The sequence below is a fragment of the Acidobacteriota bacterium genome (assembly GCA_035529075.1).
GTDB lineage: Bacteria > Zixibacteria > MSB-5A5 > GN15 > FEB-12 > DATKXK01.
The window spans coordinates 1-230,686 of the sequence record DATKXK010000005.1; the positions used below are offsets into that span (position 1 = coordinate 1).

The following is a 230,686-nucleotide window of genomic DNA, read 5'->3' on the forward strand; positions in this document are numbered from 1 at the left end:
TGCTTCCATCCCATCAGGCGTAAATACAGGACAGCCGTGAAGGTTCGGATCGAGAAGCCCTTGAGCAAAAACCTGCGGTTTCAAGCCCGGAGGTTTCTGCCCAAGGTAAGGACCTGTCAAGACCGGGAAATCATCCTGCTGTGCGTTAATACACGGAGCCAATGTGGCGGATATCAGAAGCACAACACAAATTGCCTTAGATTTCATTGTTTAATAACCTCTCTTCCGTTTCTTATCTACTAATACTAATACTAACCAGCGACTTCCACTAACAGTAGAATAAGCCATTTTAACACTAAAATCGAATTCCAAAAGAGTTTGGGGAGAGTGAGGTCCACCCCGCCATGAATATTGACCCCGCCGCTCGGTGAGGTTATCTTAGATCCATTAATCCACGCAGATACAGAGGAAAACGAGGGTCAATGGACCCCACGGCAAGCTGTGGGCCACCCGGCGGTCTCGGATATGGTCGGCCACACCATACCGGAGAGGATAGACTAATACCTGGATGACACCCAATGTAACACCACAGCGAGGACGCACCGACTACGCTACATCCGGGGGCTGATGATGGAACACCTCATTGACGTCAAGGGTATGGGCTTTGAGCAGGTAATGGCCGACAGTGTGACCAGAGACGCCGTCTGTCAGGAGATGATGGTTTGGCGAACGTTACTGAAAGGCCGCAACCAGCCTCCAGTTGACTAAAGGTCGCCATCGCCTTTGCTTCAACTGGAGAATAGAGAGATGGCTGGTCAGCAAATAACATGGGGCCAGAAGTACTATCGCGATATCCTCCAACGACTTCCATCAATCCTAGCACAGTGTGTCCTCACGGGAAACAGAAAAAACCATAGGAACTCGGGGAGAGTGGGGGCGGGTTTAGCCTTATAAAGGCGGAACATTGGTTCTTGAAAATCTGTATAACGGATGTATTTGAAGTTTCTGAGCTCAAACAACAGCCGTGCGGACAACTGGGACATAATAGTGTAGTGAATAGTCAACCCCGCTTTTCTCTCGCCTGTTCCTTTGTTTTGCCGTACCCGGCCATTAGTCTATCCTGTCGTTGGTCGTGGTTCCATCCGACCGTGTCGGTTAAAAGCTCTTCACGGAAAGGCTACGCTACTTCTTTGCCCGTTTCCACAGCTTTTGAAATTACTTTGGCACTTGCTTCATGGGGGCCATTGATTGTATCTTGTCCATTCTCCTACCGCGTAGGCCGAAGGTGCGGCTGGCCCAAACCGTCGCTGGATGACAAAAGGGAAGCAGCAGAGAGAGTTCCTAAATGAATGTACGAACGGCTACATACTTACTCGGCCTCGTAATTGCAGGATTATCCCTGTCCCACTGTGGCGGCAGCTCCGGTGGCGCCCGGGGTAACGGGGGCAACAACCTGGTACCAGCAGTTGAGGCGGTTCAGGCCGATGTCGGCTCGCTCCCGCTGATCGAACGGTTGAGCGGAGTGGTCCGAGCGAAAAACCAGGTTGAAATCTACACTGAAATCAGCGCGACCATCATGCAGGTCCACGTGAATGACGGCGACGCCGTCACCGAGGGACAACCCCTGATTCAACTCCGTGACACCGAATTTCGCGAGCGGCTGAAACAGGCTCGGGCCGGCTACCAGATCGCCATCGCGCAAGCAAGCCAGGCAGAGATCCGACTGGGCAAGCTCCGGTCCGACCTCGAACGCGCCGAAACCCTGGCCGAGAAACGGTTGGCCAGCGCGACTGAACTTGAGGCTGTTCAGACCGAGGCAGCCTCAGCCGAGGCCGATGTTGCCCTGGCCAAAGCCCGTGTCGAGCAGGCCCAGGCCACAATCGACGAGTACGAAGAGGCACTCGCCCGAACCGTGATCCGCGCCCCGGTCGCCGGAACGGTCGGTGATCGGAACGCCGAAATCGGCATGTCTGTCAACGGCAACATCCGCCTGTTCACCCTTGGCCAACTCGACACGCTGCGGATCGGCATTATCCTGACCGATCACATGCTCAATTATATCGAAGCCGGCCAGCGGGCCGAAATCCAGACTGCCAACCTGCCGTTCGGGTCGGCCGCCGCAAAACTCTCCCGCATCTCCCCATTCCTGCACCCGGTGACTCACAGCACCGACGCCGAAATCGATCTGCCCAACCCCGACCATCAGCTCAACCCCGGCATGTTCGTCACTGTCGACGTGTACTATGGCGAAAGCGAACAAGCCACACTCGTGCCGCTGAGCGCGCTGTACGATAACCCTGCCACCGGGGCCACCGGCATCTATGTAACGGCCGACTCCCTTGCCGGGGAAGCGGTCGAGGCTCACGAAGGGGACAAGTCGATCGCTCTCACTGCCCCTGTAGCGTTTGAATTCGTCCCTGTCGATGTGATCGCCAGGGGGCGGACCACCGCCGGAATCACCGGCGTGGAGCCGGGCAAGTGGATTATCACTCTCGGGCAGGACCTCCTCGGCGGCAAGCCGGGTGAAGCCCGGGTCCGAAAGGTGGATTGGAAATGGGTCGAACGCCTTCAGCACCTCCAGCGTGAGAATCTGCTCGAAGAGTTCATGGAACGCCAGCAGGAAGCCGCAACCGGCGAACCGACAACCTGAGCCGCTAATCACTTAACCGGTCTGACATAGTGGTCACAGCACGATGAATATCACGCGCCTCGCCGTCCATCGCCCGGTCGCCACCGCCATGGTGTTCCTGATCATTATCATTCTGGGCGTCATGGCCCTCCGCTATCTCCCGGTCGATCTCCTTCCGCAGATCGAATACCCCAGACTGAGCATCTCGACCTCCTATCCCAATGTAGGCCCGGAGGAAATCGAGACTATCATTACCGACCGCATCGAAAATGCCGTCGCCAGCGTCTCTAATATCGAAGAGGTACGGTCCAGATCCTCGGAGGGCCGCAGCCGGGTGACACTTGAGTTCGCGCAGGGAACCGATATTGATGCCGCCGCTAACGATGTCCGCGCGGCCCTCGACCGTATTCGCGATGACTTTCCGCCTGAAGTTGATCTGCCCCGCATCTGGAAATTCGACCCCGACAACTTCCCGGTCGTCATTCTCGGCGCCCATTCCAGTCGCAGCCTCGATGAACTGACCCGCATCCTCGAGCGTGAGATCGCCCAGCGATTCGAGCAGATCCCGGGGGTCGGCTCGGTCGATGTATGGGGAGGCGTCTACCGTGAGGTTCAGGTTCGTCTCAAGCGCGACCGCCTCGCCTCGAGCCGTCTCTCCGCCGCCGATGTCCGACAGGCGCTGCAGCGGGAGAACGTGACGCTCCCTGGCGGCGACATGCGCGAGGGAATCAGCGACATGTATCTGCGCACCCGCGGCGAATTCCGGTCGCTCGATGAGATCGCCGGCACCATCATCACCGTGGTCGACGGCAAGCCGATCCGCGTTCGCGATGTCGCCGAGGTTGTGGACGGCTACGAAGATATCAACCGGGTCGTTCAGATTGATGGCAAGCCGATGATCCGGCTGGGAGTTCAGAAACAGTCGGGGGCGAACACCGTCGCCGTCGCCGCGGAAGCCCGCAAAGTGATGGAGCAGATCAGCCGCGAGCGTGACGACCTGGAACTGCTGATCGTTATCGACCAGAGTCAGTTTATTCAGAATTCCATCAACAACGTGCAGAAGTCGGCGCTCTTTGGCGGTCTCCTTGCTATCTTCATTCTCTACCTCTTTCTGCGCAATGGTTCAACCACCTTCATTATTGCCCTGTCGATTCCCATCTCGATCATTGCCGCCTTCGGCCTGCTCTTTTTCAATGGTCTGACGCTCAACCAGATGAGCTTCGGAGGGCTCGCACTCGGTATCGGGCTGATCGTAGACAACTCCATTGTCGTGCTCGAGAACATCATCCGCTTGCGGGAGAATCGTCACACGCTTGAGGAAAGCGCGCTGACCGGAGCTAAGCAGGTGAGCGGCGCCATTGTCGCATCCACCCTGACCACGATGGTGATCTTCCTTCCCGTGGTCTTCATGCAGACTATCTCCGGCATGCTCTTTCGGGAACTCGCGCTCGTGGTCGTTTTTGCTTTGCTCTGCTCGCTGCTCGTGGCGTTAACCCTGGTGCCGATGTTGGCCAGCCGCTTCCTCCACCTGCGGGCCGGCGAGAAGACGACCGAGAACGAGAACTCACGGCTCGGTCGCTGGTTCATTTCCCTCCAGGAGGCCTACTCACGCCTTCTGGCGGCGGCGATCCGCCACAAGAAAATTGTCTTTGCCACGACCGGAGTCCTGCTGGTAATCACATTCCTCCTCTGGCCCCTCCTGCCGATCGAACTCGCACCTCAGACCGATGCCGACGAGATCGGGGTGGACTTGCAGATGGCGCAGGGAACGAATATCGCGGTCGTGAACGAATACCTCCAGGAACTGGACCGGATGGTTCGGACAGTCACCCCCATGGATCAGGTCCGCCATCTGACCGCCGAAATCCGTGGCGGCGACGCCGAGGTGGAAATCGCTCTTAAGGGGGCTGACGAACGCACCATGAACAGTTTCGTCCTCGCCGATCAAATCCGCCAGGCTGTTGTAGGTAAGATACCGGGCGCAGACATTCGCGTGTCGGCCCAGTCCGGTCTCTGGATGTTGCAGCGGCTGTTCGGATCGGGCGGGGGCGATGCGGTCGAGGTCGAACTGCGCGGTTATGATCTGGCGATCGCCGATCGCATTGCCAATGACCTCAAGCAAATCATGGATCAGGCGCCGGAAGTGGCCGATGTCCGGGTGAGCCGCCGCGAGGGGCGCCCCGAGCAGAACCTGATCGTTGACCGCGAGAAAATCGCCGATCTAGGTCTCTCGGTCCGACAAGTCGCCGAGGTGATCCAGACCAACATCGGCGGCAGCCGCGCCGGCGTCTACCGTGAAGGGGGAGAGGAGTTTCCTATCACGGTGCGACTCCAACCCGAAGACCGGCTCAGCACGCTCGATCTCAGCAACGTCTCAGTGAGAACCGGTGCCGGCCAGACCCTGCCGGTCTCGGCCGTGGTGCGGACTGAACGCCGCCGCGGCCCGACGGATATCGAGCGAATCAACGGCCGGCGCGTCACCTACATCTCCGCCAACCTCGAAAGCGGCGCCGCGCTCGGGGACGTGGTCGAGGATCTGCAAGCCAGGTTGCGGGATTACGCGCTCCCCGCCGGTTTCTCCCTGGTGTTCAGCGGCGAGTACGAGGAACAGCAGAAAGCGCAGCGCGATTTCCTGCTGTCGATCCTCATGGCCGTGACCCTCATTTACATGGTCATGGCGGCCCAGTTCGAACGGTTCCTCGACCCGCTCATTGTCATGGTCACTGTGCCTTTGGCGTTTGTCGGCGTGGTGCCGACCCTGCTCCTGACCGGTACGACCCTCAACGTGCAAAGCCTGATGGGTATCGTCATGCTTATCGGGATCGTGGTCAACAACGCCATCGTGCTTGTCGACTACATCAACATGATGCGCCGTGAACAAGACCTTTCCATACAGGACGCGGTTCTGCAATCCGGACGGCTGCGGCTGCGGCCGATCCTGATGACCACCTCGACGACCGTGTTGGCGATGCTGCCCCTGGCGTTCGGCGCCGGCGCCGGCGGCGAGATTCAGGCAGCCCTGGCCCGCTCGGTGATCGGCGGCCTGAGCATCTCGGCCCTCATCACCCTGATCCTGATCCCGGTCGTGTACATAACGGTCCATAACGCAATGGCCCGCGTCCGCAAACCGGCCGTCCGGGCCGTTCAACCCGCTGCGGAGTGATGGATCGGCGGCGGCTCCGGGAATAAGCGGGTGGATATAGCTCAGCCGTCTCAGGCGGCGAGGGTAATTCGGCAACAAGCAATCATGCTTACGCAGCGGCTGGAAGCGGGGCTGATTGGAGCGGAAGCACCGAATAAGCTGCGTAGCTGTTCAACGATGGCGACTATCCGTGCAGGGATTTTTTGCAGCGACTTCACTGTACGTAAATGATTTGCCTCCAATGACTGCCGCGTCCTGTTGAATAACATATCTTCACTTGAAACCCGAATTTCACCATAGTTTGGCGAGAGTGAGGTCGGGGCCGCTTTGACCATGCTGCGTTCTCGAATATCCAGTTGCGGAAATCGACTCGCAGAGCCCGCTTGTTCTTTATTAGGCTGCAGGCTTCATTATGATCCAGTTGATAAACTCGTCCCGCAAAGCCCGCCATAATCCTTAACCCCAACGGTTGGGGCCACCCTGTGCTCGTCATCGGATTCACAACCGACCGAGTACGAGCCGAGAAGAAAGACACCATCGCAGAGGGCGGGATACGCGGGTTCTCTAATCCGGAAGATCGTCAAGGACCTGTTTCATGCTCCGTTTATACTCCTTGAACGCGGTGCGCCCGGGATTGCTGAGACGAATGGTCGTGTGCGGCTTCCTGCCCTTATACCCTTTCTTTATCACAACGTAACCAGCATCCTCCAACTTGGCCAGATGAGTAGATAGATTACCCCACGTCAATCCGGTAATTCGCATAAGAAAGACGTAATCCACCGAATCAACCACATACAGATATGTGAGTATCATCAGTCGGGCCGGCGCGTGGATCACCTGATCAATGTGTTCCAGCGGGCTCAGGTCCGGATGCGATGATGGTTCGTTCATCTCATGCTTCCCCTGTGGTAACTTCTTCTCTGGGTGCGGGGTTGTTGCTTAGAAGACGAACGAAGACAAACAAACCGGTTAGAATCATTAGGGTCGCTGTTACCCCGAAGGTGATCGGGAAACCATGGTGGGACGCACTCCCGCGCACCCATAACCATTCACCGATCAGTGGCGATAGGCCGACCAGCAGGCCGTAAACGTATAGCCGGCGAAAATCCAAGAAGTACGCCGCGACACTGCATAACACTAGGCAGATTAGTCCAAAGAGCGCACTCGTTTCGCCACCCGATAGAGCCTCAGAGTTGAAAGATCTCCAAATTCCCAGGATTAACGCGATGATGTTCACGGTGAGCATCACCACAGTGAATTTGCGTAATCTCGTCTTGCGGGCTGAACCAAACCTTACTACCCCGACCCGGGGTTTGACAACGTGCTTGCGGATCAGCCAGATGCCCAGCATTACCATCCCCCAGAAGGGGACAAATACCACCGTACCCCAGAAATCTCCCAAACTCGGGGTTAGGAATGGGGCGATAGCCCATATCAGGAAAACACAGCCTATAAAAATGTCTAATAGACCGTCCTGAGTAGCGACCAGAAAGACCTGGCGCTCAGCCTTCTTCAGGCTAATTACATCACTCATAAATCACCTCTGCTTCAGAGTCGTGTTATCTCCAAAGAGTACTTTTAAATGCAAAGTACTTGTATCTATATTGACGTAACAGGCTGCGAAGTGTTGCAAGTTTTTTGAAGGAAATTACTTGGCAGGGCGCCCCCCCTATGACTCACAAGCTATGTTCCTCCAACGACTTCCGTTAATTTTGGTGAAACACGGCTGTACTATGAAGTCGAAGTCCGCAGAAGTATTGGGAGAGTGATATCGGGCCCGCCATTACTCTCACTGCGGATCAAAGATCAATTCAACAGTTCTGGGTATTGAATAGACAACCCCGCCATATTCTCGATCATTTCCTGCGGCCACATAAACAGGATTCGCCCCGGACTGCATCCTCAGTGCTACGGTGTTAGATAACTCGTCGCAGCGCCAGGGCTACTTCCCTGGTAATACCGGTGGGCGACGACAGCGAGAGTCTGACCACGGCACCCTTTTCTCTAAGGATTCTGCGGAGTTCATCTCTGCCGATCTCACCTAATGGTCGTCCGTTGATGCTATGAATAACATCCCCCGGACTCAATTGAGCTTCCTCCGCAGGTGAACCGGGGAGAATGCGTTCTACTTTCAAGGTTCCCTCATCAGTCTTACTGAATTCGATCCCCGACATATTGTATTCAAACGGTTCGGCGAAGTGACTGTTGGGGACGAGAATCATACGCTTATTCCTGTAATCAAAAGTGACATTGAACCTCCTTAATACGCCATTGCCGAGGTTGCCGTGCTTCTCCATTGCCGAAGGCCCGTGGCGCGGACCGGTCTGGAACGATGACATTACGCCGTGCAGTTCCAGGTCGCCGAGGCGGAGTGTGTTGATTCTTCCGACCTCACCATAGATTGGGCCGCTGACGGTTTTCCCGAGCAGTGTTTCAATAGAATTATCTGGTGGCACGATCGCCTCATGAGTTCCGACGTTCAACGAAACGGCGTGAGACGCACCCAGATCTACGACCAATTCCATGGGGGCCACCGCCCCGCCGACCATTTCAGCTGAGCACTTCAGAAACGGGAGCCCGTTTCGCATCAACAGAGGCAGCACCTCGGCATTGGGCGGCATCTGGAACTTATCAGGTTCCACCAGAATGATCTCGTATTTGTCGAAGTCAATTGTTATGGTAAACTGACTGAATAATTCAAACCCGATGATGCCATCGTCATCTCCGAGCATCGCCCCGAGATTGCCAGCCTCCGGCTCAACTATTGCCGACAAGTCAGTCAACTCCAGTCCGGGAAGGCTGAGGCTAACGCCCTGAGCGACGCTGGCCATTAGTGGCTCCTGGTTCCCGGGGTCGCCAGGCACGGGCATTTCGGCTACGAAGTTCATGCCCAATTGGTCCTTGTTTCCCTTCCCGATCATGATCAGGCCAGGCATCGGCATCCCAGTGTCAAGGATGAGCCGAACATTCGCCTTTCCATTTACCTTAGCGGCAAAAACGACATAGCCCAGATCCGGTGCGAAGGGGATTCTGGCTGTACCATCCTCAGACAAGAAGATGTGCTTCCCGGGTCCAGGTCCAGGACCCGGACCCTGTGCCTGCAGTGACATACTGCACACCAGAAGCAACATGAACAATGTTGTCACACCGTGACTCTTCATGGAACTGTCCTCCAGATTCTTGTACTACATGTTTATACAATGTTCTTATGAGCAGTGTTGAAATATGTTCCGGGCCTGGGAATGACTTAACAATAAACCACTACCGACAGTACGACAATCATGCGCTCGCCATAGTGCACAGAGCGTCAGGGGCAGGCATGGACTGACACGCCTAACCTCTTGCTGCAGTGCAGCTTATCGTGCAGCGGGGTGGTGCCGCCGGTCTCGCGGGTCCGCACCAAAGCAGCAATAGAGTGAGAGTTCACAAGAGAGGCAGATGCCCAACGGGTTCTGTAGTCAGCTTCATGTCCTGCGCTCTCCGGGTGTGAGGCCCACTGTGTAGACGGACGCTGGAGCCGTGATCAGATGATGCGCCTGAGTATCAATGATACTTCCTTCTCCTCGCTGTCGCGCTCTATGCGCACATTCACTACCGCACCCTCCTGTTTGAACATTGAGCGCAGATCGAGACTGCCATAGTCAGTGATCAACTTGTCGTTAATCCTGAGTATTTTGTCGCCTACCTGCAAACCTGCCTCCTCGGCAGGAGAACGTTCGTGAACCTGTTGAATTATGGCGTAACCCTGCAACGCAACTGCCATTACAAAGCCTGACATATCGTATTCGAAAGGAGTATCGAATGAACTGTTGGGCTCGACAAACAGCCGTCGCCGATGATAATCAAAGACAAGATTGAAACGTGACAGCAGCTCCAGTCCGATCATCGCCTCATAAATCGCCTGATCACGATGTTCCTCGGATACGTAACTTGCAATCAGATCGTTTATCCGATAACCCCCGATATCAATTTGCGGGAGTCGGGCGACAAATCCGCGAGTTTCCACGCGCTGTATATTGAAGCCGAGGCTGGCGGGTAGTTTCATTTCAGGCAGAGTGATATTATGTTCACCGCCAACTACAAGCTGTAGCCGATCGTTATAGCCAAGATCCATCAACAGCTTCATTGATATACTGCGTCCGTCCTGCATCTGCAGTGTCGCCGGAATTGACCAGGGACCAAATCCCAGGGGCTGCCATGGGATTGCGACGCCCTTGCCTCCATATTCGTAATTTCCAGGCTCCCTCAGAGTTATGATCATCTTGTCGAAATTTATGTCCACCACGAAATGCCTGAAAAAGGTGGCGCTGATCTGGCCTACGCTGCCCGACCACATGCTGCTATTGCCCGAACTGTAAGGCGTAACGACCGCAGTTTGTTCTATGAATGTCACACCGGGCAGTCCGACGGTAATTCCGGATGCAGTTTTGGAAACGAGCTTCTCCGAATCTTCATTGCCGACCCCGATTTCACCGTCATACACTAAACCCAGAGAATCAACTTCGGGACTGCCCCAGAAAAGGAGCTGGTCCCACATGTATCCGTCATCGAGGAGCATGTGAACCTGCCGACCGTTCACCTCACACAGAAAACGAATGTCGCCCCTGTATATATCAAAAGGGAATTGTATCGTGCCGTCATCTGCCAATATTCTATAAGCGCCGGGCGGCGGGCTTGTCTCAGCGCTGTCGCCAGCGCCGGTGTTACCAGACGCCAGAATAACGCCCGGTAGAATGAGCAGAATAGTCATACTATATATTCGAACCCATAGGGCAAGGGAGGGTGAGTGTGTGGTGTCATTTGATTTCACTGTGACCGACTCCTTCATTCTTAATGCCGCGTGCGAAAATATCCAGATACGTTCTGACGTACTCCTCCGGCTCGAAGTATGCAAACGAATAGGTTGATGAGTGCGCTCTGTTGACAATGCTCCGAAAAGAATACAGAAAGTGACTTATTGCCAGATCAACATTGAGATCGGGACGCAGAGAGCCATCGCTTAGACCGAGATGGAAAATCCTGCGAAGCCCTTCGGCCAATTCGTTGTTTATGGTCTGGAAAGACGCAAATATGTCATCGGTAATCAGTTTTCGATCGATTCCTTTGAAATCCCAGTAGAGCTGTAAACGAATTGAGCTGCGGTGCCGGCAGGTAAACGAATAGAGAGACTCACCCCATTTGATTATCTTTTGAAGTCCAGTGTCCGCCGTGGCCAGTTCCCTTTTCTGTTCGGTCCAGCGGGCTGAAAGATCTTCAATAAGGATCGACAGACTTATCTCGTCTCGGCTCTTGAAGTAGGCATAGAGAGTCCGCCGCGTGTATTCAGCGGCCGAGGCAATATCGTCCATACTGGTATTCTCGATACCTTTTTCATCAAAGAGTTGGCGGGCAGCTTCTAATATGAATTTCTTTCGGATCTCACGTTCGATGGCTTTTCGAGACATTGCGGCGCCTCATTCTCCAGGAAATTACACATAGCGTGCGATATGTTACATCATACGAGTATTGTTGGTTATTGTTTCAAAAAGACCTGGTGATATCTGATACTTTGGCGGGAGTTGATTGCGTCTATTTGGTATCCAGGAAGCGGCATCTCCTGAAGAACTTTGCAGCCTCACCATATGGCATGGCACTACATCGTTGACGCGCCTGTCTGTTCGTTCCAGATTCTACTGTCTTTCGATGTGGTCCGCTTGTTGTCCAGTGGTGTAACGTGATGGCAAACCCGAATTCCACCGAAGTTAGGGGGGAGTGAGGTCGGGGCCGCCAAAGATATTGATCCCGTCTCCCGCACAGGCAGATGGTTAGCGCCAATGTAACTCTCAGTTTCCTTTGTGGCTGATCAGCTCCTCGGGAGTCAGGTCCTTCAGACCCTCCCTTTGTAGTCGCCTCACGAACGATGGAGTCACATTGTGATTATGCAGCTCGATGAGAATCGATGGAGCCAGGTTGTCATAACCCAACTCAGACATTTGGCGAACGTAACTTGGAGTAACCTCATTTGCCAGCTTTTTTTGCCAGCATTTCAATTATGCCGTCAATGTCCTTATATCCCCGTTCTTTCATCTCCTCTACATCTTTCTGGGTGATATCGAAACCACACACCCACACCATATTATCTTCGGACACATCCATAAAGCGATGCCGGTAACAATCCTCGAAATCGCCGACATCTAGATTGAATGCGCGCAAGGTGACAAAGCTCTTGTATGACAGATCGCGGAAGCCGGCGTCGCGGAATTCTTCCACAAATTTGGGGGTTATGCCGTGTATTCTTGCCGAGATTAGCTGGTCAGCCGTGAGATGTCCAACTCCCAATCTTTCGAATTCTCGCGCGTCATCCGGAGTGACGCCCTGGACCCGCATTGAAAGCAACCTATCGTAGGGCAAGTCGGTGTACCCGGTCTTGCGGAACTCTTCTATATACTCCGGAGTTATACCTTGTGATCTTGCCGAGATTAGCTTATCCACGTCGAGACTAAGATGACTATAACCCTCCAATCCGGATATGAACTCCCGGGAAACATCAAATATGGCAGTGGCAAGCACTTTCTCCTTATCATCGCCACGAAGTCCGTACGGGTTCATAAAGTGCACGAATTCGGAGTCAGGCTGAAAGTACCATTCGCCCTCTCCCCAACAATTCCGGCCGTTTCGTCCCAACCTTCCGTCCAGGAAGAAAGTGCCTGCATCGCGGATGAGCTGAAAGGTTTGTTGGCCGTCACCGATCTTGTCGAAGAACTCATTTCGATCGAAACTGAACGCTATCCGTGAGTCGCGGCCTCGATTGAAACGAATATAGAGTTTATCGTGGTCTGACTCGATTTCCCACTCGCCACGCAGATCGCCGGGTCCCGGATCGAATGTTTGCGTCGCTTCGATTTTCTCGCTGGCCTGCACCGCCGAATCGTTCGAGCCGCCGAACGATCCGAGAAACACAGCAATGATAGGAATGACCACGAGCATACCGGAAATGCTCAGCACCGATGAATAGAAGCGTGGTTTTGTCGCGCCGACTATCCGCCGAATGCGACGCCTGAGCGGCGTGCCGGTAAGGGCGGTACCAAAACTTGTCTGAAACATTCTTAACTCCTCCAAATTAGCCAATGCGCGGGCATACCTGAGTCGGTTGCCTGTTCTGAGAATGGCCGTGTCATCGCAACAATCCTCCCGCTCGGTCCTGATCTGGCGGGAAAGCCACCAGATAGCCGGATTGAAGAAGAACAGCGTTTCCACAGCCGTCTGTACTATATTGACGAGGACGTCGTAACGTCGAACGTGAGCTAGTTCGTGTACAAGGATCATCTCAATCTCGGAAGGATCGAGCGAAGCAAACATACTTACAGGAACCAGTATCACCGGTTTCATCCAGCCTACCACACAGGGCACTTTGACCAGAGAACTGCTCAGAAAGGAAACGAGTCGTCTGACCCTGAATTCATCGCACAACTTCTCGAACCGCGCCTGCCACTCGGGCGGTACCGAGGAGGTGCCTCGCCTGACAAAGCCACGGGCACGGCGCCAGCCAAGAAGATGGTAGACGGAAAACAGCATCACGCCCGCGATCCAGATCATAAAGATGTACCGACTGATCGAAGGATGTTTCCACCAGCGGTTTGATGAAGATACACCGTTCGTGGGAGCGGGGGTGTTAATTGTCGCGCCAACGTCCGAACTGCCCTCTCCACTGGCCAATTCACCTGTCACTGCGGAAACGTGTCTTGCCGGACCGTACCCGTCAGGCCGAACTGAGACGGCCGTCACGGCTGCAGCCACGATAACGGCTGCCATGGCGCTGCAAGAAACGGCGTAACGAATCTTTGCGTTACTGCTTCTCAACAGGGATAGCGCGACGGCTGCAAGAATCCCGATGAGAATCCCCTGCCAGAGTGAATGCATCAGAATAGTCGCAACAGTGCGGATACACGGCTCCAGATCAATTAATTGACTCTCGATCATTTTGACCCCGCCTCCATTTCATCCAGCATACGTCTGATTTCGGCAAGTTCCTCAGGCGAGACCGGACGCGCGGCCAAGGCCTGGGCGACAAGTTTGCCGGTAGAATTGTCGAATACCCTGGCAAGAAGGTGCCTCACGTATTTACGATGAACCTGTGCGTTGGATGCGACTGCCCGGTAAACGTGGGCTCTGTGTCTTTCATCCCGCTTGACAAGCCCCTTCTCGGCCATGATCTGCATCAGTTTGAGGATGGTAGTATATCCCCGCGGCGGGTTGTCCTTAAGAAGGGCATGTACTTGGCCGACCGTGCACGGGCCATATTCCCACAACACTTTCAACAATTCCAGCTCGGCGTCTGTCGGATTCTGCTTATGGACCATCACAACTCTCCACATGGTTCAAAGCTGTCAGTAGATGAGTACGAAGAGCTTCGTAATAAGTTTCGAACTTTTTGCCCCGACTTAGTCTCGCGTCCGGGAAGCCGGTGCGGGTAGAAGAGGACCGTGATCGCTCGGCTAACTATATACAGAGTAACCAGTTCATTGACAATTGGGCAGCGGCAGCTATGAGTCTTTCGAGCGTATTTGTAGTAACCAATAGTCTACGCTTACGGCGCTTTAGGACAGTTCTGGGCCGAGTCTAACCAGACAACATTTACTCCTATTGCATTACCCTCCAACGACTTCCGCTGATCATTACATAGTGTAACTGGATGACGAATTCGAAGCTCACAAAAGTTTTCTGAGAGTGATATTGGGGCCGCCATGTATATTGACCCTGCCGTCCGGCGGAGTTATTTTTGTGTATGTCGCCGTAATTCGTTCGCATTGCTTTAGGATCGTATGAGAAAGCATCCCCACCACAAGGCTTTTGAAGTAGTGAGATCCGGATACGATCGGCTAGGTAATCTCTATACCGCGGAAAGAGAAAAGGCTGACAATTGGAAGGAAGTGAAGGCGTTTACCTTGCGGCTGCCCGCCAACGGAAGAGTCCTCGACGCCGGATCTGGAACAGGTATACCGATAGCTCGGCACCTGGTTCAAGCCGGATTCGATGTCGTAGGCATCGATTTTTCGGAGACAATGGTAGCGGTTGCACGCGAAAACGTGCCGGACGCCACTTTTCAGCAGATGAATATGACCGCCATCGATCTTCCGCCGGAATCGTTCGACGGCGTGATTTCCACCTATGCTATTATTCATGTACCAAGGGAGGCGCATGCGAGCATCTTTCGATCGTTTCACTCGATCCTGAAACCACGGGGCGTGATGCTTGTCTCGGTAGCCAGTTGGGCCTGGGAGGAGTTCGCCGAATACATGGGCGTGGAAATGTTCTGGAGTCATTTTGGCCCGGACAAGACCCAATCACTCATCACTGAAGCCGGCTTTGATATCGAGTTCGGTCGCGATGTGGAGACCGGTGGCGAGAAACACCATTGGGTTCTGGCCCATAAACGTTAGACCTAATCGATTACTTTCCAACGACTTCCGCTCGCGGTGGAATATCGCACTACGATCTTAAAGTTGAATACTACAAAAGTTTGGGGAGAGTGATACTGGGGCCGCTTTTAAGCCCTTATTCCCGGCCATAAATTGTATGTTTGGAATAGTCCGCGTTCTGTCTATCATGTTCAAGCTCTCGTTTGCCTGGGCCAACAAGCAAGCATGGGCGAATCCACCGACTTTTGAGCAAACATCCAGTTGCGAAAGTCGTCTCGCAGGGGACGGCATTGATATCCACCCCGTCGGAAGATGGGGTCATTTTGTGGATGGCTGCGAGATTCTGTGAAATCAGCGGGGTGTTCATCAACAGCTGAGGAAGAAGCACACCCATCTAAGATGCTGCTTACTGCCAGTCCTCGGATTCGTGGCATGCCCCTGGTCCTGAACAGGTGCCGTTTTGATAGCTGATCTGTCTGGTGCCGAAAGCAATCGTTATCTGGCCATCGACATGCACTGTTTTGCCGATTATCGCCAGCCCGGCATCGACGGTCGCCGAGTGACATTCATAGCAGGCCACATTTTCCTCGCGCACATGTTTTTGGTGTCGACCGGACAGGTCACCCGGATTGGCGCCGTCATCATGGCACGAACCGCAGGCCGCCTGGGCCGGGGCGGTCCATATCGGTCCGTTGGCTGGATAGCCACCCGCGAAATTCCCGTGGCAGTAGGTGTTGCTGCATACACCGGTGGCCCGATTCCACTGCGAGGAGCCGTCGGCGAGTTCACCCCAGGTGACTTCGGCGGTCGAATCAATTTCCCAGTGTCCGGGACTGGTCAGGCGGGCCGGGACCAGGTGGCATTCGGTGCACGAGAAAGCGTCGGCGACATAACCGCCCTCCACGTGTGTCATATGGGCTCCCACCGCCAGAGTAGCCGCCGAGGTCTCTCCGCGTAGACCTTGCGGCGGTGCCCCCGTCAGGTTGTGCACGCCGCCATGGCAGTGGGTGCAGGCGTCCGAGCCTGTGCCATGGCACTCATCGCAGCGCGGTTGGTCCGGTGTCGAGACGTTGGTGACACCGTTGACGTGCAGAGACGGCATCACGATAGTCAACGACGAGTCCACTACCTCAGCGTGACAGTCGGCGCAAACCAGGCCGCTGGGGGTGAGGTGGATCTGGTGGACGAGCCCTAGGTCGGCCGGATTGGCCCCGCCATCGTGACACGACCCGCACTCCGCCTGTCCCGGAGCAGTCCATTCGGGCGAGTTACTGTGGTAGCCGCCGTTGAAATTTCCGTGGCAGTAAGTGCCGGAACAGGATCGTGCGGTCCGGTCCCAGACAGCACCTCCGCTGTCGGCAAATCCTTGCCACGTGATTTCAGCGATCGAATCGAGAGTACCGCTGCCGAGATCCAGATGATACGGCTCAAGCATATTGCCTGGTACCAGGTGACATGACCGGCATTCCACGATCGCCGAACGCGGTGTCCCCGACAGGTGCGTCGTGTGGGCTCCCACGGCGACAGTGGTATCGTCCGTCTCATCGCGGAGGCCGAATGGCGGAGCGCCGGTATTGTTATCCTGGCCACCGTGGCAGGTGATGCAGGTACCGCTGGCCAGGTGGCAATCAACGCACGAAACACCGACTTTTCCACCTCGGAAATAATTGCCGTGGCACGTGGCACAACTTACCGTGCCGTTGATCCGCGCCACCCTACTGTGAAAGTCTGGCGAGAGGGAGTTCATCCAGGAGGCGGGATGCGCGCCGGGCAACTGGCTGACTGCCCGCTGGTCGCTGCATCCACAGGTCAGCAGAATGAAACTCAGGAACGGCATCATGGTCTGGCAGACTCTGTAAACAATGTATCCCATTTTGGTCACTGGTTTCTTCAGTCTCCATTACCGTGGCAATAGCCACAGAAGCCCGTTCCGGAACGCTCGGTACTAGTATGGCAGGCAAAGCAAAAATAACCGTCGTCGTCGTGCCATGGTCCGTGGCCGTCGAAACGGGCCGGATCGGCCGAGTGGATCCGTGGATCGGTCCCGCGCACACCATCGATGTCACTATGGCATCCGGGGCGGGCACAGGTGGGATCATCGACGTCGTGGCAGGAAGCGCAGTTTTCGATATCGGTTCGCGCCGCGCGACCGTGGTCGATTCGCCAGTTCATGGTCGAGTGAGCCAGCGGCATCCGGTTCTCGCTCTCGTGACAATCGTTGCAGAATGATCTTCGATCATGGCAGCGTGCGCAATCGGCCTCTTTACCCTGGGCGTCCAGACCGTGAGTGAATCGGTAGTTCAGATCATGGATATTGCCGGTCTGGTTGTCGCCACGATGGCAGTCCAGACAGTAAACCTCCTGCTGGTGACAGGCCCGGCACCAGTCTGGTTTCAGCGTGGCCTGTTCGGCGTGCTGGTGCCGCCAGCCGATCGGGTGAATGTCCGCAAGGACTACCTTGTCGGCGTGACAGAGACGACACCCCCCGGTGGCATGGAGGCCGTCATGGCAACTCATGCACAGCGGCTTGCCCGGCCGGCCTGGCTGGTGCGGAATTTCTTCGTCTACTGCAGACAGAACGTGACAGGTCTGGCAGTCGGCCGTGAGATCCAAATGCAACTTATGATTGAACAGCACCGGCGACTCAGTCCTGGCAGCTGGCGATGGGTTATCGGGATCGCGGTGGCACTGGCCGCAACTCTCGTCATTCTCAACGTCGTGACAGTCGGCGCACACGTCCATTGATGGCAAGCCGTGATCGTCTGAGGAGGCGCTGGACGGAATCTGGGCGTGGCAAGTGATACAATCGATCCCTTGATCCGTCACGTGCAAAGGGTGCGAAAAAATCAGTTCAGTTGCCGGCGCCTGCCGGAGCGTGTCCGCCATCATGACAGACGTTCCGGCGAGAATCACCAGGGTCAGACAGGCAGGCAGACCAAGACGTCCAATTTTCATTTTGACGCCTCCGACCTGGCCGGACCAACCCTAAAACCTTTCGCCAGTTGTACGAATATGCGTTGATCGCTTTTGTCCACTGGGTTTCTCAGGTATTGGCCCTCGACCCTGACCGTAACCGCCCGGCCCGGCCGCCACAGGAAACCGGCACTCGACGAATAGGCATCAATTCTGTCAGGGGTTTCTGGTTGGATAAGATAGCGCGAGACAAAGGCCGACGTGTATAACTCGAGATTACGCAAGATATTCACATGAACCTGTCCCTGAAAGCCGTCACTTTCACCTCCATACCCATCACGGTGGTGCCAGGCCATCATGAAATGCGCGGTCCTCAGGCCGAATACCGACCGCCAGGCGTCGTCGCCGTCAAGCAGTTCACGGTGAACCTGAGCCAGCACGCGGACGTCACGCCACACCGCGCGTGTGACTTCCGCCCGTATCCCCTTATAAGCATCGGCATCGATCAAACTGAATACGGTGTTGCCATCGACCGATGGCTTCCGCCAGTGAACCTCGGCTGACAGGTACCACTTATCCGGGCGCGCCGTTGCGCGGGCCAGAACGCCGGCCATGTCCCGATCAAGAAGGTCATACGAAACCCGGGTGTAGAATTCGGTTCGTCGAATCTCCCCCCAGGCATCGATACCTGCCCGGTGTCGACTGACCGAGCCATCCGACGTTCGCGCCAGCCAGTTCAAGCCCAGTCTAAACGACCGAGATCGCGCGTATTCAACGCGGCTTCCGAACGCGCCGTGACCGCTGAGAGACTGGATTTTGTCCGGTGTCTCATGCGAAACCCCGGCGCCGCCGAAGAGATCAATACTGACCGATTTGAGGATTCGTAGCCTGGCCCGGAGGCCATCCACCACGGAACTGCCGAGGGTATTATAAACAAACTGGCGCCCGGCGTAGATTGTGCTGCCGGCCGGATAGCCCCGCAGGCTGAGATAGAAGTTATATATGTAAGTCTGGGATGCGCCTGGTTCTCCGGCCGCCAGATCGTCGGACCGTCGCAGGTTGATGTGAAGACCAAGCGCCCGCGTCTGGTCTCCATGCCACAGAGTGGCAGTAGAATTGAATCCGACATAGGTGCGCCAATGCGTGTCGTCGGAACGCTCTGAGCCGTACAGGCTGGAGTTCACTCGCCCGGTCAGTTCAACCGCCTCACTGGAAACTGATAGGAAACACAGGGAAACAAGACACGAAAGAAAAACGCCGCACTGTAGAATTCGGTGTCTCACAGAGGACCTGCTTTCACGCGCCTGCGATGACAAGAGATAACTCAGGTTTGAGAAATCGATTGCTCCGACCAAGTCCTTTCAAGACCTGTATTAACCCAAGCTGGTCATAGAAGGCCCTTTTTGTCAAGTTTTTACTTTGGAGTTGCCTGCTATGACCTTTGCCCCCACGAGCATTGATCTTTCCGGAGGGTCACAGCGGTCGAATCGGGCTCGCAGCGACTCAAGGCTACGCAGACAGCGTACCTGCACCAGCGGAAGGCATCCTCCCACCTGTCCCGTCATTGGCGCAACCAGCAGGACCCACAGGGTGATCTCTGTCGGTCGTGATTTCAAAATATTATTCGATTGTCTTCCAACGGCTTCCACTGACCTTTGCATAAGCTGTTCTGACCGCAAAGTCGAAACTCACAGAAGTATGGGGAGAGTGATATTGGGCGGGTGGCCCGTGGGCTTGCCCCGGGTTTCCAGGAGCAACCCTTTTCAGCGAGTGTCTGGAAATCGGCAACAATTCTGGGGATTGCGAAAGGCTACTAGAAACCCAGCGCGAGCGCTGGGCCACCCGACGTTTCAGCTGCACAGTGCGGCCAAGGTGAATACCGGTGGCAGCCACTTCTCCGACTACCCCGGTTCAAAGCGCGATCTTCAACAGGGAGTCAGAGACGGTTGCATTATAAGAACGAAACACGTCGTGCGGAGTGATCAGCAATTGCACGGCCGAGTCGTGGCCGCCCGTAGCGTCTACGATGTGACTTATCATCCACCAGCCCAGTGTATAGATGCCACTCGGGCGATCGACAATGTGTTCCTGCAACAACATCTGTTGATCACCTTCGGGATATGTGCGTTCCAGATAGTCAGCAAGGAGTTGCCGCGCAGATTCCTGATAGCTCCGATCGAGCCAGGCGCGCACAGAATCCGCGGTGGTTTCGTTTCGGCGAATATGTGCAATGACGCGCTCCAATTCGCGTAGCCAGAAGCCGATAACGACTGAATCCTCATACATCGACCTTTTGAAACCGGATGGAGGGTTACACTGTAAGGCCACGCCTTCGGAGACTATTCGCCTTATGATGACATCCTCCCAGAGATCCTGCCAATTGTCAAACTTGCGCGTCGGCGGGTAGAGATGTGGCTGCGCAAAGACATGCTGGAATTCGTGGGCCAGCACCGCCTCTATTTCCGTCGTGGGAATACCGGCGAGATGATCATAGCGGCCCGATGCCGGCCGCTTACTCAATAGGACGCCGTAAAGGTCGAAGCAGATTGTGCCATCCTTAGCGAACGCATCACCATTCCCATCCAGAATGTAGTATGTCGTAGGTACTGGTAAGTCTCCCGGAGGTGCCCACTTGGCAGCAAGCGAGACAGGCTGAGCAATACTAACCATTGAGATCTTCTCGACCAAAGCAGCGAGACTGTCGCGGTGGCGAAACAGTCCGAGCTGGACTTGCCCGATGTCGGCCGGACTCGGAACTGCCCGATATGGCAGGGCGGTAAAAACACGATAATGGACGTCGCGTGTCACATTGGTGAACTGGCGAAAATACAGTCTGTAGGCGGATGATGCCAGCAGACTATCGATGAGCGCGGTGATTCGCGGTTCGTGTGCATTGCGCTCGGTAAGCGCCGCCAGGCGCTCTTTCTGTCGCTGAGGATCAAGTGCGGCTATCTCCTCCAACGTGTCCTCGTAGTTTGGGTTGCTCTCGGCGATCGCGTCGAACAGGCGCAGCAGGAGGTAGATCGCCGTGGCGTCGGACCTCTGATCGGCGTGGATCAGGTCAGCTCCTGTCACGGCGTGGAGAACCGACACAAGACAGAAGATCAATACAAACCTGGTCATACTGTATCTCCATCATCGAGTAGAAAGTGTCCGTGCTCGGACACTCTTATTACGGCCAGACCTCAAGTTAAGCTTCACCCTGCCGGATAGCAATGGCCTTTTGGTCTTCAGCCTTATTCGTAACCGGTGACTATCCATTTCATCCCGTCAATCCCGGCATAATGTAACCGGATCTGGAGCTGGAATCTCACAAGAGTGTGGGGAGAGTGGGCGGGTGGCCCGTGGGCTTGCCCCGGGTTTCCAGGAGCAACGGTTTTCGGCGGGTCTCTGGAAATCGGAAACAATTCATGGGAATGTGAGAGGCTACCAGAAACCCAGCGCGAGCGCTGGGCCACCCGGCCGATAGCATATTCCAAGATAGTAACGCGGCCTCAGCAGCAGAGCATGAGGTAAAACATAAACCCACCCGTTGGCCGGGGTACCTTTGCAGGTCTTGCCCCCCCCGGGTGACACCCTATTCCTTCAGGAAGTCCCGGATCACCGGCAGTATCCGATCCGCTGCCTCTACCCAGAGCCAGTGTCCGGCGTTTTCGAACCTGACTAACTTCGAACCGACAATACCCTCATGAATCGGTTGAACGTACTCAAAAGGAGTGGGGTCATAATCGCCGTATAGAATTAGAGTAGGACAGGTAATGAGCTTCAGGCTGTCCCGAATATCGTAGCTTCCAAAGAACTCCCGCAACCGGTTGTATCTACCTTCGACGATCTCATAAGTAGTATCCCGATACCAGAGATTGATGCTATCGGCGTAACCCGGGTCGTAGCAGTAGGCTCTGAAGTAAAGCCGCCAGAACTTCTCCACGGCTTCGGGCCGCCGCCTGGTAATGTCTTCCGATCCGGTTATTTCATTGATGGCCAGGGAGTCTTCCGCCGTCCGGTTAGCAGCGATGTTGGCCCGGTAAACAGGCAAGTAGTCAGCACTGACGCCCATGGTGGAGGTCAGGACCAGCGCGCTGACGTTCTCGGGATATTTGAAAGCGTAATGCATAGCCACCATACAACCCCATGACCCTCCGATGATGTTGATCTTCTCCGGGGCCAACTTGAGTCGCAGGGACTCCAGGTCCTCAACGAAATTGTCCATGGTATGTGTAGCCGTATCGGCATCGCCAGTCGATCTTCCGGCCGCTCGCTGATCGTAGAGAATCAACCTGTATTCGTCCGACAGCGCCTCAAACGGGAGCATGGTTTCAAGAGCATCACCCGGTCCGCCCGACAGGACGAATGTCGCTTTGCCGGAACCCATCATTCGGTAGTGGATCTCAATACCCCTGATCTCGGTTTGACCTTCTTGCACAGCTGACGGTCGTGGTGCGCACCCTGACACCAAGATGCCGAGACCTGCCAGAAGCGTGATTACGAGCTTGATATTGCCTTGAAATGAGTCGTGCTGATTCGGCATGCCATCCTCCCTCTTACGGAACCGGTTTGTCCCTCGCCAATGCGGTATTGCGCATCCCGTGAGACAATTCTTCGACCACTATAACATACTTCGAAGTGCTTCGTAAAGGTTTTTCCGTCGAACGCTCTATGAAGACGATCACAATCGTAGAATCTTTTTCATTCCTCTAACTTCATATGATATACTCCCTGCTTTTCCCAGTTCATATCCACTGTAGTCCTCCATCACCTCCCTAAAGTCAGGGCTGCGAGTTGACGGGCGATTGGCCACTGAGCCATTGACTGCCCATCGAGTGCCACTGATTGCCGCTTAGTATGGCCGGAGAGGAGACTGGAACCCTGCAAAGTCCCGGGCAGAGTGAAATCGGAGCCGCCATTGGCTAAAAAAAACCCCGGTGTAAGCCGCGGGCTTCTTGCTGACAACCATGTGCCCTGGGCGTACTTTTCTACCGAGAATAGAAACGGGTCGGATGGTGAAACCGGGTTGCCGTGCATCATACCCAAGTAACCGTGAATATCATACGGAGGATGTCTATGTTTCATGAGATAAAACCAGACATACGGGCACGAATGCAGTGGCTCGAAACACAGGACTCAAAGGATCGGATTGATGGCAGTCAGCGTAGTCAACGACTTCGGCAGATCCCCCGCGACACCGGTCGTTTTCTTGCCGTACTGGCAGCCGGCGCACCCGACGGCGATATCGTCGAGATTGGCACGAGCGGCGGCTACTCAACCCTGTGGCTGGTGGTGGCCTGCATCGAATCCGACCGGCAGGTGACGACATTTGAGATTGCCAGTGATAAGGTTGACATTGCACGTGAGACATTTCGGCTGGCTGGCGTTACAGATCGTGTGAATCTCGTCCACGGCGATGCGAAGGAGTTTTTGAAACAGAGAGACGGCATTGCATTCTGTTTCCTCGATGCAGAAAAGCAGGAGTATCAGGACTTTTACGACATCGTCGTTCCTCGTCTTATTACTGGAGGACTTCTGGTTGCGGACAACGTTATCAGCCACGCGGAACATCTCCAGTCATTTGTTAGTGGTGTTGAGGCAGACGTGCGCGTAGACAGCCTAGTAGTGCCAATTGGGAAGGGAGAACTCCTGTGTCGGAGGGTTCCATAGAGTGACACGTCAGATGTCAGAGGTATTCTCCCGGGATTGTGTCTTCGGTGCACAATCGACAATGCACCGACGTATTCCACTGGCGCCGAGATGGCTCCGGCGGATCAGAAACTCGAGAACCGGTATGGTTTGCGGAGAGTGAGGCCGGGGCCGCCGCGGATGCCTGTGCAGTGGTAAAAAATGTATTTACCCTCCTTGATCTCGGCTGTGATCTGGCGGCCGCACTTAACAAAGGCCATCAGGTTGTCGAAAGCGGAGCCCTTCCGACCCGACCAGGGCCTGTTATCATTCCCGAGAGCCGTCGCCGGAGCTGTTTACTACCGAACACAGGCGCGATATTGTTCGTCCTCTAATGTGAATATCCTGAGAATGATCAGGCCGTGTGGTTACCGCTTTTGAAAACAGTGAGAATATAAAAGCCGACTATGCGGCGAAGAGAGGAGGTTACGTCTATGGCGGTCAAGAAGGCGGCATTGGCCATATTTGCTTTAATGCTGGTGGAAGGTACGTTTGTAATGTCGGAAAGTACCAGGTTTTCAGAAGAAAAGGCCAAAGTTGAAAAGGCCATCAATGACTGTATAATGTGGCCCTACCCTGAGAAGAACATTGACAGGCTCTATAACGCCGTGGCCAAAGATTCCAGTTTTGTCATTTTTCATCCTGATTCTGCATCTACAATAATAGGTTATGATGCGTTCCAACGAATGATTGATGATGTCTTTCTCAAGGATGAGCTGAAAGCAACCGGGACTGACATTAGAGATTTGAGGATCAACTTGTCGCAATCAGGCGACGCGGCCTGGTATTCCTGTATCCTCGATGATACGGGGGAGTGGGCCGGAAGGCCGTATCGGTGGTTAAACACCCGCTGGACCGGCGTTCTTGAAAAACGAGATGGCACATGGCTTATAGTACAGATGCATTTCTCCTTTGCCTCCGACGCCCAGGACGAGTCGGACGAACAGGTATCTGATAAAGACAAGAAGGATGAATAGTCCATCTGGGCTCTGGGAATGTGGATCGGCTAGTATACCGGACGCTGAACCGGGTTGTAGACGGCCGGTAAAGCTGGGAATATGTAGCATTCCGGGCCAGAAAGTGATCACGCTGATCGGCCGGTCAACAGAGGCGGGTGAGTAGTCGGCGGAATGGAACGGGGCTAACGCCACAACCGGTATCAACTCTTGTCGCCTCCATGCAGGCGACCTTGCTGAGACCAAGAAGATGCCTCTGCTGAAGTAATGGCCGAATAATCAGGAGAAGAGAAATGGAAGGCTAGCCAGCCTGCCGTTTCTTTTCTCGCGGAGCCCGGCTGACTTTTGCCGCCACTACAGGCTTAATTGACTACCTTCCTGCGCTTTCCGTCTACTTTCGCATGGGCTGGATTGAGCGCAAGGTCGAGCTTCACCAAAGTCCGGGGCGAGTGAGCCCGAGGCCGCCATAGATATTGGCCCCGGTGATCGCTGGGGTTTTTTCTTGCCCACCCAAACACCGCTGTTATATTCTATCATCGGAGTGCGGCTTCGGTCAGATATCAAGACAAAAAGAGACCCGCCATGACCTGCGTAGATCAATTTTAAACACGGAGAGACAGCCATGGGTGACAAAGGAAGTAAAGATAAAGGTAAAAGGGAAAAACAGAAAAAGGCAAAGCGTAGTCCAAAGGAAAAACGAAAAGTGAAGGACGAGAAGAAGAAGAAATAAGTGTCCGGTGCTGTCCGGTGTCCTGATATCAGTCAAGTGTATGCCCTCAAATAAACTGGACTCGGCGTATTACTCGTCTTGTCCACGAAATGCCCTTGTGAGTTTTTACGATTTCGCCTGCTCCGGCATTTTATCGCCCCTAATACTCTATGAGGGCGTGCGATTTACTTTTACATCGCGTTGTGCCGACCGTGGCATGCCTGGCCGGACTGATAACTCAGAGTTCACGAGAGTCTGCTGATAAAACTGCCAACGTTTACGCACGCCTGGCAATCTCAGTGAAGAGGCTGGGGCCGCTCCCGGTGACATTGTCGGGGCCACAACGATCGTGACCTAAGAGAAGAAACCTTGGGTGGCGAATCACGTATTGTCTCCACCTGCCTTGGTAGTTGAGTTTCCTGAGCAACTGCCTCAGTGTTTCGTGGAAGCTCCACCCGGTTACGAATGGCATAGTCAATGTGTTGCCGGACAGATCGATCCCCCTCGGATTGGCATAAGCGACGGCGCTGTAGCGGACGATACCGCCGAAATACCATCCGTTACGCCGGTCGAGAAAGATTCATTGACGGAGGCCGAAGCCGGCGGCTGATTCACGCACGCAGCCACAAAAAGGCAACAATCCAGGTTAATCAACGTCAGATTATGGTAAACTGTATCGGACCCGTTGTTTAACATGTTTCAGGAGTTACGCATGGTTAGTTTCAAGAACTACATCTGGCTTGTTTGTCTTCTTGTGCTGTCAATAGAGGTTCAGGCCTCAGATGTCGACATATTCACAGCCGCCGAACAGGGGGATTTCGAAGTCGTGAAGAAACTGGTACAGGAGAATCCACAGTTGGTGACCGCGACCGATGATCAAGGATACAGTCCTCTTCATAAGGCCGCCTACAACAACCACCTGAACGTCGTAGAGTATCTCATATCTCAAGGCGCGGATGTCAACTCTGCTTCGGGAAGTGGCAGTACACCCCTTCACGGTGCTGCTTACTACGGCCATCCGGAGATTGTTCGCGTACTGCTTGATGGGGGGGCGGAATGTGACGTGGTCAATGCCGGCGGATATACTCCTCTTCTGAGCGCCGCTGCAGGCAACCATGGCGAGATCGTCAGGCTGCTGGTCAACATGGGGGCTAATGTCAACGCCAGCCCGAGCGGTGGTCGCTCCCCTCTTTACCAGGCGGTATGGAACGCCGATGCCGAGTTGACGAGATTCCTTCTGGACAAAGGGGCAGAGGCCAACATCCAGACGGAGATGGGCGTCTCTTTGCCGTATTTCGCGTCGGCTTTCAGGGATCGGGAGTTCGGTCTCATGTTTATCCACAAAGTAACTGATTTTGAAGAAAAAGACGCGCTGGGACTGAGCATGCTTCATTACTCGGCCGCCCGTGGATTAGCGGAGCATGTACAAATGCTTCTGGAGCGGGGCGTTGAAGTTGACGCCAAAGATTCCCTCGGAAGGTCACCGCTGTTTTATGCCACGCTCTGGGGGCATGACGAGGTGGTGGATATCCTGAAAGGACGAGGGGCATCAACTGATAATTTGGAACAAGAATGGTTCAAGGGTGATTATCTGGGAAGACCTGCACCAGGAAAAACGCCTGTCGAGTTTGTGGGAGATGAGTTGAGAACCCCATTCGCTCCCCACGGACAAATAGCCTTTTCTCCGGACGGCAGCGAAATGCTCTGGTGCCACCAGGCGATGCCGATTCAAGCCATGTGGTACTCCCGACAGGTAAACGGTATGTGGCACAAGCCAATGATCGCGCCCTTCACCGACCCGGCGCTTGACTATGCCGATGGTAGCCCGTGCTTTTCCGCCGATGGAAACCGCATCTATTACCACACTCATCGACCGCTCGTAGAAACGGATGGGCGCAATGAAGACACCGATATCTGGTTTGTGGAGAGGACCGACGAAGGCTGGGGAAGCCCAATCCCCCTGGGGCCACCGGTCAATACTGACAAGAACGAGCTCAGTCCTATGATTGCGCCTTCCGGCAATCTCTATTTCATAGGCAGTGAGTACGAAGATACCTACGGTGCGGGCGACATCTATCTATCAGAGTTCGTCAATGGCGTCTATACTACGCCCCGGAATCTCGGTCCCGCAATCAACAGCGAGTACTACGAGTTGACTCCAGTGGTACCATCGGATGAGAGTTACATCGTCTTTGCTTCGGACCGTCCCAACAGATACCAGCGTCACTTGCCGTTGTTTGTCACTTTCAAGAAAGATGACGGAAGTTGGACAAATGCTGTATCTCTCGGCGGAACCATCAGCCCGGGACGCGCCTGGCAACCGTTTATTACAGCCGATGACAAGTTCATTTTCTACCAGCAGGGCACGAGCTACTACTGGCTCAGTACGGCGTTGATTGAAGATATCAGGGAGGCCATGATAGGTCCGGACCACCTTGAGGTGGCGGCCCCCGTCCCCGTGTTGCGCAAGAGTGAGCAGATATTTGAACATGCTGCCACCAACGACATCGCGCTGGGTGATCTTGATGGTGACGGCGATCTGGATGCGGTCTTTTCGAACATGGGTTTCAACGACTCGCGTGTTTATCTCAACGACGGTCACGGATATTTCACGGCCACGGATCAACTGCTGACCCGGCAGGGGCATGGAGTCGATCTGGGTGACCTTGATGATGACGGAGATCTGGACATCTTTATTACCTGTGCCGGATACGGAGTGAACAATATCGAATATGATCGTCCCAGCAGGATATATCTCAACGACGGTAGGGCCAACTTCACTGTCTCCCCACAGGACCTTGGAGACTCACTGCTGAGCGGCAATAACGTTCAGCTTTTCGATATTGACATTGATGGCGACCTTGATGCCATGATTGTATACTATCAGGAAGACAATGGTATTTATCTGAACAATGGGCAGGGAAGGTTCACCCGGTCGGAGATGACCTTTCCAACCGGCGCTAACTGGGCTGATCTCGACGGTGACGGTGACGTTGATATTCTCGATCGGGAGGCAGGCGTCGGCTTCAAGACGCTCCTGAACGACGGCACCGGCCATTTGATCGAACACTGGTCCAAAAGCGACAGCGGCCTGAATCGCGGTGGGGTCGGTTTTGGCGATATGGATGAAGACGGTGACCTTGACGCCGTAGTGGCATTTATGGATCAGTCGGAACACCGCTGTTCGAGTTTGTGGTACAATGACGGGACCGGACGATTCAAGGAGTCCGATGTCAGACTTCCGCTAACCCGCAATGCCAGACTGGCGACGGGGGATCTTAACGGTGATGGTCACCCGGATGTGTTTCTTAACAACCTCGGTCTTCCCAGCGCGGTATGGCTTAACGACGGGAAAGGCGGTTTATTCGATTCAGGTATCAGACTGCCCGGCGAATGGAAGAATACATACTGTTGCCTGGGTGATCTAGACGGTGACGGCGATCTCGATGTGTTTATCGCTGCTTTCCTGGGCGGACCTAACGAGATATGGTTCAACGAGCAGTGAACGGCCGGACGGCGCGATCAAGGGGTGGGCCGGTTTCTCACACTTATAGAGGACCGGTCCTGGTTCCAGTTGTCCAATTGTCTTCCCGCACGTGTCATCTTTCATGGAGTAGCGCATCTTGGCCCGACATTCGAACTCTGCAAGAGTGGGGGGGAGTGAGGTCGAGGCCGCTTTCTGCGTACCTGCTCGTTGACCCCGCGCGATGGCGGGATCATTTTGTGTCAAATAGTCCAGTTATGATATTTGGGGACAGATACTGATCAAGGGGACCCCAGGGCGCGCTGTGGGCCACCCGGCCGAAACTCGTCTCGCAGAGCCCGCCATAGACTTTGAAAGCCCCGGTTTCTATCGGGGTTTATTGGTGGGTGAAAGACAGACACATTGATTACATCAGGACCGTGTCCGTTAACTCATCTTTATTGCCCGAAGATGAATCACCCCGCAACTACATCCGCTTGAAGATCAGCGGCCTGAAATTCGTGTCTTCATCCGAAATGCCAAAGGTGACAACCAGACCCTGCTCATTCCTTGAAAAGCGGACTATCCCGATGTCGCCTACAAATTCATCCTTGTCTGTCAGCTGCAATGGTCGGTCGCTGTATCGATGATGCCGAATCACAAGTTTGTCGTCATCAACAATTACGTTGTAGGCTATACCGAGGGCGTCGGAATAATACGTGCCGGCATAGTCGGCTGCCAGCTGCTCCGAGGTCACCATCGGTGCATCGATGCGGGACGCCCACATGATATTCCCTGATTTTTTGAGATCGAGCATTAGACGCGCAGCTTTCCTGCCACCATCACGATGTATACTAATACTCACGTTGCGGAGATTATTCACGAACTGTGAGTCGGAAATAGGGCGAAAGAAATCTGAGGCATAGCCATCGAAGATACCATAAAAGCCGCGCCCCAGACGACTCAACAAGAGCTTTCCCATATTCCCATCAATAAGGTAAGCGCCTTCGAGACCTTCCATATTGGCCGAATCAAGACTAATAAACGGTTCTGGTTCGGCGGCCTGCACCGCCTCTTGTTGCTTTTCTTCCTTGCCATAGAAAAGGTCCAGAATCCGATAAGCCAGTCGTTCCGCTCTAATGCCGCGGTTGTTGGCCAGTATGGCCATGCCGAGTTCGTCCTCCGGCACGTATATTACCATAGTGTTGAAACTGCCGGTTTGGCCGGAGTGAGATATGATCTGTCTGTCGTTGCGTTCGAGAATACCCAGGCCATAGCCATAGGAACTCTCACTGCCATCAGTCAGCGTACTTTTCCGGCACATTCTTTCGATCAGGCTGTCTCCTCCCACGGTACGTTGCCGAAAATTGTCAAGCCATAAGGTCATGTCGTCAATCGTGGAATAGAGATAGCTGGGGCCGACAACATCGCTGTTTCTAGGATCTTCGTAGTAAATGCCGTCGGTTTTGTAGTAGCAGTCGGCTCCGTTGGGAATAACCCGAAAACAGTCGTCCTGAAACAAAGTGTGTTCCATTCCAAGAGGTTTGAAAATGTGATCTGCCGTCCACGACGCCAGGGATTCCCCGGTCACCCGCGCTACCAATTCTCCCAGAAGGGCGTAGTTGGTGTTGCAGTATACCCACTGACTGCCGGGAGCAAACAGCAACTGATCCTGGCCTTTCAGCAGAGCAAGGACTTCTTCAATGGAGGTGTAATCAGCGGGTTTATGGCCTCCATAATACCGGAACATCTTGCTGTATTCCCAGAGACCGCTGGTGTGATTCAAGAGATTACGGAGAGTTACAGTAGCATCATATTCAGGGAGCTCAGGGAAGTATTTGTGAATATCGTCGTCAAGGTGCAGCTTCCCCTCCTGCTCCAGGAGCAACACTGCCAGGGACGTGAACTGTTTAGTAACAGAGGCCAGATTGAAGACGGTCTCGTTGGTTATAGACACCTTGTGTTCGAGATTGGCCAATCCGAAACATCGACAGTAAATCACATTACCGTGTTCGATAACAGCAGCCGCGGCACCCGGCGCATCGGCTGCTGTCTCAGCAGTAAAGATGCTATCAACACGTGCCGAGAATTCCTCATAACTGTTGTTCAGCCCAAAGGATGGGGTTGCTGTTATCAAGATAAGTACAACGAGAGCCAGAATACGCTTGCATGTGTGGGGAACGCGCATAATTACACCTCCTCAAGCCTCATTACAAAACGTCGCATATCCACTTCATACGGTGAGCTTATGTAATATGTTGCGCCGTTCCCATTAAGATGCCGCGTGTGTTTTTCCTTGTCCGCATCTAATTATATTCTAGCGACTTGCGTTGATTGGAGTGGCGGGCAGCCTGTGGGCTTGCCCCGGGTTTCCAGGAGCAACCCTTTTCGGCGAGTCTCTGGAAATCGGAAGCAATTGCGGGGATTGTGGGAAGCTACTGGCAACCCAGCGCGAGCGCTTGGCCACCCGGCCTTGGCCTGAGGGTAAGATCGACCTTTGCGGGCTTCCGTGGTGATTGTGTATTTGCACGAAGATCTTCCTGACAAGTAGCTGGGTGGTAATTTCTTCAGACTTTAGTCCAGACCTTCGGACGAATTCCACGGGGGTTTGGGGGGAGTGAGTTCCACGCCGCTTTGTTTTTTAGAACCCCGGTTTACACCGGGACTTCTTGCTTGCCTGCTTTTGACGCAGCTAGTATGTTCCATCGATGGAGCGCGGCCCCAGCCGCGGGATATTAAAGCAAATAGAAACCCTCCATTCTGGTGGGGTACTGGTGCTGTGCAGTGTGCCAAAGTAACCGTGTTTATCTGTCGGAGGATGTAGATGTTTCATAATATAAAACCTGTCATGCGTGATCGCATGCGGTGGCTCGAAATGGAAAACTCACGGGATCGGCAGGATGGCACTCCGCGTGGTCAGCGACTTAGACAGATCCCCGACGAAACCGGTCGATTTCTTGCCATCCTGGCGGCCGGCGCTACCGATGGGGATATCATCGAAATAGGAACCAGCGCCGGCTACTCTACCCTGTGGTTAGTGTTGGCTTGTAAGGAATCAGGAAGAAAGGTGACGACATTTGAGATCCAGAATGATAAAGTTCAGCTTGCCCGTGAGACTTTTCGATTGGCTGAGGTTACAGATAAAATCAACCTTTACCACGGCGATGCGCTCCAACTTTTAAAAGATCACGATAATATCGCCTTCTGCTTCCTAGATTCGGAGAAAGAAGACTACCAGCGTCTGTATGATATCGTCGTTCCTCGTCTTGTTCCGGGAGGATTACTGGTTGCGGATAATGTGATCAGCCACGCCGAAACATTGGGAGCGGTCGTAAGCAAGGCGAATGCGGATGAGCGAGTTGATAGTGTGGTAGTGCCAATTGGAAAGGGAGAACTTCTGTGTCGGAGGGTCCCATAGAGTGAGACATCGGATGTCAGAGCCATTCACCCGGGATTGTGTCTTGGGTGCACAAGCGACGATTCACCGACGTATTCCACTGGTGCCGAAATGGCTTCTGTGGATCAGAAACTCGAGAACCAATATGGTTTGGGAAGAGTGATATTGGGGCCGCTTTGAGTCCAAGAAAGCCGCTACGGAAGTTGCGGTTTCTTCCTTGCGTTCAGTCCCGCCGGATAACATAGTTATCATAGTTCAAGCGATGGTATAACCGAGGGCGATAGGCGGGGCAACGCTGGTGAATCTGACGGCACCAGAAGCGAATGGGGCACCCAACTGTCGGCGACCAGTCCAATCCCTGAGACGACCTCGGGACGTCTGTCGCGCACGGGATCCGGGGGTAGCGGCGATTCAGTCAATGGCTTCTGCTCTGAGTTCATCTATGAAGTCCGCCTTCACCCAGTAGATATCGTGTTCCCTTGTGAAGAACATATATAAACCGTCAGGCGTCACAGTGGCATTGCCCTCGCTGCCTGATGAATTGATCTTATCATTGAGACTCCTGCCCGGAGTCCAGGTATCATCAGGATTCCGGAACGTGATGCGCAGTTCGTGTCCGTAACTCTCCGCTTTTCTGGCTCCGTATATAATGTAGCTTTCATCGGGTGCGACAAAGGGATGGGTGCCCCTGATGTTCGGAGAGAGTTTTTCCGCTGCCTGATACTTTCCGGCGACAAGTTTGAGTCGAATCAATCCACTGGCATACAGATTGCCGCTGGCTGCCACTGATGGCGTGTGAATAGTCTGATCATTGACCGGCCCTTCAAAATGAGTTGCCTTTCCCCATTTGCCGTTAACTTCTTCTGAAACCCAAAGATTCATAGCGACTTTAGCTCCGGGAAAGGGTCGCCGTGAACAAAAATAGAGTTTTGCTCCATCTGCAGAGAAGCAGGCTTCACCGTCGATGTCCTTCGAGAAGGGAGCGATGACCGGCTTATGCCAACTGGAGCCGTCGGCTTTTCTCTCAATGTGATAGAGATGCGGTCCTTCACAATAGAATATGTCCTGCCCCGTGGGGGAGACGACCAGCCGATACTGATCGGTTTTCGTAGAGACGATTCCGGGCGCAAAGATGACTGGTTCGTCATCTGGAGGAGGCTGGCCGAGGTAGTCACAAACAAAATGTCTTTTATTCCCGGTCTGAGCGTGACAAAGGCCTGATGGAAGCAGGAGCCCTCCAAATACGACTGAATAGATGAGAGCAAGTCTCCGAGCGCTTATCATATCCCTATACCTCCGACGTAATTTGTGTTTCCCTGAACAGCCTGGCCACATGGATAATTCACCGCAACAGCAAAAAAGAGACCCACCATGTGGTGAGATCTATGGGCACCGCTCCTGATGAATAGCATTGATGTCATTACAACATTCCCCAAGTCTCGCCAGTTGCTGTTATTCTTCAGAGGAATTCAAGACAATGAATTGCATCTCTTGCGGCGGATTGCGAAGGTCGAGGGTGAAGGAGTCAGCGGCAATCCTCCTTACGTTGCGCTTGTCTTTCAGATAGTCCGCCGCCGTATAATCCAGGAAGGGAGCAGCATCCGTCTTGAAATGCATTGGCAGAACGATCATCTTAGGTCTAAGCTGGGCGATAACACTGTCGGCTTCGGGCGGCGATATTGTGTAGTGTCCTCCTACGGGAATCATGAGAATATCAATAGCACCGATCTGTGCCTTCTGCTCTTCACTCAGGTTTAAGCCGAGGTCGCCGAGATGAGCGACTCTAAGGCCATCGAATTCAAACACAAAAACGGAATTCAGGATCGAACTCTTCCCGGGGTCGAAATGGTTGCAGACGATATCATAAATCCGCACATCCTTGATCTGAGTGTCAACGGGGATGAATTTGTGTTCCAGTCCCTTGTCCATAGGGCCGTTGATGCCATAGAGTACGACTGGTTCCCCCGATACGGCAGCAACATTGTCATGGTCTATATGCCGGTGCGAGACGGTAATAAGATCGGGTGTGACACTGTCAGGGATGTGGTATCCCTCCAGTTTCATCGGGTCGGTCAGAATGCGAGTGTGAGTCGACGTAGTTATCAGGAAACACGCGTGACCATAATGAGTGAAAGTCACTTCATTCGGTTTCTGAGCCTGTGAAAACGGGCAGATTCCTAATAAAAGTAAAGCACAAAGCAGCCATAGGTACTTCATCATTCCACTTCCTTTGCTCATGAACGGCGACTGTAAGCCGACGGACAATCCGGACATAAAGCTACTTCATAGTAAGACGACGTTCGCCTCATCGCAACTACTTTCCGAGGCTCCATATAGACCGTACTTATGTGTTGGACAGCCGGATTGGCTGCAGCAGTCGGTATACCTTCGTAAATCATGCTAACGCTGCATCGACTAGCCGCGAGGCCATCAACCATAGTGCACCTGCTGCCGACGTGCAATAAAGGCGATAGCCAGCGAACCGAGAGCAACCAAGCCCAGGACGGCCAGTTTCGCGGCAGTAATGGACTCGTCGATAGTGCCCAGCAAATCCAGGGTTGTCAGATGGTCAATTGATCCAACGTACCAGATCATCAGATAAGTAACTTCGAAGAGCTTCTTGCTGCCACTCAGGGTTCCCATAGCCAACGACACCGTCGGGACAAGGAAGGCTGCAATCATCAATGTCGCAGCGTAGGGCCACTGTCCTGCGATAGTCGCTCGAAGAGCCATGGCACAGACCGATGCTACAGCGATTAACAGACCGGACAGCCAGATGGCGGGAAATTGACGCATGAGCGGACTCGGCGAAGAGAAAAGCAACTGAACCGTACCGAAACGAGATTCACGCGTTCCCATCGTCGACCATATTACCAGCGGCCAGACCATGGACGCGGGGACCAAAAACAGCCTTGCAGTATCGAACGGCGCCGCGCACTGTGCAGCCACCAGACCGACTGCAACTGCGTACCAAAACCAGTGACGGCCCTTGAGTGCCAGCCTCAGTTCGGCGGCGACCATCCGGTAGAGCCTGAATCTGGGTTCAGGCGGGCAAAGTGAATCATACTCAGGTCCGGTACCGGCATGGGATGTTTCTTGCACTTTTTCTGAAGCCGCCGCCTTTGCTTTCAGACGTATCCCCTTGTGTGCGACCCTGGCCGGATCAAAGCGATCAAACAGCAGGACAGCCATGCCGGCTACCGCAAACGCTATGGCTATCCAGTGCAGCCGCAGCAGAAGTATGCCGATCGTCCAATCGATACCCGTCCACGAAAACGTCTTGAACGTCTCGAATTGCATTTCCGTGTCGAAGTCGACAAAGCCCGCCACCAATCCGATTGTCTCGCCGGGAAAAGCCATTGCAGCGGCGGCCCGTGCACTATCGGTAAAGACAGCCACCGATGCGAGATCAAGGAACGGCACGGTTAGCATGCCCAATACGACGCAACTTTCGGCCAGGAACAAATAGATGACATTGCCCGCGCTTCCTCTGAGCCATCGGGCGGTATCGAAAAAGACTGCTACCGAGGCCACGAAAATGGACGCCGGTATACAAACGATAAGAAACGGTGATACAAAAGCCCACAAGTCGATCTCACCTGTTTCGTTTCTTATCAGCAGCGTGACGAAAGCCAGGACGGCCAGGGACGCGACCATCAACCACAATGCAGCAATGTTGCTCACGAGTTTTGAAGTTATATAGACACGCCCGCTCATCCGTGTGGTGGCGATAATCTGCCCCACCTCTGTCAGGCGATCGCGCTTAATCGAACCTCTGATCAGGTAGAACCCGATAATCGCTAGCATGATAGTGCTGCAAACAGCCATCAGGCTACCCGCCCAGGCCGAGTTGTATACGCTCTTGTATTCCCCAAACTGAATTGTGTACTTGCCGGTGATTACCAGGTATCCGAAGAACATCACACCAATCATTGTGACCAGGAAGCTGTATCGCCGCGTCCGCTCTCGGAAATCGGCCAGGCTCAACTGAAAGAGAATCCGTAGTCTATCCATCCTGTCGCTCGCGCTGATGGCCATTCAGCAGCCGAAGATACGCGTCCTCGAGAGTCGGCGTCACCTGTCGGGCCGAGGCGGTCGGTGCCCTCTCCACCACTACCCGCGCTCGCACACCTTCGGTAGTTCTGGTCGTGCTACCTACAATGTGCCTCCGTCTCAGGTCGGTCAACTCGGAGCTGGCAATGACAACCTCCCAGACCTTTCCCTCCACTGACCGGAGAAGCTCCTCCGGAGCAGCATGCACGAGAAGATGCCCTTTGTTCATGATGGCGATTGAAGTTGCGGCTGCTTCGATGTCGGAGACGATGTGCGAAGACAATATCACTGTGCGGTTGCCGGACAGTTCCGAGAGGAGGTTCCGAAATCGTATCCGTTCCTGGGGATCCAGACCAGCGGTCGGTTCATCGACTATCAACAATTCGGGATCGTTAAGCAGTGCTTGAGCAATTCCCACCCGCTGCTTCATCCCTCCTGAGAGAGAACCAAGACGCTGCTTCCGGGCATCACCAAGGTTGACCAACTCCAGCAATTGGTCAATCCTTCGCCGAGCCGGCCTGCCACTGATACCTCGCGCTGCCGCCAGGTACGACAGGAACTCGGTAGCGTTCAGATTGGGATAAATGCCGAAAGCTTGCGGGAGATAGCCGAGTATTTGGCGAACATTTTCGGGCGAATTGGCGATATTGTAACCGTTCCAGCTGGCACTGCCTTCGGTAGGTTTGGTAACGGTGGCCAGAATTCGCATCAGGGTCGACTTCCCCGCACCATTCGGGCCCAGCAACCCGAGGATGCCGGAGTCTATGTCCAGACAGAACTCCTTGAGCCCCCAAACGTTTCCTTTGTAGCGTTTTCCCAAATGGTCAGTTCGAAGGTTCAATGCGGCACTCCTTTTGCGGCGATTCGTCACAATCACTGAGACCGGTGGTTCTTCCGGATTAGACGGCGGAGCTGGTCTGTTTGTTGCGGGGATCAGTCAAATACATGACAGGCTTCATGACCTTCCATCGACTTCCATTGATACAAGCATAGTGTAATCGAACCGGGAATGCAAACGCCACAAAAGTCCGGGGCGAGTCAGGTCAACCCCGCCGTTTCACGGGGCGCTTTATCCGGATTGGCTTCCTTACTGAGCGAAAAAGACAGTCGTTGCGGAAACTACTCCCGGAATCGTGCAATCTCTTGCGCATTCCTCGGAGGCCCGTTTGGCCGGTCGCGCAGGGAAAATGGCCGGCAGGCCAAAGCTCCCCGGCCTGAAATATCGTTGACTTTTTCGTCCATTGTGAGTATATTGGTGCATCAACTGTTGCCCGTCATCAACTTGCTATCGCCCCCGTGACCTGACACCCGAATTGATGAGCTCCCGCCGACGGGCCAAAAGATCCTTGCAGCGTGGGCAAGTGTTTTTCGAAAAACGAAGCTAAATATCTGAGCCGAATTGCAGAAAACAAAACACCAGGGGAGGCAAAGATGAAAAGCGTACCCAGATCAGGCTGTATCCTGGCGCTGTGGCTGATGGTGGGAATGACACTGGTCGTGCCGGATGCCCTGGCCGATGAACCATTGTTCGCCGCAAGGATCGATTATGGCGCAGGAGATAATCCAGGCTCTGTCTTCTCGATCGATCTTGACGGGGATGGTGACAATGACCTGGCGGTAGCTAACCAGGACTCTAACAATGTTTCCATTCTGAAGAATAACGGTGACGGGACGTTTCAGACGGCGGTCGACTATGGCACGGGAAATGGTCCGTACTCTGTCTTCGCAATTGATCTTGACGGAGATGGTGACAATGACCTGGCGGTAGCCAACAATGAGTCTTACAATGTTTCCATTCTCATGAACAACGGTGACGGGACCTTTCTAACGGCGGTCGACTATGGCGCAGGAGATGGTTCGTACTCTGTCTTCTCGATTGATCTTGACGGTGATGGTGACAATGACCTGGCGGTAGCGAACGAGGGCTCTGACGATGTTTCCATTCTGATGAACAACGGTGACGGGACGTTTCAAACGGCGGTCGACTATGGCGCAGGAGATTATCCGGTCTCTGTCTTCTCGATTGATCTTGACGGGGATGGTGACAATGACCTGGCGATGGCAAACTATTACTCTGACAATGTCTCCATTCTCATGAACAACGGTGACGGGACGTTTGCGACCGCGGTCGACTATGGGGCAGGAGATGGTCCCATCTCTGTCTTCTCGATTGATCTTGACGGGGATGGTGACAATGACCTGGCGGTAGCCAATGAGGATTCTGACGATGTTTCTGTCCTGATAAATAACGGTGACGGGACGTTAAAAACCGCGGTCGCCTATGGTGTAAGATATGGTCCTTACTCTGTCTTCTCGAGTGATCTTGACGGGGATGGTGACAATGACCTGGCGGTAACGAACGCGTTCTCTGACAATGTCTCCATTCTCAAGAATAACGGTGACGGGACGTTTGAAACCGCGGTCGACTATGGCGCGGGAGATTATCCGGTCTCTGTCTTCTCGATTGATCTTGACGGGGATGGTGACAATGACCTGGCGGTAGCAAACTATAACTCTGACAATGTTTCCATTCTCTTTAATCTCAGTGATGTTTACGTGGACGTTGAAGACTACGAGCCGTTGGAGTTGCCGCACGGCTTTGAATTGGGTCGGAACTACCCGAACCCGTTTAATCCATCAACGGTAATCAAGTACGTTCTTCCGCAGCGGAGCCATGTGACAATCGAGATATTCAACGTGCTCGGTCAGCGGGTGCGGACGCTGGTCGACCGGGAGCAGTCGGCCGGGTCACATGTGGTAACCTGGGACGGCCGGTCGGAGGCGGGCCGGGAGGTCTCGACCGGTGTATACCTGTACCGCGTCCAGGCCGGAGATCACGTGCAGACAGAAAAGATGCTGCTGCTGAAGTAGCCGCAGGCTCTCTCGGACGATCAAAAGGGCAGGCCGGCTCGGCCTGCCCTTTACATATTTAGTGCGCTACTTTCCGACGTCTTCCGTTCGTGTCAGCTCAGCCCAGCGTGACTCGGAAGCCGAATTCCACAATAGTCCGGGCAGAGTGAGGTCGGAGCCGCTTAGGATTTAGGTCCCCGCGTTGCCTTTCCGCGGGACCGTTGTCCTTGCATTGTGGGAGTCAGTCAGTATACTTGTGGCAAGAGAAGTAAGCGTACGGGAAGCGAGCGAGCCCCTCCCTCCGACCTGTGCATAAGCTAACTGCATAGGGATGGAAGCATCATGTTCAAGAATGCCGTCTTAGAAACAGATCGATTGATCATTAGACCCCTGAGGCTGGAGGATGACACAACACTTCATGATGTTGTCAGCCGGGAGGAGGTGATGCACTTCCTGCCGGAAGGAGTGATGTCGCTTGACGAGGTTCGCGACATCATCACATGGCTGTTGAAGTGTTATGATGAGAACACGCCTCAGAATATCAAGAAGTGGACGCTGGCAGTTGTCCGGAAAGATAGTTCCGAAGTCATTGGGTGGTGCGGGCTGGGACGGTTGGATTTCAGCTGCGATGAGATTGAGCTGTTCTGCGGGTTGTCGGATTCATATTGGGGCAGGGGAATCGCGGCTGAGGCCTGCAGAGCTGTATTGGATTACGCATTCAGTAGCATCGGTCTCAGTCGCATAGTTGCAGTGGTCGATCCTGAAAACTCACGGTCGCGAAGACTGATCGAGAAGATAGGGATGCAGCTGGAAAAGCAAATAGGCGATTTGCCAAAGGAGTTTGGACACTATGAGGGATTTCTTTACTACTCAATATCTCGGAAGTAGAGTCCAGGACATAATCAGCCTGTAAACGGGTGAGTCACGCTTTACGGCAGTGGATGCTTCCTCTATTCGATTAATGATAAATGAGAGCCAGCAGGGACGAACAGAAATGCACAAATCCACTTTCCATATTCCATCGTACTTTTTCCATCTCTCGTCGAGTGGCATATTATAACACTGAAGTCAAACGTTAGAGGGGTCTGGGGAGAGTGAGGTCGGAGCCGCCATAGATATTGACCCCGCTGCACAGCGGGGTTATTTTATGGGCGGTTGGTAGATTCTGTGATAACGACTAAGTGGACAGGAGATACAGGTAACCCCAGCCTGGTGTGCGGATCACCTGACCGCAAGAGCCTCATGACGGTAGAGCATTATGCTTGAATTGGCGTTTCTGAAAGACCTGGTCGTAATACTTAGTGTTGCGGTGGTTGTCGTAATCGCCTTCCACAGACTCAAACTGCCGTCCATAGCCGGTTTTATCCTCTCAGGGATCCTGGTCGGCCCCCGGGGACTCGGTTTGATCGACGACGCTCACCAGGTCGAAGTGTTAGCCGAGATCGGGGTGGCGTTGCTTCTATTCGGCATTGGTGTGGAGCTTGCCTTGAAGAAGCTGCAACGCCTGTGGCGGCTGGCCGTGGTGGGCGGTGTTCTGCAGGTGGGCATCAGCGCGGGGGCTGCATTCGCCATTGGTAGAATGGCCGGCTTGCCGACCAACTCTGCCGTTCTCATAGGCTTTGTTGTGGCCCTGTCCAGTACGGCTATTGTGTTGCGAGGGCTGCAGGAGCGAGGGGAGGTTGACGCTCCCCACGGTCGCCTGATACTGGGCATCCTTGTGTTCCAGGATTTCAGCGTCGTGCCGATGATGCTGATCCTCCCGTTGCTCATCGGCGCGGATCTGAGCGCCGGAGCGTTTGTCGTCACACTGGCCAAGTCTATCGGTATAGTATTAGCCGTCCTGCTTTCAGCGATACTCGTAGTGCCTCGAATCCTGAAGCTCGTCGCCCAGACACGGCAAAGACAGTTGTTCATTCTTTCCGTATTTGTCGTCTGCCTGGGAACCGCCTGGCTGGTTACCCGGTCCGGGGCGTCGCTCGCGATAGGAGCGTTCCTGGCGGGGCTGGTGGTTGCGGGAAGCGAATACAGACACCAGGCCCTGGCCGACATGATCTCGTTCAGAGAGGTCTTTGCCAGTCTCTTTTTTGTATCGGTGGGGATGATGCTGTCACCTTCCGCGATTCTGGGCAACCTTGCTGCAATCATTGCTATTCTGGCTGGAATCCTGCTTGGTAAGTCTGCAATCGTCTTTATAGTCGCTTTCCTGATGCGAATGCCGCTGAGGGTGTGTCTGGTTGCGGCTTTCGCGCTGGCTCAGGTAGGAGAATTCGCGTTCGTTCTGCTTTACGCCATACAAGGAACAGGTTTGATTGCCAAGTCCGTCGAAAACAGTTTGGTGTCGGCCGCGATTCTCTCCATGTTCATCACGCCTTTCGTCATGTCGTACGGACCCAAACTGGCGGCCGGTCTTGGCAAATTCACACGGCTCAGGCGCCTGATTGAAGTGGATTCGGCCGAGGATGCCTCCGACGCCGTCTGTAAGATGTGTGATCACGTAATTGTCGCCGGTTACGGCTTCGCCGGCAGAGAACTGGCGCAGGTTCTTAATCAGCATGAGATCCCATATATTGTAGTGGATCTGAACATTGAAAACGTGAGAAAGGCGACCCGGGAGGCGGGAAACGCCGTGTTCGGCGATATTACGAGCGAGGGTGTACTTGCCCAACTGGGGATTGAAAACGCACGCGAACTGGTATTGCTGATAAACGATCCCAGTGCCTCGGAGCATGCTGTTCGCGTCGCTCGGAGGCTGGCCCCTCGCATGTTCATAACCGCACGGACTACCTATTTGCTCGATATCGAACGCCTGCTGGCGGCGGGTGCCGATGAGGTCGTGCCGGCTGAGCGGGAAGCTGCGGTTCGGGTCGCAACTCAGGTGCTCAAGAGGCATCGAGTGGATCTGAAGACAATTACCACACAGGCGTCGCAGATGCGGGATCATTCTGAAGATGAGGACTTCTGACTTCCGTTGGCGGCTGTGCCTGTTCGCGCCATCCCGGCATGCATCGGCCTCGCCATAGATATTGACCCCGGTTACTAACGGGGGTTATTTTGTGCCTGCAAGAGAGTCCGCGACAATCCAGGCGTTGGCCTGGAAAAAGGAAGCCGCCATAAATGGTGGGCCGGCCGTCCTGCGCAGATATATATTCTCTTCGTGTCAGAAAGGGACGCACATTTATGAAGCGCCGTGAGTTCATAAAAAAGGCAGGCCAGGCCGCCGCGCTGATGGCCGTGGCCGGCGACGCCGGATTGTTGACCGGCGGCTGTCAATCAGGAACATATGACAAAACGACGGCAACGAAGCCTGATTTCGAGGTCGCGGCTGACCCGCAACTGCCCAAAGTTACCCTGGCCAGGAACGAAGATCACGCCAAGGCACTTTGCTCCGCACTCGCTGTCATCGGGGGAATCGAACGATTCGTAAAAAGGGGTGAGCGTGTACTGCTGAAGCCGAATGCTGCCTGGGACAGGGTCCCGGAGCAGGCCGTCAATACGAATCCCGTTCTTGTCGGCGAGATGGTTCGCCAATGCAGGGCTGCGGGCGCTACGGAAGTATTAGTAACCGATTTCGGCTCTCATAATCCGCGTCGTACGTTTTTGCGCTCGGGCATTCGAACTGCTGTCGAACAAAACGGGGGGAGAATTCTCCTGCTGAGCGATGACGATTTTGTCGAGACTGATCTTAAAGGCCGCTTCATTACGAACTGGCCGGTGCTCAAGTATGTATTTGAGATAGACCGACTCATCAATATGCCCATTGCCAAACATCATGGCTTGGTGGCGGGTACGGCCTCCATGAAGAATTTCTTTGGCATTATCGGCGGTAACCGCTCGCGTCTGCACGACCGACTTGACCAATCCATTGTCGATCTGGCGGCGTTTTTCAAACCGACTTTGACGGTAGTTGACGCCACTCGGGTGCTGATGCGTAATGGCCCGGCGGGTGGCTCGCTTGATGATGTCGTGATTCGTAACTCAGTGATCTGTGCCACCGATCAGGTGGCGGCTGATTCACGGGCAAGTGAATTTCTGGGTATTACGGGAAACGATGTCAGACATATCGTTCTGGCGGCTGAACAAGGGTTAGGTGAGATTGATTATCGCAAAGCGGGATATAAAGAAATTATATGATCGCCTTTTCAGTCAGTAGTCCTGGTCAATTACTCACATCTGATCGTCTTCCATCGAGTTACGACTACCTGCACATAGTGGTGCCGGGCTGCGAACTGCAAAATCATTGACTTGTCAGCACGATCAATGTACCTTGCTTCTGGGAGCGATTTCACCTCGCCTTTATCAATCATCAGACATGTCGCTTAGCCGGTGTCGTAACTGCAGGGGGTCAACCTGCCGTCGACATGATCTCCTTGGGATAGGATAACGAGGAGTACGTATGAACCAGGATGGATTTCTCCATCGCCCGGCCTATATGGCAATCTTGTCGCTTGCGACCGTACTGCTGGTCGGCTGTTCGGATGATAATCCGGCTGGACCGGGTCCGGAACCCGCGGAGCGGAGGGGATGGGTATGGCAAAACCCGCTGCCACAGGGCAACACGCTCTATGGCGTTTCCTTCACCGATGCCGATACGGGCACAGCAGTGGGAATGGATGGTACGATCCTTCGCACTCATGACGGCGGAGCCACTTGGTTCATTCAGACGAGCGGCACGACAAAGCATCTTAATGGCGTATCATTCACCAATGTGACTACGGGCACGGCGGTAGGAGAATATGGCACGATCCTGCGGACAGTGAACGGCGGGGACACCTGGATTATCCAGACGAGCAGAGCGAGAAACCATCTTAATAGTATACTGTTCACCGATGTAAATACGGGCACCCTGGTAGGAGATGCTGGTGCGATCTTTCAATCTACTGACGGCGGGGCCACCTGGGTCAGCCAGACGAGCGGCACGCCTAAACATCTCTATAGTGTTTCCTTCACGGATAGGAATACGGGCACTATAGTGGGTTATGGTGGCACAATCCTTCGGACAACGGACGGCGGGGTTACCTGGGTCAGCCAAATAAGTGGCACGTTCAGACATCTCTATGGCGTTTCCTTTACTGACGCGAATACTGGCACAGTCGTGGGAGATAGTGGTACTATCCTTCGGACGACCGACGCCGGAGTCACCTGGGTCAGCCAGGCAAGCCCCACGAGTAACAGTCTGTATGGTATTTCATTCGGTGATATGAATGTAGGGGTGATCGTGGGAGAAGACAGGACGATCCTCCGAACCCTAGACGGTGGGACAACCTGGGTTGCCTGCATAACCGGCGCCTACAGTGATCTCTATGATGTGTCGTTCACTGACGCAACCACAGGCACGGTCGTGGGGTCGTATGGGACGATCCTTGGGACGACGGATAGCGGTGCGCTTTGGGTCGACCGGATTACCGGCACGGATGAATATCTCACGGATGTCTCGTTTATCGGCGCGATGACGGGAACGGTGGTGGGCGGTCATGGTACGGTTCTGCGGACCACTGACGGCGGTGCCACCTGGGTCAGGCAGGCGAGTGGCGCGCATGTAATGCTTTATAGCGTTTCATTTGCCGATGCGATTACGGGTACGGTGGTAGGAAACTTTGGCACCATCCTTCGCACGAATGACGGCGGTGCCACGTGGGTAATGCAGACAATCGGCGCATACCATGATCTCTTTGATGTGTCCTTTACTGACCGGAATACAGGTACGGTGGTTGGGGGGGATGGCACAATTTTCCGGACGACGGATGGCGGCACCAGTTGGGTCAGGCAGACAAGTGGCGCATACAGTGCACTACTGGGAGTTTCCTTCACTGACGCGAAGATAGGGACGGTGGTGGGATTGTATGGCACGATTCTGCGAACAACGGATGGTGGCGTGACTTGGGTACGTCAGAACAGCGGTGTAAACTACCATCTTATGGATGTGTCGTTCACTGGGGCGAACATAGGAGTGGTGGTGGGCGATTATGGTACGATGCTTCGGACGACGGACGGCGGCGCCAGCTGGATAAGGCAGACAAAGCGCACGAATAGCCATCTTATGGGCGTGTCATTCATTGATGCGAATACGGGAACTGTTGTAGGATCCCATGGCACGATCCTTCGGACGGTGAACGGCGGAGCCAGGTGGATCGTGCAGGCAAGCGGCACAAGTAATGATCTCCGTGGTGTGTTCTGCTCTGATGCGATCAAGAGCACCGTCGTGGGACAAGCTGGCACGATCCTTCAGACGACAACCGGCAGAAACTGAATCTGTGCCTGCCGAGCGGGAAGCTGCGGTTCGGGTCGCAACTCAGGTGCTCAAGAGGCATCGAGTGGATCTGAAGACAATTACCACACAGGCGTCACAGATGCGGGATCACTCTGAAGATGAGGGTGCCTGACTTCCGTTGGCGGCTGTGCCTGTTCGCGCCATGCCGGATGCTTCGGCCTCGACACGAGCAACCCACCAAGAATGGTGGGCTAGGCGACGGTGTGATTGGTAAGCGTGTAACTGTCTGCAGGCCGGTCAGCAGTGATTGAACGGAGCCAATATGGATCATAAACGAGCACTTCTAAAACACTTCCTGGCAGCGCTGGCTTACCGGACGCAGAAAGCACTTCGAGATGCGCCGCCGGACTTTGCGTCCTTTAGAGCGGCACCCAAGATTCGTACACCCGGCGAGCTGATACGCCACATGGACAGCGTCCTGGGGTATGCCCGCACGTTCTTCACCGGTGGAAGGTATCGCGCGCCGTTGCTGCCGGATTTCCATGACGCTGTTGAGCACTTTCACGAAACGCTGGCGGACGTGGCGGAACACCTTGAGCGAGGGACAGAACTTCGGGGCATCACTGCCGAAATCCTATTGCAAGGTCCACTGTCGGACGCAATGACGCACGTCGGACAACTGGCCGTGCTTCGGCGGCTGGCCGGCAGTCCGGTTCCGCCGGAGAACTTCGTCTTTGCCGATATCAGCGCGACCAACCTCGGTTCTGATCAGCCGCCTCCCGTCAGTCCGGACAAAGACTGGCCTGAAGCTCCTGACGGCGATTAATGTCGTTCGGGATGACGTACTACGTGCCGGGATATTTCGACCGTGTTGTATTTCCGGCCGGGGAATTCCGGCAACCTCCTGCACGTTTCAGCGTATCTGAACTGTCATGTAGTTAAAGTCCACTGAGAAGTAGTGTCAAAGCCCGATGCGCGGCCGAGAAGGGTATCGATTTGGAAAGAGTAACTCCTGATCTTCTGCTGAACAAAGGTGAAGTGCGGTTTCGTTGGCAGCGAATCCTGCAGTTCCCGCTGCTGGAGCTGGTGGTGGCCGGACTGTTTATGGCCCCGGTAGCACTGGCTCATAATGCTTTCGCTATCGCCGTCCTCGAAAAGTTGCAGCCGCCGCTGGGAAACCTTGTAACCTATCTGGAACATGTGGTCAACGTCGTGCTGTTCCTGCTGGCATATGCGCTTTACTGTAGGTGGGTGGAAAGGCGCAAACCGTTCGAGATTTCGGGAGGAAAAAGTGTCCCCGAGTTGTCTCTCGGCTTCGCCGGCGGGATCGGCCTGGTCGGCATCATGGTCGGTCTTCTGTCTCTGCTTGGATACTATAGAGTGTCGGGATTCAGCGAGAATCAGACGGTACTGATTGATGCGTTTTTCCGATTCGGAATCGGAGCGTTTCTCCAGGAGTTCTTCATTCGATTGCTTTTGTTCCGGCTGACAGAAGAGCTGGTCGGTACCTGGAGCGCCGTGGTGATAGTGGCCGTTTCTTTCGGCCTTATACACATCGGAAACGAAAACGCGACCCCCCTCACTTCGGTTATGATTGCGGTCTCAGATGTTCTCTACCTGGCGGCTTTTGTGTTCACACGGCGACTCTGGCTTGTCTGGGGGCTCCACTTCGGGTGGAATTTCATGCAGGACGGTGTGTTCGGGATGCCGAACTCCGGGGAGACCGCTCTACCAAGCTGGATTCGGCCGGACGTCACCGGCCCTGACTGGCTTACCGGTGGCAGTTTCGGCATTGAGGCGTCTATCGTGGCTATAGCCCTGCAGGTTGCGCTCGGTCTCTGGCTGTTACTATACGCTCGCAAGCTGAACCAGTTCATGGCACCTTACTGGCAACGGATTCGCAGATAGTCACAGGTGACCAACAGCCCGGTGAACTACGGCTTGCGATCTGGTTTTCCCAAGTAAATGGTTACCGTCGTAAGGCCCTCGTTGGCAATGGTGCCGTGCGGTCTTACGCTCAGCTTGAATGTGACAGGCGTCCTCCAAGAGCCGGGCCGGGGCCGTCATGATCAAGAGAAGCCCCGGCGGGGACCGGGGCTTTCTTCACGGTGTTTTAAGAAAATTGTCAGTATCCGGAACCTGGTGAAGCGAATCACGCCCCTTGCAGCGACGATGTGCAATGGGGACACTTCGCTGCCTTGATGTGTATCGTCGAAAAGCAGTGGGGACATTCCTTGGTCGTAGGTTCCGCCACCGGGACCGGTTCTTCTCTTTTCAGTTTGTTCATATTCTTGATGACAATGAATATGGCAAACGCCACGATCAGGAAGCTGATTATCGTGTTGATGAACTGACCATAGTTCAGCGTTACCGCTCCGGCTGCCTGGGCATCGGCCAGAGTTGCATAGGCGCCCATGGCTTGTGACCCGTCTTTCAGAATCATGAATAGATTCGAGAAGTCGACATTGCCGAGCAGCAGGCCTATCGGCGGCATAATCACGTCGGCAACGAGGGACTTGACGATTGTCCCGAACGCGGCACCAATAATGATACCGACGGCCATGTCCATGACGTTGCCCTTGACCGCGAATTCTTTGAATTCTTTGACCATACCCATACGGTTCATCTCCTATTAGTGTTGGGTGCGGTTAGCTTGGTTTATGTCCAGGATACTTTGTGAAACAGAGACCTGAAGGTAACTGTTCCGAAGGCCGGTGACAAGCCTCTTTTGCGGCGCGTAACCTGCCGTAAGTTAACGACTTGCACTGGCCGGGATGCGGCCCGGCCGAGCCGCAAGGCCGAAAACAACCGGGCCGCCGGGAGAGCCAGGTTGGGGCCGCGATTGCAGGCCCAGTCTTCCTCCGCCGGCCTGCCCTTTTGATATTCAATACAATGCCTGCCAACGGCTGGTGTTTTCGGTGAAACGGTATGTCTGGCCCTGCAAGCGACTTTCACAGAAGTCTGGGAGGGAGTGAGGTCAAGGCCGCCATAGATATTGACTCCGCTGCACGGCGGGAGTAAATTTGTGTCTACAAGAGAGTCCACGACAATCCACGGGTTGCCTTGGAAGGAGGAACCCACCATAAATGGTGGGCCACCCGACCCGCCTTATGTAGGTGTCAGTCGTAGCGGTTCAGCAGAAGTCGGACACCGACGGGCGGAGTCTATTGCCGCGCAGTAAGTTATGGGGTTATGGATTTGACTGGAAAGCGACCGCGATTGGGACTGAAGTCCGTAAATTACCCTTGATCCGGTCTGCGGCAGTGTTACCGCACGGGGCGCGGCCGAGGCCGCATTTTTTCTCTTGACATCACCAGGGATCCGGCTATAGAATTTAGCGGCTAACTTGTACTCATATACAAAGACAACGATCGTCCCAATGCCCCTTGCTATGTGATCCAGGCGGCTGGTGAAGCCGGCTGCGTGTCGGGGACGCAGAAACAGACAACCATAGTCTATCCATCGAAAACGGGCTCTTGAGACTTTGAACAGTCTCTGGGTGCCGTCGCGGCAGCATACGCTGATAGGTACATGTAAGGGATAATATGTCCCACCACTAAACCATAGGAGGAAGCAATGAAAAACACCTTAGCTAGACCAGTATTCGTCCTGGCGCTAGGGATCATGCTGGGATTTATTGTGCCATCACTTTTGGCGCAATTTCCCGGTACCGGCCAATTGCCGCTTGATCCCAGGTCCATTCCCAAATTCGTGGACCCGTTGCCCCACTTCGCTTATCCGGGTGCACGAGTTGACGCAACCGCGTGGGGTACCCCGCTGACAATTGAAACAATGACTAACAATCAGCAGGTCCTCTCGACCGGCACTGTCCTGCCGAACGGAACCGTCGTGTCCCCGACCACCGGCCTGACCCACGTGTGGGGATATGCGGTTTCGGATGGCGTTGTAACCAAAGGCCCCCTATGGCCGGCCCACACGGTTGTTGCCAAACGAGGGATCCCGGTGAACGCCCTCTATCTCAACAACCTTCCCGAGAGCTACGATGCTGTTAACCTGACCGTCGATCAAACCTTGCACTGGGCGATGATGACCTCAGCCATGACCCCCTACACGGGGGCTGTTCCCACGGTCGGGCATCTCCATGGGGGTGAAGTCCCGCCATGGTCTGACGGAGGTCCGGACGCATGGTATACGCCCGGCGGGGTCGACGGCGGTCACGGAGCGCTGACCAACGTATACTATTATCCTAATACGCAGGAGGCCGCGACACTGTGGTTTCATGATCACGCTCTGGGCCTTACGCGTCTCAATGTATACGCGGGGTTGGCGGGATTTTACTTCCTGAAGGATGATGCGGAAGATCTGCTTCAGCTTCCCGGCTGGACCGGGGACAATATGGTTCAGGAAGTGGATCCTGTCACGGGCGCGAATCACGGCAGCTCGTATTTGCCGGAAATCGAAATTGTCATCCAGGACCGGATGTTTGATCAAAACGGGCAGCTCTATTTTCCGGCGGGCGCGCCTCTGGCTCCGAATCCGATGGTCCATCCGTATTGGATTCCCGAGTTCGTTGGCGATGTCATCACTGTCAACGGTAAGACCTGGCCCTACTTGAGTGTCGCTCCACGCAAGTACCGCCTCCGTTTTCTCAACGGTTCCAACGCCCGGTTCTATGAACTGTGGCTTCAGGATCTTGCCACGAAGATGAGGGGGCCGGTTATCTGGCAGGTGGGCACGGACGGCGGACTCCTCGATGCACCCGTTGCCATTGACCCTAATCTAGGTCAGAATCTGGTTCTCGGCCCGGGTGAACGAGCGGATATCGTGATTGATTTCGGGTCAGTCGCCAACCCCAATCCGGCAATGCCATACGCCACGTGGACCCTCAAGAACTCAGGCAATACGCCCTATCCGAAGGGAGCGCCGCCGAAAGGTTCGACGCTGGGTCAAATCATGCAATTTGTTGTCAACGGGCAGCTTACCGTTCCGGATAACAGCATCATTGCCGGCAGGCCGACACCCCTTGAGAAACTGGCCAACTTTGCCACCGGTACGCCGGCCGTCCCGGTTCATAAGTCCCGTCAACTCACCCTCAACGAAGTCATGGGTATGGGAGGACCGCTGGAAGTGCTCGTCAACAACACCAAGTGGTCCGGTGACTCTCCGCGGCCTTACAACGACTTTACGCTTGACCCGACCGGGATGTCCATGACCCACTATTCAGAGCTCATGACGGAAGGCGAGACCGAAGTGTGGCAGATCATCAATCTAACAGCGGATGCTCATCCAATTCACCTGCACCTGGTCCAGTTCCAATTGCTGAGCCGCCGGAATTTCAATTTCAACAAATACAGCAAGCTCTACATGAGCGCCTTTGCCGCCGCCGGAGTCCCCATGGGTTCCGAGGGGGGGTGGGGCCCGCCATTAAACTATAACACCGGGGCGGATCCGACCGGAAAGGTATGGACCACTTTCCTCGGCGGCAATCCGGATGTGACGCCTCACATACAGGGGCCGGTCATTCCGGCCAGCTTTAACGAGCGCGGATGGAAAGACACGTTCATTATGTATCCTGGCCAGGTCACAACCGTCATTGCCCGATGGGCTCCCACTGATGCGACGGCGACGGCCACCAATTACTTTGCTTTCAGCCCGGATGGCGGCCACGGCTACGTCTGGCACTGTCACATCCTCGATCACGAGGACAACGAAATGATGCGACCGTATCTGGTGGACGCGACGGGGCCGGCCGGAAGGCTCTCTGCGCCGATTTATGCGGGATACTGGACAGCGCACCCGCTGGCTACGTTTGCGGCTCAATCCGCCGGCGAAAGTCAGCAGAAGGCTTCGGCTGCAGCTGATCTTCCGATGTCTTTCGAACTGGGCGGTAACTACCCCAACCCGTTTAACCCGACGACAGAGATTCAGTTCAGCCTAACGGAGTATAGCCAGGTCAAACTGGAAGTCTTCAATATCCTCGGGCAGCGAGTCGCCACACTGGTGGACCAACCGATGGACGCCGGCTACTATACCGTTGAATGGGATGCGAACGAATACGCCAGCGGTGTATACCTGTATCGCCTTACCGCCGAGGACTTCGTTGAAACGAAGAAGATGCTGCTGCTGAAATAGGCTCCTTCAAGGGGCACAGCTCAAAGGGCAGGCCGGCGCGGTCTGCCCTTTCTTATTCTGTCATGCCGCGCCGTGAGCAAACAGGCCGCGCGGCTCCGGCTGACTGATCAGTCCTGACCGTCGTCAGGAGCACGGGGCGTTTGACCGGTCGCGCATGGACAGTACATGTTAAGCCGGAGCTCCCCGGCCTAGAATATGGTTGACTTTATGATCCACGGTGGTTACATTCATATATCAAGCATAGCCCGTCATCGATCTGCTTTTATACCTGTGTCCTGACACCAGAATTGATGAGTTCACGCCCAGGGACCGCAAGGTCCTTCGCGCAGGGGAGGCGTGTCTGACGAACGGAAACATTTTTACTCAGCTGTTTCAGAGACTGTAAAAGCAAGGGGAGGTAAAGATGAAAAGCGTCCTCAGATCAGGCTATATCCTGGTGTTGTGGCTGATCGTGGGAATGATGCTGGTTATACCTGATGCCCTGGGCGATGGACCATGGTTCGCTGCAACGATCAATTATCGCGCGGGACGCGGTCCGAGCTCTGTTTTCGCGATTGATCTTGACGGTGACGGTGACAACGACCTGGCAGTAGCTAATATGGCGTCCGACAATGTGTCGATTCTATTCAATCTGAGTGATACCTACACGGCCATTGAAGATTACAAGCCCTTGGAACCGCCAGACGGTTTTGAACTAAGTCAGAACTATCCGAATCCGTTCAATCCGTCAACCGCGATCAAGTACGTTCTTCCACAGCGGAGCCATGTGACAATCGAGATATTTAACGTGCTGGGTCAGCGGGTCCGGACTCTGGTCGATCGGGAGCAGTCGGCCGGGGCACACGCGATAACCTGGGACGGAGGTCGTCGACCGGGGGACCGGTCTCCACCGGTGTGTACCTTTACCGTTTGCAGGCCGGAGAGCACGTGCAGACGGAGAAGATGCTGTTGTTGAAGTAGGGCGATTTACCCGAGATTATCGAAAGGGCAGGCCCGGTGGGTCTGCCCTTTCTCATTCTGTCCTGCCGGGCCGTGAGCAAACAGGCCGCGCGGCTCCGGCTGACTGATCAGTCCTGACCGTCGTCAGGAGTACGGGACTTTTGCCGAACGGCTACCGCCTTTTTGCCTCGCCTTCGTGAAAGAGCATGTCGGCGCTGAGCGGCCGTCTTTCAAGACCCGGTCCCTGCCACGAAACCTCCAGCAGTTGCCCTCCTTTGCGCTGAAACATGCGTACGGCAATCGGGTGCAGGCCCGCTTTCAACGCCACCTCGCCCGAGATCTCCCACTCGCCGTGGATGCCGTCGTTGTCGGCGATCAACGAGCCGTCGACAAACAGGGCGCTGCCGTCATCGGAATTGACGAAAAAGTCGTACAGGCCGTCGCGGGGTACCCGCACGTATCCGGTGAAGACCAACCCGTAATCCTCTTCTTGCGCAAACTCCGGGATGGCGACGGAATCCATCGTATCTTCCCGTTCCACCGTCAGTGCATCGAAATCCGGCAGTTCCGTCCATTCTCCTTCATAGTAGCTGCAATGCAACCCGGGCATGGGACTGCCCAGATCGGCTGCGGGTCGGGGAACCAGCCGCGTAAAGGTGGTACGCGTGACGTAGCTGTCATCCGCCCCCGGGAGGAATGCCCGCGCGTTCAGTTGCGTTGTTTCCTTAACCACGACCGGAACCGCATACTGTTGTGAACTGAGTGACGGTTCACTCCCGTCCACGGTATAGTATACTGTTGCTGCCGGTACGGGGGAGTGCAGGCGGACAACCATGCTGTCGGTGAAGGAATGGCGCTCGGCGGACACCCTGGCAAGGGTTGCATGCGCAACGTCATAGAGGGGCCGGGCGGGCCGCACGGGATCGCCGCCGGTGTTGGCCATCGTCGCCGCGAGCAACCTGATGCGCGGATTGCGTGGCAATGTCAGTGTGCGTGCGTTCTCCGGGACGTCAAGCTGGAACAGGTAAAGGTAAACGAACTGGTACACCTCGTTGTATCCGTCGGGGCCGTGTCGGTGTGTGCCCGCCCAGATAACCGGTTGCCTGAGGATATAGGCGGGGGCGATTCGGCCGGCTTCCTCCACGAACTCGCCCGCGATAAGTCGGCTGTTCCACTGGCCGAGCGGCTGCGCATAGTCCTGAATCCACAGCGTCGTATCATAATCGTCGAGCGTAAAGGTACCCCCGGCCGGGCCGTCAACGGCCGCCGCCACCAGGCAGAGCCGGTTGTACTTGCCGGCCGGCAGGTTGAGCGTCTGGCCGTCGCATGAAAGCACATTGCGCGACTGAGGCGTCCTCGTCCCCAGCACCAAAGGTACGCCGTTATGAACCAGCGTGTCCGGCAGAAGCTCTGCGGGAAGGGTGTGGCCGCTGCCGTCGAAATCGCCGTCCCCTCGGTCCTCGTCCGAACTGACACCATCCAGGTTGTACGGCAGGCTCACCGGCTCGCACACGGGCGCCTGCGCTACCGGGCGCTGATCGGCGAATCTCACCGCGAACGCCCTGGGGCGGTAAGGGGTCAGGGACGTGATCAGAGTCTCGTTATCGAATTCAGCCTGACCAATCGGCTTCTCCGTTCCGTCGATTTCGCGGGCCGCCGTCAGGGGAAAAGCAAAACGGACCCGCACCGTGTCGACGGGCGCACCGGTCAGTTCCCGCAGGCGGATCACGACCTCGTCGCTGTCTTCGGCGATCTTGACGGCGTTCACCATCACCGGCGGGTGGTTCTGCCCGCCAGTCTCCACCTGCACGAGCGAGAAGCTCTTTCCCAGAGAACCGTCGTGTCGGCCGGTCTGGAATGCCAGCAGGGGTTGATTGAGCCGGGCCGCCTGCCAGGCAACGCCGCCGTCACGCCAGTCGCCGCGATGCCCCTGAAGGGCATACAACATCCTGTGGCGTCCCAGGTCCTGCGACCGCTGGTCCTCAACCCACGACCAGTTCTCGTCTATGCCGGGCGTGTGGATCAACGTAAGCCGAAGTGTACCCTCGTCGGGATGATCCCATCCGTACTTGCAGTCGTTGAGGACGGCGACACCGTATGCACCTTCCGGCGGCGTCATATCGGCCCATTGATGTCCCGGCACTTCGTACAGTTCCGGCCGGTTGACGCCCCGCTGTACCGTTCCGAGACCGAGGTCGTAGGTGACAAGCTCGGATGGTGTCGCCGGTGTCACGGCCACCTTGAGCAGCGTTTCGCGCTCGTACCATTCGATATCGTTGTCGAACTCGACGCGGTCACCGGCAGTGGAGGCGGCCAGGCGGATTGTCGTGCGGAAGACGGACTGGCCCCGACGCCGCGTCACTTGTACAGCCGCACGCACCGGGCCCTCTTCCAGAACTCGTATCTGCGTATTTTCATCGGCGAGGACCTGCGGCTGGGCCATGATATCTTCATGCTGGATTTCCCAGGCCGGCCACTGTCGTGGCTTGTTGTACAGAAGCTCCAGTGTGACCGGGCGGCTGAGAAGTCCCCGTCTTTCGACCTTATCATAGATCGAGGCGACGTCGCCGTTGCCGTTGATTTCAACCGCGTAGCGTTCGTTTTCCAGCCCGGTCAGGCCGGCTTTTACTTCTGTCATCACCTGGCACGGCGACTGCGAGGGGCGCACGTCGTAGACGGCGTACCCGACCGGCGGAACATCGGCAAGAAACAGCAGGTGCAGACTGTCTTCGTACGTCGCGCTCACCTGGGAAGGCACCTCGGCGCCGTCCGGGCCGTAGACGCGCACCATATCGGGCGCCCCGTCGACGTAGACAACCGTTGCTTCGACAACGTCCCGACGGGCGACGGCCAGCGGGTTGTAGACCACGAGTGGAACGCCCCGGCCTCGCGTGTCAAGAGCGGCCGTGGCTGATTCAACGGCACCCGTCAGGATACCGGCGAACTTGTTCAGGCAGAGGATCTCGTCGTTCCAGGAATACTGGTAGGCTTCGGGGATGCTGGTTCCGGTGAGGTCGTCGTGGAACTGGTGCCAGAGGAACTGCACCCACGTTTGTCTCAGGGCCTCGCGGGGATAGCGCGGACCGCCCAGCGAGTGGGCGATGACGGAGGCACGCTCCGCCGCGTCCGCCAGCAGTTCGTTCTTGCGGTTGAAACGCTTCATGGCGGCCTGCGACGTATAGCAGCCGACGCCGTGTCGGGTCATGAGCAGTTCGCCCTTGTACCGGGGCAGGTGCACGTCCTGGACCGACGCGACAACGTCAACGATGTCATCGGACCCCACGGACGCCACCCGAATCGGTCCGTCACCGGCTGTCGATTTTTCAAGCCAGTAAACCGATGTTGAATCAGGCGCCCCGCCCGTGTCACCGGTTCCGAAATACATGTAGGCCGCGTACAGCCCCGAGGTCTTTCCCTGCCGCTCAACCGTCTCCATCCAGGTGCTGTCCCTGCTCAGGTCGCTCTCGATTTCAGTGCCGTAACTGCCGGGCTTCAGCGCGGCGATGACGGAGGACCCGTCCACGCCTTCCCACAGACCGATATCAAACGGCACGCCGACCGATGACCCCCAGGAGAGTTTTTGCGTGGAAAAGCTTTTCAGCCCGCAGTGGGCGGCGATTGAAGGGAGCGTGTAGCCGAAACCAAAACAATCCGGCAGCAGGATGTCCCGGCTGGTCCTGCCGAACTCACGTTCAAAGAACCCGTTTCCGTACAGAGTGTGCCGGACGAGGGATTCAAAAGATGGAACATTGACGTCCGAGGCATCAACCCAGCTTCCGGCCACTCGCCACCGGCCGGCCGCGATGTACGGTTTCAGTCGTTCAAAGTCTTCAGGATAGTACTCTTTGAGCAGCATATACCGGTAGGCGCCCTCAAAACTGAAGGTGTAGTCGGGGAACCTTTCCATGAGGGCGAAATTGTCCCGAAAGGTTGCGGGAATGTATTTCGTGATCGTCTCTTTGACCGTCCACCGCCACTGGGTATCAAGATGTGACGTGGCTACCACGCACAGCGCGGGCCGTGTCTCCCCGGACACGCCGGATGGCGACTCGGTTATACTTGTGGCGGGGCAGCCCAGGACCAGGGCGGCAATCGCTGTCAGTACTCTGCACATGGTTCTCTCCTTCAGACTCGTGTCAGGCTTGTTTTTTTCGAGGCCCGGGAGGGCCTAACGATCTGAACCACTTCAGTCGGAAACCCTGTTGTTTCAGTCGATCCAGGAGGACCGCACCGAGGATGATGCATCCCAGCACCACCTTCTGCGTGTATGTCTCGACGTTGGTCAGGTTCATGCCGTTTTGCACCACGCCTATGACGAAGGCACCGATCAGGGTGCCGAATATGCGTCCCTCACCTCCCATGAGACTGGTTCCGCCGACAACAACGGCCGCGATTACATACAGCTCGTACGTCAGGCCGTAGGTCGGCGCCCCGCTTTTTAGCTGGGAGGCCATGATGACTCCACCCAGGCCGGCCAGCATGCCGCACACGGCGTACACGGAGAAGATGACCAGCCGGACCCGGATGCCGGCCAGTCGTGCCGCTTCGGGGTTTCCCCCGACCGCATAGATGTGCCGGCCGACGGCTGTCCGGGACATAATGACGTGGGCTATGATGTACAGGACAAACATGAGGATGACCGCGTACGGAACCTTGAGCAGCGGATCTGAACCCCGTCCCAGCCAGATGAAACCGTCGGGAAGGCGGTAGATGGGCTTACCCTGCGAAATGATGTACGCGACTCCGGCGGCCACTTGCATCATGGCAAGCGTGGCGATAAACGGGGGAATGCGAAAGCGGGTGATCATGAGGCCGCTGAATGCCCCCGTGGCTCCGCACACCACAATACCACCGAGAGAGGCCAGGAGCATGGCCGTGGCGGTTGCATCCGCCCCGCCGGTCTTGCCGACCAGCCAGGCCGTCAAGACGGCGGAAAGGGCGATCAGGCTGCCGACCGAAAGATCAATCCCGGCCGTGATAATGACCATCGTCATGCCGATGGCGATGATGGCGATAACGGTGATCTGGTTGGCCACGTTGCGCAGGTTGTCCGGCAGCAGGAAGGTCGGCCAGCGCCGTGCCGGTGGTGTGACCACGTCAACCTCCGAGAACTGAACAAGCTGCGCTTTGATCGCCTGCACCACCGGCGCATTCGTGTGGGTTGTAAATATCAGGTCGATCACAATCGCCGAATCGGCCATGGCCGCGAGTTTTGCCCGGACGGAAGCCGGGTCACCGGTGATGATCGAGGGGGGTGCGTATCCGTCACGCAGCAGCAGTTGCTGCAGCGAGAAGGCAAAGGCGCGGTCCTCGTCGGTCTCGCGGGCCACTATCAGCAGCCTGGCCGATGAAGGAACAACTCCTGTCACGTTCTCGAAAAGGGCCTCGGCGGCTCCGCTGCCACCCGGATGCTGCTCGCGAACGGTGAGTATGGAAAAGAGCAGGCACAGAAGCAGCAGAACACCCAGCATGCCGTACTCGGACATGACACGCGAGACCGCCGCTCGTGTCGGTTTCTTCATCGTTGTATGCACCTTCGAGTCATTCCGCCGGACGGTTTTCGGTGCGCCCAGCAACACCGTCGCCTGCCGGTAACCGCTCCATGCTGTTCCGGCGCGACAAATGTGACCTCATAACCGGAGAATGACACGTTACACCGCCAGGGCCATAATATCTTCCTGTGTTGCCTTCGCGACATCCTCTATTTCACCCGCGATTTCGCCGTCACGCATGACCAGGATTCTGTCGCTGATGCCCAGCACTTCGGGCAACTCGGACGAGATCACGATAATGGCCTTGCCTTGGGCCGCAAGCCGGCCGATCAGCAGGTACATTTCATATTTCGCCCCGACGTCAATGCCCCGCGTGGGTTCGTCGAACAGGATAACCTGCGAATTCGTTTCCAGCCATCGTGCGACCAGGAGCTTCTGCTGGTTGCCGCCGGACAGGAACGCCGCCAGCTGGCCGGGGCCTGCCAGGCGGATATTCAGATCCTGCACGCGTGCCCGAAACCGCGACAACTCTGTCGTGTGGTCAATGAACCCGAGACGCGACCATGAGGCCAGGTTCGGCAGCGCGAAATTATCTTTGGCCGAGGCCTTGAGAATAAGCCCCTGTGCCTTTCGATCTTCGGTCAGCAGACAGATGCCGTGCCTGATGGCATCCCGTGGGGAATTGATCTCGACGCGGTGACCATCGAGCAGGATATCGCCCCCTTCCTTTCGGTCAGCCCCGAAGATCAATCTTGCCACCTCGGTGCGTCCCGCACCCATCAGTCCGGCCAGTGCGAGAACTTCACCCTGCCTCACATAGAACGAAACCTCGTGTATTCGCCCGCCCGAGAGCCGCCGTACTTCCAGCCGGCGTTTCGCCGCCACGGCGCGAACCTTGGGGAATTCATCCTCTATGGGACGTCCGACCATGTGCTCGATGAGCTGATGTCGGCTGAGTTCGCCGGTGTTTCGAGTGATGATGGTCTCGCCGTCGCGCATCACCGTCACGCGGTCGGCAATGGCAAAAACTTCGTCCAGGCGGTGGGTGACGAAAATGATCCCGATACCCCGCGCGGCAAGGTCTCTCAGGATGGCAAAGAGGCGTTCAACCTCGCGCGGTGCCAGGGCCGCCGTGGGTTCGTCCATGACCAGTATCCTGGCCTCGGCCAGCAAGGCCCGCCCGATTTCCACCAACTGCTGTTGTGCGACGGTCAAATCCGTGACGAGCCGGTCCGGATCGATGTCTGCGCCCAGTCGACCGAAGACGGATTCCGTTTTGCCGCGCTCAAAGCCGGCATCGATAAGGCCTCGCCGGGTGCGCTCCCGGCCAAGGAACAGGTTGGCTCTTACGGGCAGGGACCCGACCAGGGTGAACTCCTGGTATATTGTGGCGATGCCCGCACGGAGGGCATCGACGGGCGAGTGAAAAGCCACCTGTCGGCCGAAGAGCCTGATCTGTCCCCGGTCGGCGCCGTGCACTCCCGTAAGGACTTTGATCAGAGTGCTCTTTCCGGCGCCGTTCTCGCCGACCAGCGCGTGGATTTCAGAGCCGAGCAGGTTAAATGAGGCGGACCTCAGCGCCTGAACCCCGGGAAAGGCTTTACGGATTCCGGTCATCTGAAGCACCGGCTGGACCCCGGGCTCCGGCCGTCGCTCGGTTGTCAGCGTCTCGCTCCCGTCGTCAGGACTCATGAGTATCTGTCTGGGTAAAGAGACCGCAGGGAATAAGGATGCTTGGTGCGACCTCACCACCGGAGATGTAGGTCCTGATCGCCTCTATGGTCTTCCGGCCGATCTGTTTGGGCATCTGGATAACGTCAGCATGGATTTTGCCGGCCTTGATGGCCTCACGTGCCTCCGGTACGGCATCGAATCCAACGATCATCACGCGGCCGGCTCTGCCGGCCTTTTCAACGGCCGCGAGAGCGCCGAGGGCGGAATCATCGTTGATACCGAAGATTCCTCCCAGGTCCGGGTGCGTTTGCAGCACGTCTTCCGCCGTCCGGAACGCCTGGTCCTTGACACCGTGTCCGGAGAGCTTGGCTACGATCCGGATATTCTCGTGGCGCGCGATTTCCTCTTCAAAGCCCCTGACTCGCTGGATTACCGATTCCACCTCGGGGTGATCGATGATGGCCACCTTGCCGGTTTCGCCCAGCGCTTCTGCCAGTGCCCGGGCAGCCAGACGTCCGCCGGCCACGTTGTCCGAAGCCACGTGCGAGACGATTTTCACACCCTCGGCAAGGCAAGCGATGTCGGCCGTGAACACCGGGATACCGGCGTCGTTGGCCGCCCTGACGGCCGTTCCGATCGACTTGGAGTCGCACGGGCAGACGATGATGGCGTTGACGTCGCGCACTATGAAGTCATGGACCTGGTCTTTCTGCTTGGCGACGTCAAACTCACCGGCCGTCACCAGCAGCTCGAACCCCGCGGCTTCGGCCGCTTCCCGCAATCCCGCCTCGAGATCCTGGTAAAACGGGTGCGTTCTTGTCAACAGGCTGACGCCTATGGTGACAGCGGCTTCCTGCCCCTCCGGTTGTGCCGAACCTTCCTTTTGTGATGCATCGTTCCCACAACCGGCGCCAAGCGCGGCAACGAGCAACGCAGCGATTCCCCAACGTATTTCCTTGCGAACGGTAACCTTACGCATATGTCTATTCCCTTACCAGCAAACCAGTTGCAACTACCGTAGCCTGACCTTCACGTTGGAAGCTAACCAAATTGAGCGGCCCTGGCAACTGCTTTCAGACTATAGGGGATCCCCTCAGCCGGAGATGCCTCCGGGTTGATTCTTGACCCTCGCCGCCATCCGGGTTATTCTTGTGCGACAACTTCGGGGACGGCCCTCTTTGACGCAACACCCGTTAACAAAGCCCCTGCCGCAGGGTACGGGGCATGCGAGTGCCATACTCCAGGACGCTTATGAACGATATCACTGAAGCTGCACGCCTGATCAAGGAGATGAACGAGTATTACGAGAAGCACGCACCGTGGCATGATGAGTGCATGGGGTACAAGTCGAATGCCGACATGGAGAAACTTCTGCACCCGGTGATCAAAACCCTGGAAAGTCACATTCGCGGCAAGGACGTCCTGGAAGTCGCGTGCGGGACCGGTAATTGGACACAGGTTCTGGCCCGGCGTGCGCGCTCCGTGCTGGCCGTTGACGTAAGCCCCGCAGCATTGTCAATTGCGCGAACCAAACTGTCTGCATACGAGAACGTCTCCCTGGCCGTAGCCGACGCGTATACTCTTGACGAAGTGGCCGGCACCTTCGATCTGGTCTTTGCAGCCGATTGGTGGTCGCATATTCCCAAAAGCATGATTCCTTCCCTTGTGGAGACGGTTACCGGGAAGCTGGGCCGTGGCTCGCGGGCGGTGTTTCTGGATATGTGCATGAGGGAACATTTCGAACACGAGCCGTGCTACTTTGACGCTGACGGCAACCGCGTGAGTCTCCGCAGGCTGGCTGACGGCTCAGAGTACCGGGTGGTGAAGAACTTCCCCTCAAGGGATGAGCTTTTGGAGGTCCTGAGACCATACGCAAGAAACGTGAGGTATGAGGAGTTTGTGTCGCTGAAAAGGTGGGCGGTTACGTTTGAGTCGCCCTGAGGTGAGTCAGTTCCGGGGAAGGCGATGGAGGTTTGTCTGGGAAACCTGAGAAAACACGGGGAGGCACCGTTTACGGTGGTCGTTATCCACGGTGGCCCGGGTGCGGCGGGGGAGATGGCTCCGGTGGCGCGCGAGCTTGCAGCCGAGCGGGGAGTTCTGGAACCGATGCAGACCGCAACCTCTCTTGAAGGGCAGGTTGAAGAGTTACGTGTAGTTCTGGAGCAAAACGGAGACCTTCCCGTCACTCTGATTGGTTTCTCCTGGGGCGCCTGGCTCAGTTTCATATTTGCCGCTAAGCATCCCGATTTCGTCAAGAAACTGATACTCGTTGGAAGCGGCCCCTATGAAGAAAAATATGCTTCAGGAATTCAAGACACCAGATTAGACCGTCTAACCGACAAGGAGAAGGCCGAGTTGGAGTCGGTTCTCAGGATTCTGGATAACCCGGCATCGGAAGACAGGACTGCGGCCTTCGCGCGGTTTGGAGCTCTGTTCTCAAAAGCAGATGCATACGCTCCGTTGGAGGATGAATCCGAGGCCATTGATTACCAGGTCGATGTTTTTCAGAGTGTGTGGCGGGATGCCGCGGAGTTGAGACGAAGCGGCAAGCTTTTGGCTCTCGGTAGACTTGTCAGGTGCCCGGTGGTGGCGATTCACGGTGCCTATGATCCGCATCCAGCCGAGGGAGTCGAGAAACCACTGTCGGCTATTCTCCCGAGCTTTGGATTTTTCCTGCTCAAGAACTGTGGGCACAGGCCCTGGATAGAACGTCAGGCGAGAAAACGGTTCTTCGATATTCTGAGGACGGAGATATGACCATCTGCCGGTCCGGTGGGCATTCAGGTCCGGACCTCCCGACCGGCCGTTTGTCGGGAGCAGACAGTTGGCGGGTCTTCAGGTTGAATAAACAATAGGCAGGAGCTTGGGACTCCTGCCCCGTAAAGACTGCGTTGACTGATCTCTTGGTTCTGTAATCCCAGTATCTTCCTTAGAAATTATAGGCAAAACTGACCAGTGGAATTCCCGGGAAGAAGAGGTCCTCGCCGCCCGGTGTAAAAAACCCTATATCGGCCGAGATGCTCTCACCGAAAAAGCGCACACCGTAGGAAATCAGCGGTTGATCGATCTCCGGGAAAACCCAGTTTTCACTGACGAGTGACAATCTCCGGGCAACCCTCAACTCACCTCCGATCAGGAAAGCCGGCTTCTCGGCGAAATCGTCGTCGACATATCCATCACCGAGACCGATAGTCACGCTCTTGTCGTCCGTGCCGATCGTGCATGTCCCGAACACAATACCGGCGACTTTGGGCTCCTCGACTAAATCCTGGTCGAATTGTGGGATCCTGAGAATGAGGGCGCTGCCTGCAATCGACACCAATTCGGTGACCGAGATACCGACCTTGGGAAGCAGATACCAGAGTTGTTTGTCAAAGTCGACCCCGGGGAACAGCGAACACCCCCCGCCGATGGTGATGTTGTCTGTCAGCCCATAAGCCGCGCTGGGAAAGAACAGAAGCAGATCAGAGATGTATCCTTGCCCGGCTTCCAGCGTACGTCCGGTCGGCGCAATGTATAACCTGGTCCGATTAGGATTCGGGAACCAGTACTTGCCGCCCTTTATGGACGAACTGGCCACTTCCCGTATGTCCTCGATCTGGTTAATAGCGATGGTCACCTCGCCCACCTGCGAGGAGAAGCTGATGCTGTCGGCTCTAATCTCCGTTATCCTGCCGGTGAGCATTGAGCCGTCGCGCAGGGTTATCATCTGGACTTTGTCGGCATCCGGTACACGTAACTTGTCCGGTGAGACTGTAGCGAAGAGCGACTGGCCAAGGACCGCCGTCATGCAGATGACGAGGAGAGAGACTGCCAGCAACCGAGTGGATTTCCGCGAAGTGCGCGTCATTGTACGTCCTCCTTCAACAAAGATTGAATGCGCCCAAGTTGTGTTACAGGACTTGATTAGTGCGCTTGCCTTTCAATTCCCTCATGTCAGAACGTGAACTCCCGCGTAGCTGAGTCCACGGGTTAACACGGTCGATTATATCCTTTTTGGGGTCGATTGGCAAGGATAATGCGCAGGACCCGGAAGTGCCCGCATCCGTGCTCGAGGGGTGCGGGGGAGACCGCGCCTGCGGCCGGAGTTGCCGTCGCGCGTGCCTTTCGGGGCCGGACGAAGACTATGATTACCCATGTTCTAAGGTTCTCGATGGCATCTTGCAGGTCGCCGCCACGTTCGACCGGACCTTCATTCGCATGAACAATTCAAATTGACTCTTTACGCCGCTGACGGTTATGATGCGTCATCGGCCATGAATGATGAAGATGACAGAGGACAGCCCTTCGGATACAGACGACTCCTGGGTCTGGTCGGCGGGCTGGTCGCAGCGCTGATCTTTCTCTTTGTCGATCTTGATCCCGCCAACCCCCTGGTCAGCCGCACGGCGGCCGTGGCGGCCCTGATGGCGATATGGTGGATCACGGAAGCGATCCCGATCCCGGCCACGGCGCTCCTGCCGGTGGCGCTTTTCCCCCTGCTGGGCGTCATGCCGGGCCGCGAGGTGGCGGGCACGTATTTCAACAATATCATTTTCCTGTTCATTGGCGGATTCATAATGGCGCTGGCGATGCAGCGCTGGGAACTGCATCGCCGCATTGCCTTGCGCGTTATCCTGCTGATCGGCGGGGGCCCGAAGAAGATCATTCTCGGGTTCATGCTCGCCACGGCATTTCTCTCGATGTGGATTTCGAACACCGCCACCACCATGATGATGGTCCCGATCGCGCTGGCCGTAACGCTCAAATTCGATGAATCATCCGACAGGTCGACGGGCAAGTTCGCGACCGGTCTGCTGATCGCCGTCGCCTACGCGGCCTCTGTCGGCGGCCTGGCGACCCTCATCGGTACCCCTCCCAACGCCGCTTTCGTTCAGATTTTCGCAATCAGCTTTCCGGGCGCTCCTGAAATAGGTTTTGCCCGCTGGTTTGTTTTCGGCCTGCCGTGCAGCCTGGTTATGTTGTCTTTCACCTGGCTGGTCGTGACAACCATGTTCGTGCCGCGCGGCCTGTCGAAAATCGGCGAGCGCGCCGCGTTCCGCCAGGAGTACCGACGTCTCGGTCGAATGAGTTATGAAGAGAAACTGGTGCTGATTCTCTTTACGCTCATGGCGCTGGCCTGGCTGAGCCGAAACGACCTCACTATCGGCGCCTTCACTCTGCCCGGCTGGTCATCGCTGATGCCGGTACCGTCGTTTATCGATGACGGCACTATCGCCATCGCCGTATCGCTGCTGCTGTTCGTCATTCCGTCGCGTTCCCGACCGGGCGAGCGGCTGATCGACTGGGCGACGGCATCGCGCCTGCACTGGGGCATAGTGCTGCTGTTCGGGGGGGGCTTTGCCCTGGCCGGAGGCTTCAAGGAGTCGGGACTTTCGCAGTGGCTCGCGGGGCAACTGACCGGGCTGGAGTCGGTCCCGCCGGTGGTAATGGTCGGATCGATCTGCGGCATGCTGACCTTCTTGACCGAACTGACGTCTAATACAGCCACAACTCAGATGATCCTGCCACTGCTGGCGTCGCTGGCTCTCGCGATCCATGTCAATCCGCTTCTGCTGATGATCCCGGCTACGTTGTCGGCCTCGTGCGCCTTCATGCTGCCGGTGGCGACACCGCCGAACGCCATTGTGTTCGGCAGCGGCCGCGTTCGGATGGTCGACATGGTACGGGTCGGCCTCATCATGAATCTGATCGGCATTGTTCTGCTGACAACACTTATCTACGTGCTCGGCCTGTTCGTATTCAGCATCGATCTGTCGACCATGCCTGTCTGGGCCGGGGGATAGAACGATGACGGTTGCGCGCCGGGGCTGCACGCGAGAGGACGTCCGCCAACCAACCCGGCATAGTCCTTGACAATCGCAGGCGCCGGCGTTATTCTTGTGTTGTAATACGGGGGTTTGACTTCTTCGACATGACACCCGAGAACTGAGAAGCCCCTCGCATGCGACGGGCTACAGGGCCCTATCTCATGTCGGGGCATGTGTCCATGACTAAACTGTCGCTGTCTATCGCAGCGTTTGCGATTCTGCTGGCCGTTCAGGATCTGCCGGCGGAGGACAATAGTATTGAGCTGAAGCATTACCGGGTGCTTCTGACCGACGGTTCCAGGACTGAAGGTCGCCGTGGCCTATTGACTTCTGATGGATTCGAGGGGGTGTCACTAAGAGGCTCACACATATCGATTCCCGGAGATGAGATCTGGAAGCTCCAGCGTCCGGGCGGCACCGAAGCGCGTAAAGGGGCTATGCTCGGGGGGGCGCTCGGTGTATTTACCGCCTTCGTTGTGTATCTAAAAACCAGTGCGGACGATACGGAAGGTCTGTTCGGGGAAAGCAACCGCCATATGATTGTACCGCTCTTTGGCGGTTGCACAGCGGTCGGAGCTTTGATTGGAGTTGCGTTTGGCTCAGCCGTGACGGCCTGGGAGAACGTACCTCTGGAACCGGTCTTTGGTTCTCGCCCGGGGTTCGGGGGCAACATCCCGCCCGGCACAGGCTCTGTGGACGTGGAAAAGCAGCCGAGGCATCGAGGGGCTGCGTTCTTGTCCTTTACCGGGGGCAGTTTCCGCCTTTCGTATCCGCGAATTGAATTACTTGGTGTCGGCTACGATTATAAGGATGTTTACGGAAGCAGGGATGGGTTGTCCTATGGAGGAGAAGCCGGCATTGGCGTGGCAGATATCGGGCTCTTTCTGTGCGTTAAGTATAGAACGTGGAAGAAAAGCGGTACGCCGGTAGAAATCGGCCTTATCGATTTTGACGGGACGGCAGTCTGGAAACAGAGTTTTCTTCATATAGGCTTGCGGCATTTCCTGGTAGATTCGACGAAGCGGAGCAGGGTTTTGGTTCCCTTCGTCGGAGGGGGGATAATCCACACTGATGCAGAGGAGACAATACGCGGGCAGGTCGATTATCAGGGCGAACAGGAATACATGGACTTGACCGTACAAGCAGACGGGACTGGTTGGTACATAGAAGGCGGGGCAGACTTGTTCGTTCTACGAATCGTATCAATCAGAGCAGTAGTGGAGTATTCCAAACTGGCTATGGGTTTTGCAGCAGAGGGTTCCCGGTATCACATCGACGGTGGTGGCGGTGTTTACGCCGGTGTATCAGTCAGCTGGTTCTTCGGTAGGTCGATGAAATCGCCTTAGATCGGCAGCTTCACGCTGCGTCTTAGCCCGCGCTGCGCTCAGGTTCGATCATCGATGCTTCTAGTGTATAGGGAATGTACGTGCATACGGGTGTCGTTTGTCGATACACAACACAAAACCTCCCCCCACGGTCGGACCATGAGGGGAGGTTTGTCATATGCGTTAGTTACTACTTGAAGCGGACTTCGTTCGATTTCTGCACTACAGGCAGATTGTTCGAGGTTATAACCTCAATCGAAGCCGCGCCGCCGCCGGTCGGCGTGCGACCCTGAAGGGCACGAACGCGGTACCGCAACTCGATCGTCTGCGACGGATCGACCCGCTCCAGGGTTACGTTCAACGTTTGAGCGCTGACGTCGGCCGTGATGGCCCTGCCGTCGATGGTGGCGCTGTTGCCGATGTACTCAACGCCGTCGGGCAGAACGTCGGTCAGGACGGCGTTCTCGGCGGCGATGGTTCCGACGTTCTCGACCGTCAGGACGATCTCCCATGAGTCATCCAGACCGATCTCCATCGGAGTGGGCGGCGGCTCAAAGAGGGTGTCGAACTTCACCGGATCGAGAGCCAGCGAGGTTGAGCTTTCCCACTTGTCCGCCCCAAGGACGGCCGGATCGATGAAGCCGGCGACCCTGGCCTTGATGATTACCTCGGTGCGGCGGTTGCGTTGCCAGGCCTTCTCGGTGTGGCCGGTGTCAATCGGACGAGTGGCCGCGAAACTCTCGTAGGCCAGCCGGTCACGGTCGACGCCACGGTTTTCCACGAGCCAGTCAACGACCGCCCTGGCACGAGCCTCGCCAAGCTCCCAGTTGGAGGGGAACCGCTTGGTGTGAATCCGGCGATAGTCGCAGTGACCCTCGACCTTGATGTCGGCATCGGCGTATTTCTGAATCGAATCCGCCACCGCCTCCAGTTGCGAGATAGCCGGCGGCTGGAGAAACGCTTTGGCGGTTATGAACAGCGCCGGGGTCAGGGTGACCTGGATGTCCTGCGGAGGAGCGAGCTGCAACGGCCCCACCGCTACCTCGATGGGCTCGGAAAACACCGGCCTGGCCGGCTCTCCGGCCCGCGCCAGGTCGCCTTCGAGATACACCTTGTTGGTCAGGAACCGCCGGACGCCGGGTGACAGGTCCCTGAGCGAATAGTACGCCGACTTCTGCAGCCGTTCCTGCGCCGCGCTCACCTCGTAGACGAGCTGACTGCCGTCTCGTATGGGTACGAGCGACAATTTCTCGTCAAGCATGAGACGCGCGTCTGAAGGGAAGGAATCGACCACCCGAACCTGCGTCGGGTCGGCCAAACCGTTGGACTTGATGTCTATCTGGTAGTCGACCATCGCGCCCAGACTGTCGGTAATCTTCTCCGGGTTCAGCCTGGCCGTCTTGGTAACCTTGACCGTAGGAACGATCGAGGCCTTTTTCGTGATATCAAGGTGCGGGTACTCGGGGCAGATGCGGAAGATGACGTAGGATTCGCCCGTCTCGTGAACGTGAACGAAGACCGACGCCTGAGCACCCTCGGGAATGTAGTAGCCGTCAAGGTCTCTCTCGTCCAGAGCCACGACGCGTTCACCGGCCCTGACGGTGCTGAAGTAGAACATGCCCTCCTTGTTGACACGCGACTGCGAGCCGTCGTCGAGGTAAACGTCCGTGCCGACGGGAGCGTAATCCATATCGGCGATGCCGTCACCGTCGCAATCGACCATAACCTTGCCGCGTATGGCTCCGGTCAGGGTGTAGCTGAGGACGTAAATCTGAGCCACCGCCCGGTTGGAACGAACCAGGTTCGCGCCCTGGTAACCGTACGCCCTGGCGACGTTCTCGTTCACCCCGGGGTGGGCCGAGGCGCCGATGAGGGCCGTATACTCGACCGTGATAGTACCGCTTGGGGGCAGCTCGTCCAGCGGCCAGTCGTAGGGGTTGTCACCGGCCGGGTCGGATACGCTTGCGCTGTTGCGAAGTGACGTGCCGGCGGTGTAGAAGATGCCGCCCGGCATCGTGTCGATCACATGCACGTCCGTGAACAATTGGTTCGTGTAGTTCTCGACCGTGATCGTGAAGCGGACGAGGTCGCCGAACATCCCGCTCGGTTTGCTGACGGTCTTGGTAATCACGATGGGCACCAGGCTGACGGCCGTCACGACCCGGTTGCTCTGTTCGCCGCCCAGAGAGCTGTTGACCAGCGCGGTGTTGGGAATCTCCTGTCCGCCCGCGACGTCGGGATCGATCGTTACCTGGAAGCTCAGCGTTCTGGACTCGAACGGGCTGAAGTCGCCCAGGTCCCAGAACAGGCTGTCGGTGGCGGGATCCCAGACACCTCCGCCGGTAATGGAGCCGGGGACGTATGTCGTGGAATCGGGGATGGCGTCAAGAACAACCACGTCCTGTGCTATCGCGGGATTGTCATTGATAACGGTAATCGTATAAGTAAGCGGGTCACCCGGGGAAGCCAGCGTGGCGCTGACGTCTTTGCTGATTCCCATGGTACCGGTGGGTTCATCGACTACGGTCTCAACCCTGTTGCTGACCCACAACAGGGGGTAGGCGGCGGCCGCGCTCGGTTCATCGAAGCTTGCGACAGCCAGGTTCGAGACTACCGTCGGGAACTTTGTAAACGGCCCGTCAAGAATGACCTTGAAGGACAACTGCACTTCCTTACCTGAATCCGGAGCCGGGATGTTCCATCTGACCAGGTCCTCTCCGGGATCGTAGCTGCCTACCCCGATGATACTGCCGGGAACGTAGCCGGTCGAATCCGGTACGGTGTCAACGACCATGATTGGTCCCTCAATATCCCGGCTGTTGTTTCTTATCGTGAGCGTGTAGAGCAGCGTGTCGCCGCTGAAGGCGGTCGTCTTATCGACTTCCTTTGTTATCGATAATGAGGGCGAGACCTTTATAATCCCGGAGGTCATGTCCTGCCCGCAGGCATCGACAACCGTCAACTCCACCGTGTAGGTGCCGGTGTCCGTATAGACGTGCGTCGGATGCTGCGCGTCCGAGGTTCCGCCGTCGCCGAAGTCCCACGACCAGGAGTCGATGCCAAGCTCGCTCGTGGAAAGGTCGGTGAAGTCGACCGAGAGCGGGGCAGTGCCGCTGTTGCGTGAGGCGCTGAAAGCGGCGGACGGCCCGCCGTACACGGTGACATATTTCTCCTTGGTGACGCGGAGGGTGTCGTCGCCGTTGACGGCCGCAAGGGCAACGGTGTACTTCCCGGCCGCCTTGTATATATGCTGAACGTCTTGGCCGGAGCCGGCGTTGTCACCGCCGCTGTCGGGATCGCCGAAATCCCAGATCCACTCGCTGATCTCACACGGACCGCTGTAAGTCCCGGCAAAGTCGACGGTCAACTCGGCGCATCCCTGCAAGGGCTTGCCGGAAAAGTCCACCGAGCAGATATCATAGACGTAGATATACTCGACCTTCTCCTCGGTGTCCTCTCCGCACTCATCACTGACCGTCAGCGTGACTGTGTACCGACCAGCAGCCGTGTAGGTGTGCGAAGGGTCCTGCACGTCGGACGTGCCGCCGTCGCCGAAATCCCACGACCAGGTGTTGATCTTCAACTCGCTGGTGGAATGATCCTTGAAATCGACGGTCAGGGGAACAAGCCCGGACCTCGGATCACCGCTGAAGTCAGCCGTCGGGCCGCCAAAGACCGTTATATACTTGGTCTTCGTTTCGGTATCATCACCGCAGGCGTTGCTGACTTTGAGCGTCACGTCGTAGACACCCGCATCGTTATACGTGTGGGTGGGATGCCGGTCAGTCGAGGTCGTGCCGTCACCGAACTGCCATGACCAGGACTCGGCGTGTTGCGACAGGTCGGTGAACTTTACCGCCAGGGGAGCACAGCCCTCGGTAGGATCAGCCTTGAAATCAGCGGTAGGTTCGGGGAGCACGGTGATGTACTCAGTCTTTTTTTCGGTGTCATCACCGCAGATGTTGGTCACAGTCAGGGTAACGTCGTACGTGCCGGGAGCGGTGTAGGTATGGCTCGGATTCTGTTCGGTCGAGGAACCGCCGTCGCCGAAAGTCCATGCCCACGTATCGGGATAGGTCGACTGGTCTTCAAAGCTGACCTTGAAGGGGCTGCAGCCGGTTCGTGACTTGGTCGTAAAGTCGGCCGTGGGGGAGGTCTTGATCTCTACGTAGTGGCTCTTGGTCTCGGAGTCCTGGCCGCCGGGTCCGGTGACCGTAAGGGTGATGGTATACAGGCCCGGTGACATGTACCAGTGGGTTGGATTCTCCTCGACCGAGTAGTTGGCGGCGCCGCTGGCGGGATCACCGAAGTCCCATTGCCACTGGTAGATGTAGCCCTGCGAATAGTCGGTGAAGTGCACCTTGAGCGAATCGCAGCCTTTTCTTGGGCAGGCGCAGAAATCGGCCACCGGCGGCGGACATGCGGCTATGTCAGTGTCGGGGCTGAAAGTATGAAGCTCTCTGGCAAGGGGGCTGTCACATTCGCCGGAACAGCCGCTTTCGGCTCGTGCCGGCAAAGCCCAGAAAACCAGTACGCACGTTATCAGCAGGAGCGTTATGGCGACGCGCCCGCAATTGCTGTTATGATATGTTGTCATCACGGCACGCTCCTACATCTTTCCCGTAAAGCGAACGAAGACACCCTGACCGGTATAGTCCCGATCCGGGTGCAGATCGATATCGCTCTGGATTCGTTCATAGCCTACGGAAGCTCGATACCAGTGGTGGCTGTCATAGCCGACCTCCAGTTTCGCAAATGTCTTTTCGTCGTTAAGGGGATCGTTCAGCAGGATGCCCTTGATTGATGCCCTGGCAAAGAACCCGTTTACTATGGAGGCCGCGCCGCTGACAAGCACTATGTACGACGACGCCGTTACTTGCGCACCCGGCGGGTAGCTGTGCAACTGCCAGCGTCGTATCAGTCCCGCCGTAAACTCGTTGAAACGGTCCTTGTTCCAGTTGACCCGCAATCCGAGATCCCAGGTCTTGTCACGTGAATACTCGGGATAATGCCTGGCCGTCCTGCGGTATTCGCTCTCGCCGTTGAACGACAGGTGATGCGTGTGGAAATAGGTCACCTGCCCGAGAAGGAAGTCGTTGGTGACACGATAATCACCGGCACGCTGCAACTCGTACCGTCCGACCTTCCCGAGAGCCTTTACCTTCTTTAGCGGCAGGTATTCCAGGGCGAAGGTTTCGGCCCATTCCAACTGCTTCAGGCCGTCATCCTGCCAGAATGTGACATTGTTGCGGGGAACCGTGTAGCGTTTATACTCGTACGTGGTCAGCGTATTGACGTTGTCGTGAGGCCTGAACTGCACCGTGAGAAACGACACGTCCTGCCGCTCATCGTAGAGGTCCAGCGCTCGATCCTTGCGCAGAGAGAATCGCTGCGTGACGGCTATATTGGCCCGTTCACTCGGTTTGCTGGTGAGGGTCAGGGCCAGTTGGTTGGTGTTGGCGTCGTGGTCTCCGATCTGCAGTTCGTTTCGGAACAGGATCAGCTCATACGCGGCCTTGTAACCGAACTGCCCGAGCACGGAGACGTCCTCTAGACGCCCGCCCAGGTCAACAATGGCGCGATTCTGATAGTTGTCCTCGTGAACAGCGTTGGCCACGTCCTCGTTGTCTCGCCGCTCGAGCCGTAACCCGAATCCGAGTTCGGTCCGCAGGTCGTTGCGATATCCCAGCGTGTAGACCTTTTCATCGCGGAGGCCGTCGTACGGGTTGAACTGACCGTTGGCCTTGAGACCGCGCGTGTCGGCAAACCCGGCCGTGGCCCGCTGCCGTTCCGTCAGTTGGTAATCACCGCCGATCTGCAGCCACCGCTGGTTCTTGTTGGGGTCAAGGTCGGCATTGGTGAACGATCTGAACTGATCTTCGATCTTCCGAAAATCGGCGCGGAGTGTCAGATCGTCGATGACTTCCGTCCTGGCTCCGACGCGGAGCGCCATGAACTGATCGTCGACGCCGGGGTTCTCAGTGCCGGCGACCTCGAAGTAGCCGGTGGTATGATCTTCCACCTTGAAGGAACCGTCAGCGGCCAGCAGGTCCTCGGGTTCCTCGATTCCCGGCCCGATGGCCCCGTCATCGAGATTGCGATGCAGGTAGCTGCCGCTCACCTGGACGTCGTCATTCGGCGCGACCCTGGCGCGGCCGCCCATGATGTCGTCGTTGTCACTGCGCAGGTAATCGAACGTGATGACGACGTAGACGGGATCGGCCGAAGCGGTCTCGCTGGCGACCGGTTGATGAAGCAGGACCCGCCCGCGCAGGTAATCGACGTTATAGTCGATGTCGCGGACGAGAGTTCTCGAGGAGAGCACGGTCGTTTCGTCGAACCGATCGCGGACCTGGATCTTGACTTCTTCACTGCCTCGCGTGATCGGTGCACGGCTCAGATCGAAGGGTCCGCTGGTTCCGTTGGCGCGAATACCGATGGCTCCGCCTTCCCGGTACGACTTGCCTTCCAGCTTGCCGCCGACGGCTTCCAGGCCGACGCGGCCGGTGTGCAGGTCGGTGTAGACGCCGAATACGGATCGCTGATGCAGGGTGAATTGAGCACCCTTGAAGCTTGGACGAAGCGATCCGCCTTCGACGACGCCGTACTCGTCGTTTTCGAGGCGCATCAACAGCTCAAGGCGTGACGGTTCCTGAGGCTGAGTCAGGAGGCGCGTATCGAGATTTTCCAGTTCCCACTGGCGGTTGGGATCGTACACGCCGCGCCCGGTGAAGCGCCAGCCGTCCCAGAGCGGTTCCCTTGATTCAACCGACATCTTGAGGCGAAATATCGACGGATCGACGGTCTGATACTCATCTCCTATCCGGGAATCGACAATTACGGCGCCGTTGACCAGGAAATCTCGGGTCGCGTTGCCGTTGGCCAGCAGCGACAATCGGTAGTTCGTCGAGAAGTCGGTACTGAGGTTCGGATTGGAACTCTCAAACGCTTCCTTGTTGCCGCTGACGTCAAGAACCTGCATGGTTAACTCACCGAAACCAAGCAGGAATAGATCCTGACCGTTTTGAGGTGAATACCGCGAGCTTATTATCTTGCCGTCCGACGGCTGAGCCGCCAGAAAGATCAGAAGCACGGCGGTCATCCCCAGTTGAAAACACTTACTTGAGGAGGTCATAGACGTATGTCCTGCGCTTTAGAAGTGTGATTTGGACTGTGCTGTTTCCGTTCTGCCAGGCATAGCCTGACAAAAGAACGCTGCATGTATGAAAATACTGATCGTCAAAGGCCGAGATGCCGTTGCGAAAATATACTATATCTATCCTGAAATGTCAATGCTCTAATCCGTTATGAAGGCCCATCTGACCCGCTCCGGCCGCCCTTTGTATAAAAATCGTACAGCGCAGGGAAGGATCGAAGGTGATGCGCGCCAAGACGGGCATACCGCCGTGGATTCCACCCGAAAGAAGGACCGGGAACAACCAATTTGCGGGAAACGGATCGTAATAGGCGTATATACGTTGCGCGTCGCCGAACCAGGTCGGCTTTGGTTGATCTGCATACCCGGACGTCCCCGATTTACGTAGGTTGCCTTGACGTACACGGTCTGCAACCGGCCGCAACGGGTTCACGGGTTTCCACATAATACAAGGTCAGCGAACCGCCCCGTACGTTCGCGGTGATCTATGCTCATCAGCGACTTTGTCTTTGCCGTTCGGCGTCGAAAGCAGTATACTTGACACCCGGAAGCGACCTTACCGCGTGTAAGGCAAAACCGGGAAAGATATTTGCAGTAAGGATACAACCTAGGTGCGTGAAGGTTCAGCGGCTGGACGGTCCCTCGTTACCCGTCAGCCTGAATTCGCGCACGTTCGAGGAGGCAGGACATGACGCCACAGAACATCTATACCGATCTGAAGCATCGTATGAAGGAGATCGCCACTCTTGGGTCCACGGGCGGCGTTCTATACTGGGACCGGGAGGCTTACCTGCCCCGCGCGGCTGACGAACACCGGGCCGAACAACTTGCCCAGATCAGCCGAATGATGCACGAGTGGATGACGGACCCGAAGGTAGGGGAGTGGCTTGCCGCCGTCGAGGGTTCCACGCTGGTCAAGGATGCTCAGTCGGAGGCCGCGGTCAACGTCCGTGAATGGCGACGTATGTATGACCGAGAGACCAGGCTTCCGGGCGAATTCGTTCAGGATTTCGCGCGCACGACCTCCAGGGCCACCACGGTGTGGGCGGAGGCGCGCAGAAAGTCAGATTTCGAACTGTTCCGACTGCACCTCGAGAAAATAATCGACCTGTGTCGCAGGAAAGCCGACTTCATCGGCTACAGCACCGAGAGATACGATGCGCTCCTGGACGGATTCGAGCCGGGAGCGAAGGCGGCCGATGTCGAAACGGCTTTCAAGGGACTTCGCACCGACCTCGTCGAGTTGGTAGGTAAGATCTCGGACGCTGACAGGAAGCCGGACATCGGCATTCTGAAACGGCCGTATGACGTCGCCAGGCAGAAGGTTTTCGCCGAGTCCATGGCCGCGGCGTTGGGATATGACTTCGCGGCCGGTCGCGTCGATGAAGCGGTGCATCCGTCGTGCAATCCCCTCGGGCCACGCGATACGCGGATTCTCACCCGGTATTATCCGGAGGACGTCGCCGAGGGCATCACCGGTATCGTCCATGAAGCCGGTCATGCGCTGTACGACATGAGCCGGACTGACAAGGAGCATTGGGGGACGCCGTTAGATGAGACGGCGTCGCTCGGCATCCACGAGTCTCAGTCCCGGATGTGGGAGAACATCGTCGGCCGTTCGCGGGAGTTCTGGGAATACTTCTTCCCGCAGTTGCAGCGTTTGTTCCGCGACGAGACGGCGGGCGTTACGCTGGATGAGTTCTACGGTGCAATGAACTGGGTGTCCCCGTCGTATATTCGCGTAGAGGCCGACGAGGCGACCTACAATCTTCACATTATGCTCCGTTTCGAGCTGGAGCGGGCCATCATCGCCGGTGACGTCGAAGTATCAGACGTTCCCGGTGAGTGGAACAGCCGCTTCAAGAACTATCTCGGCATCGAGGTCGACAGGGATGCCAACGGGTGTCTTCAGGATATTCACTGGTCCCACGGGGCCTTCGGTTACTTCGCGACGTATGCGTTGGGGAACCTGTATGCGGCCCAGTTCTGGAGCCAGGCGCAGAAGGATCTGCCCGGGTTACCGGAGGATTTCTCGCAGGGTAAATACGCCCGGTTGCTCGGCTGGCTGCGCGAGAATGTCCACAGCCAGGGGTCCAGGTACCCCGCGGCTGACCTGTGCCGGCGCATTACCGGGGAACCGTTGTCTCACCGACCCCTGCTTGACTACCTGTACGCCAAGTACGCGGACATTTACGGTATCAGCAGGGGCTGAGGCTGAACCGGCCCGCGGAGCAATCCGGGAACCTCCCCGAGCATCCGCGTATTCAGCCACGGGGCAAGCGGCAACCCGAACGCGCACGGCTGCTCTATTCGGGCTGCGGTGCGCTGATATCCACGCCGAGCCTGTCAAAGAGAAACGCATACACGTCCACCCAGAGCGCAATATCTTCGCTCAGCGAACTGCCGATCCCGTGCCCGCGGCCGGAGGTCGCTCTCAGGAGAGCCAGACTGGTCGGGCTGGCCGCCTGCATTCTTGCCACCATCTTGCGCGAGTGGTAGGGGTAGACCCGGCCGTCGTTCTCATCGGCAGTGAAAAGAACGTCGGGGTAGCGCGTGTTGTCGACCACGTTGTGATACGGTGAATACGCGTACAGCGCCTTGAACTGCTCCAAAACCTTCACGGTCCCGTATTCAGTCACGTTAAACGCGCCGTTGGGGTCCAACTCCACTCGCAGCATATCAAGAACGCCCCTCTGGCAGACGACCGCCCGAAAGAGTTCCGGATGCTGCGTCATGGTGGCGGCGACCAGGAGTCCGCCGTTGCTTCCTCCCCTGATGGCCAGCCTGGACGGACTGGTGTAGCCGGCGTCGATCAGGTAGCGGGCGCAGGCGGCAAAATCATCGAAAACGTTCTGCTTGTTGACCAGGTTGCCGGCAAGGTGCCAGTCCTCCCCGAACTCACCTCCACCGCGCAGGTTGGCCACGACGTATACGCCTCCATGGTTCAGCCACAGACTGAGCTGGCGATCGTACCACGGTGACTGGCTGGAACCGTAGCCCCCATAGCCATACAGGATCGTCGGGTTCACCCCGTTGAGCGTCACGTCCTTGCGTAGCATGATGTTGATGGGGACACGCGTACCGTCTTTGGAGGTGACAAACTCACGCACGACTTCAATATCGCCAAAGTCGGCCGGCGAAGTAACAAAGAGCGCCGTCCGCACCAGTCTGTTCTCCGAAAGATCGTACGTATAGCAGGCGTCCGGTTCCACGTAACTCTGGTTTCTGAAAAGGACCTGGTTGCCGCCCAGGGAGACCATGTCTCTTACCGATGAAACCGGAAGAATCGGAATCACCTTCTGAAAAACGCCCGATCGGTCCAGCACGCGGATCTGCGACGGACCGCCCACTATGTCTCTGATGAATATGGCTTCGCCAGTGAGCAGGAAATCGCTGATGACGACGTCACTTTCCGCCACCACGGTTGTGGCCGCGGAAAGGTTCGTGTACCCGGCGGGCAAGCGAAGGATTTTCCCCCAGGGGGCATTCTTGTGTGACAACAAGTACAGGGAGTTGTCATGACCGAACTTTGCGTCCGGAATCATATCCGAATGTTCGGTGACCTGTTTCCATCGCCCGGCCGGGCCGCGCAGGTAGTGAGCGTACTCGCCGCCGTCGCCGTTGGCGACCCGGGCCAGCACGTAGGTGTTGTCCGGTGACGTCTCGAATTGTATCTCGGCGATGGCCGGGAATTCCCTGCCGATCTCGTACGTATCATCCTCGGTCGAAGTGCCGAGTTTGTGAAAATATACTTGCTGGTAGAAGCGGAGCTCTTCCGGGGGGCGCTCGCCCGGGCGTGGGTAACGGCTGTAATAGAAACCCGAACCATCGGCCAGCCACGCGACGTCACCTCCGGCGGTGGGGCCGTTGACGCGGGGGACGACGTCCGGCAGCGGCTTTCCCGTGGCGACTTCAAACACGTGGACGTCGCCGTCTTCCGTGCCTCCCCTGGAGAGAGATACGGCTACGAGTTTCGCATCGGGAGAGACGACATAGAAGTCGATGGAGGTCAGGCCGCTGGTATCCAGCGCGTTGGGATCCAGGACAAGCCGCTCTGAGGCAAGGTCATGCGGTGATTCCATCGTCACAAGCATCGGCTGGTCTTTGGCGGGGTCTTCCTTGAGTACAAACAGGTGACCTGCCCGATACTGAAACCAATAGTACTCCGGCGAGGCCTCGCGGTACAGTTGCTGCAACCGGCCGGCGATAGCTTCGCGGACCGGGATGTCGCCCAGGAAGCTGCGTGCATAACCGTCCTGTGCCTCGGTCCATTGCTTCACCTCCGGATCAGTACCGTCTTCCAGCCACCTGTAATTGTCGACGACCTGCACGCCGTGATAGGTGTCCGTAACGGGTCTGACGGCCGTGGTGGGAACGTCGGCGGGTCCGGCACCGCAGCCGGCCAGGGTCAGGCAGATTATCGGGATTGCCAGAAGGGAAAGCGACGTCGAAGTCGGTTTTTGGAGGCTACTCATGGTACTGGTTCCTTCATTTGAATGTCCGTGTCATCCCGTAGCGATGGGAGGCACCGTGCCGCGTAGTTTTCGATTCCAACATGCTCGTCACCAAAAGTACGCTTCCAGCCTCGGTTGCGCAATCGAAACCCGGGCCAATTGCACGTAAATGCCGAGGGCAGTGGTTGCGTTGCAGAATCGGCAGGGCAGGAACTTCTCGCGCTTCTGCCGCTTAGCGGAGCCATTTCGAGAAGGTGTCGGACTTGATACCTGTCTGAATCGCAAGTTTTTCGTCCAGGTTTGCCAGGAGTCCGGCCCAACCGTCGACCCCGATCCTCCGGGCCGAAAGCAGGATATACTCAGTCCCGTTCCCGTCGCGAAGCAGCTCGAAATCTCTGAGTGTCATTTCGGACGCCTCCGTGCCCTCCCGGACATCGAACAACCACGTAATAAAGACACGCCAGCCTGACCGATCATCGTAACCGCTGGTTCCCACTCCCCGGTAATCGGGAACGACCACGCTGAGCGGTATGAGCGCGCACCTGTCGGCATCCAGCCGGAGCGTGTCCGGAACCGCCCCCCGGTGATAGGCATACAGGAGGATCAACGACGATTCGACGACCCGTTCCCTGCCAAAGCAATAGCGAAGATGCTGCATCTGTTTGTATTCGCACACGACCGTGCAATCATCGTCCGCGATGGCAGCCAACTGCGAGGCCGCCGCATACGAGGGTCCCCGAGATCGAGTCTGGGGGAGCACTGAGTAAGCGATGTTGATCACGAAGGCGATAAGCAATGCCCCGGCCGTGGCCGCAAGCAGCACCCTGCGCAGCCATGACCGACCGACGTGGCCGGACAGGTCCTTCAGAGTCATGGAGGTCAGCATCAGCAGAGGCGGCAGCGTCATGACGAAAAACTCGCTCCTGCCGGGCAGCCACCACAGGAAGAAGAAGTAGTAGGACAGAAGCCAGGCTATCAGCGAAATCCGAAACCCCCGGTACGTGCGTACGCGCCAGACCCGGCCGACCGCATGTACCACCACTCCTGCAAGCAAAAGCCCGAAGACGGCAATCGCGGCGAGAACCGGCCATGAGGATCCGGGGGGAACATACACGACACTTCGCAACTGGCTTTTCAACAACAGAGCGACTCCGGCGGGGCTGAAATGGGCCGTTGTTCCCCACGCGGGATTGGGATGATCGGTATAGGCGAGGCAGAAACGGAAGAAGCCTTCGACCGTCGCCTGAGACGCGGCGCTTGTGTACGCCAGAACGTACACGATCAGGACGAGAACCCCTGACAGGCACAACACCGCTGTCGTTTTCCCGATCTTCCGCGTGGCGTCGCCGTTCAGCAGGGCCGCGGCAAGGGGGAGGGCGAAGATCACGTTTGATTGGTGGTAGAGCACGGCCAACGCATAGAGCACGGACAGTGACAGGAGCCTGGTGGCGGACCACCGTCGCCCGTATCCGCTCACGAGCAGAAGAGCGGCAAGAGACAGACAGGCCGTGGCGGGCACGTAGACCTCCGCCTGTGTCGAGCCGCTCCACACGCCGATGCTGGCAAAGAACACAATGGCAGCGGTTAGAGCACGAGCCCGGGAAGAAAGGATGACTCTGAGAGTATGATACAGTGCCACGATGGCCACGGCGGCCCAGAGAATGTTGTGCAACTGGCCGACAAAGACGGCGTCAAATGACAAGTTGAACTGCAGCGCCGTAAGGTAGAGGCCGCGTACCACCGGCGAGAAGAGAACGTGATGCGGGTGAAAAAGCGCTTTGCCGGTCCTGATCGCATAGGCATAGGACAGATAATCCCCCGACTGCTGGGCAGAACGAAAAACCAGGTACAGGGCGCAGGTCAGCAGGACAAGCAGGCTGCTGATGCACCAATCGCTTCTGGCGGAACTAAACCGTGGAATGAATCTCGTGAAACCCATGGTATGGCGGCCCGGCGTGGACGCCGGCATCCCCAAATGCTGCGGTCCGCAGTTTCGAACCCGGACCGTCGCCTATGTTTCTGGTTCTGCTGAACGTAATACCGGCTGTCAGGCGCCGCAACCGGTTTTGAGCGATATCCCGGGCCGGGCCGCGCTGATCGGCGGGGGACAAATCACAGGCCGCCTCTGCAATCGCTTCCGGCACAGGATCACGTTTCCGAGGTCTTTTGCGTTGCGCCCTGTCGATGAACCGCCACGGCGAAATGGGTGTCCGTATTCGTACGGTAGGTTTTCATGAGAGAATAGTTACACGAAATGGAGGCGGCGGTTTCAACATTGTCAGGGATTTCTGCGTCAGAGTATGGAAGAACTGATCCGGCGTGGACGGTATGGGCAACTTTTCGCCGACGTGTCCGTAAGGTAGAACGCGGCTTTGAACGGCGACCTGAGGTAGGACGTCGCCGTCAAGACCAGAACACTACATGAGGAAGCGGAAGTTATGACATCAAGATTAACGCACCGTCACTGGCTGCCGGCGTGTCTGTTGATGCTGGCGGTCTGCCATTTTCTGTCACGGCCGGCCATGGCCGGCGATACGTTTACGCCGGTGTACCACCCGACCCTGGACGTGTCAAAGGCAGCCGGTGAGATCAAGATCGACGGCAAGCTCGGCGATCCCGGCTGGCGCAACGCCGCCCGGGCGGCCAATTTCGCGGAACACCGCCCCGGCGACCAGACCGAACCCCCGGTTCAGACGGTGGCGTACATGACGTACGACGACGAGAACCTGTACGTCTCGTTCGTCTGCTATGATGATCCGAGGGCGGTCCGTGCGTCGTTGTCTGAAAGAGAACGAGTGGGCAACGACGATAATATCTGTCTGTGCCTGGACACGTACGGTGACGCGGCCTGGGCATATACGCTGAACGTCAATCCTTACGGCGTGCAGGCCGATGCGCTCTGGTCACCCGACAACGGGGAGGACGGTCGCTTCGACCTGGTCTGGGAATCGGCGGGCCTGATCACCGATTCCGGTTACCAGGTTGAGATGGCCGTGCCGTTTGCGTCTCTACGTTTTCCCAGCGTGGAGCAGCAGGTGTGGAGAGTTGATTTCTGGCGCAACCACCCCCGGGAAGCCAGCAGGGCATACTCGTGGGCGGCATATGATCGCAATGAGGCCTGCTGGCCGTGCAAGTGGGGGACGGTTACGGGGATCGAGGGGGTACAGGCCGGCAGAGGAGTAGAGATAATGCCGTCGGCGATCGGCTACCAGTACGGCGCCCTTAACGGCGACGGTATCCCGGCGAAACCGTATGAGTTTGCTGACGACGACGCCAAGGGAGAAATGTCGCTCGGAGGCAAGTACGCCGTTTCGTCCGACGTAACCGTTGAGGCGACCTATAACCCGGATTTCAGCCAGGTCGAAGCCGATGCCGGTCAGATAAGCGTCAACACCACTTTTGCCCTGTTCTACCCCGAGAGAAGGCCGTTTTTCCAGGAGGGCAGTGACCTGTTTAGAACCGTCTTCAACTCGTTCTATACGCGCACGGTCAATGATCCGCAGTTTGCGGCCAAGGTGACTGCGCGCACCGGTCGCAGCGGGCTGGGCTATCTGATCGCACGGGATGAGAACAGCCCGATTACACTGCCTTTCGAGGAACGGAGTGTCTACCTCCTGACCGGTCGGAGCACGACGAGCGTGTTTCGACTCCGTCAGACAATCGGCAGCGGTTCTCAACTGGGATTGATAGCCACGGACAGGCGATTTGACGGCGGCGGTTCCGGTTCGGTCATCAGCCACGACGGTCTGCTGCGTTTTACACCGAGTCTCAGTCTCTCGTATCAGGCGGTACTCGCCCACACGAAGGAGGCCAATGACTCTACCATTGTTCCCTCCTGGCTCAGAAGTACTGTGTTCTGGGACGATCACACGGCGGATTTCGACGGCGAGTCGTACTGGGGTCATGGCGGCGTCGGCGTGCTGAGGTGGCAAACGCGGACCTGGAATGCCGCCGTCAACTACTGGGAGGTAAGTCCCACTTACCGCGCCGATAACGGATACGACCCCAAGAATAACCGGCGCGACCTCACGGTTACTACCGGGTACAGGTATCGTCCGGAAAGTGACCTGTTCGACATGGTGAACCCCTGGGTTGACGCAGGCACCGTCTGGAACTGGAACGGGAGGAAGAAGGACGAGTTCGTCGCGCTGAACCTGTTTACTCAACTGAGAGTGGCTCAGGCCTCTTCTTTCACTCAATACATAAGGCGCGCCGAGAACCTGGGCGGCATTCAGTTTGACAACATCTGGAATGTTCATCAGGAGGGCAATGTCAGGCTCGGCGATCAGCTGGCCATTGGTTTGGATGGGGGCTACGGGCATACCATAGCGCGGAGATTCCGGAGGATGGGCAAGACAATCAACCTGGGCGTCCAGGCGGACATCAAGCCGTATGACCGGATCCTGGTTGAGCAGTGGGCGCAGTATGCTACCGCCGACGAGATGGATTCGGGCGTGGAACTTTATAGGCAGTTTATCTACCGCAACCGCTTCGGTTATCAATTACTGCGCCAGCTCTCGCTCCGGCTGGTTGTCGAGTACGAGAACTACAGGGAACTGGGGTCTGATAAAAGTGATCGCTGGAGCGTGGATCCGCTGCTGACCTACCGCATAAACCCGTTCTCAATCTTCTACATCGGGTCGACTTACAATTACGAGACGAGATCGGAAATGGATAGTTACGGAATCAGCACCGCGTCCAACAGGCTGACTTCAAGACAGTTCTTCATGAAGCTTCAGTACCTGTTCCAGATATAGCCGGGACCTGCTGCCGGGCGGCCGGTCGGAGACGCCGTCGACTCGGGCGGCGATCCGCGGTGCCACGGCAGAGATCAATATGCACAAAGGAGACTGAGATGCCTCAGTCTCCTTCGCAATCAAGCGGCTGCCGTAATCGACAGCAGTGGATGCGGATACTCTTTACCAGTTCCGACGGCGATTGCTGCCGTAACCACCGCCGCGACCGCCGCGGCTGCCTCCCTCGGTTCGTGGGCGCGCCTCATTGATGTTCAGCGTGCGTCCATTCAGTTCCTGGCCGTTCAGGCCGTTCATCGCAGCGGTAGCCGCGCTCTGGTCGGACATCTCAACGAAGGCGAACCCTCTTGACTCCCCGGTGTACTTGTCCTTGATAATGTTGACGCTCGAGATCTCTCCAAAGGCCTCAAACGCCTGGCGTAACTGCTCTTCTGTCGTGTCGAACGACAGGTTACCTACGTAGATGTTCATTCTACACTCCGGTTTTGTTTATCCCTACCTGGAACATCATCCCGCAGGGATCGCGTTCGTCGAGATAAACCTGTTAATGCGCACTATTGCGCGGCGGTCCCGAGATTCAGCTTTTTGGGGAGATTTGACAGGAATAACAAAGCCTCTACAAAAGCAAATACGGAAACCAATTGTGAACACTTAATATATCGGCCTAAACGGCAAAAGTCCACACTTCCTGTGAACCAATTTCCCCCCGGCCAAGTTCCGGCCTGCCTGCTTTTTCCGGCCCACCCGGCCGCTGCGCGCTGGTCCGGGATGGACCGGGCGGCCTGCCGATGGCGGGTTATAACGTTGCCCAGCAGTGAGTTATGGCGACCGCACCGTCTAGAAAAGGTTCGCCAGTTTAAGCTTCAAGTTCTTCTCCTGATCCTGCCGATCAACCACGAACGTATACCTGGTGCCCGGCTTCTCCATGAGCATCCGGCGGACAGCGATAAGGCCGTCAATGTACTCTGTATCGATCCCATTCACCGATTGCACGATATCCCCCTGGCGAAACCCGGCTTTGGCTGCCGGCGTCCCGTCCGCGACGAACAGGACCTCCACGGCGCCGCCCTCGCCGCCGGTGAGCTGCATGCCGGAGCGGTCTTCGGGGAATTCCTGATTGAACTTGTCCCCTTTTTCCAGAATCACCCGCTCGTTGGCGTAATCGCAGTAGATGACGAAGTTTCTGAAGAGCGTGTTACCGAGGATGCCTATCTGGTCTTGCGTGGAGACCGTGTCGGTGCCGCCATAGGAGAAGTTGACTATCGGGTTGTCCACCGTGAAGCCGGCCAGCTCGATGCTCTTGCACCTCACGTTCTTGGTTCCGAAGGCGTTCGCGGCGCCACGTCCGATAACCTCGACGCCCTTCATCTCCGTGAAACCGTTCCGAAGGGCGTAGGCTCCGTCAATAGATGTGATGGACGCCCCGAGATCAAACAGCCAGATGCCCGAGTGCATACCGTCCAAAGTGGCCTTGACCCTGAACAAGCCGTCTCTGACGTGCACGTCCAGCTCTTTACCGTCGCCGGCATAAACGAACGTTTCCGGGTCATAGAACGAAACCAGTTGGGAGGCGTAGTCTATCCCGGTCACGAATCGTGAAAGGAAATCGAAACCCAGAATACCGGCGACATCCATGCCGAGTGCGCGGGTAAGCTCGGTCAGGTCCACCACCGCGACGGTCTGCTCGTCGAACTCGACCCCCGGCAGGGAGAAGGGTGGCAGGGTGGTGAGTTTCAGGTCGACCGTCCCGCCGACCCCGCGGCCCTTGAGATCACCCTCCAACTGCAGCCCGAGTTCATCGGCAAAACGCTTGGTGACAACGGACACGGACGCACCGCTGTCAAGAATCCATAACCTCACTTTGCAGCCGACCGTGACCGGAACGTACAAGTGGTTTCCCACGAACTGAAAGGGAATATTCTCAGCGCTGTTACCGGTGGCAAACCGGTAGTCCTTGCCACCTTCCGCCGGCGGCTCAAAAAGTGACGGATCGATCCGGGGGTTCGAGACGTACTTCGTGATGGTGACTTCCTGAGCCTGCCCGGTCTGGTGCGCGATTTCCCTGGTCCAGAACGCCACCATCAGGCCGTCAATCTCGCGATAGTCTTTGTAGAACACGTCACGGCTGTTCGTGCCCTCAATCGCCACGCTCTTCTTTAGAAGCAGGTTCTCCGTGTCTATGTGGCTGGTGTAAACGTCTTTGCTGATGCTGTTAGTCACCTTGATAACGTAGCAGTCTTTGTCCTCAACCTTCTCGACGCCCTCGAACGTCACCGTAAACACGTCGGAACGCGGATCGGCGTGCTCGTACGCGGCCATCCGCCGCTGCACCTCCCTGCGCTTGACGGTGGCCTCATCGGGATTGGTAATTTTCTGGAGTTTGCCGTTTGAATCCAGCACCCATTGGTACTCTCCGGCGTCGCCCTGGATCTGGGTGAATATCCCCAGATCAACCTCGACCCGGGAGCGGTCCGGCAGCTGGGTCCACACTTTGAGTGTTCCCTCAAGGCCCGCCACGGATAAGGTACCTTCCATGTATTCAGTTTGTTCCGCCTTCAGGCGGTCGAGCCCTCCGTTGGCCTCGAAGTGACGGCCCAGAATCTCATACGGATCGGTAAGGTCGCCCTGTGCGAAGGCGGCCGTGCTGATCAGTGCCGCCAGCAGGCAGCCTGCAAGTACATGTCGCCGGTTTATCATCATGTTTCTCCTCTCGCTTCTCTGTATAGTTAACGAAGATCGTAGGCGCAGGTTGCGGTGTTCCTGTCCACCGGGAGCGTTGCTCCTGTCGTGCGGCCATGGCAGCGCAATTGCCGTGGAGACTTTCGCCGCCGTCGGTTACGGCCTTTCCCTGTGTGCTCAGCCCTGGCCGAGGCGCTCTCTGAGCCAGGCAACTTTTTCCGGCGGCCCGGCCAGCCTGCTGTGCCAGTCAGCGCCCAGGTGCTTCGAGGAGACGACACATCGGGCAGTGACAACGTCCTGGATGCTGTCGAACGCCTCATCAGCGCCGTACTGCCGTTCAAAGAAGATCGGGTAATTATAGCGGTCGGGCAGTTCGAGCGTTTCCTCGCGACTGACGCTGTGCAAAACGGCGCCTACAAGCGCGGTCTGGTGCAGGAAGATCCTCTTGTCGCGGGATTCCCGGCACATTTTGACCAGGGCCGGGTCCGTGTACAGCCGCTCGAAATCTGCGGGCCACCGGCGGAGAATCCCTCGCTCCGGCCTTACGACCAGTATCCCGGCCTGGAAGTAGGCCCGGATTTTCTGCTTGTCGGCGGGTGTCACCATGGCAAAGAGCATGTCGTCGCCAAGCGACAATACTTCGTAGATGCGACCCCAGAAATCGTCCGGGGGAGCCTCGAAAAGCGATCCCGACCGGTTGTGCATCACCGGCCGGTAGGCGAAGCTCACCGATTGAGCCAGGTCGAATTCCTTCGGTTCGGACAGTACGATCGTATCCTCATCCATCCAGACGAGGACCGCTGCTTGACCTGCCGCGTCAGTCTCTGCCCGGGCCGCCGCGTACACCTTGCCGGCATAGTAAAACCATCGGGCCTGCTCGGGCGTGTGGCTTGTGTGCACCTCGACGTCGAGGGATCGCAACTGATCGAACAATCCCGTATCCTCGAGGATCACATGGTCCGGGACGTACGACCAAACCGGCGAGCCACGAAAGCGGCCCCCGAACTGCCGAAGGCTCTCGGCAAGACGGTACACCTGACGTAATTCATCAATCGATTCGGCGTAGGTCCCAAAGACTATATTACCGGCCGCCATTTCAGATCACCCTTCATGTGAATCGGCCGCCCTTACGCAGCCCGGTCGGGGTTTCGGCGAGCGCGACACGCCGTATAGCCCGAATATAGGTTCTTCCGGGGACAAAACCATCTTGTTTTGCAGGATTGTCTTCTGTGTGTCATGCTGGCTGAGCCGAACCGGGACCGGCAATGGAAAAGCCCGCCATGAACGACGGGCCTTCCAGCAAACTGACCAATATGACAGATCCTGTGCCGATCGTATCTCCGGCCTTGAGTATCACGGGCCGTAATGAAGGACTGTCTGATTTGCACCCACCACGAACACGTCGCGATCGGAACTGCTCCAGACGGCGAAAAACCGCGGCTCATTCGTCAAGTCCTGGCTCCAACTCAGGCTTATAGCCCAGGCCGTGCCGTTGTAGTGAAGGATGGTGCCGTAATAACCTACCGCAAACAGGTCACTTGCCGAACTGCCCCAGACACCGTAAAGCGGGACCGGGACGAGAATCCCGCTGGTCATGGTAGACCAGGTCGTGCCGTTGTAGTGAATAATAGTGCCGAGATCACCCACCGCATACACATCGCTGGAGGAACTGCCCCAGATGGCGTAAAGCACGTTCCCGCCACTGTAACTGGTAGCCCAGGTCGTGCCGTTGTAATGTACAATTACGCCTTCTGCGCTTACCGCAAACACATCACTTCCGGAACTGCCCCAGATGCCCCTATAGTGTGCAGTCCCGGTGTTCATGATAACCCACTCCGTGCCGTCATAATGATGGATAATGCCCCCGTCGCCCACTGCAAACACGTCGCTTGAGGAACTGCCCCAGACGGCGTAAAGCGGCACCGTATTCGGGCTGATCATTTTAGACCAGGTCGTGCCGTTGTAGTGAATAATAGTGCCGTCTAAACCCACCGCAAACACATCACTTCCGGAACTGCCCCAGATGCCCCGAAGGGGTACGGTAGTCCCGCTGGTCATGTCAGTCCAGGCCGTACCGTTATAATGAGGTATACGGCCCTGGTCGCCCACTGCAAATACGTCGTTTGAGGCACTGCCCCAGATGGCGTGAAGCTGTGGGAGCGGCTCGCCGGTCAGGCTGATCATGTCGGCCCAGGCCTTACCATCGTAGTGAAAGATTGCGACACCGATACCCACGACAAACACGTCGCTGGAGGAGCTGCCCCAGATGGCGTGAAGTGGTGCATCGTTCGGGCTGGTCATGGTACCCCAGGTCGTGCCGTCGTAGCGAATAACGGTGCCGTTATCACCCACCGCAAACACATCGTTTGAGGAACCGCCCCAGATGCCCTTAAGGTTGTAGTCATTCGCGCTGGTCATGGTAGACCAGGTCGCGCCGTCATAATGAAGGATAGTGGGCCCGTCGCCCACTGCAAACACGTCGTTTGAGGAACTGCCCCAGATGCCCTTAAGGCTAAAGCTAGTCCCGCTGTTCATGGCAGCCCACTCCGTACCGTCGTAATGGAGAATCTCGCCCCCGTCGCCCACTGCAAATACGTCGTTTGAGGCACTGCCCCAGATGCCCTTAAGGTTATGGTCAGACTCGTTGATCGAGGTAGCCCAGGTCGCGCCGTTGTAATGTAGGATTGCGCCTTGATCACCCACCGCAAACACATCACTTCCGGAACTGCCCCAGATGCCCTTAAGGTCGTGGTTATTCGTGCTGGTCATGAAACCCCAGGTGGCACCGTCGTAATAAAGAATTGTGCCTCCGCCATCGCCCACCACAAACACGTCGTTTGAGGAACTGCCCCAGACACCGTGAAGCTGCGTCTGATTCCCGTCGTCCATCGGGCTCCACACCTTGCCGTCATAGTGAAGGATATTGCCACCCGCGGTGACGGCAAACACATCGCTTGAGGAACTGCCCCAGACGCCCTCAAACTGGTCACTGTAGCTCATCACGGACCATTTGGAGCTACCCACGGGCTTTGGTCCTGGTGGTTGGGTCGGCGACGACTCGTCATCGCCGCAGCCGAGGCCGCCCAGCACGAGCGCGGCCAGCACGAATCCGGCCAGAAGCCGGTGAACAACATTTCCTGACATTTTCAAATCCTCCTGTCTGCCAGAGTATTATTCTGCCTTAAGTATTTCTGTACGGAACGATGGTGTCGTGGACGGCCAACTTTCCTGTGATGCACGCTAATATATTGAGCCGTGGCCTCTTGTTCTGGCAAATATGCTCAGGACGATCGCTGCCGTCAAGTGAATTCCGTCAGGCTCGGGCTATCCGGCCGGGAAGCGGAATCCTGACATACACCGCCACCGACTGGGTGCAAACGGGGCAGAGTGTAAGGAATGTACTCCTGTGCCTGCTTTTTTATGGCTCGCTCTGCCGGCCGTTCCTGTCGCGCAGGTATCTGATCATCGGTTCCGCGACCAGCGGGACCACGTCGCGGATCATGTGCGGCATCAGGGTGTCCATCACGCGGGGCATGAGTTCCGGCATCTGCTCTGCCATGTAATCCGGCATAGGGATGCGGTCCGCTACGCGCTGCAGCATGACCGGCATGACTTTGGGCATCATCATAGGCAGCAGTCGTGGAAACAGCACCGGGAACATTGGTTTCATGAGCCGGAGAAGGCCCGGCACCCGGCCGGCCAGTTTCATGAAAGGCCCCATCCTAAACGGCATGGCATCAATCAGTTCCGGCCACATAGTGCCCATGAGATCAGCGAACCCGCGTGGCGTCATGAGCGCGATCATAGCTTCGAATACCGCCCATTGCCGCCGCACTTCCGGGTGCGGATCGGGAAGCTCGAACCCGAGCGCGTCGCACGCAAAGTGCGCCAGGTCCCTGACCTCGATGGGCATGCGGTTCTTCTCGGCCGACACCCTGAGCTGGAATTCGCAGCACGGGCAGAGAGCCAGGACGGTCGAGGCGCCGGCCTCCTGGGCCTCCTCGAGACGGATTCTGCCGACTTCGGCCGCGACCGGCGGCTCTTTGATAAGCGTCAGGACACTGCCGCAGCAGTGCGCCCGTTCACGGTTATGGCTCATCTCCACGAGTTTGACGTTCGGCACGGCCCTGACGATATCACGCGGCGGCTCGTACACGCCCGAGGCACGACCGATGTGGCACGAATCATGCCAGGCGACAGTTATCGGTTGATGATCGTTGTCCGGGAACGAAAACTCGCCGGTCTTCAGCCTGTCCGCCACCAGTTCGGTGTAGTGGGTAATCTTCAGATCGTAGGCAAGACCCAGCTTCCTTGCCCAGACGGGGTAGACGTGGCGCCACATCATGTCGCAGGCCGGACAGGACGCGACTACCGTGTCGGCTCCCGCCTGCCTGACGGCCTCGATGTTGTGGCGCATGGTGGCTTCAAAGACGTCCCACTTGCCGGCCACGAGCATCGGCGTGCCGCAACAGTTCTCCGTCTCGCCCAGGTAAGTGAAGTCGACTCCCGCCGCATCGAGCAACCGCACGGTGCCGATGCCGATATCTTTCTCCACGTAGCTGGCCGTGCAACCGGCGAAGTAGACAATCCCAGCCTGATGGTCCGGGCCGTGCCGCTTCCGGAGATCATCGGGAAACCAGTCGGTGCGGTTTTTCCGGTAAGCGGCCCAGATGTCGCCTTCCTTGCGAAGCGCGGCGGCCATCATCTCGAAGGGTGGAAAAGTCATTTTGTTTTCTTCGGCGATCAACTGGCCGCGCATTTTCATCCAGGAAGGCTCGATAGGCAGGGCGGCCGAGCAACGGAGGTCGCAGAGTTCGCAGGTAGTGCACGCGATGAAGGTGTCGGTCATGAACTGATCCCATTGTTCGCGGCCTTCCATGTACTCGCGTAACCAGAACCATTTTCCGCGAGGTGACTGGCTTTCCCAGCCTCGACCGTAGTACTGATCGCACTCGGCCACACAATAGCCGCATTGCGAACAACCGTACGCGTACCAGGCAATGTCCGCGGGGATGTTCCGTATCGGGCTTGTCGGTTGTTCTCCGACCTGGGTAATCACGTAGTTGCCAAGGGGCCTCATCAGAGGCTCGAAGAATTCAGCGACCTGCAGGGCCGCACCGACCAGGTGCCCGCCCAGCACTTTGCCGGGGTTCAGGATTTTCCTTGCGTCCGTCCGCGACTTGAACGCCCGCAGACGTTTGAGCCTCTCACGGCCCAGCACCTCGGGGGCCTTGCCGCCGAAGTACAGGCCGGTCGAGTAGGGACGCCCGCCGTGACGCTCGGCGATTTTCATGATCGTCATGACCAGGGTGAAAACGAAATTGTACTTAAACGAGCGTTGATCGCTGGGAATGAACCCGAGTATGACCACCTCCGGCTGCCCGTCGCGGCCCTCCCGAATGACGACACCCTCCTTGATGATCGGCTGGTCGACCTTTCGTTCAATCTCGGTCATGACGTCGCCGAGCGATGACAGGGGAATCACGAACTCCGACGGCACCAGGCTCGGTCCGAGTCGCTTGACGACCATGAGCTTGGACCGGTGGTTCCATTCGTGGTTGGCGATTCTGTCACTGAGTATCTCCGCCTCGCCCGGTGCCGGCATGGATCGAAGCTTCTCCCGCACCGACCGGCCCTCTCCGGCCCGGCAGGCCAGTGTCAGGATGTACGCCGCCGGCAAAAGGACGCGCTCTTCGACCGGATGACCGTTATGCTGCAGCAGCGGAGCCCGGTTCTTTAGTTCCGCCATGCGAGGGTTGATGAAGACCAGTGACCAGATCGGGAGTTTTTCAGCCGCTATGGACTGGATCAATCGTTGCAGACCGTGCGCGTCGGGGCAGCCGACGGCCATAACATCCAGTGCCTCCAGCGGCTGCACACGGAAGGTCAGTTGGCTTATGAGGCCGGTGACGCCCTCGGCGTCGGCAATGAGGTCAAGATCATCACCGGCGAATTGAGCAATCGTGCCGTCACCAAGGACGACGCGCGCACTGAGAACGTTCTGCCGAAACCACCCGGCTTCATATGAACCGATACCGGCGCCACCCTGGGCGAGCCAGCCGCCGACGGTCGACCCCGGATAGCTGGTGGGATACAGGCGAAGGGTCAGGTTCTTCTTTGCCAGGGCGCGATCGATTTTTTCCCAGACGACCCCGGCCTCGACGGTGGCCGTCAGGTTTTCCGGATCAATGGCAATCACCCGGTCCAGGCGGTGAAAGTCGACCACGACTCCGTTACGGACCGGCAGGACGCCGCCGTATCCGGAGGAGGCTTTGCCACGCGGGGTTATCGCCACACCACGGCCGGCCGCCCACTGAACCAGCTCGAGAAGCTCCTGCTCCGACTCCGGCTGGACCACGCAGTCCGGCACGGTGTCGCCGACCAGCGGTCTTACCAGGCTGGGAATCGCGGCGATGTCATGGCTGTAAAGCTTCCTCTCCGTGCGTCTGAAAGCGGCCCGACTGCCGAATCGTCCGGTAAGCCAGGCACGGTCTTTTGTGGTCATACGGCTCACGATGTCTGTTCCTGCCTTCCTCGATTGCACGCCGTCGGGCTGTCCATGTCAGACAACATACGGAATTACCGGCGATAGTGTCAACTAACCATCCTCGAATCCCTGCCTGAAGAACACAATCACGGAAGATGACAGTCCCATCCGGATCAGGGATTCCGGCCTTGCGACGAAACAACTTTGGGCTTAGCTTCACGTATCCAGGAAGGAAACGGGAGAAGCCGGGAGGGTTACGATGAACAGGGCGACGACGATAAGGACACTCATCTCAGCCGTTGTAGCGCTCGGTATTACGACAGCAGGCGTTTGCGGGCAGGATTCGTCACTTCAGAGGATTGACCAGTATCTCGAGGAAAAGCAGCAGTCAGATGATTTTTCGGGCAACGTCCTGATCGCGAAGGGCGGGGAGGTCATGTATGTCAGGTCGTTCGGCCTGGCCGACAGAGACCATGGTGTTGCCAACAAACCGGAAACCAGGTTCAACGTCGGCTCCATAGGCAAACTGTTTACATCGATCGCCATACTCCAACTGGCCCAGGCCGGCAGCCTCGAACTGACTGATCCCATCGGCAAGTACCTGCCGGAGTTTCCCGAAGACAAGAAGGCAATCACCATCCACCAGCTCCTGCTGCACACGTCCGGTCTGTCCAGTTACATGACGAATTCCGATTATTCGGAAAGGAAACAGACGTATCGTTCGATAGACGACGTTCTGGTCCTGGTCAGAGACGAGGTTCTCCTGTTTGCGCCGGGGGAAGGGAATGAGTATTCCAATTCCGGTTACATCGTCCTCGGGGCGATCATCGAACGAGTGTCCGGCCGGGAGTATAGTGCGTACGTGCACGAAAACGTATGGCAGCCGGCGGGGATGTCGAATACGGGCCTGTATTACAGAGAAGATGTCGTCCCGAACAGAGCTACCGGCTACATCAGGGTCGATTCCGGTACCGTGATCAGCAACGTCTTTGAGGAACCGCCCGCGTTTTCGGACGGCGGGGCGTACAGCACGGTTGGGGACATGTTGAGGTTCGTCCTGGCGTTGCAGGACGATACGCTCCTGAACGAGGAATTCCGTAAACTCTGGCTTACGCCTCAAGTCGGTCCCATGACTTACGGGCCCGCAACCGCTTCTGCCGAGAGAAGTTTCAGCGGTAAAGCAGTCTGGGGCGGCATGGGCGGTGCGCCCGGAGTCAGTGCCGCTCTGCATCACGTAACAGGCGATGAGTATACGATCATTGTGCTGTCCAACCAGGACATGGTGGCTTTGAGAATGCCGATAGATATCGAAGCAATCCTGTATGGAAAACGATAGGCGGACATACTCACAGGTGCTCCATCATGAAGCAGACATATGACGGCGTCATCCGGACACTCAGGCGGGAAATCGCACGGCATGACAAGCCGGAGAACAGACTGGACTACCAGCGCTTCTTCAAGGAACCGCTGGACGAACCGACGGGTCTCAAGATCCCGGTTCTCAGGAAGATCTCCAGCCAGTGCTTCAAGGAACTGAAAGGCGCTCCGGCAAAGGACGTCCTGGCGTGTTGTGACGACCTGCTGGCCTCCGACGAACGGTACATGAGGTTCTTCGCGTTCGAGTGGGCTTTGAAGCTCAGAAACCAGTACAGGCCGCAGGATTTCACACGTTTTGAATCCTGGCTGAAACGATACGTGAATAACTGGGGGACGTGCGACCACTTTTGCTGCGGCCCAGTGGGGCACCTTGTGTTCCAGTTCCCGGAACTGGCCTCAAAGACGTATCGCTGGGCGCGGTCGCGGGACCGGTGGCGGCGTCGGGCCGCGGCGGTGAGCCTCATCGTGCCCGTGCGGAAGCGTCTGCTGCTGGACGAAGTTTTCCGGACTGCGGATGCGCTGCTGATCGACCGGGACGACATGGTGCAGAAGGGATACGGCTGGATGCTCAAGGAGGCCAGCAACGTCTTTCCGGACGAGATTTTCGCGTACGTGATGAAACACCGCAGCCGGATGCCGAGAACGGCGCTGCGGTACGCCATTGAGAAACTGCCGCCCGCGAAACGAAAACAGGCCATGAAGAAAGATTTCTAAGTTCTCGCCCGGTGGCTCTTCCGCGCGTGTATCAGGCGGCTTGACTGAATATATGAATGAATCCTGGTTCCGAATCGGCGATGAGTATTTGTATTTCAGGCATAATACTCTGCGTCCGAAGAGACGGTCCCTGTTATTCGTGCACGGGTTGGGCGATTCGACGCTGAGCTTTCAGGACGTCTTCAGAGACAAACGATTTGACGATTTCAATCTCGTTGTCCCGGATCTCATCGGTTACGGCAGGAGTTCGGGCGCCGGGAGCCTGCAGGGGTACAGCTATGATTCTCACGTGGCCCGGCTCTGGAAACTGATTGGCGAGACGGGCCTGAGTGAGCTGACCGTCATCGGTCACTCCATGGGGGGCGATCTGACCACTCTCCTGTGTGCATCGGACACGGACGGGATTATAAGGAAATACGTCAGCGTTGAGGGTGACCTGACCCAGCACGACCTGACTATCTCCCGGGCGGCGGTAAGCGCGGACAGGCGGGGGAAATTCAGAGACTGGTATGACGGGGATTTCCGGGAGAGAATGGTCTATGAGTCCCTTGGCCGTAATCGCTCAGGCCGGGTGTATTACGCGTCGCTGGCTTTCTGCCGCCCCGAGGCTTTTCTGGAGAACGCCCGGGAGCTTGTCAGGCGGAATACGTCGCTGCCGGGGAAATACAAGAGCGAGATCGGTGAAATCTACCGTTCTCTCGGCCTGCCCAGGGTCTTCTGCTACGGGACTGAGAGTCTCTCCCCCCGGACGCTCTCGTTCCTGAAGGAAAACGGTCTGGATGTCAGGGCTTTCGAGGGGGTAGGTCACTGCCCCATGACCGACAGCGCGGCCGAGTTCTACGAGTTCCTGCATCATTTCGTGACAGGCGGGGATTAGCAACAACTTGACCGGGGGGCTGCCAGGAAACAACGGGCAATCTGGCGGTTGAAAAACGTCTTTTTCGAACCGGTCCGTCGATTGCCGCACTCCAGGACAACCTTTTGGCCGCAGTTTCGTAGACAGTAAAGACCCGTTAGACTACTGAGATTCGTTATTGAATGCTGTATGCAGAGTCCCCCAACCTCGCCGCGAGAACTCCCGGATACAGATCAATGCACACAGGAGGCTATAGCATGCGACCGATTCTGATCGCAGTCTGTTGGCTGCTGTTTCTGTCGTCCGCCGCCGTTTCGGCCGACTGGCAGATTACAAGGCTGGACAACGACCTGAAAGTAATGATCCTGGAGAACCACCAGGTTCCCCAGGTGAACATCTCGACCACGATCCAGGTGGGTGCCAAGAACGAGCGGGATTATTTCGGCGGTGCCACGCATCTGCTGGAGCATCTCATTCTCTTTCGAGGTACCGAGGAAATGACCGGCGAAGAGGTCGGCGACGCAATGAAAAGGCACGGGGCCTATTTCAACGGTTATACGTCGTCGGACTGGACCAATTTCGTGATTTCTCTTCCCAGGGAGCACCTTGATTTCGCCCTGAATATCCACGCCGACATGCTCTTCCGGTCTGATTTCCCGGAGGCTGAGATAGACAAGGAACGTCAGGCCGTCCTCGAGGAGATAAACATATCCGAGGATAAACCTGTCAGCAAGGCGTATCGGTCGTCGCTGAAGGCGCTTTACGGTGACCACCCCTACGGCAAGAGCGTGCTGGGAACGAAGGAGAGAGTGCGCAACATCCCGCGTGACTCGGTTTACGCGTACTACAAGCGCTACTACGCTCCCAACAACATGACCATGGTCATTGTGGGCGACGTAGACGCCGAGCAGGCGCTCGAGCTGGTCCGGCAATACTTTGGCGGTTTCCCGAAAGGCTGGGCGACGCGAGACAACTACACCCCCCCGCCGGAGCGGGACAGGGTGACTGAAATCGAGATTACGAAGGACGTCAGCCAGGCATACCTGATGATGTCGACCATCGGCCCGATGGCGGACAGTCCTGATCAGTACTCCCTGGGCATCCTGGGCACGCTTCTGGGTAACGGCGAGTCCAGCAGACTGTGGAAAAGGCTCAAGGACGAGAAGGGCCTGGTCTATTCCATCGGTTTCTCGTTCTACACGTCCAAGTATGAAGGATCCATGTTTACTCTGGCCACGCTCGACCCGGCGAACATTGCCGCCGTTGAAACGGCCGTCAACGACGTGTTGGACGACGTTATAGCGAACGGTTTCACGCCCACCGAGTTGCGCAAGGCCAAGAACAAGATCAAGACCAGCCACTACGCTTCTCTGGAACGGGGGCTTGACCTTGCCGACAAGTACTCGGAGTACGATTCGTTCATCGGTTACCAGTTCGTGGAAAACTACCCTGACAACATCGAGAACGTCACGCTGGCCCAGTTAAACGCGGCGGCCCGCAAGTACCTCAACACCGACTCATACGTCAAGACTACGGTGGTGCCCAAATGAAAAAGGTAACGTGCTTTCGAGGGACTATTCTTCTGGTCACGGCGCTGGCCCTGTCCGGGTGCCAAGGTGGCGGCCGCCGGATCAGCGTCGGGCCGGACGGTTACGGAAAGGCACGGTTGCCGAACGGGCTTACCGTGCTGGTCAACCATGACGAGACGACGTCGCTGACAGCGGCACGGATTCTCATCGGCGGCGGGGTCCTGACCGAAACTTCCGATAACAACGGCATCACCAACCTGATGACGAAGATGCTGCTCAAGGGTAATGACAGTATGAGCGCCGCCGACATAACCGAGCGGCTCGAGTTTCTCGGGGCCAGCGTGTCCGCCAGTTGCTTCAGAGATTACAGCGCCATCTCGTTTACCTCACTTACCGAGAATTTCGACGAGGTGCTGGGGATTATAGCCCGGTCGGTCGCATCGCCGACCTTTCCGGAGGAAGAGCTGGTCAAGCTGAAGAAGGAGATCGAGGGAGATATCAAAGCGTCCGACGACAGCCAGGCGCAGGCATCAAGCAAGCTGTTCTGGAGGACCGCATACGGTGACCAGGGTTACGGCCTTCCCACCCTGGGAACCCTGGAGTCGATAACCGGGATTACGGCTGGCGACATACGGCAGCACTACCGGAAGTACGTAGGAGCCGAGAACGTGGTCTTTTCCGTGGCCACCGACCTGCCGGTTGAACGGCTCGGTGCCCTCATTCGCGACCGGTTTGAGGGACTGAGAGCGGGGGCAGATCGAATACCTGCCCCGGAATTAACGCTCGGGGCCGAGCAAACCGGCTTTGTCCCGTTTGATCGTAACCAGTCGTACATCTTCATGGGCGTGGTCCTGGATCATCTCGAGCCGATCGAGCTGCCCTATGTCATCCTGCTCAACGAGATAATGGGCAACAACGTTGGGTCGCGGCTGTGGTACCTGCGGCAGAAGGAGAAGCTGGCCTATGCGGTTTACACGCAATACACCGCCGACAGATACGGCGCCGTTTTTCGTGCGGCCATCGGCACCGACACCGCCAAAGTGCAGCAGGCCCTTAGTTCACTGGACCGCGAGTGGTTGAAACTCGTGGCGGACGGGGTTACTCCGGAGGAGCTGGCCGACGCCAAGGTCAACATGAAAAACAACCTGATCTACTCCATCGATCGCAAAAGCGTCAGGGCGAACACAATGGCGTACTACGAGTATGTCGGGTACAACCATCGGTTCGTGCTTGACCTGATCGGGATGGCTGACGGCGTCGCTCTTGATGACCTCAACGGCTTCGTCGGAGAGAGATTCACCGATGACAAGCGATTTGTCTCCGTAGTCGGGAAAAGGTAGCCGGAGACAAGTGCCGTTTTAGGCAGCCCCGGTCGGTTCCCGGAACCGCCCGGGGCTGCCCCGGGGCTTTTTCTTCAAAACACACGAGCCTGCCCGTGTTCCACGGGCTATATTACCGGCGGAGTTCAAATAAGGCCGGTCTTGCCTGCGGTGGGCGGCTGGCCGTAGCCGGGACCGAGTGCCTGCACGGTATGGCTTATCAGAAAGCGCTTCCGAATTACCTGAAGATTCTGGCCGGAGAAGTCGGGCCGAGGTTCAAATCCCTGGACCTCAGCGAACGCGTGACGGAAGCTTTCACGATTCTCAAGGATTGTGAGCTCTGCTCCCGACGGTGCCGGGTCGACCGCACGTCCGGCGAACTGGGGTACTGTGAGGCGGGCGACACTGCAGCCGTGTCGTCATGCTTTGATCACCTCGGGGAAGAGCCTTTCCTTGTCCCTTCGTTCACTATTTTCTTCAAATCCTGCACGTTTGCGTGCCTGTTCTGCCAGAATTGGGAGATATCGCAGGTCGGGCAAACCGGCGCGGATTACTATGTGACGGAGTCGGAACTGGCCGCGGCCATCGATGGGCACAGTTACTGCCGGAATGTGAACTTCGTCGGCGGCGAACCGACACCGTGGCTGCCATTCATTCTCAAGACTCTCCAGTACGTGAAGTCCGATATCCCGGTGGTGTGGAATTCCAATTTCTACATGTCCGGAAAATCCATGGAGTTGCTCCGGGGAGTTGTGGATGTCTACTTGTCTGATCTCAAGTACGGCAACGACCGCTGCGCCGCGAGACTGTCCGATGTGCCGGACTACTCCAGGGTGGTGCGGGAGAACCACCTGAAGGCCGGGCAGGATGCGGAACTGGTTATCCGTCACCTCGTGCTGCCCGGCCATGTGGACTGCTGCACCAGGCCGGTGCTGCAGTTCATTGCCGAGAACATGGGTGATCGGGTCGTTGTGAACCTGATGGACCAGTACCGGCCCTGTTACAAGGCTCACCAGGTTTCCGGTCTTGACCGGAGAATCACGGCCGAGGAGTTTGAAAGCTGCGTGGACCAAGCCACTCGCCTCGGCCTGAACTTCATAACGTAGAGTGTGGCCGTTGAGGCGGAGATGTGATCTTGGGTGTCGCCGAGACAGAATGTCAGTGCTGCGGTAAAGCCGGTGGCCTGATATCTGAATCTCTGGGTGTCTGCGTGGACTGTATCCGGGCACACTATGATCGGGCCGGGCCGTACGTCCGGGAGGCTCACCCGCGATCCCGGCGGGATTAAAAGCCGGGAAGATAAAGGCCGCACACTGGTATTCCAGGTGCCGACGACACGCGACAGAAAAGGAGAGCGGAGCTATGATCACGGCCAAAGCAGCTATGGTTTTAATCGTCATTCTGGTGGCCGGGTGCGCCGTGCCGGGCAGTGAAGGGGAAAAGGTCGATGCCCAGGGGGTAGCCGGAACCGTCTGGTTCCGGCCGGATTATGACCACAGCGACGTGTGGCTCGTCAATAATCCACCCGACACCACCCCGCGTCCGTTGCCCGAGACCAGCGTCTACTTGCTGAAATATCCCGGTACCGGCCCGAGCCGGGATGATATCCTGGCCGTCACTCTTACCGACAGCCTGGGGCGTTACGAACTCAGGACCTCCCCGGGGACTTATTATCTGGCAGTGGAGGCTCCCGTTGTCAATGCGCCGGTTCTCCGGCTTCCTCAAACGGACACTCTCAGGCCGGGTTTGCGAATCAACGATCTCAGAATCGTTGAAATTCTCCCCGGTAGAATTGCCGGGCAGAACTTTGAGATCGGCGAGATAGTCCCCCAGTAGACGGCGGCTCAGCCTGTTCCAACGGAACCAGTCCGGAATCTTATTGCGAACGACGGCCGCTCACCGCTATTATCCGAAAAACGGTTACATGAAGTTCAGGTGGTAATCCCATGAGGAAGTTCGCACAGAACATTACCTGGCTGTTGCTGCCGTTGTTTGCAGCCTCAGCCGGCTCCGTGTGTCATGCTCGCGACGGCGCTGGATTGGTTCACGCCGCCGCCGGGCCTGTCAGTTCCCCTGACTATTCGAGATCGGCAGATTCGCTCAATGACGGCCCCCATGTGTTCTGGCAGTCGGATACGTCGGCGATCGTGTTTTACCTCTGCAACGACGAGGTCACGCGCCAAACGTACCGGGTTTCCGATACGCTGCGGTTCTTCGGGTTCTGTCGGGATACCGCCGTTCAGTACGTGATACCTGCGGCGCCGGCCGTTCCCGGGCCGCACGTTTTTACCGGGGTTCCCAAGATCTTCGCCGTCTCCGACATAGAGGGTGATTACGAACACCTTGTTGACATCTTCACAAAGGGCGGCGTGATCGATGACAGTGGCCGCTGGGCCTGGGGACGCGGGCATCTCGTCGTGCTTGGTGACGTCTTTGACCGGGGTGACTACGTTACCGAGTGCCTCTGGCTGATTCGCAGGCTCGAAACGGAGGCCGGGCAGAGCGGCGGCGCCGTTCACTTCGTACTGGGCAATCACGAGTTGATGATCCTGCGGGGCGACGAGAGGTACGTTCGTGATAAGTACCTTGACGGGATTGTCCGGGCCACGAGGATCAAACACGAGGACCTTTACGGTCCGGACATGGAACTGGGAAGGTGGCTGCGCTCGAAGCACTCTGCCGTTAAAATCAACGACGTCGTTTTTGTCCACGGCGGGATTTCTCCGGCCGTGATCGAGCGTGGACTCAGCCTGGCTGATATCAACGAAACGGTTCGCTCCGGCCTTGACCTGCGCTCGTCGCAGGTGGCGTTCAATGATGCCGTCGGGTTCCTCTTCGGAGGCGAGGGTCCCCTGTGGTATCGCGGTTACCACTATGAGATGGAAGACTCATATCCAATGGCCTCCGAAAGCCAGATCGACAGCCTGTTGAGCTATTACGGCGCCCGGGCCGTGGTGGTCGGCCATACGCACGTCGACCAGGTGTCGGGGCTTCGTGGAAATCGGGTCATGGCGATTGACATTCCGGTCGATGAGTTAGGCACGTTGCAGGCGCTGCTGTGGGAAGGGGACCGGTTCTTTCGCGTAACCGGGACGGGAGAATTGCAGCCGCTGGACTGAGTGACGGGCCGGTCCGTTCAGTAGACGGCGTGGGAGGTTCTATGTTGCAGTGTGATCCTGCTCTTCTTGTCTGGCTGTCTTCGTCAATCCTTCTTCTGGCCGCCGCGGGTTCATCTTCGGGCAGCGCCCGGCGGCGCAAACGGGCGCGGGATCTCGGCATTGAAGTGGGAGAGCTGACACCAGGTGCGGCGAACGCAATTACCGACGTTCCGGGCGTCAGGGTCGGCCACAAGACGGTTGTCAGCGGGGCCGCTATCCGCACCGGCGTTACCGCCGTTCTGCCGCATGACGGTAACCTGTATCAGGAAAAGGTCCCCGCCGCCGTCTGCGTGGGCAACGGTTTCGGCAAGCTGGCCGGGTACACCCAGGTCGAGGAGCTGGGGAATATCGAAACGCCCATCCTGCTTACCAATACTATGAGCGTCGGCACCGTCGTTACCGCCGTGGTCAACTACACTCTCAGCCGGCCGGGCAACGAGGAGATCAGAAGTGTGAACGCCGTGGTGGGCGAGACAAACGACGTGTATCTCAATGACATTCGTTCGGCGCGTGTCACGGAGAGGGACGTCGTCGACGCCATCGAGGCTGCTCAGCCGGGTCCGGTCGGGGAAGGCAGTATCGGGGCCGGGACAGGCACCACGGCTTTCGGTTTCAAGAGCGGTATTGGGACCGCGTCAAGGCTCGTACCGGCGGCAGAGGGACGCCGCTACGTGCTGGGGGTACTTGCCCAGACAAACTTCGGCGGCCGGCTTGAGATCAACGGGGTACCGGTCGGACGTGAACTTGGTCGTCCCGGGCTGAGCGGCGATGCGGAGAAGGGGATCGACGGCTCCTGCATGCTGGTGGTTGCCACTGATGCGCCGCTGTGCAGCAGAAACCTCAAACGGATAGCCCGGCGGGCTTTCTGCGGCCTGGCCCGAACCGGATCGTACCTGGGCAACGGTTCCGGTGATTACGCCGTCTGCTTCTCCACGGCATATCGAATACCGAACAACACCAGGCAGCCGTATGCCCTGCCGCCGTTGCTTCCGAACGACGCCATGACGCCTTTCTTTCAGGCGGTCATAGAGGCAACCGAGGAATCGGTGTATAATTCCCTGTTTGCGGCAACCGCCGTAAAGGGATTCAAAGGGCGGGTAAGCGAACCCTTGCCCGTCGACGAAGTAGTGCGGATTTGCAGAAAATACCGTCGGCTCGGCTCGCCGGACGGGTCGTCCGAATAGCTGCCGCGGGGCGGCGTGCGGACCGCGGACTCACCGTTATTCGCTACAGGGGATGTTCCGGATGCGTGTCCGGCGGGTCCGAGTGCGCCACCCGCATCGGTTGCAATCGCCCGTAGGTGAGCGACCGCCAGAGCCATTCGGCGGGGCCGAAGCGGAACCGTTTCAGCCAGATCGGACTCAGCCAGAGTTGCACCAGCCACACGCCCAGGACGAACGCCCACAGGCCGAAACGGTCGATCCTTCCGAACAACCCAAGACCGTACCCGTAGAAGATGGTCGTGCAGATAAGGGTTTGTGCCAGGTAGTTGGTCAGGGCCGTCCGGCCGACCGCCGCCAGGCGCCAGGTCAGACCTTCAAGAAAACCGAACTGGCAGACCAGCATTATGACCCCCGTGTGCCCGAGAGCCACCAGAACGCTCCCGGTATAGCTGTAGTGATTGCCGCTCGTGAGTCGGTAGACAATGTCGAAACCGTGCGCGATGAGTGAGCCCGCACCGTAGCCGGACAGCGGCAGCCCGATTCCGTAACCCGTGATGATCATCAGCAGGTAGTACCGCGGCGACCGCATGCCGGACAGCACGCCCAGCTTCATCAGTCCCATTCCCAGCAGCATCAGGCCGGCCGTTCGCCAAAAAACCATGAAGACAAATCCCTGCGTCTGCATCATTAGCGTATGCGGTATGCGCCAGGCAAGCACCTGTGAGTAGCTGCCTCGGCGTGCGGCTGTCTCTTCGGCGAGCACGGCTGCCGGGGGCTCGAACATTGAGCGCATTTGCTCCCAGGCGTTCATCACCGCCCGTTGCTGGGCCGACAGGTCCTCGCCGCGTGCCTGCGCCTCCTGCGCCGCCACCGCGTTTTCTCGCAGCATTCCGTTGATCGTGCCCGCTCCCGTCCGGATCAGCATACCCAGGACCAGCAGAATGACTCCGAGTATGATCAGGAGCCGGGCCGACCGCCGCCGCAACGGATACAGCAGAAGGCCGCACAGCGCGTACGAGAAGAGGACGTCGCCGAACCAGAGCAGGTAGGCGTGGGCCAGGCCGATCAGCAGGAGCCACAGGATTCGGCGGTAGTAGATCCCGCACAGGGGTCTTCCCGACGCCTCGGCCCGACCGGACATGAGTATCAGGCCGCCTCCGAACAGCATGGAGAAGATGGCCATCATCTTTTCCAGGAAGAAGATCGTATCAACCTTCCAGGCGAACAGGTTAAGGCCGGTGAAGCCGCCCGCAACGGTGGGGTTGAATATGACGGAATTCGGTAAGGCGAACAGTTCGATGTTGATGACCAGGATGCCGAGCAGGGCGACTCCGCGAAGGACGTCGATCGCCGCGATACGCTCCGACGACGAGACGGGTCCGAGGCGGCTCATCCTCTCAGGCTCGACGGCGGGCCTGTCGTCTTCATGTCCCGTGCCAACCGGGCCAGCATCCGGCATTATTGGATCCCCGCGGTCGGCTCGCCAACCGTATCTACGGATGACTGCCCTGGTTCGAACTGATCGATGAGTTCGAAGTTGACGTCGTACACTTTGACAATCAATCTTTCACCGATCATCGATAATTTACAGAAATGGTATTTACTGACAAAAAGCTGGCTGCAGGGGTGTTGCCTGGCCTGTCCGCGAAGCGGCGCGCCCCCTCCGCCCGTCACAATGTAGTACCTTCCGCCGCAGAACGAGCGCTCGTAATCGTGATCGTGACCGGTGAACGCGATATCCACCCCGTACCGCTCAAACAACGGGACCAGTGTCTGGCGCAGCCCCAGCTCGTCCTCGACGTGCGTGCCGGTGCTGTATGGGGGATAGTGAAACACCGTGATGATGAACCTGATCGAGTCGGGAACGCCGGCCAGGTCGGCCTCGAGCCAGCGGTACTGCGGCGACGCCGCGTCGATGGCGACGCACGAGTTGAGAACGATGAAGTGAGTGTTGTTTCTCTCCACCGAGTACCATTGCTCGTTGTTCGGGAGGTCGAAGTTGTCGAAGTACAGTGGTGCCTGGTGCTCGTGATTTCCGAGTGCGGGGTAAAACTTGGCGACCGACACGAGATCGGACACGATACTGTTGAAGGTCACCCATTCAGCAGCGGAATTGCCGTCGTCGACCAGATCGCCGACGTGGAACACCGTGCTCGGATTAAGCGGCAGCATCAGGTTCACGATTTGCCGGTGTACGTCATCATTGGTCCGTGTGTCACCATATACGATTATACAGCGGACAAGTTTCACCGCTACGGTAAGCGAATCGGCCAGTGACCCGTCGCTCGCGATGACCACAAAACTCGTGTCCGTCGACCCGTCGAGAGGGGTGCCGAAAATACTGTCCGCGTCGGCGGCCAGCCAGGTCGGATAGTCCACAAATGATATCGTGATAACCGAGTCATCCGAATCAAATGCTACGCCCTGGTATCGGAAGTAGACTCCTCCGGCGGCCTCAACTGCGCCGGGCGAAAGGATTCGGGGTCGCCCCCCGGCCGCGATTACCGTCAGCGTCACGACAAGCGTGTCGGTGGCTGCGCCGTCGGAGACGATGACCACAAAACAGGTGTCAGTGGCGGTCTCACCGGGCGTGCCGCAGAGGCTGTCGGAGTCGGCGCTCAGCCATGACGGGTAGTTCTCGTACGTGATGATTGCGTCCGGGCCGTCGGGATCGGTAAATGCCGGCTCAAAACAGAACCTTTCGCTAACCACAGCAAGGACGAAGTCACCGGAAGTGATATGCGGCGGCGCATTGGTCGGCTCCATGGGAGTATCGGAGCAGGACACGGTCACGATCAGGAGAAAGGCGGTCAGGTACGGAAAGAAGCCCCTGCCGTCGTAGCGGGGTTCGATGGGTTCTTGTCGCTCGGCCATGCCTGTTCTCGCGGGTCATAATTCGCGGACCGGGTGACGTGCCTTCCCGGTCATCCCTACATTGTAGTATAGCCTGATCGTACCGTTTTATCAAGCTGTCCGCGGCCCGTCCGGTGGCGGGGCGATCGGCAGCGGAAGGCACGCTGCGACCGATAAGCAATCGCCCCCGCCGCACGTGCGACGGGAGCGATCATAATCCCCCCGGTACAGGTGCCGCTGAGTCGGTTTTACTTCAGCAGCACCATCTTCTTCGTCTGGACAAAATCTCCCGCCTCGAGCCGGTAAAGGTAGACGCCGCTGGCGACATGGCTCGCGTCCCACGCAACGGTGTGAACGCCCGCCTCGAGCCGTCCGTCGACAAGGGTCGCTACCTGCTGCCCGAGCGTGTTGTAGACCCGTAACCTGACCTCGCTCGCAACGGGAAGGCCGAACGAAACGTTGGTGGTCGGGTTGAACGGGTTGGGGTGGTTCTGTTCCAGCGCGAACGTCGTCGGCAGTTGCCGATCTTCGCCCGCGCCGGACGGGTGAAGGGTAAGGTCGTAATTGTTGGTGTCCACCACCACCACTTCCGTCAGTGTGAAATCACCCCTGACGCGGATGACCTCGTAACTGCCGGCCGGCACGCGACGTGACCCTTTGCGGTCAAAGAGGCCGACCGTGACCGTTTCCTCAGACCGCCACACTGCCATCGCTACCCCGTCCTCGATCAGGTTGACCGGCGCTGCATCGGAGTTCCCCACCAGTTCGAGCTGTAGGGCGCGCAGGTTATACGGCGTACTGAGCGAGACAGTGGTCACGCCGTCGTTGAAACTGAGACTGATCTCCACATCGGCCGCCAGCCGCTCGGCCGCCGGCTTCGGGTACATACCGCCGCAGTTGGCACATGGTTCAGGGCCGCTCGAGTACAGGTAATCGATCAGGTAACACAGATCGCTGACGTTGACCTTGGTGTCACAGTTGACGTCTCCGGAAATCCACGGCACGGGCGCCGGACCGCCGGAGTAAAGGTAGTCGTGCAGGTACTGCTCGTCCATCGAATCGACAAAACCGCTGTAGTCGACGTCGCCGCAGATGCCCTCGACGATGACCTCCTGGGTTTCGACGTTTTGACCCCACGGGTAGTGAGCCGTGCAAGTGATGTAGTATGTGCCCCAGTCAGTGTAAGCGTGTACGGGAGCTAACGAAGTATCGGCCGGAGTGCCATCTCCGAAATCCCACACCAGGAAGTCCCAGGGGTACGTGTCAAGGACTTGCCAGGTCACCGGATCAAGGTTCACATGTGCCGGGTAGTGTGTGCCATACTGATCTACGCATAGTATGTCCCCGTCCTTCATGAACACTAACGTGGCGTGCGGGCCGAGCCAGTGATCAGCATAAGCGCTGCAGATTGTTCCCGCGTTTGGCGTGCTGTCTGACAAATCGCCGTTGTCATCATCGGCCAGAAGGAGTGACCGCACCGCCTGTGCCGGTGTTGATATGTCATACGCACTCGAGTAGAAAACGAGGCTGTCGGTATAGCCGGAACCAAGTGCGGATCGAATCTGCCACCACGAGCCGGACTGCGTACCGCCCAGTTTGTGGTGGTCCGTTTGCACTCCGCACCAGTTCGGCACGTAGTAGCTATAGTCAAAAACAGGGGTAGTGTTCCGCAGATCAGAAGCGAAATAGTCGGCTTGCCCTTCGTTCCACCAGGTGGGTAGCGAGCCAAAACGCAAAAGGATGCTGTGATATGCGACCTGATGAGCCATCTCATGGTAGATGACATAGGTGTTGTACCCGCTGTAGGTGTCAATTCCTATTTCACCGGGAACAAAGTAGCCGGCCCAGCCACCGGTGAGATGTGCTTTTACGGCTACTCTTTCAAAGGCAAGGTCCTCTCCCAGCCAGTCGGCGTACCAGGTGTGCATCTTTTTGAGGTGGTAGGCTATGTTCAGGTCTTTATAGTACTCCGGGTGGTCCAGCAGAAGCTGCGTCTCAGTCCAGTCAAAATCGAGAGTAAAGGAAAGGCTATCCACTATGTTAAATGTATCGGAAACGGCAAACGGTCGGACAAAGTTACCACTGCCGTCGTCCACGAGCGTTAGGCACACGTCATTGCCCATAAAGTACTTGAAATAGTACTCGTCAACGCCGACTTTACTGGTATAGTGGTAGTAGCCTGTATCATTCGAGAACAACTCCCCCGTCTCCGTAAACGAGCCCCCCAGACTGCCGAGTGCCGCTAGAGGAGGTACGCCTGGTGTGCCTGGTTCGTATCCGACCCGATAGGAAGCGGCTGCAAAAGAACCGAACGTGAATGGATCAGACTCGTCCATTTCCTTCCACGCACCGGATATATGACCATCAATGTCACCGTTGAATCGCAGAAGTACATCCTGCTGCTTCACTATCTCGCCCGATCCTGCATCCACGTAGGCCAAATGTGCCCCGATCGGCTCACCCGTGTTGACCAGAAACCGGTATGTCAGATGTACTTTTCCGTCCGCGGCTTCGGTATAGGCAATGTCTTCAAACTGCACACGCTCCGGCCGGTATGAACGGAACTCGCTCTCAATTGCCTGTGTTGCTTGGTCTCTTGTCCACAGTATGTGAGGCTGCACAACGCTGAGGTCGAGCAACTCGACGGTTAGGAAGCTGAGCCTGCCCCGTGCATCAAGCACGCAGTGGATGCCGGCGTTTTCGCCGCAATATCCGTCCCTCGTCTGGGAAAAGTCTACCCGGGTCAGTTCCCCGAAACTGATAACGGTCGGCTCGTTGAGGTTCCAGCGTTCAAAGTCAATAAAGCTCGAGACCAGTGTTTGTACGGCGTTTCCTCTATCCGATGAATCACCTGTGAGTTCGATGGGCTTTCCGGTTGCCGTAAAGGAAATGTGCCGAGATGGATTTCTCTTGACGGTCCACCCGTCCAGGCCTCTCTCGAGCGCCTTCTCAAGCTCGCATTGAATTTCTCCACGGTACTCGGTTAGACCCGGTGAGATCAGCCCCATGGCCTCGGGCTCGCCGGTTGAAGCGGACTGGTCGGCCGGGTAATAGGCAGACACCTGAGCGCAAAGAAGACCCAGGACAATCAGCATTGCCAACAGTGTTCGATGTGTTTGTGACATAATGCCTCCCTTGGGCCTGCCGCCGCCGCATCATGAATGCCAGAAACAGCAAAGCCCGTGTGTACGCAGACCCTTCTTGTGTTACTTACCGCGCGGTAGTTAGCCACACTCTTTATTTGGCGGGAGCCGGTATTCTTACAGCACCCCTGAGAGGTAATTCCGTTTTGCGGCCCGTGATGATTGACAAACCTGTACGTTGAGCACTATTTTAGCGGCAGATGTCTCAGCCCGCTGACAGCCGGCGCACCCTGGATGAACTCCTCGACAAGGCGAGACAGGGCGACAAATCCGCGGAAGACCAATTACTTCGATACCTGCGTGTTAGATTCGTTCTGCTTGCCAAAAGAAGAATAGGGGAGGAGTACGCGGAGGATCTGGCCCAGGAGGCCTGCGTCACCGTCTTGCAGAAGTACCGGGACGTGCCGCCTGCGGGCGCGTTTGAGCCCTGGGCATATGGCGTGCTGCGAAACAAGATAGGCAACTATCTGCAAAGCAGCGCCGTGCGAAGGGAAACGGACCTCCGCAACGGACGGATGAACGGCCTCGTCGGCCGGCCGTCGGTCGCCTCCGACCCGGTCCTGAAGCTCAGGCTTCTGGATTGTATCAGAAAGATCGTGAAGCAGCACCCGCGGTACGCGAGAGTTCTCAACCTCGTTTACCAGGGCTACAGCACCACGGAGATTTGCCGCCGGCTGAAGGTCAGCCCCGGCCACTGCTATGTTCTGCTGAACCGGGGTCGAAAGATGCTGAGCAAATGCCTGGAAGCAGAGGGGAACAAATGACTGCTGATAAGTGCACAGATCCTGAGGCCGGAGCCCTTGTGCATGCATGGGAACTGGGCGCGCTGCCGGACGAGGATGCGGAACGCTTTGAAATCCACCTGCTGCGCTGTCCGAGCTGCTTCGCAACGGTACAAAGATTCGAACGGCAGGCGACGCTGCTGCGCGAGGACGCCGATATACGCAGCCAGGTTCAGAGCGCCGTCGTCGGAGAAACGGGGCAGGCATCCGTTGCCCGTAGGCTCCGGGACTACCTGTGGCCCGGCACGCCGCTGGTGTTCAGGCCGGCGCTGGCGCTGGTGGTAATCATGCTGCTGATCTACCCGGCCTACCGCGGGATACAGCGTCTGGCCGGCGGCGACATCGAGGAAGTCCAGATGATCCACCTCTTCCCGTCGCGCGCCGCTTCGGATGCCGTGTTCCGGGCGGGTCCGGGCACGGACGGTGTCATTTCGTTCGTCTTTCGCGGTGCCGTCCCGGGCCAGAGCTACCGGGTGACAGTGGCAATGGAAGACGGTGCGGTCCTGTGGCGGGACAACTCGTATGCCTCTTTCGATGAATATGAGACCGGTCGGTTGCTGCTGCCTGCTTCCCTCATGCAGCCGGGGCGATACGAAGTGCGAATAACCGATCCGGACGGCTCGCCGCCGGCCAACGAGCAGACATACACGTTCACAATAGAGCCGTGACCACGAGGGCACAGAGCGGCTGGTAATCATCACGCACTACGCCGACGGTAGATGGAAAGGCATCATGGCAATGAAAATTATTCCGAGCCTGCTGCTGTCGGCCGTTGCCTGGCTTTGCGTAGGCGACCTGCCAACGGCGCAGGAGTCATCCGACGGCAACCTGAAGGCGGCCGAGGCAGGCCGACTTCTCGTCCGGGCTGACTCGCTCAAGGAAAACCGACAACTCGATTCCGCCCTTGTCGTGTATCAGTCGGCCGTTGCACAGGCGAGGGAGGCCGGGGCGGAGAATGACTCGACCGTCGTTCAATGTCTGGACGGTCTGGCGAGCTGCTATTATAAACTGTCGGAATACGAGAGGTGCGATTCGCTGTATCGCCAAGCCTGCTCGATTCGGGTGGTCGTTTTCGGACCGTCCAGCCTCGAAGTCGCTCGTTCCCTTTTCGACGTGGGCGAGGTTGAGGCAGTACTGGGGCGGTATGAAGAGTCAGTCTCCCTGTTAAACCAGTCTCTGGAACTTCAGGAACTTCACCTGGGCCCGTCCCACATCGAACTCGAACCGTGCCTCCGGGAACTCGGCAACGCGCTTTCGATGCTTGGCCGCCTGCCGGAGGCGGAAACGGCGCTTAAGCGGGCTATTGCCATCGTGGAACAGACAAGGGGGCCTGACGATGTGGCGGTTGTTTCGAATCTTAACTACCTCGGCAACCTCTACGTCAAGCAGTCTCGTTTTGTCGAAGCAGAACCACTCTTCAAGCGAGCGATCACGCTGGTGGAGAAACAATTGGGCCGTGACCACCCGAAACTGTCCACGGTCCGTTTTTATCTCGCCGACCTGTACATGTCGCAGCATCGCGATAATGAAGCGGAGCCGCTGCTCAAACAGGCCCTGGCTGTTCAGGAGAGAACGTACGGGCCGGAGGATGACCAGGTGGCGCCGTATCTGGCCAGCCTGGCGGTCGTCTACTGGAGGCAGGGACGGTTTGAGGAAGCGGTGCCGCACATGAAACGTGCCCAGCGAATATTCGAGAGCGTGTATGGTCCCGACCATCCCGTCGTGGCCAGCGTGCTGAACAACCTCGGTACTATTCTGATCGGTCAGGGCAACCTTGCCGAGGCCGAGCGCAGCTTCGAACGTGCCTTGGAGATTTGGAGCAAAGTGGCTCACGACGTTGCCCGGCGAATTACGACCCTGCACAATCTTGCGGTCGTGTATTTCATGCAGGACAAGTACGATCAGGCGGAAGACCTGTGGGCGCAGGTCCTCGCTCACCGCACGGAACTCCTGGGGGCCGATCATCCGGAGGTCGGCATGGTCCGGCTCAGCCTGGGACGGCTGTTTGAGGAACAGGGCCGGTACGAGGACGCCGAGCGCGAGTTCGGGCAAGCCCGGACGATCTTTGCCGAGCAATGGGGACCCGGCAGCCTGGGCGTCTCGGCATGCCTGCACGGTCTGAGCGACGTTTATGCGGCCACCGGCCGGTACGCTCAGGCCGAAGAATTCACGGCCGACGCGTTGTCGCTGGAGAGTAAGGAACTCCGCACCGGTCACCCCTCGCTCAATCGTGGGTTGCATCTGATGGCGGTGATTCATGGATCCCTGGGAGAGTACGAGTCGAGCCGTGCGAACATGTGCGAATTGCTTGACGCCAGGCACCGCTTTATCGCCCATGTTTTCTCGTACGCCTCGGAAGAGCAAAAGCTCAGATACGTCGATCAGCAGCCGCTTGTCGATGAGGTGATGCTTTCGCTGGCTCTCATCGATGGTTCCGAAGAGACCCGATCCGCCGCGCTTGAAATGCTGGTGAAAGGCAAAGGTGTCATCATTGATGCCATGTCCGCCGAAAATGCGATCATTTCCTGTAAGCCGGGCAGCGAACTGGGGCAGACGGCAGAGCAGTATTCGTTTCTGTGCAAGATGATATCCACGCTGGCCATGTCCGGACGCGAGAGTATGGTGTCGCAGCAGACGGCGGACCGGCTGAAGACTCTGTCTCAGGCCAGGGATTCGATCGAAGCGGAGCTCAGTTTGAGCTGTCTTGAATTCAAGGACGAACTGGACCGGGGTAATTTCTCGCTGCAGAACGTACTCGAGGCGCTGCCCCCGGGCAGCGTCTACCTGGACTATGCGCGATTTCGCCCGGTTGACTTCTCGAAGGTCGGCTCATATCAACAAAAACTGGGATCGTCCCGCTATCTCGCCTTTACGCTCGATCACGACGGCCATAGCACCCTGCACGACCTCGGCGATGCGAACCAGATCGACAGCTTGGTCAGGAGTTGCCGCCGGCTGATCTACAATGCAGGGGCCGAGTTGCATTCGCCGCTGGCGGACGTCGCCGAAGAACGGCTTCGAGAAGTCACCGACCGGCTGTATGAAAGGTTGTTTCTCCCGCTGGTCGAGGAGCTCGGTGGCAGGGAAAGCCTTTTTGTCTCGACTGACGGCCTGCTTACTCTTCTGCCCTTCGAAATCCTGTCGTGTCCGGACCGGTCGTTTCTGATAGAGAACTACCGAATATGCTATCTTTCGTCAGGACGGGATATCCTTCGATTCGTGGAAGGTCCGGTGTTGGCCGGTGAGGCCGCTGTTTTTGCCGACCCGGATTTTGATAACGCCGGTGTCTCCGCCGCCAACGTCGCCGAGGTGACGCAGTTCGGCTCGGATTCGGTGTCGGGCACGCAATGGTATGCCGCGCGCGCAGGCGACTGCCCGGCTGTCGGCTTTGACCGTCTGGCCCGAAGCCGCTCCGAGGCGGCGTCGATTGTCGGCATCCTCAGGCAAGCGGGGAAGGTGAGGGTCGGCGAATACTACGGTACCGAGGCTCTGGAAGATGTCTTGAAATCCATGGCTGCTCCGCCGCGCGTTCTGCATCTGGCGACGCACGGCTTTTTTTGCCCGATGTCGGACACGTCCGAATCTCTCGTTGCCGGCAACCCGTTGCTTCGGTGCGGCCTGGCCTTCGCCGGAGCCAATAGGGCCGGCTTTCCTGCCGGGGACAACGCTCCGGGGGCGGAAGACGGTATCCTGACCGGCCTGGAGGCCGCCGGCCTTGATCTGGTCGGAACGGAACTGGTGACCCTGGCCGCGTGCGAAACGGGCCTGGGCGAACTGGTGGATGGAGAGGGCGTCTTCGGTCTGCGCCGGGCTTTCCAGCGTGCCGGGGCGCAGACTATCGTGATGAGCCTGTGGAAAGTCCCCGATCAGGAAACAGCCGAATTGATGGACGGTTTCTACCGACGGTGGTGCGGCGGGGCATCAAAGCTGGATGCGCTCCGCGAGTCAGCTCTTGACGTCCTTAACCGGTCACGGACCGAACGAGGACGCAGTCATCCGTTGCTCTGGGGCGGATTTATCCTGGCCGGCAACCCGTACTGAGATCGGCACTTTCGGGCCGGATGGTTGCAGAGATGTGCCGTGACAGGCCGGACTTCGCCTGAGGACTTTCGGGTTCGCCGGGGGCGCATCAAGTGGAAGGCGGTGCACCGGGAGCCGCCGGCAGGCCTTCAAACTGCGGGGTCATCCTCTCGACAAACCCGTCGGAAGAGTTCGTTTTATTTCAGCAGCACTGTTTTCTGTGTCTGAGCGAAATCCCCGGCCTCGAGCCGGTAGAGGTGTACGAACCCACTGGCGTTGTGTTCGGGCTTATTCTTCGGTACTGGTGAGCCGTTCAGACTGTGCGACATTCCAAAGAAGCGGCCGGGCCCCGATGCCTGCAAACCCGCCTGCAATAATCGGGCTCTTCGTGAATATCCAGCCAGCCAGAGTTGCCAGCGCAACCGGCGCCTCTACGGAATTCTGCTGCCTTTCGCAGCAGGCGGCACAAGTGATCGCCACGCCGGAAATTCGTCATGGGCGCTGTTGTTGGTCAACTTCCGCCGGTTAGTGCCGTCCACGTTCATTATGTAGATTTCCCCGTCGCCGTCCTGCCACGATGCAAATACGATCTGCTTGCCGTCGGCAGACCAATCCGGGCAGTTCTCGCCGGCATAAGTGGTCGACAGTTTCTGCAGGCCGCTGCCGTCGGCATTGATGATATAGATCCCCCGGAAACCTGCATGATCGGAACCAAAGACAATACGGGTGCCATCCGGCGACCAGTCCGGTTCGAAGCAGACGATATCCATCAACTTATGCTCATCGCTGCCATCGGCATCCATTATGAAGGTGCCTTCATTGTCGTTGATGCGGGAGAAGACAATCTGACTACCGTCTGGTGACCATGCGGGAAAATCCTCGGAGCTGGAAGGGGTATCGGTCAGACGCTGCAGATTGGAGCCGTCTGCATGAATGACATAAATCTCGCCCTGGCCGTCGCGCCATGATGCGAACACTATGTGCACGCCATCGGGCGACCACTGAGGCCAGAAATCCATAGCGGTATGGGATGTCAGTTGTTGCACGCTGCTGCCGTCGGCATTCATGACGTAGATATCGGGGTTCCCGCCTCGGGTCGACACGAAGGCAATCCGTGAACCGTCGGGCGACCAGCTCGGCCCGGCGTCGTAGGCCGGATCGTCCGTCAGACGGCGTACGTGGCTGCCGTCGATCTTCATGAGGTAGATGTCCCCTGCACCGTCCCGTTCTGACGTGAAGGCAATCGTTGAGTCAACTGCGACCGGGCACGGCGGCAGCGGCTCATAGGTGATAAACAGATACTTGATCATCCGCGTCAGGTCCGAGATATCGACCACGCCGTCGGGCTCTGCCTCCGGGCCGATGTCGGCCTCGGCCAGGCAACAGATCGGTTGGCGAGAGATGAACAGGAAATCAATGAGGTTGGTCAGATCGCTGACATCGACTGTCTGATCGCTGTATTCGCACTCGCCCAGTAGCATGACATTGCCTATCGTGCCCTCACAGCAGCAGGCATCGCCGACATTATCGCTGTCGCCGTCCTCCTGAAGCGGGTTGTATACGAAGGGGCAGTTGTCGACGTCGGCACACAGACCGTCCCCGTCGACGTCGTTGTACGGATCCAGCGGGCAGTCGTCGCAGTCGTTGCCGATCCCATCACCGTCTGTATCCACCTGGGCCGGGTTGTAAAGTACAGAACAGTTGTCAACCGGGCACGTGTTCTCGGCGTGACCGGGATCGCCGTAACCGTCGAGATCACCATCCGTACAGGATCCGACCACAAAACCCTCGTTGGCATCGCTGGCCCCGGCTCCCGTCTGATAGGCACCGGCCACTACGAAGATCGTGTCTCCGATGACTGCCGCGTTGGTTCCGTGGCGCGGCGTGAGCATGGGCGTCAGCGGCTCCCAGGTATCGGTGCCGGGATCATACAACTCTACTTCCTCGTAGATGTCCGGAATCTCCCCGCCAAACGTATACAGCTTTCCGCCAAGGGCCGCCGTCGAAAACGCGCTGCGCGGCGTCAGCATGTCTGCCAGTGTGTACCAGGTATCGCTGGCCGGCGAGTATGCTTCAGTCACCGGGACCAGCTCGAGAGACTCTCCCCAGTAGCCGATTCTCCCGCCCACTACGTAGATCAGGGAATCGATTACCGCTACTCCCGGGTGGTGACGGGCCGTAGGCATGCTCGTGCCCGGAGACCAGCTATCCATCTGCGGATCATACACCTCGACCGAAGCCAGATCATCACCGTAGGTGTTGTTGCCGCCGAATACGTAGATAAGACCATCGTAGGCCACAGCGCTGTGTTCACCCCGAGCCGTGGCCAGGGGGGCTCGAGGCGCCCAGCTATCGGTCGATGGCTCATAAGCCCAGACGGTGCTCGTAGCGATCCACGGCAGGCCGGCATTGCTGTAGCCACCGATCGCGTAAAGTACCCCGTCCACCACGGCCGTGGCACAGTGATGGCGGGCCTCGGGCAGCAGGGCCGCTGTCGACCAGGTATTGGCGGCTGGATCATACACATAGACACTGCCACTCACGACCAGGCTGGGGGTATACCCGCCCACAACGTAGATGCGCCCGTCGAGCACGGCCGGCAGAACCTCCTGTCTGGCTTCCGGCAGCTCAGGACGTTCGAACCAGTAACCGGGCCCCTGGCCATAGGCAAACCCGGCTAAGACATTCAACGCTATCAGGATGACGAGACAGACACGGGAACGGCGTTTCATGACAATATCTCTTGAGTTAAAGGTCAAACCAGACGACCTCGCAAAGGACGACGGCAAAACTGGTATTTAATAGACGAATACCAACCGACATTGTTCAGCTATTCCAGCTGCAGCGTGCCTGTCCTGTAACTGCCGCTGCCTGCCCTAAAATGCTCCTTTTAGCCTTACTCTCTTACGAGCAGGATGAACTTCCCGGGCCCTTCTCTGCGCCCATCAGTTACTGCACTGAATTGATGGACGGTTTCTACCGACGGTGGTGCAGCGGGGCATCAAAGCTGGATGCGCTCCGCGAGTCAGCTCTTGACGTCCTTAACCGGTCACGGACCGAACGAGGACGCAGTCATCCGTTGCTCTGGGGCGGATTTATCCTGGCCGGCAACCCATACTGAGATCGGCACTTTCGGGCCGGATGGTTGCAGAGATGTGCCGTGACAGGCCGGACTTCGCCTGAGGACTTTCGGGTTCGCCGGGGGCGCATCAAGTGGAAGACGGCACAGCCGGAGCCGCAAGCAGGCTTTCAAACTGCGGGGTCATCCTTTCGACAAAGCCGTCCGGAGTTCTCACAACGAGTAACGCCGCCAGACCTTTGCCGAGCGCCAGCGCATAGCCGTCCGCCGGGCCCAGGATATTGATCGCCGTCGCCATCGCATCGGCGTACCAGCAGGAATCATGGATCACCGTCACCGAGGCCAGGCGGTGCCTTATCGGCTGTCCTGTCCTGGGATCGATGAGGTGTGAATAGCGGACGCCGCCTGTCTCGAAGTAGTTTCGATAGTCTCCGGACGTTGCCATGGCGCAATTGACAAGAGACGCGACTTTCTGCACACCCGAATCCCCGTCGGGAGTCTCTATGCCGATCTGCCACACCTGATCCCTGTCGTTGCGACCCCGCGCTTTCATCTCCCCGCCGATCTCGACGAGATAGTCGGACAGGCCTGCCGAGTCAAGGTACCGGGCGATTTCGTCAACGCCGTAGCCCTTGGCGATTGCCGCCAGATCACAGTAGACCCCCGCGTTGTCCTTTTTCAAGGCAGGCGGATCCAGCCGGACGGCGATCCTGGCGTACCCGGTGCGCGCCATGGCCCGGGTGATTTCTTCGGGTGTCGGTAGCCTGCGATCGGTCGTCGGGGGACCGAATCCCCAGAGGTTCACCAGCGGGCCAACCGTAATATCAAACGTACCACCCGTTTCCCGACTTACCCCCAGAGACTGTTCGATGATGCGTGCCGTGGCGGCCGACACGAGGAACCAGTCGGTTTTCTTCCGGTAGTTGAACCGCGAAATCTCCGAACTCTTCAGGTAGCAGGACATCTGAGCGTTGACGGCCTGCAACAGGCTGTCGATGCCCCGCCTGGCCAGTTCGATCTGCTCATGCGCAAGGTCGGCTGCGTGGCTGATTTTGACACTGTATACGGTCCCCATGGTTTCGCCGCGGATGACAACCGGTCCGGCAGGGGCCGGGTTGTCCGAGCAGCCGGCAAGAAGCCCGGCGGCAACCAGCCATCCGGTCAGCCGCCGCCGCGCCCGGTCGGGATTCATCGCTCTGAACTTCATTATATCATTATAGTGGATCCTCTTCGGCCAGGCCAGTCGGCAGTGCCCGACATTCCGTTTTTCTTGAGCCGGGTAGGTCAGTCCCGGTGAGCCGGGCGGCCGTGATGACTGCCGGAGCTTGTGAAAAATATCTCTTGCGGCCGGATCATGATATTTTTATACTTTACGGGTGTCCGGTGCCCGTCGGCACCGCGCAGAATAAACCCTGCCGAGGGAGCAGGTCAGAGCGCTTGCTGAAAGTCGGTCGCATGAGTACCTGGTCGCCGGTCCGGTAGGTTTGAGTCATGGGGACGCGAGGTACCGCCCGGTCTTGCTCGACCGTAGAAAAGAGGATGTAACATGCCGGAGAAGAAGAAAGATCAAGCGGACAGTTGGGAGGGCATGTTCTGGAAACCGCACAAGTATAATGAGCGGATCAACCTGAAATCCGGTTCGTATCTCCGTACCTTCTGCCCTCGCTGCGACGAAGAACTGACTGAAGGTAACGTGATCCGGCTTGAGGTGATTAACCTCAACGATGAATCGGGGTGGATTGAGCTGAGCACGTACCTGAACGTTTTTGAGCGGAAGACCGATATCAAGCTGCCTGAGGATCAAGAAGTCAAGGATCTCCGTTGCCGTCACTGTCACCGTTCATTGGTCGTGGAGGGCCGGCGCTGTGGAACCTGCAATTCCCACGCGGCCGGCATTGTGGTCGGCGTCTCCAACACCAAGGTGCCTTTCCTGATTTGCACGCGCATAGGTTGTCACTGGCACGCTATTCTGCCCGATGACGAAGACCAGATAATTCTCGATGACAGCCGTGAATGGTAATATGCAGGCGCACAGAAAACCCACTTTCCTGATAATTCTTACCGTCGTGGCCGCCGTTGCGGCCGTGGGCGGCTACTGGGTGGGAGAGGAATCCTCGGACACCAGCCGATTCTTCCTGAGTAGCTCCGGCGGCGACGTGGTGTTCGAGCACGGGGCGCATACGGAAATGGCCGCGGGGTGTGAAAGCTGCCACCATGATCTCCTGCTGGCCGATTCACGGCAGCCGTGCAGCACTTGTCACGGCGACGACGTTGCGGCGGAGGATTTCGATCATGATGACCTCAAGACCATCTCGGCGCACAGTTGCGAGACATGCCACGAGGTCAACGACCAGGCCGAGGCAGGGTCATGTCGCAGTTGCCACCCGTCGGCTCAGGACGCGGAACCGCAAACGGTGGCCTGCGGGCAGTGCCACGACGGCTACTCGGCCGATTTGATGACCCACGACGAGATGCAGGAAATCGAGGGGCACGCGTGCGAAGGGTGCCACGTCATTGAGGCGGTCAGTACCGTGTACCACCGTCAGTGTGAGGGCTGTCACCTTGCCGAAAGCCCCGAGAAGTTTGCCACCGAAACCGGAGAAAGCCAGTGTCAATCGTGTCACCTGAGGTGAATTTCAGCTTGCGGGTTTGCCCATGAATTCCATACGGACACTTTTCAGGACCCTTGGCCACATCGGGGATTGCGCCTCACATGAGGAGAAGATTTCCGCAATCGCCGACCCGCCGTACGTCTGCATCCCGCTGGAGTATCCGGGCCAGATCCTGTACAAGCCCCTGGTGCAGGCGGGTGATACGGTGCGCAGGAACCAGATCATCGGCCGGTCCGGGCAGGGTAATTGTGTCCACGCGTCGGTAAGCGGAACAGTGAAGGAGATCAGGCCCGTCTGGACTGCGCGAAGCTACAACGTGCCCTCGGTCGTGATTGAGCGAAACGGCGGCGCCCCGCTGTCGGTGGGCGAAGTCTTTGAGCAGTACGGCGTGCGGTTTGCCTCGGCGTCCCGGATACAGAAAATGAAGGCCCTGGGGGTTGTCTCGCCGTGGACTCTGCCGGGCAAGTTCCACCGTGAAGAGGAGGTGGAGGAGTTCCCCGAGGTCAGACAGATCATTATCAAGGGAAAAAACGAAGAACCCAGTATTTTCACGTTCGAACTGCTGCTTGAGCAGGAATCTGAGAAAGTGACTCGGGGGATTCAGCAACTGACCAGCATCGCCCCCAATGCTCTGATCTGGCTGACCGTGCCGAGGCGCCTGGCTGCCTGGGCGCGTGAGACTTTCGGCGACTCCGTCAAAGTTGCGCCCCTTGGGGACGGTTACAAGGACCGTCTGGAGCGGCTGCTTGTCCCGCGCCTGACCGGGATCACGATAGCCAACACCGCCCCGTACCGGCAGGAAGGGATTGCCGTCATATCGGTCGAGTACCTCCTGGCCATGGTCGACGCGCTTGAAGGCCGCAGCCCGTTCACGCACAAGCACCTGACTGTCGCCGGGCATAACGTCTCCAGACCCGTTACGGTCAAGTTCCCTATAGGCACACCCATCCGAACACTCCTGGAGAGCCAGCAGCTTCACGACAAGTCGTTCGCACGCCTGCTGGTCGGGGGGCCGATGAAGGGAATCGCGCAGTTTAGTGACGAAACTCCCCTCACCAAGTCCTGTCACGGTCTTTACGTGATATCAGCGGATCAATTGCCGCTGGAGGTGAACCTTACGTGCATAAACTGCGGCCGGTGTACGCGGGCGTGCCCGCTTAACCTGCAGGTGCACCTGATCGGCCGCTACGTCGAATATAACCTGCTGCTTGAGGCCAGGGGATTTCACCCGGAAGCCTGCAATGAGTGCGGGTTGTGCGCCTATGTCTGTCCGGCTCACAGGCCGCTGGTACAACTTATCACTATGTGTAATCAGTACGATGAGCACGCCGATGGTCAGAACGTATGAGAAACTGAACGTAGCTTCCAGCCCTCACTGGCGGGATGGAAGCGCCCTGGATTTGACTTACAAGCTGTGGCTGCTGGCCCTGGCGCCGGCCATGATCGTGAGCCTGCTGATGTTCGGTTGGCAGGCGTTACGGGTTCTCGGCCTGGCCGTGGCCTGTTCCGTATTCCTGGATGCGCTCGTCAACCGGATAAAGCCCTCCAAGGACTTTACGACCAATTGGAGCAGCGTTACGTTCGGCGTGATCCTCGCCCTGATGATGCCGTATGACGCCGCCTGGTGGCTGATTCTGGTGGGTTGCCTGATCATGATTGTGGTGGGCAAAAAGCTTTTCGGCGGCGTGGGAGCGTACCCCGTGCACCCGGTCCTGCTCAGTCTGGCCATGCTGCATGTATCCTGGCCGCACCGCTTCGACTTCACCGCTTCCATGGTTTCACTGGATCTCGGTGTCAAGATGGTCGAGCCGATGCGTCTCGTCAAAACGCTGGGCGCGGGCGCCGAGGCTGCATATCGCTGGCAGGATCTCCTGCTGGGCAAACAGGTGGCCGGCATCGGTAGCGGGCTCGTCCTGTACCTGCTTATAGGCGGCCTGCTCCTGATTCTTTTCCGCCAGATTCCGTGGCACATCCCGGTCGCCTTTATTGTCGGTAACCTGGTGATGGGGGAGGTTCTGCACCTGGCGGATCCGGTTCAGTTCGCCACACCGCTCTTCTACCTTCTGTCCGGCGGCACTGTTTTCGCCGCTTTTTTCCTGGCGACGGAGTACACGACTTCGCCCGTGAACCCGGTTCCGATGTTGTTATACGGGTTCCTGGGTGGGGCTTTGCTGATAGTAATTCGCGCGTTTTCGAACTACACTGACGGCGTGGTGTTTACGATCCTGCTGATCAACCTGTGCAATCCGCTTCTCGATCGCATCACGCCCAGGGTATACGGCATAGAGGCGGCTCAGCATGCGTGAAGTAATCAGGCTAGTCGTGGTGCTCACCGTCATCTGCGGTGTCTCGGCGGGTGCTCTGACGCTTGTGCGGCAGTCACTGGGTTCTCGCATTGAGCAGCAGAGCGATTTTTATGTTCGCGGCCCGGCGCTGGAGCGCCTGTTCGGCCAACCATCGGCGGAGCTGCTTGACAAGAAGGTCAGCTTTACCTCCGACGGGCGCACGTATCCGGTTTTTTATACGCGTGACGGCGAGCAGATCACAGGGCTGGCCGTCGAGGCACCCGGCCCGGGAGGGTACGGCGGCGATGTCGTCGTCATGATTGGTGTGGACCTGCGTGCCGGGCAGATGGTAGGTATGGAGATAATCCAGCATAATGAGACGCCCGGCGTCGGCTCGCAGGTGGAAAGGCCGGCCTTCCGCAAACAGTGGAGCGGCCTGTCCGTCTCCGAGCCCGTGCAGCTGACTGCGCAAGGGGGCAAGATTGACGCCATCAGCGGTGCCACGTACTCATCGAAGGCGGTGATCAACGGAACGAACGCCATTGTCGAATTGCTGGGCCGTCACCGTGACGAGATTATGGCTTCAATACGGACGAAAGAGGGTCAATCGTAGACTGCCCTGACGGGGTGTGAGAAGCGAATATGAGTTTACGGAAGGTACTGTTTCACGGGTTCTGGAAAGACCTGCCGCCGTTTCGTCTGGTCCTGGGTCTGTGCCCGTCTCTGGCCGTGACTTCATCGGCCGAGAACGGTCTGGGTATGGGACTGGCGGCGACGTTCGTGCTCGTCTTTTCCAATCTGTTTATCTCCGTGCTGCGCAAAATGATCCCGGACAAGGTACGCATTGCCAGTTACATCGTGGTTATCGCCACCCTGACTGTTCTCGTGGAGATGGCGATGAAGGCGTACTTCTTCCCGCTTTCGCAGCAGTTGGGAATTTACATTCCCCTGATCGTCGTTAACTGCATTATTCTCGGCCGGGCGGAAGCGTACGCCTCGAAGAACCCGCCTCACCTCTCGATTGTTGATGGCATCAGCATCGGGTTGGGTTTCACGATTTCGCTGACGGTGGTCGGATCGATCCGTGAGATTCTGGGTGCCGGGCAGTGGTTTGGCACGTACGTTCTCTGGGACAGCTACGAGCCGTTTGAGTTCATGATCAAGGCCCCGGGTGCCTTTATCTGCCTGGGCGTGCTGTTGGGTCTGATGAACGCATACAGCCGCATGCGCGGTGAAACCTTCATACAGTCGTAGGAGGTACTGATGGACCTGTTGTTGCTCGCGATCAGTGCGATCTTTGTGAACAATATCCTCCTGGCCCAGTACCTCGGCAACTGCCCCTTCTGCGGCGTCTCCAAGAAGCTGAACACGTCCATCGGGATGGGGGTGGCGGTGATCTTTGTGGTGGCGCTGGCCTCGGTGTTCACGTGGCTGGTTTACTACTACGTTTTGAAACCGTACGATATGGAGTTCATCCAAACCCTCGTCTTCATTCTGATTATCGCGTCGCTCGTTCAGTTTGTGGAGATCTTTCTTAAGAAGCAGAGTAAGGCGCTGTACAACGCGTTGGGGATCTACCTGCCGCTGATCACGACGAACTGCGCCGTCATGGGCATCGCACTGCTTAATATCAAGCACGAATTCAACTTCATCGAGATGGTGATATTCTCAGTTGCCAGTTCCGCAGGTTTTGCCCTGGCGATCATACTGTTCGCCGGGCTGCGGGAGCGGCTGCTGGTCTCACCGGTCCCTCGGGCCATGCAGGGGACAGCCGTGGCGCTTCTGACGGCCGGTATCATGTCGCTGGCGTTCTTGGGCTTTTACGGTATGGTTCAGTGAGATAGAAAGTAGGGTATGGGCATGCTGGAGTCAGTTGTACTCCTTGCGGGAATTGGATTTGTAGCGGCGATTGGTCTGGGCATTGCCGGGATAATCTTCTACGTCAAGGAAGATCCTCGCATAAAGGGCGTTCAGAACATCCTCCCCGGCGCCAACTGCGGAGGTTGCGGGTTTGCGGGTTGCGCGGCTTGCGCCGAGGCCATTGTCAGGGGGGAAGCTGAGGCAAACGCCTGCGTCGTGGGCCAGACGGAGGTCGCCACGGAAGTCGCGGATTATCTTGGTCTGTCTCCGGTCGACTCGGAACCGCAGGTGGCCAATCCCGACTGCCAGGGCGGGCTCCGCGCCTCCAGAAAGTACGACTACCTGGGCTTCGACGACTGCCGGGCCGCCATGTTGTACTACCACGGGCCGGTGGCGTGTGAGCATGGCTGCATGGGCTTCGGAACCTGCATCAAGGCGTGCAAGTTCAACGCCATTATGATGGGCGAGAACAACCTGCCACGGTTCAATCCGGAACTGTGCGTGGGCTGCGGCCAGTGCGTGGCGGCCTGCCCCAAGGGCATCATCTCACTCATCTCCGCCAAGGCCAAGATCCTGCACTGGAATCAGTACACCGAGTGCCTGTCTCCCTGCCGACAGAAGTGCCCGGCTCAGGTCAACATCCCGAAGTATATCCAGCATATCAGACGCGGTGAATACGCTCAGGCCCTGCTGACAATCAAGGAAAGCAACCCTATGCCGTTAAGCATCGGGCGGGTCTGCCCCGAACCGTGCGCCCTGGCCTGCCGGCGTACCATCAATGACGAACCCGTGGCTATCAACTACCTCAAGCGGTTTGTCGCCGACTGGGAGATGCACTCCGGCCGTCGTCTCCGCATTCCCGTGGCGGCCGGCACGGGCAAGAAGGTGGCCGTGATCGGGGGCGGCCCGGGCGGTCTCTCGGCCGCGTTCTATCTCAAGCGCCTCGGCCATGAGGTGACAATCTTCGAAAAAAAGCCCCAACTCGGAGGCATGTTGCGTTACGGCATTCCCGAGTACCGGCTGCCCAAGAAGATTCTCGACTGGGAGATCGAAGGTATCCTCCAGTTGGGAATCACCGCCACTGCCAACGTGGAGTTCGGCAAGGACTTCACGATTGATTTCCTGCGCGCCGAGGGGTATGACGCCGTTTTCATCGCGGTCGGGGCCTGGAACGAGTCTGAACTGAAGGTCGAGGGCCGCGATCTGAAGGGTGTGGTCGGCGGCATCGGGTTTCTCGAGCGGTTCCACACCGGTGAAGAGGTTGAGATCGGCAATCACGTGGTTGTGATAGGCGGTGGCAATACGGCTATTGACGCTGCGCGCAGTTCCCTGCGGCTGGGTGCACAGACCGTCACCATCGTGTATCGCCGGTCGAGGGACGAAATGCCCGCCAATCCTGCCGAGATCATTGCCGCTGAAGAAGAGAACATTCAGTTCCAGTTCCTGAGTGCTCCCAACCGTGTGCTTGGTGAGGACGGCCGGGTAGCGGGCCTGGAAGTCCTGAAAATGCGCCTGGGCGAGCCCGATCCCAGCGGCCGGCGAAGGCCCGTCCCGATTGAGGGGTCAGAAGAAGTTGTCCAGTGCGATATGATCGTCGAGGCCGTCGGCCAGTACCCGGATCTGGACTGCCTCAAGCAAGCGGGATCGCCCAGTCTCCAGGTCACCAAGTGGAACACGATTGACGCGCAGGAAGCGACCCTGCAGACGGACGTTCCCTACATCTTTACCGGCGGTGACTGCTTCACCGGTCCGGGTCTCGTGGTGGAGGCCATAGGCGCCGGGCGCTATGCCGCGCGTTCCATCCACTACTACATGATGGATGACGAGATTCGGCCGATTCGGGATCGTCAGCGCGAGATCATTCCGGACTCGCTGCACAAGTCAATTATCGGTGTTGCAGCCTTGCCCCGCGTCCATGAACCGATAGTCACACTTGAAGACCGGCTGGGAACATTCAAGGAGGTGGAGGGGACCATCGACGAGGAGGATGCCCGGTACGAAGCCACGCGGTGCCTGAACTGCGGCATCTTTTGTTACGATCACGACCAGGAGGTCGAGCGACTGGCCCAACTGGAGGCGGCCGAAACGACTTAGCGGTGCGACCGGCTCCCCGCCTGACCTGATTTCACTGACGGCGGCCGGTCCTTTCGGGCTGGCCGTTTGTGTGTTATATCTCCCAAAATAGTTGCCAAAGTGGCAAACAATCGCCCATTATAAGGCGGTGCCGGCGCGCGACTGACCGTCAGGCAGCCAGTCGCTTGAACATCAGCCGGATCGAAATATGGATACGAATCTACCCGGGATCATAGTTACGGGCGCGTCCGGTTTCATCGGGCGGCACTTTCTGGAGGCGGTGGCCGGTAAATTCCGTCTCTTCTGCCTGGCGCGCCGTTCGCAAAAGGAAGCGGGTATTCCCAGGGATGACAACATCCGCTGGACCCAGGTCGACATCGCCAAATGGGACACTCTCAGAGAGGTCGTGCAATGCGTGAAGACCAACGGGGGTGCGGATTTCGTCCTGCACCTGGCCGGCTACTATGACTTCAGCAACGCCGACAACCCGGAATACGAACGGACCAACGTCAACGGCACGCGCAACGTCCTGAAGCTGGCAAAACAGATCGGCACGCGCCGTTTCATCTTCGCCAGTTCCCTGGCGGCCTGTACGTTTCCGCGTGACGGCGGGGTGGTCAACGAAGAGAGTGCGCCAGACGCCACTTTTCCGTATGCGTCCAGCAAACGGCTGGGCGAAGAGATGATGCAGGAGTACTCCGAGTGGTTTCCGTGCACGACCGTCCGTTTGGCCGCAATCTACAGCGACTGGTGCGAGTATCCTCCGGTATACGTGTTTCTCGGTACCTGGCTGTCCGGCCGCTGGAATTCGCGCATCCTCGGCGGCCGGGGAATGTCCGCCGTGACGTATCTTCACATCCAGGACCTGATCAGGTTCTTTCTAAAGATAATCGACCAGACCGATCGCTTGCCGCGGATGTGCACCCTGGTGGCAAGCCCGAACGGATTCACGACTCATCACGAGCTTTTCAAAACGGCCACGCGGTATTTCTACGGCCGGGACATCCGGCCGATTCGCATGCCTAAGGTCCTGGCCACGCCGGGCATGGTCTTGCGCCATGCCATAGGGAAGCTCTTCGGCAGGCCGCCGTTCGAGCGCCTGTGGATGGTGGCGTACATTGACAAGAAACTGAACGTCGACGCCTCAGGAACGCACGCCGACCTCGGCTGGCAGCCGACCGCCCGGCACGGCATTCTCCGGCGCCTGCTGTTCCTGATGGAAAACATGAAGAATCACCCCGACGGCTGGCATTTGCGGAACGAAGCCGTGCTGCGGCGGGTGACCGAGCGGCCGAATCTCACCATTTACGAACTGCTTATCGAGTCCCGCGAGGCGCTCATTGATGAAATGCTCAAGTTCATCCTGGCCCCCGCCAACGCCGGGCGGCTCAACCGCTACCAGAGGATGGATAAGGACCTGCTCAAGTGGTACGTCACCCTCGTGTACCAGCTGGTGGCTACGGTCGTGCGAACCCGCGACCGGACGCTGATGCGCAATTACGCCGAGGTCATAGCGTATCGCCGGTTCGTGGAAGGATTCGAGGTTCGCGAGGTTTGTGACTTTCTCATGTCTATAGGTGACATGATGCGTGAGGCACTGGAGCCACGGTCCGAGCTCAGGGACATGCCGCAACGGGTGTACGACCACATCACCATGACTTTCCAATTGGCGGTGGACGAGATCGAGGACTCTTACGAGTTCCTGGCTGCCCAGACACCTGAATACCTGCAGCGGCTCAGGGAAGTGCCGTTACCGACACACAGCGGCGATCTCGAGCGCATTGTCCATCAACTGGAGGACATCTGCCAGGACATGTTCGAGGACCGGCTGAGCACGGAGGCCCGCAAGCTCCGGGGCGCGCCCCTCTCCCGCAGTGACACCCCGCATTATCATGATCTGTAGGGTCGCGTGGTGCCGACTTTCCGCGCGCGGCCGTTCTACTGCCTGCCTCTTCGGGAGGCGCTCGATCAGCTGCGGGAGGATGACCTTCAACGCGTGATAACGCCCGAGGGCAGCGAGGGAGTGAGCATCCCGCTCTGGCGTTCATATTGGTTCGACATCCGGCACGACTTCGAACACGGCGGGCAGATTTTCCAGATTAAGAACGAGTACCTGAGGAGATGACATGGCACTTAAGGCAGAAGACTCCGTGTTGGTGGTTATCGATGTCCAGGGCAGGCTGGCCACCCTGATGCATCGGAAAGAAGAATTCTTCGAGAACCTCGTGAAAATGATCAGGGGAGCGCAGGTCCTGGGGATCCCGATTCTCTGGAACGAGCAACTCCCGGACAAGCTGGGTTCGACCATTCCGGAAATCCGGGACGTGCTGGCCGGCCAGGCACCGTTGATCAAGAGCACGTTCAGCTGCTGCGGCAGCGATGATTTCGCACGGCAACTGGGGTCGCTAAACCGCAACCAGGTCCTGCTCGTCGGCATGGAGACACACGTCTGCGTGTATCAGACGGCTCGCGACCTTCTGGCCAAAGGATACGAGGTTCATCTGGTGGCCGACTGCGTTTCCTCGCGCACTCCGGAGAACAAGAAGATCGGTATAGACGCGATCAAGGACTGCGGCGCCGGGATCACGAGCCTGGAGATGGCCCTTTTCGAGATGCTGCACGTGGCCGAAGGAGACGAGTTCAAACGGATCATTGAAATCGTCAAGTAGCCCAGTTCCCGAATCGCCGTCAACGCGCGGCGCGGCCCGCCCGGCGCCGTTATTCAGGCGTCGCGCGCGGCAGGCCATACGCCTGACTGATAAATCGAAGCAACTCTTTCTCGATTCGTTCGTCGACGGCGGCATTCCGTTCAATTGCAAGGTTGTAGGCGTTGACGCGGTTGCCGTTGTAGTATCTCCGGAACAGGAAGAGGAATGCCGAGAAGGCCGAGACGTACCTCTCGTTGACGGCATAGTAGCCGGTCAGGTAACCCAGGGCGCCGTTGAGCAGCGCGGCATTCAGGCCGTCGCCCCAGGCCCCGCAGTAGATTTGCCCCGCCCCCGGAAGCAGCGTGGAGAACAGCATGGCGGTAGCAGGTGATTTGTAGCCGCCCGGCGATGCTCTGACGAGAGTCGATTCGATGGCGGCCGGCATACCGATATTGCTCTCGGGCAGCGAGCGGCAAGCGCTGAGAGCGGTGGCCCAGTCGTGGCGCAGAATCGCGGTCACCAACCGCAGCATCATGGCACGACCTGTCGCGTCTTCATAGCGTGAGAAACGCAGGACCTGCTCCATATCCCGTCCGGCCGCAGGATAGTCACGAAACATCACGTGGACAACCGCCCGATCGAGTCTCCGCTGATCCAGCAGGCTGTCGGTCGCGGCGAGAAAGACGGCCGTATCCATAGCCGCAATCGCGCGATCGTGGTCGTCCAGATAGGCGTAGCAGAGGCCGATCCTGGCGTAAGATTCATCGAGAGACGGGTAATGCGGGTTGAAGAAGGCGTGTCTCGTGTATTCGGTTATGGCGGCGTCGTAAGACTCCCTTGACATGAGGGAATCGGCCAGTGCCAGTATAGGGTCAGCAGCCCCGGCCGGAACGTGAAGGCCGACAAGCAGGACGGCGATCTTAAGGCAGGGTGATCTCAACTTGCAGGCCTCGCAGGAAATCCTCGTGACTCCGGCGGTTGTACAGTTCCGCTGCGACCACGGAACCATAGACGTTGCCAAGGTAGAAACTCGTTCCGAGCACGCCGAAGATCCAGCCCCGGGTGGATCCGGATCCATCCTCGTGGAATCCGTCATAGGCCTGCCATGCCGTAAGCCCGACGAGCAGCAGTGAGTAGAAACCGTCGGCGGTGTGACCGCAGTACTTCTTGCCTGCTCCCGGCAAAAGGGCGGAATAGACTCCCGCCTGCAGTTTGCTTTTGGACGGCAACGACTGCGCCAGTATTGCCTTTTCACAAAGTTCGGCGATCATGGCCGCACGTCCGTCGGGGTTATAGTCAGGCAGCGACGTCTCTGCTTCCGCGAGCGGGCAGACGGTCCGGCGAGCCATCTCGAAATCACCCAGATAGAGATAGTCCGTGCCGGTGACGATGGCCGCAAGCCCGGCGTTGGCTACGCCCCGATGGCCGGCCAGCGCCAGCGACCGCTCGTACTCACCGAGGTGAAACGCGACCACCGCCTGAAACAGGGGAACCTCGGCCGCAAACGGCGACCGGGGGTATTCTGCCGCAAGGGCGTCCAGAAGCCGCCGGCAGTGCCCGTAATCCCCGCCGAGGAATACGGCCTTGACCATGCGGTAGTATGTCGAGTCGGAACTGCCCGGTGCGGTAAGCGAGAAGAGGTAACGCTGGTATTCGCCCGCCGCCCGAAGGTAGTCGCCGCGTTCGTACAGGTAATCCGCGAATCTTAACAGATTCTCCGAATTGAAATAATCGACCGGGCCGGTGCCTGCGGGCTCGGGAGCTTGAGAAAAGCACAGGGCGGGCCACAACAGTATGAAGCATGCAACAAGTCTATTCATCAGCTTCCGGACGGATATACCTGTAGACCGGGTCGTACAGCCTGTCAGATACAGTGCCGTTTGTGATCAGTGCCGGGTAATGCCGTTGGTTGACGCATCGGTGACAGCGGCTCAGACGGTCGGCGCCCAGCAGGATGCCCTTGAGCAACCCCCCCCTTCGTATTGCCTCTGCGGCAAACCTGGAGCACGAGGGAGTGAACCGGCATGACGGAACGTCCTGGGATGACACCGCGACCTGATACAGCCTTATCAGCCCGGTGCCGAAGATCTGCAGTTCCGACGTTTTCGTGAGCCCGGGGGACTCGTGCCTGGCAGCGGAGGCGTCCTGCCCGGCCCGGGAACTGAGTATGGTTTCAAGATCCCCTGCAATCGGCCTGGAAACCGCGCCCGCATTCCCCCACATGAAACCCAGGACGGCCAGGGTTACGACAAGCACTCTCCGCATGGAGAGAAACTACCTGATGCCGTCTCTGAGGTCAAGGGATGAGCTGTGGCCGGCACGCCCTGCAGAGCAGGCGGTCTGGCTACCAGCAGCCGCCGCCGGCGCAACCGCCGCCGCCGCCGCCACAGCCGGCCTTTTCCTTTCGCTCGATCTTGCGCGTTATGGCCATCATCATCCCGATCTGCTGCGAGTTACTTCCCGATTCCTTGAAGGCATCGGTGAACGCAATCGAGTATTTCAGCTCCAGGGAAAAGCGGAAGTCGTACGATTGAAACGCGTATACGCCGCCAGCCAGGTGAAGGGCCATGGCCTGATCACTCTTGACGTAGGGATCGGAGCCGCTAGGGTACGTGGTTCCTTCGATGTTCTCTTCCATGATGAAGTGCATCCCGACGCCGCCGCCGACGAAAGGTGAAAAGTCGGCCTCACGATTGAAGACATAACGCAGGCCCATGTCCCAGGTCAGCATCTGAATCGTCCTTTTGTCTATGGCAATACCCCAGACGGTCGTATCCGGCTCGGCGGTTCCGAAGGACCATCCGAAGGAGTTGTCGACCACGTACTTGCCCGCTTCATAGCGAATAATCCAGGCAAAAGAAAACAGGTTGCCCACGTTGGAGTATGAGTCGCCAAAGGGAATGCCGAAACCGAAGGCACCACCGGAGGTGATATAGGCTTTCCTGCGCATGGGTTCCCTGGCCTCCTGCTCGGTGACCGCGAAACGCGTGGCCTCAGACTCTATCTGCCTGCGTTGCGCCACGGCCTCGGCAAGCTTGCGGAGGGTTACTTCCAGGTCGTCAAGGGAACCGGCCGAGAAGCGGTCGTCGAAGACGACCTCCTTTCTGACAACGCTGACGAGCTTCACTTCGGCGGTTATCTTCTGGCCCAGCTTGGTCAGCGAGCCGATTATGGCGTTTTCCGCCCCCGTTTTGTACCCGTAGTCGGCCGCACAGGCGACCTCGTGGCACGTGAAGTCGGTTATTCCTTCCTCGGCCAGGGCTGCCTCCATCTCTCCCTTTTGGATTACGGAGAACTTCCCGGTAGCGGCGAGTTCATTTCTGAAGATGTGAGTGGCGGCCTGAATCGTCTGTGCGTCAATGCCTATGCCGGCAAAGTCGAATACGACCGCCCGTTCTTGGGCTGTGCCTGTTCCGATCAGGACTAACCAGAATAAACACAAACAGATGCTCCTATGAAGCATGCATTCCTCCCGCGCTGCAGTGGATTGTGAGTTATCTGAGCCCATTGGTAATCAGTTCTGGTGGGCAAGTCAATCTATTTTATTCGGGTTAATTGTGTCTCGAATGGCAGTCCGGATCCGCTTTCGGTTGCCCTGCAATATATTGGCAAGGGCGATATAAAGTAGTTGCAGTCGGCGCGATCAGGTATATAGTTTCCGAAAGTCGCCAGTATTCAACGTTTCGGTCAGGTTAGCAGCGTGTTGTCTATGACAGGATATTAAAGGAGGTGTGTGTTATGCTGGAAAAGATCGCTAAACTGCTCGGAAGCGACGCGGATAACCTTCTCAAGCATACGTGCAAAACGGTATCGAGGGATAAGCTCCACCTGCCCGGTCCCGACTACGTGGAGAGGGTAGTCTACAACTCGGATCGCTCAGTGCCGGTTCTGAGAAACTTGCAGGCCTTGTTTGACCACGGCAAGCTGGCGGGCACCGGATACCTTTCGGTCCTGCCGGTAGACCAGGGGATAGAACACAGCGCCGGAGCGAGTTTTGCCCCGAATCCGGACTGTTTCGATCCCGAGAACATTGTCAAACTGGCCATTGAGGGAGGCTGCAACGCCGTTGCCTCCACGCTCGGGGTCCTCGGTTCCGTGGCCAGGAAGTATGCCCATCGAATCCCGTTCATCGTCAAGGCTAATCACAATGAACTTTTGACGTACCCCAACAAGTACGATCAGATCCTGTTTGCATCGGTTGACCAGGCGTGCGACTTGGGAGCGGTTGCCATCGGCGCGACCATTTACTACGGCTCACCCGAGAGCAGCAGGCAGATTCAGGAAGTGGCTGATCTCTTCCATTATGCGCACAGCAGGGGTCTGGTGACGGTACTCTGGGCGTACCTGAGAAACCCGGCCTTCAAGACGGAACAGGCGGACTACCATGTTTCGGCAGACCTGACCGGGCAGGCCAACTACCTTGCCGCCACGATTGAAGCCGACATCATAAAACAGAAGCAGCCGGAGAATAACGGCGGATTCAAGGCGCTGAAGTTCGGTAAGACTCACGAGGCGGTCTACAGCAAGCTGACCTCCGATCACCCCATCGACCTTACCCGTTACCAGCTGGTCAACAGTTTCATGGGTAGAGCGGGTCTCATCAATTCCGGCGGTGCCTCCGGCAAGGACGACCTTGCCCAGGCGGTCAGAACGGCCGTGATCAACAAGCGGGCCGGGGGCATGGGCATGATAAGCGGAAGGAAGGCGTTCCAGAAGCTCACAAAAGATGGCGTGGAACTTCTAAGTGCCATCCAGGACGTCTATCTCTGCAAGGAGGTAACTGTCGCCTGATCGTCGGGAGATTGTCGCTCAGACCACCTCGGATAACCGCGCCGTGATCTCCGTGTTCGAGAAGCGCGGATTCACGATCACCTACGGCGGCAGCGATTCAACCGTGGACGTCGTCAAGGAGCTGACCTGACTCGCCGGAGACAGGCCGCGGGTCGCGTCACTGGCCGTTCGCGCTAAGCCCGCGCTGCCTTCGGTCTGTAGATGGCCGCAATGATAAGCCCGGCCAGGATCATCTCGACCGGGTAACCGATCACCAGGCCCGCGGCCAGCTTGCCCGTCATCGGGTACACCGCGTAATGGGCCAGCGTAGACGATACCCCGAACGTGATGCCGATTAACAGTCCGAACCGAAAACCTTCGGCCAGACCCCGGTTCTCGCGACCCTTGATGAAGATGTAGCAAAAGCCGAACGACAGCAAAAACTCACTGATCAGCACCCAGAGGAAAAACTCGCCGCCCATGGTGGTACGGAGAAGGTGCGCAATGTCCTGGTAATACCCCTCGAGCACGACTGCATGAAGCAGGTATTCAAAGAGGAAGATGAATACCCAGACAACTATGCTGCCGATAACGTAGCGTGATGCGTTCATACGTGGTCCTCCTTTACCGGTGATCCGGATGTCCCTTTCCCGGGAAATGCACTGAAACCAGCCGGAACCTATGCCCTGTTTGAAAAGGTGGCAAGATTTATCACGCCGTGGCTTCAAGTGCCTGAGCGGCGGCGAAGCTTGAGGATGCAGCCGGGACACCGGTCGGATTCCGGCTTGACATTTTCATCCAGGCGACTATCTTGGAAGGGCAAGAACAGAGAACCGGAAAAGCAGTCGCAGCAGAGAGGAGGCGTGACGTATGAGAGTTGTTGGGTTAAAGGTTGTTGTCTTGTCGCGCCTCGGCAGAGCCTGCCGCTGAGTTCCGGCAATCGCGCCTGAGAAGTCATCGGCCGCCCTGTTGCGGGTGGTCGTGCTTGCAGGATCATTACCGTTGGCGTGACGAGCGTCCGCGGCCTTTTTTCGGGCAATCATTCCCGCTATAGCCCCGGAACAACCACCTTACGGCTAATTCTGCACCCCGGCGTGCACGCGCCGGGTGCATCATCGTGACGCGAAAACGAGGAAACGGAAAATGAACTTACGTGATCTGGGATGGGATAGATCCCTGGAGAAACAGTTTGAGTCATTTCAGAAGAAAGGCCTGACGCCGGCCCGCGTAGCGCGCGAGCGAAGGCGAGACTACGTCGTTTTTTCAAGCCAGGGTGAGCTGGTGGCAAAGGTCTCGGGAAAGTTCCGGCACGCCGCGCGCAGCCGCGCCGAACTGCCGACGGTCGGTGACTGGGTCGGATTGGTCGTGCGTCCCGATGAACAGAGAGGCACGATCCACGTGCTCCTGCCAAGGAAGAGCAGTTTCTCCCGCAAGGCCGTGCTCTCCGGCGGAATGCCGGACACGGGCGGCAGGACTGAACAGCAGGTACTTGCAGCCAACGTGGACGTGGTGTTTCTGGTCGGCGGCCTGGACGGAGATTTCAACCTCCGCCGGATAGAACGGTACGTGGCGGTGGCATGGGATAGCGGAGCGATTCCGGTGGTTGTCCTGAACAAGATCGACTTGTGCGATAACGTCGAGAAGCGCGTACAGGAGGTCGAATCGATCGCGCCGGGACTTGCCGTTCTCGCGGTGAGCGCCACGGGAAATCAGGGGCTTGACGAGTTGCATGAATACGTTGCAGTGGGCAAGACGGCGGCGTTTCTTGGCTCCTCCGGCGTCGGCAAGTCGACTCTGATCAACAAGCTGATCGGCAGCGACCGACTCGAGGTTCGCCCGGTGCGCGAGCACGACAGCCGGGGCAGACACACCACTACCAGCCGGGATATGCTTATCCTGCCATCCGGGGGTGTGGTGATTGACACTCCCGGCCTGCGCGAAATACAGATGTGGAGTGACGAAGGGGGTCTGGAGCAGACGTTTGACGACATCGAAAGCCTTGCCGCACGCTGCCGGTTCCGTGACTGCCGGCATGAACAGGAACCCGGCTGTGCCGTGCAAGCGGCCCTGCAGGATGCAACCCTGGACGCCGGGCGGTACCAGAGCTACCTGAAGCTCAAGCGGGAGCTTAAACACCTCGCCATGCGACAGAATCCAGCGGAAGCGCGCCGCGCGCAGAGACAGAGGGGCAAGATGATCAGGCAACACTTCAAGGAGGTAAAGAAGCAGCGGTAGCACCGGGGTGCGGGAAACGGCGCCCGGCCGAATAGTGCGGGCCGAGGGCGTGGTTCACACCATTGTCAGCCTCGCATCCCGCAGCATGTGCAGGCTGTCGGCGACGTTGCCCACGAACGAGCGGTCGTGGCTGATCAGGAGGAATCCACCGGCGAAGCCGCAGAGCAGTTCCTCGAGAACCTCTATGGACTCGATGTCCAGGTGTGAGGTGGGCTCGTCCAGGTACAGGAACTCGGCTCGCGACAGGATGCACTTTACAATCGCCGCTCGCATCAATTCGCCGTAGGAAAAGCGGTCGATCGGTTCCCGCGCCTTGTCTTTCCGGATGAGCGCCGCCCCCAGATGCTGGCGGACGGCTGTTTCGTTGCAGTTGCAGGCCGCGAAGTTGTCCAGCAGAGTGCCGGCTTTGAAAAAGCCCTCCAGTCCCTGGGGGACGTACTCCGTCGTCACCCCGTCGTTAAGGTAGCACCTGCCTGCCAGGGGGGTCAGTTGCCTCTGGATGAGACGGATGATTGTAGATTTGCCGGAGCCGTTGGCCCCCATCAGGCATATCTTGTCCCGCGTGGTGGCCGACAGGCTGATGTCCTGCAGTAGCCGGCTTTCATCACGCGTGGCTTCGGCCCCTGACGGGCCGTCATACCGGAAACTCACGCCGTCAAGCGAGAAGACCCGCCGGTTCCTGACGTCGTAAGGAGGAAACTGCAGGTGCAGCTTCTTGGGCACGAAAGGCCTGGTCTCGGTGAGTCGTTCAACCTCTCTTTCGGCGCGTCGCTGTATTGCCTTGGCACGCTTGGCCATCTTTTTTGAAAGCCGGCTGATATGCGCTTTGGCCCCCCGCGCCCCGATCTTCTGCTTTTCTTTCTGAGCGGCCCAACCCGCCCTCCGCCGGCAGTCGTCCTGCAACTCGCCGATTTTTCTCTTTATTGCCTTCGCGAGCCGATGACGCGAGGCGAGGTCGGTGCTCCTGACTGACCGTGCCCGGCTGCATCCCCCGACAGTCCGGTAGATGCCGTGCTCCGAAATGAGGAGAGTGCTGTCGGCCAGGTTGTCCGTCAGGGTGCGATCGTGAGTGACCAGAATAATGCCCTTACCCCGGTCTTTCAGTGCCGCCACGTGGTTTTCGAAGGCGGTGATGCCCGCGATGTCCAGGTAGTTGGTCGGCTCGTCCAGCAAGTACAGGTCGTGGTCTTCCAGCAAAGTGCGGATGATGGCGCGTTTTTGTATCTCGCCGTCGGAGAGCCTGTCGGCGGGTTCCGCGGCCTCTATCACCTGGAATTCGTCGCACAGTCTTACGGCCCGGCCGGATAATTCCGGCAGCAGGCTGTAATTGCGATGGACGAGGTCCCGGTTGGCTTGGAGCAACTGGGGCAGATGTACCAGCGAGATCCCCGGCGCCAGGTTGATCTCTCCGCTCGCCCGGACATCCGAATCGTCCGACAGATCGTCACGACCGGTATGCCTTGATTCCACGAGATTCAGGATGGTCGACTTGCCGCACCCGTTCGCGCCGACCAGCGCCAGCAACCGTCCGCTCTGAACGGAAAAGGAGAGGCCTCTGACGAGAAGACGATCCGGGAGGCCTATGGATACATTCTTGAAGCTGACCAGCCTTGTGTGTCGCACCTGGATGCTCCGGACGGGGTCGACTGCTTACAGGATATGACCGATCAATGTCGGTTCCGCCAGGAAAATACGCTTCCCGCCTGGTATATCCAAGAACATAGTGGCGGTCGCAGAGTCCTGTTCATCGGCACCCGAAAGGGCATATTCCATGCGTTCAGGCGGTGAAGTGTCTTCGGAACAATGGGCCCGAGCGATGGTCACATTAGCACTCCCGGCCCAAGAAAGCACTTGATCTTACCCGTGACACGTCGTGATATTGAGGCTCACGAAGATCTTCCGTGGACCTGCGTTCATATCACCGGAGGTGCAAATGGTCAATCTCGCTGCATCGCTCGTACTCGCGGTTGCCCTGGCCGGTTTCAGCGCGAGTACCGCCAGTGCGGGGCAGACGGCGTTCTCTTATCACTCCCCCCAAGAGCTCAACACGCGGCTCGAGGAACTTGCGCGGCAGGACAAAACATCGGCCCGGATTAATAATCTGGGAACGACACCGGGTGGAATCGACATCCGGATGCTGCAACTGGGGCCGGAGGACGGCGAACTTCCCGCTGTTCTCGTGGTCGCCAACATGGAAGGAAACTGTCCGATTGCCTCGGAGGCCGCCTTTCGACTGGCCACGCTCCTGCTGGGCGACTGGAAGGAAGAACTCGCGTCGCACCGCTGGTACATTGTGCCGGTCGGCAATCCTGACGGGTACGCCAACTTCTTCACAAAGCCGTTGCACGAGAGCTTCGTCAACGCCCGGCCTTTCAATGACGACAACGACGACGCCGTGGATGAGGACGGGCCGGAGGATCTCAACGGGGACGGCTACATTACCGTGATGCGCCAGGCGCATCCCGAAGGTGTCTGGATGGCCGTTGAGAGCAATCCCATCCTCATGAAAAAGGCCGAGGCGGCTAAGGGGGAAAGGGGAGAGTATCGCCTCTTTGTGGAAGGAATCGACAATGACGGTGACGGGGTGATAAACGAGGACGCTCCCGGGGGGGCGAATCCCGGGCACAACTTCCCCCACAATTTCACACATTATACGAAGACGGACGGACCCTGGTCGGCCAGCGAGGCAGAGTCGCGCGCCCTGATGTCGTTTGCCTTTGACCACCCGGAAATAGCCATGGTCCTGGTGCTGGGACACACCAACACCCTGAGAACGGTGCCGGAGAGTTCCCGCAAGGCGGAAGCCGCGCAGGACTCGTACAAGATTCCCGAGCATATGGCCCGGCATATGGGGGTCGAGCCGGAGTCTGAGTTCACCATGGAGGAGCTGCTGGCGATGGCTCGTGAGGCGTTCGGGATCGAGGACGTGACAGAGGATATGGTGCTGCAATTCCTCGGTGCCGGGGCCGCCGTTAACCCGGACCGGAACGATCTGCCCTATTGGAACGAGATCAGCACCCGCTATAAGGATTTTATCAAGGAGGCCGGGCTGGATGCGGAGCGTCTGGCTTCGCAGGGTTTCCCGTCGGGGTCGCTGGATGAATGGGCGTACTACCAGTACGGGGTGCCGTGCTTCAGCATGGATTTCTGGACCCTGCCGGAAGCGAAGAAGGAAGAAGGAGTCGAGGACACGGCGTTGACGCCGGAAAAGGTCGAGAAGATGTCGAACGAGGAATTCCTCGAGTTGGGAGAGGAGAAGATCAGCGCCTTTCTCAAGGCAAGCGGCGCCCCGGCCCACTTCTCGCCCGATATGGTGATAAATGCACTGCAGGGAGGCATGCTTACGACCAAGAAAATCGCTGAATTCATGCGCGAAGCAAAGAAGAAGGAGGAGTCGGGCGGTTTGGACGAAACCGAGCAGGCTCTCTATGACTATAACCCCGACGCCTTCGTCGCATGGCAACCGTACGACCATCCCACCCTGGGCAGCGTTCAGATCGGGGGCATAAAGCCGTACGCGGCGCTTACGCCGCCTCCGGACTCGGTCGAGGCGCTGCTGGAAAAGCAGCTTCCCTTCGTTCGAGAGCTGGCTGGCCTTCTACCCGAGGTGTCCATCGAGAAAATCAACGTCGAGAAAGAGAGCGCCGACGTCTGGCGCGTCGAGGCGTGGGTTGCCAATACCGGGTTCCTGCCTTATCCGGTTCATCAGGGCCAGCGGTGCCTGCGACCGACGCCGGTGGTGGTGACTCTGTCCGGCGAGTCGATGACGCTGCTTGAAGGCCGGTCGAGGCGCGTGCTGGGCCTGCTGGAAGGTGCGGGAGGCGTCGAGCGCGTAAGCTGGGTGTTCAGTGCGAAGGAGGGCCGCAGTATCACGCTGGAAGCACGCAGCTTCAGCGCCGGCGATGACGAGAAAACCATCGTTCTGAAGGGAGGTAGTCAGTGATGAGAACAACATGGTCAATTCTGCTGGCTGTTTTCCTGGCGGGTACAAGTCTGGCCCCGCGAATTGCGGCCGAAAAGGTGAAGCTGACGTTCGATCATTTCTACGATGGTCCGGCCGTTACTGAAGCCCTGGAACGCCTGCACGGAGCGTATCCGCATCTGACGGAACTTCGATCAATCGGCAAGAGCGAGGAAAACCGCGACATCTGGCTCTTCACCATAAATAATCCGAAGACGGGTGCGGACACCGAGAAACCCGGGATCTACGTCGACGGGACAATTCACGGCAACGAGATTCAGGCGACCGAGGTGTGCCTGTACCTTGCCTGGTACCTGCTGGATTCATACGACAGCATCCCCGTCGTAACGGAACTGGTCGACACGCGTGCCTTCTATATTGTTCCCGTTGTCAACGTTGACAGCCGGTGGCGCTTTTTTACCGACGCGGCCGGCTTTGACCACGGCAGGAGCCCGCGCATTCCGTACGATGACGACCACGACGGGTTGGCCGACGAGGATGGCTACGAAGACCTTGATGGCGATGGTGAAATCCTCGAGATGAGGGTCCGGGACCCGTTCGGGGAGTTCAAGAGCCATCCTGACGATCCACGTGTCATGGTCAGGGTCAAGCCGGGCGAAACGGGAGAGTGGAGGTGGCTCGGCAGCGAGGGGATCGACAACGACGGGGACGGACGGTTGAACGAGGACCCGTCCGGGTACCTGGATATTAATCGCAACTACGGATTCAAGTGGCAACCGCCCTACGTGCAGGGCGGGGCGGGTGACTTCCCGATGTCGGCAAAGGTGACGAAGGCAATAGCAGACCTGGTTGTCTCGAAACCCAACATCTGCTTCAATTTCGCGTTTCACAACTCCGGCGGCTTGATCGTACGGGGCCCCGGCTCAAAGCTGGCCGGGTCCTATCCTCCGTCGGACGTCAATGTCTATGACTTTCTCGGCAAGGAAGGCGAGAAGATCATTCCCGGTTATCACTACATCGTCGGTGTGACGGACATGTACACGACGCACGGTGATTTCGACGAGTGGATGTTCTCGAATCTCGGTATATACGGTTTTGTGGGTGAACTGTACATGAGTCGCCAGGAGCAGTACCGGGAGCCCGGTCGGGCCGCCCGCCCCGGAACAGAACCGGAGCAGGAATACTACGGCGGCGTGCCCGGCGAGGAAAGGCAGAAATTCAACGATTTTGTGAATCAGGGCGTGATGTTCCGTGACTGGAAGAAGTTCGAGCACCCGCAATTCGGTCAGATCGAAATCGGCGGCTGGCGAACCTTCACCACCAGGATACCGCCGGCCTTCATGCTGCCGGAAATGGTTCACCGCAACGCCTCGCTGGTCATTTTCGCGGCCGGGCATGCACCCGATATCAAACTTGAATTAATCGAGGCTGAGGAGCTTGGAGACGGTCTTCACCGTGTCCGCGTGCGCGCTTCCAATGCCAATGCCATACCGACGCTATCCGCCAAGGCCCTGCGGCATGACCTTGTGCGAGAGGATTTTCTCAGGATTGAAGGCAAAGGCATTCAGGTAGTTTCCAGCGGCATAATTGAGGACATTCATCTGGACCGGGTTCAGCCGGTTCGATACCGGCCGGGGACGATCTTCACCAGCATTCCGTCTTTCGGCAAGAGGGACGTACAGTGGATCGTGAAAGGAAGCGGTAAGGCGACGATTACGTTCGAATCGGTCAAGGCTCAGGATCAGTCCATTTCCGTGGACCTGTGATGCTGCCGGATTGATAGTGGCTGACCCGTGGGCAGGACACGGTGACGGTTTAACCTTAGACGGATCAGTTGCTTATGGTCCGCGTACGGATCAGTGCGGCTATCGGGAATCCAGGCCGTAAAGAATTGTCTTGACAAAACGGGCGATGGGACGTATAAATAGAGTTAGCACCACGTACTGCATCATTTGTTTACCACGCGTTTATGAGGTGAGAGTATTGCGCAAGCGTTAAGGGATTATAGGCGCCAACCTTAATTCGAGGAGGTAAGGATGCGTAACGCCTTTCAGTCCCTTAAGTTCACGGTGCTGCTCGCCTTCATTGTTCTTGCTCCACTGATCCTCTCCACCGCAGTCAAAACGGCCACTCCGCCGGGCGACGTGGATCCAAACGGTTCCGGCGCCTACGGTCAGGCACCAGCCTGCCTGGAGGTCAGTCCCGATACCCTCTGGTTCTTCGGCAACCTCTGCTGGACCACTTTGACGCCGGACGAGATGGACTCTCAATTTGTCATGGTGTCCAATTGCGACACCGGGACGCTGGAGTGGGTAGCCTCGGTCGACCAATCCTGGATCGGCCTCGAGCCTGACAGCGGCCAGAATTTCGATTCAGTGGCCGTATGGATTGTATGGTCGGAAATCCCGGATTTCTTCACGCCTCCATTGCCGGGCGATACGATACTGCTGTCAGCCATCATCACGGTGGAGGCTCCTGGTGCGACTAACTCGCCGCAGCATGTCACTGCCATGCTTGGCCTGTACTGCGAGTCGGATTCCTGGATACTTGTCGTCGAGCCATCCCGGTTCGATCTCGTCGCGGCCCCGGGGGATACACTCGTCGAGACGTTCTACGTCTCAGAGGCGAGCGGGCGAGAGGTCGAGTTTGAGCTTTCCAACAGCAGCGATTGGCTGACGTTTCCGCCTTCCGTTGATTCTCTCACCACGCCGGATTCCGTTCAGTTTTATGTGTCGACGGCGGGCCTGTCACCGGGAGTGTATCACGATACTATACTGGCCTTTACGTACGCCGAGCCGTCGAATTCGCCCGTCCGGGTCCCGGTTGAGTTGACCGTGTACGACACCGGCGGCCTGGAGCTGGCGGTCGATCCCACGCACCTTGAGTTCGTTGCGACGACGGGCATACCGCTTGAAAACTCGCTGTACATCTGGGAAAAGAGCGGTGATACAACCGTCATACTGTCCTTCTGGAACAGCAGCTCCTGGCTGCAACTGCCCTTGTTCCTGGTGGCCCCGACCACGCCGACGACGCTGTGGGTAACGGTTGATCCCGCCGGGTTGCTGCCGGGTGTCTACCATGACACTGTCGTGATTTCCGGCTACGATTCCACCACATGGATCGGCGACCTTGCCGTGCCGGTTACGCTTACCGTCCCGGGTGACTCCGACCTCGTGGTGCTGACCGAGCCGATGTCGTTCAACTGGACGGTGAATCAGGGCGAAAAGGTGTACGATTCGCTCTTCGTCGATGAACGCTTTGGCCGGTCGGTGGAGTTCATGGTATACAGCCTGCGACCCTGGCTGATCGTCCCAGGGTCAGGCACGGATATCTTTGCTACCCCCGAGACTCTTCACATCGGAGGTGACGCTACGTCACTTGATCCGGGTACGTACACCGACTCGATCATTGTATTCCCGGCCATTGATTGTACCTTTGTATCCGCGGCCGTCGATCCGATGCTGTTTCCGATCGTGCTGGTTCCGGTGGCGATGACGGTCGTTCCCTCGCGGCCAGTGGTTCACACCATCCCCACCCATTTTGCGTTTACCCTCAACCAGGGTGACACGCTCGACAACCAGTGCCTGCTGGTGTATGAAGAGAGCGGCGGCAACGTGCCGTTTGCCGTGCAGACGACCCAGGGAAGCAGCTGGCTGCAACCGGGCCCAGGCCCCACGGACATGGGTGTGACCCCGGATACCGTGTGCTTCGCCATCTGTACGGACATGCTCCCGCCAGGCATCTACGTGGACAGCCTTATGATTTTCGACCCGCTTGATGACACCCTGTCGTTTGAGCCCGTCAAGGTGCCGGTTGTCCTGACCATCGCCGGCGAACCACCGGAGTGGGTGGTGGAGACGCAGCCGGCCTCGCTGCACTATGCTCTGCCCGAAGAGACCGTGCTGTATGATTCGCTGCTGGTGTACGAAAAATACGGTTTCATGGCTCACTTCGTCATTTTCAACGGCAGCTCATGGCTTGACATTCTATCGGTACCTCCCCCGCCGGGTGTCTTTGTTACCCCGGAGATGATTGACCTGAGAATCCACACGGATTCGCTGCCGCTCGGCATCTACTACGATACCATCCACATCTACCCGGATACCGGCTGGTCGGATCCCTTCCTTCCGGTGGCGGTTCCCGTCGTCCTGACCATGGCGCCGCCGGAACCGATCCTGCACGTTGTGCCGGAGCGCTTTGATTTGAGCCTGAACACCGGCGACAGTCTCCTTGGCCAGAGGATGTGGGTATATGAGGAGAGCGGCGGCATCGTGCCGTTTGCGGTCTACACCGCGCTCGGCAGCCCGTGGCTCCAGATTTGGCCCGACTCGACGTGGATGCGACACACGCCGGATTCCGTGCATTTCGACGTGTACGCGGGCAGCCTGCCGGCCGGAGTGTACACCGACACTATTATCGTCACCAACTCGCTGGCGCAGATTCCACTTAATGCCGAAGTAAAGGTGCCGGTGGTGCTGACGGTTTCAGGCGGGCCGTCGGAATGGGTCGTCAAGACCGTACCCACGTCGTTTTACTTTTCGATGCCGGATGAATACATAGTCTTTGACTCGCTCTGGGTGTACGAGGAGGGCGGTCAGCCGGCACACTTCTTCGTCAGCGATCGACGCATATGGCTCGACATCGTTTCGACGCCACCGCCCGCGGGTGTTTTTGTGACGCCGACGATGCTGACGATAAAGGTTCACACCGATTCGCTTTCCTACGGCACCTACTACGATACTATCGACATATTCCCGGACACCGGGTGGCCGGATCCGTTCGAGGCCGTTCATATTCCCGTAATGCTGGACGTGGTGCCCGGGTGGGTCGGAGATTCACTTCTGATTCCGTCGCTCGTATTCGGCACTCCTTTCCCGTCGCCTCAACCGGTTTTGTGCGTGCTGACCAAATCGGCGTCAGGGGCCACCATCCCCATCGAGATTCCACCGGGTGTCACGGTGCATGACGTGTCATTTGAGGGTTTGCCGACGGAATCGTGGGACTTCAAACTGGTCGATATTAAGAATGATTCCGGGTTCGTGGTGGTTAACCTGGCCAACAGCTCCGGCAAGTACATCCCGGCCGGGGTGACCTGGTTGTTCGACATTGAGTTCTCCACGTCGATGGACTGCCGCGACGATCAGTATATTCACTGGGATACGGCGCTGTCGGCTGACCCGTCCAGGCAACTGAAGTTCTCGGACGTGATGCACCAGACCTTCGTGGTCGGGTTTGACTACTACCGTGACTCGACCCTGATTCCCGGCTATACACCGGGCGACTGCGACGGTGTCCCGCCCGTCGACATCGGCGATCTGACCTCAATGATCGGCTACATGTTCCTGGGTGAGCCTGCTCCCCTCGAACTGAACGCGCTGGACGTCAACGGCGACTGCGGCGGCCCGGACATCGGCGACATAACTTACTTTATCGCCTACCTGTTCCTCTTCGGAGAAGAGCTTCGCTGCGGCTGCCTTGGCGCTGACGTACCGGTCGCGGCCAAGCTGAGCACCGATGTTCGGATTCTTACGGCGTGGGAAGGTGGCGCGACGATTATCAGCCTGGCGTCACCCCACGACGTGCGCGGGTTGCAGCTCGAGTTGAGCGGTCCCGAGGACGCGTCGGCGGTGAAGCTGACTGGTGAGGAGTTCGACCTCGTGTATGGGCAGGCCGGCAGTGTTGTCAAGCTCGGGCTGTTCGACGCTGACGGCGGCACGATGATACCGGCCGGTACGACGCCGGTTATCCGCCTTGACGGCGAGTATGAGGTCACCTCCGCACTCGTAGCCGACGAGAATCACCATGTCATTACGCCGCTTGTCAACGGTGCGGCCAGGGGTAGCGCCATGCCCGCTGACTTTGCGTTGGAACAGAACTACCCGAATCCGTTTAACCCGGCGACGGATATTAAGTTCAGCCTTCGTGAGGCGTCACACGTGCGGCTGGAGGTTTACAATATCATGGGCCAGAGAGTCGCCACGCTGGTCGACAAACGGCTCGAAGCCGGGTCGCACGTCGTCACTTGGGATGCCAGCGATGCGGCCAGCGGCGTCTACCTGTACCGGCTGCAGGCCGGTGATTTCACCCATACCAGGAAGATGACGCTGCTGAAGTAGTGACCTGAACGCCGAAAACCGGCACAATGAAGGGACAGGCTGTCGGGGCCTGTCCCTTTTGTTTGCGTAAAGCTCGCCCCTGGTCGCGGCCGGGCCTGCCGGCCAACGTCAGGAGATCCTGCGGATGACGTCGAGCAGGGAGCCGTCCCGCCACTCAATCACGTGCACAACTTCATCGGACGTCTCGGCCTGCGGCGGGATGATTCCGAACTCGCCGGCCCGCGCAACCGATTTCTCGTGCAACTCGTCCATCGAGATCAGCTTGACGCCGAACTCGCCGCCGCGCTCGAGAATGCTGTCACGGTAGGTGCTTTTGCTTTTCGGGTTGACGGCCGCGTACTCCTCGGTGACGACCACGTCAATAACCTCGCCGGGAGTCGTCCGGGTGTACACGCGGTCGACGACCTTGGGGAATCCCTTGCCGTCCTTGCCCGTGGCCAGCGGCATGAAGATGATGGCGAGATCGGCTCCGGCCGCAACGTCCTGACCGCCGCCGATACCGCCGATAGTGCGGCCGTTGGCGCACACGGTGTTGAGGTTGAATTCACGGTCAACCTCCAGCGTCGAAAGCACGGCCAGGTCAAGCATGTTCACGGCGGCCTCCTTGTTGGCCACGGAAGCGTAATAGGCCGTCGTGATCTCGTGATGGTGGTGGTTCGTCAGCAGGGAATCGAACACTTTCGGGCTCGGCTCGAACAACTGCCCGTGCATAAGCTGGTACAGCGTGCCCTCATCGAGCATATCGACGTGCAACGAGGTGACCCCGCCGATTGAGAAGTTGGCGCGTATTTTTGTTTCCTTGAGCATATTGCGGATGTTCTCGAGGATAAGCAGCCCCGCGCCCGAGCCGACCTGGAAGGCAAATCCGTCCCTGACCACCCCGGCCGCCTTGATGACTCGTGTGATGTTTTCGGCCACCCGGGCGTTGAACGGATTGCTTTTCGCCTTCTCCACGTCGAGCGTCCCGGAGCCGATACCGGACGACAGGCCGGGGTCGTCCACCTTCACCACGAAGTCCACCTGCTCCATCGACAGCGGTGTAGGCATGATCAGCTTGTCGCTGACCGTCCCCGCCAGCAGGCACACGTACCGGGCGTACTCGGCGTCGGCGGAGAAGAGACCCACGGGGCCGCACAGGTGTTCCGGTCTGCCCAAAACGCCGTTGGCGTTGCCGTGCACGTCGGCCATCGGCACGGGTCCGAAAGCGACCCTGACGTCGACCTCGCCCGTCTGGAGTTTCCTTACCCGGTTGCCATGCGAGAAGCCGACCGAAACCCAGGGCAGCAGGTCTCCCCGGACCACGTTGCCCCCGAACTTGCGATAGACGTTTCCATAAATACCGCCGATCGTTCCCGCTTTGACGGCCTCGATCAGCCAGGGATCGACGTGGTCGAAAAAGGCATTGCCGTATATCCTGATGTCCCTCTTGCCGGTTTCCCGCAGTTTTTCGACGACCAGTTGGAGGCCCTTGTCGCCGAACCGGTAGTAGTGGGGATAGGAGATCGTGTCTCCGTCCCGAATCAACTCCATGACGGCATCGAGCGTGGTTACCTTGTTCCGCCGGTGGGGGATCCGTGTGGTGATTGGGCGGCCGACAAGGCGACCGGAGTAAGTCTTATCGTTGAAAGCGGAGTTGAAAGGTTCGTATTCTTTCCCGTTGAATTTCATGGCTGTCTCCTCGTGTCAGTGTCTTGCCCACAGGCTATGTGATGCTGCGGTGGATGTCAAGTATGGTCGGCCCGTGCGTTGCGACCGGGCAAGAAACTCTTTGCGAGCAGGGCCGGCAGTGCATAGATTGCCGTATCAGTGATTCACATGCTCGGACATCGTGCGACCGGGATGCCCTGCGGCAGATCATGGACAACGGTACGGGCGCGCACGGCGGGTCGCGCGGTCCGTCTCGTCATCTTCCTTGTCTGCGCAAGCGAGTGTCCGATCGCGGCGGCGACCATCGAGGGGCTTGTTGCCGAGCGACTTACAAGGCAGCCGGTGGCGGGGGCCACGGTCCGCGTAATCCAATCTTCGCACACCGCCGTGACGGACGAGGCCGGGAGGTTCCTTATTGCCAATGTTGCCCCCGGCCATTACGATATCAGGCTTTCCCATATCGGGTATGCTGACGCCTCGAGGCGGGTGGTCGTGGCCCGCGACGAAACAGCGAGGCTGACCGTATTTCTCCGGACAATTACCACCGACGTCGGCGGGCTGACCGTCACCGCTACCCGCTTTGGCGAGGCCGTCTTTTCGTCCGCACAGAACGTCTCGGTAACTCCCGCACGCAGGTTTGCAGAGCGCGATTTCAGTACTACCGCCGAAGTGCTGCGTGAAGAACCGGGAGTACTCGTTCAGAAAACGACTCACGGCCACGGTTCCCCGGTCCTGAGAGGCCTGCTGGGCAAGTATGTTCTGCTACTGTACGACGGCATCCGTTTGAATAAGCCGACCTTTCGCTTCGGTGCCAACCAGTACCTGAACACGGTCGACCTTGCAACGGTGGACAGGGTTGAGGTGGTGCGCGGACCGTCCTCCGTGATGTACGGCAGCGACGCTATCGGGGGTGTTATCAATCTCGTCCCGCTTCCGCCTCGGGCCGGGGGTACGGGGATCATCCTGAACCCGTCTATGGTGACGCGTTACTCGAGCGCGGACGACGGCAAGAGCGTCAACCTCAGGCTGACCGGCAGCTACCGATATCTCTCTGCACTCTATGCCGTGACCCTTAAGGATATCGGGGACCTGCGCGCCGGTGGCGAGGTCGGGAAGCAAAGACCGACCGGCTGGCAGGAGGCGAATCACAGCACACACCTGTTCATCCGGTTGGACGAAAACAGCCTCCTGAGGCTCGATTATCTGGCCGTTCGGCAAACGGAAGTGCCGCGCTACGACAGATACGTCAGCGGCGATTTTCAGGAGTACGTCTATGATCCGCAGGACCGGGACCTGCTGGCCCTGACTGTCACGTCCGACGATCTGGGCTCGTCCGTTCACTCCGTCAAGGCTGCCGTGGCGTTCCAGAGGGAGGTCGAGGGATACATCGAGCAGAGGACCGGCTCGGCAGAGGTGACGCAGTCGGAGGATGAAGTCAGGACCTGGGGAGGCTACGTTCAGCTTGCATCAGTCCTGCGGTCCGTCCACTGGCTCAGCTACGGCCTGGAGCACTACCGGGACAGGCTCGATACACGGAGAATGCGGATGAGCGGGGGCGCGACGTGGGATGTCAGGCCGACGTTTCCGGATGAATCGGAGTATCGTTCCACGGGACTGTTCCTGCAGGATGAATGGCGGCTGCAAAAGAACGTGGCGCTGACCACCGGCGTGAGGTACAGCCGCTTCGCCATCGATTCGCCGCTGGAGGATCCCTTTGGCCGCTTCGAAGATTCGTTCGATGACGTTACGGCGGCGTTGTCGTTGAGTGTGAAGCCGGACCCGGCGGTACACATCCTGGGTCGCTGGTCACGGGGCTTTCGGGCTCCTGATCTGAACGACGAGGTGGTCCTCAAGGTTTCCAGCAGCGGTGTGGATGCCCCGAGCCCGGGTCTCGGACCGGAGCATTGCAACAACTTTGAGCTTGGCACGAAGGTACGGACTGCCCGGATGCAGGGCAGCCTGTTTCTGTTTTACAACCAGTTGAGCAACCTTATCGATCGCCGACCGGGGACATATGACGGTAAGACCTACTTCGACGAAAACGGAAACGGCGTAAAAGACAGCGCCGAATTTGATATCTTTCAGAAGTACAACGTGGGCAGGTCTCACATCTACGGGTTTGAGTACGAGAGTTTCTTCAAGATTTCCGAGAAGTGGGAAGCCCGGGCGGCGTGTTTCTGGACCCGGGGAGAAAACCACACTGCGAACGAGCCGCTCAGCAGGATACCACCGTTTATGGGCATGGTCTCCATCCGGGTGCATCCGCACGCCCGGGGCTGGGTCGAGCTGTTTGTCCGGATGGCCGGTGAGCAAAGGCGTCTGTCCACGCGCGATATAGACGACACCCGCATCGGGCCTGAAGGTACGGACGGCTGGGCGACACTCAATTTCAGGTCACACGTCGAACTCGGACCGACCTTTGTAAATATCACCCTTGAAAACGTCACGGACCGGGCATATAAGGAACACGGGTCGGGAATCTGCTCAGCGGGCCGGGGCGTAGTCCTGGCGGCGGGACTGGACCTGTAAAGGCTGAGCCGTCTTTCCGCCCCGGTGTGCCGGACCGGCCTGCAAAAAAGGTCTTGCCACCGGGCTGAATCGACGTATTATAATAAACACCACAGCCAGACTCCCTGGCGGCTTACAAAGCGATAATATTCAGGCGTAAGGAGATCGTATATGGCAGTCAAACGTCTGTTCAGCAGTTACGGCCTCGAGAATCACGGCATCACCAATGTCCGGCACGTGCACTGGAATCACAACACGCCCATGCTCTACGAGGATATTATCAAACACGACGAAGGTTGTGTAGCACATCTGGGTCCGATAGTAGTCAGGAGCGGTCTGCACACGGGCAGGGCAGCCAAGGACAAGTTCATCGTGGAGGAGGAAGACACGAAGGGACAGATTTGGTGGGGCAAGGTGAATCGGCCGTTCTCGCAGGAGAAGTTCGACCGCCTGTTCGGCCGCCTGCAGGCCTACCTGCAGGTGCGGGACCTCTTTGTCCAGGACTGCTTTGCCGGTTACGATCCAAAGTACCGGCTTCCCATCCGGGTCATCACGGAGACGGCCTGGCACAGCTTTTTCGCGCGCAACATGTTCATTCAGGCGGACCCCAGGGACCTCGTCAGCCACGTGCCGGAGTTCACGGTCTTGCACGTACCCAATTTCCAGGCCATGCCCGAAATCGACGGGACCAACTCCGAGGCATTTATTATCCTTAACCTCCATCGGAAGCTCGTGCTCATCGGGGGGACCGCCTACGCCGGGGAGATCAAGAAATCGATCTTCACCGTCCTGAATTTCCTCCTGCCGCAGGAAAACGTGCTTTCCATGCACTGCAGCGCGAATGTCGGCTCCGAGGGTGACGTGGCGCTCTTTTTCGGCCTGTCGGGAACCGGCAAAACGACCTTGTCGGCCGATCCTCATCGTAAACTGATCGGCGACGATGAGCACGGGTGGAGCGCCACGGGCGTGTTCAACTTTGAAGGCGGCTGTTATGCGAAAGTCATCAATCTCTCCGAGGAGTCGGAACCTGAGATTTACGCCACCACGCGCCGCTTCGGCACCATCCTGGAGAACGTAGCCTTTGACAACATCACCCGCCGGCTCGATCTTGGCGATGCCACGCTCACGGAGAACTCTCGTGCCGCATACCCGCTGAGTCACATACCCAACGCTCTTGGCGAGAGTATGGCCGGCCATCCGCGGAATGTCGTCATGCTCACGGCGGACGCGTTCGGGGTCATGCCGCCGCTCTCGCGCCTCACCCCGGAGCAGGCCATGTACCACTTCATCTCCGGGTATACGGCAAAGCTGGCCGGCACCGAGGCCGGTGTGACCGAGCCGCAGGCCACGTTTTCAGCCTGTTTCGGTGCCCCCTTTATGGTTCTGCATCCGACGCGATATGCCGAGCTTCTGTCCCAGAAAATACGGCGCCATAATGTTCCATGCTGGCTGGTCAATACCGGTTGGAGCGGCGGCCCGTACGGCGTCGGCGAGCGGATGAAAATCGGTCACACGCGGACGCTTCTGAACGCGGCACTCGGCGGCGCGCTGTCGACGGTTTCATTTGATACTGATCCGGTCTTTGGCGTTCAGGTGCCCGTGGCCTGTCCCGGGATTCCCGAGGAAATCCTCAAACCGCGGCGAACCTGGACTGATAAGGAAGCCTATGACCGGCAGGCCAGGCATCTGGCCGAGCTGTTCCGGAACAACTTCAAGGAGTTTGAGAGCGACGTACCGAAGGAAGTACGGACGGCAGGTCCGTAAACCAGGCCACGCTATCGGGTGCCTGCCGAACCGCGGCGTCACGCCAGTCAGTCCGACGGCCGGACTATTGCTTTGACATCGACGCGCCGGCCGGTATACCGTGTGTTAGCAAGTTCTGTGGGGTCCGAGTCCGGCCGCAGAGGGAAGGGAGGGATACAACCACATGCCCGTCGTGAAAACCCGCGACATGGAGCCGCGCGACAACTACTTCGTCGCTACCTGTACCCATGTGCATGAGTCGAGCGAAATAGATGCTTGCGCACGCAGGAGGCTCACCTGGCTCAAGAGCATGTACGAATCGGGGCTACGCGTTAAGGTCGGAGCCGTGGATGGCAGCCCGGTCGGTTTTCTGTACATCATGCCCATCGAGGTCTGCCCGGGAGGGGCGTTGGGAAAGGACCTGCTGGCCATTCCCTGTCTGTTCGTTGAAAAGCGGGCGGGTGGGAAGGCCGTCGGGCGGTCGCTCGTGGTCGACGCCGAAGATGAAGTGAGGCGGCAGGGGAAGAAGGGACTGGCCACGGTGGCGTTCTACCATGACTTCTGGTTCATGCCGGCGCCCTTTTTCGAGCGTTGCGGCTTCACGGTGGCGGACCGTAAAGGCAAAACGGCCGCGCTGTGGAAAGCTCTTGACCCGTCGGCCGAACCGCCCCGGCTCCTGGAACGAAACTACATATACGAGCCCGCGGCAGGCCGGGTTGTGGTGGACCTCTTCTGGACAACGTTCTGCGGCACCAGCGACATTGAGGCCCACCGGGTGCGCGAGGTGGCTGCGGAGTTCGGAGACGCCGTCGTGCTGCGAGAGTATTGTGCCGACGATCGGGCGACCCTCTTGCGCTACCAGATTCCGCGCGGTATCTTTGTCAACGGCCGTGAAATAGGCTGGGGTCACGAAGCGCCCAGGGAAGGGATCCGCAAAGCCATCGGCGACGCCATCAAGAAAGTACACTGATCACCAATGGTCGCCGGCGATCACCATGCTTGTGATCCGCGCCCAACTCAGCAGGCTTGCGTTTGGTCAAACCGGATGCGGGCGGCACGGCCGGGGAGAAACGGTATTCACCTTGGCAGGACACTTCTAATCGCAGCCGTCTTGATTGCGTGCACCGTGACGACAGCCGCCACCGGCCGCGATCCCTTTGATGATGACCGACGAGGCTTTGTCGCGGGTACGGCTATCGGCCCGGGATTCACGTATCTCCGTGCCCGGAACGGCAGCGTCTCGCGCCACGCCACCAGGGGGACGCTCGCGGTTGACTTCAGAGTCGGCTACGCCCCGACCGAACGGCTGCAGTTTTACTATACTCACCGAACGTCGCTGTTTCTTGACGACCTGGGCGATGACTACGAGCGGCACCTGGACAAAGTGTCGCTGAAGACGGAAAAGGGTCTTGCATACTTCGTGCTGACTCCGTTCGCAATAGGCTGGTTTCTGTTTTCCACGGAGCAGCACTTGCTCGGGGGCCCGGCGGTTCACTACTATCTGAATCAGAGGGCGCCGTCTTGGTTCTTTGAAACCGGTTTTGGATGGTCGGCAGTCGCGAACCCCTTTGAGGACGACCGGCCCGCGTTCGAGTCCGATGGTATGCCGCTGGCGCTCGGCCTGTTCCTCGGCGGTGGATATGAAGCTTCACGTCACTTCCACCTCGCCTGCAACGTAACGTGGTCACACGCGGTCGAGCGGACGACCAACGACAGAATCACGTGGGACGCGCTGTCGGCCTCGCTTACCGCGAGCTTTGTCGGGTACTGAGTTGGAGCCGAACGAATAGCCCGGAGGCGGTAAGCCGTCGACGGGTTAACTGCGAAGCCCGAGGAGAAAGCCTGCATTGGGCTGCTTTTTTGTTTCAGATCTGCACGGAGATACCGAACGCTATCAGAAGCTGTTTGCCGCCGTCACTGACGAACTGCCCGCGGCGGTGTTTCTCGGCGGTGATCTCCTGCCGTCGGCCGCGGCGCGGGTCGCCGCCGCCGGCTCATCCGATCATGATTTCGTGACCGCGTTCCTGGTGCCGGGATTTGCCGAGACACGGCGGATCTGCGGCTCGAAGTACCCGCGCGTGTTCCTGATCCTGGGTAACGACGACAGGCGCGACGAGGAGACGGCGATAGTGCGCGGGGAATCCGGGGGCTTGTGGGAGTACGTGCACGAACGCTGTGTGCCGTTTTCATCCTTTCGTGTGTGCGGGTACGCCTGCGTGCCGCCTACGCCGTTTCACTTGAAGGACTGGGAGCGATACGACGTGTCGCGCCACGTTGATCCGGGGTCCGTGTCGCCGGAGCGGGGGTGGCGAACGACGCCGGTTTCGGAAAGGGAGATCCGGTACTCAACGATACAGCAGGACCTGGATCGCCTGGCAGGGAAGCAGGACCTGACCAGCGGGATAATGCTGTTCCACGCGCCCCCGTACAACACCGGCCTGGACCGTGCCGGGCTTGACGGCCGGATGGTGGACGGCGTGCCGCTCGACGTGCACGTCGGCAGCATTGCCGTGCGACGCTTTATTGAATCCAGACAACCGCTGCTGACCCTGCACGGCCACATTCATGAATCGCCCCGGCTGACGGGCGCCTGGCGGGAACGTATCGGTCGTACGTTCCTTTTCTCGGCCGCTCACGACGGTTCTGAGCTGGCTCTGGTGCGGTTTGACCCGGCCGGTCCGGAGACCGCATCCAGGGAACTGTTATAACGGCTTTTTCACCTGTGTGCCCAGAGACAGTTGCTTGGCGGTATCGGTTACGGCGTCGATCTTGGCGGCGTAGCTTGTTCTCTTCGTGATATCCTCATCGGTGACGAAGTGGGCGTCCAGCAGGCCGCCGGATCGATAGCCCGTCCTGAGGTAGTTCAGATGATCCAGGCACAGACTCCAGCCTTCAAGCCACTCCTGCAGCGCCTTTCGCTGTTCGTCGGTTCCGTCAAGATGCAACAGGATGTCGATATCACTGGCATCTCCCGCCGTGGCGTTCTTGGTGCTGCCGATCACGTAGAACGCTTTCACGCCGAAACGCTTGGGGTCAAGCTGGGCCGCCACGTGCTCCGCCATCAGCATCCGCCAGCGCCAGCTGCCATCCGGCCGTCTGTCACCGTGGTTCATACGGGGTTGGGCATCGGTGACGTCAAACGACGGGTCGGCCAGTATCCCCACCGCCTGGCCAAGCTCGGCATTCATCAGTACCCTCAGGATCGAGCCGTCGGTCACGCTGGCGACGTCGATCAGGCGGACGGTGTCGCCGAGCGACGAAAACTCGGGCAGCATGACGGGGAGCATGTTGGGCGAGCCGGTGAGAAACTTCTCGTTGAAAACAACGCTCTCGTCATCCGGGTACAGTGGCAGGTAGCGTATGCGTGCCTCCACCAGGTCCTGGAAGAAGTGGGTGCCGAACGACAGATCGGGAACGTAATTACCCTTCTTGCGCGCCAATTCAATCAGCACGGCCGTGTTGTTGATCTGAGAGTAAGTGACGTTGACGCCGAGCTTGATGTCACCGCGGCTGCCCCATCGTCCGGGACCCATCAGTATGAACTGCCGTTTCGGCAATACCTTGTTGAGTTGCCCGACGGCCTGGCCGACGGCCGCGAGGTCTTTTCGGGACGTTAGGGCCGAGTACTTCTCCGGGTCGATATACACGATGTGGGAGATGTCCGGGACCCGGCCGTTTGACACGTATCGGTTCGCGGAGAAGACTATCTTGTCCTGCGGGGTATCGTGGGGGATGGGGGACGCATAGTCCTCCTCGGTACGGCTCTGGGCACGGCACTGCAGAAGATACAGGTCGCGGCCGTCGTGGGCGAATTCAACGTCCACGGGCATGCGCAGTTCTTCCTCCAGCACCGCCATCATTTCACGGATCTGCTCGATAAAGGTCGAGTTGGAGAAAAGCCCTTCGAACGTCACCACCACGTCGTCCTCGTCGAAGTCGATGCTGGAGCCGAGAGGCTGGTGGAGGTGGCCGTCACGGTGTATGGACACGAGCTGGTTGATCTGCGGAAACTGGTATCCGAACTTCTTCAGCAGATCCGAGATGGCGACGGTTTCGAACACGTTCTTCTTGAGGTCGATGACGTCAATACGCTTCGGGGAATACCGCAGCACGTCGTCGGTCGTCGTGTTGACTCTCAACTGCGGCTGCCCGGGGGCCATCAGTATCGGATAATCGTCGCTGAGCCGATCCACGGCACGCGTGCCGAGCCCGGGGACCATCCGGACCAGGCCGTCCTCGCGATTGATCCTCGGGGACCAGCGAAACTCGTTCCGGCTGAATACGACGCCGGCAAACGGCGGCAGGAAGTAATCGCCCACCTGGGAGCCGACAACCTTCTGGATCATGATGGCCATTTCCTCGGCAAAGTCGATCAGCCCGCGCTCGGCCCGGTACTCGATGGGATCGGGGCCGAAGGTTGAGGCGTATACCTCGGCAATGGCATCCAGCAGGGCGTCGAGCTTCTGCCGCTTGCTGCCCTGGTTGGCCAGGAAAAGGCTCTTGTACTTGCCGGAGAATGCGGCGCCCACACGGTCTTCCAAAAGACTTGAGCTTCGCACAATCAGCGGGCCGTCGCCGAAATCGTCCAGCGCCATCGACAGACCCTTGATCATTTCGGTCGGAAACGCGGAATTCTTGAACGTCCGCACGATGTGCGGATATTCGAGCCGAACCTGGTCGATCGGCTTGTATTTCTGTTCAACGATCTCGTCGAGGTTATTGTAGTGCATGAAATCCAGGAGCATGTCGGAGGAGACATGCCACGTCTTGGGCACCTTCACCGCGCTCTGGCCCTTGACGCGTCTGGTGCCCTTCTTGACAATCTGCGAGGCAAGGTACAGGCCGGCGCTCTTGCCGCCCAGCTTGCCGTGGCTTTCAGGCGCAAAGATGATGTAGTTGAGCAGGTCGTGAAAATCACTGATCTTGATGTAGTTCTTGGCCACGTTTATATAGTCCAACTGGTCCGAAAGAAAGCGTCGGATAAGGGATACGGTGATCCCCTTGACGGCGGACGAGGTGAGGTCCGGTTCGCCCGGCGCCACGTGATGGAATCGGCGCACCGCGTCGGCGACTTCGGAGAGCGGGACGTTCCGGTTCACAACCTGCACCAGGAAACTCAGTTTATCTTCCTGAATCCATTTCTGAAGGCGCGACACCAGCTCGTCGTCAGTCATGTGTTCCGCCGCGATCTGGAAGATTTCGTCGGCCATGCTGATCGGCAGGGCCAGCGGAGCCTGGCGGTAGGGACGATTGGCCTGTTCCACGGCCTGGTCCTCCGCAACCCTCTTGTGCGAACTGGAGCTTTGCAGCAGCTTCTCGGCTTCAGCGACCCCGCTCCAGGAGAGGTAGTTGAGCATTTTGTGCGACAGTTTGATAAACAGGTTCCTGTCGGTCTGGCGAAGCAGTTCGAGCACCGTTCTCCACTCGCCGGCTTTGTGCTCGGCCAGGCCCTTCCTGGTCGTTTCCCAGTCCTGGAAGACCTGTTTGAGCTGGTAATGCAGGAGGAAGTGGCCGAGGCGATCGGCGATGGTCTTGATGAGCCGCGATTCCTCCTTGAGAAACGGCCCGTCGTCAGCCGGTGGCAATTCCTTGCCGTAGTATACGCTGATACTCCCCGCGGGCCTTTCCTGTACAATAATATCCGCACTCCTCACCCACGGTGTCTCCTCGAAATCGGGAGGCTGGAAGATGTCGTCCTCAAACACGATTTGGACCGAACAGATGTCGGGATACTGCATGCCCGGTGGAATGGCCGTGAGGAGTTCCTTGAAGGCCGTGGCCGGATCGACGTCCGGTCTGTTCAGCAGTTCTTCGATCGCGTACAGGCAGTTCAGCTCCTTGGCGCGCTCGTGCAGAGAGTCCAGGAGCTTGTTGACGGATTTTCTTTTGCCAGTCATGAGAATACCACACCCCGGCCATGGCGACCATCGACCCTGACTTTCAAGGGCGATGACAGCCGCACGTGGCGTACATTATCGGTTTCTGTGAACGTTGGCCGGCCGTTAAGCCAGGACCAGTCGATAGAATGCTCTCCATCGTGACGCACGGAGAAATAGCAGATCCGGAAGCTGGTGATGTTGTGGAAGAAGTGTGAGCCCTGGCTCAGTTCGACGTTCATTTCCGGCAAGGTAGCTTCCACGATTACCTTCGCGCCGGATATCTGGGCCCAGTTGACCGGCGTGCCGAGCCAGGGGTCGGTGCTTCCCCACCGGCCAAAGCCGATGAGCAGGTAAGGACGTCCCTCCGCGACCAGGCGGCGATTAAGTTTCTCAAGTTCCCGGGCGATCAGGGGCGTCCGGCGGGCACTGAACCGCTCCGGTCGGACGTAAACGACGTCATGGATTGTCTCGAAACACCCGTTTCCCATGACCCGGCTCGATGCGATCAGCACGCCGTCCGCGCTCAACTCGGTCTCGGCAACGTCCACTACTTCGTGCGAGACGACCATCGGCCTGACTTGCAGGAAGCCGAAACGCACCGGTGTGTCACTCCGGGAATCCACGGTCAGGGCGAACTCGATCTCGACTTTGGTTCCGACCGCTTTTTCAGACTGTTCGAGCAACTCCCGTACGAGGTCGTTCACCGGTATCTCGCCCAGTTGCAGGATGGGCCTGAAGTTGATAATGCGCGGCCCGTCGGCGGCTGTGCCCATTACGATCCGATCATCCTGTGCCACGTACGTGGACGCGACGTGGCGCAGGGTGTCGTCCATCTCGGCATCCGCCAGGCGGCACCTCACAAGATACTCGGTCTCCCGTAAGGGGTCAAAGGCCGGGGGTTTCCCCATGTTGACAGCCCAGAAGTCCGTCTGTGTCTGTTCCAGTTGGTCGGCAATAGTGAACGGCGGGTCGACCGACGGGTAAACCGGCGAGTACGACCAGCACTTGCCGCCGTCGACAATCGTTTTCCCCAGCCCCAGGGCCAGGCTGACGATACCGTCCTCAGGTTCGGCCCGTCCTACCGGGTAGAAATTGTAGGATCGCGCCACCCCGGAGACGGCCGGGTAGAAGCGATCCTGGGACCGCTGACCCACAACTTCCTGAATGATGACGGCCATCTTCTCCTCACTGATCGTCCGGCTGGTCATCGCGGCGTAGCTCCTGGCCGCACTCAGGTACGTGGATGCATAGACGAACTTTATTGCCTCGGTCAGCTTTTTGAATCGCGTGTCCGCATCGGCCTGGTTGTTCGGGATCATCTTGGTTGCGTAGATGCCGGCGAACGGCTCGAACATGGCGTCTTCCAGGAGGCTCGATGAGCGGACGGCCACGGGCTGGTGGATCTTGGCGACGAGGGCGCGCAGATCACCGACGACTGCGGCCGGAATCGCACCGTTCTGGAAGGCGGCGGCTATGCGCTCGTCAGGTTCATCGGACAGCGCGATGTCCTCAAGACGGTTCTGCTCGATAAAGGCGTCAAACACGTCGGTCGTCAGAACCGTGAGATTGGGGATGTTCACGGCAACGTTGCGAAACATGCCGGCCTCGAAATGCGACGCGAGCACCTTGTGCATGAAGGCGAGCCCCGATGCCTTGCCGCCGAGACCGCCCGAGCCGATGCGAGTGAAGGTTTCACGGCCGTCGAAGAACTGGCGGTCAAAACGAGGAATATCCGACGCACCGGATACGTACTGCCGGCGATTCACCGCACTTTTCTCCCTTCCCGGACCCAGGTAATACCTCAATACTCAAAATACCATCGATCGATCCGCCAGCCAATACAATTGTACCGGCACGTGAACGCAGGGTTCGGGCCGGTTCGTCACCGCGCGGACAATTCGTCATGGCGGCGCCGGCCGGAGGGCCTGTGTATGCTTGATCGTCGGAATCAGACCCAGCCGCGATCCCGGCAAGCGTGAACCACTCGTTCAACCGCGATTACGTAAGCTGCATCGCGCATGTACAGCTTCCTCTTACGTGCCAGCTCGCTTACGGCCTGAAATGCCGCAGTCATCCTGACGTCCAGCTTTCCCAGAACCTCGTCCTTCTCCCAGAAGTAGTTCATGTTGCTCTGAACTTGTTCGAAGTAGCTGCACGTCACGCCGCCGGCGTTGGCCAGGAAGTCGGGAATCATGAAGATATTTCGCTGCTCGATGGCGCTGTCGGCCTCCGGCGTGGTGGGTCCGTTGGCGCCCTCGGCAATGAGCTTTACCTTCTTGCTTATCTTATCGACGTTGTCGCCGGTAATCTGGTTTTCAAGCGCCGCCGGAATCAGGATGTCGACGTTTTGCTCGAGCCAGGCGTCGCCGGGAAGGACGTCGTAGCCCAGGGCTCCGGCTTTCTCCTTGTCGATGCCCCCGAACCGGTCGGTTATGCCAAGCAGGGCGTCTATGTCAATACCCTGCTCCTTGCGATAGGCGTATGAAACCTGGTCATTCTGGTCCCAGCACGAGACGCAGGTGACGGTACCGCCGATCTGCTGGTACAGCCGAATCGCGTATTGGGCTACGTTTCCAAATCCTTGGACCGAGGCCGTCGTATCCTGGGGTCGGATTTCGAGTTGTCGGAGAGCTTCCCGGACGGTAAAAATGACGCCGTAGCCGGTGGCCTCCGTGCGTCCAAGGGAACCACCCATGCCGACCGGCTTGCCGGTGATAAATCCGGGGTACTTGCCGCCGTGCAGGTGCTCGAATTCGTCGAGCATCCAGAGCATGTGCTGGGCACTGGTCATCACGTCAGGGGCAGGGATGTCTGATACCGGGCCGACGTTCTTGGCCAGTTGCCGTACCCAGCCCCTGCAAATCTTTTCCTGTTCCCGTGCGCTCAGGTTGTGCGGATCACAGACCACACCGCCCTTGCCGCCTCCCAGCGGTATGTCGACGACTGCGCACTTCCATGTCATCCACATGGCCAGCGCGCGGACGGTGTCGATGGTTTCCTGGGGGTGGAACCGGATACCTCCTTTGCACGGACCGCGCGCGTCGTTATGCTGCACACGGAAACCGTGCAGCACCTTGACGCTGCCGTCGTCCAGCCGAATGGGAATCAGAAACTGGTATTCCCGGAGCGGGTTGCGCAGCAACTCGCGCGTTGCTTCATCGAGTTCGAGGAAATCGGCAACTTTGTCGAACTGAGCCTGAGCCATTTCGAAGGCGTTGAATGCTCGATCTGCCATTGCCAAACCTTTCTTGGTAAGAGAGGCGACGTGCAGACCTCCGATACTGTGTCGACGGCCTGCCGGCGGCGCCTCTGGTGTTTACAGCTTAGTTATTTTTTTCACAAGGATTGATACTACTTTGGCCCGGTTTTGTCAAGCCGTCAGCTATATTTATCTGCCTGCCCGGCCATTGCTCGCACCGGACTATCTTGTTAACAGATAACCGGTTAGGCGCCGCGCGCCGCAGCCGCCGAGCCGGCCGGCCGGCGGTGGGAAACCACCGTCTGTTCGGCTTCAGACTCTCGTGTGAGAACGGGGATACCGTTCTTCCTCTCGCAGATTAACCGGGTAGCACCACTTGTGGCGAAGGCGGTTTTGGATTACCTTCGCTGGCAATTGCATCATGACTGACCTTTCGGCTGGGGAACGAACTTGCGTACTGCAATGGATGACACCATAGCGCGACCGGCAGGTCCGGCGTGACCGTGCCTTCCGTTTCCAGTCACCTCGGTGAATTCATGGCTCTGAGCACGGCCGTCACCTGGGCCGTCGCCGTCGTTCTTTTCAAGAAGAGCGGTGAAATAGTCCACCCTGTCGGGCTGAATCTGTTTAAGAACGTGCTGGCGACCCTGCTTTTTCTCCCGACCATGTGGCTGTGGGGAGAAGCGCTGTTGCGCCCGGTTCCGATCGGCGACTACCTGCTCGTACTCGTCAGCGGCGCGCTCGGGATCGGGATTGCCGACACCCTCTTCTTCAAATGTCTGAATACGCTCGGCGCGAGTCTGACGGCCATTATCGATTGTCTTTACAGTCCCTTTACGATCGGTCTTTCCATGCTCTGGCTTGGCGAAAGCCTGAGCACGTGGCAACTCGTGGGAGCCATACTGGTTGTCTCCGCCGTGCTGACCGTGACTCGCGGAAAGAATTCGCACGGCGGTGACCGTCGCACCATTCTCCTCGGCGTGCTCTGGGGCGTTCTATCCGTGGCGGCCATGGCGGTCGGCATCGTCATGGTCAAACCGCTCCTGGACCGTTCGCCGCTGTTGTGGGTCACGGAGGTCCGCCTGCTCGGCGGCGTCGCCGTTCTGCTTGCCGTGTTGCTGTTTCACCCTTCACGTCGAAACATCGTCCGGTCGATCGTATCACGGCAGCGGTGGATTTACACTCTCTCAGGCTCTTTTATCGGCGCCTACGTTTCGATGATTCTCTGGCTGGCCGGGATGAAATACACCCAGGTATCGGTGGCGGCAGTCCTCAATCAGACCAACAACGTCTTCATCTTCATCCTTGCCGCGCTGTTTCTCCGGGAGAAAACTACAATCCTGCGGGTGATCGGAATCGTGCTGGGGGTCGGTGGCACGATACTCGTGACGTTTGGCTGAACTGTGAGCGGCCGTGAGGGCAGGCCGTCCCTGCGGCAGGGGGCCGGTTCCGGATCAGAGACCTATGGTTGCCAGGAGGCGTTCCCAGCCTTCGCACTCCGAAACATGTGAGTATTTTGCGATCGCGTCGTTTTCCGCCCGGGCGGCCATGCGGGCGGAGAACTCACGGTCAGTGACGTAGCGGCAAATGGCCGCACTTAGCGCCTCGTCGTCTCCCGGCGGAAAGAGCAGGCCGTTTTGTTCGGGCATGATCAGGTCAAGGGTGCCTCCCTCGCTGGTGCCGATCACCGGCAGGCCCGAGGCAAACGCTTCGATCGTCACCATGCCGTAGGTTTCTGATCGAGACGCGAGCACGAACATGTCAAAGGCGGCGAAGGCGTATTCGGGCCGGTCCTGGTGCGGCCGAAAGTGAACAAAGTCGCGCAGGTTGAGACTGTCGATCAGTTCATGCAGGTGCCCGGCATAGCCGGTGTTTTCCGAGAGGGTCTGGTCACCGATTACCGCGAGATGCAGCCGGTGTCCGGCTTGATGTACGCGGGCCAGTGCCCTGACGGCCGTATCCTGGCCTTTCTTGGGGTCGAGCCGGCCGATGATGCCGGCGAGCGGGACGCCCTCGGGCAGACCCAGCTTTCTTCGCGCGGCCGTTTTGTCGAGACGCTCGGACGTGAACTGTTGCAGTTCGATGCCGTGCGGAATAATATGGATTCTCTCGCGGGGGATGACCGTTTTCTCCAGGACCCTCGCGGCCAGCCACGGCAGGGGCGTGACCCAGGCGTCCAGGCGGCGGTGCATCCAGGCGTGGACCACGTCCTTTTTCGTCCCACCGACGTGCATGTGCTGGCAGTAAACGAGTTTGAAGCGGTTCGCGGAGATCAGCCCGGCCACGACCCCGAGAATGACGTTCCGGCTCTGGTGCAGCAACAATACCCCGACGTTGTCCGAACGTATCATGCGGGCCAGCCGATATGCGCTGACGGGATCGCCGTACGTAAACGGGGAACTGACGGCACGAACCGTGATGCCTGCGCTGAGCGCCCTTTGAGAAACGACGGAGTCCGGGCGTGCATAGAGCACGGTACTCCAGCCGCGCCCGCGCATCCAGCCCAGGAACCGTACGACGTTCATCTCAAGGCCGCCCCAGGCCGTTGAGGAACAGTACGATCCTATGGCGTAATCAGACGGCGGCGTTTTCACCGGTGCTGTTTCGTCCACCACTTGCAGGTCCGCCCTCGGGCATGGTTCACGGGTGCACCCACGTGCGCCCGCGCCGATTCTCTGCAACGCTAATATGGTCCTGCCGAAGGCCGCCCGTCAACGGCCAATTGCTGCGCAGGCCCGTATCGCGCCGTGATGGAGGGGTATCGGCCGGGTTCGCACGTCACCCGGCGACAAAGTAGCCGGTCAGTGACACTCGGCACAGACATCGGCGTTGATTACCGTCTTGCCGTGCTCGCTGACTGAATGGCAACTGGAGCAGGCCAGCTCCATGTCTTCTACGTGTGCCTGATGCGGCAGCTCGCCGTCTTCGTACCTGACCGTCTCGGGCTGGAGATAGCTGCCGTGGCAGAAGACGGTGCACGTGTTCTCGGGTTTGAGGCCGGCCCCGCGGTCTGGCGGTGAGTAGGCCGGATCAATGCCTTTCATCTCGGTTTCCAGCCTGTCAGCGCCGGTGTTGAGTATGGTCAGCGCGTAGGGGATATTATGCGGGATTCGCCCGTCGCGCACGAACAGGAAGTTGCCCTCGGCCGCGCTCAGGGCCTCCCGTGCCCTGGTTCTCGCCTTCTTGCCGCCGCCGATTGTTTTGAGGTCCGAGCGAAGGCGGGTCAGATACGCCTGATACTGTTCTATCACGTGCCTGGAGCCGACCAGCCAGGCGTCGAACATCAGGTCGAATCCCTTGCCGTGGCAGGTCACGCAAGCGGCGCGTTCGGCTTCTCGCTTGGCCTGACCCGAAAGAACCTCCCCTTCAGGAGTAACGTGGGTGTGGCATCCGGTGCAGGCAACCTGTTGTCGGAACATAACGCCGGGCATGTCCGCCGTGTTTTTCGCGCCGATCCCCATGTACAGTTGCTTCTTTCGGTTGTGCTGGTTCAGGTGGCAGGTCTCGCACCCGGTGTCGGTGGCGCCGGTCATCTCGTAATTGCCGTGTTCGATGTCGGAATGGCATTCGAAGCAGTCGATGCCGTTCGTCGTGACGTGGATGGCGTGGAGCTCCTCGCGGCTGTGCTGCTGTGGATCGCGCTCGTTGTGGCAGGCATGGCAGGTGCCGGGTACGAGCGACCCGTCACCTTCGACAATCCGCGTATGGCACTGCTTGCATTCGAAGCCGAGTTTCACGTACGGTTCGTGCTCGAAGGTGAACCCGTTGTGGCTGACGGGATCTTTCGGCATCCCGTGGCAGGCGTCACAGCCGGTGATGGCTTCCCCCAGGCCGGCGTCCTTGAAGTGGCAGACGAAACAGGCCTTGTCGTTGACGGTCAGGTGCGTGGAAGTCAGCTCCTCGTGCACGTGGACGAACTGGTTGTGGCAGGAGGTACACCGCAGCTTCTCGCCCCGGAGGGGTTTCTCCAGGTGGACGGCGTGATCGAACAGGATTCCCTGGCGGTATTCGGTCATCCCCATCAGCAGTCGCGCCTCGTGGCAGTCCGAGGCCAGGCACCCTTCATCCGGTACGTTGGCCCGGGGCCGCGGGTTGTAAGTGCCGGTGAGGTACGTGTACGTAGAGCGGGCAAGGTCGGCCATGGAATAGTCATGGCACCCTTGGCAGGTGACCTCGGAGTGGGTTGACGCCCGCCAGTACCGCACGAACGGGTCCAGATAGTGGCAGGTGTCGCAGGCGGCCGACTCGCGCGTCCCGTACGCGAGGGCAGCGATGAGCACGATGCAAAGGCCGCCAAGTATGCTCAGAAACATTACCAGGCCTCGACTATGCCGGCCAAGCGACCGGAGAAACCGCCTCATGACGCCACCTCCTTGTCGTCGACGCCGCTTTGTAGCTGTGCGGCCAGTTCCTGCCGCTCCGCCTGCAGGATTTCCGCGTATTCCAGGGGATGATGGTGTTTCATCTGGCTCTCCGTCAGCCGGCCGTGCCACCAGACCTTGCTCATGGGAAAGACTTCCGGGTTCAGGTGCACGTTGTAGAAATGCCAGATGACGATGGCCAGGGTGGCGAGCAGACCCTCGTCGGAGTGTGCCTCGCGCGCGATGTCGTACCCGTACTTGGGAAACATCTCGCTGAACCAGAGAATGATGCCGGACCCGATCATGATCACCATACCCCAGTATACGGCCCAGTAGTCGAATTTCTCGATGAACGAGAACCGGCCGGACCTGGACCCGTGTGACCGACGGCCAATGAAGTACATCACGGTATGATAGAAGTCGATGACGTCGCGCGGCCGCGGTATCATGAGGATGAAATCACCCCGGCCCACCCGAGACAGCGTGGAGTACAGCAGATGCCAGATTCCCACGAGGATCAGGCCGACCGCTCCGATGCGGTGAACGAGCGACGAGTTCTCCAGGCCGCCGAACAAATCCACGATGATGAACTTCGAAACCCCGAATTCCGGGAACTTGAGCGGGATCCCGGTGATGATGAGCAGGATGACGGAGGTGAACAAGAGAACGTGCTGGCTGCGGAAGTTCAGCCCGAAACGGACAAAAGTGCGCTCCGCCGCGGCCTCTTCGGGAATGCGCTTTCTCCCGGGGCTGTATTTTGTGACTACCTCGTTGAGCGCCACGTTGGTTTCGAACTCGAGACGCTCGCTGATCTCGGCGGCGGTCTTTTTCAGCGCTTCCTCCGGCGTGTCGGGGTCGGTCAGGGGGGCGGCTGATTCGATGATGTTCTCCGTCAGCTGTTCGATCAGCCGGCGGCGCTCGGACAGTTTCTGCGAAGTCTGGTCATCCATGGCTCAGGCTACTTCCCCTTCTGGCCCGACGCCTTCGCCCGCCGGAAAAGGTCAAGGATGATAAACAGGAACAGCCCGCCGAGCGTCGACACCGTCAGGATGGTGAAGAACCGTGTAATGTAGTAGAGGATGCCGGACTTCTTGCTGGTGGGATCGATGTGAATTCTGCCCGAAGCGAAACGGGGACTTGCCTCGGGATGACATTCGGGTTTGCCGCAGGTCTTGACGATGTTGTCCGGATGGACCGAGGACCTGGGATCGTCATCAGGGTGAATATCGTGGTATCCGTGGCACGAGCCGCAGTTGGCCACGGTCCTGTTACCCAGGGCGGTGGCCACGCCGTGGAAGGAGTGTTCGTAGGTGGAGACGCGGTCCGATTCGATACCGTACTTGGAGCCCACTCCTTTGGATCCGTGGCAGCCCGAACACGTGCGGACAAGATCCCGCCCGGCAAGCAACGACTCAGCGCCGCCCGCGCTCTTGATTCCGTGTTCGCCGTGGCATGAAGAGCAGTCGGGTGAATCCTGGTTCCCCTCCTGGAGTGCCTGGCCATGGACGGACTGGCTGTAGGCGGCAAAGGTTTCGATATGGCACCGGCCGCACGTCCTGGGCCGGTTCACCTTGTAGACTCGGGATTCGGTCGCGCCGGTCGGCAGAACGTCGTGCGTTCCGTGACAATCCTGGCAAACGGGGGCGTCCGGGTTGCCCCGGAGGACCTCAAGGCCGTGGACCGACTGCTCATACTCGTCATAAAAGTCGCCGTCGGGGGCGCCGACGGGATTCCCGGAGTAGTGGCACCGCCGGCAATCGACCTTCCTGGCCCGCTGGTGAGGAATGTCGACGATATCAACGTGGCAATCCGTGCAGGCTCTGGCGGCGTGAACGGATGACTTCAGGATGGACTCGTCGACGTGCAGGGGTATGCGACGACCGGTCTCCTCGACCCGGGCCAGATCCTGCTTTCCGTGACAGATCATGCACTTCGGCATGGCCAGCAACCCGTCACCCGTCGGCAGCAGGATGGCGCCGGCGCAGAGGAAATACGCCACGATGTGATGAGCTCGCACCGCGTTCTCACTCCACTCTTGTTACGCGGCGGCGGTACTCCAGAACCCGGAAGAGCACAAAGGCGACAATGATGATGGTGATGAACCAGATGTAAAACTTCCGTACGTAGAATTCGCCGCCGGATTCGACGTCGCTGGCCGAGGTGTGCACCTGGCTGTGGGCAAAGTCCGCCGGCAGCCCCTCATGACACTTGCCGCACGTCAACTCGATGTTGGCGGCGTTGATCAGCGACCGTGAGTCCGATTGCGGGAAGATGTCGTGGGCGCCGTGGCAGGAGGCACAGTTGGCGGCCCGCGTCTCGCCGAACTCGGTAACCACCCCGTGGTAGGACTCCTTGAACGTCTTGATCCGGTCCGCCTTCAATCCGAATTTCGCCACCAGGGCCTCGGAGGTGTGACAATCGGAACAGGTGGTGGACACGTGGGTTGCGTAGACACGCGAGGCCGGGTCGTCGTGCGCTCGAATGTTATGCTCACCGTGGCAGTTGGTACAGGTCGGAGATTCCAGGACGCCTGCGGCCAGCGCCGTGCCGTGCACCGACTCGGCGTAGGTTTCGGAAATCTCCCCGTGACACCGTCCGCACGTCCCCGCGATGTGGCTCTTGTAAATCGGACTTTCCGGCTCGTCCGAGGGGAAGAAGGAGTGGCTGCCGTGGCAGTCGACGCAGGCGGGAGCCGCCATGTTGCCGTCGATGAGCAGCGTCTTGCCGTGTATCGATTGCTCGTACGCGCGAATCATCCCGGGATCGGGAACGTCAGTGAACTTGCCCGTAACAGACTCGTCGGCATGACACTTCACGCAGATCGAAACCGAGTTGCGATGGTTAGTCCGCGACCGCGGATCGTCTACCGGAAGCAGGTCATGGCCGCCGTGGCACGTAACGCAGGTGGGGAGGCTTTCGACACTGACCGAGCGCCCGGCCACGTGGGGCGACCGATTGTACCCCTTAGCCTCGTCCTGGTGGCAACTCGCGCAATAAACAATGCGATTGCCGCGGTGCGGTTCACCGCTACTGACCTGATGACAATCGCTGCACCCGATGTCGCGATGGACGGAGGCGGCCAGCACCGATGTGTCGACCGACTGTGCATTCTGCTGGTCTGCCGGCGGCTGTGGGTTGTGACAGAACAGGCAAGCTCGATCCTGTCCGCATACTCCGGCGGCGAGCAACAGGTAGCTGGCAATGATTATCAGTGTTCTGAAGATCACGTTTTACACTCGGCAAGTTACGCATTTCACGAATAATGGTAAATATATCGGAATTATTCGCCAGTGTGCAACAGTTTTTTGGCGCTGATTAGCTCGTTGGCGTGCAGGTAGTTATGGAAGCGTCTAAGCGGGCAAAGTAGGTCGGATTAGGTTATGATGACCTGCGGAACATCGATTGAATTGAACCCTTTTCGAAACTCCCCCGGTCTGATCGAACCGGCAGGTTCCAACCTCGGCCGGACGGCCCGTGTGGCACCGTCGACGGCGCGCTTCTACAGGCCTCATGGTTGCATTATCGCGTCGTGCGGTGGGCGCAGAGCATGTGCCTGAGAAAGGGATTTTAATTGACTTGATCCGGCTGCGGCTGGATGTTGAAGATCGTTTCCCGGATCGAATATCCACGCTGCATTCGTGCGGCCTGCCGACGTGCAAGGAGTAGACAGTGCAATTCAATCCCACCCTGGCCATCTCGTTTCTGGTTTACACGGCAGGGATCATAACCATCGGCCTGTACTCGTCGCGACTGAGGCGGAAAACCACCGACGATTTCGTCCTGGCCAATCGTGAACTGGGCCCTTGGGCGTCGGCTCTGTCGGCCTCGGCCAGCGCGGAATCCGGGTGGGTAATGCTCGGGCTGGTCGGTACGGCCTTCACCGTGGGCCTTTCGGCGCTGTGGATCATGGTCGGCATAGGGGCCGGCTATCTGTTCAACTGGTTTGTGATCGCCGAGCGCCTCAGACGCAGCACGCGCGAGAGCGGCGCCGTGACGCTGGTGCAGTTTATCGCCCACCGATTCGGTAAAGGTTCCCCGGCCCTGCGTTACATACCTGTGATTATCATCACCGCCGCCATGCTCGGTTACGTGGCGGCCCAGATGAACGCGGCCGGCAAGGCCTTCGAAGCCGTGTTTTCATTACCTTACTGGATCGGTGTCCTGGTCGGCGCGGGCATCATCCTGGCCTATACCGTGACCGGCGGTTTTCGGGCCGTCTGCTGGACGGACATTGTCCAGGCGACGTTCATGGTAGTCGCTCTGATCGGGATGCCCGTCATTCTGGCCGTGAAGGTGGGTGGATACGCCGAGGTTGTCAGCCGGTTGAGCCCCTCGGCTCCGGAATTGTTTTCGTTCACGGGTGGCAGGGCGGGCCTGGCCCTGTTGGGGTTCGTCGTCGGCATGCTGGGAATCGGTCTGGGCTACCCCGGACAGCCGCACGTTCTGGCCCGGTTCAAAGCAGCCAGGGATACGGCGGCTATCCGAAGAGGAAGATTCATATCGCTTAGCTGGTTCCTGCTGGTGTATCTGGGTGCGATTTTGTTCGGTCTGTTTGCCCGCGCATACTTCGGCACGCTGGGTGACCCCGAACAGGCCCTGCCGCTGGCCTGTGGTGAATTCCTGCCTCCGGTCATCGGCGGCTTCGTCGTTGCGGCCATCGTTTCGGCCATCTGCTCGACCGCCGATTCCCAGTTGATTGTTGTTTCAACCATTCTCTCGAGAGACGTGTTCGGATACGCCAGGGGAGCCGGCGGGACCGAGGGCACGCGGTACCAGGCGCTTGACCGCTGGACTCTCGTGATCCTGGCTCTGATCTCCGTGCTGTTTGCAGTGAGCGAGAACCGCGTCATTTTCACATTCGTTCTGTATGCTTGGGGAGTGTTGGGAGCGGCGTTCGGACCGGTCGTCATCCTGGGCCTTACCTGGAGAAAGGCCACCAAAGCCGGGGCCATTGCGGGCATGGTTACGGGTACGGCGGTGGCCGTGGTGTGGAAGGAGATCAGCGCCCTCAGCGGGGTGCTCTATGAACTGGTGCCGGCCTTCGTGCTGGCCTTTCTGGCGGTGGTGGTAGTGAGCCTGCTCACGCAGCAGGCGCGTGCGGAATCTGCCGGACCGAACTGATCAGCCCGGCGTGCCGGCCGGCAGAGAGTCGGAGCGGCCTTGTTGCTGCGCGTTGCCGTCAGTATCGATCATGCCGTCCTTCAGCCTTATTATCCGTTCCGCCCGACTGGCGATGGACTGATCGTGGGTAATGACAACGATGGTCTTGCCGGTGCTCCACAGCTCACAGAACAGCGTGACGATTTCGGCGCCCGAGGCTGAGTCAAGGTTGCCGGTCGGTTCGTCGGCCAGTATTATCTGCGGTTCGTTGGCCAGAGCACGGGCAATGGCTACGCGCTGCATTTCCCCTCCGGACAATTCGGTCGGTTTGTTGGCCGCTTTATCGGCCAGGCCGACCCTGGCCAGAAGATCGGTAACGCGCTCTCTGCGCTTCTTGTCGCTCACCCTGGCGAACAGCAGGGGAACCTCGACGTTCTCGAATGCGGTGGCGTACGGAAGCAGGTTGAACGCCTGAAAGACGAAACCGACATCCCGGTTGCGTATGTCCGCCAGGTCGTTTGATGAGAGCTTGTTGACAAGCCGGTCGCCCAGGCGATACTCACCGGACGTCGGAACGTCCAGGCAGCCCATGATGTTCATCAGGGTCGACTTGCCCGAGCCGGAGGGACCGATCACGGCGATGAACTCACCCCGGTTGACCAGCAGGTTGATCCCCTTGAGCGCTCTGAACGTCACTGTGCCCGTCGTGTATACCTTGGTCACCTGTCTCAGCTTCATAATGCTCTGCATGGCTCTATGTCCTGTCTGCTTGCCTTCACCTGTTCGTAACGCCTCTATTCGTAGCGCAATGATTCGGCGGGGTTTATCGAGGCCGCCCGCATGGCAGGAAACAGCCCGGAGAGCAGCCCCATCAGGCCGAGAATGGCGACTACGATCAGGCCGACTTCTAGCGAAATAGTGGGGCGACCCATCAGGTCCAGTATCGACGACTCCATCGGAATACGTTTGAAGCCTTCGGTCAGAATGTAGGAGACGGCCATACCGAAGGCGCCGCCGGCGAAGGTGATGATCAGCGCTTCCAGCAGAAACTGGGTCAGCACGAGACTTCGACGCGCACCGACCGCCATCTTGACGCCGATTTCCCGGGTCCGCTCCTTTATCGACACGTACATGATGTTGGCGACACCGACGCCGGCTACCAGCAGGGTAAGAAAACCGATTATCCCCAGAAACATCTTGATGCCGGTCATGATGTTGTCAAACTCTTTGGAAAAGGTCACCGTATTCCAGCTTGAAATGGCCCGGTCATCGTCGGGATCAAACCTGTTCTTATCCGCCATGGCCTGATAGATCTTGCGCTCGACGGCCGCCATCCGGTCCGGATCCTTCGTCTGGTACACGATATAGTCAAGCCAGGGATCGCCGAAGATCGCCTTGAACGTGGTGGCCGGGATGGCCAGCACGTCTTCATCCATACCCTCATAGTTGCTCATCTGCAGTTTTTCAACCATGACGCCGACAACGGTGAACGGAATGGCGCCGACCGTAATCTGTTTGCCCACTGCGTCCTCGTCCCCGAACAGGCGTTTTTCCAGTTCGGAGCCGAGAAAAGCCACGCGCCGCCGCTGTCGCATGTCCGTCTCGTTGATCATGCGGCCGCCCTGCTGCGGGATGTGGCACCGCATTTGTTCGTAGTTCGGAGGTACGCCGGTGACGTGCTCCTGGACCACGTTATCGCCGTAGCGGATCTTGACGCCCCAGCGGGAATATTCGCCGCCTATACTCTTGATTTCGGGGATGCGCTCGGCAAGGTACGCCGGATCCTCCGCGAAGAGGCGGATGCGACGACCTTTGCCCATCCCCTTGTACGGTATGGACGTCTGGCCGGACCAGATGATGCCGATATTGTCGCCCAGCCCCTTGCGGTTTATGATGAGCTGCCGGTGAAGGCCTTCGCCAAAGGCCAGGAGCATCATGATGGAAATCGTTCCCCAGGCCAGCGCCATGACGGTGAGCGTGATCCGTTTCTTCTGGCTCTGAAACTCGCGGACAAAAACGTTGTATATCGCCGACGGTCGCATGACTGCCTAAAACAGCTTCAAAGCCTGGACGGGTTGCAGGTTCGCGGCCCGGCGCGCGGGGAAAATCCCCGCTACAAAGCCGACGATCCCAAGGACGAAAGTGACGAAGAGACCGATGAAAACGTTGACGCTGGGCACACCGATAAAATCTTCGAGGCCGGCGGTCGGCACCAGCGAAACGAGGAGCCAGGCGAAAATAAACCCGAGCACGCCGCCCACGGCCGTGATCAGAAGCGTTTCCAGGACAAACTGGAACATGATCATGCTCTTACGCGCCCCCAGCGCCATCTTGATGCCGATCTCCTTGGTCCGTTCCTCCAGCACCACGTTCATGATGTTGGAGACGCCTATACCGCCCGTGATCAGGGTCGTGACCCCGATCCCGACCAGGAACCATCGGAATGCGGTGAAGAAGGTGCGGAGAAAGGCGAACCCCCGGGAAGTATCCCACACCGTCAGCGCCTCCCGGTCGCCGGGGTCAAACCTGTGGCGGGCACCCATGATCTCGAAAACTTCTCCGAGCGCGGCGTTCATGGAGAACTCCGGTTTGGCCTGCAACACAAAATTGTTCACGAAACGCACCGTGTACATTCCTTCGAACGTTGTCGACGGAATAAACGCCTGGCGGCTGTCACGGCCGCCGTAGGACGAGTTCTGCCTTTTTTCCTTCATCACGCCGATGACGGTAAAGGGCATGCCGCCGATGAGGATGCGTTTGCCGACGGCGTCTGATTGGCCGAACAGGTCGCTCTTGAGAATGTTGCCGATAAACACGACGCGGCGGCGGCGCTCGATATCACTGGCATTGATGAAACGGGACCCGGTCTGCGGGATGAGGTTGCGCATGATGCCGAATTCCGGCCACACACCGACCACGGATTGCCGGCTCACGTTGGATCCATACTTCAGGGGAACACTCCCGGCCCGGTATTCCGGGGAGATGTAATTAACCGTCCGGGCCGACTGCTTGATTACACGGACGTCCTCAGCGGTCGACCGGATCCGCCGTCCCGTGGGCAGCCCCTGGTAAACCTTGCTGGTCACGCCGCCAAAGAAGATGGCGATGTCTTCACCCAGGCCCTTTTGAGACTTGATCTGCGCGTCGCCGATACCCCGGCCGAAGGCAAAGAGCAGAACAATCGAGCAGCTTCCCCAGAACATGCCGAACATGGTCAGGGCGCTGCGCATCTTCTGGCGCCGCACGTCGTTGATAAACTGCCTTATGGTTATGAGCGGAAGCATAGAACCAGGTTCCCCCTGCGGTTAATCAAAGGGCCTGATCTCGCGCGGCGGCCGTTCCACTATCAGTTCACCCTCGGCAAGACCGCTGGTGATCTCGACCGTGATTCCATCGGACAGCCCGATGACCACGTCGCGCCGGGCGATGTTGCCGAGTGAATCCTGTACCTCCACCGTCGTCGAGGAGTCGGTCATGGTCACGAGACGCTCGGGAATGACCAGGACGCTTTCGCGTTTGGAGATGATTATATCGGCGTTGGCGCTGTAGCCGGCCCGCAGGAACTCGCGCCCGAGATCGTCAAACACGATCTCGACGTCGAACACGGTGGCGCCCTCCTGTCTCCTGGCTTTGGGCGAGATCCTGGTCAGGTTGCCGCTCAGCCGGCTGCCCGGCAGGGCGCCGACCTCGATCTCGACGGGCATTTGCAGGGCCAGCTTGCCGACGTCGATTTCGTCCACGGTGCCCTTGAACATCAGGTCATCCATCTGTGCCAGTGTCATCAGTTCGGTGCCGGCCTGGTACGAGGTCAGCGGCACGACCGGGTCGCCTTCCTCGACGTGCATGGACAGGACGGTGCCGTCGATGGGCGATTTGATGATGTTATCAATGGACCGGTCGGCCACGCGCGTCTCGCCGGAGTCGATCAGGGCCAGTTTCTCCCTGGCCAGCTTCAGGCGCAACTCGGCCTCATCATAGTCGGCTTTCTTTGACTCGTACTCCTGCGTCGATATGAGCTGCTTGTCCAGCAGCGACCGGGTGCGTTCAAATTCCTGCTGGACGTTCCTGAACAAGACCTGCGCCATCTCGACCTGTCGCCTGGCCTCGGCAAACTCCAGAGGGGTGGGATCGGGGGCGATGTCAAACAGAGGGTCGCCGGCGCTCACCCTGTCGCCGACGTCGACGAAGGTTTTTCTGACTATGCCCGAGATCTTGGATTTGACGGCAATCTCGTTTTCCGGTTCGATCTGCCCGATAGCCAGCGCTTTGTCGATTATCGTTCCGCGGCTGACGGTAAGGGTCTTGTTCCCACCATTCTTGTCCGCGGTACCGTTGCTTACGATGAAAAAGATGACAGCGGCAATGATCACCAGCGTGATTACGCCGATGATGGTTTTCTTGATCATACTTTGACTCTCCCGTCAATGTCCTCAACTGCCATACATATACACTTACGTTCGGGGCTCCCGGGTTGTTTAGATTCTATAATTGTAGCGGCTGGACGTCCCGCGCCGTCCACCGCCATCGAATGGACCGGTCAGCATCCGGTGGGGTTGCAGAATTCCCGGGTGGCCGTCAAGCGAAGCGCAACCCGCTGGCTGGTAAAGGCTTCCGATCATGCGACGCTTGGTGCGACCTTGCTCTCAGTTATTGGGCAGTCCGCGCAAGTTCGACAAATGTATCGACATCACCCAGAGCCCGACGGACGGCATCGGTCCAGAACTGCTCACCGGTCAGGTCAACCCCGAGATGCCTGGCTGCCGCCTCCTCCGTTGTCATGCTGCCGGAATCGCGGAGCAGGGCGCGGTACTTCTCCTCGAAGGCGCGGCCTTCCTTTTTTGTCCGATCGTATACACCGCCCGCGAACAGGTATCCGAAGGTATACGGGAAGTTGTAGAACGGCTGGTCCGTGAGGAAGAAGTGCAGCTTTGACGCCCAGAACAGCGGGTGGTAGCCCGACTCGTCAAGCAGAGAGCCGAAGGCCCGTTCTTGCGCGTCCACCATCAACTCGCACAACCGGTCCTTGCTGACCACTCCGTTCCGGCGTTCCGCCAGGAAGGCGTGGTCGAACAGGTAGCGGCAGTGGATATCAGTGAAGAAGGTGTACGGCTGCTGCAACTTCTGGTCGATCAACATGAGTTTTTCCAGGGGGTCGCGGCACGAATCGAGGGCGGCGTCGGTGACAAGCATTTCGGTGAAGATGGAGGCCGTCTCGGCCAGCGTCATGGGGTACAGGCTGGCCAGAAACGGCGTGTCCTTGAGCACGTGCTGATGATAGGCATGGCCGAGTTCGTGCGCTATGGTGAGCAGGTTTTCATATGTGCCCGCATAGGTCATAAAGATGCGGCTCTGTCTTAGCGGCCCGGTGCCGGTGCAGTATCCGCCGGCCGCCTTGCCCGGCCTGTTCTCGGCCTCGATCCAGCGCTTGTCGACGGCCATCTGGAAGAAGTCGGCCATCGGCTTCGAAAAGTCCCGCACGTTCTCAACAATGAAGCCGACCGCTTCATCGAAGGTGTACGAGCGGTCGACCTTGCCGCACGGCGAAAACTGATCGTACCAGCGGTACTTGTCGATTCCGAGCAGCTTCTTCTTTGCCTCGACGTAGGGGCCCAGCTTTTGGGTCTCACGCGCAATCACCGCCCACATGGCGTCCAGGGACTCCTGCCTGAGGCGGCAGGTCAGCAGGGGCTCGAACAACGGCGAGTCCCACTGCCGTCGCTCGTACAGGGAGAGCCGGAATCCGGCCAGCGCGTTCAGGGTCATGGCCGCCAGGTCGGCCCGGGACTGCCAGGCCTGGGTCATCTTGTCAAACGCCTGCTGCCTGACCCGGCGGTCAGGATCGGACATCTTGGCGGCCAGTTGTCCCAGCGATAGGGTGCTTGATTCGCCGTTCCGGCTGAACTCAACCGTCTGGTCGCCAGCCATCTTGTCGTACAGCCGATTCCAGGCATGATAGCCGTTTACACCGAGGTCGAGCGCGAGCGACTCCAGCTCAGCAGGCATTTTCTTTCCTGCCACGTAGCGCAGCTCGTTCAGAGAGAAGCGGATGGGCTTGAGGCCGTCGGATGATACCAGCTTCTCCCACTCGTCGTCCGGTTGCTGCAGCGACAGAGCCTCAAGCTCGGTCTTGAGCTTTTCGACCTCCGAATAGTACAGGTCCCCTTCGGCCTCAATCGCATGCGCCGCGCCATCGCCGACGTCCTGCGACGTCAGGCATTGTGAGAAGGACATGACGAGGTAAACATCCTGCGTCACGGATTGCAGAAGCAGGATGGCCTCCTTCCACTTTGCCGCAGTGGAAGCATCCAGGACGCGCGGAAGGCTGTCGAACCTGTCGCGGGCGTCGGCCAGGGCCGCTTTTACTTTATCCCGGAAGGCCTTGAATTCCTTTGATTTCGAACCGCCGGGGAAAATCGACTCCAGGTCCCACGTCGGCGCCGGAAATTTCTTGGTCGCATCAGCCATGAACGTACTCTCCAGTCTATATGGCCGCAGGCAATATCTGCGGCAGAATGTCCGCTATATGTCGGGTGCCTCGTGTTTCTTGACCCAGCGCGCGTAAAACAGCATGGCCGCCGCCGAGATAATGCCGATGACCGCAAAACGGTACCACAGCTCGTACGGGTGGTAGATGTTCCAGAGCATCTGGGTCGCCTCGGCGTGGGTCTTGCCGGTAACTTCAACCAGCGTGTTCATGGCCTCGGGCCGTGTCACGCCCGTAACGTCGAAATTCTTCTGAAGGTAGTCGATGGCCAGGTTGGCCTTGTCGCCCATGTCGTCATAGGCGTGGCCGGCGATAATCGAACCGAGTCCCCAGCCGATCCCCTGCGGCACGTTGGCGTAACCCATGTACAGCCCCTTTTCACCGTCGGGTGCGATGACGCCGAGGTATTCGTTCATTTTCGGCGAGGACAGCATCTCGCCGACGGAGAAGACGAGAATGCCCAGCACGCAGAAATAGCCGCTGTGAGTGAAGCCGGCCAATACCAGCCCGATCGAGGCGATCACGATGCCGATGAAAATGGAGTGAGTTCGCCGCATACGGGAAACCAGCCAGTTTATAACCACCACCAGCAGGATAATCAGGCCCGGGTTGGCGTTGATCATCCACTCCTGTGAGAGCTGGGGACCGCGAACGGAATTTAATTGCAGCATGAATCCCGGCAGGTGCAGATCCCTGACGAGTTTGGAACTGTCGACCCAGTCGACGATGAAGTTGGGGAGCATGTCAAACAATTGCATGAACATCAGCCAGAAACCGGACATGATCGCAACGAAGACGATCAGGCGGAGGTTGAAGAACTTGGTGATGGTTGTCCCGAGGGTTTTGAAAAACCCGCTCGTTCGATCTCCGCCGGCCGGAACCTCCCGGTAGGTCAGTAGCATCAGGAAGTTCAGCGATACGGTGATGGCACATCCGTAAAAGACCGCCGGCCAGGAGATTCCGTACAGGAAGTGCGCCATGGGCGGTCCGAGAAAGCCGCCGATGTTTACCAGCATGTAAAACGTTCCCCAGCCGACCGACGAGTTGCGCTTGGTCAGCACCCGGCACATGGTGCCCTGAACGCCCGGTTTGAAAATGGCCGTTCCCAGGGCCAGCGTGCAGCACCCCAAGAGAAACGGGTAGTACTCCCGCTGCGTGGCCATCAGAACGTATCCGAGCATCTTGATGACCACGGACACCGCAATGGTTTTCTTGAAGCCGTAGCGGTCGGCAAAGCCGCCGGAAATCATGGGGACCAGCGATTGCACCAGCGCCCACCACAGGAAGATTTCTCCCTTCTGGATGGCCGTGAAGTGCAGCCCGCCAATCTCGTCGGCCTGGGCGATATAGATCGGAATGACTACGCGCACGCCGTAGTACGCGAGGCGTTCGAACATCTCCATGATATTGACCATCCAGAACGGCCGGCCGAGCGTGCCGAGTTGACTGCCGAGCCCCTCTCTGGCCAGCTTTGCCTGGGAAGCAGCAATGGGTGAAGTTGTTGACATCAGGATTCCCCGGTTGTACTGTTACATTTGAAGATTCCAAGATACACCGCCGGCGCGATCCGTCAACCGCAAAGACGGTATCCGCTCAGGAAAAGCGCCTTGCGGCGGTGCGGTGACCGCGATGACCAGGCCATGAGCACTGATCCTGACGATCCTGTAGAGTTTCCCATAGATGGTACGCTTGACCTGCACCAGTTTTCTCCCGAGGAGACTCGGGAAGTGGTGCGCGAGTACATCCGGGTGTGCCTCGAGAAGGGTATCCTGAAGCTGCGGCTTGTCCACGGCAAGGGCATCGGGGTTCAGCGGCGGATTGTCCGCGGCCTGCTGGCCTCGCACCCCGATGTCGCCTCGTACCACCACGAAAGCGGGTCGGGCGGAGGCTGGGGGGCGACCGTCGTCGACCTTCGGCCGCGCGGGGACAACTCAGGCGAATAGAAAAGAAAGGCCCTCTCGGGGGAGGGCTTTTCTCTTGGAAAGAAGCGGTACGTGCGTCAGTAACGGAAAGGTTACTTGAGCAATACCATCTTCCTGGTGGCGCTGAAGCCTCCAGCCGTCAGACGGTAAAAGTAGACACCTGATGCGTATCTACCGGCATCCCACTCGATTTGATAATAACCCGCTTCGTCCCTGCCGGACCAGTTCTCAACCTGTTGACCGAGGATGTTGTAAACCACGAGGTGCCAGTCGCTGGCCACCGGCAGCGCGTATTCGAGAACCGTCATCGGGTTGAACGGGTTGGGATAGTTCTGCGACAACGAGAACCGGTCAGGCACGTCTTTGACCTTCGCCTTCACCACCTGACCGTCGAAGCTGCCGACCTGGATCGTCCTGATCCAGGTGCGGCCGTCCAGTTCGAGCACGGGGCCGGCGCCCAGCACGGTCTCACCCTTCTCGTTGTAGATTAACACACGGGTTTCGGAGTCGTCGTGGCGATACTGCATCTCCATGAAGGAGGCATTTTCGTGCAGGCGCGGAGTGACCTTGCCGCTCAGGACGACGTAAATGGCCCCGATCGGTGCATCGGACTGCTCGATGCACAACACGTTGCCCGTGACCGAGAACTCGGCCTGAAGATCGGCATTCGGGTTGATCTTCGGCATCTGCTGGGCGTCTCCCACGACCACGCGAATCAGGTAAACCAGGTCCGCCACCGTAAGCGGAATACCGTCGCCGTTGACATCGCTGGCGGCGATGGCGGCATCGACCCGCCGCCCGGTGCCGAAGGCATCCGGGCCGCGAGTGAAGTAATTGGTGAACATCACGGCATCCGCGATCTCGTAGGCGAGGCCGTTGAGGTTGATATCGCCGCGCATGTCGATCGAGTCAGAGGGGACGATGTCTACGCCGCCGTTGGTGAAGTCGACACAGCGCGCCGGCTTCGGTTTGTCCGGTCCCTGGCCGAGCAGGCAGAGGTCGGGAGCGCCAAAGTAGCCCGGGAAGCCGTAGCTGATATCGGTGATCGCGTTCAGGTCGAAGGTGTACACGTTACGGGAAATCCAGAGCGTGTCGCCTTCCCGCGAGGAGAACGCGTTGTCACCGCACTCGGTCCAGAAGAACGACACCGGCGCAAACTGACCCTCCAGGGTCCGGTCGTTGGATACGAGGAACCTGATCGTCGCCAGTGTGCCCGTCATCCCGTCGAGGAAGCAGCCCGGGTGGTAGGCGCCGTTGTTGGTTTCGGCTATGGCCACGAGCCGCAGAAGGCCGGTCGGGCATGATTCGCAGTTGCCGTCGGCGCCGAAGCGGTAGGTGAAGTACTCCCAGCCGCACATGTCAAGCAGGTCGCCGGGCAGGGCCAGGGCGGGATTGAGCGCCGTGACGTCATACCAGACCAGGAAGTTGAATCCGCCCAGCTCGTGCCCCGAGCCGTTAAGGAAGATTCTCAGGTCCGTAAACTGCCCCTGGACGACATTGTGACTCTTCTCGATCTGGACGTGGACGCACTGGTCGACCTCGACCGTAACGCAGATCGTATCGACGTCCGTACAATGCAACGGATCCGTCTCCCCGGAGCAGCCGTCCGTGGCCGTGACCTGGAAACAGTACACGCCCGTGGTGTCGGCGTCAAAACATATCTGGCCCGTAAGATCGTCGTAGTGGGCGATATCGGGAACGACCGTGACGTCGGCAAGATTGCCGTCGTTGTCCGAGATATCCGCGGTGAAACAGAGTTCACCCACCGACTCGAGGTAGGCGGTGAAGTCAGGTGGCAGCGACACCACCGGCGGTGCGTTGAAATCGACGGTGATGGTCGTGGTGTCGTAGTCCTCGGCGCCGCAGGAGTCGGTCGCCTTTATAATGAAGGTGTATGACTTGTCATCGCCCGTGCCGTACCCGGCGCCGAAACAGATCTGACCGGTCTGGTCGTTGTAGCTGCCGGTCGACGACATCAACTCGACCGAGGCCAGGTTGCCGTCCTGGTCCGAGGCGTCGACGCTGATGCAGATCGTCGTGTCATCGCAGGCGAGAATCGTCTGGGGTTCGGGGAGCACGACCAACGGCGCCGCGTTGATGCTGAAGCTGACCTGGAACGAGTCTATGCAGTGCGCCCCGCAGGAGTCAACGCACATGACCACAACCCACACGGTTTCGTCAGTGGACGGCGTGTACGACCAGTTCCCGCCGACAATCGAGCCGGGTCCTGAAATCAGTTCACAATGGTCGTAGTTGCCGTCCGGATCGGTCGCGCTCACGGGCAGGCTCACCTGCGACGGCGAACACTGGAAGAACTGCGTGACGCCCTGCGGCACCTGGCAGGTGGGGTCGGAGTTCAGAGTCACCGTCACCCGGGAGGTGTCCTCGTCCGCGGCGCCGCAGTCATCCACGGCCCGCAGGATGAACGTATAGGTTCCGGACGTATCGGGCGTGAAACACACCGTGGAGCCGTCATAGGTGCCTTCCCCGGTCGTCAGGTAGCAACTGTCGAGGTTTGCATCTTCGTCGGAGCACGCCGCCGCCCGGCATACCTGGGCGGGATTGCACAGGTACAGCCCGGTGTCGGGGGCAAGGGAGGCGACCGGCGGCCGATTGAATCCCACCGTGACGACCAGCGTGTCGGCACCCGCCGCGCCGCAGGCGTCGGTGGCCCGCAGCACGAAGGAGTAAGTGCCGGCGACGGTAGGGGTGAAGCAGAACTGGTTGGCCAGTGTATCCAGAACGCTGCCGGGGGGACTCTCGACGAGTTCCTCTACCGTGACGTTATCGTCGCCGTCCAGAACGGTGTACAGGAAGCAAACCTCCTGGGCGGCGCAGAGGTAGACGGCCGTATCCTCGGGCAGCGACACCACCGGTTTGCCGTTAAGGGTGACGTTGATGACGGCGACCAGCGTGTCGGCCGCGTTGCAACTGTCGAGGATCTCGGCGGTAACGCTGTAGCTGCCGCTCGTCGGGGCATCGAAGCACCAGAGGCCGCCCGGGGTCACCGTGCCGTTTCCGGAAAGGCGCCGCCATTCATACAGGTCGCCGTCCGCGTCGGTAGCCGCAAACTGGGCGCAAATCTGGCCGGCGGCGCAGAGGAAGGTATCGACGGACGGCGGGTTGGTGGCCACCGGCGGGCTGTTAATGGTGATGTCGGCGATAAGCAGACAGGTATCCGTGCCGCAGTCGGTGGCGGCGACGATCTGGAGTTCATAGTGTCCGCTGGTATCGGCCGGGAAGCACACGTTACCGCCAGTGTACGTGCCGATCGGGGTGATCGTGACTACCGCACCGGTACCCACCACACCGACCGGCACACACACCGTATCGGGTGTACACAGGAAGCGATCGATCGGGTCGGGACAATCGATCTGAGCCGCCTGACCGATGCTGACGTTAAAGACCAGTTCGCAGGTATCAGCGCCGCAGGTGTCCGCGGCGATGACGGTCACCGGGTAGGTGCCGGACGTGTCAGCGAAGAAGCAGAGTTCGCCGTTCGCCCAGGAGCCGTAGGAAACGGTGACGTTTGCGGTGGACGGTGTGACGTCGAGCATCTGACACACGTCGTCCGGCGTACACAGAGAAACTTCTATGGGGCTCGCGGGGCAGTCAATCTGCGCCCGCGCGCCAATGGCAATGGTAACAACGATCGTGTCCAGGCCCGCTGCACCGCATGAATCGGTGGCGCGGACGATGAACTCGTAGCTTCCGGCCGCGGAAGGCGTGAAGCATACGGTGTTGGCGACCGTGTCAATTGTTCCGTACCCGGACAGCATGGATTCGACAATCCCCGAGAGCCCGTCCGGATCGAACACCTGATAACCCACGCAGACGGGTTCAGGCTGGCACATTTCGAGCGACGTGTCGCTGTCCAGCGTGACCATCGGCGCGCTGTTGATCGTGACGTCGATTACGGCAGTGTCCACGGACGACTCGCCGCAGTCGTCGACGGCCTCGAGCGCGAACAGGTACGTGCCGGACTGAGTGGGGTTAAAACAGATTCGGCTGCCATCGTACGTGGCCGGGGTGGAACTGCTAAAGATGCAATCAGTGAGATTGCCGTCGGCGTCACTGCACGAGGCCGGCCAGCAAAGCGTGGTCGCGTCATCGCACAGGAACACGTCCTGGTCCCCGCCGGCATCGGCCACCGGGGCCGTGTTGACCACCACACCGACATTTATAGTGTCCCTGGCCACGCGGCCGCACTCGTCCTCCATCGCGAGCACAAAGGTGTAGGTGCCGGAAGAGCCGGGAGTGAAACAAATCTCCGAGTTGATCGTATCCAGCGTTCCGGCGCCCGTCTCCAGGACGAGCGTGCGGGAGCGCGGATCGTTGGGGTCATAGGCCGTGTACGGCAGGCAGATACTCGACGACAGGCACAGCGTGGTGTCGAAATCCGGGCCGAACTGCACGACCGGTGATTCATTTATCTCGAACTCAACCTTGAACGACGACGTGCACTCGGCCCCGCAACTGTCGAGACAGCGGACGGTCACGGTGACGCTCTGGCTTGTCACCGGCGTGTAGCACCAGTCGCCGCCTGTGAGAACACCCGGACCCGAGACGATCTGACAGAGTTCGAGGTTTCCGTCGATATCCGTGGCATACGCAGGCAGGCAGACCTCGGAGGCCGCGCACTGGAAAATAGTGGTATCGCTTGGCATCACGCAGACGGGGCCGGAGTTGATGGTCACGTCTATGACCACCGTATCGCGATCAACGGCGCCGCAGGCGTCGCTGGCTTCAAGGACGAACTGGTAGGCACCGGAGGCGCCCGGCGTGAAGCAGATGTTATCGCTGTCATAGGTGCCGGGACCGGAGATCAGCGCGCAGTCGGAGAGATTGCCGTCGACGTCGCTGCAGCCGGCCGGCCAGCAGATCTGGTCCGGCGAGCACAGGAACAGCGCCTGGTCCGCACCGGCGTCTGCAACCGGCGGGCTGTTCAGGGTGTAGTGAACAACCACCGTATCGAAGCTCGCCGTGCCGCAGCTGTCGGTGGCTTTCAGCACGAACTCGTAATCGAGCGTGCCCGTGGGAGTGAAACAAATGTTGGTACCGTCATAGGTGCCCGGGCCGGTAATCAGCTCAACCACCTGCAGGTTTCCGTCGGGATCACTCACGGAGGTCGGCCAGCAGATCGCCTGGGGAGCGCACTGGAACACCGTCTTGTCTTCCCCGGCAAAGACCACCGGAGGATCGTTGAAGTCGACCGCCACGAGGAGCGTATCGTAAACCGCCACGCCGCACGAATCTGTCACCCGTGCGACAAACTCGTAATTCCCCGCTACCGGGGGCGTAAAGCACAGCAGGTCGGAGCCGACAAAGAGAGCGCCGCCGCCGCTGATCAGTTCCACGGCGGCCACGTTGCCTTCCGCGTCGTAAAGGGAGAACGGCAGGCAGATTTGTTCGGCCAGGCACAGGAAAACGCCCGTATCGTTGCCCAGCGAAAAGACCGGCGGCGTGTTGACCGTCGCGTCAAGGGTCAGGCTCACGGTATCAGCAGCACCGCACGAATCGGCAACTTCGGCCGTAACGGAGAAGCTGCCGGTGCTGCCGGCCGTGACGCACCACTGGCCCGAAGGACCGACCGTGCCGTCGCCGGTCAGCCGTGACCAGGTAAGCGTTCCGCCATCCGGGTCGTCGGCCCCGAACTGATAGCACACCTGGCCGGGATCGCAGAGGAAGGTGTCGAGCGGCGAGGGCGGGTCGACCGCAAGCGGAGGCCGGTTGATCTGCACGTCGGCGATCACGATACACGTGTCAGTACCGCAGCCCGTCGAGGCGACAACTTCGATTTCGTAATGGCCGCTGGTGTCGGCAGGGAAACAGACATGGCCGGCGGAATAGGTGCCGATCGGGCTGACCGTCACTACCGGTGAAGGACCCATGATTCCGACCGGGATGCACACCGACTGCGCCTCACAGATAAATATGGATTGCGGATCCGGGCACGCAATCTGTGCCGCCTCACCGATTTCGACGACGAACGTGACGACGCACGTGTCGGCGCCGCACGACGTCTCGGCGATCACGGTGACTTCGTAGGTGCCCGACGTGTCGGAGTAGATGCACAACTCACCGTTCGCGTATATGCCGTTGGAAACCGTTACCGAAGCCGAGGCGGGCGTTATGGGCAGCATCTGGCAGACGGTGTCCGGTTCGCAGAGTGAGACGTGAATCGGCTCGGTCGGGCAGTCAATGGAGGCGAATTGACCGAGCGTCACCGTCACGACAATCGTATCTTTGTCGAAGGCCGAGCAGGAGTCGGTCACGCGCACCACGAATTCATAGGTGCCGCCGGCCGTGGGTGTGAAGCAGATCCTGTCGGCGGCCGTGTCTATGCTTCCGTAGCCGGAAACCATTTCTTCTATCAGACCCGCCGGACCCTGGGGGTCGGACGGCGTATAGACGAGACAAATCTCTTCGGGAGCACACAGGGAGACCGACGTATCGTTGCCGAAGGCCACCGTGGGCGGGTCGTTAACCGTTATTTCGTAGGTCTTGCCGGTGGTGTCGGCCGCGCCGCAGGTGTCCGTTACAGCCAGTGTCACGGCGTAGCTTCCCGACTCATCCGGTGTAAAGCACCACAGGCCGGCGGGGCTGACCGTGCCGTCGCCGGTAAGTTTTGTCCACGTCAGGGGATCACCATCGGTATCGTTGGCCTGAAACTGGTAACAGATTTCCTCCACCGTGCAGAGGGTCCGCGGCATGGGGCTGGTCGGATCGACTGTTACCGGCGCCGAGTTGAGCGTGACATAATAGATGATCGACGTGGTATCGGCGGCACCGCAGGAGTCAGCCACGATGACCGTGGCGGTGTAAGAACCGGAGGCCGTCGGCGTCAGGCAGAATTCACCGTCCGGCGATATCGTACCGGCGCCGGCCAGGAAGCTCCAGACAAGCGGGCCGCCGTTGGGGTCCGTGGCGGTGAAGGTGTAACAGACCTCCACCGTGTCGCACAGGAAAACGGTGACGGGCGACGGCGGCTCGGCGACCGGCGGATCGTTCCTGTCAATCGTTACCACCACCGTGTCCCGGTCTTCAAGACCGCAGGCATCGACGGCACGAATCACAAATGTATGGGCGCCGCTCGTGGCCGGCGTGAAACAGATCTGGTCATCGACCAGGCTGCCGGGGCCGGACAGCAACTCGCTGACGACCAGGTTGCCATCGGCGTCGTGAAACGAAACCGGGAGACAAATCTGCTCGAAGTCGCAGACGAACAGAGACTGGTCCGGCCCGGCCGCGGCGTGCGGCGCCGAATTCAGCGTCACGGTAACGAGAATCATGTCCGTGCTCTCGTAGCCGCAGGCGTCGGTGGCAGTGGCAATCACCTCGTACACACCGGACGTGTCGGCGGCGAAGCAGATATCCTCCGTTGTCGGTGACGGTGCCGTGCGGGCGGCCAGGGCGTCGATCTCTACCGGCCCGGCAAGACACGAGATTTTTACCTCGTTAAAGACGAGGCCATCCGGCAGGTCAAACGTAATACCGCCTATTCCCGAGCCGGCTGACCCGCCCGGAAAGACGCGCGTGAGGGTGTGGACCGTTACGCCGTTGAGCCTGAACTGCAATTCGGCCGTGCCGCCGCCGTTGGTGTTGGTGAATACAACGAAGTCGGTATTGGCGCCGTTGCACGTGGTGACAGCCTGGCTGTATCCAACTGTACAGAAGTTACCCGCCGCAAACGCCAGGGAACCATCCCCGTCACCGCCGTCGGGACCGCCGGGGCCGGGAGCGGTGAAGGTCATGTCGGTCGGTGGGCCTGCCAGATGATCGGCGGAGTTACCCGGTTCCAGGCCGGTTGGGAACGACCCGTAGTCAACGATGAAGTCGACAAAGCCAAAATCCGGCAGCGTGACGTCGACGCCCGACTGCGAGTTGACCGGCGGGACAAAGTCCGAGGCGATGTACAGGACCTTACCGGGAGCACCGCCGCCTATCTGAATGATCGTTCCGCCGAGATGGTCCAGGCGAGCCACCTGATCGAAATTCGTCAGCGTGCCGGAATACTGCCCCAGATTGGTCGTGACGGAGGTCACGTCGCAATCGGCGTCCAGAACGTCGAGTGGCAGGCAGATCTCCGCCGGGTCACACAGGAAGATGGCCGTGTCATCGGGCAGGACCACCACGGGAGCGGTGCCGACGGTAACCTCATAGATAATCTGAAGGGTATCGGCGCCGCCGGTGCCGTCGATTACTTCGAACACGGCCGTATAGGCGCCGCTCGTGGACGGACTAAAGTCATAGTAGCCGACGACCGGAGAGACGGAAGGCGTCGAGCTCAGGAAGCCCGGTCCGGACAGAAGGGTCATGGTCAGGACGTCGCCCGGATTAGGATCGGTGGCGATAATCGTATCGTATACGGCCTCGCCGGAGCATATCACGACCGTGTCGGTGCCGCCCGGCGTCACGAAGTTGGGGGGCATGAAGGGCGGACAGAATACCGTCGAAAACTGTATCCCGTTCGCCTCGTACGCCCAGCTTCCGGTGTAGCGGTCACCGTAAGTGGTGCCAGGAACAATCAGGCCGTTCATATTGAACGTGGCGCCCGGCAGGCTCTTGGGCGTGAAGCGGCTGGTATTGGGGTCGTCGATTGGATCGTTAAGCTGGTACTGGTCGGTTATTCCTGCATAGGTGTCGACGAATCCGGGGACTGAAGACAGCAACGTCAGGTCGTCGCCAAGGTACACCTGGTCGGCGTTAAACGCCACGGTGTGGCCGGAACTCCAGAGGTTGAAGTCGATCGCACAGCCGGCTACCACGATCCCGAGCGTGTCGCGGAAATCCCCCGTATCCTTAATCTTGGCATAGTCGATGGTGATATCCCACCAGATTTCGTACAGGTTCTCGGCGATGGAATCAGGCCACCTGACCCAGCCCCAGCGGTCGTTCTGCTTCAGGTCGCACGAAAGCTCGAATCCCTGTGCCCACAGGTTCACAGCCGGCGTCGGATCCTGTTCCATCGTCACCAGAATGCTGCCGTGGAACTGTTCCAGCGATTGCCCGCGTGAATACAGGAAGTTGGCAATGTACCACTTGCCGGCAGCAGTGTCATTGTAGATGTAGTACCCCCCGAGATCGGTTTCCAGAGGACCGGGCAGGACGGGCACCCCCTGAAAGTAGCTCGAATCGACAAGGTTGTAGTTGGGGGGCGGACCCGGCGGATTGTTGGTCCACGGCCAATAGTAGTCTGCGACCGGGTCGGGTCCCGTATCGTCAGGCTCCTGGTCGCTGGCATAGACTGTGTACGGTTCGCCGCTGATTGGATCGTCCGCAACGAGCGCGGGTGCTCCGATCAGGAGAACGGCAATGCAGGACAGAATCAACCTTACGGGTTGCATGCAACTCTCCCGTTATCCAGATCACTAATATTCGCTTGTTACAAGGACAGCAAACGGCGTAGGTCCGGAGCAGACGAAAGTCCGCGAAACCTGGCATACGGGTAGGAAATACTCTGTTTACGTGCTGAGATTAGCAATCAGCCATGCTGTCTCCCCGAAAATTACCTAAATCGCCGCTGTCTTGCAGGTCTTCCGGGCCTAGTCCTGACCGTGTGCTTTCGAGAATCTCTCCTCAAGGCATGACCCGACCTGTACATATCAAATTACAATATCTGGGGCTTCTGTCAAGCGAAAACTGCTCAATTATAGGGCAGTCGCGGCGTTTTCCGCGGAAAAGGGAATAACTCTATCTGATTTGGGACGGTTTCGCCCCGTTCGGCCGCCGAATCCTCTCCAGCTTGGCCAGCAATTCCTGAGCCTCGCGTTTCGACAGGCCTTCCCGGACAAGGCTGTCGAGCCCCATCTCTGCTGATTCGAGGTACTTGACAAGAATCACCAGTTCCGGCGCCGAGAATGTCGCGGCATTGACCGTGTAATCCTCGAAAGCTTCATAAGCTATCGGGCAGACCGTCCTGACTACTTCGGCCATAATATTCGCATACGCCCTCATCTCGGCCTGGGCGTGACTGTCCATCCGCAAGCGCAAAAAGTGGAAAAGGTTATGAAGGTCAATCTTCCAGTACCACTCGGTATATAGCGACAGGGGGAGGTTTATTCGCGCCAGCTCACGGGCCAGCCCAGTCTCGACAAAGGCCTCGTATTCGGCGTACTGAGTCTCCTGCGAACCCTGCAAGTGGTCCAGAAAGCGGTCCTTTATGTCATCCGGCAGTTCGTCCTGCGATCGCCCCTGCTTGTTCACGGTCGATTGCAGGCGGATGTCTTTTCGCTCGGGCCGGAAAAACTCGGGCCGCATGACCGAATACCGACCGGAATACTCGTTGACGCTGGCCGAACGATGCCGAATCCATTGCCGGGCGACGAAAATGGGCAGTTTGACGTGGAATTTCAATTCCACCATCTCGAACGGGCTGGTGTGCCGTTGGCGCATCAGGTAGCGGATGAGCGCACGGTCCTCGGAGATTTTCTTGGTGCCTTCGCCGTAGCTGACCCGTGCCGCTTGAACAATAGCCTGATCCGATCCCATGTAGTCGACCAGCCGGATAAAACCGTGGTCGAGGACCTTGAATTCCCTGTCCAGCAGGGCGTCCGCTTCTTTGCTGGTTGCGTGAGCCATATTGCTGTTACCTGAGACCGACCAACGTCTGAATATAGGGTTGCGGCCGAGGCGGGACAATCTATTTATGCCCGGCGTACGGTTGGCCGAGGCGCCCTGCCGGTGGCGGGCTTGCGTGCGGGTTGCTTTTCGGCGTCACGTTGGGTATCTTCGGACTCTTAGTGAAACTGATCAGATCGGATGGTGCCCCCGCGACGGGGCGAGGCGCGCCCGGATACGACACGAAGGAGACTGCACATGACCCCGCAAAAAGCCTACGATGAACTGGAAAAGCGACTTAAAGAAATCGCCTTGATTCAATCGAGTATCGGCCTGTTGGGCTGGGAGGAACGCACCTACATGCCGCCCCGTGGCGCTGATCTGCGATCCCGGCAGCTAAGCTACCTGGCCGGGCTGGGCCACGAGAAATTCACCGACCCTCGCATCGGCGAACTGCTGGCGACTGTCGAGGGCAGCGAGCTGACGAAGGATCCCGACTCGGTTCAGGCGGCAAACGTGCGCGAAATCCGCCATCTCTATGACAAGAATACGAAGCTCCCGAAGGATCTCGTCGAAGAACTCACCCGGACCACGTCGCTCGCCGAGACGGAATGGGCCACTGCCCGTAAGAACTCGGACTTCAAAGCGTTTCTTCCGTGGCTGGGAAAGGTTGTCGATCTGACCCGGAAAAAAGCCGAAGCTTACGGATACGAGGGGGAACCGTACAATTCGCTGCTGGATGACTATGAGCCGGGGGCGACCGTTGACGACATCATCGAAGTGTTCAAGAACCTGAAGGATGAACTGGTGGACCTGGTCGGTCGCATAGCCGAGGCTTCGAAAAAGCCCGATGTTTCCGTCGTTGAGCGCGAGTACGACGTCGAACGCCAGAAGCTGTTCAACGAGATGGTCGCCTGCGCGATCGGTTTTGATTTCGCGGCCGGGCGACTGGATATCTCCACCCACCCGTTCACCAACGGTCTCGGACCCGGCGATACGCGCATTACGACCCGCTTCAACCCCCGGCGGTTGAACGATGCCCTGTTTGGTACCATGCACGAAGTCGGCCACGCCCTGTACGAGATGGGGCTGCAGAAGGACAAGTATTTCGGAATGCCCGTCGGCGACTCCGCGTCTCTGGGTATTCACGAGTCGCAGTCCCGGATGTGGGAGAACCAGGTTGGCCGGTCAAAGGAATTCTGGGTCTATTTCCTGCCTCAACTCAAACGGATATTCCGCCAGTCGCTCAACGGCGTGGAGCTCGACGACTTCTACGCTGCCGTCAACCATGTCACGCCCTCGTATATCAGGGTCGAAGCGGACGAGGCGACGTACAATCTCCACATTCTCCTGCGCTTCGAGCTCGAGAGAGCGATGGTCCTGGGGGATCTCAAACCCGGCGACGTGCCGGGTGAGTGGAACAGCCGTTTCAAGAAGTACTTCGGTCTTGACGTCGATACAGACGCCCATGGCTGTCTTCAGGACGTGCACTGGTCGGCCGGCCTGATCGGTTACTTCCCCACGTACACCCTGGGCAATCTGTACGCCGCTCAGTTCTTTGCCAGGGCGAAGCAGGACATCCCGGATCTTCCCCAGCAGTTCGAGCGGGGCAACTTCAGCAGTCTGCTCGGCTGGTTGCGCGAAAACATACACTACCAGGGCCAGCGATACCGGGCCAACCGTCTTTGTGAGCGCGTGACGGGCAAGCCGCTGTCGCACCGGCCGCTGATGGAGTATATGAACGCCAAGTTCAAAGAGATCTACGGCCTTTAAGACTGCCGGCTCGGGTTGAAGGAAGGTCACGAGCGGAGCCGGGCACCTTTTACGGCTTGGCCGGCGGCGATATGACTGCACGCGCTATATACCGGCCCGGCCGAGGTCGAGGACGTGATAGCGAATACGTTACAGCAACAGTTGCGTGAGCTTATCACCGAGATTCTGCACGAAGAGCGCTACTTCCAGACCCGGGCTCGGCAGATGCACCTTGACCAGGGAACGCTTGACGCCCGACACGTCCAGGTAATGAGAACCGGGAAGTTGACACCGGCGCACGATCGGCTCAAGAGGGTGCATGACGCGATGTTCAAAGCTCATCGCAGGGTTGCGCGGGACCATCACGGTGTCGTGACCTCCTGTCGGCGAATTGCCGACGGGCTGGGTGCCGGGACAGTCAGTGAACGCCAAATAGCACTCGAGCTTGACCACCTGCGCTCAGTCCTTAAGGCTATGAAGACCGAGCACGCCACTGTCGAGGCCGAGCGACGGAGAATCGACAGGGAGCACGCCGCCTACGTGCGATCGATATCCGGCGGTCGTTGACAAACTGCCAATAGAAGCGGTGACCGTGACCCGTCGGGCAACTCCTCCTGAGAACGGCCTCCTGATGTTCCGACGGCCGGGTCGGGCCTCTCGGGCGGAACGTAAGGGACCCAGAAATCCTTTGCCAAACGTAAACTCAGCCGGTTACTTGTTTCGAGGCTGCAGCCGGCAGAGGGAGTCACCGATAGTGCAAGTAGTTGCCAGGAAACGAATGGGACGGAAATGCGGATAATAATCGTTGGTGCGGGAGTTGTGGGCTCTGCGGTGGCGGAGCAATTGCTTCGCGACAAGCACAGCCTGGCCATTATCGATGTAGACCGCAGTCTGACCGCGCAGCTTGCCGAGAAGCAGGACGTTCAGATTCTGACGGGCTCCGGCTCATCACCGAGGCTGTTACGGGAAGCCGGCATAGCCGATGCCGACATGGTTCTGGCCGTGACGCCGGATGACGAGGTCAATATCGTGGTCTGCGCCATCGCTGCCGAGTACAACGTAGGCCGCCGCATCGCCCGCCTGAGGAGCCCCGATTACGTGCGCGGCGACGCCGGCTTTGATCTTACGGGGCTCGGCGTCACGGCCGTGATCCACCCGGAAAAATTGATGGCCGAACATATCCTGCAGTTCATCGAGACCCCCCATGCCGTGGAGTCGGCCAGCTTCGAGAAGGGCAGCATATTCCTGCGCGGCTACCGGGTCAGGGAAAACATGGAACTGGCCGGCAAGACACCACGCGAGATTCGGGAGCAGATCGCACCCGAGGTCATCCTGTTTGCCGCCATCAACCGCAATGGCCGCGGCATGATCCCTTACGGCAACACCGGCATAGAGCCGGGCGATATTGTCTATACCCTGTTTCCGGCGGAGTCGCTTGAGAGCTTCCTGAAACTGGTCGGCCAGGTCAGGAAGAAATCCCGGAAGATCATCGTTACGGGCGATTCGTACGCCGTGCTGGAGATGGCGCAGGCGCTGGACTCGACGGAACACAAAGTCATACTCGTTGATCCCGACCTGGAACAGGCGAAGTCGGTGGCCGGCATGTTCAGCAATATCGAGGTCATCCACGGGGATTGCACCGACGCCGGTCTGCTTCGGGAACTCAATGTCGATACGGCTTCGTTCTTCATCGCCGTCTCCGATCAGTCTGATTACAACATTCTCTCCGCCCTGCTGGCGAAGGCCGAGGGTGCCCACGAGGTTATCGCTGCTTCCACGGAGACCCGGCACGACCGGTTGTTCAATTCGATCGGGATTGACCACGTGGTAAACGTCCGTCTTACGGCCGCCCGGGAGATCCTGGAGATCATCTCCCGCGGCCAGATCGGCGCCGTTGTTGAGCTGTCCAATATCGACATTGAGGCGGCTCGCTTCACGGTTGACCCGCAGAGTGAAATCGCCGGGCTGAAAGTGCAGAAGATAGCCAGGAAGCTGAAGAAGGACTCGATCATCGGCGTCATCGTGCGCGGCGACCGGATGATAATCCCCGGCGGTGATACCGTCATAGAGGCCGATGATCACGTGATCATTATATCGCGCGGCAAGCACCTGCCGGCCTTGGCCAGCCTGTTCAGACCCGGCGGCCTGTTTACTTGGAGGTAGCAGCGTGCACAAGGCAGCGGTCGGGTATGTTATTGGGAAGCTCATGCAGGTGCTGGCGGGTGTCCTCCTGGTGCCGTTGGGTATTGCCGTCTACGACTACCGGGCGCTCGAGTTCAGCCGCATCCTCGCTGCACCCGAAGTCGTCGGGTTTCTTCTTTCCGTGCTCCTGTCGTTCGTGCTCGGCACGTTGATGGTGGCGAGCCTTCGCCACGGCCGTGAGCTCCAGGGGGCCAGAGAGGGGTACGCCATCGTCGCCATCGGATGGATCTGGCTGACCTTCTGGACCTGCCTGCCCCTGTTCTTTTACTTCGTGTCCCGAAACGCGGGCGGGCTGGCCCATCACCTGGCCTGCTTCACGGACGCGTATTTTGAAATCATGTCCGGTTTCACAACCACGGGCGCCAGTATCCTCAGTGATATCGAGTCCGTGCCCCGGTCATTGCTGTTCCTGCGCGCCCTGGCCCACTGGCTGGGCGGTATGGGTATTATCACGCTGGCCATAGTCATCTTTCCGTCCATGGGGGTCACGGCGTACCAGATGTTCCGAGGGGAGGTACCCGGGACCAGTCCCGGGAAGCTGAAGCCGCGATTGTCCCAGACGGTGTCAATTCTCTGGGGTGTCTACTTCCTCTTCACGGCCGCCGAAACCGTCCTGCTGTTCATCGGCGGTATGGGCCTGTTTGACGCCGTCTGTCACGCCTTCGCCACTATGGCCACGGGCGGGTTCTCAACACAGAACAGCTCCGTTGCAGCCTACGGATCGGATTTCATTCGGTGGGTCATTATTGTCTTCATGTATCTGGCCGGCGTCAACTTCATCCTGCATTTCCGGGCGTTGCGCGGTGATCTGGCGGCGATGTACCGCAATCGCGAATTCCTCTTCTACAACGGGGTCATCCTCGTGGCCATCGTCCTGGTCACCAGCGTGCTCTATTTCAACGGCCCGGCGACGCCCGAAACGGCGGCCCAGAGTTACCGCCATGATCCCATGCCCGCCGAGGAGTTCGACGCCCACTACGCTCAGGAAGCGGGCAAGGTGAGCACCCTTTACGGCAGCATCCGGACGGCGACTTTCCAGGTGGTGTCAATCGTGACTACGACCGGTTTTTCCACCGCCGACTTTGACCTGTGGCCGAATTTCGTGCGCTTTCTGCTGGTCTTCCTGATGTTCTTCGGCGGCTGCCTGGGGTCGACCGGCGGCGGCATCAAGATGATTCGCGTGGTCGTGGTGTTCAAGGTGGCCTGGAAGCAGTTGCGCAAGATGACTCAGCCACGCCTGGTCGCTCCCATCAAGGTCGGGGACACGGTGCTGCATGATGAGGCCGTCGTCAACGTCGTCGCGTTCTTCATTCTCTTCACCGGCCTGTTTATCCTCGTGGCTTTCCTGATGACGCTGTTTACGCCCGACCTGACCACGGCCGTTGCCTGTTCCATCGCCACCATCGGCAACATCGGTCCCGGTCTGGCCGGTATAGGTGCGGCCGAGAACTACGGCTGGTTGCCGTCGCCCGCCAAGTGGATTCTGGTGCTGTCGATGCTCCTCGGTCGCCTCGAGATTTTCACCGTGCTGATCGCCTTCCGGCCGTCCGTGTGGCGCCGGTAGCGGGCGAAAACCCCTGGTGCCAGCATCGGTATACCGTTATCATACTCCATCACGGGCCGCGCGTGACCGGGCCCGGCGACCGGTTTCGCCCGGCCGCCGGCCGGTGAACGCGAGGTGCGCCCGGTATAGAGCGCCGCAGGTAGTCTGAAAATGAAAACGATATTCTTCTTTGTCTTCTTTGTCAGTTTGTTCATTCTGGTCCTCGGCCTGATCGAGGTCCTTCTGCTGCGCGTTCTGAATAAGGTGTGGTGGAAAAAGAAGGTTGTCCGCCGCCTGGCCCTGTCACTGCCGCTGGTCGGTGTCGCGGGGTTCGTCGTGTTCGCCGCCGGCGAGTTCTATCGCATCCCCTGGCTGGCCGTCCCGGCCTCGGTGGTCGCCGCCATGGCCTTCATCCTTGAAGTCTGCCTGATGCTCTCCCTGCCGGTGTCGGGCGCCATCCATCTGGTCGATCACTGGGTCCACCGGCTTACACGTCACTGGGCACCGGGCAGGGGAGAGCCGCCGGATCGCCGTCGACGACTGTTCCTCAAGGGGGTGGCCATGGCGGTGCCGCTGGGAACGATCGGTATGGGTGTCTTCGGAGTGGGGCGTTCGTTTGTGTCTGCCAACGTGTACCTGCGGAGGATTGCCATGGACAACCTCCCGGACGACCTGGTCGGCCTGCGAATTCTGCACCTGTCCGATCTCCACCTGGCGCACTACGTCACCCTCGACGATCTGGTGACGGTGCTGCAGAAGGCTCAGGAGTTCCAGCCGGACGTCGTCCTGGTCACCGGCGACGTGGCCGACGACCTTGCCCAGTTACCCGGCGCGCTGGGGCTGATAGCAGAGTCGGGCACACCAATGGGGTGCTACGCGTCGCTCGGCAATCACGAGCACTTCAGGGGGCTGACCCAGGTGAGGCGGACATTCGACGGTTCCCCGGTGCCGCTGCTGGTGAACGAGGCGGTCCGCTTGCCCGTGGGTGAGGCCTCGGTCATTATTGCCGGGATCGATGATCCCCGGCTGATGGAGGGTGGCGACGCCGGATTCTATACCCGGTGCCTGGACCTTGCTCTCTCGGAAACCCGCGACGGTGATGTGACGGTTCTGATGAGCCATCGGCCAGCCGTCTTCGACTACGCCGCGGCGCGGGGTGTGCACCTCACGCTGGCCGGCCACACGCACGGGGCGCAGATTGGGTTGTTCGGACGTTCCCTCCTCGAAAGTTATTTCCCGCGACAATACCTGTGGGGACACTACCGTACGGCTGCGTCGCACCTGTATACCTCGAGCGGTGTCGGTCACTGGTTTCCGTTTCGTCTCGGCTGTCCTCCCGAGGCGCCGGTGCTGGAGCTGGTACGCTCGCAGGGGTCTCGCTGACGTCCGTCGTGCCGTCGCTCAAGTTGATTTTTTTTGCCCGAGATGAATATTTTTTCTTGCTAAAAAAACTCCGGGGAGATTATGTTTTGCAGGAATAGAGGGAGTTGGTTGCACCGGGGTTTTGCGTAGCTACTCATGATTCAGAGAGAGAGAAGTCAAGGTTAAGCCGTAACCCTAACGTAATGCTAAAGGAGTAACAAATGGCAGTAGCCAAGAAGAAGGTTGCCAAGAAGAAGGTGACCCCGCGCAAGAAGACGGCTGCCAAGAAAACAGCGGCCAAGAAGAAAACGACCGCGAAAAAGAAAGTAGCCGCCAAGAAGCCGACTGTGAGGAAGAAGGCAGTAGCCAGGAAGAAGACGACCGCCAAGCGGAAGACGGCCAAGCCGAGAAAGACGACCGCACGCAAGGCGGCGCCCAAGGGGAAGACCACCCGCAAGGCGGCCCCGCGCAAGAAAACCACTCGTAAAGCGGCCGCCAAGAAGAAGACCACCAAGCGCAAACCCAACCCGGCCTTCATGCGGCCGATGACGCTATCGGCCGATCTGGGCGCCGTCGTAGGAGCCAAGCCGATTCCTCGTACGGAGGTCACCAAGAAGATCTGGGCATACATCAAGAAGAACGGACTTCAGGACGCCGTGAACCGTCGCATGATTAATGCCGACGACAAGCTCATACGGGTCTTCGGCGGCAAGCGAAAGGTCTCAATGTTTGAGATGACCAAGCTTATCTCCAAGCACATGAAGTAGCGAGCCTGGTCTTCATCTAAGTACACAGGGCAGGTCGGCTATGCCGGCCTGTTTTTTTTCATTCCTTTTGCTCCCGCGCCGTCGGCTCCGTACCTTGGGATGAGAAACAGCACTATCGAGCAAGCCGAGGTGGTATGAACGCGCAAACCCGTATCAGATTAGTAATCGCTGTCCTGTGCACGGTCGGACCGGTTCTGTATTCACCGGCACGAGCCGGCCGGCCGGCGGTGTATCCCCCGACGCACGTAGAGGTGGTCACGGACACTCTCCACGGTCGCGCCGTGGAGGATCCCTATCGCTGGCTGGAGGATCAACGGAGCTCACAGACCCGGGACTGGATAGCCGGCCAGAACCAGTTCACCCGGTCCGTCCTGGACACGCTGGAGGGGCGGGACCGACTTCGCCGCCGGTTCGATGAACTCCTTCGCGTAGACAGGGTCGACGTACCTACGGTGGCCGGGGATCGATACTTCTACGGGCGTCGTAACGCCGACCAGGATCTGTTCACCATCTGCATGCGCCGGGGGCTGGACGGTCAGGAGCAGGTGCTGGTCGACCCGGACACGATGAGCGACGATCACAGCCTTAGCGTGAGCATTCTCGACGTCTCGCCGGACGGACAACTGCTTGCCTACGGTGTTCGGTCGGGAGGGGAAGACCAGGTGATTGTGCGTGTCCTCGACGTGGAAAATCGCCGCGATCTTCCCGACGTGCTTGCCAGGGGCAGCTATTACGGGGGGGTGGCGTTTACCTCGGACCTGTCCGGCCTCTACTACGGCAGGTCTGAATCGGTGGGCCCGCGCGTGTACTACCATGAGATGGGGACCGACCCGGCTGAGGATTCCGTCGTTTTCGGCGACGGTTACGGTCCCGATAAGATTGTCGAAGTGGCGCCGTCGCACGATCGCAGCTACTTGCTCATGACGGTCTTTCACGGTTCGGCGGCGACCCGGACGGAAGTCTACTTCAAGAACCTGGCGCAGGATGGCCCTGTCAGACCGCTGGTCACCGACATAGAGGCGAGGTTTCGCCCGGTGGCGGTCGGTCGGCACTGCTACCTGTTGTCGAACTGGGAGGCGCCCAACGGCCGAATCCTGCGCGTCGACCTTGAGCACGGCGAGCAGGCAAATTGGCGCGAGGTTGTCCCCGCCGGTGAAGGTGTTATTGAGGATTTCTCTCTTGTCGGCGGAAAACTGTGCCTCAATTATGTCGAACAGATCAGCTCGCACCTCAGGCTCTTCGATACCGCCGGGACGTTCCTGACCGACATCGCCCTTCCCGAGACGGGTTCCTCCGGCGCGCTGCGAGGGACGTGGGACGGTCCCGATCTGCTGTTCAGGTTCAGTTCCTTTGTCCGCCCGCGTACCATCTATCGGTATAACCTGGCGAGCGGTGACCGTGATGTCTGGTTCTCTCGGGGCGGTGGCCCCGAAAGCGGTCGGTACGACGTGAAACAGGTCTGGTATAGTTCCGTGGATGGTACACGACTTCCAATGTTCGTAGTGCACCGCTCGGGGCTGGCGCTTGACGGCAGCAACCCGGTGCTGATGACCGGCTACGGTGGTTTCAATCACAGCATGACTCCCTGGTTCAGCCCGACGGGGCTGGTGTGGGCCGAGCACGGAGGCGTTTACGTGGTGACGAACCTGCGCGGCGGGGGAGAGTTCGGGGAAACGTGGCACCGGGCCGGCATGTTTGAAAGCAAACAGAATACTTTTGACGACTTCACTGCCGCGGCCGAGTGGCTGATGCATAACGGTTACACCAGCGCGGACAGGCTAGCAATCTCCGGCGGCAGTAACGGCGGTCTGCTGGTCGGGGCGGCGCTCACCCAGCGGCCCGAGCTTTTCAAGGCCGTTCTCTGCACGTACCCGCTCCTGGACATGATCAGATATCACATGTTTCTGGTCGCCCGGTTCTGGACGTCCGAATACGGCTCGTCGGAAAACGCGGACCAGTTCTCTTACCTGATGGCCTATTCGCCCTACCACAATGTCCGGGCCGGGACCGATTATCCGGCCGTGCTGTTTGTGACCGGTGATGCAGATACACGCGTCGACCCCTGCCATGCCCGCAAAATGACGGCCCTGCTGCAATCGGCGACGGCGGCAAGCGACCCGGTTCTGCTGCTTTATGATACTCAAGCCGGGCACTCCGAGGGTCGTCCGGTCGGCCGGACGGTCGAGAACCTGGTCGATGAAGTGAGTTTTCTATTCTGGCAGTTGCAGGTGCGCCCGTAACGTCGGTCGGTTTTCCGGCGGGCACCACGAGCAATCAGCCGCTTGCCCGGTTTTGCCGTTAAAGGGGGTTGAATTTTCTGAGCCGAGTGTTATAATGGGCCTACTGTGAAATAGTTCACAAAGAAAGGTCCAGCAAAAGAGGAGATACCGTGACTTTGGTGCGACCCTTCAGGGGACTCAGGCCGCGGCCCGACGCTGCACAAGAAGTCGCCTCGCCCCCCTATGACGTGCTGAGCCGTCAGGAAGCAAGAGACCTGGCTCTCAGCAATCCCAACACTTTCCTCCGGGTCAATAAGGCAGAACTGGAGTTTGACGACGCCGTAGATCCGTACAGCGAGACGGTCTACCTGCGGGGGAAGGAAAACCTGGAGAGGCTGATCCGGGACGGTGTCATGATCCGTGATCCCCGGCCGGCCTTCTATCTGTATCGTCTCACCTGGCGCGGTGCCGGCCAGATCGGTCTGGTTGCCCTGACGTCGGTGGCCGAGTACGACGCCGGCAAGATCAAGAAGCATGAAAATACGCGACCCGAGAAGGTGCGTGACCGGGCCAACCACATAGAGTACCTGCAGGCTCAGGTCGGCCCCGTGTTTTCAACCTTTCGGCACGACCCGAGCGTTGACGCCCTCTTCAAGAAGATCACTGCCGCCCCGCCCGAAACTGATTTTACCGGCCGGGACGGTGTTCGACATGAGCTCTGGGTTGTCGATGACGGCGGTCTTATCGATGAGATCACGGCAGCGTTCGCTCGGCTGGACTGCCTGTATATCGCCGATGGTCACCATCGCAGCCAGTCCGCTTCCGAGGTATGCCGACGGATGGCCGAGAAAAATCCCCGGCACAGCGGTCAGGAAGTGTTCAACTTCTTTCTTAACGTGCTGTTTGCGGACAGCGAACTCCGCATCCTGCCGTATAACCGGGTTGTCAGGGATCTCAACGGAATGTCACCGAAGGAGATCCTCCGGCGCGCCGGTGAAAAATTCGACGTGACGGCGCAACAGAGTGCCGTCGACCCGGACCGCCCGCATCAGTTCGGAGTTTACCTTGACGGGAACTGGTATCTTCTGGAGGCTCGACCGGGCAGTTTCGACGACGCGCATCCGACCCGTTCGCTCGACGCCTCCATTCTGGCTGAGAATCTCCTCGCACCCGTGTTCGGCGTCACTGACCCGCGCACCGACAAACGCATCGATTTCATCGGCGGTATTCGTGGTGTCGGCGAGCTGGTCAGGATAGTGGATTCCGGAGAGTACAAGGTTGCCTTTTCTTTATATCCGACTTCAATTGCACAGTTGCTGAAGGTCGCGGATGCCGGTGAAGTCATGCCGCCCAAGTCGACATGGTTTGAGCCCAAGCTGCGCAGCGGCATGGTGGTTAACCCGTTAACCGATTAACAAGATAAAGGACACCGATATGCTTATTCTCATCAGTGATGCCTTTGATCCGGGCCTGCCCGGTCAGCTGGCCAGGTTTGGCGAGGTGACCGACGACAAGGGCCGGGTGCCCGAGGCCGAGATTGTCCTCGTCCGGAGCAAAACGAAAGTGACCAGGGAGTACATTGACTCGGCGCCTAAACTCAAACTGGTCATTCGCGGCGGCGTCGGCCTGGACAACGTCGATCTTGAGTACGCGAGGCAGAAGGGGATAGAGGTGTACAACACGCCGGCGGCGTCATCCGTCGCCGTGGCCGAACTGGCCTTTGCGCTCATGATTGCGCTGCCGAACAACATCACCCGGGCGGACAGTTCCATGCGTGACGGCAAATGGCTCAAGAAGGAACTGACGCGCACCGAGTTGATGGGCAAGACGCTGGCTGTTCTCGGGATGGGCCGGATCGGCTCGGCCCTGGCGGCTCGTGCCCAGGCGTTCCACATGAGAGTGCTCGGCTACGACCCGTTCGTGTACTTCTCCGACCTGGCCGAGATGAGAGGCGACCTGAGCAGCGTCCTGAGGGAGGCCGACTACGTCTCGCTGCACATGCCGCTGACGGCCGAGACGAAGGGGTTCATCAACAAGAAGACGCTGGCGGACTTCAAGGACGGCGCGTACCTGATCAATACCGGTCGGGGTAAGTGCGTGGCGGAGGAGGACGTCGCCGAGGCCCTCAAGAGCGGCAAGCTCGGTGGCTTTGCCAACGACGTCTGGTTTTCCGATCCCCCGGACTGGGACAGCCCGCTTCTGAAGGCGCCCAATTGCATTCTCACGCCCCATCTCGGTGCCTCCTCAAGGGAGAATCTGCTCCGAATCGGCGCCATCGTGGAACAGATTATAGCGAATTTCGTCGCGTAGAAGTTACCGGTTGTGGCCCTAATGTAAACAGAGGATAACGAGGCAAGACCATGGCTCACAGGATATTCAACTTTAACCCGGGACCATCCACTCTTCCGCTGGATGTCCTGAAGATCGTACAGGAAGAACTGCTGGATTATCAGGGTACGGGCATGTCCGTGATGGAGATATCGCATCGCTCGCCCCAGTACTCGGAAATCAACACCGATGCCGCTGCCCTGCTGCTTGAGGTGATGGGTCTCTCCAGCAAGTACAAGGTGCTGTTTCTTGGCGGCGGCGCCTCGACGCAGTTCGCAATGATTCCGCTCAACTTTCTTCCGGCCGGCAAAACCGCCGCCTACGTCGACACCGGTTCCTGGGCCTCGAAGGCCATCAAGGAGGCCAAAATCGTCGGCAACGTGCACCTGGCCGCCTCCTCCAAGGAGCAGAAGTATACGCGCATCCCCAAACCGTCGGAAATCGATATCCCGTCCGATGCCGCGTACCTGCACCTGACGTCAAACAACACCATCTACGGTACCCAGTATCACGAGTGGCCCGACCTCGCCGGCGTGCCCCTGATGTGCGACATGTCCTCGGACATATGCTCCCGGCGGCTGGACTTCAGCAAGTTCTCGCTGATCTATGCCGGCGCCCAGAAGAACCTCGGTCCGGCCGGGGTGACGGCCGTCATTGTCCACGAGAGCCTGCGGGAGCGCTGCAAGGACGGTAATCTGACCATGCTCGACTACCGCACCCACTGGGAGAAGGACTCCCTGTTCAACACCCCGCCCGTGTTCGGCGTGTACGTCGTGAAACTGGTCCTGGAGTGGATCAAGAAGCAGGGCGGGCTGGAGGCTGTCGAGAAGGTCAACGTGGCCAAGAAGAGCCGCATTTATGACCTGCTGGATCGTTACCCGGACTACTACCGGGGAACGGTCGAGCCGGACAGCCGGAGTTGGATGAACCTGACGTTCCGCCTTCCGAGCGAGGACCTGGAGAAGAAGTTCATCGCCGAAGCGACGGCGGCGGGCATGGGCGGACTTAAGGGGCATCGCAGCGTGGGTGGTGTTCGTGTCTCTCTTTACAACGCGATGCCGCTTAAGGGAGTTGAGAAGCTGGCTGAATTCATGGAGGCGTTCAAGAAGGCCAATTGAGCTGCCGGCCGGCAGATACCGATAATCCCACGGAGTCAGGGCCTGGTGAGGCCCTGACTCCTTTGTATATGGGCGGTCCCGGATTCACCAGCCTCAGGTTCGTTCTCATTTGACAAATCACGACTCGTGTCGTAGATAGGAACCGGTATTGTTTTCGACTGACCCGCCCGAACAAGGAGGCCGCACCATGACGCCCGTCCGCACGATATGCTTTACTCTTCTGGCATGCCTGGCCATAAGCACAGCCCCCCGCGCCCAGGTCCAGCGAACCGAAGTGGGCAACCTGGCAATTGAGAGCATTCCGGAGATCCCCGACCGGATAGTCGACCGCATGCGTCAGTATAGCAATACGCGGTCTGCTTATTTGAACGGCTGGGACCCGTCAGGGAGCGGTATCGTCATCACGACCCGTTTCGCGGAGACGGCACAATTGCACTTTGTCCGTGAGCCGCTGGGCGCCCGCGAACAGTTGACCTTCTTCGACGAGCCGGTCGGCTCGGCCCGGGTTTCTCCGGATACCGCCCGCCCCGGAATCCTCTTTTCCAAGGATATCGGGGGTGACGAACTGTATCAGATTTTCTACCTTGACCTGGACCCAAGCCACATCACCATGGTAACGGACGGCAAGTCTCGAAATGGCGAGATGAAATGGTCCCCAAGCGGCGGCATGTTCGCCTACCAGAGCACGCGCCGCAACGGCAAGGACTGGGATATCCTGGTTGCCGACATCAACACGCCGACCGAGGCAAGGACGGTGGTGCAGGGGCAGGGATACTGGGAGCCGCTGGCCTGGTCTCCCGACGAAACCAGGCTGCTCGTAGAAAACTACGTTTCCATCAACGAAGCCTACTATTACGTCGCCGATGTCTCTTCGGGCGAGATGCAGCGAGTAAACCCATCCGACGAAAAAATGGCCATGGGCGGCGGTGTGTTCTCGGGGGACGGTTCGACCCTGTACATCATCACAGACTACGGCTCTGAGTTTCGCCATCTGAGGTCTTTGGATCTGGCCGGCCGCGAATTGAAGACGCTGACCGCGCAGATCCCGTGGGACGTGAACGGCCTGGCCATTTCGCCCTCCGGAGAGACGGTGGCTTTCACCGTCAACGAAAACGGAGTCAGCCGTCTTTACCTGCTCGACACCCGGACAGGTGCGTACCGGCCCGTGCCTGGGCTGCCGGCGGGGCAGGTCAGCGACCTGCGGTTTCGACCTGACGGTTCCGAACTGGGCTTTACGCTTGAGACACCGGTTTCCCCCGGCGACGTCTACTCCCTGGTCCTGGCTGACAGCTCACTGGTGCGGTGGACACTAAGCGAGGTCGGCGGTTTGAGCCGGGAACGGTTTGTCAGCCCCGAACTGGTAGCGTACCCGACTTTCGATTCAGTGGACGGGCAACCGCGCATGATACCCGCCTACTATTACAAACCCGAGCGTGCCGCGGAACCCTACTCGGTGGTGATCCAGATTCACGGCGGGCCCGAAGGGCAGTTCCGGCCGTATTTCAGCCCCCGCCTTCAGTACTGGGTCCGCGAACTCGGGGTTGCGGTCCTGATCCCCAATGTGCGCGGGTCATCCGGCTACGGCCGGACTTACGGGCTGATGGATAACGGCTTTGGGCGCGAAGAGTCCGTACGCGACATAGGCAGCCTTCTGGATTGGATAGACACCCGACCGGAGCTCGACCCCACACGGGTCGCCGTCTACGGCGGATCATATGGTGGCTACATGGTGCTGTCGTCGATGACCCATTACAACGACCGGCTCCGGGCGGCCGTCGACGTCGTCGGCATCAGCAATTTCGTCACCTTTCTTGAGAATACCAAGGCGTACCGTCGGGATCTTCGCCGCGCCGAATATGGCGATGAGCGCGACCCGGAGATGCGGGAGTTCCTCAATCGCATATCGCCGACGACCAATGCGCACATGATCACCAGACCGGTGTTCATCGCGCAGGGGCTCAATGACCCCCGGGTACCGGCCAGTGAAGCCGAGCAGATTCTTCAGGCCGTGCGGAAAAACGGCGTCGAAGCCTGGTACCTGCTGGCCAAAGATGAAGGCCACGGCTACCGGAAGAAGAAGAATCAGGACTTCTTCGATCAGTCGGTCGTGCTGTTTTTCGAGCAGTACCTTCTGAAATAATGGGTGCCGGCCGGGCCGGCGAAGGGCCTGCCGGTTCGCCTGGTCCGGGTTGCTAATTGCTTGACAAAGGGGGGGACAGAGGTTTTTATGTGACAATCTGGTTTATTACCAACCCTATGCCGTGAGGAATTGATTTGCAGGCTCAGGACAAGACCGCCGTCGGCTATGCCGACCTTCTCGAGAAGTGTCGCCAGTATACGGCCTCGCGCGAAGTGCAGGCAATGGGGATCTATCCGTACTTCCACCCTATTCAGTCTGCCCCCGGCGACGAAGTCGTTGTCGACGGCAAAGAGTGCATCATGATCGGGTCCAACAACTACCTCGGCCTGGTAAACCACCCCAAGGTCAAAGAGGCGTCGGCTGAGGCGGCCCGCAAGTTCGGCTCCGGCTGCACCGGTTCGCGGTTTCTCAACGGGACGCTTGATCTTCACCTCGAGCTTGAAGATCGGCTGGCCAAGTTCATGAAGAAAGACCGGGCGCTGGTTTTCTCCACCGGATTCCAGACCAATATGGGGACGATTTCCTGCCTGGTCGGCAAGAACGATACCGCCGTTATCGATCGTCAGGATCACGCATGCATAGTTGACGGCTGTCGCCTCTCTCATGGCAAAACGCTGAAGTTCTCGCACAACGACATGGCGGACCTGGGACGCATTCTCGGTAATATCCGGAGCAACAACCATCGTAGCGGCATCCTGATTGCGGTCGACGGCGTTTTCTCCATGGAAGGCGATATTGCCAACCTTCCTGCGATCGTCGAACTGGCGGACAAATACGGCGCCACGGTGATGGTTGACGATGCTCACTCGATCGGCGTGCTCGGCGCCACCGGCGCCGGCACGGCCGAGCACTTCGGGCTGACCGATAGGGTTGCCTTGACCACCGGCACGTTCTCAAAGTCATTTGCGTCGCTGGGCGGGTTCGTGGTCGGCGACGACAGCGTCATAGAGTATATTCAGCATAACTCGCGGGCACTCATATTCTCTGCGTCGATCACGCCCTCGTCGGCCGCGGCCGTGCTGGCGGCCCTCGACATCATCCAGGCCGAACCGGAGCGCCGCGAACACCTGTGGAAAAACGCCAGGCGGATGCTCCGCGAGTTCAAGACCCTCGGATTTAACACCGTAAACTCGGCCACGCCGATTGTCCCCATCCTGGTCGGAGAGGACCTCGACACGTTTGCGTTCTGGAAGGCGCTTTTTGACAACGGCGTGTTCAGCAATCCGATAGTCTCTCCTGCCGTTCCGCCGGGTCAGGCGATGATCCGAACGTCCTACACCGCCACGCATACCGACGAGCAGTTGGATCGGGTGCTGGAGGTGGTGGCCAAGGTCGGCCGGGAAAAGGGACTCATTTCCTGAGTCTATGGCAACCTTCGAAGTCGTCGAAGTAGAGTCCTCGGCGCAACTGAGACAGTTCATTCGCTGTCCCAATCGCCTGTACAAGGGTGACCCCAACTACGTGCCGCCCCTTCTGAGCGAGCGCAGGGAATTCTTCGATTTCCAGAGGAACCCGTTTTACCGCACGGCCCGTGTCAAGCTGTTCCTGGCCCTCCAGGGCAGCGAGGTAGTGGGGCGTGTGGCCACGTGTATCAACTTCCGGCACAACGACGTCCACCAGGAGCGGGTGGGTTTCTTCGGCTTTCTCGACACGCCCGACGACTACGAGATTGCCCAGAAGCTGCTGAAGGTCGCCATGATCACGCTCAAGACGGAAGGGATGGAGAAAATGCGCGGCCCCATGAACTTCTCCACCAATCACGAGTGCGGTTTCCTCGTCGAGGGGTTCGACCGGCCGCCCGCCGTGATGATGACGTATAATCACCCCTACCAGGTGCAGTTGGCCGAAAAGTTCGGGCTCAAGAAGGTCATGGACCTCATTGCCTACCGACTCACGAAGGAAGACGGCATTTCCGAGCGGATTCAGCGCGTCGTCGCCAAGACCAGGCAGCGCACTAACATCACTTTGCGCGGCCTTCGGCTGTCTGATTTCGACAACGAAATCAAACGCATCCAGGAGGTCTACAACACGGCCTGGGCGGCCAACTGGGGATTCGTACCTATGGACGGAGCCGAATTCGAGCATATGGCCGCTAACCTCAGGCGGGTCATCGATGCCGATTTGGTCCTGATTGCCGAGCACGGGGACAGGCCGGTGGCTTTCTCGCTGGCCCTGCCGGACGTCAATAAGGGCCTGATTCATCTAAACGGCAGGCTTTTTCCACTGGGAGTGCTCAAGCTGCTGTGGCATACCAAGCTGCGAAACAAGATTGACAGCGTCAGGTTGATAACGTTCGGCGTCATGCCCGAATACCAGAAGCGCGGGATCGATTCCATGATGTACATTGAAACGTTCGTGCGGGCAGTGGCCAAAGGTTACCGGGAAGCGGAACTGTCATGGATTCTTGAAACCAACGAGTTGATGTGCCGGGCGTGCGAAGAAATGGGTGCCAAACCGTACAAGAAGTATCGGATCGTGGAAATGCCGCTGTAAGACCTGGGCCACGCGTCCAGATGATCGAAGTCATGAGAAAAATTCACAAATTTTTCTTCGTCACGCTGGTCATATCGGTGACCTTTGCCTGCACCAGCCGCTACCGGCTGGATCTTTATATGGTTACCGGCGAGTTCGACAAGAAGGTAAAGATTGAAAACACGGAGTACGTCCAGGCAGCGACCATCAGGGATCCGTTCGCGGACGTTAAACTGCAGTCCGGCGACGGCAGTTGCCTGATTCTCAGCATCGGCACGCGCGGCGAGCGGCTTGAGGTAGACAGGTCACAGCTGCTTGGCTATGATGAGTACTTCCGCTGTTTGCTCTACCTCCAGTTGCCCCGGGACCTCCGACCGGACACGATTGTGCTGGAGAATAACTCATTCGCCCACGTGATAGGGCGGTACGATCAGCCGCCTGAGGAGAAGATTTTCTTGGCTGACTCGGGCACGCTGGTGTTGGACTCGCTGCCGAAAAAACTCCTGTTCGGTACCATCAACGGTGAATACCGCAACCGGACGGGAGAAACGTTCAGGTTCAACGGTCGTTTTAAGGTGCGCGTGACAAGGTGAGCGGGTGCCCGTTCCTTACCGGGCGTCCTCAGAATGCGATTCCCCCTGCACGACCTGCAGAAAAAGCCTGTAGCCCGTGTCGTCGAACAGGCAAAACTGAACGCGTTGCAAGTTGACCACCTGCGACTCAAACCCTCGTACTGCCTTTACCATGATGTTGGCGCAGGCCTTCATGGGAAAACCGCCGACACCGGTGCCAAAGGCCGGCAGGGCCAGTGACTTGAGTCCGAGTTTTTCGGCCAGGCTCAGTGCGGCGATTGTCGCCCGGCGGATCAGCCGGTCGCTGGTGCGAAGATCCTGGCCCATGACGGCCGCGTGGATGACGTACTTAAAGCGCAGTCTGCCGGCGCCCGTATAGACGGCCTCGCCCGGCATTACCGGCCCCTTGTGCATGGCTTCCTCTTCAATCACCTGCCCGCCGTGGCGCTTGATGGCGCCGGCCACGCCTGAACCCATCCAGAATTCGTTGTTAGCGGCATTGACTATTGCCTCCGTATCCGCCGCCGTGATGTCGCCTTTTACGACTTCAAGCTTGATCGGCACTTCGCAGAACCCTCCTGTAGAACGTTCGAAAGGCGCGGGCCAGGATCAGCCCGATGGCAGTTCCCAGAACGGCGCCCGCCAGCACGTCGCCGGGATAGTGGACGCCGACAAACACCCGGCTGATCGCCACCAGGGCCGCGAAGGAGAACAGGTAGGTGCGCGCCCGGGGGTAATGATATCCAAAGAGCGTCGCCTGGGCGAACACGTTGGCGGCGTGGGCCGACGGCATGGCCTTGCCTCCCCCGCAGCCGACTAGCAAGTGGACGACCGTCATCGTATGACAGGGACGCAGCCGCCCGATGGCGGGTTTCAGAAGACCGGCCGACACCTGGTCTGACAGCAGAAGTGTCAGCCCTGACGCCACCACTAGCCACCTGAGTTTGCGGTCTCCCTTGATCAGCATGGCGAGCACGACCGTGCCGTAAAGAACCTTCAGGAGCGTATCAGACGTAACAATCGGCATGAGAAAGTCAGTGACCGGGTTAGCCAGAGTGAGGTTGACAAAGAGAAAGACGACCCGGTCAATTTCGGCCAGGAACTCAAGCATAGGTGGGCGGACCTTTCTTCAGGAATCGGGCAACCTGTGCCGCCGTGGGAAGGCCGGCCCGCGCACCCATGCGGGTGCACTTCTGCGCCGCCGTGGCGGATCCGAACTTCAGGCGCTCGGACATCGTGAAACCCTGAAGCAATCCGTAAATGTAACCGGCGTGGAAGGCGTCTCCGGCTCCCGTCGTATCGACGTTCTTCACCCTGAAGGCCGGTCGACGGACATACGCGCCGTTCTCAAAGCCGGTCGATCCCTTGATTCCCTCAGTGACGACAATGCTCCCCGGGCAGTGGCGCCGCAGCCTTTGGATTGCCTGCCGGGCCGAACGGGCGCCGGTGAACGGGAAGGCATAGCTGTCGGCGACCACGAGGTGATCGACCAAAGGGAAGATCGGTGAGACGTCGTTTCGGACTGAGCCGATGTCGAAGGTGATGGTTGCGCCCACGCGTATTCCCCATCGGGCCAGCTTGATGCAGGCTTTCAGATCGCGACCGTCCAGGTGGACTATCCGCGGGATGGGATAGCGCAGCGGCGTAATGTCGCGAGGCGTCAAATGGATTATTCGATTGAGCACCATCGTGCGGCGGCCGCCGGGGGTCTCGACGACGCCGACGGCGGTATCGGACGACCCTCTCTTGAACACCACGAAGCGGTGATCGACGCCCTCTTTCCCAAGGTCCTCAAGGCCCAGCCTGCCCACCAGGTCATCGGCCACGGCCGTAATCAGCGCGGCGCTGTGGCCCATGCGTTTCAGGGCGATCATCACGTTGGGTACCGGCCCGCCCCCCTGGATACACAGCCCCCGGCCGTCAATCTTGCTGCCCGCTCGCGGATAGGTATCGACGCTGAACAGCAGGTCCAGGGGCATGATGCCGATGCCCAGGCAGTCTATGGTTTCAGTCCGGCGTGGTTTCCTCAATCCGTCCTTTTCCCGCAGTCAGTTCGTTGAACGAGGCCACCAGTTCATCCACCCGGCTGCGGCGGATTTCAAGGCGGACGCTCACGTGGTCAGAAAAATCGGTATCCTCTATCCGTGCCTCGAGACGATGCAGCAGTTTCTGCAAACGGTCGTACAGAGACAAGTCGAGATCAGCGCGGTAGTGCCGGCAGACGTACCGTTCACGAACGCCCGAGAGGTCCATCACGGCCCTGGCCGTCTCCGTGTAGGCTCTGGCCAGCCCGCCGGTACCGAGCTTGGTGCCGCCGAAGTACCTGGTAACGACAACGAGCACATTGGTAACGCCGCTGCCCGTAATCACGTTGTATATCGGTTTGCCGGCGGTACCGTTCGGCTCGCCGTCGTCGGAATATCGGAACGCCTGTTCACCCGGTGCGCCCGTCAGCCAGGCGTAACAGTGATGAGTGGCGGAAAATTCGCGCCTGCGGATTTCCTCCAGCCTGGCTGCCGCCTTCTCGGAAGAGGACACGAGGCAGGATTCGCCTATGAACCTCGAGCCCTTCACTTTGATCTCGGTTTTTGTCTCCCGGGCTATTATCAGAAAACGGTCGTCCATGGCGGTCTTTATACCAGGGCCTTGATGATTTCGTCAAGGCGATCGTATCCTTCAATCGGGATGGCGCCGCTTTGAACGGCGTGCGAGAGGCTCTCTTCGTCGGCCAGGGGACCCAGTTCAGGGTCGACCATGAAGAAGGTCAACTTGCCTATCTGGTTGCAGCAGGTTACAATATCGAGCGCCCGGGCCGAATCGGCGTACATCTCCGGGACCACGACCGCCTGGGCCAGACCGATCAGAACCCGGTTGGCCTGGGCCATGGCCTGCAAGTTCGGCTTTTCGTCGGGAAGGTGCTCGCTGATCACACCGCCCGCCTGAGCGATGTCGATAGCCAGCCGCATGGCCTCGTCGCCGCCGAGTTGATCGAAGCCGACGTCGAGGACCGCGAAGGATTCCCCGGTCGCCGATTTGCATCCAAGATGGGCGGCAAAGTCGATGCCGCCGGACAGCGATGAAATCATCTGGACACCTTCCTCGGCAAACCGTTTGGCCAGTCGCGTCGCCATCTGGATACCCTCGTTGGTTGCCACCTCGGCGCCGATGACGGCCACGGACCGCTTATCCGGTGAAGTCAGACGGCCGCGAACAAACAGCAGGGGCGGGGGGTCGTTCAACTCGAACAGCAACGGCGGGTAGCCATCGGTAAACCGGCTCGCGACCGATATGTCCCGGGACGCGAGGTTGTCCAAGAGCGATTGAGCCTCATCAAGGCGGTTCAACGCCGAGGAGATTCTCTTGGCCGCTTCTGCGGTCATGCCGTCGAGTTCAAGGATCGAGGCCGAAGCGGCCTTGAGGATGCGCTCGGGGGGACCGAGATGCCGGAAGAGCGCCTCGAACATGCGCGGTGTCACGCCCGCCAGTTTGCACAGAGCGAGCAACTGCGCGGCTATTGGATACTGCGACGTATCAACCATGCCCTAATGTAACCGTTTGCAGGATCAAGTCAACCGGCCACGTTACGGCAGAACCGAAGGCACGGGGCATGCCCCGCCCCGGGTCGCGCTGCCGAACCGGGACTTGAACTATGGTACTCATTTAGGTATACTCAGACTATGTTTCGTGCGAGTCTCTTTGCCGGCATTTTAGCGGGGCTGGTGCTGGCGGTCGTGTTGGGCGGGTGCAGCGGCCCTGACAGCGTCGAGGAATTGCAAGCAGCAGGTCAGAAAGCGTTCCTTCAGCAGGATTACGCCACCGCTCGCGATTACTTTCTCAGGGGTGTGGCCAAGGAACCCTCCAACAAGGATCTGCTGTACTACGCCGGTATGAGCTACAAGCGGGACTTCCTCTACGACTCGGCCCTGTTTTATCTCAAACGGCTCGACATTCTGTACCCGAACGACCGTGAGACCAACCGGCAGCTATATGAAATCGCCCTGGCCCTGGAGGACTGGGACTACGCCCGCACGGCGCTCACCGGCCTGGTGCGTACCGGAGACCGGATCGAGGACCATTACGCTGACTACGCGGAACTGTGGGGCAAAGACAATCATCCGGGCAACGCATACTACTACACGAAACTGGCGATCGAAGTGGAGCCTGACAATCCGACCTACTATATGCAGGCCGCCGTGCTGGCTACGACCGTTGAACCCGGGCCCGCGGCCATGGCCTGGGTCGACACCGCAATTGCCAGGTTCGGCGAAAGCGATCCCTTTCTTGGCACCAAGGCTCTGATCCTGGCAAAACAGGAGAGCTACCGGGAGGCCGAAAGAATCTACCGCGATCTGGCCACCAGGGATACGACCAACGTCCTGCTCCAGGTCAACCTGGCTCACACCCTTGCCGCTCAGGACGACGTGACGAAGAAAACAGAGGCACTGGAGATTTATCGTTCGACGGCAGGCATAGTCTCACGGGATCTCAAGCTGGATTCACTCATCGAGGAACTGGAACAGGAACTAAAAAGGGCTGAGTAGGATCGTTGCCGGTTCTACCCAACCCTTGCCTGTCCAAGGGACAGAGACAGGAGGGGGAGGTAAGTCATGTTCATGTGTTATAACACGACCGGTCTGGTGCGTCTTGTTTGAGGGACACAAAGGGAGGGAGTTATGAAGAGAATGCGAGAAGCAACAGGTTTGGCGCTTTTACTGATTTTCCTGGCTGGGGCTGGAAAGCCGGCCTACTCCGGCGTGCAAAGACCACATGCATTTGATTTCACCCTGGAGCCTGTATCAGAGCTGACAACGAACGCCCCTGTGACTATGAAACTGACATTCAGCCCCAGACGTCCGTGTGGAAACAAGGTTGTGGTGGCAGTAACCACGTTGAATTACGTTCAAACGTTCAGTGAGAATACCTGGGAAGTGGAGCTTCAGGATGATGGTCCTTATTCAACGACTTTCCAGGTATCGATTCCAGACGATGATACAAGTTCTGTGCGTGTGACCCTGGAGTGTGGCCGGCTTCGAGGAACAATCGAGCGCTCTTTTGTATCGACGGGTGACACCGTCGAATACTGGATAAGCCGTCCTCGACACTACCGCCCACACCCGCCACCTCCCCAATCCGATCCCATAAGAGACACTCTCACCCAGGAGCAGTTGGCCACTGAGTACGAGGTTGCGCTTGATCTGCGGGACTCGGCCCATCTGAAAATCGCTGAGGAGATACTTGGACCACTGCCCGATTCTGCTAAGTGTAAGTACAAAGGCCGCCATGGATATTACATACTCATGGCCAGCCTGCGGGAACTTATCGAGTTGGCCGATGCGGGAATAGGATTCGAATTCACTAGCCCGCCACCCTGGGACCGGCAGTATCGCCCACCGGAGGACAGTCTGCCTGAGAAACAACCGGAAACAGACTCAACAAAACAGTCGGGAGACTTGAAGGGCCTGCTTAATCCGAATTCCCCTGCCGGTTTCTCGCGGAAAGTGATCTACTTCACCCGTGAGACAAAGCCGCCCGCCTGCTGCAGCTTCGTTACTGCCGTGCTCCTGTCGCACCGGAGTTGCTGCATGACCATTGCAGTCTTGACGGACCCCCCGGATCGTTGGAGCAAATCGTCGGCCTTCTCCAGCGTCAGGTCGTACAGATCCATCAGGATTTTGCGCGATCGTGCGGCGAGCTTTTCGGATTTCGCCTGAAGGTCAATCATCAGATTCCCGTAGGTCTTGCCGAGCAGGACCATGGCAGTGGTGGAAATCATATTGAGGGCCATCTTCTGTGCCGTGCCTGATTTCATTCTGGTGGAGCCCGTGATGGCTTCAGGTCCGACCGGCAGTTCGATCACAACGTCGGGTCGGACCGGCAGATCAGCGCCCTTGTTGCATATGATAAACGCTGTCCTGCATCCTGTTGTCGCGGCGTACGCGAGGGCCGACAACGTGTACGGTGTCCGCCGGGAGGCACAGATGCCGATAACGAAGTCGGACGGTGTAAGGCCGTGTTTTTCCAGGTCAATGACGGCCGCGTCGCGGTTATCCTCCATGCCTTCGATGGAGAGTATCAGGGCGGCCGGTCCACCGGCGATGATACCGATGATCCGGTCAGGATCGGTACCGAAAGTCGGCGGACATTCGGCGGCGTCCAGGACGCCCAGGCGGCCGGAGGTTCCTGCGCCTACATAAAAGACTCTCCCGCCCGATCGGAGGGTGTCGGCAAAAATCTCGGCTGCCCGAGAGATCGGTCCCAGGGCTTTGTTTACGACATCGGCTACGGTTCCGTCCTGGTCGTTTATCCTGTGGGCAATCTCGCGGCTGCTCAGAGAGTCGATGTCCGCGGTGGCGGGGTTGACCTGTTCGGTCTCGAGCTTCTGCAGCTGCTTGATGAGTTTTTCAAAGTCGGCCATAGAGCAAACGTAGACGGTAGCGGGACGTAAGGCAAGAAAAAGAGTATCGGATCGGCCGGCTGTCAGGGCTGCTGGGCGACGCGTAGCGTATCGAAAAGGGTCACCACAATCGTCCCGAACTTTCCGCTGAGCTCCGGCAGCGAGATGTTGTCCGGACGCTGGTCGGGCAGCGGCACCGGGAGCAATCCGCTGGTCAGGGAGGAATCGGGCGTGCCGGTAAGGGCGTAAACGTACAGGTTGTACAGGCCGGTGTCCGGCTCGACCCCGCCGCTGAGTGCGAAGGCTTCGGGAGGAATGGTCTGGTCGTCGGCATATTTGCTGAACCCGTACCCGGTGTACACGGAGTCGCTCAGCACGGCGGCGATAACGAAAACCTCGGCCCGATTGCTGGTGCTCCATTCAAGCGACGCCTGGTCATTGCCCTGAATGAGCCGATTGGTCGGCACGACATTGGTGATCGTGAAACTGTCGGCTACGTTGACGGTGGTCGCGTACGCAAGCTCGGTGCCGTCCTGTACCTCCAGCGGCAGTAACGAGTCGGTAAAAACATACGGTGAATCGGTCATCAACCAGTAGGCGGAGTCCAGACACTGTTCGCAGGCCTCAAACGGGAGCGTTCGCCCCGCCAGGCTGACCTGGCCGGTGGTCACGATGTGCTCCCCGCGTTCCAGCCTGACCACCACCTTAAGGCTCTTCGAGATGGGGTTGGACGCCAGATTGGGGTCAACCACCAGCGCACCGCTAATGCCGTAGGTTTCCTCGTCCGTCTTGACCGGACTGTCATTGCACCCTGAAGCGGCCGTGAGCAGCGCAAGGGCGACCAGGGTGAACAGCCATCGGCTCGTCTTTAGGCAGGTCTCAACCATACGTTACCTGTATCGGCAGGAAGATCGAGCGGATTTACCGGAATGTCCAGAGTAACCGATGCGCCGAAAAACACGCGTCTGTGCTCGCGGCGGAGCGCACCCGGTCACGGGACAGGCCCGTTTCGGGAGTCACGGCGGGCGCTGCCCGGAATGACGGCTAATCAGCCCGCCGGCAAGATGCCCTGTCAGGGGTCCTCTTTTCTTCCAGCATGGAGGTAGAGTCCCAGGGACAGCGATTTGGGCGCCATCCAACTAACCCGTTGCCATTCCGCCACTTACTGCGTTCGGCCAGCGATTTGCCAATTAATGGTGTCTGGCGACTGTTAGTTTTCCGGTTCAGATTCCGATATGGAAAGATGAATGGGCGGAGGTCAATATCATAGCCAAACCCAAGGTTCAATTAAGGAGGATTGCCATGAAGAGTATGGCGAGGATTGCATTGGGCGTTGTCTGTCTGGGCCTGCTAGCGGTATCCAACGCGCCGGCCACGGACACAGGTTCATTCGATCTGAACTGGTACGGGTCTCTCAAACTCGACGGTTCGTGGGATGAAAACCTTACCAGCCACGGCAACTACGTCATGTGGATCAACCCGCGGGTGTACAACGGGGATGACGAACAGTTCAACATGACGGCTAACGAAACTCGTTTCGGTCTCAGCATCACCGGAGATCCCTCGCGGGATATCGCCGTGTCGGGACAGCTCGAATTCGATCTGTACGCCGGTGCTGCCGCGGGGGCGATCGCGGAGAATCAGGCAATGTTGCAGTTGCGGCATGCCTACTTCACCCTGGAGATGGAAAACACGCGCATTGTCGCAGGTCAAACCTGGGATATGATTTCTCCGTTGAACCCGACCACGTTGAATTATTCGGTACTGTGGGGATGTGGCAACATCGGTTACCGTCGCCCGCAGATCAGCCTCTGGCACACCCTCGATACCGGTCCGGTGACGGAAGTTACCGTGGCCGCCGGGTTCTACCGCACGATCGGCAGCGATCTGACACCGACCTTCACCCTTGCCGCCGGTGAGTTCAGCGACGGGGACGAGGACGGTGCGGACGCCGGGATACCTTCGTTCCAGGGACTCTGCGAGGTTGACCACCAGTTTGCCTCCGGTACTTCTCTCAGGCTCGGTGCCTCCGCCCTGTGGGGCCGGTTGAAGGCCGAGACCACGTTGGGGAACTCTGCGACGTACAAGACCTGGGCGGCGTCAAGTCACATGGCGCTGACGTGGCCGACCGGGTTCGGGATCTCCAGCGAGCTGTTCACGGGAGAGAATCTGGGCAGCTACTACGGTGGCATTCTCAACACGAATGTCGTGGATGGTCTGGCGACCGTCGGCGGCTGGGTTTCTGTCTGGATGTCGCCCTCGGATCCGGTCAAGCTTTCGGCCGGTATCGGCATGGATGATCCGGACGATGATGAGTTGGGTGTGGCCAGTCGCGCCAAGAACCGCTGCGTCTGGGGTAACATCCGCTACGCCGTTGTCCCGCAGGCCACCATCGGCTTCGAGCTTTCACAGTGGAAAACGCAATATAAGGACGCGGGCAGTGTGGCCAGCCTGCGTGCCCAGACTTCGTTCATTCTCGAGTTCTAAGGTGCAGCTTCGGCTGCCCGAGAGGACATTGACTAAAACGGCAGGACCGCTGACGGTCCTGCCGTTTCTCATGCCCTTCCGATAATTCAAAACGCCGGGCTTGGCGGGCGTCGGACAAGCGGCGGCGCGGGTCCGGAGCGCTAGCCGCCGTCACAGGAATCGGCCGATGGCCGGAGAAACGTCTTCTTCAAGACGATTTCTGCGGGACAGAACTTCGTCAGCGCCGACTGAAGGAGGTTCAGCCCGACAAACGCGGCCAAAAGGAGCCCGTACGGGGACACGAAATAGTACAGTGTCAGCGACAGCAGGACCAGCGTGCCCGCGAGAAGTCTAATGGTGTTTTCCGGTGTCATATAAAGCCTCTTTTCCACGCTGCTTGACGATCAGGTCAGGCGACGTTCTTCTGTATCTCGAACCGTGAGTATCTTAAAACCCGTAGGTGACTTTCAGGTAGGCGTTGTCATTCTTCTGAAACTGGCCGAATTCGGTGTTTTCATGGCTGCCGCCAAAGATGTTCCCGCCCACGGCGAGAGCAATCTCGTCCGTGTGCTTGTACCCGAGGCGCAGCCTGATATACGCGTCCTTGTCGGTCGGCGAGAAGAACGCGAAGGCCGAGAGGCTCAGGTTCTCGTCCATCAGCAGTCTGGTAAGGCGCGACGTGACGAGGTGGCGGAATTCGTCGCGGACAAAAAGACCTGCCGGCTGCTGAGCCGCGAACTTGTCATAGTCCGTCATCCAGTCGATCTGCCACTGAGCGTTCACCGTCAGGTTCGCGGCGATCTGTCGTTCGTACCCGATCATGGCGGTGGCCGCTGAGTTCGGGATCAACGGGTTACCGCCGCACCTGTCTTCGCGGGAATCGAAATACCCGCCCTCGATCCAGAGCACTCCCTGCCAAACGGCCCCGCGCGCGGACGCTCCGTAAACGTTCAGGCGCGGATAGTAGGGAGTCAGCCGTCCGTCAACCGTCATTGCACCCACGGGGTTCTTGTAAAACCCCCTGTAGAAATACAGGGCCGTGGCGAAGTTGCCCACCTGCCGCTGGAATCGCAGTGCTGTCTCTGCGTTTTCAAATCTCGATGGCGGCCTCGGCGGCTCGAAATAGAATGTGTCGTCGGCTCCCGTGCCGACGATACCCGGAGCCCACGGCGCGGCCGGAAACGGGCTGTAATAGCTGAGCCGCCGCCCGGTCGGCAGGCGATTGGGCTCGAAGTTCGGCGTCCAGACGGCGTTGACGTTTCCCAGCGGGTGGTAGTACTCGACGCGAACCGCGTTCTGAGGGGCTTTCAGGTACTGATCATCCCTCCCGATGAAGAACGACCGGTAGTCCTTGGCGAAAACGTCGTTTATGAATATGAGGTCGCCGGTTCCCCAGGTGAGGACCTGGCGGCCTATCTTGAAGTCGAAGTTGTCACCGAGCACGAATTTGAGGTATCCCTCGCGCAACTCCCAATCCAACCGGCTGGAGTCGGCGCCATCGTACACGAAATCCAGGCGGCCGAAAAACTCGCCCGCGTCGCCGAAATGTTCCGCGCGGAGCTGCAAACGCGTTTCCGAGGCCGTGTATTCGGTCGACGTGGGATTGTCCTTGTCCAGGCGGCCGCCGTAGAGCCCCTGCAAAAATCCGCCCCAGGTCACGTCGGCCCGGGAAACACCCGTCAGCACGAGGATCAGAGCAAACATTACCGCTGCTATCTGTTTCACCTGCCACCTCCACCGGTTACTTGATGAACTTGCGCGGAGGGTTCTTGAGGTATCGCTCCGTGAACAGGTCGTCCGGAACGTCCTGGTTGTAGGCGATCTTTGAGAACGTCACGACGGTCTTGCTGCCCTTCTTGAGATCCTCCATACTGCGCGCCGTGACCGTCAGGATACCGTCGACCTCCTCGATCTTCTCCGCCGTAAAGACCCGGGTCATGGTACCGTTCTTGTCGAAGTACTCCTCCTTGAGCGGCAGGTATGTGTTCTTGTCGATATAGGAGATCTTGCGGCTGAACCCGTTGTAGGGTTGATTGGGTATTGACTCGATGACAAAGACCGTGGTGCCGTTCAGCTCGGCCTCGCCCGTCAGCGTATGGCTGTCTTCGGTCCAGTGGCGCCCGGAGACGTCTTCGTAGGAGAAATCGGACCCGACGAAGCTCGAGTTCTTGTCGTCGGCGGAGATCGGTTTTATCAGGTCGACGGCCGGAACGTAGATCCATCTCATGTCGTTGCCGTCGGACGTCTTGTGGACCATGAAGGTAAGCCGGGCAACGTCGGACGGTTTCCTGAAGTACGTGTAGTATTTCTGGTTGCCGCCTTCCTCCACGTCAAGGCGCAGCATGGTGAATTCGCGGCGACGCTCCTTGCCCCTCTTGTCCGTGATGGTCATGGTCACGTCGGCAGTGCCGTCATCACCCGCGTAGTAGTAGGCGAGGTGGGATTTTTCCATGATCCCGGCTGCATCCTCGGCTGACGCGGCCAGCGCAAAGACTACGACGGCCATCAGCGAGCTTGTTAAGTAGCGAGTCAGGTTTCTCATCGTTTCCATCCTTTTCTTATTTGTCACGTGTTATTGATTCTCGGTTTTCAGGGCCTTGGCGCTCGATGGCTCAGCCGTCACGGCGCGGACCGGCACGGCGAAGAGCGATTTGCTGAAGGTGCGGGCTATCGCCGGCAGAAGCAGCATGGTCACCAGACCGGAGATGACCATAATGGCGAGGAAGAAGGAACCGACCGTGATATACGGCACCAGCGTGGAGAAGAGCATGGGCACGAAACCGATGGCGATGACCAGCACGTTCCGGCCGATCGCCCTGCCGGCCCCCTCGAATATCTCACGGAAGGACTCCCTGAAGTCCTTCGTGCGGGCATGAACCATGCGGAGTCGCTGGATGAAGTGTATGGCAAAGTCGACCGACAGCCCCAGCGTCAGAGAGGAAAGCACCGCCACCGGCATGTCGTACGGCTTGCCGATGAAACCTATGAAGCCGTAGATGGCCATGATCGTGATCGACAGCGGCAGCATCGAGATGACCCCCCACCGGAATGACCGGAAGAGGAATATCATCATGAGGAAGACCACGGCGTAGGAACCGAGCAGCGAAGAACGCATGCCCGTGACCATCTGACGCTGCCATTCGACGTTGATATAGGGCAGCCCGGCCCAGTGGACCGTCACACCCGGCGGCGGCGGGTTCGAGGCCAGAAAACGCGTGCCGCGCTCAACGACGCCGGAAACGGCGCGATTGTCGCCGTTCTTTAATTGCACCCAGACGTTGGCCTTGTCGTATCCGGGCGTCACGAACTTGAAGAGGTCGTCGGGATCACCGCCCGACAATTCGAACAGGAAGAGCAACTGGGCGATTTCCTGCCGGGATTCGGGCAGGGCGAGCCTGGACGAGTCCGCGCCGAACAGCTCGTATCGGACCTTCTTGACAATGTCGGTCAGGCCGGTGGTGGCCCCTACAATGTCTTCCTTCTCCAGTTCGCGCTGGAAAGATTCCATGTAGACTGCGACCTGCGGAGATTTCATCAGGTCTTCCTCGTCACCCTGAAAAACGAGGTAATTCACGTACGTGCCGGCCAGGTGCTGATTCATGGCTGTATCGGCGACGCGGATGGGGTGGGAGCGCTTGAACCACTTCACGGGGTTGTCGTTGACCTCAATCATGGTGAGACCGACGACGGCGACGACGACGACCGCCGCCGCAGCGCCGATAATGCCCTTGTGGTGCCGGTAAGAGAAGTCGCGAAACGCGTGCATGGTTCCGGTCAGCAGGCCGTGCTGATCGTCAACGGCCCCAAAATTGCGCAGTGTCCGGGTCGATATCAGCATGGCGATGGCCGGATTCAGGGTGATCGAGAGCAACCAGGCGACAACGATGCCGAAGGCCACGAAAATGCCGAACACGCGTACCGGGGGAATCGGGGTCAGAGCCAGGGAGAGAAACCCGGCCACGGTGGTCAACGAGGTGAAGAGCATGGGTACGAACAACTCGTTGATCGAGTGGCGGATGGTCGAGTCCTTGTGCTTGTATCGTTTATAATGATCGTGGAATTCGGAGATGATATGGATGGAGTTTAATACGGCGATGGGAATCAGGAAAATGGGTATCATGGAGGACATGATGTGCACGGTATTGCCCGTCAGGATAAGCAGTCCCATCGACCAGATCACCGACATCAGGGCGACCACCATGGGGGCGAGAATGATCTTGATCTTTCTGAAGAACAACAACAGCAGCAGGAAGATGATGAGCATGGCGGCAGGCGCGCTGTAGGCCATCTGGGCAAACATCTCCGCGCCAAAGGAGTCTTCCGCCAGCGGCAGTCCCGCAATGTGATACTCGGCGTCGCCGCCGTGCCTGTCTATGATATGACGAATTTCTCCGGCGATCCGGTGCGACATATCCTTCGATTCGATAGGTATGAAAAGCGCGACCGCCTGGCCGTCATCGGAGGCCAGCTTGCCGCGCAGAATCGGGTTGTCGAGAATGCGCGTCAGGATATACGCGGCCTCTTCATCCGAGGCGATCTCCCCGCCCATGAGCGGCTTTACGACCAGCATGCCGCCCGGTCCCTGTTCGATGTCATCGACGGTCGAGGGAGCCAGTATGTCCCGGACAATCACGCCGTCGATCTGGAGTATTTCAGCCGTAATCCGGTAGATGCGGTTGAGCATGTCCGCCGTGAAAGCGGTCGGCTGTTTCACGACGCCGACGGCGATGAAATCGTGCAGGTCGAAATCTTCCTTGGTAGCGCTGTGCAGCAGGCGGGTGGGCTCGTCCGACTCCAGCATGTTCTGCGGATCGGTGTCAATCTTGATCCTGGGGAATTGGGCGGCAAAAAAGGCCGTCACCGCCACGGCAATGGCGATGACCAGCCACGGTCGTCGTATAGAGAAATCCGTCAGTCCCTTCTTCATACTCCATCCTCTTTCCTGGGCGGTTGATGTTTCCAGTGTTAGATGGGTCTCGGACAGAAATGATTCAGATTTTTTCGCGGCTGACGGCGGCGCGTAAGCTGTTGGCGCGGGCTAAGAAAGCCGGTGTGGGCGGAGTGGGGGAAAGGAACCGAGGCCGGTTGTGGAGGTTATGGAAGGCTCAGGGCTTCCGGCCGAACTTCTTTTCCCACCGTTGCTTGAGCAGGGCGTTGAGTTTGCTTTCGAGAGACGGCGGTAGCGGTTCGGGTTTGCCATCCCGGCACAGACTGACCGTCATCTTCATGGTGTCCACCATGATACGGCAATTAGTGCACTGGCTGAGGTGTTTCCTGATCTCGGCACAAAGCTCAGGATCGATCTCGCCGTCGATATAATCGCTGAGATCCTCAATGTATTCTTCACAATGTCTTGCCATAACTTCCCTCGAATACTTCTGCCAGAAAATCGCGCAGAGCCAGCCGGGCACGAAGAATTCTGGACTTGGTCGCCGCCTCGCTCTCGCCGATCAGCCGGGCCACTTCTTTGACCGACAACTCTTCGACATAGCGCAACAGGAACGCCTCGCGATACTTGTACGGCAGTTCGCCTATGGCCTTGTCAATCACGCGTCGTAACTCCGCCGTTTCGAGCTCCTGGTGGGGGTCGTGCCAGTCAAAGAGCTGATGGTCCTCGGGGCCGGCGCCGTCGGAATGGCCGGCCGGCAGGTATTCCTGAAGCGGTTTGAGATCCACCTGTTTTCGGCTTGCGTACAGCGCTCGCGACTCGTTCAGGGCGATGCTGTACAGCCAGGTGCCGAACGACGACTCCAAGCGAAACTGGTCAATCTTGTCAACTGCCTTCAGGAAGGTTTCCTGCACGATGTCCTCGGCGTCCTGCTTGTTGCCGGCCAGTCTCCGGGCCAGACCGTAAATCCTGTTCTTGTGCCGGCTGAGCAGCTCCGAAAAAGCGTCAAAATCACCGGCCTGGGCTCTCTGGACAAGTTCCCGTTCACTCATACGATTTAAATATAGACAAAACGATTCAAAGTTTATATCAAAAAGGAGCGGGTGGCAGAAGCAGACCGCGGGTGCATCATGTGTCTTCTCCGCACGCGGGGCCGCGACCGCCGGTACGCCGCTTTGCCGCCGGCCGTGACTGAAAGAATACGGCCCCGGCGGCGATGTTGAAATATGCAAGTCGCGGGAACCTTTCACGCGGCTACCGGGTAATGAATAGAGGGTTGGCGATTGGACTGACTCCTTGACGTGACACCATATCGCCGACTAGCCCCGTGCCGACTCCCTCCCCCCCGGCACGGGGTACATTTTTCCGGTCATTTCCACATTTCGCGGAGAAGGAAGAACTCCGTTGGGGTCAGCGCAGAGCGTACACGGCGGCTCGGCGCGCGTCGCGGTTCGCGGCCGGGAGCGCATCCCGGAGTCCGTGTTTCTCTTCCATTGGCCGAGTCTCGGGGAACATTTTCACGCCCGATTTTGTAGTAGAGTCTGATAGGCGGCTGGAATGACTCCTCGAACGACATCAATGCCGCCTTTGGCCCCGCGTCGATCCCCTCCCCCCCGGCGCGGGGCACTTTTTTTGTGGCTTTGCTGGACCCACTATGTTGATTATTTACAGGCTCTTGAGGGGAATCTGGGAAAAAGACCGGCCGGCCGGGAACATCTCGCGCCCAAACATTGTAGTAGAGGCTGACTGGCGGCTGGACGGACATCGGGATATGACAACCATGCCGTCAGTCGACCCCGGGCCGTCTCCCTCCCCCACGGCACGGGGTTTCTTTTTGCCTGAAATAACCCGACGGTTTCCAATCAGGAAAGGGGAGTAGCGGGAATCGGGTGCTTTCCGAGAGTCGTCTTTAGAACTTGACCCAGCGCGGGACCCTGGGGAAGGGGAGGACGTCGCGGATGTTGGCCATGCCGGTTATATACATGATGGCGCGGTCGAAACCGAGGCCGAACCCGGCGTGCGGAACCGAACCCCACCTGCGAATGTCCAGGTACCAGAAGTAGTTGTCGAAATCCGTGATGCCCTTGGCGGTCATTCGATCCTTCAGAACGTCGTAGCGGTCCTCGCGCTGGGAACCGCCGATAATCTCTCCCACCTTGGGTACGAGCACGTCCATGGCGCGGACCGTCTTACCGTCGTCGTTAACCTTCATGTAGAAGGACTTGATCTCTTCCGGGTAGTCATAGACAATGACCGGTTTTTGGAACGTCTTTTCAGTCAGGTAGCGTTCGTGCTCCGATTGCAGATCGCGTCCCCAGCCGACCGGGTACTCGAAGGGTTCACGGGCCGACTCGAGGATTTTCACCGCCTCCGTATAGGTGAGGCGCTCGAACTCCGACGACGCAACCGCCTCCAGCGTCCGGCATACGTCCTTGTCGATCCACTTGCTGAAGAACGCCATTTCGTCGGCGCAATCCTCCAGCGCGAAACGGAAGAGTGACTTCACGAAGTCCTCAGCGAGGTCCATGTTGTCGTCGAGCTCCGCCCAGGCCATTTCCGGCTCGATCATCCAGAATTCGGAGGCGTGACGGCTGGTATTGGAGTTCTCGGCTCGAAAGGTCGGCCCGAACGTATAGACGTCACCAAGGGCGGTGGCCAGAAGCTCGGCTTCGAGCTGGCCGGAAACCGTCAGAAAAGTCTCGTGGGCGAAGAAGTCGGCATCCCAGTCGACCTGGCCGTCCTTGCGCGGCACGTTTGACGGGTCAAGGCACGTGACGCGGAACATGTCGCCCGCGCCCTCTGCATCGGAGGCTGAGATAATAGGCGTGTGGATGTAGTAAAAGCCCCGCTCGTAGTAGTACCGGTGGATGGCGTAGGCAAGCTTGGAGCGGATGCGATTGACGGCACCGAACGTGTTGGTGCGGGGACGCAGGTGTGCGATCTCGCGAAGGAACTCGAACGAATGGCGTTTCTTCTGCAGCGGGTAGGCTGAGTCGGCATGGCCCACCACGTCGAGCGTGTCCACGGCCACCTCGTACTTCTGCCCCTTGCCCTGTGAGTGGATCAGACGACCACTGATCCGGACCGCCGCGCCGGAGAGTATCTTTTCGACGAGGGGAAACTTCTCCGGGTCGTTGACGACCCCCTGGATATTGCTCATGCAGGAGCCGTCGTTTACGTCAACGAAAGCAACCGCCTTGCTGACGCGGGCGCTGCGCACCCAGCCGAGGATTATGACCTGGGAGTCGACGGGGACGCTGTCATCGACTAGAATGCGGGCAATCTTTGTCCTCGATTTGTAATCCATTTTCGGTCCTTGTGCCCTGTGTGAGTCACGTGCCCCTTGATCCGGGGCCGCGGGCGGCCGACAGGGCCACTGGCTAATAATAGCAGAAATGCCCCTAAGCGCAATATATAAGGAGTAATAGCCGCCCGTCGGGGTCGGGCCCGATCCTTTTTGTGCCCCGGATGGAACTTCCAGCTCTATCGGACGTATACACAGGTACACAAGAAGGGTTTTGCTCCTAGCGGCGAAAGCCGAACACTTCCTGACCTATCATTCGCGTTCGCCGCCGGCCCGTAACGGCCGGCGGCGAACTTTGTTGTGCCCATTCGTTACCTGCTGGTCGGGATTCTGCGTCGGGAGGCCGGTGGAGCCCTGGTTCGCCGCGTGCCGCACGCGGGCGAGCGGCGACACTAATTATTCTGACATTCCTCTACCAGGGAGCGATAGCGGCTTATAAGGCGCGACGTGTTCTGCTTCGACGTCGATTCGGCCAGAATGTTGAAGGAGGCCCTGAAACGGTCCGGTGAGACCAGGACCCAGCTGTCGTCCTCGAGAATCCGTACGCCGTCGACCAGCTGCCGCTTCTTGCTGCTGGAGTCGGTGATCAGTCGGCGCATTACCAACCCCTTCTTGGACCAGGGGCAGGGCACCGAGACGCTTGCGCGCACGTATTGTTCGAACTTCTGGCGCAGTTCTCCGAACCTGGTGTTGGCGTGGGTCATCATTTCGAGAATCTTGGCCGTGGTCAGGATGGCGTCGGAGCCGGTCTGGAAGCCCGGGAAGATGAAGCCACCCCTTGTCCCGCCGACGAAATCAGCTTTTCCCTGCCGGCGGGCTTCCATCATGGCCAGGTGAGCATCGGCCACTCGAATGACCTCGACCCCGTGCTGCCCCGCGATTTCCTCGACTCCCATGGAAGCGCTGATCGGCACCGCGATCGATCTCGGGCGCTGCGCTCGGATGTACAGTTCGGTAACCAGCAGGAGAAGCAACTGACTGTCGACCGGCTTGCCCCGTTCGTCGACCACGGTCAGTTTCTCCGCAGTCGGGTTGAGCGCGATCCCGAGGTCGGCCTTCAGAGACGTGACAATAGCCGAGAGCTGGACAATCGACTGCGCCTGTTCCGCCGAAGAGGTCGAGAACTTGCGCGGATTGAGACTGGCGTTCAACTCGGTGGCGGTCACCCCCAGTATGGAGAAGAGCGTGGGGAAGATCTGCGACGAAGAACCGTTGGAGTGGTCGATAACGAGCTTGAAGGCGGCATTGCGGATCGTCTTGACGTCTATCTCGGCCAGGAACGCGTGGCGATAGTCCTCGATGACGCGCTGGGGGGTGTCGAGATGGCCGATCGTGTCCAGGGTTGCGCGCTCGAAATCCTCGCCGAAGTAGTTCCGTTCAATCTTTTTCAGCTTCGCCGTTGGCATGTCCAGCCCGCTACCGTCAAAGATGATGATGTCAAGCTGACGGTAATCGTCGGGGTTGTGCCTGACGTACATGCCGGCGGCATATTTCCCCTTGGTCAGGGCAAAGCGCACCACCGGAATCGGCATGGTCTCGAGGTCCGAGACGTTGACGCCGGAGGCCAGCAGTCCGGAGATGAAACTGCGGCGAAGCAGACGGGAGATGTCCGAGGCGTCCCGGCTGGTCACGACCGCCGCACCCCGGCCCAGTGAGGCACCGAAAGCCGCCCCGAAGCGAACGCACATCTCCGGGCTGATCTCGGTCAGGGCCAGGCCCGTCACTTTCGAGTCCGTGAACAGTTCCCGGTTCCACTTCTCACCCCAGACCAGGGAACTGGAGACTATGGCCCCATCGTCGACTCTCTTGGCCGGCCAGATTTTGCAGTTGGCCTTGATGGTCGATTCGTCGCCGAGAACGCAGTCGTCAGATACGATGACGTTGTCCTGCAACTGGACGTTCTTGCCCAGCCAGGAACGCCCGCATATAATGGCACTGCTGGCCACGCTGTTGGGGCCGATGGTCACATCCGGCCAGATCGTGGTGTCCTTGAGTCGACACCGGCGGCCGATCCGGCTCCGCTGGCCGACCGTGCAGTTCTGAAGTCTGGCTCCCGGCTCCACGACGACGTCATCGCCGAGGATGACCGTTCCGGCCAGCTCAACGTCCTCTTCGACACGAACATTGGCCCCCTTGAACACGACGCCGCCGTCCAACGCAGTCCGCTCGACTTTCAGATCGAGATTCATGAGTCCGGCGTACAGGTCCTGATGCACGCGCCGGTATTCGTCAACGTTGCCGACGTCCTTCCAGTAGCCGTCCATAACCTTGCCGTACAGTCTCATTTTCCGGGAAAGCATGAGCGGATACAGGTTCTGCGAGAAGTCAAAGTCCTGGTTGGCGGGAATCAGTTCGACGGTGCCCGGCTCCAGGATATAAATGCCGGTATTGATGGTATCGGAGAAGGCTTCGCCCCAGCTCGGCTTTTCCAGAAACCGGACAATGCGACCGTCAGATTCGGTGAGGACGATTCCATAGCTGAGGGGATTCTCGGCGCGGGTGAGCAGAATCGTGGCCTCCGAGCCGCGCTCCCGGTGCCACTTTATAGCTTCCGCCAGGTCGAAATCGGAGATCAGGTCGCCCGAAATAACGATCACCGTTTCGTTGATCTTGTCCAGAGCGCACCGGACGGCTCCGGCCGTGCCGTAATCGTCATCCGGCTGACGGTACTTCATGTTGACCCCGTAAGCGCTCCCGTTGCCGAAATGAGCCCTGATGGCGTCTCCCTGGAAGTACAGCAGCGAAGTGACGTCGGTGATGCCGTGCCTGGTCAACAGCGTGACCACGTGCTCCATCATCGGCAGGTTGCCGACCGGCACCATCGGCTTGGGGATATTAATGGTGAGCGGCCGCAACCTGGTGCCGAACCCCCCCGCCATTATAATCGCTTTCACGAACGGATTCCCTCCGCCACGTAGGCAATTAGTCTGCCAGCATGTCCATTTCGAGCATGCGGGTGCTGACCTCAAAGAAATCGGTAAAGCCAGTATAACGAATATTCTCTCGGAGGCAATACTGTTCGAGGTCTTTTTTGGCAAAAACGACGTCCGCCTCCCTGGTTGCGCAGGCATCCGAGAGACCGTCACCCACGAAGACAACGAGGCAATCGGAGCCGACTCCGGCCCGGTATTCAGCGATGCGCTCACCCTTGCAACTGCCGCATCGGCGGCACTCGCGGTTGACGTACGGGAATTCGATGCTGATGCCGTCACCGACAAGGCGCCCGACGTTTGACAGGAACTTAAGATCGGAGTGCCCGTGGCGGTCCAGAAGGTACCTGATATAAAAGTCCAGGCCCTCCGATACGATGATCGGGTCCACCCGGTTACGGCGGCAGAGTTCCGCAAACCGTGAGAAGCCGGGATCGAGACTAAACCGGTCGAGAAATTCGTGGATCTCTTTCGGGGTGGCGTGCACCATGGCGGCTTCGCGCAGCAGGCATTCACGGGTGGAGATGCGCCCTTCCATCCAGTCCGGGATCAGTTCGTCGTTCCTGCCGCCGGAGAAATGGTTAAACAGCGTGTACCCGATGTCGGTCGTCGCGACCGTACCGTCGAAATCGCAGAATATCAGGAGGGGCTTCTTTCTCATACAGTATCAGCCCGCCAGCACAATTGTTGACAGCAGGAGGGCGGCCAGCATGAAGCACAGCAGCCAGTAACGGTAAAACGCCGAGCGGCGGAACATTTCCGACAGGACGATCAGGCGCGTGAGGGTGGCCAGCAGCACGATTATTATGCCCCACCTGGACAAATCGGCAGAGATCGGCCAGCCGAGCACCGAGAGCAGGGTTGTGGTCAGGAACCACACGAGGAAAAGATACCACATCACCCGCTGAACGACGACAAGCACCCCGAGATCAAGCACCCTGTCCTTCATAACAGACCTGCCAGGGGTTCCCAGGCCAGGCGAAAAGCCAGATAAAGCATGGTAACGAAGAACAGGATCTTCACGACGAACGGTTTGGCCAGAGTGCCGAAGTAACCTCCGATTTTGCCGCCGAAAATGATGCCGAGGATCACCGGCGACACGACAGCCGGGTCCAGGCGCCCGCTGAGGAAATAGACGGCCGTGGCGGCGGCTGCGGAGAAACCTATCAGGAAGGCCGACGTCCCCCTCGCCGTCGTCAGCGGCAGCCCGACGATCAGAAACAACAGGGGGATGATGATGACTCCCCCGCCGATACCGATCATTCCGGCCAGGGTCCCGGCCACGTAGATGAGCGCGCTGCACAGCAACAGGTAGCGCTTCCGACTGTCCTGAAAGGTCATCCGTTCCGAGGGCTGCCGCCCTTTGAGGAACGCGAAAGCGGTATAGAGCAGGACAGCCGTGAACATGAGCCTCAGCAAATCGGTGGGCACGTAGCTGCTGAGAATGCTCCCGGTAATGTTCCCCATGGCCATGAAGATGGTCAGTACCACCACCAGTTCCAGGTCGACCATGCCGCGCCTGAGGTATTCCGTGGAGGACGCGATCGAGTTTACGACGATTGCCGCCACCGAGACCGGAATCGCCGTCTTCATATCAAGACCGGTCGCGACGGTGAGAAAGGGCACCATGACGATGCCGCCGCCCAGCCCGAGATAGCCGCCGAGCACGCCGGCGGTCAGTCCGCAGATGACGTAGAGTAGGTAATCGCTCATGTGGAGGGTTCCCGCAGGAGCCTGGAGGCTGTTTGAATCTCGGGCCTCTGGTGGATAAGCACGCGTGCATATGCTTCGTACGTCCCGAATCTCCGTTCGCAGGCAATCTGCTGCAGCCGCATCTTGATATAATCGGCGTACTTCGCAAACTGGCGGGCGTCGTCCGCTCTTGCTCGTCTCAGGAGTTCTCCGACGGCCTTAACCGTCTGGATGCGGGCGCGTTCGAGGCGGGACAGGTCGACGAGCAACTGGGCACCGCGCGTGGCCCGGGAGACGAATCGGAAATTCTCGCGCACCGCGAATCGCTCCAGTCGCCTGAGCCAGTCGTCGGAGAGGCGGAAGCCATCGGAGGCGGCGATGATTTCATCCTGGTGTTCGTGAGCGAACTTGTACAGCAACAGCGAGTTTTCAAGCGCGCGGGGGAACTCGCTTCGCTCGACCGACCTGAGATAATGGTCCGGAACCAGGCCGTGCCCGGTGTCGTTGAGCGTGGAATCGAACTCGTTGAGGTAAACGTCGCCGTCAAGGTAGTACCGGGAAATAGTCAGCCGCAGGCCGCTTCCGTCGGGAAAGCGCGTGAACCCCTGGACAAGACCCTTGCCGAACGTAGTATCGCCCACCAGGACGGCTCGGCCCAGTTGCCGCAAGGCTCCGGCGACGATTTCGGCGGCCGACGCAGTGCCGCGATCAACCATGACCGCCATGGGAAGGCCGCCCGTGCGGTCCTGCCCGCTCGAATAATGGGCTTCCCTGTTCCAGCGCGAGCGGCTGTCAGTGCCGACAATGAACCGGCCGGCCTCCAGGAACAGATTGGCCGTTCGATATGCCTCCGCGAACAGGCCTCCCGGATTGCCGCGAAGGTCAAGGATGACGCCGCAGGGTGTCCTCTTGCGGTCTGCAAGCAGGGAATCAAGGGCCTCGGCAAGCTCTTCTGAGGCTCCGGCGTCGAAATCCAGCAGGCGAAGGTACAGAATGCTGTCGGGAGTGAAGCCCGCAAACGGCACGTGCATGAGGTCGATGCGGCTGCGCGTTATATCCAGAAGTAGCGTATCGTCACTGACCGGACGCAGCACCTTCACCGCCACCTCGGTGTCCTCCCTGCCGCGCAGCAGGCTGCTGGCGCGTTCCGGCGACACCTGCGCGAGAACGACACCGTCGGCCTGGATGATGACGTCTCCGGTCAAAAGCCCGCCCCGTGAGGCCGGACCGCCCTCCCGGACCGACATGATCATCAGCCCCCTCTGGTGGGGAATGACGGTCACGCCGATGCCGCCGTAGCTGCCGGTCATCTCCTCGTCCATTTGCTCGAACAGTTCCGGCTCCACGTATGATGAGTAGCGGTCCAGTTGCAGGAACATCTCGTCCATCGCGGATCGAAACATGCCGTCCCAGTCCAGTTGGCCGGAATACATGTGTTCGACCTCTACGGCCAGATGCGCCAGCGAGACCGCCCGGTGCAGCCCGCGGTCGGACAGGACGTACACGGCCATGGTTCCGCAGATCCCGACCAGGAGAAACATGAAGAGGACGGACAGAAGAACGATGCGACGATTGAACGACTGGACGTGACTCATTGCCGGCCGAGTTTCCGGATCAGGTGGTGTTTGACGTCGTCAAAGACTTCATCTACCGAACGGGACGCGTCGACGACCTTGACGCGCCGGCTCTCCTTCCGGGCGATTTCCAGGAAGCCTCGGCGGACCCTGCGGAAGAAGGCCCCGGATTGTGACTCGAGGCGATCGGGCTTTTTCGTCCGCCTGGCCCGGGCCGCCGAAAGGTCCAGGTCGAAGACGAGAGTGAGGTCGGGCTGGATTTGCCCGACGGCCACCCGGTGCAGCGATGTCACCATGCGGATATCCAGGCCGCGCCCATACCCCTGGTAGGCGGTAGTGCTGTCGTAGAAGCGGTCGCACAGGACAATCGTTCCCGCCTGAAGGGCGGGCACGATTTCGCAGGCCATGATCTCCGCCCGGGCCGCCTCGTACAGCAACAATTCGGTGATGGGAGACATCTCGATCCGCCGGTCAAGCAGGATTCTTCTGATTCTCTCCGACACACGGGTGGCGCCCGGCTCTCTCAACTGCCTGACACGGTAGCCCTGAGCCGTAAGAAACCGCGCGGCGCGTGCCGTCTGAGTCGACTTGCCGCACCCATCCACTCCCTCGAACGTGACAAACAGCCGCGGCCGTCTGACTCTCGTGGCTTTCCTTTTTGTACGTGCCTTCGTGACCATGAAAAAAACCGGCGATCGTTGATCGCCGGTTAATCTACTCAATTCGCGGATTGATTCAAGACTATTTTTTCTTTCTGACCACGCGCTGAGGAAGGGTTGTCCTCGTGGTCGTTTTCTTCGTGGTCGCCTTTCTCTTGGCCGGCGGTTTTGCGGCCGCGGGTTTCTTGGCGGC

Annotated in this window: 159 protein-coding genes (1 of these 159 cut by a window edge); 76 read left to right on the top strand and 83 right to left on the bottom strand. The window is 58.5% G+C overall.

The genetic code is table 11. From position 1 onward, the window contains the following. A partial coding sequence (locus tag VMY05_00900; GenBank protein ID HUV29635.1) for a hypothetical protein occupies window positions 1-207 on the bottom strand: 207 nt, incomplete at its 3' end. Window positions 208-570: 363 nt separating this feature from the next. Between VMY05_00900 and VMY05_00905 the strand changes: the two genes are divergently transcribed. The 3 genes from VMY05_00905 (at window position 571) to VMY05_00915 (ending at window position 5,732) form a co-directional block, all read left to right on the top strand. Further along, entirely contained in the window at window positions 571-708 is a 138-nt protein-coding gene (locus VMY05_00905; GenBank protein HUV29636.1) for a hypothetical protein, read from the top strand. Between the two features lie 577 nt (window positions 709-1,285). After that, a complete protein-coding gene (locus tag VMY05_00910; protein HUV29637.1) occupies window positions 1,286-2,590 on the top strand; it encodes an efflux RND transporter periplasmic adaptor subunit in 1,305 nt (434 codons plus the stop codon). 43 nt (window positions 2,591-2,633) lie between these two features. Beyond that, on the top strand, window positions 2,634-5,732 hold the full coding sequence (locus VMY05_00915; protein ID HUV29638.1) for an efflux RND transporter permease subunit: 3,099 nt from the start codon (window positions 2,634-2,636) through the stop codon (window positions 5,730-5,732). A 543-nt stretch (window positions 5,733-6,275) separates the two neighbouring features. On the opposite strand, the gene VMY05_00920 is transcribed toward VMY05_00915, so the two are convergent. The 8 genes from VMY05_00920 to VMY05_00955 form a co-directional block, all read right to left on the bottom strand. Then, window positions 6,276-6,602, bottom strand: a complete 327-nt coding sequence (locus tag VMY05_00920; GenBank protein ID HUV29639.1) for a transcriptional regulator — start codon at window positions 6,600-6,602, stop codon at window positions 6,276-6,278. Window position 6,603: 1 nt separating this feature from the next. Continuing rightward, window positions 6,604-7,245: a hypothetical protein gene (locus VMY05_00925; GenBank protein HUV29640.1), complete on the bottom strand. Its 642-nt coding sequence runs from the start codon at window positions 7,243-7,245 to the stop codon at window positions 6,604-6,606. 382 nt (window positions 7,246-7,627) lie between these two features. Further along, window positions 7,628-8,821 carry a PDZ domain-containing protein gene (locus tag VMY05_00930; protein ID HUV29641.1) on the bottom strand — a complete coding sequence of 398 codons (1,194 nt, stop codon included), beginning with the start codon at window positions 8,819-8,821 and terminating at the stop codon, window positions 7,628-7,630. 413 nt (window positions 8,822-9,234) lie between these two features. Next, on the bottom strand, window positions 9,235-10,461 hold the full coding sequence (locus tag VMY05_00935; GenBank protein ID HUV29642.1) for a PDZ domain-containing protein: 1,227 nt from the start codon (window positions 10,459-10,461) through the stop codon (window positions 9,235-9,237). Between the two features lie 46 nt (window positions 10,462-10,507). Continuing rightward, window positions 10,508-11,155, bottom strand: coding sequence for a TetR/AcrR family transcriptional regulator (locus VMY05_00940; GenBank protein HUV29643.1), 648 nt, complete (start codon window positions 11,153-11,155; stop codon window positions 10,508-10,510). Between the two features lie 378 nt (window positions 11,156-11,533). Continuing rightward, a complete protein-coding gene (locus VMY05_00945; protein ID HUV29644.1) occupies window positions 11,534-11,683 on the bottom strand; it encodes a hypothetical protein in 150 nt (49 codons plus the stop codon). Between the two features lie 25 nt (window positions 11,684-11,708). Further along, the gene (locus VMY05_00950) at window positions 11,709-13,670 is read right to left on the bottom strand and encodes a M56 family metallopeptidase (protein HUV29645.1); all 1,962 of its coding nucleotides are present in this window, start codon (window positions 13,668-13,670) and stop codon (window positions 11,709-11,711) included. Beyond that, on the bottom strand, window positions 13,667-14,050 hold the full coding sequence (locus VMY05_00955) for a BlaI/MecI/CopY family transcriptional regulator (GenBank protein ID HUV29646.1): 384 nt from the start codon (window positions 14,048-14,050) through the stop codon (window positions 13,667-13,669). Before VMY05_00955 ends, VMY05_00950 begins: the two co-directional genes overlap by 4 nt. Before the next feature lie 462 nt (window positions 14,051-14,512). On the opposite strand from VMY05_00955, the gene VMY05_00960 reads away from it, so the two are divergent. Continuing rightward, a complete protein-coding gene (locus VMY05_00960) occupies window positions 14,513-15,130 on the top strand; it encodes a class I SAM-dependent methyltransferase (protein HUV29647.1) in 618 nt (205 codons plus the stop codon). 385 nt (window positions 15,131-15,515) lie between these two features. Here VMY05_00960 and VMY05_00965 read toward each other — a convergent pair whose 3' ends face one another. Both VMY05_00965 and VMY05_00970 read right to left on the bottom strand, forming a co-directional pair. Further along, on the bottom strand, window positions 15,516-16,982 hold the full coding sequence (locus VMY05_00965) for a CxxxxCH/CxxCH domain-containing protein (GenBank protein HUV29648.1): 1,467 nt from the start codon (window positions 16,980-16,982) through the stop codon (window positions 15,516-15,518). 17 nt (window positions 16,983-16,999) lie between these two features. Then, on the bottom strand, window positions 17,000-17,626 hold the full coding sequence (locus VMY05_00970; protein ID HUV29649.1) for a hypothetical protein: 627 nt from the start codon (window positions 17,624-17,626) through the stop codon (window positions 17,000-17,002). On the opposite strand from VMY05_00970, the gene VMY05_00975 reads away from it, so the two are divergent. After that, window positions 17,615-17,854, top strand: a complete 240-nt coding sequence (locus VMY05_00975; protein ID HUV29650.1) for a hypothetical protein — start codon at window positions 17,615-17,617, stop codon at window positions 17,852-17,854. The two genes, VMY05_00970 and VMY05_00975, sit on opposite strands and share 12 nt — an antisense overlap. A 206-nt stretch (window positions 17,855-18,060) precedes the next feature. Here VMY05_00975 and VMY05_00980 read toward each other — a convergent pair whose 3' ends face one another. From VMY05_00980 to VMY05_00990, 3 genes are all read right to left on the bottom strand, one after another. Next, entirely contained in the window at window positions 18,061-19,305 is a 1,245-nt protein-coding gene (locus VMY05_00980; protein HUV29651.1) for a hypothetical protein, read from the bottom strand. 628 nt (window positions 19,306-19,933) lie between these two features. Next, complete coding sequence (locus VMY05_00985) at window positions 19,934-21,145, bottom strand: DUF5700 domain-containing putative Zn-dependent protease (protein HUV29652.1); 1,212 nt, start codon at window positions 21,143-21,145, stop codon at window positions 19,934-19,936. Window positions 21,146-21,599: 454 nt separating this feature from the next. Next, complete coding sequence (locus VMY05_00990) at window positions 21,600-22,550, bottom strand: alpha/beta hydrolase (GenBank protein ID HUV29653.1); 951 nt, start codon at window positions 22,548-22,550, stop codon at window positions 21,600-21,602. A 533-nt stretch (window positions 22,551-23,083) separates the two neighbouring features. Here VMY05_00990 and VMY05_00995 point away from each other — a divergent pair. The 3 genes from VMY05_00995 (at window position 23,084) to VMY05_01005 (ending at window position 28,865) form a co-directional block, all read left to right on the top strand. After that, window positions 23,084-23,677: a class I SAM-dependent methyltransferase gene (locus tag VMY05_00995; protein HUV29654.1), complete on the top strand. Its 594-nt coding sequence runs from the start codon at window positions 23,084-23,086 to the stop codon at window positions 23,675-23,677. A 452-nt stretch (window positions 23,678-24,129) separates the two neighbouring features. Next, window positions 24,130-24,672: a nuclear transport factor 2 family protein gene (locus VMY05_01000; protein HUV29655.1), complete on the top strand. Its 543-nt coding sequence runs from the start codon at window positions 24,130-24,132 to the stop codon at window positions 24,670-24,672. Between the two features lie 1,400 nt (window positions 24,673-26,072). After that, window positions 26,073-28,865, top strand: a complete 2,793-nt coding sequence (locus tag VMY05_01005; protein ID HUV29656.1) for an ankyrin repeat domain-containing protein — start codon at window positions 26,073-26,075, stop codon at window positions 28,863-28,865. A 445-nt stretch (window positions 28,866-29,310) separates the two neighbouring features. Here VMY05_01005 and VMY05_01010 read toward each other — a convergent pair whose 3' ends face one another. Then, window positions 29,311-31,011: a serine hydrolase domain-containing protein gene (locus VMY05_01010; protein HUV29657.1), complete on the bottom strand. Its 1,701-nt coding sequence runs from the start codon at window positions 31,009-31,011 to the stop codon at window positions 29,311-29,313. A 636-nt stretch (window positions 31,012-31,647) separates the two neighbouring features. Here VMY05_01010 and VMY05_01015 point away from each other — a divergent pair. After that, window positions 31,648-32,241, top strand: coding sequence for an O-methyltransferase (locus VMY05_01015; GenBank protein ID HUV29658.1), 594 nt, complete (start codon window positions 31,648-31,650; stop codon window positions 32,239-32,241). Between the two features lie 390 nt (window positions 32,242-32,631). Here the strand turns inward: VMY05_01015 and VMY05_01020 are convergent, their stop codons facing one another. The 4 genes from VMY05_01020 to VMY05_01035 form a co-directional block, all read right to left on the bottom strand. Then, a complete protein-coding gene (locus tag VMY05_01020; protein ID HUV29659.1) occupies window positions 32,632-33,504 on the bottom strand; it encodes a hypothetical protein in 873 nt (290 codons plus the stop codon). A 168-nt stretch (window positions 33,505-33,672) separates the two neighbouring features. Continuing rightward, on the bottom strand, window positions 33,673-34,440 hold the full coding sequence (locus VMY05_01025; protein ID HUV29660.1) for an MBL fold metallo-hydrolase: 768 nt from the start codon (window positions 34,438-34,440) through the stop codon (window positions 33,673-33,675). A 210-nt stretch (window positions 34,441-34,650) separates the two neighbouring features. Further along, on the bottom strand, window positions 34,651-36,234 hold the full coding sequence (locus tag VMY05_01030; GenBank protein ID HUV29661.1) for a hypothetical protein: 1,584 nt from the start codon (window positions 36,232-36,234) through the stop codon (window positions 34,651-34,653). Next, window positions 36,227-37,114, bottom strand: a complete 888-nt coding sequence (locus VMY05_01035; GenBank protein ID HUV29662.1) for an ATP-binding cassette domain-containing protein — start codon at window positions 37,112-37,114, stop codon at window positions 36,227-36,229. The genes VMY05_01030 and VMY05_01035 overlap by 8 nt, the downstream gene beginning before the upstream one ends. A gap of 590 nt (window positions 37,115-37,704) precedes the next feature. Between VMY05_01035 and VMY05_01040 the strand changes: the two genes are divergently transcribed. From VMY05_01040 to VMY05_01070, 7 genes are all read left to right on the top strand, one after another. Beyond that, the gene (locus VMY05_01040) at window positions 37,705-39,144 is read left to right on the top strand and encodes an FG-GAP-like repeat-containing protein (protein HUV29663.1); all 1,440 of its coding nucleotides are present in this window, start codon (window positions 37,705-37,707) and stop codon (window positions 39,142-39,144) included. Between the two features lie 321 nt (window positions 39,145-39,465). Further along, window positions 39,466-40,011, top strand: coding sequence for a GNAT family N-acetyltransferase (locus tag VMY05_01045; GenBank protein ID HUV29664.1), 546 nt, complete (start codon window positions 39,466-39,468; stop codon window positions 40,009-40,011). A 370-nt stretch (window positions 40,012-40,381) separates the two neighbouring features. Further along, complete coding sequence (locus VMY05_01050) at window positions 40,382-42,085, top strand: cation:proton antiporter (protein ID HUV29665.1); 1,704 nt, start codon at window positions 40,382-40,384, stop codon at window positions 42,083-42,085. Between the two features lie 215 nt (window positions 42,086-42,300). Further along, window positions 42,301-43,254, top strand: coding sequence for a DUF362 domain-containing protein (locus tag VMY05_01055; protein ID HUV29666.1), 954 nt, complete (start codon window positions 42,301-42,303; stop codon window positions 43,252-43,254). Between the two features lie 262 nt (window positions 43,255-43,516). Beyond that, window positions 43,517-45,370 (top strand): YCF48-related protein, encoded by a 1,854-nt coding sequence (locus VMY05_01060; GenBank protein ID HUV29667.1) that lies wholly within the window; start codon window positions 43,517-43,519, stop codon window positions 45,368-45,370. Between the two features lie 283 nt (window positions 45,371-45,653). Next, the gene (locus tag VMY05_01065; GenBank protein HUV29668.1) at window positions 45,654-46,157 is read left to right on the top strand and encodes a hypothetical protein; all 504 of its coding nucleotides are present in this window, start codon (window positions 45,654-45,656) and stop codon (window positions 46,155-46,157) included. A gap of 170 nt (window positions 46,158-46,327) precedes the next feature. Then, window positions 46,328-47,239 carry a CPBP family intramembrane glutamic endopeptidase gene (locus VMY05_01070; GenBank protein HUV29669.1) on the top strand — a complete coding sequence of 304 codons (912 nt, stop codon included), beginning with the start codon at window positions 46,328-46,330 and terminating at the stop codon, window positions 47,237-47,239. A 244-nt stretch (window positions 47,240-47,483) separates the two neighbouring features. Here VMY05_01070 and mscL read toward each other — a convergent pair whose 3' ends face one another. Beyond that, window positions 47,484-47,942, bottom strand: coding sequence for a large conductance mechanosensitive channel protein MscL (gene mscL, locus VMY05_01075; GenBank protein ID HUV29670.1), 459 nt, complete (start codon window positions 47,940-47,942; stop codon window positions 47,484-47,486). 1,181 nt (window positions 47,943-49,123) lie between these two features. Here mscL and VMY05_01080 point away from each other — a divergent pair. Next, complete coding sequence (locus VMY05_01080) at window positions 49,124-51,424, top strand: multicopper oxidase domain-containing protein (GenBank protein ID HUV29671.1); 2,301 nt, start codon at window positions 49,124-49,126, stop codon at window positions 51,422-51,424. Between the two features lie 403 nt (window positions 51,425-51,827). Continuing rightward, the gene (locus VMY05_01085) at window positions 51,828-52,379 is read left to right on the top strand and encodes a FlgD immunoglobulin-like domain containing protein (GenBank protein ID HUV29672.1); all 552 of its coding nucleotides are present in this window, start codon (window positions 51,828-51,830) and stop codon (window positions 52,377-52,379) included. A gap of 156 nt (window positions 52,380-52,535) precedes the next feature. Here VMY05_01085 and VMY05_01090 read toward each other — a convergent pair whose 3' ends face one another. The 4 genes from VMY05_01090 to VMY05_01105 all read right to left on the bottom strand — a co-directional run bounded on the left by VMY05_01090 (window position 52,536) and on the right by VMY05_01105 (window position 60,508). Then, window positions 52,536-56,477 (bottom strand): glycoside hydrolase family 38 C-terminal domain-containing protein, encoded by a 3,942-nt coding sequence (locus tag VMY05_01090; GenBank protein ID HUV29673.1) that lies wholly within the window; start codon window positions 56,475-56,477, stop codon window positions 52,536-52,538. 22 nt (window positions 56,478-56,499) lie between these two features. Next, entirely contained in the window at window positions 56,500-57,885 is a 1,386-nt protein-coding gene (locus VMY05_01095; GenBank protein ID HUV29674.1) for an ABC transporter permease, read from the bottom strand. Between the two features lie 129 nt (window positions 57,886-58,014). Beyond that, window positions 58,015-59,547 (bottom strand): sugar ABC transporter ATP-binding protein, encoded by a 1,533-nt coding sequence (locus VMY05_01100; GenBank protein ID HUV29675.1) that lies wholly within the window; start codon window positions 59,545-59,547, stop codon window positions 58,015-58,017. Further along, window positions 59,537-60,508, bottom strand: a complete 972-nt coding sequence (locus VMY05_01105) for a substrate-binding domain-containing protein (GenBank protein ID HUV29676.1) — start codon at window positions 60,506-60,508, stop codon at window positions 59,537-59,539. The genes VMY05_01100 and VMY05_01105 overlap by 11 nt, the downstream gene beginning before the upstream one ends. A 245-nt stretch (window positions 60,509-60,753) precedes the next feature. Between VMY05_01105 and VMY05_01110 the strand changes: the two genes are divergently transcribed. Both VMY05_01110 and VMY05_01115 read left to right on the top strand, forming a co-directional pair. Next, window positions 60,754-61,470 (top strand): methyltransferase domain-containing protein, encoded by a 717-nt coding sequence (locus VMY05_01110; protein ID HUV29677.1) that lies wholly within the window; start codon window positions 60,754-60,756, stop codon window positions 61,468-61,470. Between the two features lie 24 nt (window positions 61,471-61,494). Continuing rightward, window positions 61,495-62,286, top strand: a complete 792-nt coding sequence (locus VMY05_01115) for an alpha/beta hydrolase (protein ID HUV29678.1) — start codon at window positions 61,495-61,497, stop codon at window positions 62,284-62,286. A 172-nt stretch (window positions 62,287-62,458) separates the two neighbouring features. Here VMY05_01115 and VMY05_01120 read toward each other — a convergent pair whose 3' ends face one another. Further along, the gene (locus tag VMY05_01120; GenBank protein HUV29679.1) at window positions 62,459-63,379 is read right to left on the bottom strand and encodes a hypothetical protein; all 921 of its coding nucleotides are present in this window, start codon (window positions 63,377-63,379) and stop codon (window positions 62,459-62,461) included. A 406-nt stretch (window positions 63,380-63,785) separates the two neighbouring features. On the opposite strand from VMY05_01120, the gene VMY05_01125 reads away from it, so the two are divergent. Next, window positions 63,786-65,315 (top strand): SLC13 family permease, encoded by a 1,530-nt coding sequence (locus tag VMY05_01125; GenBank protein HUV29680.1) that lies wholly within the window; start codon window positions 63,786-63,788, stop codon window positions 65,313-65,315. A 203-nt stretch (window positions 65,316-65,518) separates the two neighbouring features. Beyond that, window positions 65,519-66,685, top strand: coding sequence for a hypothetical protein (locus VMY05_01130; protein ID HUV29681.1), 1,167 nt, complete (start codon window positions 65,519-65,521; stop codon window positions 66,683-66,685). A gap of 169 nt (window positions 66,686-66,854) precedes the next feature. Here the strand turns inward: VMY05_01130 and VMY05_01135 are convergent, their stop codons facing one another. Both VMY05_01135 and VMY05_01140 read right to left on the bottom strand, forming a co-directional pair. Then, window positions 66,855-71,261, bottom strand: coding sequence for a PKD domain-containing protein (locus VMY05_01135; GenBank protein ID HUV29682.1), 4,407 nt, complete (start codon window positions 71,259-71,261; stop codon window positions 66,855-66,857). A gap of 12 nt (window positions 71,262-71,273) precedes the next feature. Continuing rightward, a complete protein-coding gene (locus tag VMY05_01140) occupies window positions 71,274-73,799 on the bottom strand; it encodes a hypothetical protein (GenBank protein HUV29683.1) in 2,526 nt (841 codons plus the stop codon). 709 nt (window positions 73,800-74,508) lie between these two features. Here VMY05_01140 and VMY05_01145 point away from each other — a divergent pair. Continuing rightward, window positions 74,509-76,032: a carboxypeptidase M32 gene (locus VMY05_01145; protein HUV29684.1), complete on the top strand. Its 1,524-nt coding sequence runs from the start codon at window positions 74,509-74,511 to the stop codon at window positions 76,030-76,032. 94 nt (window positions 76,033-76,126) lie between these two features. Here VMY05_01145 and VMY05_01150 read toward each other — a convergent pair whose 3' ends face one another. Next, window positions 76,127-78,295 (bottom strand): prolyl oligopeptidase family serine peptidase, encoded by a 2,169-nt coding sequence (locus VMY05_01150; GenBank protein ID HUV29685.1) that lies wholly within the window; start codon window positions 78,293-78,295, stop codon window positions 76,127-76,129. 211 nt (window positions 78,296-78,506) lie between these two features. Further along, entirely contained in the window at window positions 78,507-80,243 is a 1,737-nt protein-coding gene (locus VMY05_01155) for a glycosyltransferase family 39 protein (GenBank protein HUV29686.1), read from the bottom strand. Between the two features lie 469 nt (window positions 80,244-80,712). Between VMY05_01155 and VMY05_01160 the strand changes: the two genes are divergently transcribed. Beyond that, window positions 80,713-83,031, top strand: coding sequence for a DUF5916 domain-containing protein (locus tag VMY05_01160; GenBank protein ID HUV29687.1), 2,319 nt, complete (start codon window positions 80,713-80,715; stop codon window positions 83,029-83,031). A gap of 162 nt (window positions 83,032-83,193) precedes the next feature. Here VMY05_01160 and VMY05_01165 read toward each other — a convergent pair whose 3' ends face one another. From VMY05_01165 to VMY05_01185, 5 genes are all read right to left on the bottom strand, one after another. Next, entirely contained in the window at window positions 83,194-83,499 is a 306-nt protein-coding gene (locus tag VMY05_01165; protein HUV29688.1) for an RNA-binding protein, read from the bottom strand. 366 nt (window positions 83,500-83,865) lie between these two features. Beyond that, window positions 83,866-85,725, bottom strand: coding sequence for an aspartyl protease family protein (locus VMY05_01170; protein ID HUV29689.1), 1,860 nt, complete (start codon window positions 85,723-85,725; stop codon window positions 83,866-83,868). Between the two features lie 159 nt (window positions 85,726-85,884). Next, the gene (locus tag VMY05_01175; protein ID HUV29690.1) at window positions 85,885-86,802 is read right to left on the bottom strand and encodes a hypothetical protein; all 918 of its coding nucleotides are present in this window, start codon (window positions 86,800-86,802) and stop codon (window positions 85,885-85,887) included. Between the two features lie 258 nt (window positions 86,803-87,060). Beyond that, window positions 87,061-88,851, bottom strand: coding sequence for a glucosyltransferase-I (locus VMY05_01180; protein HUV29691.1), 1,791 nt, complete (start codon window positions 88,849-88,851; stop codon window positions 87,061-87,063). Between the two features lie 274 nt (window positions 88,852-89,125). Continuing rightward, the gene (locus tag VMY05_01185) at window positions 89,126-92,212 is read right to left on the bottom strand and encodes an FAD-binding and (Fe-S)-binding domain-containing protein (GenBank protein ID HUV29692.1); all 3,087 of its coding nucleotides are present in this window, start codon (window positions 92,210-92,212) and stop codon (window positions 89,126-89,128) included. 241 nt (window positions 92,213-92,453) lie between these two features. On the opposite strand from VMY05_01185, the gene VMY05_01190 reads away from it, so the two are divergent. From VMY05_01190 to VMY05_01230, 9 genes are all read left to right on the top strand, one after another. Then, window positions 92,454-93,530 (top strand): serine hydrolase domain-containing protein, encoded by a 1,077-nt coding sequence (locus VMY05_01190; protein ID HUV29693.1) that lies wholly within the window; start codon window positions 92,454-92,456, stop codon window positions 93,528-93,530. Window positions 93,531-93,556: 26 nt separating this feature from the next. Continuing rightward, a complete protein-coding gene (locus tag VMY05_01195) occupies window positions 93,557-94,285 on the top strand; it encodes a DNA alkylation repair protein (GenBank protein HUV29694.1) in 729 nt (242 codons plus the stop codon). Between the two features lie 52 nt (window positions 94,286-94,337). Next, window positions 94,338-95,162 carry an alpha/beta fold hydrolase gene (locus VMY05_01200; protein HUV29695.1) on the top strand — a complete coding sequence of 275 codons (825 nt, stop codon included), beginning with the start codon at window positions 94,338-94,340 and terminating at the stop codon, window positions 95,160-95,162. A gap of 236 nt (window positions 95,163-95,398) precedes the next feature. Then, the gene (locus tag VMY05_01205; GenBank protein HUV29696.1) at window positions 95,399-96,691 is read left to right on the top strand and encodes a pitrilysin family protein; all 1,293 of its coding nucleotides are present in this window, start codon (window positions 95,399-95,401) and stop codon (window positions 96,689-96,691) included. Continuing rightward, entirely contained in the window at window positions 96,688-98,010 is a 1,323-nt protein-coding gene (locus tag VMY05_01210; GenBank protein HUV29697.1) for a pitrilysin family protein, read from the top strand. Before VMY05_01205 ends, VMY05_01210 begins: the two co-directional genes overlap by 4 nt. A gap of 191 nt (window positions 98,011-98,201) precedes the next feature. Further along, window positions 98,202-99,095, top strand: a complete 894-nt coding sequence (locus tag VMY05_01215; protein ID HUV29698.1) for a radical SAM protein — start codon at window positions 98,202-98,204, stop codon at window positions 99,093-99,095. Window positions 99,096-99,351: 256 nt separating this feature from the next. Further along, complete coding sequence (locus VMY05_01220) at window positions 99,352-99,825, top strand: hypothetical protein (GenBank protein ID HUV29699.1); 474 nt, start codon at window positions 99,352-99,354, stop codon at window positions 99,823-99,825. Window positions 99,826-99,935: 110 nt separating this feature from the next. Continuing rightward, entirely contained in the window at window positions 99,936-101,108 is a 1,173-nt protein-coding gene (locus tag VMY05_01225; GenBank protein ID HUV29700.1) for a metallophosphoesterase, read from the top strand. Between the two features lie 41 nt (window positions 101,109-101,149). Beyond that, window positions 101,150-102,331, top strand: coding sequence for a P1 family peptidase (locus VMY05_01230; GenBank protein ID HUV29701.1), 1,182 nt, complete (start codon window positions 101,150-101,152; stop codon window positions 102,329-102,331). Window positions 102,332-102,374: 43 nt separating this feature from the next. Here VMY05_01230 and VMY05_01235 read toward each other — a convergent pair whose 3' ends face one another. From VMY05_01235 to VMY05_01245, 3 genes are all read right to left on the bottom strand, one after another. Next, window positions 102,375-103,769 carry a DUF418 domain-containing protein gene (locus VMY05_01235; protein ID HUV29702.1) on the bottom strand — a complete coding sequence of 465 codons (1,395 nt, stop codon included), beginning with the start codon at window positions 103,767-103,769 and terminating at the stop codon, window positions 102,375-102,377. Further along, a complete protein-coding gene (locus tag VMY05_01240; GenBank protein HUV29703.1) occupies window positions 103,769-105,184 on the bottom strand; it encodes a metallophosphoesterase in 1,416 nt (471 codons plus the stop codon). The genes VMY05_01235 and VMY05_01240 overlap by 1 nt, the downstream gene beginning before the upstream one ends. 227 nt (window positions 105,185-105,411) lie before the next feature. Next, window positions 105,412-108,288: a T9SS type A sorting domain-containing protein gene (locus VMY05_01245; protein ID HUV29704.1), complete on the bottom strand. Its 2,877-nt coding sequence runs from the start codon at window positions 108,286-108,288 to the stop codon at window positions 105,412-105,414. A gap of 218 nt (window positions 108,289-108,506) precedes the next feature. Between VMY05_01245 and VMY05_01250 the strand changes: the two genes are divergently transcribed. The 3 genes from VMY05_01250 (at window position 108,507) to VMY05_01260 (ending at window position 113,129) form a co-directional block, all read left to right on the top strand. After that, window positions 108,507-109,070 (top strand): RNA polymerase sigma factor, encoded by a 564-nt coding sequence (locus tag VMY05_01250; protein HUV29705.1) that lies wholly within the window; start codon window positions 108,507-108,509, stop codon window positions 109,068-109,070. Next, complete coding sequence (locus VMY05_01255; GenBank protein HUV29706.1) at window positions 109,067-109,756, top strand: zf-HC2 domain-containing protein; 690 nt, start codon at window positions 109,067-109,069, stop codon at window positions 109,754-109,756. Before VMY05_01250 ends, VMY05_01255 begins: the two co-directional genes overlap by 4 nt. Window positions 109,757-109,820: 64 nt before the next feature. Then, window positions 109,821-113,129, top strand: a complete 3,309-nt coding sequence (locus VMY05_01260; protein HUV29707.1) for a CHAT domain-containing tetratricopeptide repeat protein — start codon at window positions 109,821-109,823, stop codon at window positions 113,127-113,129. Between the two features lie 410 nt (window positions 113,130-113,539). Here VMY05_01260 and VMY05_01265 read toward each other — a convergent pair whose 3' ends face one another. Then, the gene (locus VMY05_01265) at window positions 113,540-115,840 is read right to left on the bottom strand and encodes a kelch repeat-containing protein (protein ID HUV29708.1); all 2,301 of its coding nucleotides are present in this window, start codon (window positions 115,838-115,840) and stop codon (window positions 113,540-113,542) included. Between the two features lie 477 nt (window positions 115,841-116,317). Then, the gene (locus tag VMY05_01270) at window positions 116,318-117,394 is read right to left on the bottom strand and encodes an FAD:protein FMN transferase (GenBank protein HUV29709.1); all 1,077 of its coding nucleotides are present in this window, start codon (window positions 117,392-117,394) and stop codon (window positions 116,318-116,320) included. Between the two features lie 339 nt (window positions 117,395-117,733). Between VMY05_01270 and VMY05_01275 the strand changes: the two genes are divergently transcribed. From VMY05_01275 to VMY05_01325, 11 genes are all read left to right on the top strand, one after another. After that, window positions 117,734-118,207, top strand: a complete 474-nt coding sequence (locus VMY05_01275) for a hypothetical protein (protein ID HUV29710.1) — start codon at window positions 117,734-117,736, stop codon at window positions 118,205-118,207. Window position 118,208: 1 nt separating this feature from the next. Continuing rightward, a complete protein-coding gene (locus VMY05_01280) occupies window positions 118,209-118,820 on the top strand; it encodes a cytochrome c3 family protein (protein HUV29711.1) in 612 nt (203 codons plus the stop codon). A 22-nt stretch (window positions 118,821-118,842) separates the two neighbouring features. Then, window positions 118,843-120,147: a 4Fe-4S dicluster domain-containing protein gene (locus VMY05_01285; protein HUV29712.1), complete on the top strand. Its 1,305-nt coding sequence runs from the start codon at window positions 118,843-118,845 to the stop codon at window positions 120,145-120,147. Continuing rightward, a complete protein-coding gene (locus tag VMY05_01290) occupies window positions 120,131-121,105 on the top strand; it encodes an RnfABCDGE type electron transport complex subunit D (protein HUV29713.1) in 975 nt (324 codons plus the stop codon). The genes VMY05_01285 and VMY05_01290 overlap by 17 nt, the downstream gene beginning before the upstream one ends. Beyond that, the gene (locus tag VMY05_01295) at window positions 121,098-121,697 is read left to right on the top strand and encodes an FMN-binding protein (protein ID HUV29714.1); all 600 of its coding nucleotides are present in this window, start codon (window positions 121,098-121,100) and stop codon (window positions 121,695-121,697) included. Before VMY05_01290 ends, VMY05_01295 begins: the two co-directional genes overlap by 8 nt. Window positions 121,698-121,726: 29 nt before the next feature. Beyond that, the gene (locus VMY05_01300) at window positions 121,727-122,338 is read left to right on the top strand and encodes an electron transport complex subunit E (protein HUV29715.1); all 612 of its coding nucleotides are present in this window, start codon (window positions 121,727-121,729) and stop codon (window positions 122,336-122,338) included. A 6-nt stretch (window positions 122,339-122,344) separates the two neighbouring features. Next, complete coding sequence (gene rsxA / locus VMY05_01305; protein ID HUV29716.1) at window positions 122,345-122,923, top strand: electron transport complex subunit RsxA; 579 nt, start codon at window positions 122,345-122,347, stop codon at window positions 122,921-122,923. A 21-nt stretch (window positions 122,924-122,944) separates the two neighbouring features. After that, entirely contained in the window at window positions 122,945-125,038 is a 2,094-nt protein-coding gene (locus tag VMY05_01310) for an FAD-dependent oxidoreductase (protein ID HUV29717.1), read from the top strand. Window positions 125,039-125,225: 187 nt separating this feature from the next. Continuing rightward, window positions 125,226-126,920, top strand: a complete 1,695-nt coding sequence (locus VMY05_01315) for an NAD(P)-dependent oxidoreductase (protein HUV29718.1) — start codon at window positions 125,226-125,228, stop codon at window positions 126,918-126,920. A 6-nt stretch (window positions 126,921-126,926) separates the two neighbouring features. Beyond that, window positions 126,927-127,142, top strand: a complete 216-nt coding sequence (locus tag VMY05_01320; GenBank protein ID HUV29719.1) for a hypothetical protein — start codon at window positions 126,927-126,929, stop codon at window positions 127,140-127,142. A 1-nt stretch (window position 127,143) separates the two neighbouring features. Continuing rightward, a complete protein-coding gene (locus tag VMY05_01325) occupies window positions 127,144-127,686 on the top strand; it encodes a hydrolase (protein HUV29720.1) in 543 nt (180 codons plus the stop codon). Window positions 127,687-127,735: 49 nt separating this feature from the next. Here the strand turns inward: VMY05_01325 and VMY05_01330 are convergent, their stop codons facing one another. The 4 genes from VMY05_01330 to VMY05_01345 form a co-directional block, all read right to left on the bottom strand. Continuing rightward, window positions 127,736-128,605, bottom strand: coding sequence for a hypothetical protein (locus VMY05_01330; GenBank protein ID HUV29721.1), 870 nt, complete (start codon window positions 128,603-128,605; stop codon window positions 127,736-127,738). After that, a complete protein-coding gene (locus VMY05_01335) occupies window positions 128,586-129,485 on the bottom strand; it encodes a hypothetical protein (protein HUV29722.1) in 900 nt (299 codons plus the stop codon). The genes VMY05_01330 and VMY05_01335 overlap by 20 nt, the downstream gene beginning before the upstream one ends. Next, window positions 129,478-129,930, bottom strand: a complete 453-nt coding sequence (gene yidD, locus VMY05_01340) for a membrane protein insertion efficiency factor YidD (protein ID HUV29723.1) — start codon at window positions 129,928-129,930, stop codon at window positions 129,478-129,480. Before yidD ends, VMY05_01335 begins: the two co-directional genes overlap by 8 nt. A 79-nt stretch (window positions 129,931-130,009) precedes the next feature. After that, a complete protein-coding gene (locus VMY05_01345) occupies window positions 130,010-131,128 on the bottom strand; it encodes a hypothetical protein (GenBank protein HUV29724.1) in 1,119 nt (372 codons plus the stop codon). A gap of 275 nt (window positions 131,129-131,403) precedes the next feature. Between VMY05_01345 and VMY05_01350 the strand changes: the two genes are divergently transcribed. Beyond that, window positions 131,404-132,456 (top strand): class I fructose-bisphosphate aldolase, encoded by a 1,053-nt coding sequence (locus VMY05_01350; GenBank protein ID HUV29725.1) that lies wholly within the window; start codon window positions 131,404-131,406, stop codon window positions 132,454-132,456. A gap of 173 nt (window positions 132,457-132,629) precedes the next feature. Here the strand turns inward: VMY05_01350 and VMY05_01355 are convergent, their stop codons facing one another. Beyond that, window positions 132,630-133,046 (bottom strand): hypothetical protein, encoded by a 417-nt coding sequence (locus VMY05_01355; protein HUV29726.1) that lies wholly within the window; start codon window positions 133,044-133,046, stop codon window positions 132,630-132,632. Between the two features lie 532 nt (window positions 133,047-133,578). Between VMY05_01355 and rsgA the strand changes: the two genes are divergently transcribed. Continuing rightward, entirely contained in the window at window positions 133,579-134,670 is a 1,092-nt protein-coding gene (rsgA, locus tag VMY05_01360) for a ribosome small subunit-dependent GTPase A (GenBank protein HUV29727.1), read from the top strand. A gap of 54 nt (window positions 134,671-134,724) precedes the next feature. Here the strand turns inward: rsgA and VMY05_01365 are convergent, their stop codons facing one another. Further along, window positions 134,725-136,293 (bottom strand): ATP-binding cassette domain-containing protein, encoded by a 1,569-nt coding sequence (locus tag VMY05_01365; protein HUV29728.1) that lies wholly within the window; start codon window positions 136,291-136,293, stop codon window positions 134,725-134,727. A gap of 310 nt (window positions 136,294-136,603) precedes the next feature. Here VMY05_01365 and VMY05_01370 point away from each other — a divergent pair, with 310 nt between their 5' ends. The 3 genes from VMY05_01370 to VMY05_01380 all read left to right on the top strand — a co-directional run bounded on the left by VMY05_01370 (window position 136,604) and on the right by VMY05_01380 (window position 144,708). After that, window positions 136,604-138,613: a M14 family zinc carboxypeptidase gene (locus VMY05_01370; GenBank protein ID HUV29729.1), complete on the top strand. Its 2,010-nt coding sequence runs from the start codon at window positions 136,604-136,606 to the stop codon at window positions 138,611-138,613. Then, entirely contained in the window at window positions 138,613-140,358 is a 1,746-nt protein-coding gene (locus tag VMY05_01375; protein HUV29730.1) for a M14 family metallopeptidase, read from the top strand. Before VMY05_01370 ends, VMY05_01375 begins: the two co-directional genes overlap by 1 nt. A gap of 270 nt (window positions 140,359-140,628) precedes the next feature. Continuing rightward, window positions 140,629-144,708: a T9SS type A sorting domain-containing protein gene (locus tag VMY05_01380; protein ID HUV29731.1), complete on the top strand. Its 4,080-nt coding sequence runs from the start codon at window positions 140,629-140,631 to the stop codon at window positions 144,706-144,708. A gap of 108 nt (window positions 144,709-144,816) precedes the next feature. Here VMY05_01380 and VMY05_01385 read toward each other — a convergent pair whose 3' ends face one another. Then, entirely contained in the window at window positions 144,817-146,376 is a 1,560-nt protein-coding gene (locus VMY05_01385; protein ID HUV29732.1) for a citrate lyase subunit alpha, read from the bottom strand. Between the two features lie 147 nt (window positions 146,377-146,523). Here VMY05_01385 and VMY05_01390 point away from each other — a divergent pair, with 147 nt between their 5' ends. The 5 genes from VMY05_01390 to VMY05_01410 all read left to right on the top strand — a co-directional run bounded on the left by VMY05_01390 (window position 146,524) and on the right by VMY05_01410 (window position 153,314). Next, window positions 146,524-148,884, top strand: coding sequence for a TonB-dependent receptor (locus tag VMY05_01390; protein HUV29733.1), 2,361 nt, complete (start codon window positions 146,524-146,526; stop codon window positions 148,882-148,884). A 150-nt stretch (window positions 148,885-149,034) separates the two neighbouring features. Continuing rightward, a complete protein-coding gene (gene pckA / locus VMY05_01395; protein ID HUV29734.1) occupies window positions 149,035-150,627 on the top strand; it encodes a phosphoenolpyruvate carboxykinase (ATP) in 1,593 nt (530 codons plus the stop codon). A gap of 163 nt (window positions 150,628-150,790) precedes the next feature. Further along, a complete protein-coding gene (locus VMY05_01400) occupies window positions 150,791-151,576 on the top strand; it encodes a hypothetical protein (protein HUV29735.1) in 786 nt (261 codons plus the stop codon). Between the two features lie 156 nt (window positions 151,577-151,732). Further along, window positions 151,733-152,377 carry a hypothetical protein gene (locus tag VMY05_01405; protein HUV29736.1) on the top strand — a complete coding sequence of 215 codons (645 nt, stop codon included), beginning with the start codon at window positions 151,733-151,735 and terminating at the stop codon, window positions 152,375-152,377. Window positions 152,378-152,453: 76 nt separating this feature from the next. Further along, window positions 152,454-153,314: a metallophosphoesterase gene (locus tag VMY05_01410; protein ID HUV29737.1), complete on the top strand. Its 861-nt coding sequence runs from the start codon at window positions 152,454-152,456 to the stop codon at window positions 153,312-153,314. Here VMY05_01410 and VMY05_01415 read toward each other — a convergent pair. The 3 genes from VMY05_01415 to VMY05_01425 form a co-directional block, all read right to left on the bottom strand. Continuing rightward, window positions 153,309-156,503 (bottom strand): PEP/pyruvate-binding domain-containing protein, encoded by a 3,195-nt coding sequence (locus VMY05_01415; GenBank protein HUV29738.1) that lies wholly within the window; start codon window positions 156,501-156,503, stop codon window positions 153,309-153,311. The genes VMY05_01410 and VMY05_01415 overlap by 6 nt on opposite strands. Beyond that, window positions 156,500-158,251, bottom strand: coding sequence for a PEP/pyruvate-binding domain-containing protein (locus VMY05_01420; protein HUV29739.1), 1,752 nt, complete (start codon window positions 158,249-158,251; stop codon window positions 156,500-156,502). The genes VMY05_01415 and VMY05_01420 overlap by 4 nt, the downstream gene beginning before the upstream one ends. A 182-nt stretch (window positions 158,252-158,433) precedes the next feature. Then, window positions 158,434-159,720: a Glu/Leu/Phe/Val dehydrogenase gene (locus VMY05_01425; GenBank protein ID HUV29740.1), complete on the bottom strand. Its 1,287-nt coding sequence runs from the start codon at window positions 159,718-159,720 to the stop codon at window positions 158,434-158,436. Between the two features lie 500 nt (window positions 159,721-160,220). Between VMY05_01425 and VMY05_01430 the strand changes: the two genes are divergently transcribed. Further along, a complete protein-coding gene (locus tag VMY05_01430) occupies window positions 160,221-161,084 on the top strand; it encodes a DMT family transporter (protein HUV29741.1) in 864 nt (287 codons plus the stop codon). Window positions 161,085-161,138: 54 nt separating this feature from the next. Here VMY05_01430 and VMY05_01435 read toward each other — a convergent pair whose 3' ends face one another. From VMY05_01435 to VMY05_01455, 5 genes are all read right to left on the bottom strand, one after another. Beyond that, window positions 161,139-162,299, bottom strand: a complete 1,161-nt coding sequence (locus VMY05_01435) for a glycosyltransferase family 4 protein (protein ID HUV29742.1) — start codon at window positions 162,297-162,299, stop codon at window positions 161,139-161,141. A 186-nt stretch (window positions 162,300-162,485) separates the two neighbouring features. After that, window positions 162,486-163,997, bottom strand: coding sequence for a cytochrome c3 family protein (locus VMY05_01440; GenBank protein HUV29743.1), 1,512 nt, complete (start codon window positions 163,995-163,997; stop codon window positions 162,486-162,488). Between the two features lie 44 nt (window positions 163,998-164,041). Then, window positions 164,042-164,995, bottom strand: coding sequence for a cytochrome b/b6 domain-containing protein (locus VMY05_01445; GenBank protein HUV29744.1), 954 nt, complete (start codon window positions 164,993-164,995; stop codon window positions 164,042-164,044). 8 nt (window positions 164,996-165,003) lie between these two features. Next, window positions 165,004-166,062 carry a hypothetical protein gene (locus VMY05_01450; GenBank protein ID HUV29745.1) on the bottom strand — a complete coding sequence of 353 codons (1,059 nt, stop codon included), beginning with the start codon at window positions 166,060-166,062 and terminating at the stop codon, window positions 165,004-165,006. Between the two features lie 7 nt (window positions 166,063-166,069). Next, a complete protein-coding gene (locus tag VMY05_01455; GenBank protein HUV29746.1) occupies window positions 166,070-167,272 on the bottom strand; it encodes a cytochrome c3 family protein in 1,203 nt (400 codons plus the stop codon). Between the two features lie 442 nt (window positions 167,273-167,714). On the opposite strand from VMY05_01455, the gene VMY05_01460 reads away from it, so the two are divergent. Next, a complete protein-coding gene (locus tag VMY05_01460) occupies window positions 167,715-169,166 on the top strand; it encodes a sodium/proline symporter (protein ID HUV29747.1) in 1,452 nt (483 codons plus the stop codon). On the opposite strand, the gene VMY05_01465 is transcribed toward VMY05_01460, so the two are convergent. The 6 genes from VMY05_01465 to VMY05_01490 form a co-directional block, all read right to left on the bottom strand. Further along, on the bottom strand, window positions 169,167-169,883 hold the full coding sequence (locus VMY05_01465; GenBank protein ID HUV29748.1) for an ABC transporter ATP-binding protein: 717 nt from the start codon (window positions 169,881-169,883) through the stop codon (window positions 169,167-169,169). It lies immediately after the preceding gene. 56 nt (window positions 169,884-169,939) lie between these two features. Further along, window positions 169,940-171,187 (bottom strand): ABC transporter permease, encoded by a 1,248-nt coding sequence (locus VMY05_01470; protein ID HUV29749.1) that lies wholly within the window; start codon window positions 171,185-171,187, stop codon window positions 169,940-169,942. 6 nt (window positions 171,188-171,193) lie between these two features. Further along, the gene (locus VMY05_01475; protein ID HUV29750.1) at window positions 171,194-172,429 is read right to left on the bottom strand and encodes an ABC transporter permease; all 1,236 of its coding nucleotides are present in this window, start codon (window positions 172,427-172,429) and stop codon (window positions 171,194-171,196) included. A gap of 21 nt (window positions 172,430-172,450) precedes the next feature. After that, entirely contained in the window at window positions 172,451-173,551 is a 1,101-nt protein-coding gene (locus VMY05_01480; GenBank protein ID HUV29751.1) for an efflux RND transporter periplasmic adaptor subunit, read from the bottom strand. Window positions 173,552-173,792: 241 nt separating this feature from the next. Beyond that, a complete protein-coding gene (locus VMY05_01485) occupies window positions 173,793-175,610 on the bottom strand; it encodes a M3 family oligoendopeptidase (GenBank protein HUV29752.1) in 1,818 nt (605 codons plus the stop codon). A 54-nt stretch (window positions 175,611-175,664) separates the two neighbouring features. Further along, on the bottom strand, window positions 175,665-177,137 hold the full coding sequence (locus VMY05_01490) for an MFS transporter (protein ID HUV29753.1): 1,473 nt from the start codon (window positions 177,135-177,137) through the stop codon (window positions 175,665-175,667). Window positions 177,138-177,269: 132 nt separating this feature from the next. Between VMY05_01490 and VMY05_01495 the strand changes: the two genes are divergently transcribed. Next, complete coding sequence (locus tag VMY05_01495) at window positions 177,270-177,572, top strand: Smr/MutS family protein (GenBank protein HUV29754.1); 303 nt, start codon at window positions 177,270-177,272, stop codon at window positions 177,570-177,572. 71 nt (window positions 177,573-177,643) lie between these two features. Here VMY05_01495 and VMY05_01500 read toward each other — a convergent pair whose 3' ends face one another. Together VMY05_01500 and thyX are read right to left on the bottom strand one after the other, a co-directional pair. Then, complete coding sequence (locus VMY05_01500) at window positions 177,644-186,898, bottom strand: T9SS type A sorting domain-containing protein (protein HUV29755.1); 9,255 nt, start codon at window positions 186,896-186,898, stop codon at window positions 177,644-177,646. Between the two features lie 346 nt (window positions 186,899-187,244). Then, window positions 187,245-188,132 carry an FAD-dependent thymidylate synthase gene (gene thyX, locus VMY05_01505; protein HUV29756.1) on the bottom strand — a complete coding sequence of 296 codons (888 nt, stop codon included), beginning with the start codon at window positions 188,130-188,132 and terminating at the stop codon, window positions 187,245-187,247. A gap of 237 nt (window positions 188,133-188,369) precedes the next feature. Here thyX and VMY05_01510 point away from each other — a divergent pair, with 237 nt between their 5' ends. The 14 genes from VMY05_01510 to VMY05_01575 all read left to right on the top strand — a co-directional run bounded on the left by VMY05_01510 (window position 188,370) and on the right by VMY05_01575 (window position 206,607). Beyond that, window positions 188,370-189,884, top strand: coding sequence for a carboxypeptidase M32 (locus tag VMY05_01510; protein ID HUV29757.1), 1,515 nt, complete (start codon window positions 188,370-188,372; stop codon window positions 189,882-189,884). 114 nt (window positions 189,885-189,998) lie between these two features. After that, a complete protein-coding gene (locus VMY05_01515; protein HUV29758.1) occupies window positions 189,999-190,430 on the top strand; it encodes a hypothetical protein in 432 nt (143 codons plus the stop codon). A gap of 222 nt (window positions 190,431-190,652) precedes the next feature. Beyond that, the gene (gene trkA / locus VMY05_01520; protein HUV29759.1) at window positions 190,653-192,026 is read left to right on the top strand and encodes a Trk system potassium transporter TrkA; all 1,374 of its coding nucleotides are present in this window, start codon (window positions 190,653-190,655) and stop codon (window positions 192,024-192,026) included. Window positions 192,027-192,030: 4 nt separating this feature from the next. Continuing rightward, window positions 192,031-193,629, top strand: a complete 1,599-nt coding sequence (locus VMY05_01525) for a TrkH family potassium uptake protein (protein HUV29760.1) — start codon at window positions 192,031-192,033, stop codon at window positions 193,627-193,629. A 150-nt stretch (window positions 193,630-193,779) separates the two neighbouring features. Next, the gene (locus tag VMY05_01530) at window positions 193,780-194,991 is read left to right on the top strand and encodes a metallophosphoesterase (protein HUV29761.1); all 1,212 of its coding nucleotides are present in this window, start codon (window positions 193,780-193,782) and stop codon (window positions 194,989-194,991) included. A gap of 200 nt (window positions 194,992-195,191) precedes the next feature. Beyond that, complete coding sequence (locus tag VMY05_01535; protein ID HUV29762.1) at window positions 195,192-195,737, top strand: SWIB/MDM2 domain-containing protein; 546 nt, start codon at window positions 195,192-195,194, stop codon at window positions 195,735-195,737. A gap of 134 nt (window positions 195,738-195,871) precedes the next feature. Further along, the gene (locus VMY05_01540) at window positions 195,872-197,977 is read left to right on the top strand and encodes a prolyl oligopeptidase family serine peptidase (protein ID HUV29763.1); all 2,106 of its coding nucleotides are present in this window, start codon (window positions 195,872-195,874) and stop codon (window positions 197,975-197,977) included. Window positions 197,978-198,126: 149 nt separating this feature from the next. Beyond that, complete coding sequence (locus VMY05_01545; GenBank protein ID HUV29764.1) at window positions 198,127-199,371, top strand: DUF1015 family protein; 1,245 nt, start codon at window positions 198,127-198,129, stop codon at window positions 199,369-199,371. 19 nt (window positions 199,372-199,390) lie between these two features. After that, complete coding sequence (locus VMY05_01550; protein ID HUV29765.1) at window positions 199,391-200,266, top strand: hydroxyacid dehydrogenase; 876 nt, start codon at window positions 199,391-199,393, stop codon at window positions 200,264-200,266. A gap of 50 nt (window positions 200,267-200,316) precedes the next feature. Beyond that, window positions 200,317-201,402, top strand: a complete 1,086-nt coding sequence (serC, locus tag VMY05_01555) for a 3-phosphoserine/phosphohydroxythreonine transaminase (protein HUV29766.1) — start codon at window positions 200,317-200,319, stop codon at window positions 201,400-201,402. Window positions 201,403-201,589: 187 nt separating this feature from the next. Further along, window positions 201,590-203,542: a prolyl oligopeptidase family serine peptidase gene (locus VMY05_01560; GenBank protein HUV29767.1), complete on the top strand. Its 1,953-nt coding sequence runs from the start codon at window positions 201,590-201,592 to the stop codon at window positions 203,540-203,542. Window positions 203,543-203,763: 221 nt separating this feature from the next. Then, window positions 203,764-204,903: an aminotransferase class I/II-fold pyridoxal phosphate-dependent enzyme gene (locus VMY05_01565; protein HUV29768.1), complete on the top strand. Its 1,140-nt coding sequence runs from the start codon at window positions 203,764-203,766 to the stop codon at window positions 204,901-204,903. 4 nt (window positions 204,904-204,907) lie between these two features. Then, the gene (locus VMY05_01570; GenBank protein ID HUV29769.1) at window positions 204,908-206,035 is read left to right on the top strand and encodes an N-acetyltransferase; all 1,128 of its coding nucleotides are present in this window, start codon (window positions 204,908-204,910) and stop codon (window positions 206,033-206,035) included. Window positions 206,036-206,067: 32 nt separating this feature from the next. Continuing rightward, entirely contained in the window at window positions 206,068-206,607 is a 540-nt protein-coding gene (locus tag VMY05_01575; protein ID HUV29770.1) for a hypothetical protein, read from the top strand. Between the two features lie 15 nt (window positions 206,608-206,622). Here VMY05_01575 and VMY05_01580 read toward each other — a convergent pair whose 3' ends face one another. From VMY05_01580 to VMY05_01600, 5 genes are read right to left on the bottom strand one after another with little or no spacing between them, the layout of a single operon-like run. Beyond that, window positions 206,623-207,150, bottom strand: a complete 528-nt coding sequence (locus VMY05_01580) for a macro domain-containing protein (GenBank protein HUV29771.1) — start codon at window positions 207,148-207,150, stop codon at window positions 206,623-206,625. Continuing rightward, window positions 207,134-207,697: a phosphatase PAP2 family protein gene (locus VMY05_01585; protein HUV29772.1), complete on the bottom strand. Its 564-nt coding sequence runs from the start codon at window positions 207,695-207,697 to the stop codon at window positions 207,134-207,136. Before VMY05_01585 ends, VMY05_01580 begins: the two co-directional genes overlap by 17 nt. Continuing rightward, entirely contained in the window at window positions 207,690-208,616 is a 927-nt protein-coding gene (locus tag VMY05_01590; protein HUV29773.1) for a PfkB family carbohydrate kinase, read from the bottom strand. Before VMY05_01590 ends, VMY05_01585 begins: the two co-directional genes overlap by 8 nt. Further along, window positions 208,594-209,211: a YigZ family protein gene (locus tag VMY05_01595; GenBank protein ID HUV29774.1), complete on the bottom strand. Its 618-nt coding sequence runs from the start codon at window positions 209,209-209,211 to the stop codon at window positions 208,594-208,596. The genes VMY05_01590 and VMY05_01595 overlap by 23 nt, the downstream gene beginning before the upstream one ends. Window positions 209,212-209,219: 8 nt before the next feature. Further along, window positions 209,220-210,125, bottom strand: a complete 906-nt coding sequence (locus VMY05_01600; GenBank protein HUV29775.1) for a DNA-processing protein DprA — start codon at window positions 210,123-210,125, stop codon at window positions 209,220-209,222. A gap of 138 nt (window positions 210,126-210,263) precedes the next feature. Here VMY05_01600 and VMY05_01605 point away from each other — a divergent pair, with 138 nt between their 5' ends. Next, the gene (locus VMY05_01605) at window positions 210,264-211,127 is read left to right on the top strand and encodes a hypothetical protein (GenBank protein ID HUV29776.1); all 864 of its coding nucleotides are present in this window, start codon (window positions 210,264-210,266) and stop codon (window positions 211,125-211,127) included. Window positions 211,128-212,089: 962 nt separating this feature from the next. On the opposite strand, the gene murQ is transcribed toward VMY05_01605, so the two are convergent. Further along, complete coding sequence (murQ, locus tag VMY05_01610; GenBank protein HUV29777.1) at window positions 212,090-213,001, bottom strand: N-acetylmuramic acid 6-phosphate etherase; 912 nt, start codon at window positions 212,999-213,001, stop codon at window positions 212,090-212,092. Window positions 213,002-213,063: 62 nt separating this feature from the next. Further along, window positions 213,064-213,867: a hypothetical protein gene (locus tag VMY05_01615; GenBank protein HUV29778.1), complete on the bottom strand. Its 804-nt coding sequence runs from the start codon at window positions 213,865-213,867 to the stop codon at window positions 213,064-213,066. A gap of 415 nt (window positions 213,868-214,282) precedes the next feature. Here VMY05_01615 and VMY05_01620 point away from each other — a divergent pair, with 415 nt between their 5' ends. Next, entirely contained in the window at window positions 214,283-215,467 is a 1,185-nt protein-coding gene (locus VMY05_01620) for a hypothetical protein (protein ID HUV29779.1), read from the top strand. A 140-nt stretch (window positions 215,468-215,607) separates the two neighbouring features. Here the strand turns inward: VMY05_01620 and VMY05_01625 are convergent, their stop codons facing one another. The 14 genes from VMY05_01625 to VMY05_01690 all read right to left on the bottom strand — a co-directional run. Next, the gene (locus VMY05_01625; protein HUV29780.1) at window positions 215,608-215,820 is read right to left on the bottom strand and encodes a DUF2892 domain-containing protein; all 213 of its coding nucleotides are present in this window, start codon (window positions 215,818-215,820) and stop codon (window positions 215,608-215,610) included. Between the two features lie 73 nt (window positions 215,821-215,893). Further along, window positions 215,894-217,171: a DUF1302 family protein gene (locus tag VMY05_01630; protein HUV29781.1), complete on the bottom strand. Its 1,278-nt coding sequence runs from the start codon at window positions 217,169-217,171 to the stop codon at window positions 215,894-215,896. Between the two features lie 16 nt (window positions 217,172-217,187). Next, on the bottom strand, window positions 217,188-217,988 hold the full coding sequence (locus tag VMY05_01635; GenBank protein HUV29782.1) for an outer membrane lipoprotein-sorting protein: 801 nt from the start codon (window positions 217,986-217,988) through the stop codon (window positions 217,188-217,190). A 30-nt stretch (window positions 217,989-218,018) separates the two neighbouring features. Beyond that, entirely contained in the window at window positions 218,019-220,373 is a 2,355-nt protein-coding gene (locus VMY05_01640; GenBank protein ID HUV29783.1) for an MMPL family transporter, read from the bottom strand. A 178-nt stretch (window positions 220,374-220,551) separates the two neighbouring features. Continuing rightward, entirely contained in the window at window positions 220,552-220,806 is a 255-nt protein-coding gene (locus tag VMY05_01645) for a zf-HC2 domain-containing protein (protein HUV29784.1), read from the bottom strand. Next, window positions 220,790-221,386 carry a sigma-70 family RNA polymerase sigma factor gene (locus tag VMY05_01650; GenBank protein ID HUV29785.1) on the bottom strand — a complete coding sequence of 199 codons (597 nt, stop codon included), beginning with the start codon at window positions 221,384-221,386 and terminating at the stop codon, window positions 220,790-220,792. Before VMY05_01650 ends, VMY05_01645 begins: the two co-directional genes overlap by 17 nt. 857 nt (window positions 221,387-222,243) lie before the next feature. Further along, complete coding sequence (asnS, locus tag VMY05_01655) at window positions 222,244-223,641, bottom strand: asparagine--tRNA ligase (GenBank protein HUV29786.1); 1,398 nt, start codon at window positions 223,639-223,641, stop codon at window positions 222,244-222,246. Window positions 223,642-224,030: 389 nt separating this feature from the next. After that, window positions 224,031-226,532, bottom strand: a complete 2,502-nt coding sequence (locus tag VMY05_01660) for a sugar phosphate nucleotidyltransferase (GenBank protein HUV29787.1) — start codon at window positions 226,530-226,532, stop codon at window positions 224,031-224,033. 28 nt (window positions 226,533-226,560) lie between these two features. Further along, on the bottom strand, window positions 226,561-227,229 hold the full coding sequence (locus tag VMY05_01665; GenBank protein HUV29788.1) for an MtnX-like HAD-IB family phosphatase: 669 nt from the start codon (window positions 227,227-227,229) through the stop codon (window positions 226,561-226,563). Between the two features lie 6 nt (window positions 227,230-227,235). Then, window positions 227,236-227,517, bottom strand: coding sequence for a hypothetical protein (locus VMY05_01670; protein ID HUV29789.1), 282 nt, complete (start codon window positions 227,515-227,517; stop codon window positions 227,236-227,238). Further along, window positions 227,514-228,281 carry a sulfite exporter TauE/SafE family protein gene (locus tag VMY05_01675; protein ID HUV29790.1) on the bottom strand — a complete coding sequence of 256 codons (768 nt, stop codon included), beginning with the start codon at window positions 228,279-228,281 and terminating at the stop codon, window positions 227,514-227,516. The genes VMY05_01670 and VMY05_01675 overlap by 4 nt, the downstream gene beginning before the upstream one ends. Next, window positions 228,278-229,855 carry a S41 family peptidase gene (locus VMY05_01680; protein HUV29791.1) on the bottom strand — a complete coding sequence of 526 codons (1,578 nt, stop codon included), beginning with the start codon at window positions 229,853-229,855 and terminating at the stop codon, window positions 228,278-228,280. The genes VMY05_01675 and VMY05_01680 overlap by 4 nt, the downstream gene beginning before the upstream one ends. Continuing rightward, window positions 229,852-230,514 carry a dTMP kinase gene (gene tmk, locus VMY05_01685; protein HUV29792.1) on the bottom strand — a complete coding sequence of 221 codons (663 nt, stop codon included), beginning with the start codon at window positions 230,512-230,514 and terminating at the stop codon, window positions 229,852-229,854. Before tmk ends, VMY05_01680 begins: the two co-directional genes overlap by 4 nt. 61 nt (window positions 230,515-230,575) lie before the next feature. Then, window positions 230,576-230,686 carry the final stretch of an inositol-3-phosphate synthase gene (locus tag VMY05_01690; protein HUV29793.1) on the bottom strand. The gene runs 1,104 nt beyond the window's last position, so the window shows 111 of its 1,215 coding nt (coding positions 1,105-1,215); its start codon lies beyond the right edge, outside the window — the gene reads right to left on this strand; it ends in the stop codon at window positions 230,576-230,578.

Excerpts from the sequence above, each read along its gene's own strand:
- VMY05_01665 (HUV29788.1), bottom strand. The coding sequence starts at position 227,229 with ATGAGAAAGAAGCCCCTCCTGATATTCTGCGATTTCGACGGTACGGTC.
- VMY05_01235 (HUV29702.1), bottom strand. The coding sequence starts at position 103,769 with ATGCCGGATGCTGGCCCGGTTGGCACGGGACATGAAGACGACAGGCCC.
- pckA (HUV29734.1), top strand. The coding sequence starts at position 149,035 with ATGGCAGTCAAACGTCTGTTCAGCAGTTACGGCCTCGAGAATCACGGC.
- VMY05_01170 (HUV29689.1), bottom strand. The coding sequence starts at position 85,725 with ATGATAAACCGGCGACATGTACTTGCAGGCTGCCTGCTGGCGGCACTG.
- VMY05_01010 (HUV29657.1), bottom strand. The coding sequence starts at position 31,011 with ATGCGCGTTCCCCACACATGCAAGCGTATTCTGGCTCTCGTTGTACTT.
- VMY05_01110 (HUV29677.1), top strand. The coding sequence starts at position 60,754 with ATGCGAGTGCCATACTCCAGGACGCTTATGAACGATATCACTGAAGCT.
- VMY05_01240 (HUV29703.1), bottom strand. The coding sequence starts at position 105,184 with ATGGCCGAGCGACAAGAACCCATCGAACCCCGCTACGACGGCAGGGGC.
- VMY05_01465 (HUV29748.1), bottom strand. The coding sequence starts at position 169,883 with ATGAAGCTGAGACAGGTGACCAAGGTATACACGACGGGCACAGTGACG.
- VMY05_01225 (HUV29700.1), top strand. The coding sequence starts at position 99,936 with ATGAGGAAGTTCGCACAGAACATTACCTGGCTGTTGCTGCCGTTGTTT.
- VMY05_01135 (HUV29682.1), bottom strand. The coding sequence starts at position 71,261 with ATGACAACATATCATAACAGCAATTGCGGGCGCGTCGCCATAACGCTC.
- VMY05_01215 (HUV29698.1), top strand. The coding sequence starts at position 98,202 with ATGGCTTATCAGAAAGCGCTTCCGAATTACCTGAAGATTCTGGCCGGA.
- VMY05_01180 (HUV29691.1), bottom strand. The coding sequence starts at position 88,851 with ATGTCAGGAAATGTTGTTCACCGGCTTCTGGCCGGATTCGTGCTGGCC.
- VMY05_01255 (HUV29706.1), top strand. The coding sequence starts at position 109,067 with ATGACTGCTGATAAGTGCACAGATCCTGAGGCCGGAGCCCTTGTGCAT.
- mscL (HUV29670.1), bottom strand. The coding sequence starts at position 47,942 with ATGGTCAAAGAATTCAAAGAATTCGCGGTCAAGGGCAACGTCATGGAC.
- VMY05_01480 (HUV29751.1), bottom strand. The coding sequence starts at position 173,551 with ATGATCAAGAAAACCATCATCGGCGTAATCACGCTGGTGATCATTGCC.
- yidD (HUV29723.1), bottom strand. The coding sequence starts at position 129,930 with ATGCGGAGAGTGCTTGTCGTAACCCTGGCCGTCCTGGGTTTCATGTGG.
- VMY05_01530 (HUV29761.1), top strand. The coding sequence starts at position 193,780 with ATGAAAACGATATTCTTCTTTGTCTTCTTTGTCAGTTTGTTCATTCTG.
- VMY05_01095 (HUV29674.1), bottom strand. The coding sequence starts at position 57,885 with ATGAAGAAACCGACACGAGCGGCGGTCTCGCGTGTCATGTCCGAGTAC.
- VMY05_00930 (HUV29641.1), bottom strand. The coding sequence starts at position 8,821 with ATGTCACTGCAGGCACAGGGTCCGGGTCCTGGACCTGGACCCGGGAAG.
- VMY05_00985 (HUV29652.1), bottom strand. The coding sequence starts at position 21,145 with ATGACCAGGTTTGTATTGATCTTCTGTCTTGTGTCGGTTCTCCACGCC.
- VMY05_01400 (HUV29735.1), top strand. The coding sequence starts at position 150,791 with ATGCCCGTCGTGAAAACCCGCGACATGGAGCCGCGCGACAACTACTTC.
- VMY05_01155 (HUV29686.1), bottom strand. The coding sequence starts at position 80,243 with ATGCCGGCGTCCACGCCGGGCCGCCATACCATGGGTTTCACGAGATTC.
- VMY05_01345 (HUV29724.1), bottom strand. The coding sequence starts at position 131,128 with ATGCTTCATAGGAGCATCTGTTTGTGTTTATTCTGGTTAGTCCTGATC.
- VMY05_00950 (HUV29645.1), bottom strand. The coding sequence starts at position 13,670 with ATGATCGAGAGTCAATTAATTGATCTGGAGCCGTGTATCCGCACTGTT.
- VMY05_01500 (HUV29755.1), bottom strand. The coding sequence starts at position 186,898 with ATGCAACCCGTAAGGTTGATTCTGTCCTGCATTGCCGTTCTCCTGATC.
- VMY05_00935 (HUV29642.1), bottom strand. The coding sequence starts at position 10,461 with ATGACTATTCTGCTCATTCTACCGGGCGTTATTCTGGCGTCTGGTAAC.
- VMY05_01315 (HUV29718.1), top strand. The coding sequence starts at position 125,226 with ATGGATACGAATCTACCCGGGATCATAGTTACGGGCGCGTCCGGTTTC.
- VMY05_01620 (HUV29779.1), top strand. The coding sequence starts at position 214,283 with ATGAAGAGTATGGCGAGGATTGCATTGGGCGTTGTCTGTCTGGGCCTG.
- VMY05_01040 (HUV29663.1), top strand. The coding sequence starts at position 37,705 with ATGAAAAGCGTACCCAGATCAGGCTGTATCCTGGCGCTGTGGCTGATG.
- VMY05_01575 (HUV29770.1), top strand. The coding sequence starts at position 206,068 with ATGAGAAAAATTCACAAATTTTTCTTCGTCACGCTGGTCATATCGGTG.
- VMY05_01625 (HUV29780.1), bottom strand. The coding sequence starts at position 215,820 with ATGACACCGGAAAACACCATTAGACTTCTCGCGGGCACGCTGGTCCTG.
- VMY05_01085 (HUV29672.1), top strand. The coding sequence starts at position 51,828 with ATGAAAAGCGTCCTCAGATCAGGCTATATCCTGGTGTTGTGGCTGATC.
- VMY05_01210 (HUV29697.1), top strand. The coding sequence starts at position 96,688 with ATGAAAAAGGTAACGTGCTTTCGAGGGACTATTCTTCTGGTCACGGCG.
- VMY05_01375 (HUV29730.1), top strand. The coding sequence starts at position 138,613 with ATGAGAACAACATGGTCAATTCTGCTGGCTGTTTTCCTGGCGGGTACA.
- VMY05_01550 (HUV29765.1), top strand. The coding sequence starts at position 199,391 with ATGCTTATTCTCATCAGTGATGCCTTTGATCCGGGCCTGCCCGGTCAG.
- VMY05_01015 (HUV29658.1), top strand. The coding sequence starts at position 31,648 with ATGTTTCATAATATAAAACCTGTCATGCGTGATCGCATGCGGTGGCTC.
- VMY05_01065 (HUV29668.1), top strand. The coding sequence starts at position 45,654 with ATGGATCATAAACGAGCACTTCTAAAACACTTCCTGGCAGCGCTGGCT.
- VMY05_01570 (HUV29769.1), top strand. The coding sequence starts at position 204,908 with ATGGCAACCTTCGAAGTCGTCGAAGTAGAGTCCTCGGCGCAACTGAGA.
- VMY05_01250 (HUV29705.1), top strand. The coding sequence starts at position 108,507 with ATGTCTCAGCCCGCTGACAGCCGGCGCACCCTGGATGAACTCCTCGAC.
- VMY05_01640 (HUV29783.1), bottom strand. The coding sequence starts at position 220,373 with ATGAAGAAGGGACTGACGGATTTCTCTATACGACGACCGTGGCTGGTC.
- VMY05_01260 (HUV29707.1), top strand. The coding sequence starts at position 109,821 with ATGGCAATGAAAATTATTCCGAGCCTGCTGCTGTCGGCCGTTGCCTGG.
- VMY05_01300 (HUV29715.1), top strand. The coding sequence starts at position 121,727 with ATGAGTTTACGGAAGGTACTGTTTCACGGGTTCTGGAAAGACCTGCCG.
- VMY05_01200 (HUV29695.1), top strand. The coding sequence starts at position 94,338 with ATGAATGAATCCTGGTTCCGAATCGGCGATGAGTATTTGTATTTCAGG.
- VMY05_01265 (HUV29708.1), bottom strand. The coding sequence starts at position 115,840 with ATGAAACGCCGTTCCCGTGTCTGTCTCGTCATCCTGATAGCGTTGAAT.
- VMY05_01150 (HUV29685.1), bottom strand. The coding sequence starts at position 78,295 with ATGAGTAGCCTCCAAAAACCGACTTCGACGTCGCTTTCCCTTCTGGCA.
- VMY05_01535 (HUV29762.1), top strand. The coding sequence starts at position 195,192 with ATGGCAGTAGCCAAGAAGAAGGTTGCCAAGAAGAAGGTGACCCCGCGC.
- VMY05_00925 (HUV29640.1), bottom strand. The coding sequence starts at position 7,245 with ATGAGTGATGTAATTAGCCTGAAGAAGGCTGAGCGCCAGGTCTTTCTG.
- VMY05_01495 (HUV29754.1), top strand. The coding sequence starts at position 177,270 with ATGAGCACTGATCCTGACGATCCTGTAGAGTTTCCCATAGATGGTACG.
- VMY05_01385 (HUV29732.1), bottom strand. The coding sequence starts at position 146,376 with ATGAAATTCAACGGGAAAGAATACGAACCTTTCAACTCCGCTTTCAAC.
- VMY05_01390 (HUV29733.1), top strand. The coding sequence starts at position 146,524 with ATGCTCGGACATCGTGCGACCGGGATGCCCTGCGGCAGATCATGGACA.
- VMY05_01190 (HUV29693.1), top strand. The coding sequence starts at position 92,454 with ATGAACAGGGCGACGACGATAAGGACACTCATCTCAGCCGTTGTAGCG.
- VMY05_00970 (HUV29649.1), bottom strand. The coding sequence starts at position 17,626 with ATGAGTTGCCATGACGGCCTCCATGCCACCGGGGGGTGTCGTCTCTGT.
- VMY05_01080 (HUV29671.1), top strand. The coding sequence starts at position 49,124 with ATGACTAACAATCAGCAGGTCCTCTCGACCGGCACTGTCCTGCCGAAC.
- VMY05_01355 (HUV29726.1), bottom strand. The coding sequence starts at position 133,046 with ATGAACGCATCACGCTACGTTATCGGCAGCATAGTTGTCTGGGTATTC.
- VMY05_01335 (HUV29722.1), bottom strand. The coding sequence starts at position 129,485 with ATGAATAGACTTGTTGCATGCTTCATACTGTTGTGGCCCGCCCTGTGC.
- VMY05_01290 (HUV29713.1), top strand. The coding sequence starts at position 120,131 with ATGGTCAGAACGTATGAGAAACTGAACGTAGCTTCCAGCCCTCACTGG.
- trkA (HUV29759.1), top strand. The coding sequence starts at position 190,653 with ATGCGGATAATAATCGTTGGTGCGGGAGTTGTGGGCTCTGCGGTGGCG.
- VMY05_01050 (HUV29665.1), top strand. The coding sequence starts at position 40,382 with ATGCTTGAATTGGCGTTTCTGAAAGACCTGGTCGTAATACTTAGTGTT.
- VMY05_01615 (HUV29778.1), bottom strand. The coding sequence starts at position 213,867 with ATGGTTGAGACCTGCCTAAAGACGAGCCGATGGCTGTTCACCCTGGTC.
- VMY05_01325 (HUV29720.1), top strand. The coding sequence starts at position 127,144 with ATGGCACTTAAGGCAGAAGACTCCGTGTTGGTGGTTATCGATGTCCAG.
- VMY05_01060 (HUV29667.1), top strand. The coding sequence starts at position 43,517 with ATGAACCAGGATGGATTTCTCCATCGCCCGGCCTATATGGCAATCTTG.
- VMY05_01470 (HUV29749.1), bottom strand. The coding sequence starts at position 171,187 with ATGCGACCGTCGGCGATATACAACGTTTTTGTCCGCGAGTTTCAGAGC.
- VMY05_01205 (HUV29696.1), top strand. The coding sequence starts at position 95,399 with ATGCGACCGATTCTGATCGCAGTCTGTTGGCTGCTGTTTCTGTCGTCC.
- rsgA (HUV29727.1), top strand. The coding sequence starts at position 133,579 with ATGAACTTACGTGATCTGGGATGGGATAGATCCCTGGAGAAACAGTTT.
- VMY05_01510 (HUV29757.1), top strand. The coding sequence starts at position 188,370 with ATGACCCCGCAAAAAGCCTACGATGAACTGGAAAAGCGACTTAAAGAA.
- VMY05_01185 (HUV29692.1), bottom strand. The coding sequence starts at position 92,212 with ATGACCACAAAAGACCGTGCCTGGCTTACCGGACGATTCGGCAGTCGG.
- tmk (HUV29792.1), bottom strand. The coding sequence starts at position 230,514 with ATGGTCACGAAGGCACGTACAAAAAGGAAAGCCACGAGAGTCAGACGG.
- VMY05_01025 (HUV29660.1), bottom strand. The coding sequence starts at position 34,440 with ATGATGAAGTACCTATGGCTGCTTTGTGCTTTACTTTTATTAGGAATC.
- VMY05_01115 (HUV29678.1), top strand. The coding sequence starts at position 61,495 with ATGGAGGTTTGTCTGGGAAACCTGAGAAAACACGGGGAGGCACCGTTT.
- VMY05_01030 (HUV29661.1), bottom strand. The coding sequence starts at position 36,234 with ATGGATAGACTACGGATTCTCTTTCAGTTGAGCCTGGCCGATTTCCGA.
- asnS (HUV29786.1), bottom strand. The coding sequence starts at position 223,641 with ATGGATTACAAATCGAGGACAAAGATTGCCCGCATTCTAGTCGATGAC.
- VMY05_01020 (HUV29659.1), bottom strand. The coding sequence starts at position 33,504 with ATGATAAGCGCTCGGAGACTTGCTCTCATCTATTCAGTCGTATTTGGA.
- VMY05_00915 (HUV29638.1), top strand. The coding sequence starts at position 2,634 with ATGAATATCACGCGCCTCGCCGTCCATCGCCCGGTCGCCACCGCCATG.
- VMY05_00945 (HUV29644.1), bottom strand. The coding sequence starts at position 11,683 with ATGTCTGAGTTGGGTTATGACAACCTGGCTCCATCGATTCTCATCGAG.
- VMY05_01670 (HUV29789.1), bottom strand. The coding sequence starts at position 227,517 with ATGAAGGACAGGGTGCTTGATCTCGGGGTGCTTGTCGTCGTTCAGCGG.
- VMY05_00960 (HUV29647.1), top strand. The coding sequence starts at position 14,513 with ATGAGAAAGCATCCCCACCACAAGGCTTTTGAAGTAGTGAGATCCGGA.
- VMY05_01540 (HUV29763.1), top strand. The coding sequence starts at position 195,872 with ATGAACGCGCAAACCCGTATCAGATTAGTAATCGCTGTCCTGTGCACG.
- VMY05_01165 (HUV29688.1), bottom strand. The coding sequence starts at position 83,499 with ATGAACATCTACGTAGGTAACCTGTCGTTCGACACGACAGAAGAGCAG.
- VMY05_00920 (HUV29639.1), bottom strand. The coding sequence starts at position 6,602 with ATGAACGAACCATCATCGCATCCGGACCTGAGCCCGCTGGAACACATT.
- VMY05_01565 (HUV29768.1), top strand. The coding sequence starts at position 203,764 with ATGGGGATCTATCCGTACTTCCACCCTATTCAGTCTGCCCCCGGCGAC.
- VMY05_00990 (HUV29653.1), bottom strand. The coding sequence starts at position 22,550 with ATGCCGAATCAGCACGACTCATTTCAAGGCAATATCAAGCTCGTAATC.
- VMY05_00965 (HUV29648.1), bottom strand. The coding sequence starts at position 16,982 with ATGGGATACATTGTTTACAGAGTCTGCCAGACCATGATGCCGTTCCTG.
- VMY05_01600 (HUV29775.1), bottom strand. The coding sequence starts at position 210,125 with ATGGTTGATACGTCGCAGTATCCAATAGCCGCGCAGTTGCTCGCTCTG.
- VMY05_01445 (HUV29744.1), bottom strand. The coding sequence starts at position 164,995 with ATGGATGACCAGACTTCGCAGAAACTGTCCGAGCGCCGCCGGCTGATC.
- VMY05_01130 (HUV29681.1), top strand. The coding sequence starts at position 65,519 with ATGACTAAACTGTCGCTGTCTATCGCAGCGTTTGCGATTCTGCTGGCC.
- VMY05_01275 (HUV29710.1), top strand. The coding sequence starts at position 117,734 with ATGCCGGAGAAGAAGAAAGATCAAGCGGACAGTTGGGAGGGCATGTTC.
- VMY05_01220 (HUV29699.1), top strand. The coding sequence starts at position 99,352 with ATGATCACGGCCAAAGCAGCTATGGTTTTAATCGTCATTCTGGTGGCC.
- VMY05_00910 (HUV29637.1), top strand. The coding sequence starts at position 1,286 with ATGAATGTACGAACGGCTACATACTTACTCGGCCTCGTAATTGCAGGA.
- VMY05_01195 (HUV29694.1), top strand. The coding sequence starts at position 93,557 with ATGAAGCAGACATATGACGGCGTCATCCGGACACTCAGGCGGGAAATC.
- VMY05_00995 (HUV29654.1), top strand. The coding sequence starts at position 23,084 with ATGTTTCATGAGATAAAACCAGACATACGGGCACGAATGCAGTGGCTC.
- thyX (HUV29756.1), bottom strand. The coding sequence starts at position 188,132 with ATGGCTCACGCAACCAGCAAAGAAGCGGACGCCCTGCTGGACAGGGAA.
- VMY05_01055 (HUV29666.1), top strand. The coding sequence starts at position 42,301 with ATGAAGCGCCGTGAGTTCATAAAAAAGGCAGGCCAGGCCGCCGCGCTG.
- VMY05_01090 (HUV29673.1), bottom strand. The coding sequence starts at position 56,477 with ATGTGCAGAGTACTGACAGCGATTGCCGCCCTGGTCCTGGGCTGCCCC.
- VMY05_01430 (HUV29741.1), top strand. The coding sequence starts at position 160,221 with ATGGCTCTGAGCACGGCCGTCACCTGGGCCGTCGCCGTCGTTCTTTTC.
- VMY05_01140 (HUV29683.1), bottom strand. The coding sequence starts at position 73,799 with ATGACCTCCTCAAGTAAGTGTTTTCAACTGGGGATGACCGCCGTGCTT.
- VMY05_01635 (HUV29782.1), bottom strand. The coding sequence starts at position 217,988 with ATGAGAAACCTGACTCGCTACTTAACAAGCTCGCTGATGGCCGTCGTA.
- VMY05_01475 (HUV29750.1), bottom strand. The coding sequence starts at position 172,429 with ATGCTTCCGCTCATAACCATAAGGCAGTTTATCAACGACGTGCGGCGC.
- VMY05_01415 (HUV29738.1), bottom strand. The coding sequence starts at position 156,503 with ATGACTGGCAAAAGAAAATCCGTCAACAAGCTCCTGGACTCTCTGCAC.
- VMY05_01605 (HUV29776.1), top strand. The coding sequence starts at position 210,264 with ATGTTTCGTGCGAGTCTCTTTGCCGGCATTTTAGCGGGGCTGGTGCTG.
- VMY05_01100 (HUV29675.1), bottom strand. The coding sequence starts at position 59,547 with ATGAGTCCTGACGACGGGAGCGAGACGCTGACAACCGAGCGACGGCCG.
- murQ (HUV29777.1), bottom strand. The coding sequence starts at position 213,001 with ATGGCCGACTTTGAAAAACTCATCAAGCAGCTGCAGAAGCTCGAGACC.
- VMY05_01490 (HUV29753.1), bottom strand. The coding sequence starts at position 177,137 with ATGTCAACAACTTCACCCATTGCTGCTTCCCAGGCAAAGCTGGCCAGA.
- VMY05_01370 (HUV29729.1), top strand. The coding sequence starts at position 136,604 with ATGGTCAATCTCGCTGCATCGCTCGTACTCGCGGTTGCCCTGGCCGGT.
- VMY05_01680 (HUV29791.1), bottom strand. The coding sequence starts at position 229,855 with ATGAGTCACGTCCAGTCGTTCAATCGTCGCATCGTTCTTCTGTCCGTC.
- VMY05_01350 (HUV29725.1), top strand. The coding sequence starts at position 131,404 with ATGCTGGAAAAGATCGCTAAACTGCTCGGAAGCGACGCGGATAACCTT.
- VMY05_01440 (HUV29743.1), bottom strand. The coding sequence starts at position 163,997 with ATGTTTCTGAGCATACTTGGCGGCCTTTGCATCGTGCTCATCGCTGCC.
- VMY05_01295 (HUV29714.1), top strand. The coding sequence starts at position 121,098 with ATGCGTGAAGTAATCAGGCTAGTCGTGGTGCTCACCGTCATCTGCGGT.
- serC (HUV29766.1), top strand. The coding sequence starts at position 200,317 with ATGGCTCACAGGATATTCAACTTTAACCCGGGACCATCCACTCTTCCG.
- VMY05_01045 (HUV29664.1), top strand. The coding sequence starts at position 39,466 with ATGTTCAAGAATGCCGTCTTAGAAACAGATCGATTGATCATTAGACCC.
- VMY05_01650 (HUV29785.1), bottom strand. The coding sequence starts at position 221,386 with ATGAGTGAACGGGAACTTGTCCAGAGAGCCCAGGCCGGTGATTTTGAC.
- VMY05_01425 (HUV29740.1), bottom strand. The coding sequence starts at position 159,720 with ATGGCAGATCGAGCATTCAACGCCTTCGAAATGGCTCAGGCTCAGTTC.
- VMY05_01120 (HUV29679.1), bottom strand. The coding sequence starts at position 63,379 with ATGACGCGCACTTCGCGGAAATCCACTCGGTTGCTGGCAGTCTCTCTC.
- VMY05_01005 (HUV29656.1), top strand. The coding sequence starts at position 26,073 with ATGGTTAGTTTCAAGAACTACATCTGGCTTGTTTGTCTTCTTGTGCTG.
- VMY05_01000 (HUV29655.1), top strand. The coding sequence starts at position 24,130 with ATGGCGGTCAAGAAGGCGGCATTGGCCATATTTGCTTTAATGCTGGTG.
- VMY05_01160 (HUV29687.1), top strand. The coding sequence starts at position 80,713 with ATGACATCAAGATTAACGCACCGTCACTGGCTGCCGGCGTGTCTGTTG.
- VMY05_01175 (HUV29690.1), bottom strand. The coding sequence starts at position 86,802 with ATGGCGGCCGGTAATATAGTCTTTGGGACCTACGCCGAATCGATTGAT.
- VMY05_01675 (HUV29790.1), bottom strand. The coding sequence starts at position 228,281 with ATGAGCGATTACCTACTCTACGTCATCTGCGGACTGACCGCCGGCGTG.
- VMY05_01285 (HUV29712.1), top strand. The coding sequence starts at position 118,843 with ATGAATTCCATACGGACACTTTTCAGGACCCTTGGCCACATCGGGGAT.
- VMY05_00905 (HUV29636.1), top strand. The coding sequence starts at position 571 with ATGGAACACCTCATTGACGTCAAGGGTATGGGCTTTGAGCAGGTAATG.
- VMY05_01105 (HUV29676.1), bottom strand. The coding sequence starts at position 60,508 with ATGCGTAAGGTTACCGTTCGCAAGGAAATACGTTGGGGAATCGCTGCG.
- VMY05_01585 (HUV29772.1), bottom strand. The coding sequence starts at position 207,697 with ATGCTTGAGTTCCTGGCCGAAATTGACCGGGTCGTCTTTCTCTTTGTC.
- VMY05_01145 (HUV29684.1), top strand. The coding sequence starts at position 74,509 with ATGACGCCACAGAACATCTATACCGATCTGAAGCATCGTATGAAGGAG.
- VMY05_01595 (HUV29774.1), bottom strand. The coding sequence starts at position 209,211 with ATGGACGACCGTTTTCTGATAATAGCCCGGGAGACAAAAACCGAGATC.
- VMY05_01245 (HUV29704.1), bottom strand. The coding sequence starts at position 108,288 with ATGTCACAAACACATCGAACACTGTTGGCAATGCTGATTGTCCTGGGT.
- VMY05_01645 (HUV29784.1), bottom strand. The coding sequence starts at position 220,806 with ATGGCAAGACATTGTGAAGAATACATTGAGGATCTCAGCGATTATATC.
- VMY05_01560 (HUV29767.1), top strand. The coding sequence starts at position 201,590 with ATGACGCCCGTCCGCACGATATGCTTTACTCTTCTGGCATGCCTGGCC.
- VMY05_01125 (HUV29680.1), top strand. The coding sequence starts at position 63,786 with ATGAATGATGAAGATGACAGAGGACAGCCCTTCGGATACAGACGACTC.
- VMY05_01380 (HUV29731.1), top strand. The coding sequence starts at position 140,629 with ATGCGTAACGCCTTTCAGTCCCTTAAGTTCACGGTGCTGCTCGCCTTC.
- VMY05_01310 (HUV29717.1), top strand. The coding sequence starts at position 122,945 with ATGCTGGAGTCAGTTGTACTCCTTGCGGGAATTGGATTTGTAGCGGCG.
- VMY05_00975 (HUV29650.1), top strand. The coding sequence starts at position 17,615 with ATGGCAACTCATGCACAGCGGCTTGCCCGGCCGGCCTGGCTGGTGCGG.
- VMY05_00940 (HUV29643.1), bottom strand. The coding sequence starts at position 11,155 with ATGTCTCGAAAAGCCATCGAACGTGAGATCCGAAAGAAATTCATATTA.
- VMY05_01270 (HUV29709.1), bottom strand. The coding sequence starts at position 117,394 with ATGAAGTTCAGAGCGATGAATCCCGACCGGGCGCGGCGGCGGCTGACC.
- VMY05_01485 (HUV29752.1), bottom strand. The coding sequence starts at position 175,610 with ATGGCTGATGCGACCAAGAAATTTCCGGCGCCGACGTGGGACCTGGAG.
- VMY05_01230 (HUV29701.1), top strand. The coding sequence starts at position 101,150 with ATGTTGCAGTGTGATCCTGCTCTTCTTGTCTGGCTGTCTTCGTCAATC.
- VMY05_00955 (HUV29646.1), bottom strand. The coding sequence starts at position 14,050 with ATGGTCCATAAGCAGAATCCGACAGACGCCGAGCTGGAATTGTTGAAA.
- VMY05_01280 (HUV29711.1), top strand. The coding sequence starts at position 118,209 with ATGCAGGCGCACAGAAAACCCACTTTCCTGATAATTCTTACCGTCGTG.